The 230686-nt window shown below is 67.1% G+C and carries 203 protein-coding genes, 1 tRNA gene, 21 pseudogenes and 1 riboswitch (2 of these 226 only partly in view); of the genes and pseudogenes, 141 read left to right on the top strand and 84 right to left on the bottom strand.

The features are described 5' to 3' along the window. The 10 genes and pseudogenes from MSG_RS11685 to xerD form a co-directional block, all read left to right on the top strand. Positions 1–405, top strand: partial view of an HAD-IIA family hydrolase gene (locus tag MSG_RS11685; RefSeq protein WP_096444382.1) — the end only. Its footprint begins 606 nt before the window's first position; only the last 405 of its 1011 coding nucleotides appear in the window; its start codon lies off the left edge, out of view; the stop codon is at positions 403–405. A gap of 23 nt (positions 406–428) precedes the next feature. Next, complete coding sequence (locus MSG_RS11690; RefSeq protein WP_096439775.1) at positions 429–614, top strand: hypothetical protein; 186 nt, start codon at positions 429–431, stop codon at positions 612–614. A gap of 8 nt (positions 615–622) precedes the next feature. Further along, positions 623–1426: pseudogene (locus tag MSG_RS11695) on the top strand (TlyA family RNA methyltransferase); the annotation flags it as partial. Positions 1427–1599: 173 nt separating this feature from the next. Then, a complete protein-coding gene (locus MSG_RS11700; protein ID WP_096439779.1) occupies positions 1600–2520 on the top strand; it encodes an NAD kinase in 921 nt (306 codons plus the stop codon). A 25-nt stretch (positions 2521–2545) separates the two neighbouring features. Then, entirely contained in the window at positions 2546–4297 is a 1752-nt protein-coding gene (gene recN, locus MSG_RS11705) for a DNA repair protein RecN (protein WP_096439781.1), read from the top strand. Positions 4298–4480: 183 nt separating this feature from the next. After that, positions 4481–5662: a putative cytokinetic ring protein SteA gene (gene steA, locus MSG_RS11710; protein ID WP_096439783.1), complete on the top strand. Its 1182-nt coding sequence runs from the start codon at positions 4481–4483 to the stop codon at positions 5660–5662. A 21-nt stretch (positions 5663–5683) separates the two neighbouring features. Next, the gene (locus MSG_RS11715) at positions 5684–6628 is read left to right on the top strand and encodes a copper transporter (RefSeq protein ID WP_096439785.1); all 945 of its coding nucleotides are present in this window, start codon (positions 5684–5686) and stop codon (positions 6626–6628) included. Between the two features lie 130 nt (positions 6629–6758). Then, entirely contained in the window at positions 6759–8510 is a 1752-nt protein-coding gene (locus MSG_RS11720; RefSeq protein WP_096439787.1) for a CTP synthase, read from the top strand. Beyond that, entirely contained in the window at positions 8503–9126 is a 624-nt protein-coding gene (locus MSG_RS11725; RefSeq protein WP_096439789.1) for an NUDIX domain-containing protein, read from the top strand. Before MSG_RS11720 ends, MSG_RS11725 begins: the two co-directional genes overlap by 8 nt. A 23-nt stretch (positions 9127–9149) precedes the next feature. After that, positions 9150–10064 (top strand): site-specific tyrosine recombinase XerD, encoded by a 915-nt coding sequence (gene xerD / locus MSG_RS11730; protein WP_373421189.1) that lies wholly within the window; start codon positions 9150–9152, stop codon positions 10062–10064. Between the two features lie 24 nt (positions 10065–10088). Here xerD and MSG_RS11735 read toward each other — a convergent pair whose 3' ends face one another. Next, positions 10089–10841, bottom strand: coding sequence for an O-methyltransferase (locus MSG_RS11735; RefSeq protein WP_096439793.1), 753 nt, complete (start codon positions 10839–10841; stop codon positions 10089–10091). Between the two features lie 123 nt (positions 10842–10964). Between MSG_RS11735 and MSG_RS11740 the strand changes: the two genes are divergently transcribed. The 7 genes from MSG_RS11740 (at position 10965) to der (ending at position 17388) form a co-directional block, all read left to right on the top strand. Further along, positions 10965–12029, top strand: coding sequence for a PrpF domain-containing protein (locus MSG_RS11740; RefSeq protein ID WP_096439795.1), 1065 nt, complete (start codon positions 10965–10967; stop codon positions 12027–12029). A gap of 129 nt (positions 12030–12158) precedes the next feature. Continuing rightward, positions 12159–13022: a ParA family protein gene (locus MSG_RS11745; RefSeq protein WP_096439797.1), complete on the top strand. Its 864-nt coding sequence runs from the start codon at positions 12159–12161 to the stop codon at positions 13020–13022. Beyond that, positions 13019–13846 (top strand): segregation/condensation protein A, encoded by an 828-nt coding sequence (locus MSG_RS11750; RefSeq protein WP_096439799.1) that lies wholly within the window; start codon positions 13019–13021, stop codon positions 13844–13846. The genes MSG_RS11745 and MSG_RS11750 overlap by 4 nt, the downstream gene beginning before the upstream one ends. After that, the gene (gene scpB, locus MSG_RS11755) at positions 13846–14565 is read left to right on the top strand and encodes an SMC-Scp complex subunit ScpB (protein ID WP_096439801.1); all 720 of its coding nucleotides are present in this window, start codon (positions 13846–13848) and stop codon (positions 14563–14565) included. Before MSG_RS11750 ends, scpB begins: the two co-directional genes overlap by 1 nt. Further along, positions 14565–15308: a pseudouridine synthase gene (locus MSG_RS11760; RefSeq protein WP_096439803.1), complete on the top strand. Its 744-nt coding sequence runs from the start codon at positions 14565–14567 to the stop codon at positions 15306–15308. The genes scpB and MSG_RS11760 overlap by 1 nt, the downstream gene beginning before the upstream one ends. Beyond that, complete coding sequence (cmk, locus tag MSG_RS11765; protein ID WP_096439805.1) at positions 15308–15991, top strand: (d)CMP kinase; 684 nt, start codon at positions 15308–15310, stop codon at positions 15989–15991. The genes MSG_RS11760 and cmk overlap by 1 nt, the downstream gene beginning before the upstream one ends. Then, positions 15988–17388 (top strand): ribosome biogenesis GTPase Der, encoded by a 1401-nt coding sequence (der, locus tag MSG_RS11770; RefSeq protein WP_096439807.1) that lies wholly within the window; start codon positions 15988–15990, stop codon positions 17386–17388. The genes cmk and der overlap by 4 nt, the downstream gene beginning before the upstream one ends. A 41-nt stretch (positions 17389–17429) precedes the next feature. On the opposite strand, the gene MSG_RS11775 is transcribed toward der, so the two are convergent. Continuing rightward, positions 17430–18365: an SDR family NAD(P)-dependent oxidoreductase gene (locus tag MSG_RS11775; RefSeq protein ID WP_096439809.1), complete on the bottom strand. Its 936-nt coding sequence runs from the start codon at positions 18363–18365 to the stop codon at positions 17430–17432. 113 nt (positions 18366–18478) lie between these two features. Between MSG_RS11775 and MSG_RS11780 the strand changes: the two genes are divergently transcribed. The 5 genes from MSG_RS11780 to MSG_RS11800 all read left to right on the top strand — a co-directional run bounded on the left by MSG_RS11780 (position 18479) and on the right by MSG_RS11800 (position 21996). After that, positions 18479–19324 (top strand): helix-turn-helix transcriptional regulator, encoded by an 846-nt coding sequence (locus MSG_RS11780; protein WP_096439811.1) that lies wholly within the window; start codon positions 18479–18481, stop codon positions 19322–19324. A 120-nt stretch (positions 19325–19444) separates the two neighbouring features. Further along, positions 19445–20212, top strand: a complete 768-nt coding sequence (locus MSG_RS11785; RefSeq protein ID WP_096439813.1) for an SDR family NAD(P)-dependent oxidoreductase — start codon at positions 19445–19447, stop codon at positions 20210–20212. Between the two features lie 16 nt (positions 20213–20228). After that, entirely contained in the window at positions 20229–21059 is an 831-nt protein-coding gene (locus MSG_RS11790) for a cyclase family protein (RefSeq protein WP_096444384.1), read from the top strand. Next, the gene (locus tag MSG_RS11795; protein WP_096439815.1) at positions 21059–21832 is read left to right on the top strand and encodes an IclR family transcriptional regulator; all 774 of its coding nucleotides are present in this window, start codon (positions 21059–21061) and stop codon (positions 21830–21832) included. Before MSG_RS11790 ends, MSG_RS11795 begins: the two co-directional genes overlap by 1 nt. 87 nt (positions 21833–21919) lie before the next feature. Beyond that, positions 21920–21996 (top strand) — tRNA-Pro (locus MSG_RS11800). A gap of 160 nt (positions 21997–22156) precedes the next feature. Here MSG_RS11800 and MSG_RS11805 read toward each other — a convergent pair. Together MSG_RS11805 and MSG_RS11810 are read right to left on the bottom strand one after the other, a co-directional pair. Further along, positions 22157–22894 (bottom strand): SDR family oxidoreductase, encoded by a 738-nt coding sequence (locus tag MSG_RS11805; protein ID WP_096439817.1) that lies wholly within the window; start codon positions 22892–22894, stop codon positions 22157–22159. A gap of 357 nt (positions 22895–23251) precedes the next feature. Continuing rightward, complete coding sequence (locus MSG_RS11810) at positions 23252–23599, bottom strand: thioesterase family protein (protein WP_096444386.1); 348 nt, start codon at positions 23597–23599, stop codon at positions 23252–23254. A gap of 293 nt (positions 23600–23892) precedes the next feature. On the opposite strand from MSG_RS11810, the gene MSG_RS11815 reads away from it, so the two are divergent. Further along, complete coding sequence (locus MSG_RS11815; RefSeq protein ID WP_162899195.1) at positions 23893–24909, top strand: acyl-ACP desaturase; 1017 nt, start codon at positions 23893–23895, stop codon at positions 24907–24909. A 152-nt stretch (positions 24910–25061) separates the two neighbouring features. Next, positions 25062–25385 carry a protein UsfY gene (gene usfY / locus MSG_RS11820; RefSeq protein WP_096439821.1) on the top strand — a complete coding sequence of 108 codons (324 nt, stop codon included), beginning with the start codon at positions 25062–25064 and terminating at the stop codon, positions 25383–25385. On the opposite strand, the gene hypB is transcribed toward usfY, so the two are convergent. Next, a complete protein-coding gene (hypB, locus tag MSG_RS11825) occupies positions 25382–26137 on the bottom strand; it encodes a hydrogenase nickel incorporation protein HypB (RefSeq protein ID WP_096439823.1) in 756 nt (251 codons plus the stop codon). The two genes, usfY and hypB, sit on opposite strands and share 4 nt — an antisense overlap. Then, positions 26138–26518: a hydrogenase maturation nickel metallochaperone HypA gene (locus tag MSG_RS11830; RefSeq protein WP_096439825.1), complete on the bottom strand. Its 381-nt coding sequence runs from the start codon at positions 26516–26518 to the stop codon at positions 26138–26140. Positions 26519–26673: 155 nt separating this feature from the next. On the opposite strand from MSG_RS11830, the gene hypF reads away from it, so the two are divergent. The 4 genes from hypF to hypE are packed head-to-tail and all read left to right on the top strand — an operon-like array spanning position 26674 to position 31425. After that, positions 26674–28974: a carbamoyltransferase HypF gene (gene hypF, locus MSG_RS11835; RefSeq protein WP_096439828.1), complete on the top strand. Its 2301-nt coding sequence runs from the start codon at positions 26674–26676 to the stop codon at positions 28972–28974. 3 nt (positions 28975–28977) lie between these two features. Next, entirely contained in the window at positions 28978–29253 is a 276-nt protein-coding gene (locus MSG_RS11840; protein WP_096439830.1) for a HypC/HybG/HupF family hydrogenase formation chaperone, read from the top strand. Next, entirely contained in the window at positions 29250–30353 is a 1104-nt protein-coding gene (gene hypD / locus MSG_RS11845; protein WP_096439832.1) for a hydrogenase formation protein HypD, read from the top strand. The genes MSG_RS11840 and hypD overlap by 4 nt, the downstream gene beginning before the upstream one ends. After that, on the top strand, positions 30346–31425 hold the full coding sequence (gene hypE / locus MSG_RS11850) for a hydrogenase expression/formation protein HypE (RefSeq protein ID WP_096439834.1): 1080 nt from the start codon (positions 30346–30348) through the stop codon (positions 31423–31425). Before hypD ends, hypE begins: the two co-directional genes overlap by 8 nt. Here the strand turns inward: hypE and MSG_RS11855 are convergent. From MSG_RS11855 to nicT, 3 genes are all read right to left on the bottom strand, one after another. Then, positions 31422–31994, bottom strand: a complete 573-nt coding sequence (locus MSG_RS11855) for an HAD-IA family hydrolase (protein WP_096439836.1) — start codon at positions 31992–31994, stop codon at positions 31422–31424. The two genes, hypE and MSG_RS11855, sit on opposite strands and share 4 nt — an antisense overlap. Continuing rightward, entirely contained in the window at positions 31930–32271 is a 342-nt protein-coding gene (locus MSG_RS26140; protein ID WP_408632019.1) for a glyceraldehyde 3-phosphate dehydrogenase NAD-binding domain-containing protein, read from the bottom strand. The genes MSG_RS11855 and MSG_RS26140 overlap by 65 nt, the downstream gene beginning before the upstream one ends. A 150-nt stretch (positions 32272–32421) precedes the next feature. Beyond that, the gene (gene nicT / locus MSG_RS11865) at positions 32422–33549 is read right to left on the bottom strand and encodes a Nickel transporter NicT (protein ID WP_232011222.1); all 1128 of its coding nucleotides are present in this window, start codon (positions 33547–33549) and stop codon (positions 32422–32424) included. 290 nt (positions 33550–33839) lie between these two features. On the opposite strand from nicT, the gene MSG_RS11870 reads away from it, so the two are divergent. Beyond that, complete coding sequence (locus MSG_RS11870; RefSeq protein WP_096444388.1) at positions 33840–34271, top strand: BlaI/MecI/CopY family transcriptional regulator; 432 nt, start codon at positions 33840–33842, stop codon at positions 34269–34271. On the opposite strand, the gene MSG_RS11875 is transcribed toward MSG_RS11870, so the two are convergent. Then, complete coding sequence (locus tag MSG_RS11875) at positions 34268–34843, bottom strand: TetR-like C-terminal domain-containing protein (RefSeq protein ID WP_096439842.1); 576 nt, start codon at positions 34841–34843, stop codon at positions 34268–34270. The genes MSG_RS11870 and MSG_RS11875 overlap by 4 nt on opposite strands. 101 nt (positions 34844–34944) lie before the next feature. On the opposite strand from MSG_RS11875, the gene MSG_RS11880 reads away from it, so the two are divergent. The 3 genes from MSG_RS11880 to MSG_RS11890 are packed head-to-tail and all read left to right on the top strand — an operon-like array spanning position 34945 to position 36169. Next, positions 34945–35421, top strand: coding sequence for a DUF1772 domain-containing protein (locus MSG_RS11880; RefSeq protein ID WP_096439844.1), 477 nt, complete (start codon positions 34945–34947; stop codon positions 35419–35421). A gap of 32 nt (positions 35422–35453) precedes the next feature. Next, the gene (locus MSG_RS11885) at positions 35454–35765 is read left to right on the top strand and encodes an NIPSNAP family protein (protein ID WP_096439846.1); all 312 of its coding nucleotides are present in this window, start codon (positions 35454–35456) and stop codon (positions 35763–35765) included. 17 nt (positions 35766–35782) lie between these two features. Next, the gene (locus tag MSG_RS11890; protein WP_096439848.1) at positions 35783–36169 is read left to right on the top strand and encodes a DUF4267 domain-containing protein; all 387 of its coding nucleotides are present in this window, start codon (positions 35783–35785) and stop codon (positions 36167–36169) included. A gap of 197 nt (positions 36170–36366) precedes the next feature. Here the strand turns inward: MSG_RS11890 and leuD are convergent, their stop codons facing one another. From leuD to MSG_RS11910, 3 genes are read right to left on the bottom strand one after another with little or no spacing between them, the layout of a single operon-like run. Continuing rightward, entirely contained in the window at positions 36367–37044 is a 678-nt protein-coding gene (gene leuD / locus MSG_RS11900; protein WP_096439850.1) for a 3-isopropylmalate dehydratase small subunit, read from the bottom strand. Continuing rightward, positions 37041–38444 carry a 3-isopropylmalate dehydratase large subunit gene (locus MSG_RS11905; RefSeq protein ID WP_096439852.1) on the bottom strand — a complete coding sequence of 468 codons (1404 nt, stop codon included), beginning with the start codon at positions 38442–38444 and terminating at the stop codon, positions 37041–37043. Before MSG_RS11905 ends, leuD begins: the two co-directional genes overlap by 4 nt. Continuing rightward, complete coding sequence (locus tag MSG_RS11910) at positions 38444–39349, bottom strand: isocitrate lyase/PEP mutase family protein (RefSeq protein ID WP_232011224.1); 906 nt, start codon at positions 39347–39349, stop codon at positions 38444–38446. Before MSG_RS11910 ends, MSG_RS11905 begins: the two co-directional genes overlap by 1 nt. Before the next feature lie 103 nt (positions 39350–39452). Between MSG_RS11910 and MSG_RS11915 the strand changes: the two genes are divergently transcribed. Continuing rightward, a complete protein-coding gene (locus tag MSG_RS11915; RefSeq protein ID WP_096439856.1) occupies positions 39453–39920 on the top strand; it encodes a MarR family winged helix-turn-helix transcriptional regulator in 468 nt (155 codons plus the stop codon). Positions 39921–40401: 481 nt separating this feature from the next. Next, entirely contained in the window at positions 40402–41586 is a 1185-nt protein-coding gene (locus tag MSG_RS11920; RefSeq protein ID WP_232011278.1) for a glycosyltransferase, read from the top strand. Positions 41587–41652: 66 nt separating this feature from the next. On the opposite strand, the gene MSG_RS11925 is transcribed toward MSG_RS11920, so the two are convergent. After that, positions 41653–41889 carry a GAP family protein gene (locus MSG_RS11925; protein ID WP_232011225.1) on the bottom strand — a complete coding sequence of 79 codons (237 nt, stop codon included), beginning with the start codon at positions 41887–41889 and terminating at the stop codon, positions 41653–41655. A 437-nt stretch (positions 41890–42326) separates the two neighbouring features. Between MSG_RS11925 and MSG_RS11930 the strand changes: the two genes are divergently transcribed. From MSG_RS11930 to MSG_RS11960, 8 genes and pseudogenes are all read left to right on the top strand, one after another. Beyond that, positions 42327–42536, top strand: coding sequence for an MbtH family protein (locus MSG_RS11930; RefSeq protein ID WP_096439858.1), 210 nt, complete (start codon positions 42327–42329; stop codon positions 42534–42536). Positions 42537–42597: 61 nt separating this feature from the next. Then, the gene (locus MSG_RS24855; protein ID WP_105886908.1) at positions 42598–47520 is read left to right on the top strand and encodes a non-ribosomal peptide synthetase; all 4923 of its coding nucleotides are present in this window, start codon (positions 42598–42600) and stop codon (positions 47518–47520) included. Continuing rightward, positions 47520–49372: pseudogene (locus tag MSG_RS25565) on the top strand (non-ribosomal peptide synthetase); the annotation flags it as partial. The gene MSG_RS24855 and the pseudogene MSG_RS25565, both read left to right, overlap by 1 nt. 3 nt (positions 49373–49375) lie before the next feature. Then, on the top strand, positions 49376–50548 hold the full coding sequence (locus MSG_RS25570) for a thioesterase domain-containing protein (RefSeq protein ID WP_232011279.1): 1173 nt from the start codon (positions 49376–49378) through the stop codon (positions 50546–50548). A gap of 24 nt (positions 50549–50572) precedes the next feature. After that, positions 50573–50812 (top strand): annotated as a pseudogene (locus MSG_RS11940) (hypothetical protein); the annotation flags it as partial. Positions 50813–51228: 416 nt separating this feature from the next. After that, positions 51229–51969, top strand: coding sequence for an SDR family NAD(P)-dependent oxidoreductase (locus tag MSG_RS11950; protein ID WP_096439862.1), 741 nt, complete (start codon positions 51229–51231; stop codon positions 51967–51969). 43 nt (positions 51970–52012) lie between these two features. After that, positions 52013–54586: a SpoIIE family protein phosphatase gene (locus MSG_RS11955; protein ID WP_096439864.1), complete on the top strand. Its 2574-nt coding sequence runs from the start codon at positions 52013–52015 to the stop codon at positions 54584–54586. After that, complete coding sequence (locus tag MSG_RS11960; RefSeq protein ID WP_096439866.1) at positions 54586–54912, top strand: STAS domain-containing protein; 327 nt, start codon at positions 54586–54588, stop codon at positions 54910–54912. Before MSG_RS11955 ends, MSG_RS11960 begins: the two co-directional genes overlap by 1 nt. On the opposite strand, the gene MSG_RS11965 is transcribed toward MSG_RS11960, so the two are convergent. Continuing rightward, positions 54898–55263, bottom strand: a complete 366-nt coding sequence (locus MSG_RS11965) for a UBP-type zinc finger domain-containing protein (RefSeq protein ID WP_096444394.1) — start codon at positions 55261–55263, stop codon at positions 54898–54900. The two genes, MSG_RS11960 and MSG_RS11965, sit on opposite strands and share 15 nt — an antisense overlap. Before the next feature lie 441 nt (positions 55264–55704). Here MSG_RS11965 and MSG_RS26145 point away from each other — a divergent pair, with 441 nt between their 5' ends. Then, the gene (locus MSG_RS26145) at positions 55705–55863 is read left to right on the top strand and encodes a DUF732 domain-containing protein (protein WP_408632025.1); all 159 of its coding nucleotides are present in this window, start codon (positions 55705–55707) and stop codon (positions 55861–55863) included. Positions 55864–55888: 25 nt separating this feature from the next. Here the strand turns inward: MSG_RS26145 and MSG_RS25850 are convergent, their stop codons facing one another. Further along, entirely contained in the window at positions 55889–56605 is a 717-nt protein-coding gene (locus tag MSG_RS25850) for an MFS transporter (protein WP_258174005.1), read from the bottom strand. Between the two features lie 79 nt (positions 56606–56684). Then, a pseudogene (locus MSG_RS25855) lies at positions 56685–57494 on the bottom strand (MFS transporter); the annotation flags it as partial. Positions 57495–57646: 152 nt separating this feature from the next. Here MSG_RS25855 and MSG_RS11980 point away from each other — a divergent pair. Then, positions 57647–58597: a GGDEF domain-containing protein gene (locus MSG_RS11980; protein ID WP_232011227.1), complete on the top strand. Its 951-nt coding sequence runs from the start codon at positions 57647–57649 to the stop codon at positions 58595–58597. Between the two features lie 7 nt (positions 58598–58604). On the opposite strand, the gene MSG_RS25860 is transcribed toward MSG_RS11980, so the two are convergent. The 3 genes from MSG_RS25860 to MSG_RS11990 form a co-directional block, all read right to left on the bottom strand. Then, positions 58605–58739: a hypothetical protein gene (locus MSG_RS25860; RefSeq protein ID WP_258174004.1), complete on the bottom strand. Its 135-nt coding sequence runs from the start codon at positions 58737–58739 to the stop codon at positions 58605–58607. 13 nt (positions 58740–58752) lie between these two features. After that, positions 58753–59433 (bottom strand): glycoside hydrolase, encoded by a 681-nt coding sequence (locus MSG_RS11985; protein WP_232011228.1) that lies wholly within the window; start codon positions 59431–59433, stop codon positions 58753–58755. A 191-nt stretch (positions 59434–59624) separates the two neighbouring features. Further along, positions 59625–60641, bottom strand: coding sequence for a TIGR03617 family F420-dependent LLM class oxidoreductase (locus tag MSG_RS11990; protein WP_096444400.1), 1017 nt, complete (start codon positions 60639–60641; stop codon positions 59625–59627). Between the two features lie 84 nt (positions 60642–60725). Here MSG_RS11990 and MSG_RS11995 point away from each other — a divergent pair. Both MSG_RS11995 and MSG_RS12000 read left to right on the top strand, forming a co-directional pair. Further along, positions 60726–61207: pseudogene (locus MSG_RS11995) on the top strand (LLM class flavin-dependent oxidoreductase); the annotation flags it as partial. A 100-nt stretch (positions 61208–61307) separates the two neighbouring features. After that, positions 61308–61754: pseudogene (locus tag MSG_RS12000) on the top strand (class I SAM-dependent methyltransferase); the annotation flags it as partial. On the opposite strand, the gene MSG_RS12005 reads toward MSG_RS12000, so the two are convergent. Then, positions 61751–64987, bottom strand: coding sequence for a serine/threonine-protein kinase (locus MSG_RS12005; RefSeq protein ID WP_096444402.1), 3237 nt, complete (start codon positions 64985–64987; stop codon positions 61751–61753). The pseudogene MSG_RS12000 and the gene MSG_RS12005 overlap by 4 nt on opposite strands. Before the next feature lie 184 nt (positions 64988–65171). On the opposite strand from MSG_RS12005, the gene MSG_RS12010 reads away from it, so the two are divergent. The 4 genes from MSG_RS12010 (at position 65172) to cysW (ending at position 69959) form a co-directional block, all read left to right on the top strand. Beyond that, a complete protein-coding gene (locus MSG_RS12010; protein ID WP_096439870.1) occupies positions 65172–66647 on the top strand; it encodes an MFS transporter in 1476 nt (491 codons plus the stop codon). Between the two features lie 569 nt (positions 66648–67216). Next, on the top strand, positions 67217–68254 hold the full coding sequence (locus MSG_RS12015; RefSeq protein ID WP_170063152.1) for a sulfate ABC transporter substrate-binding protein: 1038 nt from the start codon (positions 67217–67219) through the stop codon (positions 68252–68254). Then, positions 68251–69144 carry a sulfate ABC transporter permease subunit CysT gene (gene cysT / locus MSG_RS12020; RefSeq protein WP_096439874.1) on the top strand — a complete coding sequence of 298 codons (894 nt, stop codon included), beginning with the start codon at positions 68251–68253 and terminating at the stop codon, positions 69142–69144. Before MSG_RS12015 ends, cysT begins: the two co-directional genes overlap by 4 nt. Then, positions 69141–69959 carry a sulfate ABC transporter permease subunit CysW gene (gene cysW, locus MSG_RS12025; protein WP_096439876.1) on the top strand — a complete coding sequence of 273 codons (819 nt, stop codon included), beginning with the start codon at positions 69141–69143 and terminating at the stop codon, positions 69957–69959. Before cysT ends, cysW begins: the two co-directional genes overlap by 4 nt. Positions 69960–69963: 4 nt before the next feature. Here the strand turns inward: cysW and MSG_RS12030 are convergent, their stop codons facing one another. Then, complete coding sequence (locus tag MSG_RS12030; RefSeq protein WP_096439878.1) at positions 69964–70650, bottom strand: cysteine peptidase family C39 domain-containing protein; 687 nt, start codon at positions 70648–70650, stop codon at positions 69964–69966. 310 nt (positions 70651–70960) lie between these two features. On the opposite strand from MSG_RS12030, the gene MSG_RS12035 reads away from it, so the two are divergent. Further along, positions 70961–73138 (top strand): glutamine synthetase III family protein, encoded by a 2178-nt coding sequence (locus MSG_RS12035; protein WP_096439880.1) that lies wholly within the window; start codon positions 70961–70963, stop codon positions 73136–73138. Between the two features lie 138 nt (positions 73139–73276). Beyond that, positions 73277–74422, top strand: coding sequence for a hypothetical protein (locus MSG_RS12040; RefSeq protein WP_105886906.1), 1146 nt, complete (start codon positions 73277–73279; stop codon positions 74420–74422). Here MSG_RS12040 and MSG_RS12045 read toward each other — a convergent pair whose 3' ends face one another. From MSG_RS12045 to MSG_RS12055, 3 genes are all read right to left on the bottom strand, one after another. Further along, a complete protein-coding gene (locus tag MSG_RS12045; RefSeq protein ID WP_096439883.1) occupies positions 74423–75955 on the bottom strand; it encodes a serine/threonine-protein kinase in 1533 nt (510 codons plus the stop codon). Between the two features lie 198 nt (positions 75956–76153). Continuing rightward, on the bottom strand, positions 76154–76486 hold the full coding sequence (locus MSG_RS12050) for a hypothetical protein (protein ID WP_096439885.1): 333 nt from the start codon (positions 76484–76486) through the stop codon (positions 76154–76156). A 32-nt stretch (positions 76487–76518) separates the two neighbouring features. After that, a complete protein-coding gene (locus tag MSG_RS12055; RefSeq protein WP_232011229.1) occupies positions 76519–77598 on the bottom strand; it encodes an adenylate/guanylate cyclase domain-containing protein in 1080 nt (359 codons plus the stop codon). Between the two features lie 689 nt (positions 77599–78287). On the opposite strand from MSG_RS12055, the gene MSG_RS12060 reads away from it, so the two are divergent. Beyond that, a complete protein-coding gene (locus MSG_RS12060; protein WP_096444404.1) occupies positions 78288–80027 on the top strand; it encodes a cyclic nucleotide-binding and patatin-like phospholipase domain-containing protein in 1740 nt (579 codons plus the stop codon). A gap of 23 nt (positions 80028–80050) precedes the next feature. Here the strand turns inward: MSG_RS12060 and MSG_RS12065 are convergent, their stop codons facing one another. Beyond that, positions 80051–81862: a serine/threonine protein kinase PknE gene (locus MSG_RS12065; protein ID WP_096439889.1), complete on the bottom strand. Its 1812-nt coding sequence runs from the start codon at positions 81860–81862 to the stop codon at positions 80051–80053. A gap of 216 nt (positions 81863–82078) precedes the next feature. Then, positions 82079–82420: a hypothetical protein gene (locus MSG_RS12070; protein ID WP_096439891.1), complete on the bottom strand. Its 342-nt coding sequence runs from the start codon at positions 82418–82420 to the stop codon at positions 82079–82081. A gap of 186 nt (positions 82421–82606) precedes the next feature. On the opposite strand from MSG_RS12070, the pseudogene MSG_RS25580 reads away from it, so the two are divergent. Next, positions 82607–82729 (top strand): annotated as a pseudogene (locus MSG_RS25580) (polyketide cyclase); the annotation flags it as partial. A gap of 25 nt (positions 82730–82754) precedes the next feature. Here MSG_RS25580 and MSG_RS12080 read toward each other — a convergent pair. Together MSG_RS12080 and MSG_RS12085 are read right to left on the bottom strand one after the other, a co-directional pair. After that, the gene (locus MSG_RS12080) at positions 82755–83513 is read right to left on the bottom strand and encodes a pyrimidine reductase family protein (RefSeq protein WP_096439893.1); all 759 of its coding nucleotides are present in this window, start codon (positions 83511–83513) and stop codon (positions 82755–82757) included. 3 nt (positions 83514–83516) lie between these two features. Further along, positions 83517–83957, bottom strand: coding sequence for a flavin reductase family protein (locus MSG_RS12085; protein ID WP_373421219.1), 441 nt, complete (start codon positions 83955–83957; stop codon positions 83517–83519). 276 nt (positions 83958–84233) lie between these two features. On the opposite strand from MSG_RS12085, the gene MSG_RS12090 reads away from it, so the two are divergent. After that, a complete protein-coding gene (locus MSG_RS12090; RefSeq protein ID WP_096439897.1) occupies positions 84234–84920 on the top strand; it encodes a GAF and ANTAR domain-containing protein in 687 nt (228 codons plus the stop codon). Between the two features lie 12 nt (positions 84921–84932). On the opposite strand, the pseudogene MSG_RS26150 reads toward MSG_RS12090, so the two are convergent. The 3 genes and pseudogenes from MSG_RS26150 to MSG_RS12105 form a co-directional block, all read right to left on the bottom strand. Next, positions 84933–85893, bottom strand: a pseudogene (locus MSG_RS26150) (TIGR03560 family F420-dependent LLM class oxidoreductase). Between the two features lie 73 nt (positions 85894–85966). Beyond that, positions 85967–87118 carry an NAD(P)/FAD-dependent oxidoreductase gene (locus MSG_RS12100; RefSeq protein WP_096439899.1) on the bottom strand — a complete coding sequence of 384 codons (1152 nt, stop codon included), beginning with the start codon at positions 87116–87118 and terminating at the stop codon, positions 85967–85969. After that, positions 87115–88017: a DUF1295 domain-containing protein gene (locus tag MSG_RS12105; protein ID WP_181159259.1), complete on the bottom strand. Its 903-nt coding sequence runs from the start codon at positions 88015–88017 to the stop codon at positions 87115–87117. The genes MSG_RS12100 and MSG_RS12105 overlap by 4 nt, the downstream gene beginning before the upstream one ends. A 176-nt stretch (positions 88018–88193) precedes the next feature. Here MSG_RS12105 and MSG_RS12110 point away from each other — a divergent pair, with 176 nt between their 5' ends. The 3 genes and pseudogenes from MSG_RS12110 to MSG_RS12120 all read left to right on the top strand — a co-directional run bounded on the left by MSG_RS12110 (position 88194) and on the right by MSG_RS12120 (position 90471). After that, a complete protein-coding gene (locus MSG_RS12110; protein ID WP_232011010.1) occupies positions 88194–89015 on the top strand; it encodes a C39 family peptidase in 822 nt (273 codons plus the stop codon). A 66-nt stretch (positions 89016–89081) separates the two neighbouring features. Beyond that, the gene (locus MSG_RS12115) at positions 89082–89588 is read left to right on the top strand and encodes a DUF1003 domain-containing protein (protein WP_232011011.1); all 507 of its coding nucleotides are present in this window, start codon (positions 89082–89084) and stop codon (positions 89586–89588) included. Between the two features lie 32 nt (positions 89589–89620). Further along, positions 89621–90471 (top strand): annotated as a pseudogene (locus MSG_RS12120) (hypothetical protein). Positions 90472–90480: 9 nt separating this feature from the next. On the opposite strand, the gene MSG_RS12125 reads toward MSG_RS12120, so the two are convergent. Both MSG_RS12125 and MSG_RS12130 read right to left on the bottom strand, forming a co-directional pair. Further along, complete coding sequence (locus MSG_RS12125; RefSeq protein ID WP_096439905.1) at positions 90481–91302, bottom strand: mycofactocin-coupled SDR family oxidoreductase; 822 nt, start codon at positions 91300–91302, stop codon at positions 90481–90483. A gap of 2 nt (positions 91303–91304) precedes the next feature. After that, positions 91305–92195 (bottom strand): SDR family NAD(P)-dependent oxidoreductase, encoded by an 891-nt coding sequence (locus MSG_RS12130; protein ID WP_096439907.1) that lies wholly within the window; start codon positions 92193–92195, stop codon positions 91305–91307. A 96-nt stretch (positions 92196–92291) separates the two neighbouring features. Between MSG_RS12130 and MSG_RS12135 the strand changes: the two genes are divergently transcribed. Genes MSG_RS12135 through MSG_RS12150 form a run of 4 tightly spaced genes read left to right on the top strand, consistent with a single transcriptional unit; the run spans position 92292 to position 96027 of the window. Then, complete coding sequence (locus MSG_RS12135; protein WP_096439909.1) at positions 92292–92735, top strand: nuclear transport factor 2 family protein; 444 nt, start codon at positions 92292–92294, stop codon at positions 92733–92735. A gap of 4 nt (positions 92736–92739) precedes the next feature. Beyond that, a complete protein-coding gene (locus tag MSG_RS12140) occupies positions 92740–93957 on the top strand; it encodes a sulfotransferase family protein (RefSeq protein WP_096439911.1) in 1218 nt (405 codons plus the stop codon). Beyond that, positions 93950–95194 carry a hypothetical protein gene (locus MSG_RS12145; RefSeq protein ID WP_096439912.1) on the top strand — a complete coding sequence of 415 codons (1245 nt, stop codon included), beginning with the start codon at positions 93950–93952 and terminating at the stop codon, positions 95192–95194. Before MSG_RS12140 ends, MSG_RS12145 begins: the two co-directional genes overlap by 8 nt. 2 nt (positions 95195–95196) lie before the next feature. Next, on the top strand, positions 95197–96027 hold the full coding sequence (locus MSG_RS12150; protein ID WP_096439914.1) for an oxidoreductase: 831 nt from the start codon (positions 95197–95199) through the stop codon (positions 96025–96027). Here the strand turns inward: MSG_RS12150 and MSG_RS12155 are convergent, their stop codons facing one another. Further along, positions 96028–96459 carry a hypothetical protein gene (locus tag MSG_RS12155; protein WP_232011012.1) on the bottom strand — a complete coding sequence of 144 codons (432 nt, stop codon included), beginning with the start codon at positions 96457–96459 and terminating at the stop codon, positions 96028–96030. Positions 96460–96557: 98 nt separating this feature from the next. On the opposite strand from MSG_RS12155, the gene MSG_RS12160 reads away from it, so the two are divergent. Both MSG_RS12160 and MSG_RS12165 read left to right on the top strand, forming a co-directional pair. After that, positions 96558–97259 (top strand): PadR family transcriptional regulator, encoded by a 702-nt coding sequence (locus MSG_RS12160; RefSeq protein ID WP_096439918.1) that lies wholly within the window; start codon positions 96558–96560, stop codon positions 97257–97259. Between the two features lie 105 nt (positions 97260–97364). Further along, positions 97365–98029 (top strand): annotated as a pseudogene (locus MSG_RS12165) (amidohydrolase family protein); the annotation flags it as partial. Here MSG_RS12165 and MSG_RS12170 read toward each other — a convergent pair. After that, positions 98026–99723, bottom strand: a complete 1698-nt coding sequence (locus MSG_RS12170; protein WP_096439920.1) for a 3-ketosteroid-delta-1-dehydrogenase — start codon at positions 99721–99723, stop codon at positions 98026–98028. The pseudogene MSG_RS12165 and the gene MSG_RS12170 overlap by 4 nt on opposite strands. A 101-nt stretch (positions 99724–99824) precedes the next feature. Between MSG_RS12170 and MSG_RS12175 the strand changes: the two genes are divergently transcribed. Together MSG_RS12175 and MSG_RS25585 are read left to right on the top strand one after the other, a co-directional pair. After that, positions 99825–100961 carry a Rieske 2Fe-2S domain-containing protein gene (locus MSG_RS12175; protein WP_096439922.1) on the top strand — a complete coding sequence of 379 codons (1137 nt, stop codon included), beginning with the start codon at positions 99825–99827 and terminating at the stop codon, positions 100959–100961. A 44-nt stretch (positions 100962–101005) separates the two neighbouring features. After that, positions 101006–101239: a ferredoxin gene (locus MSG_RS25585; RefSeq protein ID WP_096444408.1), complete on the top strand. Its 234-nt coding sequence runs from the start codon at positions 101006–101008 to the stop codon at positions 101237–101239. A 292-nt stretch (positions 101240–101531) separates the two neighbouring features. On the opposite strand, the pseudogene MSG_RS12185 reads toward MSG_RS25585, so the two are convergent. From MSG_RS12185 to MSG_RS12225, 9 genes and pseudogenes are all read right to left on the bottom strand, one after another. Next, a pseudogene (locus MSG_RS12185) lies at positions 101532–102367 on the bottom strand (SDR family NAD(P)-dependent oxidoreductase). Continuing rightward, entirely contained in the window at positions 102364–103194 is an 831-nt protein-coding gene (locus tag MSG_RS12190) for an IclR family transcriptional regulator (RefSeq protein WP_096439924.1), read from the bottom strand. Before MSG_RS12190 ends, MSG_RS12185 begins: the two are co-directional and overlap by 4 nt. Before the next feature lie 136 nt (positions 103195–103330). Next, entirely contained in the window at positions 103331–104797 is a 1467-nt protein-coding gene (locus MSG_RS12195; RefSeq protein ID WP_096439926.1) for an FAD-dependent oxidoreductase, read from the bottom strand. Further along, positions 104794–105702, bottom strand: coding sequence for a biphenyl-2,3-diol 1,2-dioxygenase (bphC, locus tag MSG_RS12200; protein WP_096439928.1), 909 nt, complete (start codon positions 105700–105702; stop codon positions 104794–104796). Before bphC ends, MSG_RS12195 begins: the two co-directional genes overlap by 4 nt. A gap of 18 nt (positions 105703–105720) precedes the next feature. Beyond that, positions 105721–106914 (bottom strand): acyl-CoA dehydrogenase family protein, encoded by a 1194-nt coding sequence (locus tag MSG_RS12205; protein ID WP_096439930.1) that lies wholly within the window; start codon positions 106912–106914, stop codon positions 105721–105723. Between the two features lie 23 nt (positions 106915–106937). Continuing rightward, entirely contained in the window at positions 106938–107810 is an 873-nt protein-coding gene (locus MSG_RS12210) for an alpha/beta fold hydrolase (protein ID WP_096439932.1), read from the bottom strand. A 62-nt stretch (positions 107811–107872) separates the two neighbouring features. After that, a complete protein-coding gene (locus tag MSG_RS12215; protein WP_142404562.1) occupies positions 107873–108199 on the bottom strand; it encodes a DoxX family membrane protein in 327 nt (108 codons plus the stop codon). Between the two features lie 142 nt (positions 108200–108341). Beyond that, positions 108342–108831: pseudogene (locus MSG_RS12220) on the bottom strand (nuclear transport factor 2 family protein). A 30-nt stretch (positions 108832–108861) separates the two neighbouring features. Further along, on the bottom strand, positions 108862–109044 hold the full coding sequence (locus tag MSG_RS12225; RefSeq protein ID WP_096439936.1) for a hypothetical protein: 183 nt from the start codon (positions 109042–109044) through the stop codon (positions 108862–108864). 153 nt (positions 109045–109197) lie between these two features. Here MSG_RS12225 and MSG_RS12230 point away from each other — a divergent pair, with 153 nt between their 5' ends. From MSG_RS12230 to MSG_RS12245, 4 genes are all read left to right on the top strand, one after another. Then, positions 109198–109623, top strand: coding sequence for a PPOX class F420-dependent oxidoreductase (locus tag MSG_RS12230; RefSeq protein WP_096439938.1), 426 nt, complete (start codon positions 109198–109200; stop codon positions 109621–109623). 52 nt (positions 109624–109675) lie between these two features. Next, positions 109676–111919 carry a molybdopterin-dependent oxidoreductase gene (locus MSG_RS12235; protein WP_096439940.1) on the top strand — a complete coding sequence of 748 codons (2244 nt, stop codon included), beginning with the start codon at positions 109676–109678 and terminating at the stop codon, positions 111917–111919. A gap of 162 nt (positions 111920–112081) precedes the next feature. Continuing rightward, a complete protein-coding gene (locus MSG_RS12240; RefSeq protein WP_096444410.1) occupies positions 112082–113188 on the top strand; it encodes a type III polyketide synthase in 1107 nt (368 codons plus the stop codon). Between the two features lie 12 nt (positions 113189–113200). After that, positions 113201–113704, top strand: a complete 504-nt coding sequence (locus tag MSG_RS12245) for an isoprenylcysteine carboxyl methyltransferase family protein (protein ID WP_096444412.1) — start codon at positions 113201–113203, stop codon at positions 113702–113704. Between the two features lie 9 nt (positions 113705–113713). On the opposite strand, the gene MSG_RS12250 is transcribed toward MSG_RS12245, so the two are convergent. Then, positions 113714–114559: an SDR family NAD(P)-dependent oxidoreductase gene (locus tag MSG_RS12250; RefSeq protein WP_096444414.1), complete on the bottom strand. Its 846-nt coding sequence runs from the start codon at positions 114557–114559 to the stop codon at positions 113714–113716. Between the two features lie 190 nt (positions 114560–114749). On the opposite strand from MSG_RS12250, the pseudogene MSG_RS12255 reads away from it, so the two are divergent. After that, positions 114750–115515, top strand: a pseudogene (locus MSG_RS12255) (alpha/beta hydrolase). 32 nt (positions 115516–115547) lie between these two features. On the opposite strand, the gene MSG_RS12260 reads toward MSG_RS12255, so the two are convergent. Beyond that, the gene (locus MSG_RS12260; RefSeq protein ID WP_096439942.1) at positions 115548–115763 is read right to left on the bottom strand and encodes a hypothetical protein; all 216 of its coding nucleotides are present in this window, start codon (positions 115761–115763) and stop codon (positions 115548–115550) included. A gap of 131 nt (positions 115764–115894) precedes the next feature. On the opposite strand from MSG_RS12260, the gene MSG_RS12265 reads away from it, so the two are divergent. Then, positions 115895–118579: an ATP-binding cassette domain-containing protein gene (locus MSG_RS12265; RefSeq protein ID WP_170063153.1), complete on the top strand. Its 2685-nt coding sequence runs from the start codon at positions 115895–115897 to the stop codon at positions 118577–118579. Between the two features lie 19 nt (positions 118580–118598). On the opposite strand, the gene MSG_RS12270 is transcribed toward MSG_RS12265, so the two are convergent. After that, positions 118599–118817, bottom strand: coding sequence for a hypothetical protein (locus MSG_RS12270; RefSeq protein ID WP_096439946.1), 219 nt, complete (start codon positions 118815–118817; stop codon positions 118599–118601). Positions 118818–118943: 126 nt separating this feature from the next. Between MSG_RS12270 and MSG_RS12275 the strand changes: the two genes are divergently transcribed. Both MSG_RS12275 and MSG_RS12280 read left to right on the top strand, forming a co-directional pair. Further along, on the top strand, positions 118944–120290 hold the full coding sequence (locus tag MSG_RS12275) for a tetratricopeptide repeat protein (RefSeq protein ID WP_096439948.1): 1347 nt from the start codon (positions 118944–118946) through the stop codon (positions 120288–120290). A gap of 30 nt (positions 120291–120320) precedes the next feature. Continuing rightward, complete coding sequence (locus MSG_RS12280) at positions 120321–120905, top strand: hypothetical protein (RefSeq protein ID WP_142404561.1); 585 nt, start codon at positions 120321–120323, stop codon at positions 120903–120905. Between the two features lie 12 nt (positions 120906–120917). Here MSG_RS12280 and MSG_RS12285 read toward each other — a convergent pair whose 3' ends face one another. Both MSG_RS12285 and MSG_RS12290 read right to left on the bottom strand, forming a co-directional pair. After that, positions 120918–121742, bottom strand: a complete 825-nt coding sequence (locus tag MSG_RS12285; RefSeq protein WP_096439952.1) for a hypothetical protein — start codon at positions 121740–121742, stop codon at positions 120918–120920. Beyond that, positions 121739–122356 (bottom strand): TetR/AcrR family transcriptional regulator, encoded by a 618-nt coding sequence (locus MSG_RS12290; RefSeq protein ID WP_096439954.1) that lies wholly within the window; start codon positions 122354–122356, stop codon positions 121739–121741. Before MSG_RS12290 ends, MSG_RS12285 begins: the two co-directional genes overlap by 4 nt. Before the next feature lie 165 nt (positions 122357–122521). Here MSG_RS12290 and MSG_RS12295 point away from each other — a divergent pair, with 165 nt between their 5' ends. From MSG_RS12295 to fadD1, 9 genes are read left to right on the top strand one after another with little or no spacing between them, the layout of a single operon-like run. Beyond that, the gene (locus MSG_RS12295; protein ID WP_096439956.1) at positions 122522–123700 is read left to right on the top strand and encodes an acyl-CoA dehydrogenase family protein; all 1179 of its coding nucleotides are present in this window, start codon (positions 122522–122524) and stop codon (positions 123698–123700) included. 9 nt (positions 123701–123709) lie between these two features. Further along, positions 123710–124828: an acyl-CoA dehydrogenase family protein gene (locus MSG_RS12300; protein ID WP_096439958.1), complete on the top strand. Its 1119-nt coding sequence runs from the start codon at positions 123710–123712 to the stop codon at positions 124826–124828. Further along, positions 124821–125321: a MaoC family dehydratase gene (locus tag MSG_RS12305; RefSeq protein WP_096439960.1), complete on the top strand. Its 501-nt coding sequence runs from the start codon at positions 124821–124823 to the stop codon at positions 125319–125321. The genes MSG_RS12300 and MSG_RS12305 overlap by 8 nt, the downstream gene beginning before the upstream one ends. After that, positions 125318–125761 carry a hotdog family protein gene (locus tag MSG_RS12310; RefSeq protein ID WP_096439962.1) on the top strand — a complete coding sequence of 148 codons (444 nt, stop codon included), beginning with the start codon at positions 125318–125320 and terminating at the stop codon, positions 125759–125761. Before MSG_RS12305 ends, MSG_RS12310 begins: the two co-directional genes overlap by 4 nt. Then, positions 125758–126960 (top strand): thiolase family protein, encoded by a 1203-nt coding sequence (locus tag MSG_RS12315; RefSeq protein WP_096439964.1) that lies wholly within the window; start codon positions 125758–125760, stop codon positions 126958–126960. Before MSG_RS12310 ends, MSG_RS12315 begins: the two co-directional genes overlap by 4 nt. 16 nt (positions 126961–126976) lie before the next feature. After that, complete coding sequence (locus MSG_RS12320) at positions 126977–127381, top strand: Zn-ribbon domain-containing OB-fold protein (RefSeq protein ID WP_181159257.1); 405 nt, start codon at positions 126977–126979, stop codon at positions 127379–127381. 29 nt (positions 127382–127410) lie between these two features. Continuing rightward, positions 127411–128370 carry an alpha/beta hydrolase gene (locus tag MSG_RS12325; RefSeq protein WP_096439968.1) on the top strand — a complete coding sequence of 320 codons (960 nt, stop codon included), beginning with the start codon at positions 127411–127413 and terminating at the stop codon, positions 128368–128370. Then, positions 128367–129968 (top strand): flavin-containing monooxygenase, encoded by a 1602-nt coding sequence (locus tag MSG_RS12330; protein WP_096439970.1) that lies wholly within the window; start codon positions 128367–128369, stop codon positions 129966–129968. The genes MSG_RS12325 and MSG_RS12330 overlap by 4 nt, the downstream gene beginning before the upstream one ends. Then, positions 129965–131608 (top strand): fatty-acid--CoA ligase FadD1, encoded by a 1644-nt coding sequence (gene fadD1, locus MSG_RS12335; RefSeq protein ID WP_096439972.1) that lies wholly within the window; start codon positions 129965–129967, stop codon positions 131606–131608. Before MSG_RS12330 ends, fadD1 begins: the two co-directional genes overlap by 4 nt. 1 nt (position 131609) lies before the next feature. Here the strand turns inward: fadD1 and MSG_RS12340 are convergent, their stop codons facing one another. Together MSG_RS12340 and MSG_RS12345 are read right to left on the bottom strand one after the other, a co-directional pair. Further along, on the bottom strand, positions 131610–132464 hold the full coding sequence (locus MSG_RS12340; protein WP_096439974.1) for a DMT family transporter: 855 nt from the start codon (positions 132462–132464) through the stop codon (positions 131610–131612). A 19-nt stretch (positions 132465–132483) separates the two neighbouring features. Beyond that, the gene (locus MSG_RS12345; protein WP_096439976.1) at positions 132484–133041 is read right to left on the bottom strand and encodes a hypothetical protein; all 558 of its coding nucleotides are present in this window, start codon (positions 133039–133041) and stop codon (positions 132484–132486) included. A 135-nt stretch (positions 133042–133176) separates the two neighbouring features. On the opposite strand from MSG_RS12345, the gene MSG_RS24870 reads away from it, so the two are divergent. The 4 genes from MSG_RS24870 to MSG_RS12360 all read left to right on the top strand — a co-directional run bounded on the left by MSG_RS24870 (position 133177) and on the right by MSG_RS12360 (position 137608). Further along, a complete protein-coding gene (locus tag MSG_RS24870; RefSeq protein WP_142404560.1) occupies positions 133177–133488 on the top strand; it encodes a hypothetical protein in 312 nt (103 codons plus the stop codon). A 472-nt stretch (positions 133489–133960) separates the two neighbouring features. Further along, entirely contained in the window at positions 133961–135583 is a 1623-nt protein-coding gene (locus MSG_RS12350; RefSeq protein WP_096439978.1) for a class I adenylate-forming enzyme family protein, read from the top strand. Then, positions 135570–136343, top strand: a complete 774-nt coding sequence (locus tag MSG_RS12355) for a class II aldolase/adducin family protein (protein WP_096439980.1) — start codon at positions 135570–135572, stop codon at positions 136341–136343. The genes MSG_RS12350 and MSG_RS12355 overlap by 14 nt, the downstream gene beginning before the upstream one ends. Then, entirely contained in the window at positions 136340–137608 is a 1269-nt protein-coding gene (locus MSG_RS12360) for an amidohydrolase family protein (RefSeq protein ID WP_096439981.1), read from the top strand. The genes MSG_RS12355 and MSG_RS12360 overlap by 4 nt, the downstream gene beginning before the upstream one ends. A 40-nt stretch (positions 137609–137648) precedes the next feature. Here MSG_RS12360 and MSG_RS12365 read toward each other — a convergent pair whose 3' ends face one another. Next, on the bottom strand, positions 137649–138668 hold the full coding sequence (locus MSG_RS12365; RefSeq protein WP_096439983.1) for a nitronate monooxygenase: 1020 nt from the start codon (positions 138666–138668) through the stop codon (positions 137649–137651). Between the two features lie 95 nt (positions 138669–138763). Here MSG_RS12365 and MSG_RS12370 point away from each other — a divergent pair, with 95 nt between their 5' ends. Beyond that, complete coding sequence (locus MSG_RS12370) at positions 138764–140398, top strand: arylsulfatase (RefSeq protein ID WP_096439985.1); 1635 nt, start codon at positions 138764–138766, stop codon at positions 140396–140398. A gap of 46 nt (positions 140399–140444) precedes the next feature. After that, positions 140445–141433 (top strand): annotated as a pseudogene (locus MSG_RS12375) (Gfo/Idh/MocA family protein). A gap of 3 nt (positions 141434–141436) precedes the next feature. Here MSG_RS12375 and MSG_RS12380 read toward each other — a convergent pair. Both MSG_RS12380 and MSG_RS12385 read right to left on the bottom strand, forming a co-directional pair. Beyond that, positions 141437–142255, bottom strand: a complete 819-nt coding sequence (locus MSG_RS12380; RefSeq protein WP_096439986.1) for a sugar phosphate isomerase/epimerase family protein — start codon at positions 142253–142255, stop codon at positions 141437–141439. Beyond that, positions 142252–142794, bottom strand: coding sequence for a preprotein translocase subunit SecD (locus MSG_RS12385; protein WP_232011013.1), 543 nt, complete (start codon positions 142792–142794; stop codon positions 142252–142254). The genes MSG_RS12380 and MSG_RS12385 overlap by 4 nt, the downstream gene beginning before the upstream one ends. A 155-nt stretch (positions 142795–142949) precedes the next feature. On the opposite strand from MSG_RS12385, the gene MSG_RS12390 reads away from it, so the two are divergent. The 6 genes and pseudogenes from MSG_RS12390 (at position 142950) to MSG_RS12415 (ending at position 147740) form a co-directional block, all read left to right on the top strand. Further along, entirely contained in the window at positions 142950–143639 is a 690-nt protein-coding gene (locus MSG_RS12390; protein WP_096439988.1) for a TetR/AcrR family transcriptional regulator, read from the top strand. Positions 143640–143843: 204 nt separating this feature from the next. Next, a complete protein-coding gene (locus tag MSG_RS12395; protein ID WP_096439990.1) occupies positions 143844–145046 on the top strand; it encodes a cytochrome P450 in 1203 nt (400 codons plus the stop codon). A 46-nt stretch (positions 145047–145092) separates the two neighbouring features. Continuing rightward, positions 145093–145484, top strand: a pseudogene (locus tag MSG_RS12400) (SDR family oxidoreductase); the annotation flags it as partial. A gap of 55 nt (positions 145485–145539) precedes the next feature. Beyond that, a complete protein-coding gene (locus tag MSG_RS12405; protein WP_096439992.1) occupies positions 145540–146511 on the top strand; it encodes an enoyl-CoA hydratase/isomerase family protein in 972 nt (323 codons plus the stop codon). 19 nt (positions 146512–146530) lie between these two features. Further along, a pseudogene (locus MSG_RS26155) lies at positions 146531–147024 on the top strand (CoA transferase). Positions 147025–147200: 176 nt separating this feature from the next. After that, positions 147201–147740 (top strand): hypothetical protein, encoded by a 540-nt coding sequence (locus tag MSG_RS12415; protein ID WP_096439993.1) that lies wholly within the window; start codon positions 147201–147203, stop codon positions 147738–147740. Between the two features lies 1 nt (position 147741). Here MSG_RS12415 and MSG_RS12420 read toward each other — a convergent pair whose 3' ends face one another. Further along, positions 147742–148218, bottom strand: a complete 477-nt coding sequence (locus MSG_RS12420) for a winged helix-turn-helix transcriptional regulator (protein WP_197704998.1) — start codon at positions 148216–148218, stop codon at positions 147742–147744. Positions 148219–148311: 93 nt separating this feature from the next. On the opposite strand from MSG_RS12420, the gene MSG_RS12425 reads away from it, so the two are divergent. Beyond that, positions 148312–149235, top strand: coding sequence for an NAD(P)H-binding protein (locus MSG_RS12425; protein WP_096439995.1), 924 nt, complete (start codon positions 148312–148314; stop codon positions 149233–149235). A gap of 34 nt (positions 149236–149269) precedes the next feature. Next, complete coding sequence (locus MSG_RS12430; RefSeq protein WP_170063154.1) at positions 149270–150076, top strand: maleylpyruvate isomerase family mycothiol-dependent enzyme; 807 nt, start codon at positions 149270–149272, stop codon at positions 150074–150076. Between the two features lie 22 nt (positions 150077–150098). On the opposite strand, the pseudogene MSG_RS12435 reads toward MSG_RS12430, so the two are convergent. The 6 genes and pseudogenes from MSG_RS12435 to MSG_RS12460 all read right to left on the bottom strand — a co-directional run. Further along, a pseudogene (locus MSG_RS12435) lies at positions 150099–150406 on the bottom strand (HNH endonuclease signature motif containing protein); the annotation flags it as partial. A gap of 71 nt (positions 150407–150477) precedes the next feature. Then, the gene (locus MSG_RS12440; RefSeq protein ID WP_096439999.1) at positions 150478–151206 is read right to left on the bottom strand and encodes a sulfite exporter TauE/SafE family protein; all 729 of its coding nucleotides are present in this window, start codon (positions 151204–151206) and stop codon (positions 150478–150480) included. Positions 151207–151375: 169 nt separating this feature from the next. Beyond that, positions 151376–152168 (bottom strand): annotated as a pseudogene (locus MSG_RS12445) (M24 family metallopeptidase); the annotation flags it as partial. Further along, positions 152119–152322, bottom strand: a pseudogene (locus MSG_RS12450) (M24 family metallopeptidase); the annotation flags it as partial. The pseudogenes MSG_RS12445 and MSG_RS12450, both read right to left, overlap by 50 nt. 175 nt (positions 152323–152497) lie before the next feature. Beyond that, positions 152498–153118 (bottom strand): hypothetical protein, encoded by a 621-nt coding sequence (locus MSG_RS12455; RefSeq protein ID WP_096444420.1) that lies wholly within the window; start codon positions 153116–153118, stop codon positions 152498–152500. A 114-nt stretch (positions 153119–153232) separates the two neighbouring features. Next, entirely contained in the window at positions 153233–154054 is an 822-nt protein-coding gene (locus MSG_RS12460; protein WP_096440001.1) for a SigB/SigF/SigG family RNA polymerase sigma factor, read from the bottom strand. A 420-nt stretch (positions 154055–154474) separates the two neighbouring features. On the opposite strand from MSG_RS12460, the gene MSG_RS12465 reads away from it, so the two are divergent. After that, entirely contained in the window at positions 154475–155389 is a 915-nt protein-coding gene (locus MSG_RS12465) for an SDR family NAD(P)-dependent oxidoreductase (protein ID WP_096440003.1), read from the top strand. Between the two features lie 64 nt (positions 155390–155453). Here MSG_RS12465 and MSG_RS12470 read toward each other — a convergent pair whose 3' ends face one another. Continuing rightward, positions 155454–155960: a hypothetical protein gene (locus tag MSG_RS12470; RefSeq protein WP_096440005.1), complete on the bottom strand. Its 507-nt coding sequence runs from the start codon at positions 155958–155960 to the stop codon at positions 155454–155456. 184 nt (positions 155961–156144) lie between these two features. Between MSG_RS12470 and MSG_RS12475 the strand changes: the two genes are divergently transcribed. After that, entirely contained in the window at positions 156145–156930 is a 786-nt protein-coding gene (locus MSG_RS12475) for a heavy metal-binding domain-containing protein (RefSeq protein ID WP_096444422.1), read from the top strand. Beyond that, the gene (locus MSG_RS12480) at positions 156930–157301 is read left to right on the top strand and encodes a DUF5073 family protein (protein WP_096440007.1); all 372 of its coding nucleotides are present in this window, start codon (positions 156930–156932) and stop codon (positions 157299–157301) included. The genes MSG_RS12475 and MSG_RS12480 overlap by 1 nt, the downstream gene beginning before the upstream one ends. 78 nt (positions 157302–157379) lie before the next feature. Here MSG_RS12480 and MSG_RS12485 read toward each other — a convergent pair whose 3' ends face one another. Together MSG_RS12485 and MSG_RS12490 are read right to left on the bottom strand one after the other, a co-directional pair. Next, complete coding sequence (locus MSG_RS12485; RefSeq protein ID WP_096444424.1) at positions 157380–158081, bottom strand: cutinase family protein; 702 nt, start codon at positions 158079–158081, stop codon at positions 157380–157382. Positions 158082–158251: 170 nt separating this feature from the next. After that, positions 158252–158920 (bottom strand): TetR/AcrR family transcriptional regulator, encoded by a 669-nt coding sequence (locus tag MSG_RS12490; RefSeq protein ID WP_096440009.1) that lies wholly within the window; start codon positions 158918–158920, stop codon positions 158252–158254. Between the two features lie 181 nt (positions 158921–159101). Between MSG_RS12490 and MSG_RS12495 the strand changes: the two genes are divergently transcribed. After that, positions 159102–160868 (top strand): N-acyl-D-amino-acid deacylase family protein, encoded by a 1767-nt coding sequence (locus MSG_RS12495; protein WP_096444426.1) that lies wholly within the window; start codon positions 159102–159104, stop codon positions 160866–160868. 6 nt (positions 160869–160874) lie between these two features. Here MSG_RS12495 and MSG_RS12500 read toward each other — a convergent pair whose 3' ends face one another. Beyond that, on the bottom strand, positions 160875–161474 hold the full coding sequence (locus MSG_RS12500; RefSeq protein WP_232011014.1) for a TetR/AcrR family transcriptional regulator: 600 nt from the start codon (positions 161472–161474) through the stop codon (positions 160875–160877). Between the two features lie 137 nt (positions 161475–161611). Here MSG_RS12500 and MSG_RS12505 point away from each other — a divergent pair, with 137 nt between their 5' ends. Then, positions 161612–162157 (top strand): class I SAM-dependent methyltransferase, encoded by a 546-nt coding sequence (locus MSG_RS12505; RefSeq protein WP_096444428.1) that lies wholly within the window; start codon positions 161612–161614, stop codon positions 162155–162157. Positions 162158–162161: 4 nt separating this feature from the next. On the opposite strand, the gene MSG_RS12510 is transcribed toward MSG_RS12505, so the two are convergent. Together MSG_RS12510 and MSG_RS12520 are read right to left on the bottom strand one after the other, a co-directional pair. Further along, positions 162162–163538 (bottom strand): DEAD/DEAH box helicase, encoded by a 1377-nt coding sequence (locus MSG_RS12510; protein ID WP_096440013.1) that lies wholly within the window; start codon positions 163536–163538, stop codon positions 162162–162164. Between the two features lie 304 nt (positions 163539–163842). Next, a pseudogene (locus tag MSG_RS12520) lies at positions 163843–164064 on the bottom strand (thiocyanate hydrolase); the annotation flags it as partial. Positions 164065–164169: 105 nt separating this feature from the next. On the opposite strand from MSG_RS12520, the gene MSG_RS12525 reads away from it, so the two are divergent. Further along, positions 164170–165003 (top strand): enoyl-CoA hydratase-related protein, encoded by an 834-nt coding sequence (locus tag MSG_RS12525; RefSeq protein ID WP_096444430.1) that lies wholly within the window; start codon positions 164170–164172, stop codon positions 165001–165003. Here the strand turns inward: MSG_RS12525 and MSG_RS12530 are convergent. From MSG_RS12530 to MSG_RS12565, 8 genes are all read right to left on the bottom strand, one after another. After that, entirely contained in the window at positions 165000–166697 is a 1698-nt protein-coding gene (locus MSG_RS12530) for an FAD-binding protein (protein WP_096440017.1), read from the bottom strand. The genes MSG_RS12525 and MSG_RS12530 overlap by 4 nt on opposite strands. After that, positions 166694–168094, bottom strand: coding sequence for an aromatic ring-hydroxylating oxygenase subunit alpha (locus tag MSG_RS12535; RefSeq protein ID WP_373421216.1), 1401 nt, complete (start codon positions 168092–168094; stop codon positions 166694–166696). The genes MSG_RS12530 and MSG_RS12535 overlap by 4 nt, the downstream gene beginning before the upstream one ends. Continuing rightward, a complete protein-coding gene (locus MSG_RS12540) occupies positions 168091–169635 on the bottom strand; it encodes an acyl-CoA synthetase (protein ID WP_096440019.1) in 1545 nt (514 codons plus the stop codon). Before MSG_RS12540 ends, MSG_RS12535 begins: the two co-directional genes overlap by 4 nt. Before the next feature lie 7 nt (positions 169636–169642). After that, positions 169643–170515 (bottom strand): enoyl-CoA hydratase-related protein, encoded by an 873-nt coding sequence (locus MSG_RS12545; protein ID WP_096440021.1) that lies wholly within the window; start codon positions 170513–170515, stop codon positions 169643–169645. Between the two features lie 15 nt (positions 170516–170530). Then, entirely contained in the window at positions 170531–170767 is a 237-nt protein-coding gene (locus MSG_RS12550; protein ID WP_096440022.1) for a biotin/lipoyl-containing protein, read from the bottom strand. After that, positions 170760–171758, bottom strand: coding sequence for an alpha-ketoacid dehydrogenase subunit beta (locus tag MSG_RS12555; RefSeq protein ID WP_096440024.1), 999 nt, complete (start codon positions 171756–171758; stop codon positions 170760–170762). The genes MSG_RS12550 and MSG_RS12555 overlap by 8 nt, the downstream gene beginning before the upstream one ends. A 4-nt stretch (positions 171759–171762) precedes the next feature. Further along, positions 171763–172701 carry a thiamine pyrophosphate-dependent dehydrogenase E1 component subunit alpha gene (locus MSG_RS12560; RefSeq protein ID WP_232011281.1) on the bottom strand — a complete coding sequence of 313 codons (939 nt, stop codon included), beginning with the start codon at positions 172699–172701 and terminating at the stop codon, positions 171763–171765. An 82-nt stretch (positions 172702–172783) separates the two neighbouring features. Further along, positions 172784–173647, bottom strand: a complete 864-nt coding sequence (locus tag MSG_RS12565) for a mycofactocin-coupled SDR family oxidoreductase (protein WP_096440028.1) — start codon at positions 173645–173647, stop codon at positions 172784–172786. A 206-nt stretch (positions 173648–173853) separates the two neighbouring features. On the opposite strand from MSG_RS12565, the gene MSG_RS12570 reads away from it, so the two are divergent. The 3 genes from MSG_RS12570 (at position 173854) to MSG_RS12580 (ending at position 177075) form a co-directional block, all read left to right on the top strand. Then, positions 173854–175074 carry a CaiB/BaiF CoA transferase family protein gene (locus tag MSG_RS12570; RefSeq protein WP_096440030.1) on the top strand — a complete coding sequence of 407 codons (1221 nt, stop codon included), beginning with the start codon at positions 173854–173856 and terminating at the stop codon, positions 175072–175074. A 120-nt stretch (positions 175075–175194) separates the two neighbouring features. Continuing rightward, positions 175195–176559 (top strand): wax ester/triacylglycerol synthase domain-containing protein, encoded by a 1365-nt coding sequence (locus tag MSG_RS12575; protein WP_096440032.1) that lies wholly within the window; start codon positions 175195–175197, stop codon positions 176557–176559. 225 nt (positions 176560–176784) lie between these two features. Then, a complete protein-coding gene (locus MSG_RS12580) occupies positions 176785–177075 on the top strand; it encodes an ANTAR domain-containing protein (RefSeq protein WP_096444434.1) in 291 nt (96 codons plus the stop codon). Between the two features lie 144 nt (positions 177076–177219). Here MSG_RS12580 and MSG_RS12585 read toward each other — a convergent pair whose 3' ends face one another. Continuing rightward, a complete protein-coding gene (locus MSG_RS12585) occupies positions 177220–177966 on the bottom strand; it encodes an IclR family transcriptional regulator (RefSeq protein ID WP_096440034.1) in 747 nt (248 codons plus the stop codon). Between the two features lie 66 nt (positions 177967–178032). Between MSG_RS12585 and MSG_RS12590 the strand changes: the two genes are divergently transcribed. Together MSG_RS12590 and MSG_RS12595 are read left to right on the top strand one after the other, a co-directional pair. Further along, positions 178033–179373 (top strand): FAD-binding oxidoreductase, encoded by a 1341-nt coding sequence (locus MSG_RS12590; RefSeq protein ID WP_096440036.1) that lies wholly within the window; start codon positions 178033–178035, stop codon positions 179371–179373. Beyond that, positions 179373–180182: a DAPG hydrolase family protein gene (locus MSG_RS12595; protein ID WP_096440038.1), complete on the top strand. Its 810-nt coding sequence runs from the start codon at positions 179373–179375 to the stop codon at positions 180180–180182. The genes MSG_RS12590 and MSG_RS12595 overlap by 1 nt, the downstream gene beginning before the upstream one ends. Positions 180183–180191: 9 nt before the next feature. On the opposite strand, the gene MSG_RS12600 is transcribed toward MSG_RS12595, so the two are convergent. Further along, positions 180192–181970: a DUF4407 domain-containing protein gene (locus tag MSG_RS12600; RefSeq protein WP_096440040.1), complete on the bottom strand. Its 1779-nt coding sequence runs from the start codon at positions 181968–181970 to the stop codon at positions 180192–180194. A gap of 219 nt (positions 181971–182189) precedes the next feature. Between MSG_RS12600 and MSG_RS12605 the strand changes: the two genes are divergently transcribed. Together MSG_RS12605 and MSG_RS12610 are read left to right on the top strand one after the other, a co-directional pair. Beyond that, positions 182190–182747, top strand: a complete 558-nt coding sequence (locus MSG_RS12605; protein WP_096440042.1) for a hypothetical protein — start codon at positions 182190–182192, stop codon at positions 182745–182747. Between the two features lie 141 nt (positions 182748–182888). Next, on the top strand, positions 182889–183317 hold the full coding sequence (locus MSG_RS12610; protein WP_096440044.1) for a type II toxin-antitoxin system Rv0910 family toxin: 429 nt from the start codon (positions 182889–182891) through the stop codon (positions 183315–183317). A 400-nt stretch (positions 183318–183717) separates the two neighbouring features. Here the strand turns inward: MSG_RS12610 and MSG_RS12620 are convergent, their stop codons facing one another. Together MSG_RS12620 and malQ are read right to left on the bottom strand one after the other, a co-directional pair. After that, positions 183718–184188 (bottom strand): nuclear transport factor 2 family protein, encoded by a 471-nt coding sequence (locus MSG_RS12620; RefSeq protein WP_096440046.1) that lies wholly within the window; start codon positions 184186–184188, stop codon positions 183718–183720. Between the two features lie 5 nt (positions 184189–184193). Next, positions 184194–186356 carry a 4-alpha-glucanotransferase gene (gene malQ, locus MSG_RS12625; protein WP_096444436.1) on the bottom strand — a complete coding sequence of 721 codons (2163 nt, stop codon included), beginning with the start codon at positions 186354–186356 and terminating at the stop codon, positions 184194–184196. A gap of 342 nt (positions 186357–186698) precedes the next feature. On the opposite strand from malQ, the gene eccB reads away from it, so the two are divergent. After that, positions 186699–188216, top strand: coding sequence for a type VII secretion protein EccB (gene eccB, locus MSG_RS12630; protein WP_096440048.1), 1518 nt, complete (start codon positions 186699–186701; stop codon positions 188214–188216). Further along, positions 188213–192379 (top strand): type VII secretion protein EccCa, encoded by a 4167-nt coding sequence (gene eccCa, locus MSG_RS12635; RefSeq protein ID WP_096440050.1) that lies wholly within the window; start codon positions 188213–188215, stop codon positions 192377–192379. The genes eccB and eccCa overlap by 4 nt, the downstream gene beginning before the upstream one ends. A gap of 42 nt (positions 192380–192421) precedes the next feature. Here eccCa and MSG_RS12640 read toward each other — a convergent pair whose 3' ends face one another. After that, complete coding sequence (locus MSG_RS12640; RefSeq protein ID WP_096440052.1) at positions 192422–193603, bottom strand: cytochrome P450; 1182 nt, start codon at positions 193601–193603, stop codon at positions 192422–192424. A 266-nt stretch (positions 193604–193869) separates the two neighbouring features. Here MSG_RS12640 and MSG_RS12645 point away from each other — a divergent pair, with 266 nt between their 5' ends. From MSG_RS12645 to MSG_RS12745, 21 genes are all read left to right on the top strand, one after another. Then, positions 193870–194064 carry a ferredoxin gene (locus MSG_RS12645; protein ID WP_096440054.1) on the top strand — a complete coding sequence of 65 codons (195 nt, stop codon included), beginning with the start codon at positions 193870–193872 and terminating at the stop codon, positions 194062–194064. Positions 194065–194516: 452 nt separating this feature from the next. Next, the gene (locus MSG_RS12650; RefSeq protein ID WP_096440056.1) at positions 194517–195758 is read left to right on the top strand and encodes a PPE family protein; all 1242 of its coding nucleotides are present in this window, start codon (positions 194517–194519) and stop codon (positions 195756–195758) included. 158 nt (positions 195759–195916) lie between these two features. Beyond that, positions 195917–197128 carry a PPE family protein gene (locus MSG_RS12655; protein ID WP_096440058.1) on the top strand — a complete coding sequence of 404 codons (1212 nt, stop codon included), beginning with the start codon at positions 195917–195919 and terminating at the stop codon, positions 197126–197128. A gap of 563 nt (positions 197129–197691) precedes the next feature. Beyond that, the gene (locus MSG_RS12660; RefSeq protein ID WP_096440060.1) at positions 197692–198906 is read left to right on the top strand and encodes a PPE family protein; all 1215 of its coding nucleotides are present in this window, start codon (positions 197692–197694) and stop codon (positions 198904–198906) included. 158 nt (positions 198907–199064) lie between these two features. Beyond that, positions 199065–200276 carry a PPE family protein gene (locus MSG_RS12665; protein ID WP_096440058.1) on the top strand — a complete coding sequence of 404 codons (1212 nt, stop codon included), beginning with the start codon at positions 199065–199067 and terminating at the stop codon, positions 200274–200276. 446 nt (positions 200277–200722) lie between these two features. Then, on the top strand, positions 200723–201022 hold the full coding sequence (locus MSG_RS12670) for a PE family protein (protein WP_077089380.1): 300 nt from the start codon (positions 200723–200725) through the stop codon (positions 201020–201022). Positions 201023–201297: 275 nt separating this feature from the next. Then, positions 201298–201594: a WXG100 family type VII secretion target gene (locus MSG_RS12675; RefSeq protein WP_096440062.1), complete on the top strand. Its 297-nt coding sequence runs from the start codon at positions 201298–201300 to the stop codon at positions 201592–201594. A 49-nt stretch (positions 201595–201643) separates the two neighbouring features. Next, positions 201644–201928: a WXG100 family type VII secretion target gene (locus tag MSG_RS12680; protein ID WP_066824871.1), complete on the top strand. Its 285-nt coding sequence runs from the start codon at positions 201644–201646 to the stop codon at positions 201926–201928. Between the two features lie 87 nt (positions 201929–202015). Further along, entirely contained in the window at positions 202016–202918 is a 903-nt protein-coding gene (locus tag MSG_RS12685; RefSeq protein WP_096444438.1) for an ESX secretion-associated protein EspG, read from the top strand. Between the two features lie 277 nt (positions 202919–203195). Beyond that, the gene (gene eccD / locus MSG_RS12690) at positions 203196–204707 is read left to right on the top strand and encodes a type VII secretion integral membrane protein EccD (RefSeq protein ID WP_096440064.1); all 1512 of its coding nucleotides are present in this window, start codon (positions 203196–203198) and stop codon (positions 204705–204707) included. Further along, the gene (locus MSG_RS12695; protein ID WP_096440066.1) at positions 204685–206565 is read left to right on the top strand and encodes a S8 family serine peptidase; all 1881 of its coding nucleotides are present in this window, start codon (positions 204685–204687) and stop codon (positions 206563–206565) included. Before eccD ends, MSG_RS12695 begins: the two co-directional genes overlap by 23 nt. Positions 206566–206591: 26 nt before the next feature. After that, entirely contained in the window at positions 206592–207776 is a 1185-nt protein-coding gene (gene eccE / locus MSG_RS12700; protein ID WP_096440068.1) for a type VII secretion protein EccE, read from the top strand. After that, positions 207773–209605, top strand: a complete 1833-nt coding sequence (gene eccA / locus MSG_RS12705; RefSeq protein ID WP_096440070.1) for a type VII secretion AAA-ATPase EccA — start codon at positions 207773–207775, stop codon at positions 209603–209605. Before eccE ends, eccA begins: the two co-directional genes overlap by 4 nt. 156 nt (positions 209606–209761) lie before the next feature. Continuing rightward, a riboswitch (M-box (ykoK) riboswitch) is annotated at positions 209762–209938 on the top strand. Positions 209939–210285: 347 nt separating this feature from the next. Then, positions 210286–211503: a PPE family protein gene (locus MSG_RS12710; RefSeq protein ID WP_096440072.1), complete on the top strand. Its 1218-nt coding sequence runs from the start codon at positions 210286–210288 to the stop codon at positions 211501–211503. A gap of 20 nt (positions 211504–211523) precedes the next feature. Next, positions 211524–212735: a PPE family protein gene (locus tag MSG_RS12715; RefSeq protein WP_096440074.1), complete on the top strand. Its 1212-nt coding sequence runs from the start codon at positions 211524–211526 to the stop codon at positions 212733–212735. A 17-nt stretch (positions 212736–212752) separates the two neighbouring features. Beyond that, positions 212753–213088: a DUF732 domain-containing protein gene (locus tag MSG_RS12720; protein ID WP_096440076.1), complete on the top strand. Its 336-nt coding sequence runs from the start codon at positions 212753–212755 to the stop codon at positions 213086–213088. A gap of 1141 nt (positions 213089–214229) precedes the next feature. After that, positions 214230–215483, top strand: coding sequence for a PPE family protein (locus MSG_RS12725; protein ID WP_096440078.1), 1254 nt, complete (start codon positions 214230–214232; stop codon positions 215481–215483). Positions 215484–215559: 76 nt separating this feature from the next. Further along, a complete protein-coding gene (locus MSG_RS12730; protein WP_096440080.1) occupies positions 215560–216960 on the top strand; it encodes a PPE family protein in 1401 nt (466 codons plus the stop codon). A gap of 41 nt (positions 216961–217001) precedes the next feature. After that, positions 217002–217325, top strand: coding sequence for a DUF732 domain-containing protein (locus tag MSG_RS12735; protein WP_096440082.1), 324 nt, complete (start codon positions 217002–217004; stop codon positions 217323–217325). 72 nt (positions 217326–217397) lie between these two features. Next, entirely contained in the window at positions 217398–217760 is a 363-nt protein-coding gene (locus MSG_RS12740; RefSeq protein ID WP_373421191.1) for a DUF732 domain-containing protein, read from the top strand. A 118-nt stretch (positions 217761–217878) separates the two neighbouring features. Continuing rightward, entirely contained in the window at positions 217879–218589 is a 711-nt protein-coding gene (locus MSG_RS12745; RefSeq protein WP_096440084.1) for an MgtC/SapB family protein, read from the top strand. A 9-nt stretch (positions 218590–218598) separates the two neighbouring features. On the opposite strand, the pseudogene MSG_RS12750 reads toward MSG_RS12745, so the two are convergent. Continuing rightward, positions 218599–218955, bottom strand: a pseudogene (locus MSG_RS12750) (NAD(P)/FAD-dependent oxidoreductase); the annotation flags it as partial. Positions 218956–219153: 198 nt separating this feature from the next. On the opposite strand from MSG_RS12750, the gene MSG_RS12755 reads away from it, so the two are divergent. After that, positions 219154–220086 (top strand): sterol desaturase family protein, encoded by a 933-nt coding sequence (locus MSG_RS12755; protein ID WP_181159222.1) that lies wholly within the window; start codon positions 219154–219156, stop codon positions 220084–220086. Positions 220087–220190: 104 nt separating this feature from the next. Continuing rightward, positions 220191–220877, top strand: coding sequence for an Rv1815 family serine proteinase (locus tag MSG_RS12760; RefSeq protein WP_096440086.1), 687 nt, complete (start codon positions 220191–220193; stop codon positions 220875–220877). Positions 220878–220883: 6 nt separating this feature from the next. Here MSG_RS12760 and MSG_RS12765 read toward each other — a convergent pair whose 3' ends face one another. Further along, the gene (locus MSG_RS12765; protein ID WP_096440088.1) at positions 220884–221330 is read right to left on the bottom strand and encodes a nitroreductase family deazaflavin-dependent oxidoreductase; all 447 of its coding nucleotides are present in this window, start codon (positions 221328–221330) and stop codon (positions 220884–220886) included. Between the two features lie 113 nt (positions 221331–221443). Here MSG_RS12765 and MSG_RS12770 point away from each other — a divergent pair, with 113 nt between their 5' ends. From MSG_RS12770 to MSG_RS12780, 3 genes are all read left to right on the top strand, one after another. After that, positions 221444–222127 carry a TetR/AcrR family transcriptional regulator gene (locus MSG_RS12770; RefSeq protein WP_197704999.1) on the top strand — a complete coding sequence of 228 codons (684 nt, stop codon included), beginning with the start codon at positions 221444–221446 and terminating at the stop codon, positions 222125–222127. A gap of 137 nt (positions 222128–222264) precedes the next feature. Then, a complete protein-coding gene (locus MSG_RS12775) occupies positions 222265–222768 on the top strand; it encodes a VOC family protein (RefSeq protein ID WP_096440091.1) in 504 nt (167 codons plus the stop codon). Continuing rightward, positions 222765–224237 carry an FAD-binding protein gene (locus tag MSG_RS12780; RefSeq protein ID WP_096440093.1) on the top strand — a complete coding sequence of 491 codons (1473 nt, stop codon included), beginning with the start codon at positions 222765–222767 and terminating at the stop codon, positions 224235–224237. The genes MSG_RS12775 and MSG_RS12780 overlap by 4 nt, the downstream gene beginning before the upstream one ends. 34 nt (positions 224238–224271) lie before the next feature. Here MSG_RS12780 and MSG_RS12785 read toward each other — a convergent pair whose 3' ends face one another. Then, entirely contained in the window at positions 224272–226191 is a 1920-nt protein-coding gene (locus MSG_RS12785; protein ID WP_096440095.1) for an ABC transporter ATP-binding protein/permease, read from the bottom strand. A gap of 94 nt (positions 226192–226285) precedes the next feature. Between MSG_RS12785 and MSG_RS12790 the strand changes: the two genes are divergently transcribed. The 3 genes from MSG_RS12790 to MSG_RS12800 all read left to right on the top strand — a co-directional run. Continuing rightward, entirely contained in the window at positions 226286–227929 is a 1644-nt protein-coding gene (locus MSG_RS12790; protein WP_096440097.1) for an acetolactate synthase, read from the top strand. Between the two features lie 90 nt (positions 227930–228019). After that, complete coding sequence (gene secA2, locus MSG_RS12795) at positions 228020–230344, top strand: accessory Sec system translocase SecA2 (RefSeq protein ID WP_096440099.1); 2325 nt, start codon at positions 228020–228022, stop codon at positions 230342–230344. An 82-nt stretch (positions 230345–230426) separates the two neighbouring features. Continuing rightward, positions 230427–230686 carry the beginning of a CDP-alcohol phosphatidyltransferase family protein gene (locus tag MSG_RS12800; RefSeq protein WP_096440101.1) on the top strand. 337 nt of this gene lie beyond the right edge of the window, so 260 of the gene's 597 nt are visible here — the first part of the coding sequence; its start codon is at positions 230427–230429; its stop codon lies off the right edge, out of view.

The raw sequence follows: 230686 nt of genomic DNA on the forward strand, positions 1-230686 counted from the left end.
GCCCCGCTGGTGGTCGGCGACCGGCTGAACACCGATATCGAGGGCGCCAACGCCGCCGAGTTGCCCAGCCTGATGGTGCTCACCGGAGTCAACAGCGCCCTGGATGCCGTCCGCGCCGAACCCGAACAACGACCCACCTACATCGGGCAGGATCTGCGATCGCTGCGGCTGGACAGCGCGCTGCTCGCGGTGGGCCCGCAGCCCGCCTGGCAGGTCGACGTCGACGGTCAGGCGGTGACGGTCAGCGGTACCGGCGGGGACGACCCCGACGGGCTGTCGATCGTGCGTGCGGTCGCCCACGCCGTGTGGGCGTCGGGGCTCCACGGCCCGTCGCTGCGCATCGAGGCGGCCGACGACGCGACACGCGGCGCGCTGCAGCGCTGGGCCTTGGTGCACGGCGACTGACGGATGACTAGCGTAGAAACGCCATGAATATCGATCCCGATCAGATTCGCTCCGACATCGACGCGCTGCTCGCGCAGCTGCCCGAGGCCGGGGACCCGGAAACCCCGGAAAGCGGGCCGTCCCTGTCCGAGCTCGAAGACATCGCCCGTCGCCTTTCCGAGGCGCACGACGTGCTGCTGGCCGCGCTGGAGTCGGCGGAGAAAGGCTGAGTGCGCGCATGCCTCGACGCGCCCGCGTTGACGCCGAGCTGGTCCGGCGAGGCCTGGCCCGGTCCCGCCAGCAGGCGGCGGAGTTGATCGGCGCGGGCAAGGTGAGCATCGACGGCATGCCCGCGGTCAAGCCCGGCACCGCCGTCGCCGTGACCGCGGCGCTGCTCGTGGCCGACGGCGGCGAACGCAGCTGGGTGTCGCGGGGCGCCCACAAACTCATCGGTGCGCTCGATGCTTTCGACATTGCCGTCGCGGGCCGCCGCTGCCTGGATGCGGGCGCCTCCACGGGCGGTTTCACCGAGGTGCTGCTGGATCGGGGGGCGGCCGAGGTGGTCGCGGCCGACGTGGGATACGGCCAGCTGGCCTGGTCGTTGCGGTCCGATGCACGGGTGCGCGTGGTCGAGCGGACCAATGCCCGTGACCTGACGCCGGAGGCCATCGGCGGGCCGGTGGATCTGGTGGTCGCCGACCTGTCGTTTATCTCGTTGGCCACCGTGTTGCCCGCGCTGACTGGATGCGCTTGCGCGGACGCGGATATCGTTCCCATGGTGAAGCCGCAGTTTGAGGTGGGGAAGGGCCAGGTGGGTGCCGGCGGCGTGGTCCGCGACCCCGGGTTGCGTGCTGACGCAGTGCTGGCCGTCGCCGGGCGCGCCGCGGAACTGGGCTGGCGCACCGTCGATGTCACCGCCAGTCCGCTGCCGGGTCCGTCGGGCAACGTCGAATACTTCCTGTGGCTGCGCGCCGAGACTGATCGGGGCCTGTCGGCCGACGGGCTGGTCGACGCGGTGCGCCGCGCGGTAGTCGAGGGCCCGTCGACGATGCGGGCCGGGACGGCCCGAGGAGGAGCGGGCCAATCGGGACAGGGCCCGTCGACGATGCGGGCCGGGACGGCCCGAGGAGGAGCGGGCCAATCGGGACAGGGCCCGTCGACGATGCGGGCCGGGACGGCCCGAGGAGGAGCGGGCCAATCGGAACAGGGCCCGCAATGAGTGAGCAACGCACCATTCTGCTGGTCGTGCACACTGGCCGCGACGATGCGACCGAGACCGCGCGCCGGGTCCAGAAAGTATTGAGCGACAACGGGATTGCGCTTCGTGTGCTGTCCGCCGAGGCGGTCGACCGTGGGCCGCTGCCGCTGTCTCCGGACGACATGCGGGCGATCGGCGAGGTCCAGATCGTCGACGCCGAGCCGGACGCGGCCGAGGGCTGCGAACTGGTGCTCGTCCTCGGCGGTGACGGCACCTTCCTGCGCGCGGCGGAGCTGGCGCGCAACGCCGACATCCCGGTGCTGGGCGTCAACCTGGGCCGCATCGGCTTTCTGGCCGAGGCCGAGGCAGAGGCCATCGACTCAGTGCTCGAACACGTCGTGGCCAGGGATTACCGCGTCGAAGAGCGCCTGACGCTCGACATCGCGGTGCGCCAGGGCGGCCGCATCATCGACCAGGGCTGGGCGCTCAACGAGGCCAGCCTGGAAAAGGGTCCGCGGCTGGGTGTCCTGGGGGTCGTGGTGGAAATCGAGGGACGGCCCGTGTCCACCTTTGGCTGCGACGGGGTGCTGGTGTCGACGCCGACCGGATCCACGGCCTACGCGTTCTCGGCCGGCGGCCCCGTGCTGTGGCCGGACCTGGAGGCGATCTTGGTGGTGCCCAACAATGCCCACGCGCTCTTCGGCCGGCCGATGGTCACCAGCCCCGACGCCACCATCGCCATCGAGATCGAGGCAAGCGGCAACGACGCGATGGTGTTCTGCGACGGCCGCCGCGAGATGCTGTTGCCGGCCGGCGGGCGGCTCGAGGTCACCCGTTGCGGCACCCCGGTGAAATGGGCGCGGTTGGACAGCGCGCCGTTCACCGATCGTCTGGTCCGCAAATTCCGGTTGCCGGTGACCGGTTGGCGCGGGCAATAACGCCACTTTTCAGGTGCTGACTTAAATGCTGACGGAAATCCGCATCGAGTCGCTCGGTGCCATCAGCTCCGCGGTCGGGGAGTTCGGTCGCGGCCTGACGGTGCTTACCGGGGAGACCGGTACCGGCAAGACCATGGTGGTGACCGGGCTGCACCTGCTCGGTGGGGCGCGCGCCGACGCCACCCGGGTGCGGTCGGGAGCCGAGCGCGCGGTCGTCGAAGGACGTTTCACCACAACCGATTTCGACGATGCAGCCGTCGCCGGCCTCGACGACATGCTGGCGGCGGCGGGCGCCGAGCGCGACGAGGACGGCAGCGTGATCGCGTTGCGTTCGGTCAGCCGGGACGGACCGTCGCGCGCCTATCTCGGCGGGCGCAGCGTGCCGGCGAAGTCCCTGGGCGATTTCACCACCGAGCTGCTGACGTTGCATGGGCAGAACGACCAACTGCGGCTGATGCGGCCCGAGGAACAGCGCGGCGCGCTGGACCGGTTCGCGAAGGCCGGCGCCGCGCTCGAGCGATACCGTAAGCTGCGCGACGCATGGTCGACCGCGCGGCGCGACCTCGCCGACCGCCGCACCCGGGCCAGGGAACTCGCCCTGGAGGCCGACCGGCTGAAGTTCGGGCTCGATGAGATCGCGGCCGTGGACCCTAAACCCGCCGAGGACGAGGAGCTGGTCGCCGAGATCCGGCGGCTTTCCGAGCTGGGCACCCTTCGCGAGGCCGCCGCCACCGCGCGCGCGACGCTGATCGCGGACGACGCGGACGGGTTCGGTACCACCGCCACCGACGGTCTCGGCCGGGCAAGGGCCGCACTGGAATCCGCCGATGACGCCACGCTGCAGGCGCTGGGCGCGCAGATCGGTGAGGCGCTGATGGTGGTCGCCGACGCGGCCCGCGAGCTCGGCTCCTATCTGGACGAGCTGCCGGCCGACGCCAGCGCGCTGGAGTCCAGACTGGCCCGCCAGGCCGAGCTGCGCACCCTGACCCGCAAGTACGCCGCGGACATCGCCGGCGTGCTGCGGTGGGCGGCCGAATCGCGGGAACGACTGGCGCAACTCGACGTCTCGGAAGAGGGGCTGGCCGCGCTGGAACGCCGCGTCGGCGAACTGGCACACGAATTGGCCACAGCCGCAACTGATCTCAGCGCAATCCGAGGCAAGGCCGCCAAGCGACTGGCCAAGGAGGTCACCGCCGAGTTGTCGGGGCTGGCAATGACCGACGCCCAGTTCAGCATCGCGGTCACCGTCGATCCCGCGCCCGCCGCGGACGACCCGGCCGCGCTGGTCCTACCCTCCGGCGAGCTGGCCCGTGCCGGCGCCGACGGCGTCGATCAGGTCGAGTTCGGATTCGCGGCGCACCGGGGGATGGATCAACTGCCGCTGGCCAAGAGCGCCTCCGGGGGTGAGCTGTCCCGGGTGATGCTCGCGCTGGAAGTGGTGCTCGCCGCGTCGGCGGCCGGCACCACGATGGTGTTCGACGAGGTCGATGCCGGTGTCGGCGGGCGGGCGGCGGTGCAGATCGGCCGGCGGTTGGCGCGGCTGGCGCGCACTCATCAGGTCATCGTGGTGACGCACCTGCCGCAGGTTGCGGCCTACGCGGACGTCCATCTGGTGGTGCACGGCGCCGGGCCGAAGGGGACCAGCGTGGTGCGGCGGGTGACCGACGACGAGCGCGTCGCCGAGCTGGCGCGGATGATGGCCGGGCTCGGCGAGTCCGACAGCGGCCGCGCGCACGCCCGCGAGCTTCTCGACGGCGCGCAGAACGACGAGATCTAGCCGACGACGTCCCGGCGAACGTCGAGTTGCTGCGGCGATCGGGGGCCGACGCTGCCCGACCGGTCGACGTTCGAGACCGCAGCGAAATCGCTTTGTTACAGATGTGACTCTAGATAACTTCTGAGGCGGATGTTACGGCGCGCCTCCCGGCCTCGGCCGTGCATCGCGGACAGAATCGCCCCCATGAGGATGTCAGGGCTGCTAACACGTAATGCCTCCCGGCCGGGTCTGACCGGCACCGCCCGGGTGGACCGCAACATCGACCGCCTGCTGCGCCGGGTGTGCCCCGGCGACATAGTGGTGCTCGACGTCCTGGATCTGGACCGCATCACCGCCGACGCGCTGGTGGAGGCCGACGTCGCGGCGGTCGTCAACGCGTCGCCGTCGGTCTCCGGCCGTTACCCCAATATGGGCCCCGAGGTCCTGGTCAACAACGGGGTCACGCTGATCGACGAGACCGGGCCGGACATCTTCAAGAAGGTCAAGGACGGGAGCAAGATCCGGCTGTACGAGGGCGGGGTGTACGCGGGCGAGCGTCGCCTGATCCGTGGCACCGAGCGCACCGACCACGACATCGCCGACCTGATGCGCGAGGCCAAGAGCGGCCTGGCCGCCCACCTGGAAGCGTTCGCGGGCAACACGATCGAGTTCATCAAGAGTGAGAGCCCGCTGTTGATCGACGGCATCGGCATCCCGGATATCGACATCGACCTGCGCCGCCGGCACGTGGTGATCGTCGCCGACGAACCCAGCGCCGAGGACGATCTGAAATCGCTCAAGCCGTTCATCAAGGAGTACCAGCCGGTGCTGATCGGGGTGGGCTGCGGCGCGGATGTGTTGCGCAAGGCAGGATATCGCCCCCAGCTCATCGTCGGCGACCCGGAGGACATCAGCACCGAGGCGCTCAAGTGCGGCGCGCATGTGGTGCTGCCGGCCGACGCCGACGGGCACGCCCCCGGCCTGGAGCGGATCCAGGATCTGGGCGTCGGGGCCATGACGTTCCCGGCTGCGGGCTCGGCGGTCGACTTGGCGCTGCTGCTGGCCGATCACCACGGCGCCTCGCTGCTCGTGACGGCCGGGCACACCGCGAATATCGAGACGTTCTTCGACCGGACGCGCACCCAGAGCAACCCGTCGACGTTTTTGACCCGCCTGCGGGTCGGCGAGAAGGTGGTGGACGCCAAGGCGGTCGCCACCCTCTACCGCAACCACATCTCCGCCGGCGCGATCGCGCTGTTGGCGCTGACCATGCTGATTGCGGTCATCGTGGCGCTGTGGGTGTCCCGCACCGACGCCGCGGTCCTGCACTGGATCACCGACTACTGGAACCACTTCTCCCTCTGGATCCAGCATCTGGTCACGTAGTTCTGCAGAGGACGTGCGCCCATGATTTCGTTACGCCAACATGCGTTCTCGCTGGCCGCGGTCTTTCTCGCGTTGGCCGTCGGAGTCGTGCTGGGGTCCGGCTTTTTGTCGGACACTCTGCTGTCCAGCCTGCGCGACGAGAAGCGCGACCTGCACACCCAGATCAGCGGGCTCAACGACCAGAAGAACGTGCTTCTTGAAAAGCTCAGTGCGGCAAACAATTTCGATAACCAGCTTGCCGGCCGGATGGTGCATGACGCGCTGGGCGGCAAGTCGGTGATCGTCTTTCGCACGCCGGATGCCAAAGACGACGACGTCGCCGCGGTGTCGAAGATCATCGGGCAGGCCGGCGGGGCGGTCAGCGGAACGGTCGCGCTGACACAAGAGTTCGTCGACGCCAACTCCGCGGAGAAACTGCGGACCGTGGTGAACTCCTCGGTCCTCCCGGCAGGCCAGCAGCTGAGCACCAAGCTCGTCGACCAGGGCTCGCAGGCCGGCGACCTGCTCGGCATCGCCTTGCTGATCAACACCAACCCGGCGGTCCCCGCCGTCGATGATCTGCAGCGCGACACCGTGCTGGCAGCGCTGCGCGACACCGGGTTCGTCACCTACACGCCCAGCGATCACCTGGGCGCGGCGAACACCGCCCTGATCGTCACCGGCGGCGGCCTGCCCCAGGACGCCGGAAACCAGGGCGCCAGCGTGGCCCGATTCGCCGCCGCACTGGCGCCGCACGGTTCGGGCACGTTGCTCGCCGGGCGGGACGGGTCGGCGACCGGGGGCGCGGCGGTGGCCGTGGCCCGCGCCGACGCCGGCATCGCCGCCGCGATCAGCACCGTCGACGACGTCGAGTCCGCACCGGGGCGCATCACCGCGATCCTGGGCCTGCACGACCTCGTCAACGGCGGCCACGCTGGGCAGTACGGCACCGGCCACGGCGCGACCTCGATCACGGTGCCTCAGTGAGCCGACTCTAGGGCGTGTTCACCGCCCCGTCGGGCGGTGGATGTTAGGGTGGATTTCCGTGGGTCGGCAGGCCCAAGCTGGTCAAAGCTCGACGAATATGACGCCCTGCCCGTCTTCACGGAGGCCGCCTGTGCGAAAGCACCCGCAAACCGCCACCAAGCACCTCTTCGTCAGTGGTGGGGTCGCATCGTCGCTCGGCAAGGGGTTGACCGCGAGCAGTCTCGGGCAGCTGCTGACCGCCCGCGGACTGCATGTGACGATGCAAAAGCTCGACCCCTACCTTAACGTCGATCCGGGCACCATGAACCCGTTCCAGCACGGCGAGGTCTTCGTCACCGAGGATGGCGCCGAGACCGACCTCGATGTCGGCCACTACGAGCGATTCCTGGATCGCGACCTGTCCGGCTCGGCCAATGTGACTACGGGGCAGGTCTATTCGACGGTCATCGCCAAGGAGCGCCGCGGCGAATACCTCGGCGACACCGTGCAGGTGATCCCGCACATCACCGACGAGATCAAGCGCCGCATCCGGGCCATGGCCGAGCCTGACGCCGACGGACGCCGCCCGGACGTCGTGATCACCGAGATCGGCGGCACCGTCGGCGACATCGAATCGCAGCCCTTCCTGGAAGCCGCCCGGCAGGTCCGCCACGACGTCGGCCGCGAGAACGTCTTCTTCCTGCACGTGTCGCTGGTGCCGTACCTGGCGCCGTCCGGCGAACTCAAGACCAAACCGACCCAGCACTCGGTGGCGGCGCTGCGCAGCATCGGCATCAGCCCGGACGCGCTGATCCTGCGCTGCGACCGTCCCGTTCCCGAACCGTTGAAGAACAAGATCGCGCTGATGTGCGACGTCGACATCGATGGCGTCATCTCCACCCCCGACGCCCCCTCGATCTATGACATTCCCAAGGTGTTGCACCGCGAGGAGCTCGACGCGTTCGTGGTGCGGCGGCTCAACCTGCCCTTCCGCGACGTCGACTGGACGCAGTGGAACGACCTGCTGCACCGCGTGCACGAGCCGCACGAAACTGTTCGAATTGCGTTGGTGGGCAAGTATGTTGACCTCTCCGATGCCTACCTGTCGGTCGCTGAGGCGCTGCGGGCCGGCGGTTTCAAACACCACGCCAAGGTCGAGATCGTGTGGGTGGCCTCCGACGACTGCGAGAGCCCCGCGGGTGCCGCGGCAACACTGGCCGACGTGCACGGCGTGCTCATCCCCGGCGGATTCGGCATCCGCGGCATCGAGGGCAAGATCGGCGCCATCCGGTACGCGCGGTCGCGCGGACTGCCGGTGCTGGGCCTCTGCCTGGGGCTGCAGTGCATCGTGATCGAGGCCGCCCGCTCGGTCGGGATCACCGAGGCCAACTCCGCCGAATTCGAACCGTCGACGCCCGACCCGGTGATTTCCACGATGGCCGATCAAGAAGAGATCGTGGCCGGCGAGGCCGACCTCGGCGGGACCATGCGCCTAGGTGCCTATCCCGCGGTCCTCGAGCCGGATTCGCTTGTCGCCCAGGCATATGAGACGACGCAGGTCTCCGAGCGCCATCGGCACCGCTACGAGGTCAACAACGCCTACCGGGACACGATCGCGCGGAGCGGCCTGCGGTTCTCCGGGACCTCGCCGGACGGCCATCTGGTCGAGTTCGTCGAATACCCGCCCGACATCCATCCGTTCATCGTCGGCACGCAGGCTCACCCCGAGCTCAAGAGCCGGCCGACCCGGCCGCACCCGCTGTTCGTGGCGTTCGTCGGGGCCGCCCTCGACTACCAGGGGGCCGAGCAGCTGCCGGTGGAGATCCCCGAGCACGCGTCCAACGGCAACCAGCACCACGAGAGCGCCGAGCGCCAGCAACCCGAACCTGCCACTCGTGGCTGAGCACGTTTTCGAGACCGCGGCTAGCGAAACGCTCTACACCGGAAAGATTTTCGCGCTGCGCCGCGATCACGTGACGATGCCGGGTGGCAATGAGGCCGTGCGGGAAGTCGTCGAACACTACGGCGCGGTTGCCGTGGTGGCGCTCGACGACGACAACAGGCTCCCGCTGATCTATCAGTACCGCCATCCGCTCGGTCGACGCCTCTGGGAACTGCCCGCCGGGCTGCTCGATGTCGGCGGCGAGCCCGCACACCTGACCGCCGCGCGGGAACTCAAAGAGGAGGCCGGGTTAGAGGCCGACACCTGGCAGGTGCTCGTGGATCTCGATTCCACCCCGGGCTTCAGCGACGAATCGGTGCGTGTCTATCTCGCCACCGGCCTGCGCCACGTCGACCGTCCCGAGGCGCACGACGAGGAAGCCGACATGCAGCTGCAGTGGTATTCGCTCGCGGAGGCGGTGCGCGACGTGCTCGGCGGCGAAATCGTCAATGCCATTGCCGTCGCCGGCATTTTGGCCGCGCACGCGGTAGGCGCCGGTTTCAGCCGGCCGCGGCCGCGGGACAGCCCGTGGCAGGACAAGCCGACGGCCTTCGCCGCGCGAAGGGCCGCGCAGTGACGGTGCTGGCCCTGGACTCCCAGATGCAGGGCTATCTCGAGCACCTCACGATTGAACGCGGCGTGGCGGCCAACACGCTGAGCTCGTACCGCCGCGACCTGCGGCGGTACTCAAAACATTTGGCCGACAGAGGAATTCACGATCTTGCCAAGGTGGGCGAGGACGACGTGACCGAATTCCTGGTGGCGTTGCGGCGCGGCGATCCCGAGTCGGGGACTGCCGCGTTGTCCGCGGTGTCGGCCGCGCGGGCGCTGATCGCGGTACGCGGCCTGCACCGGTTCGCCGCCGCCGAGGGACTGGCCGAACTGGACGTGGCCCGCGCCGTGCGGCCGCCGACGCCCGGCCGCCGGCTACCCAAGAGCCTGACCATCGACCAGGTGCTGGCGCTGCTGGAAGGCGCCGGCGGCGACAGCCCGGCCGACGGCCCCCTGACGCTGCGCAACCGGGCGTTGCTGGAGCTGTTGTACTCCACCGGATCACGGATCTCCGAGGCTGTCGGCCTCGACGTCGACGACGTCGACACCCAGGCCCGCACCGTGCTGTTGCGCGGCAAGGGCGGCAAGCAGCGGCTGGTGCCGGTGGGACGGCCGGCCGTGCAGGCGCTGGACGCGTACCTGGTGCGCGGACGCTCGGAGCTGGCTCGGCGCGGCCGCGGGACGGCGGCGATCTTCCTCAACGTGCGCGGCGGCCGGCTGTCGCGGCAGAGCGCGTGGCAGGTGCTGCAGGACGCCGCCGAACGCGCCGGCATCACGTCGGGAGTATCGCCGCACATGCTGCGTCATTCGTTCGCCACCCATCTGCTGGAGGGCGGGGCGGATGTCCGGGTCGTGCAGGAGTTGCTCGGCCACGCCTCGGTCACGACGACCCAGATCTACACGCTGGTGACCGTGCACGCGCTGCGCGAGGTGTGGGCCGGAGCCCACCCGCGGGCCCAATAGCCCGGCAGCCCACCTCGGACACGCTTAGCCCAGGAAGTCGGACTCCAGCACCAGATCGGACACCATCGACTGGTACTCGATGTGCGTCTTGTGCTCGACGGTGTGCCACCGCCTCCCCTGCTCCTGGCGCATGTACTCGCGATACTTCGGAGCCCCCGGCACCCGGACGTTGTCGGCGACCACGACGGACCCGGGATGCAGCCAGCCCCGGTCCAGGATGCTCTGCAGGTCCTTCAGGTACGCGTCCTTGTCATGGTCGATGAACACGAAATCGACTGCACCGGAAGAGAATCCGTGCTCGGATGCCAGGGTGTCCAGCGTCCGCCCGCCGTCGCCGATCGTCCCGACCACACACGTCACCCGGTCGGCGACCCCGGCATGAGCCCAGATCTGCCGGGCGTTGGCGGCATTGGCCTCGGCGAGTTCGATGGAGTACACCTTGGCGTTCGGGGCGGCCCGGGCAATTCGCAGCGCACCGTAGCCGCAATACGTGCCCAGTTCCAACGCCAGCGCGGGCTCGGCTCGCCGCACGGCGGCGTCCAGCAGTAGGCCCTTTTCGTCGCCGACGTTGATCAATAGTGATTTCTCGTAGGCGAACTTGTCGATGGCGGCCAAGACGTCGTCGACGTCGCCGGCTCGCGCATTCTTCAGCACGTAGTCGACCGCGGCCGCCTCGCGTCCATCGCCGATCTGGCCGGTGGTGGTGATGTTGCGTGCTCCCGTGGCCATCCGCAAAACCGACCACCGCAGCAGCGGGATTCGCCGCTTTAGATTCATGGAAGACACCCTAGGCGGTGCCCGGAAAACCCGCTCCTGTGGATGGCCGGAAAAAGATTTCGCGTTTTGGTTCTTTACTCAAGGGACTGTGCTATCTAGTCTGCTTTCCGGAGGGGGGAACGAATGATCTCGTTACGCACAATGATGATGCGTGGCGGTAACTCTTCTGGTGTGTACCTACTCAAATCCGATCTCGACGAGACCGGCATCGACCCGGACGTCTTGCTGGCGGTCATTCTCGGGTCCCTCGATCCACGTCAGATCGACAGCCTGGGCGGCGACGAATCAACGACGAGCAAGGTGGCGATCGTGGGTCCGTCGACCCGGCCCGATTGCGACGTCGACTACCTGTTCGCCCAGGTGGATCTGTCGACGCTGTGGGTGGATTGGAACTTGACGTGCGGCAATCTGCTCGCCGGCGTCGCGTCGTTCGCGATCGAGCGCGGGCTGGTCACCGAGGCCCACCCGGTCACTGCGGTTCGCGTACACATGGTGAATAGTGGTGCGGCCGTTACGGTTACGGTTGGCAGCGGCGGGGTGACCGGACGGCCCGCGGCCGTCGAGCTGATCTTCGACAATTTCTGCGGCGGCCGGACCGGCAGGTTGTTCCCCACCGGGCGGCCCGTCGACCATCTCGGGGAGGTGGCGATCACGGCGATCGACGCCGGGGTGTGCGCGGTCATCGCCGAGGCCCGCGACTTCGGGCTCACCGGAGGCGAGTCGCCCGAGCAACTCAACAGCGATTCGGCGTTGCTGGACCGGCTCGAGCGGCTGCGGTTGCGCGCGACCGTAGCCATGGGGTTGGGCGACTCGCGGGGATTTGTCCTTCCGAAGGTCATGCTGGTGTCGGCATCCGAGCGCGCGGATTTTCGCTCCCGTTACTTCGTGCCGGATCGCTGCGACGCCGGCCATGCGGTTTCGGCAGCGGTGTGCCTGGCGACGGCCGGAGCCGTGTCCGACACCGTGGCCGGAAAGCTGCTCGGGCGGCCGGCCGGCATCCGGCCGATGGTCCTCGAGCACCCGACGGGAACGATGAGCATCGACGTCACCCGGATCGGCGACAGCGATCTGTGCGTCGGGGCGTCGGTGCGCAGCACCGCGTGCAAGTTGTTCGACGGCTACGTGTTCGCTGACATGTATAAGGAACCCTGCCTGATCGGTGGTACTGCTGAGGCCGGTGTGACATGAGATCACGGTCGGCCCGCCGACGACACGCATCGGCCATATTCCCTGGTGAGATTGCCTGCGGGTCGCCCGGTGTAAGTCCGCTCAGCCGTTAGACTTTCCTGCGATGTTCACTTCGCGAACACCCCAGGCATGATCGAACCGCCCGACAGCGATGTCGTCGTCGGTCTGACCGGACGCCCACCCCGGGCGATCCCGGAACCCGAGCCGCGCACCTCGCACGGGCCGGCCAAGGTCGTCGCGATGTGCAACCAAAAGGGCGGTGTCGGCAAGACCACGTCGACGATCAATCTGGGCGCTGCGCTGGCCGAATACGGTAGGCGGGTGCTGCTCGTGGACATGGATCCGCAGGGCGCGCTGTCCGCGGGGCTGGGCGTTCCGCACTACGAGCTGGAGAAGACCATCCACAACGTATTGGTGGAGCCGCGGGTGTCGATCGACGACGTGCTGCTGCACACCCGGATCAAGTACCTCGACTTGGTGCCCAGCAACATCGATCTGTCCGCGGCCGAGATCCAACTGGTCAACGAGGTCGGCCGCGAGCAGACCCTGGGCCGGGCGCTGCACCCGGTGCTGGATCGCTACGACTATGTCCTGATCGACTGCCAGCCGTCGCTGGGTCTGCTGACGGTCAACGGACTGGCTTGCGCCGACGGCGTGGTCATCCCCACCGAGTGCGAGTTCTTCTCGCTGCGCGGCCTGGCGCTGCTTACCGATACCGTGGACAAGGTGCGTGACCGGCTCAACCCGAAATTGGAGATCAGCGGCATCCTGCTGACGCGTTACGACCCGCGCACCGTCAACGCGCGCGAGGTCATGGCGCGGGTGGTGGAGCGATTCGGTGACCTGGTATTCGACACTGTGATCACGCGTACCGTCCGGTTCCCGGAGACCAGCGTGGCGGGCGAGCCCATCACGACCTGGGCGCCGAAGTCCGCTGGTGCCGTCGCCTATCGCGCCTTGGCCCGCGAGTTCATCGACCGATTTGGCGCGTGAACGCGACCGCTAACGGTGCGGCGCCACCCCAGGCCGGCGCCCCGGGTGGCTTTCAAGTCCGCCTCACCAACTTCGAGGGTCCGTTCGATCTGCTGCTGCAGCTGATCTTTGCGCACCGCCTCGACGTCACCGAGGTCGCGCTGCACCAGGTCACCGACGACTTCATCGCCTATACCCGCGATATCGGCTCCCAGCTGGACCTGGAAGAGACCACCGCGTTCCTCGTCGTCGCCGCTACCCTGCTGGATCTCAAGGCGGCGCGGCTGCTGCCGGCCGGGCAGATCGACGACGAAGAGGACCTGGCGCTGCTCGAGGTGCGCGACCTGCTGTTCGCGCGGCTGCTGCAGTACCGCGCGTTCAAGCACGTCGCGGAGATGTTCGCCGAACTGGAGGCCACCGCGCTGCGCAGCTATCCGCGCTCGGTGTCGCTGGAGGACCGGTACACCGAACTGCTGCCCGAGGTGATGCTGGGCGTCGACGCGCAACGCTTCGCCGAGATCGCCGCGATCGCGTTCAGTCCGCGGCCCGTCCCGACGGTGGCCACCGGGCATCTGCACGAGGTGCAGGTGTCGGTGCCGGAGCAGGCGCAGAAGCTGCTGACGATTTTGCAGGCGCGGGGGCCGGGCCAGTGGGCCACGTTCTCCGAGCTGGTCGCGGACTGTCACGCATCGATGGAGGTGGTCGGGCGCTTCCTGGCGCTGCTCGAGCTGTATCGGTCCCGGGCGGTAGCATTCGACCAGTCAGAGCCGCTTGGCGTGCTCCAAATTTCGTGGACCGGGGAACGTTCGACCAGCGAATCCCTGGCAGAAGTGCGGGACGAATAATGACTGAAGATCTGTCCGACGTCGGGCTGCCCGAGGTCGATCTCGACCCCGATATTCACGGCATCCCCGAGATCGCCGAGGCGGCGCCGCTGGACGACGACGAGCTGGGCTCGGTGCTCGAGGCGCTGCTGCTGGTGGTGGACACCCCGGTCAGCGAGGAGGCCCTGGGAGCGGCCACGCAGCAGCCTGTCTACCGGATCGCCGCCAAGCTGCAGGCGATGGCCGACCAGCTCACCCAGCGCGACAGCGGCGTCGACCTGCGGCGAACCGGTGAAGGCTGGCGAATGTACACCCGGGCCCGATTCGCGCCGTACGTGGAAAAGCTGCTGCTAGACGGCGCGCGATCCAAGCTCACCCGCGCCGCGCTCGAGACGCTGGCCGTGGTCGCCTACCGCCAACCGGTGACGCGCGCCCGGGTCAGCGCGGTGCGCGGCGTCAACGTCGACGCCGTCATGCGCACCCTGCTGGCGCGCGGCCTGATCACCGAGGCCGGCGTCGACGAGGACACCGGTGCGGTCACCTTCGCCACGACCGAGCTGTTCTTGGAACGGTTGGGCCTGACGTCGCTGACCGACCTGCCTGACATCGCCCCGCTGCTGCCCGACGTCGACACCATCGAGGACCTCAGCGAATCCCTGGACAGCGAGCCACGTTTCATGAAGCTGGCGGGCGGCCAACCGTCCGAGCAGGCGCTGTCCTTCGATGTGGACCGGGATTGATGGTCGAAGATCAGGGGATCCGGCTGCAGAAAGTGTTGTCCCAGGCCGGAATTGCGTCGCGCCGGGCGGCCGAGAGGTTGATCGTCGAGGGCCGCGTCGAGGTGGACGGCCAGGTGGTGACCGAGTTGGGCACCCGGGTGGACCCGAACGCCTCGGTGATCCACGTCGACGGGGCCCGGGTGGTCCTCGACGACTCCCTGGTGTACCTGGCGCTGAACAAGCCGCGCGGCATGCAGTCGACCATGTCGGACGACCGCGGCCGCCCGTGCATCGGCGACCTGGTTGAGCACAAGGTTCGCGGCAACAAGAATCTGTTCCACGTCGGCCGATTGGACGCCGATACCGAGGGGCTGATTCTGCTCACCAACGACGGCGAGTTGGCGCACCGGTTGATGCATCCCTCCCACGAGGTGCCCAAGACGTATCTGGCGACGGTCACCGGGTCGGTACCGCGCGGATTGGGCAAGAAACTGCGGGCGGGAATCGAGCTGGAGGACGGGCCGGCGCGGGCCGACGACTTCGCGGTGGTCGACGCCATTCCGGGTAAAACGTTGGTGCGCTTGACGTTACACGAAGGGCGCAACCGCATCGTGCGCCGAATGCTCGCGGCCCTCGGCTATCCCGTGGAGGAGTTGGTGCGCACCGAGATCGGCGCGATATCGCTGGGCAAGCAGCGACCGGGCAGCATCCGCCCGTTGCGCCGGGACGAAATCGGCCAGCTGTACAAAGCGGTGGGGCTGTGATGGGCGGCGTCGTGGTCGCCATCGATGGCCCGGCGGGAACCGGAAAGTCATCCGTGTCAAAGGAATTAGCCCGCGTGCTGGGGGTGCGCTATCTGGACACCGGGGGCATGTACCGCACGGTGACGCTGGCGGTGTTGCGTGCCGGCGTCGACCCGGCGGACGCGCAGGCCGTCGCGGAGATCGCCGCAACGGTGCGGATGGCGGTGGACTGCGGCCCCGCGGGCGACCGCTTTCTGCTTGCCGGAGAAGATGTTTCGGCGGAGATTCGTGGTGACGAGGTCACCCGCAATGTGTCCGCGGTCTCGTCGGTTCCGGCCGTTCGCGCCCGGCTCGTTTCGCTGCAGCAGCAGATGGCCAAGGGGCCGGGCGGCGTCGTCGTCGAGGGCCGCGACATCGGGACGGTGGTGTTGCCCGACGCCTCGGTGAAGGTCTTCTTGACCGCGTCAGCCGAAACGCGTGCCCGGCGCCGCAACGATCAAAACGTCGCGGCGGGCCTGCCCGACGACTACGAGGGGGTGCTGGCCGATGTGCGTCGCCGCGATCATCTGGATTCCACGCGCGCCGTCTCGCCGCTGCGCGCGGCGGCGGACGCGGTGGTCGTCGACACCAGCGACATGACCGAGCAGCAGGTGATCGCTCACCTGCTGGAGTTGGTCAAGCAGCGAAGCGGGGCAGTGCGATGACGCAGGACGGCACCTGGGCCGACGAAAGCGACTGGGAATTAACCGATTCCGAACTCATCGACGACGAAGCGGCCGGTCCGGCGCCGGTGGTGGCGATCGTCGGACGCCCCAACGTCGGGAAGTCGACGCTGGTCAACCGGATCATCGGCCGGCGCGAGGCCGTGGTGCAGGACATTCCCGGCGTGACACGCGATCGGGTGTCCTATGACGCGTTGTGGACCGGCCGCCGATTTCTGGTGCAGGACACCGGGGGATGGGAGCCCGACGCCAAGGGCCTGCAACAGCTGGTGGCCGAACAGGCCTCGGTGGCCATGCGCACCGCCGACGCCGTGGTCCTGGTCGTGGACGCCACCGTCGGCGCCACGGCCGCCGACGAGGCGGCCGCCCGCATCCTGCTGCGCTCGGGCAAACCAGTGTTCTTGGCCGCCAACAAGGTCGACAGCGAGAGGGTGGAGGCCGATGCCTCGGCGCTGTGGTCGCTGGGACTCGGCGAGCCGCACGCGATCAGCGCGATGCACGGTCGCGGTGTGGCCGAGCTGCTCGACGCGGTGCTGGCCAAGCTGCCGCGGGTTTCCGAGGCCGCCCCGGCGGCCGGCGGTCCCCGGCGGGTCGCGCTCGTCGGCAAGCCCAACGTCGGCAAGAGCTCGCTGCTCAACAAGCTTGCCGGCGACCAGCGTTCGGTGGTCCACGATGTCGCCGGCACCACCGTCGACCCCGTCGACTCACTGATCGACTTGGGCGGCAAGGTGTGGCGGTTCGTCGACACCGCGGGGTTGCGGCGCAAGGTCGGCCAGGCCAGCGGTCACGAGTTCTACGCCTCGGTGCGCACCCACTCGGCCATCGACGCCGCCGAGGTGGCGGTCGTGCTGATCGACGCGTCGCAACCGCTCACCGAACAGGATCAGCGGGTGCTGACCATGGTCATCGAGGCCGGGCGGGCCCTGGTGCTGGCGTTCAACAAGTGGGACCTGGTCGACGAGGACCGCCGCGAGCTGCTGGACCGCGAGATCGACCGGGAGTTGGCTCAGCTGCCGTGGGCGCAGCGCGTCAACATCTCCGCCAAGACCGGGCGAGCGGTGCAAAAGCTGGTGCCCGCGATGGAGACGGCGCTGGCGTCCTGGGACACGCGGATCCCGACCGGCCCGCTGAACACCTGGGTCAAGGAGATCGTCGCGGCCACGCCGCCGCCGGTGCGTGGGGGTAAGCAGCCGCGCATCCTGTTCGCCACCCAGGCCGCCGCCCGCCCGCCGACATTCGTGCTGTTCACCACCGGATTTCTGGAGGCGGGCTACCGCCGCTTCCTGGAACGACGGCTGCGCGAGACCTTCGGTTTCGAGGGCAGCCCGATCCGGATCAACGTGCGGGTGCGCGAAAAACGGGGCGCCAAGCGCCGCTAGGGCCACCTCGCTCGCGTAGCCGCCGTGCCCGCGATGCACCCTTAACGGGCCACATCGAGGAGCTCGGCGGTCGCCTCCCACAGGCGTGCCTCTCGGCCCGGATCAATTGCGACCGGCTTAACCTCTTGCTCTTCGTCTTTGAGGACGAAGGCGCCGTCGCGCAGGTGCGCCCACCGCTGATCGAGGGCGATCGACGCGAGCAGTGGGCCGGAGCGGACCGGCGATGAGACCCCGGGAATCTTTTGCGCGATGCGCCCAACTCGTTGAGCGGCAGGACCGTTCGCTCTGCTCAAACCGGTGCCCGGCATGAATCCCGGCTCGAAGACAATCGTGTTGATGCCCTGGGGGGCCCGGCGCTGCAACTCGTGTGCGTAATACATCAGCGCCAACTTTGAATCGGAGTAGGCGGTCCAGGACAACTCGGCCGTCGCTGGCGTGCCAGTAGCGGTGGGCCGGGCCAGCTCGATCGGATCACGCCACCGAGCCGGGGGCACGTGCAACAACCGGCGAAAGATGTTCTGGTGATAGGTGTTCGAACCCAGGAGCACGACGCGCGCCGGCGCCGCCAACGAGCCGAGCAGATCACCGATCAGTTGCGCATGTGCGAGGTAGTACACGGCGAAGGTGAGTTCATAGCCATCCGCCGAGGCGCAATGCGTGTCGGCGACCGTGAGGCCCGCGTTGGCGACCAGTGCACGCAGGGGGCGCACCGCGCCGCAGTCCAGTAGTTCCTTGGTTTGCTGCGCCACGGCGCGTACGTCTGAGAGCCGGGCGAGGTCGCAGCCGATCTCGTATACCGTCGCGCCCGCCGCCCGGGCCTCGTCGACCGCGTCGGTCAAGCGTTGTCCTGGCCTGCCGACCAACAGCAGGTCGGGGCGCCGGGCGGCAGGCCGATTCGCGAACGCCAGCGCCGCGGACCTGCCCAGTCCGCCCGTCGGCCCGGTGAGCAACACGGTTCCGGGAGCAATCGAAGTCATGCCCCGAGTCTCGGCCAACGTCGGAGTCTCAGGCAGCCGTCCGGTTGTCATAGGACTGCCGGGGCCACCACAAGCCCTTTTCCCGGGCTGCCGGCGTCGCGCACAGTAGAGGGGTGGACACATGGGAATTCGGCCGCCGGGTGCGTCAGTGGCGCGACCGCGTTACACCTGCGGCCGTGGGTGTTCCCGTCGGCGGGCGCCGTCGCGCGGTCGGGCTGCGTCGCGAAGAGCTAGCCGCTCTCGCAGGAATCTCCGTCGACTACCTGACCAGGCTCGAACAGGGTCGGGCGACCTCGCCCTCGGCGCAGGTCGTCGAGGCGCTCGTGCGCGCGCTGCGCGTCTCGGATGCCGAGCGTGACCTGCTGTTCCGGTTGGCCGGGCAGGTGGCTCCGGGCCACGACGTCGTCTCGTCGCGCATTTCGCCGAGCGTCCAGCGCATGCTCGACCGGCTGGCGCACACGCCCGTCGCCGTCTACGACGCCACCTGGACCCTGCTGATCGCCAACGCGCCGTATGACGCGCTGATGGGTCCGACGACCACATGGCGGGGGATCGAACGCAATGGTGTGTGGCGCAATTTGATTGGTACCGGAACCCGGGCTAGGCAGACCGCTGAAGAACGTGCCGCACTGCAGGCGGGGCTGGTCGCTGACCTGCGTGTGACGGCGTCGCGATATCCCGCCGACGAGCGGTTGAAGCAGTTGATCCGCGAGCTGCGCGCTCAAAGCCCCCGGTTCGTGGAACTCTGGAACGCCGGATCCCCGGTACTTCACCAAGACGTCGGTCGGCGCAAAGTCATCGACCACCCGGACGTCGGCCGTATCGCCTTGGACTGCGACACGCTCGTCGTCGCCGGAGACGACCTGCGCATCATGATCTTCACCGCCGAACCCGGCACCGAAGACGCCGAGCGCCTCGGGCTTGCCGTCGTGCTGGGCACTCAGGCATTCGCCGAATAAATCCCACGATGCAGGCGGCACGCGCTGCATCTCAGGAATCGGCATTGACATTTGAAGTCGCCGTTGCATATTATCCCGTATAACGGATTTATCAATCCGTATCGCAGGAGTTGAGGTGAAATCGTGGGTACGGGCCTGTTCAGCGTGGAGGACAAGTCGATCCTGATCACCGGCGCCACCGGATCGCTCGGCAGCGCGGCGGCCCGGGCACTGAGCGAGGCGGGGGCGCGGCTCACGCTCGCCGGCGGCAACGCCGCGCGGCTCGCGGAATTGGGTGTCGAGGACGCTGTCACCGTCGCCCGCCGGCCTGACACCCCGGATGATGCCCGTGTGATGGTCGACGCGGCCGTCGCGGCGCGCGGCCGGCTCGATGGCGTGCTCGTCGCCTCCGGCATGAACCACGTCCAGCCGATCACCGAGATGGCGGTCAACGACTTCGACGACGTGATGCGGGCCAACGCGCGCGGCGCCTGGCTGGTATGTCAGGCCGCCGGGCGCGTGCTGCTGCAACAAGGCGGGGGAGGCAGCGTTGTGCTGGTGTCGTCGGTGCGCGGCAGTCTGGGGCATCCCGCCGGCTACAGCGCCTACTGTCCATCCAAGGCCGCGACCGATCTGCTGGCTAAATCCCTTGCGGCCGAATGGGGTCCGCAGCAGATCAGGGTCAATGCGCTGGCCCCGACGGTGTTCCGGTCGGAGCTGACCGAATGGATGTACGCCGACGACGAGAGGGGACGCGAAACCCGCGAGGCGATGTTCGCGCGAATCCCGTTGCGCCGCTTCGCCGAACCCGCCGACTTCGTCGGCGCGCTGATCTATCTGCTCAGCGACGCGTCGAGCTTCTACACCGGTCAGGTGATGTATCTGGACGGCGGCTACACCGCATGCTGACGGAGGAGGAATGGAAGTGAGTTATTCGTGGCCCCTCGGCGAGGCCGAGTCCAAGCTGGAGTTCTACGACCTGTCGCACCCGTGGGGTCACGGCGTGCCGGCGTGGCCGTACTTCGAGGACGTCAAGATCGAACGCCTGCACACCATGGCCAAAAGCCGGGTGCTCACCCAAAAGATCACCACCGTCATGCATTCCGGCACGCACATCGATGCGCCCGGGCACGTGATCGAGGGCAAGCCGTTGCTGGACGAGATTCCGTTGAGCGCCTTCTTCGGCACCGGCGTGGTGGTGTCTATCCCCAAGAACAAATGGGAGGTCGTCACCGCCGAGGACCTGGAGAACGCCACACCCCGGATCCGGCCCGGCGACATCGTCATCGTCAACACCGGCTGGCACCACACGTACGCCGACAGCGCCGAGTACTACGCCTACTCGCCCGGCTTCTACAAGGAGGCCGGCGAATGGTTCGCCGCCAAGGGCGTCAAGGCCGTCGGCACCGACACCCAGGCGCTCGACCACCCGTTGGCCACCGCTATCGCCCCGCATGGCCCGGCCGAACACACCGGCGGCCTATTGCCTTGGGCGGTAAGGGAATACGAGGAGCAGACCGGGCACAACGTGCTTGACGACTTCCCGGAGTGGGAGCCGTGCCACCGGGCGATCCTGTCCAAGGGCATCTACGGTTTCGAAAACGTCGGCGGCGACCTCGACAAGGTCACCGGAAAGCGTGTCACCTTCGCCGCCTTCCCGTGGCGCTGGGTCGGCGGCGACGGCTGCATCGTGCGGCTGGTGGCGATCGTCGACCCGACCGGAAGCTATCGCCTCGAAACCGGCCGGGCCGCGTGATGAGCGTCGTCGCGGACGACGCCCGCGGCGGGGGAATACAGGTCATTGCCCGCGCCGCCGAGATGCTGCGGCTGTTGCAGGCGCACCCCGATGGGCTCAACCAGGCCGAGATTGGTGAGCGGTTGGGCATGCCGCGCTCGACGGTGAGCCGGATCCTGAACGCGCTCGACGACGAGGGCCTGGTGGCCGCGCGCGCGGCGCGGGGCCGCTACCGGCTTGGCCCCGAGATCGCCCGCATGTCGGCCACCGTGCGCCGCAGTGTCGTCATCGACGTCCACCCGTTCATGGAGGAGCTGTCGCGCGAGCTGGAGGAGACCGTCGACCTGTCGATCCTCGACGAGGACCGCGCGACGTTTGTCGATCAGGTCGTCTCACCGCACCGGCTGCGCGCGATCAGCGCCGTCGGCGAGTCGTTCCCGCTGCACTGCTGCGCCAACGGCAAGGCGTTGCTGGCCAGCCTGCCGGACGCCGAGCGGGTGCGGGCGGTGCCGAGCCGGCTCGCTCGGCTCACCGCGAACACCATCACGACGCCGGCTGCGCTGCGCAAGGAGCTCGAGCAGGTGCGCGCCGATGGTGTCGCCTACGACCGGGAGGAGCAGACCGAGGGCATCTGCGCGGTCGGCGCGGTTTTGAAGCATGTGTCCGAACAGCCGGTCGCGGTCAGCGTGCCAGTGCCGGCGCAGCGGTTTTATCGCCGCGAGGCCGAGCTCGCCGACGCGCTGCGGGGCTGGGCGGCGAAGGTCGACGCCTGGTTCGCGGCATCGGGTGGTTAGAAGACGCGCAGGCCATCCGGGCACTGGCGGGTCGAGGGCACGGCTGCGGTAGGCTGTCGACCTGCTGCCGGTGGACTCATCGGCGCGCGGGCTGTGGCGCAGTTTGGTAGCGCACTTGACTGGGGGTCAAGTGGTCGCAGGTTCAAATCCTGTCAGCCCGACCAGAGTTCTTGCAGGTGAGCGTGAGATCTAAGTTGGCCGTGGACCGGGGTTTCTCCTACGCCCAGGGCGGCATCGAGGGGATCCCCGCCCGTGTCCACGGGCTGTGCACGCGCACCTGCCGGCTCTCTTCGCGACGCAGAATGTCCGCGTCAGCTGAGCCGCTCAAGCCTGTTGCGCGGACCCAGCAAGCCATGCCGAGACGAACGCGTTGAGATCCTCGGCGCGGTGGCTGAGAAGCCCCTTCACTGTTCGAGTCTCCTCGTCTGCGAGCACCTCGTGGGCACCGTGAGCAATGCCGTCGTAAGCCTGCTCCACAACGCTGGCCGGGCTCACCTTCGGCATATTCCAATCGGCTGACATTGCCGTGTCGATCAATCCGACCATCAGGCCGGTCACCGCGGTGCCTTGAGGTGCCAGTTCAGCGCGGATCGCGTTGGTGGCTGACCACGCCGCCGCCTTGGACGCGGCATAAGCGGACGGGACGGGCGTCCACGCCGAAAGGGACAATACGTTGAGGATGCTGCCGCCACCTTTCGCGGCCAAAACGGGCGCGAAAGCCCTGGTGACTCGAACCGTTCCGAAGTAGTTGGTCTCGAAGATGCCCCGTGCGATCTCCTCGTCGCCGGTGAGCACGGAAAGGGCATCGGAGGGCGCGATCGCGGCGTTGTTGATCAGGATATCGACGTCAGGCGCGGCTGCGGCCGCCGCGGCGACGGACACTGCGTCGGTGAGGTCGAGTGTGATCGGGACGACGCGGGCGTCCTCCCACGCGCGTGGCGTGCGGGCGGCGGCGTAGACGCGACGGGCTCCACGGGTCAGGCCCTGACGGACGAATTCCTGTCCGAGCCCGCCGTTGGCCCCTGTCACGAGAATCGTTCTACCGTCGAGTTGCTCGCTCATCATCGCTCCCTGGACTTGGTTGCCTCGGATGGTCCCGACTTCTACAAAGTGGGCAGTTTCCCCACTTATTCCGTTACGCACCCGCCAAGCCTGGCTGTACGAGGAAAAGGCGGCCGTCGTTGTCACGACGTCTGCGCAACTGGACGGAGATCGGGCGCTGCCGCCGGAGCGGGCCCGACATGGTTTTGTGGTGCCGGAGTCCAGTCAGAACTGATGAAAGACAGGTGAATTCGGATGCCGCTCGACCGGTGGTCTTCATTGCGGCGCGGTCGTCGTCGCGGATTGGTCGCGCGTTGTGCGGTATCTCGGTGCCCAGCGCACCAGCTGGATCAGCCGGCGCACCCGATGATTCGTCGGCTATTGGTCGAGGAACTTTTGGCGGTCGACTGTGACGCGATCGATTTCACCGCGAGCAACAAGCTGTCCTGAATCATCGATCGCCTTGACTTCGAAGGTCAGACGTCGTCCGTCGACCGGCGAAGGTGCCTCGGCCGTGACCTCTACGGTGCCGCCCACGTGAGTCGCCCGCCGGTGCTCGATGCGCACCGCGGTGCCGACGGTCGTCTGGCCGGGACCGATGAAAGGCGCAGCGGCCTGCACCGTGGCCGCTTCCAGCCACGCAATCAGCCGTGGAGTCGCGAGCACCGGGACGTCGCCGCTGCCGACCTGCGCGGCGGTGTCGGCGTCGGTCACTTGGTAGCGCATCACCACACGCTATCGCGCGCGGGAATGTGTGCGGGCCGACGCGCGCCGAATTCCGGTGCGGCCCCGGGGCTAAGTTCGCGCCCCACCGACCGAATCTGACTGCGCGCCAGCGCCTTCCGATCACCTCCCAGGTCGCCGATGTTGCCGAGGGCGTGATCCGATCGTTACGTCCCGGTGGACCGTAAGGGACTTTCGGCCCTATTTCCTCCATCCTGGGGTGTGTGATCTTAATGTAACTGTATGACACATATACGTGGTCCGTGGCGGCCGCGATAGATAACTGAGAGGGTTCCGTGGCCAAGGATCTGACTAACTTTCAGCTAATGAGTGAACTCGAACCGGTGGTGGAAACCCTGCTCAACCGCCACCTCGCGATGTTCAAGGAATGGAATCCGCACGATTACGTACCCTGGTCGGAGGGCAGGAACTTCTATGCGCTGGACGGCCAGGACTGGGAGCCCGAGCAGACCCACCTTCCCGATGTCGCCCAGGTCGCGATGGTCCAAAACCTGTTGACCGAGGACAACTTACCGTCCTATCACCGCGAGATCGCGATGAACTTCAGCATGGACGGCCCGTGGGGTCAGTGGGTGAATCGCTGGACCGCCGAAGAGACCAGGCACAGCATCGCGCTGCGCGACTATCTGGTGGTCACCCGCTCCGTCGATCCGGTGGAGCTCGAAAAGCTCCGCGTGGAGCAAATGACGAGAGGCTTCAGTCCCGGGCAGAACCGACAGGGTGATTTGTTTGCGGAGAGTTTATTCGACGCGGTCATGTATGTCTCGTTTCAAGAATTGGCGACCCGCGTCTCGCACCGCAACACAGGCAAGGTCAGTAACGACCCGATCGCAGAGCAGTTGATGGCGAGGGTGTCGCACGACGAGAACCTGCACATGATCTTCTACCGGGACGTCAGCGCGGCGGGCCTGGACATCGCGCCCAATCAGGCGATGAAATCCGTGCACCGCATCCTGCGCAACTTCAAGATGCCCGGGTTCACGGTGCCGGAGTTTCGGCGCAAGGCGGTCATCATCGCCGTCGGCGGTGTCTACGACCCGCGCATCCATCTCAACGAAGTGGTCATGCCGGTGCTCAAGAAGTGGCGCATCTTCGAACGCGAGGACTTCACCGGCGAGGCGGCACGGATGCGCGACGATCTCGCCCTGCTGGTCAAGGAACTCGAGGACGCCTCCGACAAGTTCGACGAATCCAAGCATCGCTACCTGGAGCGCGAGGCTCGCAAGACCGAGAAGATCACCGCCCGCAGGGTGCTGCAAACGAAGGGCACGCTGACGCTGAGCGGGCACTGAGGCCGTGGTGGCCGGTGCCGCCGGCTGCGGGTGTGGCATGAATGCCGTTAGGCACCCATACAGATTTGAATCACTTCGTCGATCACCCGTAGGGGGGACGGCCGATCGGCTGATCGCGTCTAGCTTCGTCTCAGCTCTACCGAGGAGAAGCCATGGGCGACACAGCAGATCCGACGGATCATTTCCGCACCACGTGTCAACATGCCGGCGAATTCTTCATCGACCGACTCTGTTGGCCTGGGCTGATGGGAATAGCGCTGGGCGCCGCGTCATCGGTCGGCGGCGTGGCCGCCGCAGCGTACAGACACCAGGATTGGATGCTGACGCTGGTTGTGATCGGTGTACCCGCGATCTTGGGTGGCCTGGTCTGGCTCGTGCTCGAGCATCGCCGGGTGATGAAGAGCGAAAGCCGTTGGCTTGCTCTGTATTCCACGCGTCATCCGGGAGTGGCGCTCGACAAGCACCGCACCAGTTAGGAGAACTGACGCACCCAGTCAAACCATTTCGACATGCCTTCGCCGGTGCGCGCGCTCAGCGGGAGAATTGTGGCCGTCGAATTCACCTGTCGGACATGGTCGATGTAGGTGTTGACGTCGGCGTCGAGGTGAGGGACCAGGTCGATCTTGTTGAGCAGCACGATGTCCACCGATCGGAACATGACGGGATATTTCAATGGTTTGTCTTCGCCCTCGGTGACCGAGTAAACCATCGCCTTGGCGTGCTCGCCGACGTCGAATTCGGCCGGGCAGACCAGGTTGCCGACATTCTCGATGATGACCAGGTCCAGGTCTGCCAGGTGGAGCCCCTGCAGGGCGCGGTTGACCATCGGGGCGTCCAGGTGGCACTCGCCGCCGAACCCGTTGCTGGTGTTGAGCAGTGACACCTGCGCGCCGCGCCCGGCGAGTTTGGCCGCGTCGAGGTCTGTGGCGATGTCGCCCTCGATCACCCCGACGGCCAGTTCGCCGGCCAGCGCGTCCAGCGTTGCCGCCAGGATGGTGGTCTTACCGGATCCCGGCGAGCTCATCAGGTTGAGGGCGCGCACACCATGGGCCTCGAACGCGCGCCGGTTGACGTCAGCCCTGGAGTCGTTCTCGGCGAAGATCGACTCCAGGACGTCGATGCGCTGTGAACCGGTGGCATAGCCACTGTGGTCGCCGTGCTCGTGGTGGTCGTGATCGTGATCGTGCCGGTGCACCGTGCCGTCATCGTGGCGGTGAAATCGTCCCATTCACTTGACCTTTCGCGACTCGGCCTGATAATCAAAGCCCTCGGACACCTCGACTGACGTGACCAGAAATTCGTTACCGCGCAACACGTCAACGTCTGCGCTCTGGCACGAAGGGCAGCACACCGACCACCGGGACGTGATCAGCGCGCGCTCCGTGCAGTCACGGCAGAACACCTCAGCGGGCACGAGTTCGAGTTCGAGCACGGTGTCGACCATGTTCTCGTCCAGATGCTGGCACACCAACGACCAGCAGAACTCCAGCGATTCCGGCACCACCTGGCGCAGCGCGCCGACCTGTACCCGGACGACGTCGACGTGACGCCCCACCGCGTGGGGCTTGACCACACCAGCGATGGCATGGCACAACGAAAGCTCGTGCACTACACCATGCTGCCTCGCTCGGCTCAACGGTGTCGCGAAAACTGTGTGCGGAAAAACGCAGACTTGTGTGCGAAATTGTGATTGTGGGCACATTTGGTCCCGGTCTAGCCTGAGGGTGACCGCCCGTGCCGCCAGCCCACCAGGCACGGGGGTCCATGCTTCTCGGGAGGCTCGTGAAAGGCAGTCGGCGTAGCGCAGTGACGAGCGTGCGGTTGCGGCTCGACATCGCAGGCGTAGTCCAAGGTGTTGGATTTCGGCCCGCTGTCGCCCGTATCGCCGCAGGTCACGGACTCGCTGGCTGCGTGTACAACGATTCCGGCGCAGTGCACTGTGAGTTCGAGGGGGCACCAGAAGCCGTCGAAGCGGCGGTATCGGCGCTCAGCGCCGACCATCCGCCGATGGCGCGCATCGATTCCATCGCAGCCAGCCGGCTACGTCCGAAAGGCGAATCCGGATTCCGGATCGTTGCCAGTCGAGCAGACGATGACCGCCGCACGCTGGTGCCTCCGGACATCGCCAGCTGCGCCGATTGCTTGCGTGAATTGCGCGACCCCGGCGATCGTCGCTATGGGCACCCGTTCATCACGTGCACCAACTGCGGCCCGCGCTACACGGTGATCACCGACTTGCCGTATGACCGGCCGTCGACGACCATGGCGCGGTTCCCGATGTGCATGGCGTGCTCGGCGGAGTACCACGACCCCACCGATCGGCGCTTCCACGCGCAAACGATTGCCTGCACCGAGTGCGGGCCGACCTTGTCCTGGCGGGGCCCCGGCGCAGGCCTCGATCCGCTCGGGGCCGCCGCGCAGGCAGTCGAGGACGGCCACATCGTCGCGATCAAGGGCATCGGCGGATTCCATCTCGCCTGCCGGGCGGACAATGCCACGACGGTTGCCGAACTGCGTCACCGAAAGGGCAGGCCCGCTAAACCCTTCGCGGTGATGGTCGCCAACCTCGCCGCGGCGCGACGCCTCTGTCACGTCGGCGCGGCTGCGGCGGAGCTGCTGCAGTCACCGGCCGCGCCGATCGTCCTACTGCCCGCCCGCGACGATTTGGTATTGACCGGCGTCGCACCCGGTTTGTCGGAGATCGGTGTGCTGTTGGCTTACTCGCCGGTGCACCACTTGCTGTTCGATCGTTTGGGACCGGTCCCACTGGTAATGACCTCTGCCAACGACAACGGTTCTCCGATCGTCTTCCGCGATTGCGATCTGTCCTGGATCGATGGATTGGCTGACGCGGTGCTCACCCACGACCGACCCATCCATGTGCCGTGCGAGGACTCGGTCCTCACCGTTGACGGCGAGGGCGCCGTGGTGCCGATCCGGCGTTCCCGCGGCTACACGCCGCTTCCGGTATCCGCACCCGCAGCGGCGGCGGCGAGCACGATCCTGGCAACCGGTGGGGACCTCAAGACCACTTTCTGTCTGTTGTCATCTCACGGGCATGCGCACATGTCGCCGCATCTTGGTGACATGGCCGACCCGCGCACCCAGAGCTGCTTCGAATCGGCCGCACAACACCTGGCCTTCATGACCGACTGCCGACCGCGGCTGATCGCTTGCGATTCACATCCGGCCTATGCCACGACCCGCTGGGCGAAGCGACAAGACCTGCCTGTGTTGCAGGTGCAACACCACCATGCTCACGCGGTGTCGCTGATGGCCGAACACGGCCGGCTCGGCTCGCCGATGCTGGCGGTCGCGTTCGACGGCACTGGCTACGGAGCCGACGGCACCATTTGGGGCGGCGAACTCCTGATGGTCACTGACCCGGCTACCTTCACTCGGGTCGCGCACCTCAAGGAATTCGCGTTACCGGGCGGTGACGACGCGGTACGCCACCCCGCTAGGATCGCGCTGGACCTGCTGCACCGCGCAGGGATCGAATGGTCGCCGGACATTCCGGCGGTTGGAAGCCTCAGCAAGCAAGCGAGACATATTCTCGGACAACAGATTCCCCGTGGCATTGGATGCGTCGAGACCAGCAGCATGGGCCGCTTGTTCGACGCGGTGGCCAGTCTGCTCGGCGTACGTCAGGAGGTCACCTACGAGGGGCAGGCGGCCGTCGAACTCGAGCACCTGGCACGCCGGGGTGAACCGGCGCCGATGGATTTCGAGGTCATCGCGGGCGTCCTGGACCCGACGCCGTTGATCACCGAGTTGGTGCGGGGTCTGCGCGCCGGCACGGCGACGGCCGACCTGGCCGCGGGCTTTCACGCCGCCGTCATCAGGGCCACCGCACAGGCGGTGAGCCGCGCCGCGGCAGACATCGGCACCGTCGGGCTGACGGGCGGTGTGTTCGTCAACCGAGTGTTGCGCGATGGGCTCCGTAAGGAACTGCGAGGCAAAGGTTTCGAGGTGCTCACCCACACGGTTTTACCGTGCAACGATGGCGGTCTGGCGCTGGGCCAGGCCGTGATCGCCGCACACCGGCACGAAAGGGGGGCATAGCATATGTGTCTCGGAATTCCCGGCAAGGTCGTCGACACCTGGGATGAGGCGGGGACTCGGATGTGTACCGTCGACTTCGGTGGCACCACCAAGACCGTGTGTCTGGCATACCTGCCGGACATGCAGATCGGCGAATACACCATCGTGCACGCCGGTTTCGCGATCACCAGGCTGGACGAGGCGTCGGCGCAGGAGACGTTGCAGATGTTCCACGATCTCGGCGTGCTCGATGAGGAATTGGCCGGCGAGGAAGGCCAGGGGAGGAGGGAACCCGCATGAAGTACCTGGACGAGTTTCGCGACCCGGCAGCCGCTCACGCCTTGGTCAGCCACATCAAAAAGCGTGTCACCAAGAAGTGGACCCTCATGGAAGTCTGCGGCGGGCAGACACATTCGATCATCCGCAACGGTATAGACCAATTGCTGGACGGTGCGGTGGAATTCATTCACGGCCCCGGGTGCCCGGTCTGTGTGACGCCGCTCGAGATGATTGACCGTGCGCTCGAAATCGCCATGCGTGACGACGTTATCTTTTGTTCCTTCGGTGACATGCTGCGCGTGCCGGGCAGCAGTCAGGATCTCTTTGGTGTACGGGCCCGAGGTGGCGACGTCCGAATCGTCTACTCCCCGTTGGACGCCACCCGGGTGGCGGCTGACAACCCGGACAAGCAGGTGGTGTTCTTCGGAGTCGGCTTCGAGACCACGGCGCCGGCCAACGCGATGGCCGTGGTACACGCGCAACGGCTCGGGCTGACCAACTTTTCCATGCTGGTGTCGCACGTGCTGGTCCCGCCGGCCATGACGGCCATCCTGAGCTCGCCGACCAATCGGGTCGAGGCGTTTCTGGCGGCCGGGCATGTTTGCACGGTCATGGGCACCGCTGAATACGGGCCGCTGGTCGACGAATTCCAGATCCCCATCGTCGTCACCGGTTTCGAACCGTTGGACCTGCTCGAAGGCGTCCGCCAGGCCGTCGATCTGCTGGAGGCGGGCACGCCGCTGCTGCGCAACGCGTATCCGCGGGCGGTGACGGCCACGGGCAACGCTGTCGCGCAGCAGACCCTCGCGGACGTCTTCGTGGTGACCGATCGGCAGTGGCGGGGCATCGGCATGATCCCGAAGTCGGGATGGACGTTGTCGCCACGCTACGCACAGTTCGATGCCGACTTGAAGTTCGGCGTCGGGCAGCTGCGCGTGTCCGAGTCGGCGGAATGCCGCAGTGGGGAAGTGCTGCAGGGTCTGCTGAAACCGAACGAGTGCCCGGCATTCGGGACATCCTGCACGCCGCGCACGCCACTGGGCGCCACCATGGTGTCCAGCGAGGGCGCCTGCGCCGCCTATTACCAATTCCGGCGCTTGGAAGCTGCCGCTCATGCCTGAGTCGCCGGTCGCCGTCGACCCGGCTGACTGGGTGTGCCCGCTGCCGCTGCGCGAGACGAAACGCATCGTGCTGGGCCACGGTGGCGGGGGCGTGCTCTCCGAGGAACTGATCGAAAACCTGTTCCTGCCCGCGTTCGGCGGCGCAGCGGGTCCCGCCCGCGATTCGGCGCTGGTGGACCTGAAAATGGGCATCGCCGGCGGGCGGGTCGCGCTAACCACCGATTCCTACGTTGTGCAACCGCTGTTCTTTCCCGGCGGAAACATCGGCGACCTGGCGGTCAACGGAACGATCAACGACTTGGCTTGTAGCGGAGCGCGGCCCATCGCGTTGACCGCCGGGTTCATCTTGGAGGAAGGACTCGAGCTGGATGTGCTCGGCGCTGTCGCCGAGACCATGGGCAAGGCTGCCGCCAACGCCGGCGTCGGTATCGTCACCGGCGACACCAAGGTGGTTGCGCGCGGTGGTGCGGACCAGCTTTTCGTCAATACCGCGGGAATCGGGGTCGTGCCTGCCGGTATCCACGTCGGGCCCGAGCGGGTGCGCGTCGGTGACCACATCATCGTGTCGGGAAATCTGGGCGAGCACGGGGTCGCCATCATGAGCGTGCGGGAGGGCATCGACTTCGGCACCGTCGTGATCACCGACAGCGTCGCGCTGCACCTCTTGGTCGCCGACATGCTCGATGCCGCCGGCGCCGAGGTGCACGCCCTGCGCGATCCGACCCGCGGTGGTCTAGTCGCCGCGGTCGTCGAGATCGCCCGTGCGGCATCGGTCGGTATCGAACTCGATCAGGCGAAAATCCCTATCCCCGAGACGGTTTCGTCGGCGTGTTCATTTCTCGGGCTGGACCCACTGCAGGTGGCCAACGAAGGCAAGATGGTGGCGTTCGTCGATCCGGGTCACAGCGAAGCGGTGCTGGCCGCGATCCGCTCGCGCCCCGAGGGAGCGAACGCCGCGATCATCGGCCGAGTAGTTGCCGAGCACCCCGGCATGGTGGTGGGCAAGACTCCCTTCGGCACCACGCAGGTGATTGAACGTCAACTGGGCGAACAACTTCCGCGCATCTGCTAGGTCCGGGCCGCCCACCAGTTCCGGAGCAGGGTCTGACAGTCGCCGGCCCGGAGTTGTCGCGGCGTATCAAAGCCGGACAGTACCGCCGCCGCGCCGGGGAAGTCTTGGTCGGCGGTGTGGCCGTTGGTCACCACCAGGGTGGCCAGTCCCGCGGCTCGAGCCGCCCGCAATCCGATCGCTGAATCCTCAACCGCCAGTGCTGCTTCAGCGGGCAACGCAAGCGCCTCGAGTGTCTTAAGGTAGGCCTCGGGGCGCGGTTTCAGCCGATCCACATCGTCGCCGGTGACGATCACCTCGGCAAGTCCCGAGCCGACGACGTGGCGGACCAAGGGTTCGACCCAGCGCCGACGACCGGTTGTCGCGATGCCTATGCGAACGCCGGAGTCGGCAAGATCCGTGATGAGCTCGGCAAGCCCGGCCCGGCCGGAGATCTCTCCGTTGAGAATGCGGTCGGTGAACAGTGCCGTCTTGGTCCGGTGTATGTCGTAGGCCAGGTCACGGCTGTCACCGGTGATGCGGGCACGTGCCGACCCGTGCGCCGGGGTTGATGAGGCGGTCGGAGTGGCCATCGACAACCAGGCCAAGGTGGTGGACCTCGTGTGGCAACCGGCCGCGATTGGAATCGAATTGGCGCAGGTGCGCCAGGGGGGCGTTGTCGGTGATGCTGTTGACGGCCACCGCCTCGATGTCGGCTGCCGGGCTCCCCGGGCCGTGCTCCTGCTGGGCCTGTGCAGCCCGGTGGAAGTTGTGTCCGATGCGACCGAAGTCGCCGATACCTAACCGGACAGTCACGTGATGTCCTTTTCCGCCAATGGTCGCGTCAGATCGGGTTGCACGGTTCGGCACAGCCGGGCGTCGGCGACACGCTACGGGCGGTCCTTGCCCGCGGGTACCCCCGGATGGGGGAGATGAAAGCGTAACTGCTGGAACGGATTGCAGCCGCGATGCGCGGTATAGGCCGAACCGTTGCGTAGGCCGGTTTTCCTGTTGGGGGATTCATCGCGTGCTTTCGGCGGGTGACCACTTTTCTTCGATGCGGGCGTATCGCCAGACCAGCAGTGCGGTTGCCCAGGTGAATAGGAACAGGCCGACGACGATGAAGCCGAGGGTGTTGAGGTCCAGGCTGGCCAGCCAGTCCCAGAACGGGCCTTGCCAGCCCAGTTGGCCCGCGAATAGGTCGAGCAGTTCGACGCTGCCGATGAGCAGCGCGACTGCGATCGACAGGCCGGTGATGGCGATGTTGTAGTAGATCTTGCGCACTGGGTTGGACAGGGCCCAGCCGTAGGCGAAGTTCATGAACGAGCCGTCGATGGTGTCCAGCAGGCACATACCGGCGGTGAACAGCACGGGCAGGCACATGATGGCATACCAGGGCAGTCCGGCTGCGGCGCTGGTGCCGGCCAGTACCAGTAGTGCGATCTCGGTGGCGGTGTCAAAACCCAGGCCGAACAGCAATCCGATCGGATAGCAATGCCAGGAGCGGGTGATCGATCGGGTGAAGCGGCCGAGGGCCCGGTTGAGTAGGCCGCGATTGTTCAGATGCTGTTCGAGTTCGGCGGCCATGGTTTGGGAGTCGTAGTCGCCGCGGCGCAACCGGACAAAGGCCCGCAGGATTCCGATCAGCACCATCAGATTGAGGATGGCGATCACGTAGAGGAACACGCCCGAGACGCTGGTGCCGATCAGGCCGGTGTAGTGGTGCAGCGCCGAGGAATCGTCTTCGACCGGTCCGATGATCGCCCTGACCCCGGTTGCCAGCAGTACCGCGAGTGCGAATACGACGGTGGAGTGGCCCAGCGAGAAGAAGAACCCGACGGCTAGGGGGCGTTGCCCGTCGCTCATCAGCTTGCGGGTGGTGTTGTCGATGGCGGCGATGTGGTCGGCGTCGAATGCGTGCCGCAGGCCCAGGGTGTAGGCCGTCACCCCGATGCCGATGCCAAACGCTTTGCCGCCCAGGCTGAGCCGGGCGGGATCAACAATCAGCAGCAGGATGCCCCAGCCGATGACGTGCAGGGCGACGATCAGTGCCAGCATCACCGCAAGGCGTCGCCACTCCGGCCGCGTCAGGGCGATCCGGAATCCAGGGCGCACCGGGTAGCCCCGTTCAACGGCATCACCAACCACAAAGCGGCTCCTTCGGCGCGGCTTGCAAACCAGTGCTGGGAAAGCTAGCGCCGACGTCGAGTTGGTGCAAGCGACTTGCAGGAGATCGCCCGGTGGCATTACGAGCGGACCATCAGCCATTTTGTACATCGACCGCAAGCGAGCATTTCAACTTCTGTGAAGTCCGCGGGTCGGTCCTGACAGTGTGGTTTCCCCCGTTCCTTCACCCGATGGGTGATGCGTCGCGCACGGCGGCGTCGATACATTCATCGCCCCGACGACCGGCAGTTGTCCGGAACAGGAGCGTGGTGATGCCCGACCGGAGGCTGGTGGGTCCGCTCGAGCGCTGCGTGATGAAGCAGTTGTGGAGCGGGGCTGAGCCGCAGACCGTACGTAAAGTTCACCTCGCGATTTCCATGAGGCGCAATCTCGCCTACACCACGGTGATGACGGTCCTGCGCCGACTTGCTGAAAAAGGCCTCGTCGTCCAATACCGCAATGGTCGTGCGTACCGCTATGCCGCGGTGCATGGCCTCGATGAGTTTGTCGCCGAGTCGATGCTGGCCGCGCTTGATGAGATTGCCGATGCAACGGGCCGGTGCGCCGCCCTGGCGCACTTCGTCGACAGCGCCGGAGCAGACAACGTGCAGTTGCTTCGGCAGGCACTCGAAACGTTGCAGACCGACGTCGATGGGTCTCGGCGGGTCTCGCTAAAGCAGCTTGGTCGGCTGGCCCTGCTCTAGGTGGCGCCGCCGATGAACTCCTTGACGAGCAATTGGAGACGGTCGGAGTCGTGGGTGCGCCGCAGCCGCCCGGTTCGGCCAAGCGTGACCAATCCGTGCAGGGCGGCCCAGAAGACCTCGGTGCGGGTGTCGGCGTCTTGTTCGCCCGCGACCCTGCTGACTCCCCGACGCAACGCGGCGAAGGCCGCCGTCAGCTCGGGTGCTGTGTCATCGGCGGCGAAGCGCAGGGTGGTCGCGCGGGTGAACATCGCGTCATAGACCCCCGGGTTGGCGCGGGCGAAATCCAGATACGCCTGGGCGGTCCGGGTCAGGATGTCATCGGCTGCGTCGGAGTGGGCGGCCCCGATCGCTTCGGCGAGTTCGGCGAACCCGTCGAGCGCGACGGCGTCGGCGATCTGATCCATGCCGGAAAAGTGCTTGTACAGAACGGGTTGGCTGTACTCGATCTCGGTGGACAGCCGGCGAGTAGTGACGGCGTCCCAGCCCTCGGCCTCGGCCACCTTGCGGGCGGTTCCGATGATCAGCCGCCGGCGTTCGGCCCGTTCGCGTTCACGACGATCCGCTGTGGACATCAGCGAAGAATATCATAGCTAGTAATGCTAGCAACGCTATTAACGCGCTCCGCGGTGCTGGGTTAGCGTTGCTAACACCTACGAACGAACGGAGCTACGGCATGAACCTGGAGGACGTCACCCGCATCGCCGCACTGAGCGCGGTGCTGGGTACCGCAGTGGTTTACGGCACCGACGTGTTCTGCGCGATGGTGCTGCGACCGGCGTTGGCGTTGGTGGACGACCACGCCATGGTCGCGGTGACGGGAAACGTGCATCGCTACGGCGACCGGCGCATGCCGCTTCCGGGCGTGCTCGGAATCGCCGGCGCCGCGCTGACGATCATGCTGGCGGTGGTCGGCGCACACTGGTCGCAGGCCGTCGCGGAGGGAGCCGCCCTGGCCCTACTGCTGGTCTGGCTCGTTCTCTACACACAAGTGAGCGCGCCGATCAATCGCCAGTTGACCGCGGCGGCCGAAGCGAGCCGGTCGCTGCCGAATGGGCTTGCGCTGCAAGCGAAGTGGTGCTCGATCATCGATGCCCGCGCGACGCTGCAAGGCCTGGCCGTGGCCGCTCTGTGCTCCGTGCTGATCGTCTGACACGAATCACGCTGTAAGGGAAAAAAATTACGATGTTTCAGTTCAGGATCTACACCCTGCGGTCGCCGGAAGCATCGCAGCGGTATGCCACAGTGCACTGGGCGCGGCACCTCTCCACCTTCGAGGCGTTCGGGGTCACCACCCACGGCGTGTGGACCGACCGTGGCGCGAACCGGCTCGTCGCGATGATCGGCTACCCACCGCGCGCCGATCCCGAAGAACTCACTCGGCACATCATGGCCAGTCCGGAATTCGCCGCCGACATGGCCGGCTTCGACGCCGGCGACATCGTCGACGTCCAGACGACACTGCTTGACCCGACGCCGTTTTCATCGATCCGCTAACCCCCAGGAGTATCGACATGACCATCACCACCACCATCGGTTACGTCCTCGCCGGCCTGCTCGCGGCCGCCATCGTCTTCATCGGCGCACGCTTTCTGGTCGCGCCGCGCGTTGCCGCCGCCGACTACGGCGTGCTGCCCGATCTCGACCAGTCGGGCGCGGGCGCTTACCCGAGCGCAAAGGGTGTACGCGACATCGCCACCGGGCTGTTCGTCATCATTCTGATGGTCGCCGGCGCGACCCATCTAGTCGGCTGGCTAATGTTGGCCGCGACCATCATTCCGATCGTCGACGCAACCATCGTGCTGCGCAACGGCGGAACCAAATCGGTCGCCTGGGGAGTCCACGGCGCTACCGCTGCGGTCATGCTGGTGACGACCGCCCTGCTGCTGGTGTCCCGATGAGTGCGGCGCGCGACTCAGGGGAAAGCCCGTCAGTCGCCGCGGCCCTGACCCACTCGCCGTTACGTGTGCCCTGGACCGGCTGCTCTACGGCTGGTTGAGGGCGCACCGCGACGGGCCCGACAGCGGGGAGATCGTCTTTCCCAACGGCTATGGGGCCGACGCCGGCGTGATCGTCAGCGCGGCCGCCCACCTTCTTCTCACGCTTCTGGCGACTGCCGCGCTGGCGGTCGGCTGCGAGGTGTGTTGGCGGGACGGTATAGCCAGGGGTGCAGATGCTGATCGCGGGTGCGGTAGGCGTCGATGGATTTGCGGTGGCGCAGGTTGTCATCGATGTCGTCTAGTCCGTTGAGAAGCAGTTGGCGGGGCCGTTCATCAATGGGGAAGGAGCGCCAGGGCCCTCCAGTAGCGCGCACGCGGCGGTGTTCGAGGTCGATCTCTGCTTTTGGTGGTTGGGCGGCGTCGATGTGTAGTTCGGCGACCAGAAGGGCGTGTTCGGCTGGTGGGAGGGCCAACGGCAGGATGGTGTTGCGGTAGCAGTTGGCGGCGAAGATGGACCCGAAGCTGGGGGCGATGATGGCTTTGATGCCGAATCCGTGTAATGCCCACACGGCGGATTCTCGGGAGCTGCCGCAACCGAAGTTTTCGCCGGTGAGAAGTATTGTCGCGGTCCGGTAATCTGTCTGGTTCAGGATGAAATCTGTTCGTTCGCAACCGGTCTCGTCGTATCGCCAGTTGCCGAACAGGATTGATTCGTAGCCGGTCTTGCCTAGGCCCGCCACCTGCAGGCGGGAGGGCGCGATGACATCTGTGTCGATGTTGTCGCGCAGCAGTGGCGCGACCACGCCGGTGACGTGTCTTAGTGATCGGTCGGTCATGGCAGGGTCCTGGGATCGGTGATGTGTCCGGTGAGTGCGGAGGCGGCAACGGTGGCGGGGCTGGCCAGGTGTGTGCGTACGCCGGGGCCTTGGCGGCCTTCGAAGTTTCTGTTGGTGGAGCTGATTACGCGTGCGCCGGTCGGGAAGCCTTCGCCGCCGCCGAAGAAGCACAAACCGCAGCCTGATTCGCGCCACTGAAAGCCGGCATCGATAAAGATGCGGTCGATGCCCTCGGCTTCGGCAGCGTGCTTGACCGCGGTTGACCCAGGGATGCAGATGGCGGTGACTCCGTCGGCGACGTGGCGTCCGGCCAGCAGTGACGCTGCGGCTTGTAGATCGGAAAGCCTGGCGTTAGTACAGGATCCGATGAAGGCAGCGTCGATGGGTACGGTGGTCATCGGTGTGCCGGGTGTCAGGCCGACGTAGGCAAGCGCCTTTGCGCCTCCGGCGGAATCGGGCAGGGTGTCGGGATGCGGTACCGATGCGTCGATGCCAACGCAGTGCTGGGGGCTGGTGCCCCAGGTGATCTGAGGTGCCAAGGCGGTGACGTCGATGTCCACGGTGCGGTCGAAGCGGGCCCCGTCGTCGGTGCCCAGCGCCAACCATTGCCGGGCGGCGCGCTGCCAGTCGTTACCGGTAAGTGCTTGTGGCCGGGTCTTGAGGTAGTCCAGGGTGATGGCATCTGGTGAGACGATGCCAGTGAACGCCGCGGCTTCGACGGCCATGTTGCACAGCGTCATTCGGCCTTCGATGGGCAGCGATTCGACGGTCGGCCCGGTGTATTCGATGGCGTAGCCGGTGGCGCCGGCGGCGCCGATGGTCGCGATGAGCGCCAAAATCAGGTCTTTGGCGTAGACGCCGTCGGCGAGCGATCCGGTCAAGCGGGCCTGCAGGGTCTTGGGCCGTTTGACGGCCAGTGTTTGGGAGGCCAGGGCGGTCTCGCAGGAGCTCACGCCCACGCCCCAGGCCAGCGCCCCGAGCGCTCCGTTGGTGCCGGTGTGGCTGTCGGAGCAGACCATCGTCATGCCGGGCAGCACTAGTCCCTGCTCGGGGAACGTGACGTGACAAATTCCTTGGCGGTCGTCGCCGAGGTCAAAGACCGGTATCCCTGCCTCTGCGGCGGTAGCTCGGAATCCCTCGATAAATTTCTGACCGTCGGGCTGGGGGCTGGCGTCGGTGCGTCCGGGCCGGGTGTCCACCGAATGGTCTATGGTGCCGAAGACGGTGTGCGGGTCGAAGACTTGTCGGTGATCGTCGTGCAGGCTGGTCAGGGCGAACGCGCCGCTCTTTTCGTGCAGGAAGACCCGGTCGATGTAGAGCAGCGCAGTGTCGGCATCGAGTTGGGATACCACGTGGGCGTCCCAGATCTTGTCGAAGACCGTGCGCGGTTGTGGCGCCATCACCGCCTCCCCTCGTTGGGCACGAGGTCGGCGAGGTAGCGCTGCTCGAGCTCGGCAACGCGCGACGTGCCGACGAGGCCGTGTACGTCGGCGAAGCTGGCCGTGCGCAGACCCAGATTCCACGTCCCGTCGTCTTCACGAATCTGCTTGAGGGCGTCGGTGATACCTGTGACCGCGGCGGCCAACAGAGCGCCGGGCAGACTGACCCGGGCCACGCCGAGTGTCTGCAGTTCGCTGAACGTCAGATGGGTCGGCGACTTGCCGCCTTCGACGATGTTGATCCCTACCGGCCCGTCGATGCCTGCAACGGCGGCGACGATCTCCTCTCGCGCGTGCAATCCCTCCACGAACACCAGCGTCGCGCCGGCATCGAGATAGGCGTTGCCGCGCTTGATCGCACCGTCAATGCCTTCCACAGCCAGCGAGTCGGTTCGGGCGGTGATAACGAAGTCCGGGTTATAGCGGGCATCGGCGGCGGCCCGAATCTTGGCCACGGCCTCGTCGAGGTCGATGACGTGTTTGCCGTCGAGGTGACCGCACCGTTTGGGCATGACCTGGTCTTCTAAGTTGACCCCCGCCAGGCCGTGGCGTTCGAAGGTCTGCACCGTGAAGAACGTGTTGACTGCGTTGCCGAATCCGGTATCGGCATCCCCGACCACGGGAATGTCGACCGATCGGGCGATCACGCCGCACGCGCCGGCCATCTCGGCCAAGGAGGCGATCGAGTAGTCCGGCACGCCGTAGTGCACCGCGGCGATCCCCAGGCCACTGCACTGCAGCGCACTAAACCCGGCTTGCTGAGCCAGCTTAGCGCTGATCGGGTCGTACACGCCGGGCATCACGACTAGATCGGGCCCGAGGAACAGTTCTTTGAGCCGGGACGGCTTGTCATCTACCGGAGTCATCTTCATCCCCTTCTATCTATAGATTATAGTGATATGACATAGGTGTCAACATGCTCCGGGATCCAGCACCGATTGTCTAAAGCTGGGGTTGAGGTGGTTCGAGATGGAATGCGAGGAGGCGTCGCGGCTGCGGCGCCAGTTGATGACACTGCAGCGACGGCTTCGCCGCGAGATGAAAACCCGTCCAGTGGCGCAATCGGATGCCCTGGTACTGGGCGCAATTGACCGCCGCGGTGGAACGGTTTCTCCGGGACAACTCGCCGTAGACCTGGTCATGACGACGTCCAACGTCGCCGCGGCGCTGCGATCGCTGGAGGCAGCGGGGCTGATCAGTCGTCAGCGTGACTCCAACGATGCCCGACGCGTGCATATCGAGCTCACTGAAGCTGGCCGCCGTCTGGTCGTCAAGAATCGACGCCGGCGCGACGACTGGCTGTGTGACACCATCAACACCTCCCTAAGCCCGCGTGAACAGAAAATCCTGCAGGAGGCTGGTGAGTTGATGAGCCGTCTGGCCTACGAGGGCCTCGACAATCGAGACGAGCTCGACCGCAGTGACGCGGCAGGCTAAGTTGCACGAACCCGCGGTCGCGCACGCCGACGCATGCGTCAACGGTGGCGGCCCCGGCGGGGATTACTAACTGTGCCAGGCGCAGGGGTGGTCGCACGTCGTCCCGACGTCCGGCGCCCCGGATCAGCCGGTGCCGCTAACGTGTGCGCGGTTCCCAGACAAGTACATGTGCCCGGTCGATGCGGCCCCGCCCGGCTTGCAGTGGACGGTCTCTGGCCGTTGGTTTCCCGGAATGAGGTGAAACCTTGGCCGTGATGTGCCCCGCCGGAGGGTAAGCTTCCCAGCCGTTGACGTTTTTGACCCGAGCGGCGCTGCTCGGTCAGCGTGCCCGCTATTCACGGGCCTGAACTGCGTCGCGAGCCGTATGCCGCGGACTCATTCGCCGCGGACCACCGTTTTTACTCGACGATGAGGGGTGTTGATGCACGTCGCTCTTTTCACCGATCTTCATCCCGCGACCTTCGGCGGAGCGCAGATATCGATGATCACGCAGCGTCGTGCCCTCGAACAGCTCGGGCATCGCGTCACGGTGTTCACCCCACCGCTGACGACGGCGCCCGAGCCCGATCCGCGCGTCGTCGCGCTGAAACCGGTCCCAGTCATCGATCGGCTTGCGCGCCTGCTCGGCCGGTACGACGACTACGTCTTCGTGTGGCCGTCCAAGACAAATCGCGCCCTGATCGATCAGGCCTTCCTCGCGGGCGAGCCGATCGACATCGTGCACACCCAGGGTGACCTGGGCGTGGCGATCGCGGGCATGGAAGCCGCACGCCGGCATGGCATTCCGGTCGTGCAGACCAAACACACTCGCTACGACGCCTACTTCGAGCAGGCTGCCACCGCGCCGCTGCTGCTCGCGAAAGTCGTGAGCAAGATGCAAAAGCCTCGTCTGGCAAAGGAATTCTCGTTCACGTCGGCCGAAGAAAGCACTATCGCGCGTCTTGCCTGGCGATTCATGGTGGCACATGCCCAAGCGGTGGATCACACGATCCTACCCACGAACCACTTCGCGCAGTCGCTGGCGGAGCGGGGGGTGAACCGCCCAATGTCGGTCATTTCCAACGGTATTGACGATGACGTAATCGACCGCGCCATCACCGCCGAAGTCGTCAGATCGCGCGATGGCGAACCGCTGCGACTGATCTGGTGTGGCCGGCTTTCCTCCGAGAAGCGAATCCTCGCGGCGATCGATGCCGTTTCCCGGGTACCGAATTGCACCCTCGACATCTGCGGTGAAGGGGTGTTGGCAGCGTCGGTCAAAACAGCCATTGTGTCCGCCGGCGCCTGCGAGCGGATCCGGTTGCGTGGTCGGCTCGACCATGAGGAATGCCTGCGGGCCATGCGTGCCAGCGACGCCCTGCTGTTCACCTCCTACGGCTTCGACACCCAGGGGTTGGTGTTGCTGGAGGCGGCGGCAATGTCATTGCCGACCATTTATTGCGACCCGGCGCTGGGTGAAACGGTCCCGGAGGGCGGGGGAATTCTGACCGCCGACCCGTCGCCCGCCGCGCTGGCCGCAGCCATTGAAACGGTCGCCGAAAATCGGGAAAAGCTGCGCCGAATGACCGACATCGTCACCGCTCACCGCGATATTCCGCGGCAGTCGCGGCAAACCGAGAAGATCGTCACCATTTACGCCAGCCTGCTCGATCGAGTGCCCGCGTAACCCCGGCTGAGCCGCCGCCCATGCCCTGCGCGATTTGCGAGACGCCGACGACGCTGAATATCACCATCAGGATTTGCCGTCGGTAGGTCCGCGCCCAGTCGTGCAGCAGGCGCAGCAACACCTGGTGCGCGAGCGTGTGGCCAGATAGCCGGCGAGTATGGCCTCGGCCGCGGCGTACAGCACGACGATAAACCCGACGGCGGCACCGAGTTGTGTGGTCATCGCGGCACCCGAGGCCACGATGATCGCGACCATGAAGAGCACCCCGTCGACGGGCACCGACGCCGGTCGGCTGTGAACCATGCGGGCCACCAGCGCTTTTCAGGCGCGGCGACGTGCCCGCGGGCCGACAGCAGCAATCAACGAATGCGTCAATTGTTCGCGAGAATCACGACGTACGGCCCTGCTTATAAGCACCGCGGCGTTAATGTCCGCTAACGACCGTAATTTTTGGTATGGATTCCTCAGGGGGTACGCAGATGGGTAGAATGACGGGCTAACTACCTGTGAATACCTCGCGAAACAACAGAAGAGCGGGATTTGACGTTTCGCTTCCATACCAACTGGGTACATCGCGATCTGGTGGGTCGGGGGATCGACGTCAACGAAGATGGTCGCATCGAAATCTTAGCGCGCGTTAGTTTGGCCTTCGCAGGCTTGCAGGCGGCAGCCGTCGCATAAACGTTCGCGCCATTACTCGCATCCCACCGGCCCGGTCCACAGGCTTAGGGGGTAGCGCGATGCAGACCAATCCGTTCGACGACGACCGCGGCGACTTCTACGTCCTGGTCAACCACGAAGACCAGCACAGCCTGTGGCCGCGCTTCGCCGACCTGCCGGCCGGCTGGAACGTGATTTACGGAAAAGCCGATCGCGCAGCGTGTCTGGACTATGTCGAAAGCAATTGGACTGATATGCGGTCGAGGAGTCTGCGCGAGAAATCGGCCTAGCCGAGCTGCTCAACACGTAGGCCGTCCGGGTACGGGGATCCGGTGAGTTCGGGGGACTTCAGTGGAGATAGATGACCGAGCGCTGCCGCTGACGCGCGGGCAGCTGGACATATGGCTGGCGCAGCAAACCAGCCACTCGGGGCCGGAGTGGCATCTGGGCCAATTCGTGCGGATCGAGGGACCGGTCGACGCGGATTTGCTCGAGCGCGCAATTAAGCAGACCGTACAAGAGGCGGAGCCACTCCGGGCGGTGTTCTTCGAAGTCGACGGCCAGGTCTTCCAAAGGGCGCTCGATAACCCCGAAATCGCGTTGGATTTCTACGACTTGACTCGCGCTGACGATCCTGTGCGGGCGGCCCGCGAGATGGCGAACTCGATCCAATGCGTGCCGATGCCGCTCGACGGCTTTCTCATGAAGTTTGCGCTATTCCAAACGCGGCACGACGAGTATTACTGGTTCGCCTGCACCCACCACATCATTCTCGACGGGTCCGGCATTGCCCTGGTGGGCCGCCGTATCGCCGCCATTTATTCCGCGATGGTTTCCGGCGTGCCTTCTTCGCCGGCCTTTTTCGGCGCGCTGCGCGATCTCATTGGCATCGAGTTGGAGTACGAGGCGTCCAACGAATATCCGGAGGATCGCGCCTATTGGGCGGTGAACCTGCCGTCGGGCACCGGCCCGGATAATTTGTTGCCGCAGACCGGTGACGAACGGGATTCGTATTGGCCCTCCGAACCCGCGGAATTCGACCCCGCCGCCGTCGACCGAATCAAAGAGCTGGCCAAGCGGGTGGGCGTGCGGCGGCCCTCGATCATCGCCGCGGTTTGCGCGCTATTGGTGCGCGGTTACTGCGAGGACGGGTCCGACGAGATCGTCCTCGACTTCCCGGTGAGCCGCCGGGTGCGGCCCGAGTCGAAGATACTTCCCGGAATGTTCGCCGGGGTGGTGCCGCTGGTATTCAAGGCGGCGCCGACGTCTTCGGTCTCGGAGTTCTGCCGACAGGTCGATATCCGCATGCGAGAAGCGCTGCGGCATCAGCGATTTCCGGTGCGCACTCTGGAGGGTGACAATGGTGTTCGCGACCCGAGGCGGGCGGCAAATCGCGTCGTCGTCAATTTCATCCTGTCCCGACTCACGCTGGACTTCGGCGGATCTCAGGCGACGGCCACTTTCACCACCTTCGGGCCGGTAGCCCATTTCGGGCTGTTCTTCCTCGGTTTTGGCAATCAGCATTTACTTAGCACGGTCGGCACCGGACAGCCCTTCGCAAGCTTCGACGTCGCGGATTTGGCGGGGCGCGTGGAGCGACTCCTGGAAGCGATGGCGGCCGACCCCAATCGGACCCTGTCGTCGATGGATGTGCTCGTCGACCCGGACCGGGCTCGGCTCGACGAGATCGGCAATCGGGCGGCGCTGACCGCGCCTGCCGACGCGCCGGTGTCGATCCCGGAATTATTTGCTGTACACGTCGCCAGCAACCCCGAGGCCGAGGCCGTCACCTGTGCGGGCCGCGCCCTGACCTACCGGCAACTCGACGAGGCAGCTAACCGGCTGGCGCAGCTTCTGGCCGATCACGGGGCCGGTCCGGGTTCGTCAGTCGCCCTTGCGTTTTCGCGGTCCGTCGAGGCGATCACTGCGATCCTGGCGGTGCTGAAAACCGGGGCGGCGTATCTGCCGATCGACCCGGCGCTGCCGCCGGCGCGACTCCAGTTCATGCTCGAGGACGCCGCGCCGGTCGCCGCCGTCACCACCGCCGATCTCGCCGACCTGTTCGACGGGCTCGACCTCGCGATCATCGACGCCGGCGATCCCCGCATCGACGCCCAGCCCGCGACGCCCCTGCCGAGCCCGGGCCCCGATGACGTCGCCTACCTGATCTACACCTCGGGGACGACCGGTGTCCCCAAGGGCGTGGCCGTCAGCCACCGCAACGTGACCCGGCTGCTGGGGCCCTTGGATGCCGGCCTGCCGGCCGCGGGTGTCTGGTCCCAGTGCCACTCGTATGCGTTCGACGTGTCGGTGTGGGAGATCTTCGGCGCGCTGCTACGCGGCGGGCGTCTGGTCGTCGCGCCCGAAGCGGTGTCCGGCTCGCCGCAAGACCTGCACGCGCTGCTGATCCACGAGCAGGTCAGCGTGCTGACCCAGACGCCGTCGGCGGTGGCCATGCTGCCGTCCGAGGGGCTGGACTCGGTGGCGTTGGTGATGGCCGGCGAGGCCTGCCCGCCCGAGGTCGTCGACCGGTGGGCCCCGGGCCGCGTGATGGTGAACGCCTACGGCCCGACCGAGACGACGATGTGCGTGTCGATCAGCGCTCCACTCACGCCCGGAACGGGAGCACCGATCGGCTCGCCCGTGCCCGGGGCGGCGTTGTTCGCGCTCGACGGCTGGTTGCGGCCGGTGCCCGCCGGGGTGGTCGGTGAGCTGTACGTCGCCGGCGACGGCGTGGCCGGCGGATACGTGGGCCGGACGCCGTTGACGGCGTCGCGCTTCGTCGCCTGCCCGTTCGGCAAGCCCGGAACCCGCATGTATCGCACCGGGGATCTCGTCGTGTGGGGCCCCGACGGGCAGCTGCGCTCCCTGGGCCGCGCCGACGACCAGGTCAAGATCCGCGGATATCGCATCAAGGTCGGCGAGGTGCGAGCCGCGCTGGCCGCACTCGACGGCGTCGAGCAGGCAGTCGTGATCGCCCGCGAGGACCGTCCCGGCGACAAGCGCCTGGTCGGCTACCTCACCGGGACCGCTGACCCGGCCGAAGCGCGCGCGGCGCTGGCCGACCGGCTGCCGGCCTACCTGGTCCCGGCCGCGGTGGTGGTGCTCGACGCGCTGCCGCTGACTTCCAACGGCAAGCTCGACACCAGGGCACTGCCGGCACCCGAATACAACGCGGGGGAGTACCGCGCTCCGACGAGTGCGGTCGAAGAGATCCTGGCCGGCATCTACGCCGAGGTCCTCGGTTTGGAGCGGGTCGGAGTCGACGAGTCGTTCTTCGAGCTGGGCGGCGACAGCATCCTGTCGATGCAGGTGGTGGCGCGAGCGCGAGCCGCCGGCCTGGTGTTCCGCCCGCGCGACGTTTTCGTCGAGCAGACCGTGGCCGGGCTGGCCCGGGTGACCACGGCGGCCGGCGGCGAGGCCGGCCCGGTCGACGAGGGAATCGGGACGGTGGTGGCCACCCCGATCATGCGCTGGCTGCACAGCGTGGACGGTCCGGTCGACCAGTTCAACCAGACGGTGCTGGTGGAGGCGCCGGCGGGGGCCGCCGAGGCCGACGTCGTCGTCGTGCTGCAGGCCGTGCTGGACCGGCACGCGATGCTTCGGTTGCGCGTGGCCGAGGACGGCGCAGGAGGCTGGGCGTTGACTGCCCCCGAACCGGGGTCGGTCGACGCGCGCGAGTGCCTGCGCGCCGCCGACGCCTTGTCCGACCGGGTGCTGGTGGAAGCCCGGTCGCGGCTGCAGCCCGCGGCCGGAAAGATGTTGTCCGCGGTGTGGATTGAGTCCACCGGACAGCTCGTCCTGACCGTTCACCATCTGGCCGTCGACGCGGTGTCGTGGTGGGTGCTGTTGGAAGACCTCAACACCGCGTGGGCCCAGCACTGCGGTGGCCAGCCGGTGGTCTTACCGGCCACCGGGACGTCGTTCACCCGCTGGGCGGCGTTGCTCGCCGAGCACGCGCGCACCGCAGCGGTGGTCGAGCACGCGCAGGCCTGGCAACAGGTGGCGGCGACCCCTGCGGCGTTGCCGGCCGTCCGCCCGGAACTGGACACCTACGCCACTGCCGACACCCTGTCGGTGTCCCTCGATGCGGACATCACGGCCCTGCTGCTCGGTGAAGTACCCGCGGCGTTCCGCGCCGGGGTGCACGAAATCCTCTTGATCGCTTTTGGATTGGCATGCGCGGAATTCCTGAACCGCCGCGACACGCCGATCGGGATCGACGTCGAAGGCCACGGCCGCCACGAGGAGTACTTCGGCGACGTCGACCTGTCGCGCACGGTGGGCTGGTTCACCGCCAAGCATCCGGTGTCGCTCGCCCTGGGCGGCCTGTCCTGGTCGCAGGTAGTGGCGGGCGAGGGCGCGCTGGGTGCGCTGATCAAGGACGCCAAGGAACAACTTCGCGCGCTACCCGACCCGCTGAGCTACGGCCTGCTGCGCTACCTCAATGACGACGTAGACCTGGACGGCGCGGACCCGGCGATCGGCTTCAACTACCTGGGGCGACTCGGCGCGGCGGTCCACGCCTCCGGCGACATGTGGTGGATCGGCCTCGAGGGCATGTCCATGACGGACGCCGCCGCGGCGGTGCCGATGCCATTGGCGCACACCTTGGAGGTCAACGCCGTCACCGTCGACGCGAACACCGGCCCGGAACTGCATGCCAACTGGACGTGGGCGCCGTCTGCCCTGGACCACGCGGCCGTTAACCGGTTGAGCCAGTTGTGGTTTGACGTTCTTACCGGTATCTGCGCGCACGTGCGCCGCGGCGGCGGCGGGCTGACGCCGTCCGACATCGCACCGGCCCGACTGACCCAGCGGCAGATCGAGGATCTGCAACGGCGATACCGGATCGCCGATGTGCTGCCGCTGACACCCTTGCAGCAGGGACTGCTCTTCCATTCCCGTGCCGCGCGCGGCGACGACGACATGTATGCGGTGCAACTGGATTTCACGGTGACCGGTCCGCTGGATCCGCGCCGGCTGCGCGACGCGGTGCAGGCCGTGATCGCTCGGCACCCGCATCTGGTCGCCCGGTTCTGCAACGACTACGACGAGCCGGTACAGATCATCCCGGCCGACCCCGCGGCGGAGTGGCGCTATGTCGAACTCGACACCGACGACGCCGACAGCGACGAAAAGATTCAGGGGCTTTGCGCCGCCGAGCGCGCGGCAGTGTGCGATTTCGCCGATCAGCCCGCTTTCCGCGCGCTGCTGATCCGCACCGCGGCCGGCCGGCCGAGGTGCCCGGTGCCGAATCGATTGTGGGCCTGATGATCAACACCGTGCCGGTTCGTGCCCGCCTCACAGCGGCAACCACCACCACCGACCTGCTCGACCAGCTGCAGGGTGCCTACAACGACACCCTCGAGCATCAGCACCTCGCGCTGAGCGCGATGCACCGCATCACCGGCCACGACAAGCTTTTCGACACGCTCTTCGCCTACGAAACTACCCGGTCGGCACCGCCGCGCTGGCGGGCAATTCCGAGTTGGCCATCACCGACGCGACGGTTCGTGAGTACAACCACTATCCGCTGACCGTTCAAGCCCAACCGGGCCAGGAACTCGGGCTCCGCGTCGAATACGACACCGCCGTCTTCGACGAGGGCAGCATCGACGCGCTGATCGATCGGATGCAGCAGGTATTGGTGGCGATGGCCGCCGACCCGGGCCGGCGACTGTCGTCGGTGGATCTGCTCGACGAGCCGGAGCACGCGCGGCTGGATCGGTTCGGCAACCGGCAGCTGCTGACCAAACCGGCGGCCACGCCGGTGTCGATCCCCGCGTTGTTCGCTACCCAGGTGAGGCGCTGCCCGGATGCGGTAGCGGTCAACTGGGCGGGGCAGTCCATGACCTACCGGGAATTGGACGAGGCCGCCAACCGGCTGGCGCACCTGTTGACCGATCGCGGCGCTGGCCCGGGTCGGTCTGTGGCAGTGCTGTTTTCGCGGTCGGCCGAGGCGGTCGTGGCGATCCTGGCAGTACTCAACACCGGGGCCGCATACCTGCCGATCGACCCGACCGCCCCGCTGGCCCGGATCCAGTTCATGCTCGAGGATTCGGCGCCGGTCGCCGCGATCGCCACGGCCGGCCTGCGGCAGCGCCTGGACGGGTCGCAGCTGACGGTCATCGACGTCGAGGAAGCACCGGTCGACGACTATCCCGTCACGCCGCTACCGGCACCCGACGCCCACGGGATCGCCTACATCATCTATACGTCCGGCACCACTGGTGTGCCCAAGGGCGTGGCGATCGCGCACCACAACGCCACGCAGCTACTGGGGTCCCTGGACGCGGGCCTGCCCGCGGCGGGCGTCTGGACCCAGAGCCACTCGTATTCGTTCGACGTATCGGTGTGGGAGATCTTCGGCGCCCTGTTACGCGGCGGCCGGTTGGTCGTGGTGCCCGAATCGGTCACTCGCTCGGCGGAAGACCTGCACGCGCTGTTGGTCAGCGAGGAAGTCAGCGTGTTCACCCAGACTCCATCGGCGGTCGCGATGCTGTCGCCCGAGGGACTGGAGTCCGTATCGCTCGTGATTGTCGGCGAGGCCTGCCCGCCCGAGGTCGTGGACCGCTGGGCGGCGGGCCGGGTGATGATCAACGCCTACGGGCCGACCGAAACCACGATGTGCGTCGCGATCAGCACGCCGCTGACCACGGGCTCGGGTGCACCGCCGATCGGGTCGCCGGTGCCCGGTGCGGCGCTGTTCGTGCTCGACGGCTGGTTGCGGCCGGTCCCGGTCGGAGCGGTCGGCGAACTGTATGTGGCCGGCGACGGGGTCGGCTGCGGGTACGTGGGCCGGCCCGAGCTGACCGCGTCGCGCTTCGTGGCGTGCCCGTTCGGCACGCCCGGCACCCGCATGTACCGCACCGGGGACCTGGTGTCCTGGGGTGCCGACGGCCAGCTGCGCTACCTGGGACGTGCGGACGAGCAGGTGAAGATCCGCGGCTACCGCATCGAACTCGGTGAGGTGCAGGCGGCCCTGGCCGCGCTGGGCGGGGTGCGCCAGGCGGTGGTCATTGCCCGTGAGGATCGCCCCGGTGACAAACGTCTGGTCGGCTACGTGACCGGCGCGGCAGATCCGGTGGAATTGCGTGCGCGGCTGGCCGATCGGCTGCCCGCCTACATGGTCCCGGCGGCGCTGGTGGCGCTCGAGCGGCTGCCGCTGACGATCAACGGCAAGCTCGACACCCGGGCCCTGCCGGCGCCGGAGTACATCGGAGCCGGATATCGTGCTCCGTCCACCGCGGTCGAAGAGATCCTGGCCGACATCTACGCCCAGGTCCTGGGGCTGGAGCTGGTCGGGATCGATGACTCCTTCTTCGACCTGGGCGGGGAATCGCTGTCGGCGATGCGGTTGGTCGCCGCGATCAACACCCACCTGGACGCCGACCTGTCGGTGCGCACCTTGTCCGACGTGCCCACCGTGCGGCGGTTGGCCCATCGGCTGGCCCGGGGCGCCGCGGCGGCGGGAGAGTTAGCTCCGGTTCAGACCTTGCGGGACGGGAGCGGCATACCGCTGTTCTGTATCCATCCCGCGGGGGGAGTGAGTTGGCCGTACCGGGTGCTCGGGGATTTCGTGGACTGCCCGATCATCGGCATTCAGCAGGCCACCCGGGCTGGGGAAGCCGATCCCCGGTCGATTCGGGACATGGCGGCGAGCTACGCCGCCCGAATCCAGGAGATCTATCCCAGCGGGCCGTACAACCTGCTCGGCTGGTCCTACGGCGGCGTCGTCGCGCATGAACTCGCCATCGAGTTGCAGCGACGCGGCGCGGCGGTCACGCGCCTCATCGTGCTCGACGCCCAACCGAGCGGGGACGGCAAAGTGTTTCTGCCGGGCCACCATTCAGACGTCGGCAGCGCCGCCCCCGATGAGCCGCTCAGCTACGAGCAGACGGACGAATTGCTTCGGGAGCTTGGTGCCATCGACCTGTCCCGATACGAGGAATTCTTCGACGCGCTGGTCGGGAACCTCAAGACCAACATCACCCTGTACCGCTTGCACCGGCCCGGGGTGTTCTATGGCGACCTGACGATCGTGGCGGCGGCGCGGGGTCACGAGGATCGCAGTTCGGATCTGTCGTACAGTTGGCGGCCTTACGTTTTCGGCGACATCGTGACGCACTCGATCGACTGCACGCACGACGAGATGCTGACCACCGAGTCGGCCCGGATGTACGCCAGACAGCTTGCGCATCTGCTGCGTCATGTGGAGCTCGAGCTCGAGTTCGCCTCGGACGGGTGGATCGAGGTGCGGCCGCAGGAAGATCCGCTGGACGACGAGCGCGCCGGGTAACCACCCGAAAACGCGGTATGCGACGCCGAAAGCTCGCTGCGGTTCTACCGCGACGTGCTGGGATTCGACGTCTTTCTCGACGTCGAATTGAACGGCCCGCCAATGGAAGTCGTGACCGGAGAGGACGGCGCGCGTGGCCGGATGATCGGCAAAACGGTGGTGGACCTGCTCGAGTTCAGACACCGCAGCTTCGCGCCGCGCTCGGAAAACGCGCTCGGCTACAACCGGCGGACCTCGGCGCAGCTGCGGGGCTACGCGACCTGAGCCGGATGGTCAGGTTATTGGCCGAGGCGTGTCTCGGGCGTGACCTTCCCGCGACAGCGACGCAGGACGCTCGTCATCATGATGGTGCTTGCCGCAGTCTGCGCGCTCACGGTGGCGGCGTGCTTCGGCTATTGCGTCGGCCGCCGCACGGCCTCGACACCGCCGACGTGGAAGAAGCGAACCAGGCGCATCACGCTGGCCCGCTCGGCGGTCGGCTTGCTCGTACTGGTGACGGCTCGACACCTCCAGCGGAGGCTCGCGACCGAAGCGAGAATCGTTGCATCCCTTAGACTTCTACGGGTCGGCATGGCACGGTTGCGGCCCTATTGAGCCGTCGCGTCGCACCGCGAACCCGCGTGTGACACTAATGGCACGATACGACACGAGCACCGTGACGATGGAGGCCGAAGACCGATATGACTGCACTGCACGGCAAGGTTGCGCTGGTGACCGGTGCCTCGTCAGGCCTGGGCGCGCAGACGGCCCGGCTGTTTTCCCGGCAGGGTGCAACGGTTTTCGGCATAGGCCGCGATACCGGGCGGCTGGCAGAGGTGTTCGGCGACATCGAGCACGGCGCGTATGCCCTCGTCGACGTGGCCTCACCCCAGGCCTGCATGGACGCCGTGCAGCGCTGCGTCGCGGAGTTCGGCGGCCTCGACGTCCTGGTCAACGTCGCCGGCAAGCATCAGATGCGCCGGACGGAGTCGATGACCGACGACGATTGGGCGCAGGATCTCGCGGTCAACCTCAACGGCCCGTTCTACCTGTGCCGGGCCGCGCTGCCGCACCTGCTGGAGCGTGGCGGCAACATCGTCAACGTCGGCTCGATCGCCGGGGTCGAGGGCCAGGCCTATTCGGCCGGCTACTGTGCCGCAAAGCACGGGCTGGTCGGCCTCACCCGGGCGCTGGCGGTCGAATACACCGCGGATCGCCTGCGAGTCAATGCGGTGTGTCCCGGCGGCATGTTGACACCGCAGATCGACCAGTTCAGCGCGCCGGAGAACCCGAACTTCGACCTGATCATGCGCACGGCCTCGCCGCGCGGCATGATGCAGCCGCTCGACGTCGCGAATGTGATCGCGTTCCTCGCCAGCGACGCCGCGGCCGCGGTTCATGGCGCCGTCTATCGAGTCGACAACGGTAAGGGTGCGGGTTAGCCAGCCGTCCTGGGCCGGGATCGGGACCGTAACGTTGGCAGCTATGGCCGACGACGAAGACACATCCGCATATACGTGGCGGGGCCGCCGGGAGCTGACGGGCGGAATGCAAGAACAGCTCGACGACTCGGTGGCCGCTCGCGACCAGATGGAACAACTGGTGCGGGTCATCGTCGGCATATCTTCCGAACTGGACTTGGATGTGACCCTGCACCGAATCGTCCGCGGGGCGATGGAACTGACCGGTGCGCCCTACGCGGCGCTCGGTATCCGCGCAGCGGACGGCAGCGCGGTTTCGTCCATCTACGCCGGAATCGACGGCGACACGGCGCGGCGGCTCGGCGATCTGCCGGTGGGCGAGGGCATCCGCATCGACGACCTGTGCACCCACCCGGCGGCGACCGAGCTGCACGCCCACGACCCGCCGCTGCGGGCGCTGATGGGCATACCGATCACCGTGCGTGGGGCCGACTTCGGCACCCTCTACCTGGCGGACGACCAACCCGACCTGCCGTTCTCCGACACCCAGGAGAGCGCCGTCCGCGCGCTGGCCACGGCGGCGGCCGCGGCCATCGACAATGCGCGACTCTTCGAAAGAGAGCGTGAATCGGCGAGGTGGACGAAGGCCAGCCGCGAGATCACGACCGCGCTGCTGTCCGGAGACCCGCAGACGGGGCCACTGCAGCTCATCGTGAACCGGGCGCTGGAGTTGGCCAACGCCGAACAAGCGATCCTGCTCGTTCCCAGCGAAGCCGACTTGCCTACCGATCAAGTGGACGCGCTCGTCGTCGCCGCAACCGCGGGCCGCTACGCCTCCGAGGTGATCGGCCGCCGGGTGCCGATCGTCGGTTCCACCACCGGTGGCGTCGCGCGTCGCGGCGAACCGCTGATCACCGACTCGTTTGAATACCCGATCGAGGGCTTCACCGACGCGGGGGAACGGCCGGCGATCGTCATACCGCTGATCGCCCGGGACGCGGTGCTCGGGGTGATCGCCGTCGCGCGCGATCCGCAACAGCCGCCCTTCGGCGACGACTACCTCGAGCTGGTGACCGACTTCGCCCGGCACGCGGCGATCGCGCTGGCGCTGGCCGCCGGACGCGAACACGCGCTCAACCAGGAACTCGCCCAGGCGGAGACTGTCGATGACGCGGTCGTGGCCGCGGCCGAGGAATTGCGGCGCGTGTGGCGGGCGCGGCGCGTCCTGGCCGTCACCTTCCCCGCCGAGAGCTCGTCGATGGAAACGGCCTCCAGCGCGCCCAGGCTGGTCGCGGTCGGAGAGCCCGTGCGCTGGGCTGACCTGTCCACCGAGACACGACAGTTGCTCACCGGAATGTGCGACGGCGACCTGCTCACCCCGAACACCACGGCGGCGCCCGGGACGGCGGCGATCGCGCTGCAGCATCCCGAGGGTGTGCTCGTCGTCTGGATCGAACTGGCGGCCCAGCGGCCGTTCACCCTGGAAGACCAGACCCTGCTGACCGTGCTGGCGGGCCGCCTCGGCCAGGGCTTGCAGCGGGTCCATCAAGTCGACCAGCAGGGGGAAACCGCGCTGGCCCTGCAGCACGCGATCCTCGGCCCCTCCGAGCTGCCGCACGGATTTGCGGTCCGCTACCAGGCCGCCACCCGCCCGTTGCAGGTCGGCGGCGACTGGTACGACGTCGTCGATCTCGGCGACGGACGCATCGCGATGATCGTCGGCGACTGCGTCGGCCACGGTCTCGCCGCCGCCACGGTCATGGGCCAGATGCGGAGTGCCTGCCGCGCGCTGTTGTTCGAAAACCCCAGCCCCGCCGCCGCTCTGGCGGGCATGGACCGCTTCGCCGCGCGGCTGCCCGGAGCCCAATGCACCACCGCCATCTGTGCGGTGCTCAACCCCGAGACTGGTGAACTGGTGTACTCCAGCGCCGGGCACCCCCCACCCGTCCTGGTCCACGCCGACGGCGCCGCGGAGCTGCTCGACGGTGGACACACCATCGCACTGGGAGTGCGGCCGCTGCGGCCCCGCCCCGAAGCCCACGTGACGATTCCGGCGCGCGCCACCCTGTTGCTGTACACCGACGGGCTGGTCGAACGTCGCCGCATTTCCCTGGAAGACGGCATTTCACAAGCGGCGGACATTGTCCAGGAGGGCTTGGCGGTCGCGTTGGATGATCTGGCCACCACCATCATGTCCCGGCTGGCGCCACAGGGCGGCTATCAGGATGACGTCGCGATGTTGCTTTACCGCCATCCCGCCCCGCTGGAGCTGACGTTTCCCGCTGACGTCGGCCAGCTCGCCCCGGCGCGCACAGCCTTGCGCAAATGGTTGACGAGGGCTCGGCTGGACCCGGATCAGGCGATGAACGTGCTGATCGCGGCGGGCGAGGCCGTCGCCAACGCGATCGAGCACGGGCACCGTCAAAGTCCGGAGGGAACGATCAGCCTTGGCGCCACCGCCCTGGTCGACGAGGTGCAGTTGACCATCACCGACACCGGCTCGTGGAAGACCCCACAACCGGCAGCCAACCCGCACCGCGGCCGGGGCATCGCTCTCATGCGAGGGCTGATGCACGACGTCACCATCGAACCCGACGCCGATGGAACCACGGTCCACCTATCCGCCAGAATCACTTAATGTCCACGTTGCTCACCCTCGAGACCGTGCGCCGTCCTGACGGGAAGCTCGTCCTGGTGGTGGCGGGGGAGATCGACCTCAGCAATATCGACGCATTCGATCAGGCACTCACCACCGCCACGGCCGAAGTGATCGGCGGCGGCCATCCGCTGACCGTCGACCTGAGCGGGGTGGAGTATCTGGACAGCGCAGCGATCAACGCCCTCTACAGCCGGGCCGACCACATCGAACTCGTCGCCCACCCCGTTTTGATGCCGATCTTCCACATCAGCGGGCTGTCCGAACTGGTCGTCGTCGAGGCCGCGCCGCCATCAGCCGGCGGGTGATGATCCGCGGTCTAGCAGCAACTCGCGCCAGTTGCGCGGGACTCGTCCCCGCGGGCCGGGCACGCCCTGGCCGGCCGGGTGACTATCGGGCATCGCGAGTTCCGGCCCGTCGCAATACTCTTCGAGTTCGTAATCCCAGAACCAATCCTCACCGGGTTCGAACGACCGGATGATCGGATGCCCGGTCGTCCGCCAATGCGCCGACGCGTGCCGGGCCAGCGAGTCGTCGCAGCAGCCGATATGACCGCACGCCGCGCAGCGGCGCAGATGCACCCACCATCCGTCGGCGGCGTCGCATTCGGCGCAGCCGGTGCCACTGGGCGGCGCCGCAGGATCGATTTCGGCGCTCATCGATGTCATCCTGCCAGCGATTCGGCGTTGGTGCGTACCGATCGATTCGGCAAACGTTCGCCGTGCGTTTAATTGCGTTCACGGCCGGACAGCAGGCCGGCGCGCTGCCGAGAGATGCTCATTTCCAAGAGGTTTGGTCTCGAAGCCGGGTAGTGCCGGGTGTTTGCCGGGTCGGTGCTGGGGTTGGGCGAACCGGATAATTCGGCGACACTTGCCACTAGAAATAGTTGTCATCTCGAAAAGGAAATCCTTCCCGTATGCAAAGCGAGGTTTCATGCCGATGATCCTGCGCATTGCGGTTGCCTCTGTTGCCGCCCTGCCCGCGCTGCTGTGCGGCACGCCGGCGATCGCCGGCGCCGCTCCTGACAGCACCCCTCCGTCTACCTGACCACGCTGAATCAGCACCACATCGACTACGCCGACCCGCAGCACATCATCAGCATCGGCACGACGCTCTGCCACGAGCTGCGCAACAGGTTGCCGTCCGATGAGGCCGTGCGGCGAATCCAGAGCCTTGGCTACTCCGGCGATCAAGCGGGGGTTATCGCGGCGGACGCCGTCCTTTCCTTCTGCCCCGATATGGACGCGGACGCGCGCTGAGAACCTGAAGAGGTTGACGCGCAGGCTATTTGGGCACGCGCACCGCGATGTAGTACTGGTGCGCCGACGTGTGGTCGCCGGTGTAGCTGCGCGCCTTCTCGACGGCTTCATGGTCGTAATCCAGCCAACGTTCGGTTAGTTGTCGCTGAAATTGGGTCCAGGACAACACGGTGAATCTCTCGAGCAGGGATTCGGGATCTTCGGGGCTGTGGTACAGCTCCCAGCTGTGGCCCCCCGTGCGCAGGCGCGAGCGGCGGACCGCGCCCATCGCCTGGACGAAGCTGTCTAGGTTTTCGGCCGGCACCCGATAACGGGTGGTGACCAGGACCGGTCCGTCGTGCGGGCACGGTTCGAACACTACGGTCGGTGACGGCCAGGCGGTGGAGATGCCGAGGCTCACCCCCTCCGGCAGCGGGAGGAACGGGAGCGCGATGACGCTGAGCGCGGCCGCGCCCAACAACACCGCCGACCAGATCAGCGCGTGGTCGAGCCCCGTCTCCGTGGCGATGAGACCGAACACGTAGGAGCCCAGCGCCTGGCTTCCGGTGAAGACCAGGAGGTACACGGACAGCCCGCGGGCCCGGACCCACTGCGGCAAGGCCAGCTGAGCTGCCGCGTTCAACTCCGTCAACGTGATGAGCCAGGCCATCCCCGACAGCATCAGCACCGGCAGCGCTGCGGCGAACGACAGCCACGCCACCGCCAGCGCCGCCGCCCCGTACCCGACGGCGCAGCCCGCCATGAGGAGGTTGGGGGGGGACTGATTTGCGCAGGCGAGCGGAGATCACGACGGCCAGCACGGCGCCAAAACCTATCCCTCCCAGCGCCACACCGTAGCCGCTGGCGCTGAGGTGCCACCGGCGCGCAGCGGCCACCGGCAACAGGGCGAGCAGGGCCGAGGCGGGAAATACGAAAAGGAAAGTGCGCAAAAGTATTCTGCGGAAGATCGGCCCGTTCCGGACGTAGGCCAACCCGCTGATGATGGCCTGGCCCAAGCCCTCGCGTTCGATCGGTGGCCGTTGCTTGGGCCGTCTCCAGTCCGCCAGGGCGACGATGATGGCGGCGTACGACACCGCGTTGAGCGCGAAAACCGCCGCGGGACCAGCCAGTGCGACGGCCACCCCGCCAACCGCCGGGCCGACCACCCGGGCGATATTTATCGAGACGCTGGCCAATGTCGCGGCCGCCGGTATCTGGTCGCGCGGGACGACCTCCGGCTGAATGGCCTGCCACGCGGGCCCGGCCAGCGCCGAGGCGAGGCCGATGGCCAGGGTGAACATCAGCAGCGACGTCGGGCCCAGTTTGCCGAGGTAGGTCACCACAGCCAGGGACAGGGCCACGATCACCGCATAACTCTGCAGATACATCAGCAGCCGGCGCCGATCGAACAGATCGGCCAAGACGCCGGCGAACAACCCCAGCAGCAGGGTGGGGCCGAGGCTCGCCGTCTGAACCAGCGCGACGACGGTATCGCTGCTGTGGTCTTCTACCAAGAACCATTGCGCCGCAACGCTTTGCATCCAGGTGCCCACATTGGACACGAATTGCGCGGTGAACAGGTTGCGATACACGCGATTGCGCAGCGGCGCCCAGGTCGACGCGTCGGTGGGGTGCTCCTGAGGCTGCCTCACTCGTTCGATCAAGTCACGACACCGCTTCGGTTCGTCTCGCCCGCTTGCCTTGTCATCGCGAGAAGGTTACCGCCGCCGCAGTGGACTTTCGCGCCGACCCGATAGGGCCCGGCGCCGTGTACCCCCGCGGCTCGCGCCTCTATCCTGGGCACGTGACCTGCCACGTTGGCCCGCAGCCGTCGGTGGGGCGCTGGCATGCCATCGGCCTGACCGCGTTTCTCTGGATGCTCTTTCTCTATGCGGTCAAGGCATACAGCGCCGGCACGAAGGTCGATTCGCGGATCTCTTGGCTCCTCGGCGCCGCGGCGTTGCTGGCCGCCGTCGTCGCGGTGGTCGGCCGGTTGCGCGATTGGCAGCAGCGGCGAGTCCTCCTGTTCGGCTGGCCGGCGGCCGCGCTCATCGTCACGACGCTTGTAGGCGCGATGGACTCGTACATCACCCGCGACTTTCCCGGCAACATCACGATGACCTTCGCCTACATCGGTCTTACCTGCCGGCGCTGGCGCTCACTGGCCTTCCTGCCGCTCGGCCTCGCGGCCTTCGTCATCGGGGGCGCCAGATTTCTTCCCGCCAACCTCACCACCGTGGTGTTGACCACGTGCATGTGGGTCATCGTTGCCGAGGTGCCGGCGTGGCTCATCGCCCGGCTGGAGGAGCAGAGCGAGTTGCTCCGCGAGATCGCGCGGACGGACACCCTGACCCGGCTGTTGAACCGGAGCACCCTCGCCGCCGAGCTGTCGACGCACGCCGACCGCTGCGCGGTCGTGCTGATCGACCTGGATAGTTTCAAGAGCTACAACGACCACCACGGTCACGAGGCCGGCGACCGGCTGCTGGTCGACTTCGCCGACGCGCTGCGCTGGTCGGCCCGCCCACAGGACATCGTCTTCCGGATCGGCGGCGACGAGTTCCTGGTCCTGCTCGTCGGCGCCGGTCGGGCCGACGCCGAGCAGGCGCGCGATCGCCTCCGCCGGCGGTGGGCCGAGACGGGCGGCCCGGTTGACTTCAGCGCCGGAATTGCCGCCGGTGCGCCGGATTTGATGCGCCTTGCCGACGAGCGCATGTACGCCGACAAGCGTTCCCGCGGCCTGGCGGCCGACTGACGGGCCACTACGAATTCGGCTGGCGCGCCGTGCCGTTGGTGTTCTTTTCGCTGAACGTCAACTCGTCGGAGTCGGCCAGCAGCCGCGCATGACCGTAACGCGACGGCGCTATTTCGTGCGGCGTGACGCCGGAATGCTCCACCGGGCCTGGTGGATCACTCCGGCGCTCCGGTGCTCATGGATCCGATGTAGTACGTCTCGTGACCGTTCGGATAGCCGCCGCCCTCGGTCGCGATGTGGACGTGGTCGTAGTGATTGGCGGTTTCGGAGCCCAAATCGGCTGTCCAGCTTCCCGAGCCGACGCCGGGATAGATCTTCTGGCGCCAGATCACATGGTTGATTCCCCACCGCTTCGCGTTCGCCAGGGCATAACCGGCGATTTGATTGCCGAGTTCGATGCCTTCGTGAGTCTCGTGGTTCGGGATCATCACGTCGATCGCCAACCCGTTGGGGTGCCACGGCAGGGGATCCTGCCGAAACCCGTAGATGGTCTTGATCTGCGGGAAGAGCAGGCTGATCGCGCGGGCGGCCCAGATGGTTTTGACCTGCAACCGGTCTTCCGCCGCGACGCCGCGCGGTAGCGCGAATTGGAACGGTTGGCCCGGGCTGGGCGCGATCGCCGCCAGTGATTCGGCCTCCTCGGGGGTGGCGACGTGCGGCGGCCTGGGCGGTACGAACGGCGGAATCGCCGGCGCGACGGCCGGTGTCGCCGCCGGTGGCTCGACGTAGCCGGGTTGCTCGGTGCGTTGTGCGTAAATCATGGCGGCCGAGACTACGAGCGAGGCCGGGATCGCCAGCCAGCGCCCCCGCGCCTTGGCTAACACGTCTTTCGCCATGAACAGCACTTTAAACGCCGGTTGCAATGCGTGTGGCCAACTTCGTCATCTCGGGCGGCTCGATTCGGGGTCCGGTGCCGCGCGGTCGATGCCGATGGCCTGCCACCCGCCCGCACGGTGTCGCGCCGGCTGGTTGCGCGGCACCGGTCGTACGTTGGGCCGCGCCGTCCGGCGCCGAACGCCGGCCGAGGTCAGCGAGCCGAAATACGTTGGGCGACTTCGCCGTAACGCTCGAAACGCTCGGGATCGCCGAGCGCGTTGTACAAGACGATGCGCGTCGCGATGCCCTGGTATTTGTCGACGAGCGTGTCTTCCAGGTCGGCCCAGGTCGATTCGGTGGCGAAAACGGCAAGGTGCTCGTCGGTGATCTCCGAGGCCATACCGCGGAAGTCGCCGGCCTTTTGCTTCACGCGAAGTCGGGCCGTCGTCCCCTCGAATCCGGCCTCGTCCAGGATGAACGAATAGTTGGGCGTGCTGGCGTAAAAGCTGATCGCCGTCCGGGCGAGGTCACGTTCTTGACGGCGCTCTTCCTCGGTGTCGCCGACGATCGTGATGACCGGCACGATCACCGCCACGTCGGACGGCGAGCGGTCCGCCTTGGCCGCGCCGCGGGCAACATTCGGAATCACGTGGCGCGCGAGGTATCCGGGCTCGCCCAAAGGATGGACATGGACCCCGTCGGCCACTTCGCCCGCCATCCGTAGCATCCACGGATTCACCGCGGCGACATCGACTTTGGGATTCGGGGCATCGATCGGCCCCGGGCTCCACTGGGGGGTGAGGAAATCGAGGTTGTAGAACTCGCCGTGGTAGTCGAGCGTCCCGGTCCGAAAGGCGGCGAAGCACGCCTTGACGGCGAGCGTGTAGTCGCGCAGGCGCGGGCCGGGCCTCTCGAAGGTCATCCCGTAGCGCCGCACGATGTGGGTGCGGACCTGGGTGCCAAGGCCGAGCCGGAACCTTCCGTTGGTCGCCTCCTGCAGTTCCCACGCGTTCGCGGCCGTGACGAACGGACTGCGGGGGAACGCCACCGCGACGCCGGTCGACAGCTCCAGCCCCGGCGCTGCCTGCGACGCGACGGCGGCGTTGAGGAAGGCCGTCCGGCCCGTCTCGGTGAACAGCAGACCGGAAAACCCCGAAGCCTGGGTGGTGCGGGCGGTGTCGCTCACCCGCGCCAGGGGTTGTGGAGCGGTCATGACATCGACATGCACCGTCGAACCGTACATCCCCGGTGCGCGGCCCCGATCGCCGCCGCCTCCGGGTGACATCATGTCGGGATGAAGTTGGCGTTTACGCTGCCGCATTCACACCTGGAGCTTTCGGGTCTGCCCTATCTGCATTCGACTGTCGCGCAGGCTTTTGTCGCGGGGGCGACGGGGGGAATCCGCGTCAATTCGAGCGTGACGATCCTGCCGCTGCATCATCCGGTGGTGCTGGCGAAGGCCCTGTCGACGGCGGACTGGATGAGCGGGCGGCGCATTACCGCGCCGTTCGGAGCGGGTTGGGAAGCAAAGGAATTCGCCGCTTTCGGCGCGCCGTTTCGGGAGCCCGGCCGGATGGCCGACGGATATCTGGCCACGATGGTCGAATTGTGGACCGGCGAATCGCCCCGATTTGTGGGTCGGTACAGCGGCAGCCGAGCTACGACGGCAGGCCGTTCGACGTCATGTACCTGTTGGGGATGGGCAGGCTCGGCGAAGGCCACGTCTCGCGCGGGCCAGCCGCCTACCTCGACCACGCGCAGTGGGTGATCGAGGAGATCAAGCCGCACGTGTGAGTCGCGGGCACAGGCGGCTCCTAGGCACGACACATTGGGCCCCAAGCCTTCCCGTACAGGCTCGGTTACCGTGGCTGATGTGACTGAGCGGCAAGAACGGGCGGCCTGGCACTGGATGGATCCCGACCGAGCCGTTCCGGAGATCGGCCGGGTGCTGCGCGACGGCGGCCGGTTCGGCCTGATCTGGACGAGCCGCGACCGTGCGGTCGACTGGGCGCGCGACCTCGACCGGTTGGGCGACCAGGACGGCTCCGACGCGCAGGCGGCCGAGCGCTTTTGGCGGCATCAGAACGTCGTGCTGCCGGAGCCGCAGATCTTCGACAACGTCGCGCGCGCGACCTTCGCGTTCGCGCGGACGATGACGCTGGACGATGCGGTCGCGATGGTGGGCACCTACAGCCGGGTCATCGTCGCGGCGCCGGACGAGCGCGCCCGGCGACTGGCCCATGCCCGCACCGTCCTGCAGGCGCGCTTCCCCGGGGCCGACACCATCGACATCCCGATGCGGGCGCGGTGTTGGCGCGCCGATCGGATGGCCCGCGGCTAGCCGAGCCCGGCATCGACGAGCAATTGGGTCAACCCGTGTCGGGCGCACAGGGCGCGCACCGCGGCGATGTCGGCTCGGGCGTCGTCGGCGCGCCCGGCGGCGATCAGTGTCTCGACCACAAGCAGCCGCGCCTGAAGCGCGGCCATCGGGCGAGCGGTCGGGTCGATTCCGGCGAGCAGAGCGCGGCTGCGCCAGCAGGCCTGTTCCCGGTCGTCGCTGGCGTGACTCCGCGACAGCAGGCGGATTCCGGAAGCCTCATCCAGCTCGGCCGTCACCGTCGCGATGCCGTCGTCGCCGTAGGGAATCGTGCGTTCGGCCCGTAGCCGGTCGGTCTCCGACGGGTCCATCGACAGCCGCAACCTGACCCGTTCATGGTTGATGGCTGCCGCTAACCGCGGCAGCCGCATCTCCTCGGCCACCGCCATGCCGGCGTCGAGGCGGCCGGCGGCAGACTCTCGATTGCCCTGTGCGGCTTGGGTTCTCGCGGCCGCGACGTAGCGAGTCGCGAGGTAGTCGACTCCGCCGCCCTCCCGCCCAAGGTGGTAGGCGTCCTCTAGCAGCTCCGCCGCCTCGGCCAATGCCCCTGTCTCGTAGAGCAGTTCGCCGAGCAACGCGCCGGAAAGGCGTGCGGCGTGTGAATGCGACCCCGCCGCAGAGCCGATTTCGAGGGCGTCCCGGAAATGGCGCAGGGCCAGCGGGATGTTGAGCTGATGCCGGGCGGCGATGCCGGCCCAGCAGCGGGCGAAGACGGTGCCGACGGTACCGACTTGTTCGGTGTACGGCTCTGCCCATTCCAGCAGTCGGTGTGCCGCGTCGAAGTCGAAGCGGAAGACCGCGGCGTAGGCCTCGATGGTGGCGGCCGCTTGCGGCAGCACCGGGCGCAGCGCCGCTGCCCGCGACATGGCCTCGGCCACCAGGTCGGTGAGGCCGTCAACCCGGTCCGCATAGGTTTGGGCTATCGCTCGCACCACGTTCGCGCTCAGGGTGAGCTCGTCGCGCTGCGTCTCGGGCAGGTTCGTATTGGACATCGCGGCGTAGAAGCGGTCCAGTGCGGCGTCGGTAGCCGCTCGCCGCTGCAGCAGGATGCTGGCCCACGCTACGGAAAGGTGCACCTGTGGCCGCAATTGCACCAGGTGCGCCGGAATCTTGTCGACGATCCCGAGAAACGTCGTCATTCGCGATTGGTTGATCAACGACCTCGTCCGGATGTCCTCGACGAGCTCGATCGCGCGGATCGTGTCCTGCCCGGCCAGCGCATGGTCGACGGCCTCGGTGAGATAGCCCCGATCGGTGAACCACGCCGAGGCCGCGCGGTGCAGGGTTTTCAGGCGGTCGGGGCTACCGCTTTCGAGTCGTCGCCGCAGAAATCCGGCGAAGAGCTGATGGTAGCGAAACCATTGCGTGTCGCCGTCGATGCGGCTCAAGAACAACCCGCGCCGCTCGACGTCCTCGAGTGCTCGCCGCTCGGAGCCAACGCCGGTCAACGCCGACGCCAGGTCCGCGCAGATTCGTTCGGTGATCGACGTCGCCAGCAAGAATTCGACGAGCGGCGGGTCCAGCGCGTCGAGCACGTTCTCGGCGAGGAACTCGCCGACTTCTTCGTTTTCGCCGGACAATTGGCTCAGCAGGGTGGCGGCGTCACCGCCACCGCGCAGCGAAAGCGAGGCCAGCTGCAGCGCGGCGACCCAGCCGTCCGTCGATGCCGTGAGCGCGGTGACCTCGGGTCCGGGTACCCGCAGCCCGCCAATGTCGTTCAGCAACGAATCCGCCTCGTCAATATCGAAACGGAGTACTGCACAATCGATTTCGACGAGTTCATCCTGAATCCGCAATTTGCTCAGCGGTAACTGGGCACGCGACCAGCTGTTCACCATGATCTGCAGGTGATGAGAACCGTGGTCGATCAGGAAGCGCAGCGCGGCGACGGTATCGCGGTTCGACACCCGCTGCCAATCGTCGATCACCAGGGTGATCGGATAGCCGTTCTGGTCGATCTCATCGACCAACGACGTCAGCACATAGCGCATCGCCGCCTGTCCACGCTCTTCGAGCACACGCGCCAGTGACCCGGCAACGGCGGGGCGGGCGCGGCGGATCGCCTCGATCACATGCGCGAGAAACCACGCCGCGTTGTTGTCGTCGTCGTCGATTCGCAACCATCCCACCGCCACACCGGCATTGGTCAGTTCGGTACGCCACTGCGCCGCCAGCGTGGTCTTGCCATATCCGGAGGGGGCGTATAACAGGATGAGCCGACGGCGTCCGGCCCCGCGGAGAATGGTCATCAACCGCTCGCGCGGGAGCCACCACCCCGTCGCCGCGGGTGGGCGGTACTTCGTCGTCGGTGCCGGCGGTGCGAACGCGACGTCGCGCCTGCCCGAGGCGTCGACGGGAAGCGCCATGCCGTCCACCACCAGGTGCCGGTCGCGCTGAAGCCGGCGGAGCTGCTCGCCACAGCCCGCGGCGGTGCTGGGACGGTCGGCGGGATCGCGGGCCGTCATGCGTTCGATCACCGCGGCGACTTCGTCGGGTAATCCGTTTTCACGCAACAGGTCCGGGACCGATCGCCCGTACGGCGGGTGCCCGGTCACCGCGCAGCACAGCGTGGCACCGAGTGAGTAGACATCGGATGTGACTGCAGGAGTGGCGCCTTCGAGGATTTCCGGCGCGAGGAAGGCCGGCGACCCGATGATGACGCCGGAGCGCGTCTCGAAGCCGCCGCTGACCCTCGCCAGACCAAAATCGGTCAATTGCGGTTCGCCGTAGTCGGTCAGCAGGATGTTGCCCGGCTTGACATCGCGGTGCAGGACGCCGGCATGGTGCGCGGCTTCCAGCGCGCCCGCGAGCTTGACGCCGACACCGAGGGCGTCGCGCCAATTGAGCAACCCACCGGAGCTGAGCAACGACCACAGCGAGCCTCTGGCGTGGTACGGCATCACGAGGTACGGCCGCCCACCGGGCGTGGTACCCACCTGCAGGATGGTCACGATGTGCGGGTGTCCGGAAAGTCGGCCCATCGCGCGCTGCTCGCGCAGGAAGCGGTCGAGGTTGTCCGGGTCGAGCTCGTCGGTCAGCACCTTGACCGCCACCAAGCGATCCAGTTGCGGCTGCACGCAGCGATAGACCACCCCGAACCCGCCGCGTCCGATCTCCTCGACACCGTCGAATCCCAGCTGCGGGCCGACTCCGGCGATGAGGTCCTCTCGGATCGACTGTGAATCCACGTCGGCCATCGGATAGTCGCTGTCCTCGACGGTGCAGGGGAGGGACCCCATCGGTGAGGTCACCATATCGCGAATGTGCTGAGCCGATGTGCGGTCGCCGCGACTGCATCCCGGTCGGCTCCGGCCCTCCCGGTAATCTCGCTGTCACCGCTAGGTCGGGGGGCCCGGGCACTCCATCGAGAACGGAGCGAGGATGAGCACCAGCGCGCAGACCGGAACCATCACCACCCACGTCCCGGCGCGCCTGGACCGGCTGCCGTGGTCGCGGTTTCACTGGCGCGTGGTGCTGGGGCTCGGCGGCGTGTGGATCCTCGATGGGCTCGAGGTCACCATGGTCGGCAACGTGTCGGCGCGGCTGACCGAAAAGGGCAGCGGCATCGACCTCAATCCCGCCCAGATCGGCGTGGCGGCGGCGATCTACATCACCGGCGCCTGCCTGGGGGCGTTGTTCTTCGGTCACCTGACGGATCGCTTCGGGCGGCGCAATCTGTTCATGCTGACGTTGGCCGTGTACCTGGTCTCCACCGTGGCGACCGCATTCGCTTTCGCGCCTTGGTATTTCTTCGTCGCCCGCTTCTTCACCGGGGCCGGGATAGGCGGCGAGTACGCGGCCATCAACTCGGCGATCGACGAGCTGATCCCGGCGCGGGTGCGCGGCCGGGTGGACTTGGTGATCAACGGGACGTACTGGCTGGGATCGGCAGCGGGCGCGGCCGGGGCACTGGTCCTGCTGGACACGTCGAACTTCCCGGCGAACATCGGCTGGCGGTTGGCCTTCGGGATCGGCGCCGTCTTCGGCATCTTCGTGCTGCTGGTGCGGCGCAACGTGCCGGAAAGCCCGCGGTGGTTGTTTATTCACGGGCGCGACGAGGAAGCCGAGCGGATCGTCCGCGAGATCGAGGACAGCGTCGAACGCGATACGGGGGAGTCGCTTTCCGAGCCGCACGGGCACCCCCTGAAAATTCGCCAGCGCCATGCCATTTCATTCTTCGAGATCGCCAAAGTGGCCTTCGCGCTGTATCCGCGGCGGGCGGTACTGGGACTGTCCCTGTTCATCGGGCAGGCATTTCTCTACAACGGGGTGACGTTCAACCTGGGCACGTTGCTGAGCGAGTTTTACGGAGTTCCCTCCGCAAAGGTGCCGCTGTTCTTCATCCTGTGGGCGCTGAGCAATTTCGCGGGGCCGCTGCTGCTGGGCAGGCTGTTCGACACCGTCGGTCGCAAACCGATGATCACCATGACCTACATCGGTTCGGCCGTGGCGGTCGTCGTCCTCGCGGTGCTGTTCGTCACCCGGACCGGGGGGCCCTGGACGTTCATCGGCGTGCTCGCGGTGGCGTTCTTCGTGGCCTCGGCGGGCGCGAGCGCGGCCTACTTGACGGTCAGCGAGATCTTTCCGATGGAGACCAGGGCACTGGCGATCGCCTTCTTCTACGCGGTCGGCACCGCAATCGGCGGGATCACAGGTCCGCTGTTGTTCGGTCAGCTGATCAGTTCCGGCCAACGCGACCAGGTGTTCTGGTCATTTGTGATCGGGGCGGTCGTGATGGCGGTCGCGGGTCTGGTGGAGCTGTGGCTCGGTATCGCTGCCGAACAGCGCCCCCTCGAGGAGCTGGCGCTGCCGCTGACGGTGGCCGACGCCGAGGAGTCCGACGGCGTGCCGTCGTGACCGGGTCGCAGCTGGTCATGCCGCTGTCGACGACGAGTTGCCCGCGGCCCGCATCGTGTTCGCCGGGTCGCACCGCCGCGTTTTCGTCAGCGTGACTTTTTCGCCGTTTCCCTGACGGCCGCCCGGCGCGTCACCGCGCCGGCCAGGTGCTGATGAGCGAAACGAATCCTGCGGTCCGGCCACCGACACTTCGTCGACCGGGCATGGCTCCGCCCGCCGTCCAGCCGCTTTGCTGGCCGGTGCGCTTGTGGATCGGCTCGGGTCGAGTCACCCGACGGGTCGTGACTGCGCACCGAGGTAAAACCGTTGTCAATACCCGGTGCCGTTGCTTCTTGTCGCGGCCGGGGGTGCGCGCCGCCGCGCGCCGACCGCGGACCCGCAGGCGTTGCTAGGCTGCCCGCATGCACGCGGCAGGGGCTTATTCGGGACGCCGCCTGTTCGTGCGCTGTTGTCGCTGACCCTGCCCCGTCCGCGGTTCGGTCAGGAGTCGGTGAGCTTCCCGGCGATGTCCTCAATGTCTTTCCGCAGGGACGGGATCGACGTCGTAATCCCGCACCGGAGGGCCGCTGTTGTTGAACACTATCGTGACGGCATCGTGCTGGCGGAAATCGGCAGCACTCACGCTGGCCGTCGGCGTGGTCGCGGGCTGCGGGGCGGGGCCCAGCGACGTGGTGGGCGGCGGTGTTGCCGGCAATGCGAACACCAAGATCACGTTGGTCGCCTATTCCGTGCCAGAACCCGGATGGAGCAAGGTGATTCCGGCCTTCAATGCCTCGGAGGAGGGCAAGGGCGTGCAGGTCATCACCTCTTACGCGGCCTCTGCCGACCAGTCCCGCGGGGTGGTCGAGGGCAAGCCGGCCGACGTGGTGAACTTTTCGGTCGAGCCCGACATCACCAGATTGGTCAAGGCCGGAAAGGTCTCCGCAGACTGGGACAAGCAGGCCGGCCACGGGAACCCGTTCGGATCCGTCGTGACATTGGTTGTGCGCAAAGGCAACCCGAAGAACATCCGGGATTGGGACGATCTGTTGAAACCGGGTGTCGAGGTCATCACGCCCAGCCCGCTGAGCTCGGGCTCGGCCAAGTGGAATCTGCTGGCCCCCTACGCCGCCAAGAGCCGCGGCGGCGCCGATAGACAGGCGGGCATCGATTTCATCAGCAAGCTGGTACACGAGCACGTGAAACTGCGCCCCGGATCCGGCCGGATCGCCACCTCGGTCTTCTCCGAGGGCAGTGGCGACGTGTTGATCAGCTACGAGAACGAGGCCATTGCGGCCGAGCGTCAGGGCAAAGCCGTCGAACATTTGATCCCGTCGCAGACCTTCAAAATCGAGAATCCAGTGGCCGTCGTCAGCACCAGCGTGCACCTCGATACCGCGACCGCCTTCAGGAATTTCCAGTACACCGCCGCGGCCCAGACGCTGTGGGCGCAAGCGGGTTTCAGGCCGATCGATCCGGCCGTCACCGCCAGTTTCCGGGACGAATATCCGGTGCCGCTGAAATCATGGACGATCGACGATCTCGGCGGCTGGAACACGGCCGATCAGGAGCTGTTCGACAAGAACACGGGCAGCATCACCAGGGTCTACATGCAGGCGACCGGATGACGACGGACCTGATTCCGAATCCGGAAGCGATCCGGCCCGAGTTGGCCCAACCCGGCAGCCGGCTACCGGAACCGCCCGAAGGCCCGCTCGTGCGCGGCACCCAGGGTCTCACCTCGCTGCGCGTCGGGGTGACGACGCTGTGGCTTTCGGTGATCGTCTTGCTGCCGTTGGTCGCCATTGCCTGGCAGTCCGCCGGCGGCGGCTGGCAGGCTTTCTGGCTGGCGGTCACCTCGCACGCCGCGGTGCAGTCGTTCCAGGTGACGTTCAGCATTTCGGTCGTGGTGACGCTTCTCGACGTGGTGTTCGGGCTGGCCACCGCCTGGGTGCTGGTGCGCGACGACTTTCCGGGCAAGGGGCTGATCGACGCGGTGATCGACTTGCCGTTCGCGCTGCCGACCATCGTGACCAGCCTGGTGATGCTTGCGCTGTATGGCAAGAACAGCCCGGTGCACATCCATTTGCAGCACACACCGCCCGGGGTGGCGATGGCGCTGGCGTTCGTGACGTTGCCGTTGGTCGTCCGCGCCGTGCAACCGGTGCTCCTGGAGATCGATCGCGATGTCGAGGAGGCGGCGGCATCGCTGGGCGCCAGCGGCACGAAGGTTTTCACGACGATCGTGCTGCCCTCGTTGGTGCCCTCGCTGCTGACCGGTGCCGGGCTGGCATTCTCGCGGTGCATCGCCGAGTTCGGCTCGGTGGTGACCATCGGCGGTGCCGTGCCGGGCCGGACCGAGGTTTCGTCGCAGTGGATCCGCTCGCTGATCGAGAATGACGACCGCACCGGCGCGGCCGCGATGTCGATTGTGTTGCTGGCGATCTCGTTTGCCGTGTTGGTGCTGTTGCGGGTCGTGGGCGGACGCGCCGCCAAACGCGAGGAGAAGGCGGCGTGACGGCGTCGCCATGGGCCCGCTATCTCACCCGGTCGGTGACGCTGGCCTATATCGGCATCATGCTGTTCGTCCCGGTCTCGATCATCCTGTGGCGGACGTTCGCGCCCGGGTTCGGCCAGTTCTACGCGTGGATCACCACGCCGGCGGCGATCGCCGCACTGCGGCTGTCGCTGATCATAGTCGCGGTCGTGGTGCCGCTGAACGTGATCTTCGGCGTGCTGACCTCGTTGTTGCTCGCGCGCAGCCGATTCCGGGGCAAAGCCGCGCTGCAGGCGATCGTGGACCTGCCCTTCGCGGTGTCGCCCATCATCGTGGGCGTCGCCCTGATCCTGCTGTGGGGATCGGCCGGCGCACTGGGGTTCGTCGAGAACGATCTCGGAATTAAGATCATCTTCGGCCTGCCCGGCCTCATTCTCGTCAGCATCTTCGTCACGTTGCCGTTCGTGGTGCGTGAGGTCCAGCCGGTGCTGCTGGAGGTCGGAACCGAGCAGGAACAGGCGGCGGCGACCCTGGGTTCAGGCCCGTGGCAGACGTTTTGGCGGATCACCCTGCCCTCCATCCGCTGGGGCCTGATCTACGGCACAGTCCTGACGACCGCGCGCACACTCGGCGAATTCGGTGGCGTCATCATGGTGTCGTCCAACCTGCCCGGGGAGTCGCAGACCCTGACGCTGCTGGTGAACGATCGGTATGCCCGAGGCGCCGAATACGGCGCCTACGCGCTGTCCACCTTGCTGATGGGCGTGGCGGTCGTCTTTCTCGTCGTGAAGACGATTCTGTTGGTGCACCGCAGACGGGTCAGGGCCCCGGCGTAAGCGGCTATTTTTTCACGGTCCGTGTCACGATGGCCGAATTGTGGTTGGGTGCCCACGCCTGCTCGAAGGTGGCCAGGGCGACCCGCTCGTCGCGGCCGGTCTTGATGCCGCTGTCATTTAGGTGCACCACACCGTCTTTCGTATCGATGCCGGTGACGACGACGAAATGATTCGCGGCGGCGCGGTTGCCCGGCCGGCGCCAGATGGTTTCGGCGTTGACGAGCGCGATGACCTTGCGCTTTTCGGCCAACGCCTGTTCCAGCGCCGCGGTCGTGGTCTGCACGTTGTCCGCGGTGATCCAGTAGTGCCAGAGCAGCGCGGGCAGATCCCGGATGTCGGTGTTGCCCACCGGCCGCCACATGGGCCCGGAACCGACTGTGCTGGGGGTGTGTTCGGCCACGGCGGTGATCTGGGATTCGGTGGGCTGACGGCTGGTGAGTTCGCCGGCAACGTCGGCAACGGCCATCTCGCCGCAATCCGACCACTGCTGCTGATGCCAATATCGTGCCGCGCCGGCCGGGTCCCCGTACATCCCGGAGTCGTGGTCGGCGTCCGGCGCGGGCGGCCCCGGGTTGGCGTGCACGGCGGAGGCGAAAGCCACCGCCGCAGCAACGATGCAGCCCCACAACGGAGCTGCTCCCGACGTGAGGCGCGCCGCCGCGGCAAAGCCGGTCTGCACAGTGCTGGTCATGGGCGTCCTTGTTCTCGAGCCGCCGCCGCGGCATGCCGCTGTCTTGAGAAGAAGGCCCTCGAGTCGCCCTACGCCGATCATTAAACGGGACGAGCACCGAAAATTCGGGGAAACGCGCCGACCCGTTGCCGCGACGAGACGGGCGAGATCCGGATCCTTAGTTGGGCCGCGCTAGTTGAGCCGCGATCCACATTCGCAACGGATGCAGCGCAGCGTTGACGCCGACGTAACAAAATCGGCATCGAAGCTTCCTAAGGTGGGGCGGTCCACCTTCCTCGAGGGTCGGATCCCCATAGCGATAGGAACTCCATTGAGCGGAAATGCAGCCCGCCTGCAGGCGATCACCAACGTCGAGGCGTACCTCCCCCCGGCCGTCAGCTTCGTTCCCGGTGAAGCACCCGGCGAAGTCTTCGGGTCGAACGTCTTCACCAAGGCCGAGATGCAAGCACGGCTACCCAAGGCCGTGTACAAGTCCGTGGTGGCGACCATCGAGAAAGGCGCCAAGCTGGACCCGGCGGTCGCCGACACGGTCGCGGTGGCCATGAAGGACTGGGCGCTGGAGAAGGGCGCCACGCACTACGCCCACGTGTTCTACCCGATGACGGGCCTGACGGCGGAAAAGCACGACAGTTTTCTCGAGCCCGTCTCCGATGGGCAGACCCTTGCCGAGTTCGCCGGCAAGACCCTGATCCAGGGCGAACCGGACGCCTCCAGCTTCCCGTCGGGTGGGCTCCGCAGCACCTTTGAGGCGCGCGGCTACACCGGCTGGGACGTCACCAGCCCGGCCTACATCCTGGAGAACCCGAACGGCAACACGCTGTGCATCCCGACGGTGTTCGTGTCGATGACCGGTGAGGCGCTGGACTACAAGACGCCGCTGTTGCGCAGCCAGCAGGCCATGGGCACGCACGCCGAGCGGGTGCTGAAGTTGTTCGGCCACAAGGACCTCAACCACGTGGTGTCGTTCTGCGGGCCGGAGCAGGAGTACTTCCTGGTCGACCGGCACTTCTTCCTGGCCCGCCCCGACCTGATCAACGCCGGCCGCACGCTGTTCGGCGCCAAGCCGCCCAAGGGTCAGGAGTTCGACGACCACTACTTCGGTGCGGTGCCCGAGCGGGTCTTGGGCTTCATGATGGACACCGAGCGGGAGCTGTTCAAACTGGGCATCCCGGCCAAGACCCGGCACAACGAGGTGGCCCCCGGCCAGTTCGAGATCGCGCCGATGTTCGAGCGGGCCAACATCGCCTCCGACCACCAGCAGCTGCTGATGACGGTGTTTAAGACGATCGCCAAGAAGCACGGCATGGAATGCCTGTTCCACGAGAAGCCGTTCGCCGGCGTCAACGGGTCGGGTAAGCACGTCAACTTCTCGCTGGGCAACTCCGAGCTGGGTTCGCTGCTGGTGCCGGGCGACACCCCGCACGAAAACGCGCAGTTCCTGGTGTTCTGCGCGGCCGTGATCCGCGCCGTGCACAAATTCTCCGGCCTGCTGCGGGTATCGGTCGCCTCTGCCACCAACGACCACCGCCTGGGCGCCAACGAGGCGCCGCCGGCGATCATCTCGATCTTCCTCGGCGAACAGCTCGCCGATGTCTTCGAGCAGATCGCCAAGGGCGCTGCCACTTCGTCAAAGGGCAAGGGCGTCATGCACATCGGCGTCGACACCCTGCCACAGCTGCCGACCGACCCGGGCGACCGCAACCGCACCAGCCCGTTCGCGTTCACCGGTAACCGGTTCGAGTTCCGCGCGCCGGGTTCCGGGCAGACGGTAGCGGTGCCGCTGATCGTACTCAACACGATCATGGCGGACTCCCTCGACTACCTGGCCACCGTCCTGGAGAAGGCGGTCGCCGACGGCGAGAACTTCGATGTGGCCGTGCAGAAGGTGCTGACCGAGATCATCACCGAACACGGCGCGGTGGTCTTCAACGGCGACGGCTATTCGGACAACTGGCAGATCGAAGCCGCCGAGCGCGGACTGCCCAACCTCAAGACCACGCTGGACGCCATTCCGGAGCTGATCAAGCCCGAATCGATCGAGCTCTTCGAAAAGTACGGTGTGTTCAACGAGCGCGAGCTGCACAGCCGTTACGAGGTGCGCCTCGAGCAGTACGCGCTGACCATCGGTGTGGAGGCGAAGCTGGCGCTGGAGATCGGGAGCACGGTCGTCCTGCCCGCCGCGATCCGGTACCAGACCGAACTCGCCCAGAACGTCGCGGCGCTGAAGAAGGCCGGGGTGGAGGCGAATACCGCTCTGCTGGAATCGGTTTCGACCCCGCTTGCCGACCTGTCCGCGGCGCTGGAGACCCTGAAGGCGGCGCTGTCGGATCACTCCGCGGAGTCCGCACTCGAGGAGGCCACCCACGCCCAGAAGGCGTTGCTACCGGCGATGGCGGCGGTGCGTGAAGCGGCGGACACGCTGGAAGGCGTTGTCGCCGACGACTTGTGGCCGCTACCGACCTACCAGGAGCTGCTCTACATCCTGTGAGGCACTCAGGCGGGCCGTGCCGCGGGGGGTTGCCCGCGCGGCACGGCCCGCCACGCTTCGGCGACATGTAGGAACTGCACATTTCGCGGTCGGCGCGCTAAATTCTCTCCGGATCGATTTCACCCGTTCAGGGAGAACATGGGGCCATTTGACACCGGTCGGCGGCGTGCCTTGGAGTGGGAGACATACCAGCTGCTGTGGAATCTGTGGCGGATTTCGCGGCGCACCGCGATCGACACCAGCAACTGGGACTCGGCGTGTGAGCTGCTGCAGACGTATTACACCGTCAACCAGGCCCGCCAAAATTCCGAGGTCTGCGCGATGCGGATCCGGTACTTGGAAGTCGCCGAGCCCGCCCCGCGGCTCGCCGACTTCGTGGCCGCCCCGCCCTATGGGGGCGTGGCCGACGCCCCACGGCGGCTGGCACAGGCCCGCTACGAGTACCAGCTGGCGCGCGTGCGGCACCCGCAGCGGGAACAGCAGCGTCTCCGGGAGCTCGAAACGACCAGGGCGCTGTACGCGGCGGTGCTGGCCACCGAAGCCAGGGCCAGAGCCGCCGAGCTGGCCCGTCGCCGCGAGTGGCAGCAGAGCCGGTGGCCGGAGGGCGTCGTCCTCGACAGCGACATCTACAGCATCGACAGCTTGTCGGACCAGGTGGACGCCCAGAACATCAGGATCGAGGCCCGGGTGCGTGCGCTGACCAATCTGCTGCGAGACGGGCTGGCCCACCTGCCGGACGCGGCGCCGCCCGACCCGGACGCGGACGACGCGGCCGCGCTGGCGGCCCGGGTCGACGCGGTCCTGGCGACCCTGCCGCTGCCCGACTGGCTCCGTACCCAGGCCACGGTCACCCATGCCGCGCAGCCGCACGAATTGGTCATCGAATATCAGCTCCCCTCCGTCGATGTCGTCCCGAAAGCCCGGGCGTACCGGTACGTCGAGGACCAGGACGGCGTCGTCGCGACGGTGCGGCCGTCGTCAGAGGTAAAAGCGTTGTACGCCGGCACTATTGAGCAGCTCACGTTGCTGTCGCTCGCGGCCATTCTGGCTGCCGGGCTCGGGCCGCACGCCGATGCCGTGGTGTTCAACGGCGTTGTCATTGCGCGGGATCCGGGCGGGGGTCAACCAACTCGGCCCTGCCTGATCGCCGTGCGGGTCACCGCGACCGCCTTCGCCGAACTCGACCTCGCGCAGGCCGATCCGAGCGCCATCCTGAAACGGCTGTCCGCGACCGTGTCGCAGAACCCGGCGGAGTTGCAGCCGGTCCGGCCGTTGCGGGGCTGATCAGCTGTAGGCCTCCCACCATTTGTGTAAGTCGGCGACGGCGCCCTGGTCACCAGCGACGTCGGAGAGCATCAGCTTCTTGTCGAACGTCCAGATCAGGCTCGGGTGATCGGAGGAAGTGCCACACGCGATCATGCCGCCCGTCACGGTGGAGGCTCCGTTGGGTTGCCAAGGAGCGGGCGACTTTCCCTCGCCGGGGCAGTCCGTCAGGCTGAGGTTCGCGACGTCGGCGTCGAAGGCTCTCTTCATACTGTCGAGATCCGGGAATAGCCCGTAGGTTGCGCGGGTCGGGCCGCCGGGCTGGGTGTTCGGGCCGCACGTCACCATCGTCACCGCGCCGACCCAGAGGCTGCCCGGATCGGGCGGGGCCGGTGTGCAGGCGCCGCTGGCATAGCCGGACGGGAGCAGGCTCAGCAGTTTGGATTCGTCATCGCCGGTTCCCTGGCCGGACCGCGCTGCGGCTTTCTCCCGCGGCGCCACCGTGCTCGTCGCTGACTGATCGCCGGACGGCGATTGGAGAAACCAGGAACCGACGCCCCCGGCGAAGGCGACGACGGCCGCGACGATCGGCCAGCGGTGACGTTGCCGCGGCGGCGCGGGCTCTGTGGGTAGTGCCGCGGCGTGCGCCTGGGCGCCGGTGATCGGCCGGATCGCGGTGTCGCTGTGCCGCAGGATGGTACTGGCCTTGTGTTGATCGGTGTTGCTGAGCGCCTCGTGGGCGGCGGCCGCCAGGGCACCGGCGCTCTCGTACCGGTCGTCCGGGTTTTTCGCCATGCCGCGTTCGATGACGGCATCGAACGCCGGGGGAATTCCCGGCCCCGAGGCGCTCGGCTTGGGTACCGGCTCCATCAGGTGCGAGGTAATCAGTACCCCGGTGTTGTCGGCGCGGTAGGGCGCGGCCCCGGTCAGGCATTCGTAGAGCACGCAGGCCAACGCGTAGACGTCGGCGCGGGCGGTCACCTCACCATTCGAAAACCGTTCTGGCGCCATGTATTTCCACGTGCCGACCGCGGTGCCGAGTTGGGTGAGCTTCTCGTCGGTTTTCGCGCTTGCTATCCCGAAGTCGACCAGATAGGCGAAGTCGCTGCTGGTGATCAGGATGTTCTGCGGCTTCACGTCGCGGTGTGTCACCCCGGCGGCGTGCGCGGCATCGAGGGCCGCGGCGATCTGGTGGATGATCGCCACCGCCCGCGGCGCGGGAAGCGCCCCCTCCTTTTCCAGCAGGCTGCCCAGATCGATGCCCTCGATGAGGCGCATCTCCAAGAACAGTTGACCGTCGATTTCGCCGTAGTCGTGGATCGGCACGACATGGGGTTCCAGCAGCCGGCCGGTGATGCGTGCCTCACGTTCCATCCGCTTGCGAAACACAGGATCCTGGCTGAACGCGCGCGACATCAGCTTGAGCGCGACCGTCCACTCTTTGATCGTGTGCTCGGCTTCGTAGACCTCGCCCATCCCGCCGCGGCCCAGCAGCCGTTTGAGGTGATAGGGACCGAAGGTCGTCCCCAGCCGCGAGCCTTCCGCGCCGCTCATCGCCCACTCCTTAGATCGCGCCTCGTCGATCATCGCAGGAAAAGTACAACATCTGAGCCGCGTGCGCGGGGTCGTCGTGGTGTGGCCCTGCTTGCACCGGCAAGGCAGCATTGCCCGGGCCGCCGACGATGGAGCCGGGTTCGGCGAGATGTCGCCTAATCATGCTATGCCACAACATCTTTCGTCCTGTCGGCACTTTCAGCGCTGCAGCAGCGCCAGTATCCGGGGCAGCGCCTGCCGGGTGGCGACCCGGGAGGCCTCGCGGGCTTGGCCGATCTGGTGGAATTCCAGCAGCCCGACGCCGCGCGTACTCGGCCGGATCACGGCGTCGGCCGCCGCAAGCGTCGTCGCCGCCGGCGGCCCGCTGCCCATCATCATCGTCCGCATCAGGGTTTCGGCGATCCCGGGAACGCGTGGCGGATCGCCAGCCGCCGGTGCCGCGGCCGATGGCCGCTCGCCGAATCCGCCGCGGCCGGGGGGAGCGCCCGCGTCGCTCGGGTGGGGTTGCGCCCGGGAGGTTCCGAGATTCATCGTTGATCTCCCGACGGGAAAGGCCAACCGACTCAGTCGCGGTTGCGGACAGGCGTGTGCGCGGCCGGCTCGGAATCCACCTCTGGCCGCACGACGTCTTGGGTGACGACATCGCTTCTGCCGGGCGCGGTGTCCGAGCCGACCGTCTGCCGGCCCAGCACGGGAAAGACCGTTTCCTTGCCCCGCCGGCCCTTGAGCTCGACCTGCTCGCCCTCGCCCCACACGAAGTGCGCCTCCGCCGTGCGCCGAACACCGGTGGTCGCCATCACCGAGGCGCGGCCCTGGCGTCCGGCCAGGCCGGACAACCGGAACGCGACGTTGGTCGAGTCGCCGATGACCGCCTCCACCGATCGGGTCATGGCGGCCAGCGCAACCGTGCCGACCACCACACCCCAACCCATGCGGATCGGCGAACCATCGGGGCTGCGCAGCGGCAATCGCGGACCGAGCGTGTCGACGAGCGCGTTGGCGGCCAGCGCGAAATCGATCGCGCGCTGCCCGGCATCCGGGAACCGGTTTGCTTCCCAGATCGCGAAGATCGCATCGCCGGCGTAGTGGTTGAGCGTGCCTCGATGAGCCTGCAAAACGCCGCCGACTTCATGCCACAGCGTGTGCAGGCTCTGCGCGATGACCTGCTCGTCGGTGACCTCGGAAATCGTTGAATAGTTGACGATGTCGCCGACCACCATCACCATCGCGGTTTGGCTGATCCGCGTGCGGGTGACACCCGGCATCTCGGCGGGCTCGACCGCGGTGAAGCGCTGCGAGTGGAATGTCATCGCGACATCACCGATCCGGATTTCGTCGCCGGGCCTGATCGGTCGCGGCACGGCGCGCTCGAGCCGCATCCCGTTGAGCAGGGTCCCGTTGGTGCTCGTATCGATGACGAACGCCTGATCGGCGACGGCATCCAGCCGAACCTCGAGGTGGTTACGCGAGATCTCGGGATCGCGGATCACCAGGCGCCGAGACTCGTTGATACCCGCGCATTCGCGGCCGACGAACATCTGGTCGTAAATCGGCACATTTCGCTCAGAGCCGCCGTCGTTGACGATGAGGAAGCCCATCGGCTCGTCGGAGTGCCGACCCGGCATCTGAGAAGGAGAAGTCATCATTGCCCCGTTATTAGCCGTCGTCTCGGTGATGCAGTTGCGTGGGTAAGGCGGTCCCGACGCGGCGCCAGCCGGGGCCGGCGGCGCCCGTCAGCACCTGTGACCCCGAGGCGGTTAATGCCAACGCTCGGGCGCTGGTTCGCCGATCGTTAGACGTCTGCTGGCCTTCCCGTTGCGCAGACCTCCTGTGGCCCCGGTGATCGGCAGGTCATCGGAGGTCCCGGCTGCCCTTCGTGGCGGCGGTTGATGATGTTGCGGACATTACCGGAAAGCCCCGGGCCAGTTCGCGAATTGGCGATATGGCCTCCGTCGCCGTAAGCGCGGGTGACTTTCCGGTTAACCGGCGGCGACATCGGTCCTACCGAATTCGGACTCGCCGGCGGTCCATACGGCGTTTGGTTTTCTCTCTGCCCCAGAAAGATTCGGTCACCGCATTATCGGTAGTATTGGCGGGCGAATTGCTCACCGCCCTGCTGCGATCGCGGCAGCAAACGGGCAATAGTTCGCCGTGGAACCAGCGAAGTTTTCGAACAGGGGCAGCGGTCGGCCGATAAACTCCTCACCGACACCTCCGACTCCGTGAACCGCCAGGGAAGAACGAGTATGCGATCAGCAAACCATTTTGCGGACCGGTGCGGCATTGCGCCGGATCCTGCCTCGGGAGTATGGCGCCGTATGTCGGCCACTTCATGACCGCAAACCGCGATTGGCGTGCGACCGACGCGCGAACCGCGCTGCGGAATCTCCCGCTACTTGCCGAGATCGAGAATGAACAACTCGACCAACTCGCGAGTGCCGTTGATCGCCAGCACATCACGGCCAATGAATGGCTTTTTCGGATCGGGGAGCCGTCGGATGCGATCTATGTGATCGACTCCGGGCGATTCGCGGCCGTCGGAGCCGACGGTGAAGTGTTCCGCGAGATGGCCTCCGGCGACTCGATCGGAGATCTGGGCCTCATCGCCGGTGCCGCCCGATCGGCCGGCGTGCGAGCGCTCCGCGACGGTGTGGTGTGGAGAATCGCCGCCGACACGTTCTCCGACGTGCTCGCGAAAACCCCGCGGTTGCAGTCGGCGATGCTGCGGGCGATGGCGCAGATGCTGCGAGAGTCGCGCTCTGTCAACATTTCTCAGAATCCGCGGGTGGTCGGGATCTTGTCGACCGGCGGCGCCGCGGCGGCCCCGGTCGTCGAAGCGGTCGCGGCTCGGTTGCAAGCGTACGGCCGCGCCGCGGTGGTCTCGCCGCCCGTCGAGACCACCGCCACGGTTGCCGCTCACGCGGAACTCGTCGAGGCGTTCAGCGAGACCCTCGATCGTGCCGAACGCAGCAACGACTGGGTTTTGGTGATCGCCGACCGCGGGTCCGGCGATCTTTGGCGGCGATACGTTGTCGCGCAATGCGATCGACTCGTGATCCTGGTGAATCAGGCGCACCCGCCGAAGGATCTCGCCCGGCCCAAAACCCAGGGCCCCGTCCATCTGGTCACCATGACCGAGGCGGACCCCGCATGGTGGGATCTGATGGAGCCGGTGTCGCATCACTGCCGCGACGAGAACGGGATCGCGGCCCTGGCTCGCAGGATCGCCGGCCGCTCCTTGGGTCTGGTGCTGGCCGGCGGCGGCGCCCGGGGGCTTGCGCACTTCGGCGTCTACGAGGAACTCACCCGGGCCGGAATCATCATCGACCGGTTCGGCGGGACGAGCGCGGGCGCCATCGCCGCGGCGGCCTTCGCGTTGGGGATGGAGGCAGCCGAGGCGACGGAAGCGGTCCGCAAGTCCATCGGAAACGTCAGTCCCCTCGGCGATTACACGCTGCCTGCGATAGCGCTCACCCGCGGCGGACGCATCGACCGACTCGTGCGAGAGTTCTTCGGCGGTGCCCTGATCGAGCATCTGCCTCGAGGATTCTTCTCGGTCTCCACCGACATGATCGCCGGCGAGCAGATCATTCATCGCCGCGGGCCGTTGTCGCTCGCGGTACGCGCCTCGATCTCGATCCCGGGTCTGCTGCCGCCGGTACAGCATGGCGAGCGACTGCTAATAGACGGCGGATTGTTGAACAACCTTCCGGCCGATGTGATGTCCGCCGACCGTGATGGCGAGGTCATCTGCGTGGATCTGCGCCGAGAGTTCCTGCCGTCGAAGGGGTTTGGGCTGCTGCCCGCGATCCTTCAGCCTCCCGGGCTGGTCCGACGGGTGCTGACCGGCACCGACGAGGCACTGCCGCCGCTGCAAGAGACGCTGCTTCGCACGGTCGACCTCGCGGCTTCCAACGGCAACCTGAACGAACTTCCCCGCATCGCGGCGATTATCAGGCCGGACATCTCCGCGATCGGTCCGCTGGACTTCAAGAAGCTCGAGGCCGCCCTCGAGGTCGGGCGCAAGGCCACCCGCGCGGTGTTGGAAGCGCAGCCAAACCTGGTCGGCTGAGTCGCCGAATCCTCGGCTGGCAATCACCCCAGCAGCTTGGTGAGCCAGGTCGGATCCTGGTAGTTCACCTGCTTGGTGCCGTCCCATACGAACGGCGTGCCATTGGCGTTGAATCCGGATAACGTCGCGTCGCCTGCCTCGGACTTGGCTTTGCCGCTGCTGACGTCCTGCCCGGACTTGATGCAGCTGATCACGTTGGCATCGCTCCCCACGGTCTTGGCCAGATTGGCCAACTCGCCGTCGGTGCGGTCTTCGGGCGCGTTCTCCTGCGGCTGGAAGTCGCTCGCGAATATGCCTGCGTAGAAAGCCATGTAGATCTTCGGGTCGTTCTGGCCCGCCACGCAATAGGTGGCCGCCACCGCTCGCGTCGAGTAGTTCTTGCTGCGCGACTTGTCGTCGAGGAAGTCGAGTAGGTGATAGCGCACCGCGAGCTTCTTGTTGTCGACCGCGGTCTCGATGTCGTTCGCGTTGGACCTGATGAAGCTGCCGCACGGCGGGCACATGGGTTCGTTGAAAATGTCGATCGTGGTCGGCGCCGCCGAGCTGCCCACGTACACGCCGTCGTCGAGGACGCGCAAGGCAACCGCATCCGGCGGAGGCGGCGGGGGCGTGGTCGACCGCGGCGTGGACGACGGCTGCAACGGATGGGCAACGACCAGCGCCACGCCCACAAGCGCCACCACGACAGTGGCCGCAACGGCCACCCACGGCCAGGGATTGCGCCGCCGCCGCGGCGGAAGTTGGCCCCATGCCGGTGCACCTGCGGTGCCCGGATCGCCCGCGCCCCAGCCGGGAACGCCCGGCCATCCCGTCGGTTGCGGCAGGGGCCCCCCGGGCGCACCGGTGGCCGTCGGGGGCCACACCGGGCCGTGCGGCGGGGACTGGGCTGCCATCGCCGGCGGTACCGGCGTGAACCCGCCGGGCGGCTGGCCGGCATATACGGCGGATGGACCGGCCGCCTGGCTGCGCTCCAGAATGTCGGTGGCGCGATCCTGGTCGCGGCTGGCCAGCGCCGCATAGGCGGCCGCCGACAGGTCGCCGCAGCTGGCGTAGCGGTCCGCGGGATCTTTGGCCATGCCGCGGGCGATCACGGCGTCGAAGGCGGCGGAAATACCCGGCCGCGTGACGCTGGGCCGCGGGACCGCCTGGTTGATGTGCATTCCGATCACCGATACTTGGTCACCCTGATACGGGGGCACACCCGTCAGGCACTCGTACAGGACGCAGGCCAACGCGTAGATGTCGGCCCGGTAGGTGACCTCGGCCTCGCTGAACCGCTCGGGGGCCATGTACTTGAATGTGCCGACGGTCGTGCCGATCTGGGTGAGTTTTTCGTCGGAGGCGGCGCTGGCGATGCCGAAATCGACGAGGTAGGCGAAATCGTCCTTGCTCACCAGAATGTTTTCCGGCTTGACGTCGCGATGCAGTACCCCGGCGGCGTGCGCGGCGTCGAGGGCCGAGCCGACTTGTCGTACGATCGCCACCGCCCGCGGCGGGGTCAGCGGCCCGGAGCGATTCAGCAGCGTCGCCACGTCCGAGCCCTCGATCAGGCGCATGTCCACATAGAGCTGGCCGTCGATCTCGCCGAAATCGTGAATCGGCACGACGTGTGGTTCCTGCAGCCGCCCCGCGGTGCGCGCCTCGCGCTGCATGCGGGCGCGGAAAACGGGATCGTTGGACAGCGTCCGCGACATCAACTTCAGCGCCACGATCCGCTCGCGCCTGGTGTCTTCGGCCTCGTAGACATCGCCCATGCCACCGCGGCCGACCAGCCGCCGCAGCAGGTACGGCCCGAACTGCGAACCCTCCCGCGAATCCGCGTCCGAATCACCCATCGCCGACTCCTCACCGCCAACCGCGTGCCGCGATCCGACTAGAAGCACTCTCGCGCCCCCGGCCATCGCCTGCGCCGGAAACGAATACGCACCTGGCGTGCCAGGGATAAGGCTAATGGTTGCGGCAATCGCGGAACATGGTGAATAGGAGAATCCCAGCAAATAACTCACCGCAACGTCTCAGGGCGAGGGCGGTATGCGGATCGCGCCCGCAGACTAGCGATGTTCCTCGTCGCCGGTCTTACGCTCGCTGAGCCCTTCGCGCGACAGTGCCCGGACGAACCCGTACGCGTGCATCCCGGCCGGGCCCGGGTTTTCGGCGACCCATTCGTTGATTTTGCGCAGCGCCGCGGCCAAGTCGTCACGACGCACCCGGATCAGGTAGGTTTTGCGCTCGTCGTCGGGATCATCGCCTGAATCGACGACGGCAACGGGATTCTTGAACGCATAGGCGATCCCGTGCACGGCGTCATGGTTCAGCGCCCAGCCAATTTCGTTGGGCCGCAGTTCCTTAACCGCCAAGTTGCGGTAGTCGTTCTCGTCGTCTGACGTGCTCACCTGGTCGATGGTCCTCCTCGGTGCCTGCGAGAGACCGGACGCCGACTCCGCTAATGGTGGTGTCGGGCAGGCGCTTCGGCGCAGGGTGTACATCCACGGTGGCACAGCAATGCCGAGTGCGCGATTCGAGCGCTATGCCGCGTCGCTGACAAGCCAGGTGGCGCGTCGCAGAGCAGGCCGCACCCATCAATCTACGACTGGTCGAATATCGACCCGACGTGGCGGGAAGTCATGACCTTTCCGGTGATATCCGAGGGCGCGCCGTGGGCCACGCTGGGCATTCTCGATCGCACCGCCCGCCGGGGTTATCGCGGGGCTGACGGCCGTCCGTGCGCTACCGGCAGTACTTCACGAACAGGTAGTCGTCGCAGACCAGCGCGTGTTCCAGCCGCAACGTGGTGGGAGCGGGCAATCGTGACGACTGCGATCGGGTTCCGGTCGGTTGGTGCGCGGCGAGCTTGGGGGCGAGCGTCACGCACATCTCGTCCACCGCGTCGCTTTGCACCAGCTCGTCGAGCAGGGTCGGTCCGCCCTCGCACAAGACGCGGCACAAGCCGTGATTGCCCAGCAACGCCACGGCCCGCACCACGTCCACGGATTTCTCGCCCGCGACCAGGACCCCGCACGGTTGAGTGCCGGCGCGGTGGTGCCGTGCCGCGGCCACGGCGCTGGTCACCAGCAGCGCCGGCTGGTCGGGCCTGCTGAGCAGCTTGGGCGGCAATTCACCGGTCTGGCTGATCACCGCGATCGGTGGCGGCTTGGCGCGCCCGTCGCGGTGGCGCATGCCTCGTTGGGTCTCGGTGAGCTGTACCGGGCCGTAATCCTCGGCACGCGCGGTGCCGGCACCCACCAGCACGACATCGGCGAAGCCCCGCAGGATTTTCAGCAGCTCCTGATCGATGGCACTCGACAACGGGCCGGCGCGCCCGGCGAAGGCGGCGGCCCCGTCGGCGCTGAAGATCATGTTGACCCGCACGCCCTTTCGCGGCCGGGCGTAGAAGGAGGCAAGTTCGTCGACGTCGCGGACAACGCCGATGTGCGGGGTCGCAGGTACCGTGCCCGTCTGTTGACGGCGCAAATGGGGTTTGGGCATCGATCAGGCCTCGTGGCCCGGTTCCAAGTGGCGGACGTCGCCAAAAGACACCCAGTGTTCCAATTCTTGCGGCGGGCTGCCGCCCTCGGGTTCCAGCAGATGCCCGACGTGGTCTCCGAGCGAGAAACGTTCGAGAATTCTGCCGGCGAACCACGCGGCCGCGTCGTCGAGGATGGGCGTCTGCGCAGGACCCGGATGCCAGCTGCAGCGCTCGAACTTGTTGACGCTGTCTCCGGTTTCGCTGCCGAACAGCGCAACGAGCTCGAGATGTTCGGTGCCGAACACGTGCACTCCCAGGTGCGTGGCACCGGACGCCACCCGGAACGTGTGGTTCTTCGTTGACAGGCCGACCAGGAACCGCGGCGGATTGATGCTGGTTTGACTGGCGAAGCCCACCAGACAACCCGCCGCGACGCCGTCGGAATGGGTGGTGACCACGAACATCGGGTAGTCGAGTAGTGCAACAAGCTTTTCGAACGCGTCTGAGCCCGCCCCTGCCACCCGCTCTGTCTTCCCATTCGGTGCCGATTGGAATCCTGTCGGCGGCAATCGCCGCAAGTTCGTAACATTCGTTCCGTTCAGGCGGCGCATGGTCGGGTAGTGGAGCTCGGTGGCACACCGCGGTGCCTGTCACACGCGCCGACGACGCGCACGCAAGAGGTGTCTGTCGGCGGATTTGGGGAACTCCTTGTTGCGAACCGACTAACGGGAGCGAGGTCAATGCAACCGCTCGAACAACATCACCTGGCGCAGCGAATGGCCGAGTTGTCCCGCAGTATTGCCGTGCCGCGGGGGATCAACGACGTGCTGTCCGCGGTCACCGCCGCGGCGGTCGAGCTGATCGCCGGGGTGGACGCCGCGGGGATCCTGCTGATCAAGAAGGGAGGCAACTTCGAGTCGCTGGCCGGCACCTCCAGCCTGCCGCATGAACTCGATGCGTTGCAGGAAAGGTTCGGCGAGGGGCCATGTATGCAGGCCGCGCTGAAGGAAACACTGGTGCGCACCGACGATTTCCGCGCTGAGCCGCGCTGGCCGCAGTACGGTCCGGCCGTCGTGGAGCTCGGGGTCCTCAGCGGACTGTCCTTGAAGCTGTACACCGCGGACCGCACGGCCGGCGCACTGAACCTGTTCGGCTTCCAACCGCACGCGTGGGACAGCGAATCGGAAACCATCGGGATGGTGCTGGCCGCCCACGCGGCCGCGGCGGTCGCGGCCAGCCTGGAGGGCAAGCACCTGCAGTCGGCGCTGTTGACCAGGGACCGGATCGGGCAGGCCAAGGGCATGATCATGGAGCGCTACGGCGTCGACGACGTGCGTGCCTTCGAAATGCTGCAGCAGTTGTCCCAGGAATCGAACACGCGGCTGAGCCTCGTCGCGGAGAAGGTCATCGAAACCCGCAACAGCTGAGCGCGTTGTCGCTCACGCGGCGGCGAGCCGGGGGAGGACCTCGGTCGCGAACAATTCGAAATTGCCCGCCAGCGCCTGCATACGGGGCGCACGCAGATAGACCCGCGTGATCCCCAGCTCGGCGTAGGGTCCGAGCTGGTCGACGATCTGAGCCGGTGAGCCCGACAACGTGGTGCCGTCGAAGATTTGGGAATCGTAGTGCCGCGAATCGAGGGCCGCGGCGGCTGGCCCGGCCGTGTGTCCCACTCCGACAAGCGCACTCATCGAGAAGACGATCTCGGCGGCGTTGCGGCCGATCGCACCAGCCGGATCTGGCCGGCGACGTCCTGGGCCTTGAGTTCATCTCGGTGATGTTCGCCTGGCGCGCGGCGCCGGCTGGTCTGCAGGTTGAATTCGTCGGCGAACCGGGCCGCCAGCGCGGGCGTACGCTTTTTGCCGGTACCGTCCAGAATGATCGGCGGCCGCGGGATCTGCCACGGTTTGGGCAAGGCCGGCGAATCGCGCAGCTGATGGTGCCGCCCGGAAAACGAGTAGCGCTGCCCGTCGGGTGATTGCCACAAACCGGTGATGAGTTCCAGTGCCTCGCCCATCCGGTCGAACCGCTCGCCGACGGCCGGGAACGGAATGCCGTAGGCGCGGTGTTCGGGCTCGAAATAGCCGGCGCCAAGACCGAACTCGATGCGCCCGCGGCTCATCGCGTCCACTTGGGCAACGACGATGGCGAGCGGTCCCGGGTGACGGAAGGTGACCGAGGAGACTAACGATCCGAGCCGAATGCGCGAGTTTCGCGCGCCAGCCCGGCAAACGTCGTCCACACGTCCGTCGGGCCCGGCCGACCGTCGCCCGCGAAGGGCACGTAGTGGTCGGACAGGAAGAACCCCGCGCATCCGAATTCCACGGCCAATCGCGCCGATTGGAGCAGGTCGTCGTAGCCGGCGCCGTTACTGGGATCGGTGAAGATCCTGCATTCCATGGGGTGCTCCTCGCGGCGATGGGCGTTCCGTCGACGGCAACCGGGTCCCGGATATGCCGAGGCAGCAGACGAATCAGGCGATGTCGCTGGGAGAGTCCGCTGACCGAAGCGGGCCGTTTTGCCGCACGCCGCGGTACATGCCCCACCGCACGAACCACGGCATCACCACCCGTTCAACCGACCAGGACGGCAGGCGGAAAGCCTGACCGGTCGGGAGGAAGACCTCCAGGCCGTCGTCCTGAATGCCGACCAGGGAGCCCCATCGCCGGCCCGGCGTCCGGAAGGCGCGCAGGGGCCGGCCGGTGAAGTGGGCCCGAATGTTGTGGGCGACGAGTGCGTCGCCGCGATTGCGGGCGGAGCTGCGTTGTGGATCGGTCGCCGCGACGTCCCCGACCGCGAACACGCCGCGATGGCCAGGTACCGCCAATTCCGGTGTGACGCGGACAAACCCGTGCTCGTCGAGCAGTTCGGGCGGCAGCCAGTCGGTATTGGGTTGGACGCGCCCGATCGCCCAGAGCACGGCGTCCGCGGAAACCGGCGGCTGGCCGGTGCTCCACCGGACCGGGTCGCCGGTGATCTCGTCGCCTTCGGCGCCATTCGAGAGTTCCGCGCGATGACCCGGGTGCAGACCGACACCCAGCTCGTTCAGCCGCCTCCGGATCCGCGTCCAGGTGCGCGGGTGATACCCGGCCAACGCGCTCTCTCCGGGGTAGTACAGGTCAATCCGCTTGCCGGGCCACGTGGTTGCCAGGTTGACCGCGCTGCTGATCGCGGCCGCACCGCCACCCACGACAATCACGGAGCCGGCGGCGGCCAGCCGCTCGTGGGCGGCGCGCAGGCCGGCACCGATCTCGGTGGCCGATTCGAGCGTCGGCCGGCGCCAGAAGCCGTTGCGGACCCCGGTCGAGATCACCAGCGCATCGAAGTTCTCGGCGATGGTCGCGCCGTCACGGTCGCGACCGAACACGGTTCGCGTAGCCAGGTCCACTCCGGTCAGCGCGGCCTGGACGGTCCGCACGCCATCCAGTCGACGGAACCTGTCGAACGGGATCCAGTAGTCGCGGGCCCAGTCGTCCGGGCGGGCAAGCCGGACTCCGAGCTCTTGACCGCTGACGAGTGCGGGCTTGACCGAGATGCCGACGACGTCGGCATGGCCGGACAGGCGGATCGCGGCGAGCAGGCCGACATCGCCCAGCCCGGCGATCACAACACGTTTGCGGCTCATGGCCCTCCTGCCGGTATCCGCCGCTGCGGCCTGGGAACAAAGCGCGGCACCCTGTCGATGACGTCCTGATAGCCCGGTCGGCGCTGCAGACTGCGCGTCTCCATCATCGGAATGCTGGCACCTAAGAACATGCCCAGCATGGCGAGCGCGCCGGCGAACAACCACCACGCATCCGCCGGGGATGCCGCCACGCCGAACAGCGCCAGTGAAAGCCAGAAAGTGAACTCCCCGAAGTAGTTCGGATGCCGAGACCAGCTCCACAAACCCCGGTCCATCACGTCCCCCGGCCGCCGGGCGCGGACGAATCGGTGCAGCTGCACGTCGGAGACGAACTCGATGGCCACCGCCGCGATCCCCACCAGGAACGCGGTGACCGAAAGCCACGGTATACCCGGGCCGGCGTGTGTCATGCATACGTACACCGGGAACATCGCCGCGAAAACCTGCAGCGTGGGGATGAGGTGGATCGCCGCCAGGTCGACGACGAACTCCCAGCGCCGCGCCCGCTCGCGAAACATCCCGTAGCGCCAATCCTCGTGATGCAGCCCGGGAAATCCGTAGACCCAGTTCGCCGTGAGGCGCACCGCCCAGAGCAACACCAGCACGGTGATCAGCGAGGCGCGCAGCCGGTTTGCGCCCGGGTCGCCCTTGGCCCACCAGTAGACAGCCAGCAGTGGCGGCACGACGCTCCAATAGGCGTCGTAGAAGCTCGAATTGTGGTAGGCCCGGCTGAACACGAAAATGACTAGGGTCGCCAGCACGTCGGCGACCAAGGTGTCCAGCCATAGCCGGCCGGTGGCCGGACCCCATGCCAGCCACGCCGCGGCCACCGCGAGGGCAATCAGGTAGGCCGCCGTCACGAGGGCCAACGACTGTCCTCGGCTGTTCGTCCGGGTCATCGCCGGGCACGGCGGGGGGCAGGCAGCTGAGGCATCATGCGCTGTCGACCGTGAAATCCATGCGGTCTCCTCACGCCCGGTGCCGGCGGCAAACTGTAACACGTTCTAGTAGCTGGGTCGCCCTTGCGGGCCTACTGAATAATGCTGTGCGGGGGGCGACGAAAGGCTGATTCACCATGCCCGTCACCGGAAGATGGCACGCCCGCGCCCCCATGGCCCTGCGCGGCGCCGCGCTGGTCGTCTGCCTCGGCATCGCCACCGTCCCGGCCCTGACGGCGTGCGGCTCCGGCACGTCCACGACGTCGCCTTCGACCACCAGCACCGCATCGTCGCCCGCGACCACGGCATCGCCCACTGCCGAGGGGGCTTCGACCAGCGGTTCGCCGGCACCGGCAGCCGTGACGCCGACCACCGGCCCCGGCGTGTTCGGGGACCCCGGGCTGGGAGCGAGGTTTTGGCGCGCGCAGTCGAAAGAGGATAACTGCGGGCTGATGGCGGTCTCCTTCATCGTCGGCGAGCGCACCGGTAACCAGCCGACCGAACAGGACATGATCACCCTCGCGCAGAACACCCCGTCGGGCGTCAACCCGGGAACGATGATCTATGCGCCTTCGAACGACCCGAGCCACGCGGGCTCCAACGGCGGCGTCTCCGTCGAGGACCTGGTCGTCTTGCTGGACCACTTTGGCATCAAATCGGCGATGACCTATGGGGACCAGACCTCCATGCAGGTGCTGCAGCAGTATCTCGGCGACGGCCGCAAGGTCATCGCGTGGGTGAACTCCACGATCATCGGGGATCCGACCGGAAACGCGACCGACCAGCGCACCAAGGCCGATCACTTCGTGGAGATCACCGCGATCGACACCAACAAGCAGATAGTGCACCTCAACGACTCCGGCGCCGACCACCCCGACGAGCAAGTCCCCGCCGCCACCTTCACCAGCTCGTGGGCAACCGGGCAGGACACCATCGTCGCCACCGCACCGCCCGCCTGAGCAACCCGCGGCGAAGGCCGCGACGGCGCCGCGAGTCGCCGTGTTGCGGACGCCGGGAGAACTACGATGAGCCAGCCCCTGGCGCGACATCGAAAGGACTGGCTCGGCATGACAACACCACAAGCCGGCGACCACCGGCACAGCCCGCAGCTGATTCCCGGCCGGTTGCTGCGCGCCGGGCAACTGCACCACCCGGCAGTCCTCGAGGAGGCCAGGAGGCGAAGCCAAGACGTGCAGCTGCGTCTGGCCGACCGGATCACGGCATTCGCGGGATCGATGAACTTCGTGTGGATCCACGCCACGCTGTTCGCGGTCTGGATGGTGTTCTTCGAACCCAACCCCTGGCCGACGCTGACGCTGGTGGTCTCGCTCGAAGCGATCTTCCTGTCGACGTTCGTCATGATCGGCCAGAATCGCCAGGCGGCTTTCCAGCAGGCCAGGGCCGACCATGACTTCGAGACGCAGGAATTGGAGCTGAAGACCAATACCGAGCTGACCCGTCAGATCCATGTGCTCACCGAGGAGTTGCACCGGCGCTACATCAATCCGGCCGATCCCGCTACTCCCAGTTGACGTGAGCGCGGCAAAACCACGTTGGGGAGAACATGATTGAGGCAGCGGCGGTGCCGCGCCCACGGGTGCGCGCGGCGCTGGTCAGTGCCGCGCGCGTCGGCCCCGCGTCCCGCCGCGACGCGACGGGCCGCCACGGACTTCCGGCTGGGCCTGTGGCCGGCGACGTGCGCCGAGATCCGCTGGGCGTTCGCCCCGCCGCGGACGTGGTTGATGGGTGTAATGGTCAATCTGGTGTTCGCGGTCGGGTGGTTGCTGGTGCAACCGCTCGCCGCCGGCCGCCACCAAGATTGGGTGATCCTGGTCGGCGCGTACTTCTCGTCGTGGATCCTCGCCGATGTCACCACCACCAACGTGCTCGGATCCGATCACTACCGGGTTCTGGCGGCCGTGCGGCGGGGGACACCGCTGTGGCGGATCCTGCTGATCAAGAATCTGGCGTTGCTGACGATCGTCGGCGTGCCTACCCTGGCGGTCGCGATAATCCTCACCCTGCAGCTGGAAACGACCGCGCGCCTTGCCATTACGATTCCCACCGTCGCCGTTCCCATCGTGTCGTGGCTGGGCGTCGGCAACCTGATGTCGGTACTGCATCCGGTGGCGGTCGAGCCGCTGATCCGGCGGTGGCGCCAGCGGCGCGATCGCCGCCGCACCCGAGGCTGGGTCTTGGCCCTCACGCTGCCCTATGCGCTGTACTACGTCGCCGACCCGATGAACGGGGTGGAACATCGCGTGCCGTGGACACAGGTGCCCGCGCTGGTCTGGCCGGTGTTCCGGTCGGGACACCAAAAGCTTTGTGCATCTGGCCATCGCCCTCGGTGTCTGGATAGGTGGGACCGTCGCCGCGCTGCTGTGGGGACAGAAACGCGGACTGCGAATCGACTGAACGCCCGCGCTACATGACGGTGTGCCCGGCGTCGACGGGTATCGACACCCCGGTCACGTAGCGCGCCTTGGGGCTGACCAGCCACAGCACCGCCTCGGTGACATCCTGCGGTTCGACCAGCGGGACGTCGGGCAGCAGCATCTGGGAGACCGCCGGATTGGGGTTCTCCAGCATCCGGTTCACCACGAAATCGTTCAGGATCATCGGCGTCGTGACGCCGGCCGGATGAATCGCGTTGACCCGAATCTTGTGTGGTGCATACGCATTGGCGGCCGAACGCATCAGCCCGACCACACCGTGCTTGGACGCGGCGTAGGCGAACATCGCGGCACTGCCGTCGCCGCCCCGGCCGGTGAGGCCCTGCGACGAGCTGATCATGACGATCGAACCGCCACGGCCCTTGCGGATGATCGACGGCACGGTCGCGAGCAGCGTGTGCCAGACGCCCTTGAGATTGGTGTCGACGATCGCATTGAACACCGGTTCGGAATGGGTGTCGGTGTCCCCGATGGCCACCACGCCCGCGTTCGCGACGACGATGTCCACCTCGCCGAGGTCGTCGATCGCGGCCTGGACGGCGGCCTCCAGCTGTGCGAGATCGCGAACGTCGGCGACCACGGGCGCCGCGCGCCGGCCCGTCGCCTCTACCAATCGCACGGTCTCGTCGAGATCGGCCTTGGTCGCCAGCGGGTAGGGGATGCCCTCGACGTCCGTGCAGACGTCGACGGCGATGACGTCGGCGCCCTGCTCGGCGAGAGCGACCGCATGGCTGCGCCCCTGGCCGCGCGCCGCGCCGGTGATCACGGCGACCGCGTTGTCCAATTCAGCCATGCCTATACCTCCAGCCTGGTGGCGGTCTGTTCTTCGGCGAACGCCACCAGCCGGGCGGCCGCGTCGTAGTCGCACGCGAGCTCCGACCGGCCGATCAGCACGGGGCCACCGCGCAGGCCGAACCTGCCGCTGACGCCGACGAAGCTGCCCGGCGGCAGCGGTTCGCTGATGCAGTACAGCGTGGGCGCGGCGCCTTCGTCGATGTCGTTGGCCAGCCGGTCGGCCACGACCTTGACGGCCTTGTGCGCCAACGACATCAGCGGCGCCTCCGAAAGGTTGGACAGGTTCGAGGCCACCCATCCCGGATGGGTGAGTTGGGCGATGACCGCCGATCCGCCGGCCCGCAGCCTGCGGTCCAGCTCTAGCCCCCACAACATGACCGCCAGCTTCGACATGGCGTAGCTGCCCAGCCGCGTCCATTTGCCGCGGCGCAGGTGCATGTCGTCGAGTCGCAGCGTGGCCGACTTGTGCGCGTCGGACCCAACGTTGATGACGTGCGAACGCACCCGGGGCAGCAGCAGGTTGGTCAAGGCGAACGGCCCGAGCAGGTTGGTGCCCAGCGTCATCTCGAAGCCGTCGACGGTCTCGGTTCGCCGGTCGGTGAGCGTGCCCGCGTTGTTGATCAGGATGTCGACCTCGCCGTCGACCTGTTCGGCGAACGCGCGCACCGAAGACAGGTCGGCGAGGTCGAGCCTGACCACCGACGTCGAGCCGCCCATCTCCGAGGCGCGCTGCCGGCCCAGCTCGGTGTTCCGCACCGCAAGGATCACCTCGGCGCCGGCCCCGGCCAGGGCGCGCGCGGTGCCCAGCCCCACGCCGTTTGTCGCCCCGGTCACGATGATTCGCTTGCCGGTCAAGTCGCCGAGCCGCGCCGGCGTCCATGGTGATGTCACGGCGACTAAGAGTAATGGGTGGTTCTATGTAAGTTGGGTTAGTTCTGCCAACATAGTTGGCATACCGGCAGAGGAGGTCATCCGAGATGGCTTGGCATGAGTGACAGCGCGCGAGAAATCACCAACTTGATCTACACCTACGCCGAGCTGCTCGACGGCGGTGACCTGGACGGGGTGGCGGGACTCTTCGAACATGGTCGCATCTGCGGCGTGGAGGACGGACCACCGGAGACGGTGTTCGAAGGATCCGCACGGGTGCGGCAGATGTACGAGATGGCGACCCGCCTCTACGAGGACGGCACGCCGAAGACCAAACACAACACGACCAATGTGCAGCTGTACATCGACGAGCCCGCGGGCACCGCGCGCAGCACGTCGTACTACTGCGTCACCCAGGCCACCCCCGACCTTCCGTTGCAGGTGATCGTGACCGGTCACTACAAGGACACCTTTCACAAGGTGGACGGTGGGTGGTGGTTCGACAGCCGCGTGATGTTCGTCGACCAGGTCGGCGATGTCAGCCAGCACCTGAAGTTCTGACCGCGTGGCAGCATCGAGCGCGTTCGCCGTCGCCGCCGTGCTGGCCGATGCCCAACGCAAGGAGAAGCTGACCGACTGGGGCCCAAGCGAATTCGAGGGACCGCTGCGGGTTTTGTTGGACGACTATGCCCGCGCCGACCTGAACGAAATCGGTGTGCACATTCTGCGCTCGGGCATTGTGCACAGTCTGCGGATGCGGCTTCGCGCGCAGGAGTGGATCCGCCGTCACCCCGAGATCCTTGAGCAGCGAGTCACCGCGCCGGTCGTCGTCGTCGGAATGATGCGCAGCGGCACCACGCTGCTGCAGCGGCTGCTGGCCGCCGACCCGCGTTTCCTGTGTGCCTACGGATGGGAGGTCGTCGAGGTCGCGCCCCGGCTCGACTACCAGTTCACCGACGCGCCCGATCCGCGCATCGCGATCAGCCAAGCGCGTGAAGCGAAATCGCGCGAGCTGGCACCGGACCTGTTCGCCATTCACCCGATGTACGCGCGGGAGGCCGAAGAGGAGATCGTCTTTTTGGCCGACGCGTTCTTGTCGCACGTTCCCGAATCCGGTGCCCACCTTCCGCGTTACCGGTCCTGGCTGGACGAGCAGGACTTCTCGCCCGCCTATGGCTACTTGCACCGCATGCTCCAATTCATCCAGTGGCAGAAGCGCAAGCGCGGCGTGCAAGCGCAGCGCTGGGTGCTCAAATCACCGGCGCACCTGGGGTATCTGGATGTTTTGCGCGCACAGTTCCCCGATCTGCACATCGTGCACATGCATCGTGACCCGTGCACCACCATCGCGTCCGGGGCCAGCCTGAATGCGACGCTGCACGCGATGCATGCCGATACCGTCGACGTCGACCGGGTGGGCGCACAGTGGTTGCAGCGCATGGGCTGGACCAACGACCGCGCTCTGGCCGCCCGCGACGCGTGGGCTGTAGAAACGGGCGGACCAACCGCCGCAGCGAGCGCGCTGGTCACCGACATCGGGTTCGACGACGCCGTGGCCGACCCGATCGGGCAGGTGGCCCGTGTCTACGACGCCATCGGAATGCCGCTCACCGCCACCGTCGAGGACGCGATGCGGCGCTGGCTGGCCGAGCGTCCCCGCGAGGCCGCCCGCCCGCCTTACGGACTGGAGCACTACGGCCTGCTTCCCGAGCAGGTCAACGAGCGATTCGCCCTGTACAACAAGCGCTTTGGACAGTACATCGGAGGAAGGACGCATGCCTGAAGACCCCGTAGCGACCGCATCACAACATGAACAGGAATTGGCCGCCCTCGACCTGATCGAGCACCCGGTCGTCAAGGCCGCGTACCGCAGCGTCGCCGAGACCTGGCTGGGCCGGGCCAAGGCGTCGGACGCGATGCGGGAGCGATTCGACGATGCTTTCGCCGAGGTGATGTTCTCGGCGGCGGTGTGGTCGTCCAATCAGGACAAGCTGCGGCCCAAGGTCAGCTGCATTACGCGGCTCGCGCATCCGGTGGACGGTCGCCCCGTGCCCGGATCACGTTGGGGAATCGACAATCCCGACAGCGTCTACCGGGTCATCCCGATCTCGGGCGACGAGCGCTACGAGATCCACGGCCGGGTCGGCGAAAATCGCATGACCGAGAACTACTTCACGCTGTGGGATGCCAACATGGGCACCGTCGACGTGCTCAACGGCCGCACCATGCATGTCGACTCCGACGGCAGCTTCACCATCACCGTCGACGCCGACCCGGCCAACGGACGGCCCAATCACGTGCAGACCACCGTCGAGGCACACGAGTTCTACATCCGCGACGTGCTGCTGAACTGGGACCGCGACGATCCCAATTACCTTGAGGTACAGCGGCTCGGCGGGCCACCCACGACACCGGCGCGAACCCTCGACGAGCAGGCCGAGGCGACCGCGGCGATGATGGACTACTTCGCCAACTTCACCGGCAAGCTCAGCCACGGCGTGTACAAAATGCCGGCCAACCATTTCAACCTGGCCTGGTCGGCGGACAAGGTCGGCGCGATGCGCAACCAGGTCTACGTGATGGGCCGGTTCGAACTGCAGCCGGACGAGGCGTTCGTGGTCGACCTCAGCGACGGTGGGGCCGAATACTTCACGGTTCCGCTGAGCAACATCTGGGGCACCACGCTCGATCTCGTCCACCGCACCGGCAGCCTCAACAAGGCACAGTCGGTCGCCAATGAGGACGGCAGCTACACCTACGTGATCGCGCCCGTCGACCCCGGCGTGGCGAACTGGATCGACTCCGACGGACTGCGGGAGGCGATCCTGACACTGCGAATGGCGGAGTTCGGCGACCGCGGTCCCCGCGAAGACCTCGGGGCGCGCGGGCGGGTGGTCAAGCTGGACCGGCTTGATGCCGAGGTGCCACACCTGCCGAGGGTGAGCGAGCAGCAGCGGGCGACTCAGTTGGCGCAGCGGCGCAAGGCCTATCTGCGCCGCCTACCGGAAGGGACGATCTGAGGATGGCGCGCTGGCTGATCACCGGCTGTTCCACGGGCTTCGGCCGCGAAATCGCGCGCGCCGCTTTGGCAGCGGGCCACAGCGTGGTGGTGACCGCCCGACGGACCGAGGCGGTGGCCGACCTCGCCGACGAATTTGGCGATCGGGCCGTGGCGGTCGCCCTCGACGTGACCGACACCGCCCAGGTCACCGCCGCGGTGGCGGCGGCCGACGAGGCGTTCGGCGGAATCGATGTCCTGGTCAACAACGCCGGTCACGGTTATCTGTCCTCAGTAGAAGAGGGCGAAGATGCCGAGGTGCGAAAGTTGTTCGACGTCAACTACTTCGGCGCGGTCGACTTGATCAAGGCCGTGCTGCCGGGCATGCGTGCCCGCGGGTCCGGGCATATCATCAACATCTCCTCGATGACCGGTCTGGTGGCCAAGCCGCCCAACGCCTACTACTCGTCGACCAAGTTCGCGCTGGAGGCGGTGACCGAGGCGCTCGCCGCCGAGGTAAAGCCCTTAGGCATCAAGGTGACCGCCATCGAGCCGGGCGCCTTCCGTACCGATTGGGCGACGCGGTCGATGAAGGAATCGAGCACCCCGATCTCCGACTACGCCGACGTGGCGGCGCGCAAGGACCTGATCAAGCAGTTCGCCGACCATCTGCCGGGTGATCCGCGCAAGGTTGCCGAGGCGGTCCTGATGGTCACCACGCTCGACGACCCGCCGCTGCGGCTGCTTTTGGGCCGCGATGTTCTCAAGGCCACGCGCGACAAGATCGCCGCGATGTCGGCGTCGATCGAAGAGTGGAAGGCCGTGACCAAGGACGTGAACTTCCCGACCGGATGACTACTGCTTGCGGACCTTCGTGACTGCGGAGCCTGAGATCCGGAAGCCGCACCCCGATACGACGCGACAGGTCATCCCGTCGACGTCGGACCGGCAGCTAAACGGACCGAGTGTCGCGGATTGGTCGTACTCCAGCGTCGGCTGACCCAAACCCGGATTGCCCAAACAGCTTTCGCCGGGGCAGACGGAGTACGTCCCCACCGGGTCCATGTGCACGGATTGCGGCGCCGGGGCCGGCGGGCTGACTTGGCAATAGGTCGAGTCGGGCAGACCCGGTCGCTGGTAATCGATCTCGCAGCTGATCGTGTGGGTGGGCGAGTAGAACGAGCAGACATTCTCAGAGCAGATCGGGTTGTCCGCGGCGGCCGACGGCATGCCCGCACACCAGCCAACCGCCGCAATCCCGAGCCCAATCCGGGCAATCCTGCTCACGTCCACCTTCTTCGCGGCATGCCGTCGCGACGTTACAGAGCGTCCCGGCCAGCGGTCAGCGACCCCACCGTGCCGACGAGTGTTGTTAACCTGGCGATATGGCCTCCGAATCGGATCCTGCCAGCGAAAAGCCGGCGGGAAAGCAGGACAAGGCGGCACTTGCCGCCACCAGCTGGGCGCTGCTGGGCATGATGTCCTACGAAGAGGAAGTCTCCGGCTACGACCTCAAGAAGTGGATCGATTGGAGCGTTGACCTCTACTACTGGAGCCCGTCGTACAGCCAGATCTATACCGAGCTGAAGAAGCTGGAGTCGTTGGGGCTGGCGACGTCTCGCGTCGAGCGCGACGAGGGCACCCGCACCCGCCGGCTCTACAAGATCACCGAGGCCGGGATGGCTGCGGTCACCGCGTGGGCCACCGATGCGCCGGTGGATCCGCCCGTGCTCAAACACAGCGTGCTGATGCGGATGACGCTGGGACACTTGAGCAACCCGGCCCGGCTCAAGGAAGTCCTGCAGGAGTATGCGGCCTACGCCGAAACCTGCCATCGCAAAGCCGTCGAGGACGCCGAGGGCGCCGAAGCCGAACCCGCATGGGCGTATTCCGTGCTCGCGTTGCGCTGGACCGCCAAGTATTACGCCGCCGAGCGCGAGTTCGCCCTGGAAATGCTGAAAGAGATCGACGAGGCGGACGCGGTGCTGCAGCAGGCACCCAAGGGGGGGTACGGCAAACCCCGGACCACGCCGGGTTACTGGCGTGAGGTGGAAAAGCAGGTTGCGGCCAAACGCGATCGCCACTAGCCGAGCTGCGGCGCGCGCGTCCATCGTGTCCAGCTCATTGAGATGAGCTGTCGCCACTTGCTCGGCCGGCGCGGACCCTGGCGGGTATGGCTGCGCCCTTGGACAAGCCCCGAGATGCCGATGGACCAGCCAGCATCCAACGCGGTGTTGATCACCGAGATGGCGCTGTGGGCTCAGCGGACGCTGGGGCACCTGATTCTGGCCGGAGTGTTCGAGCGCTACCCGACGCTGCGGTTCGTACCGACCGAGCTGGGCACGCTGTGGTTGCCGCCGCAGCTGGCGATGCTGGACGCGATGGTGCCGACCATCAAGTCCGAGCACCCAACCGCACCTACGGGATGTTTGGCGGGTCGTCGGTCGATGCGTTGACCATGACCCCGAGCGAATACGCGAGACGGAACTGCTGTCTGGCCAGCGAGCTGGCACCGTTCGACTCCGCGATGATCGACTTCATGGGGGCAGACCACATCATGTGGGGCAGCGACTATCCCCACGAGGAGGGCTTCGCGCCGCGGTCCAAGCTGGCAATCCGGTGGGCGCTGCACGACAAGTCCGCGGACGAGTGCCGAATGATCCTGGCCGGCAACGCGGCCCGTCTGTACCGGTTCGACCTTGATGCGCTGGCACCGGTCGCCGCCAAGATCGGTCCGACGATCGCCGAGGTGCACATACCGTTGGAGGACACCGGCTATCGGGCGCCCACCGCGTTCGGGTACCGGCCGTTCGAAGGCGGGCTGGCCCTGCGGCGTCGCGCCCCGGAGCGGATTTAACCGGACGCGTCCACGGCCGCGATGTAGCCGTACACCAGCCCTTGCGCGATCGTCGCCCCCGCGCCGGGATAGGTGGTGCCGAAAGCGTTCGCCGCGGTGTTGCCGACCGCATACAGGCCCGCGATCACGCCGCCGTCTTCGCGCAGCACGCGCGCCCGGTCGTCGGTCCGCAGCCCGCCGCACGTGCCCAGGTCGCTGAGCACCATTTTGACCGCGTAGAACGGGCCCTTGACCAACGGACGCAGGTTGGGATTCGGCTTGATCGTCGGGTCACCGTAGTAGCGGTCATAGGCGCTGCGGCCGCGGCCGAAGTCGGGATCCGCACCGGCCGAAGCGTTGTGGTTGAAGCGGGTCATCGTCGCGAAGAACTCGGCGACCGGGACCCCCATCCGCGCCCCGAGGTTGGTCAGGTTGTCGGCCCGCACCGCGATGCCCGCGTCGTACCAGGCCTGGGGTAGGCGCATGCGCGGAAACAGTTCGGCACCAAAGACATAGCTGTTGCGGTACTGCTGATCGAACACGATCCACATTGGCACGGGCCGGCCATCGGAGCGCTCCCGTTCCAGCAACCGCTGGCCGAACGACATGTAGTCCATCGACTCGTTGGCGAAGCGGTGGCCGTCCTGGTCGACGATCAGCGACCCCGGCAACGACCGCTCGGCCAGCATCACCACGGGCGGCTTGCCGGGTAGCGGAGCGACAGCGGGAAACCACCACGCCTGGTCCATCAAATCGATTCCCGCACCGGCCTCTTGGCCGGCACGGATCCCGTCGCCGGTGTTCGACTCGGCGCCCAGACTCAGGTTGGCGCCCAGCGACTCCGCCTGGAACTTCCACCGCATGTCCATGCTGTGGTCGAACCCGCCCGTCGCCAGTACCACCCCGCGCCTGGCGGCGATCAGCACCTCGCGCCCGTCGTGGTCCACGATGGCGCCGGTCACCCGGTCACCGCCGCCGTCCAGGCGCACCAGCGAGGTGTTGGTCCACACCGGGATGCCAGCCCGCAGCACACCCGCGAACAGGCCGGCCGTCAGGCCCTGGCCGCCCGCCGCGTAACGCCGCCCCAACAGCAGCCCGCCCACTCCCTGGGCCAGGCGCTTGGCGAACGTGGGAATGCCCTTGCGCGGCAGGCGGGCCACCAGGTTCATCCACCGGTAGTCGGCGCCCGTGGTCGGCATCGGGACATTGACCTCCAGTACGCCAGGCCGCAGCCGGGTGCGGTACTCGCCGAGTATCGACGTGTCCAGCGGGTGGCACTCGCAGGTACGACCCGGGGCGCTGCCACCGGGTTGCTCGGGGTGGTAGTCCGAGTAGTCGCGGGCCCAGAACAGACGCAGCGGAGTCGTCCGGCGCAGCATGTCAACCGTCGCGGACACATGCGCCAGAAACGCGGTGGACAGCTTTTGCGGCGCCGACCCCGCGACGACCGAATCCAGATACGTCGCGGCGGCCTGCGCGGTGTCGTTCGCGCCGGCCTCGCGCAGCACCGGGCTGGCGGGCAGCCACAGCACGCCGCCGGAGCGCGCGGTCGATCCGCCCACGTGCGACGACTTCTCCACGATCAGGACCGACAGCCCCAGTTCGTGGGCCGTCAGCGCGGCGGCCATGCCGGTCCCCGATCCGATGATCAGCAGATCCACGGTGGTGTCGGCCACCGGAAGCCCGGCGGGGATGGTGGTGCTGCGCGGGGTCACGGTGAGAACGGTATGCCGGGTCGGCGCGACGCAGGAAGACCCATCCTGATGAGTGGAACAACCCGCCCGCACGGCCCCGGGCGGAGAGTTAGATCGTGCCCATGACGTCGCAGCCCGAGGCCGACGAAGTTCGGCTCATCGAAGCCCAGGCCGTCCCGACGCGGTTCGCCCGCGGCTGGCACTGCCTGGGTCTGCTCAAGGATTTCTCCGAAGGGGCGCCGCATTCCATCAATGCTTTCGGGCAGAAGCTGGTGGTTTTCCGCACTGGGAACGGCGAGATCAATGTGCTCGACGGGTATTGCCGGCACATGGGAGGTGACCTCTCCCAGGGTGAGGTCAAGGGCGACGAGATCGCCTGCCCGTTCCACGATTGGCGTTGGGGCGGCGACGGGCGATGCAAGCAGGTGCCCTACAGCAGGCGCGCCCCGAAGCTGGCCCGCACCCAGGCCTGGGTCACGCTGCAGCAGGACGGCCTGTTGTTCGTGTGGAACGACCCCGAGCGCAAGCCGCCCCCGCCGGATGTCACGATCCCGCGCATCCAGGGTGCCACCAGCGACCAGTGGAGCGACTGGCACTGGTACACCACCGTCGTCGGTAGCAACTGCCGCGAGATCATCGACAACGTCGTGGATATGGCGCACTTCTTCTACATTCACGGCGCGCTGCCGACCTACTTCAAGAACATCTTCGAAGGACACGTCGCGACGCAGTACATGAACGGCGAGGGCCGTCCCGACATGGCCGGCACCGAGGGCGCGCAAATGTTGGGCAACACGTCGGTGGCGTCGTATTATGGCCCGTCCTTCATGATCGACGACCTGACCTATCACTACAAACACGGCGACGCCCACACGATCCTGATCAACTGCCACTACCCGATTGACGCGAATTCCTTTGTGCTGCAATACGGTATCATCGTTAAGAAGTCGGATGCGCTGCCCGGCGATGAGGCGCTGCGAACCGCGGTGAAACTCGGAGAGTACGTGAAGCTCGGTTTCGAGCAAGACGTCGAGATCTGGCGGCACAAGGCGCGCATTGACAATCCGCTGCTGGTCGAGGAGGACGGCCCGGTCTATCAGCTGCGGCGCTGGTATCAACAGTTCTACGTCGACGCCGCCGCTGTGCAGCCGGATATGGTGGACCGCTTCGAGTTCGAGCTGGACACCACCCGCCCCTACGAGGCGTGGATGAAGGAGGTCGAGGCGAACATGGCGGCGCAGGCGGCGGGCTCGGTGTGACGACACCCGAATCGCGCGTCCGGACGGACAATCGGCTCGCCGACATGCCGATGATGCCCGTGGCATGCCGGCGCTGCGGGGCCCGGGTCCTGGTCCGCAAGAGCAGCTGGAATCAGACCAGTGTGCAGTGGAACGGCGACGCGATCGCCCGGTGCGCCGAACGCCATCAGGCGCAGCAGATTTCGACGGACGGCCGGGGCATCTTTCTGGCGTGCTCGGCCCTGGGGGATTCGATCGTTGACGCGGCGCGGCGCGGCGAGTTGCCGGTTGTCGACTAGTGGCGCGCCGGTCAAGTCCCGCATGATTCGTTCGCTCCTCATGAACAGCGCAATGCTGCCGAGCATGAGTGCCAGGACGAAGCCCGCGAGGTCGGTGCTGGTGAGCCGGTGGGTGCTCATGTCGAGCACGGTGAGCCCGAGGGTGGCGCCAACGTTGAGGGCGAAGATCAGGCCGGTGTATCGGATGGGTGCGAGCACCTGGACGACGAGCCCGATGACTGCGATGAACAAGGAGACCGATATTCGCGGGCCCACGGCAGCGACGCGCGGATACTCGTGTGGCGGACGTGTTTCAGCGCCTGGTCGACGGCGATCGTTGCGCCGCAAGCACATTCGCTCGCTCCGTCATAGCAGACCCGACATACTCCGGCTCGGTGAGCAGGTAGAACCGGCCGTTGGCGGCCTGCTCGAAGATTCGCCCCGCCGCCGCCCGCGCGTCCATGGCCGCGGCCTTGACCTGCAGCATTGCCGCGCGGTGCGCCTCGGCGGCGGTGAGGTCGCCGCCCTGGGCAGCGTCCACGCCGCCCGCCGAATCGAAGATGTTGGATTTGACCGCCCCGGCAGCACCGCCTGCACGTGAATGTGATGGCCGTGTCCCGCCGACTCGACGTCGAGATACAGGCACTCCGTCAGTGCGAGCACCGCGTGCTTGCTCGTGATGTAGGGCCCCTGCAACGGAATTGCCAACACCCCGCCGACCGACGACAGGTTCCATACCCACGCGTGGTCGTCGATGGCCATCATCTTCGGCAAGAAGGCCCGCACGCCGTAGAACACGCCGCTGACGTTGATGTCGACGACCCGTTGCCAATTGGCCACCGGTGTGTCCCACAGGTAGCCGAACTGTTCGACTCCGGCGTTGTTGACCAACAGGCGCACCGGGCCAACGTCGCGGTAGGTCCGGTCCGCCAGTTCCTGCATTGCAACGGGATTGCGGACATCGGTCGGGACGGCGACGGCGGAACCCCCGCGGCCGCCGATCTCGTCCCGCACCGCCGCGATGGCGGCGCCGTCGGCGTCGGCGAGCACCACGGTCATGCCCAATTGGCTTGCCTGCCATGCCAACCCCGCACCGATGCCCGAGCCGGCTCCGGTAATGACGGCGACGCCCCCGGAGAAGTAGTTCACGCGTACTGCACGGCCCGCCGCGGCTCGGGACGTGCCGGCCGCAACGGCCGCAGCGGCTGCAGCGTGGGGGCTACGCATTGCGGCCCGCCCTCGATGTTGCGCCAAATCGCCATCGCCGTCATGCGCACCGGCGCGGTCAGGCGCTGATCGAACATCATGCGATTCATCGGGCCGCACACCGACACGGCGGCGAGGACGTCCTGGTCCTCACCCGGGCTGCAGATGGGGGCTGCGACGCAGCCGAATCCGGCCAGCGACTCCTCGCGTTCGAATGCCACGCCGTGTGCGCGGACCTTGGCCAGTTCGATCGCCAGCTGCGAACTGGTGGAGATCGAGTACTTGGTCTTGCGGACGCGCAGATTCACCGCCGCGTGCTGGCCGGAGTAGGCCAGCATGGCTTTGCCGACGGCGGTGCAGTGGGCGGGCTGGCGCGACCCGACCCGGGTGGGCACCGCCGTGCCGCCGATCTTCTCCAGGTACACGACGTCGGGTGCGTCCAGGACAGCCAGGTGCACGACGAGGCCGGTGGCGCGGTGCAATTCGCCCAGCAGCGGGCTGGCGGCCCGGACCAACCGGTCTTGGTGCACCGCCAGCGAGCCTAGCTCCACCAGCCGCATCCCCAGCTCGTAGTCGCGGCCGCTGCGACGCAGCCAGCGCAGCTGCACCAACCGCTCCAGCATCCGGTGCGCCGACGAGCGCGGCAGGCCGGTGCGCCGGACGATCTGGGCGAGGGTGAGTCGGCCCGGTCCATCGAACGCGTCCAGGACCAGCGCGATGCGGTCGATCACGGCGGTGGGCGTTTCGGCGGGCGCAACGGACTGTGACATCGATCCTCCAACCCCTATGTCGGGCCGACATATTCCTATTAGGAATACTCTGTCTACCACACGACTGTGGCGGCTGTCACACAACACGCGAAAGTCCGCCGCCGATCGCGTGGAGCCGGGCGCGGATTGACTCGGGTCAGCTCTTCGCGGCGGAGCGGCCTGCGCGGCGACCGTAAAAGCTGCCATCGCCGAGGGAGACGCCGCTGGCATAGCCCCACGCCGCTAGACCGGCCGTCGAACGCCCCGCGGCGAACAGCCCGGGAATGGGTTCGCCGCTGACGTGCAGCACCTCCGCGTCCAGGGTGGTGTTCAACCCGCCGAGGGTGAAACCGCCGGTGTTCTCGCGCAGGTCGATGGCGCCGACGGGGGAGCCGATCGGTTTCAGCCACTCCGGCTTCTTGTGCAGCAGGGGGTCCTCGCCTCGGGCGGCGCCGTCGTTGAAGGCGGTCACCGTGGACTGCAGCGAACCGGGCGGCAGGCCCATCGCCCGTTCCAGGTCGGCGATGTTATCGGCGACCCAGCTCGCCTCTCGCAGCATGAACTTCGGCGACCACGACGCCATCGCCTCGTCGTTGGCGTCGCTGTCGATGATCAGGTAGGCGACGTTGTCCTGGTGGTAGAGCGTGAGTTGGCCGATGCGGCCCGGGTAGGTGTCCTCGGCGACGTAGCGCTGGCCGCTTCCGTTGACCAAGATGCCGCGCACCAGCTGCTGCGGGTCGATGAAGATCGCGACCTCGGTGGCGTCCATGTGCGCCAGGTCGGCGCCAAGCGCCTGCGCCATCCGGATCGCCTGCCCGTCGTGTTGCTCGATGGACGCGGCAGGCCGCCCGGCGATCCGGGGAGCGAAGCGCGCCACCATCGAGTCGTTGTACGCGAAGCTGCCGGTGGCGAGCACCACGCCGCTGCGAGCGCGAATCGTCAGTTCCGTGCCGTACCGGCGGGCGCGGATGCCCACCACGCGGCCGTCGGATTCCACCACGAGGCTTTGCGCCCGCACGTCATAGAGCGCCCGGGCGCCGGCGGCGGTGGCCGTCTTGACGAGCGGCTTCATCAACATGTAGCCGGCACTCGCCTCGCCCTGCTTCTTGTTCGACATCTGCGGGACGTGCCCGCGCGGCGCGGGGGTCGCGATGGTGTTGAACGGGTAGGAGTTTTCGCCGCCGCTGTACATCAGGCCTTGGTCGCCCATCGGCTCCCAGCCGGGCTCGGCGAAGAACTCGGCCTTGAACGGGACGCCGCAGCCGACCAGCCAGTCGAAGTGGGCGACGCTGCCGGCGCAGTAGTCCGCGATCCGGTTCTCGTCGGCGCCCGGCCCCATCGCGATATTGAGGAAGGCCACCATGTTCTCGACGGAATCGGGGAAGCCACAAGCCTTTTGCAGTGGCGTGCCACCGCCGAGGTAGATGAACCCGCCCGCCATCGACGCCGCGCCGCCCCACGATCCCGTGCGCTCGAGGACCAGAACGTCGGCCCCGGCTCGCGCCGCCTCGACCGCCGCGGCGGCGCCGGCCACGCCATAGCCGGCAATGACGACGTCGGCCTCGTCGTCCCACGAGGTGATCGAGGAGGCGGGGACCGGCCTGACGTCGGTGTCGGGCGTCATAACCGCATGGCTGCGGGCATCTCGCCCACCCAGTCGTGGCCCCAATAGCTGTCGGCGGTGATTTCTTCCGCGGTGTAATAGGTTTCGTCGACCCGCATGCCGTCGGTGCCGAATTCGATGTCCCAGTCGCCGGGCGCCCGGACGTAGAACGAGATCATCTTGTCGTTGGTGTGGCGCCCCAGGGTCGACGACAATTGGAAGCCCTCGGCCTTGACCCGGTCCAGCGCCCGGCCCACCGCGTCGAGGTCGTCGACCTCGACCATGATGTGCACCAGCCGGGGGTCGCGCATGTGCGCCGCCGGCACGATCGCCAGGCTGTGGTGGCGCTCGTTGATCCCCAGGAACCGAACCCGCATGGGCCCGAACTCTTTCGGCAGCGGCACCCGGAGTGCTCCGCGCGATCGGAAACCCAACACCTCGGTGTAGAAGTCGAACAGCCGGTCGGGATCCATGGTCGGCAGGACGACGTGGCCCATGCCCTGATCGCCGGTGACGAATTTCGCGCCGAACGGGGTGATGACCGGGCTGTGATCCAGCACCGCGCCGTGGAACACCTCGAGTGCGGTGCCGGCGGGATCCTCGAAAGTGATCACCTCTTCGACGCGCCGGGCCTCGGCGTCATCGGCGGACAGCTCCTTGAAAGCCACTCCGGCACCGTCGAGGGTGGCCTTGACTCGCTGCAGCGCGGGGCGATCGCGCACTTCCCAGCCGATGGTGAGCACCCGGTCGGTCTCACCGGGCACCACGATGAGCCGGGCCGCCCGCTCGTCCATCCGCAGATACAGCGCCGACGGATCCGGTCCCGTGCCCTGGGCGAAACCCAGGATACCGAAAGCGAATTGCCGCCAGCGGTCGATGTCGCTGGTCGAAATGGTGATGTAGCCAAGGCTTTTCAGGTCGCTCACGGCTGGGGCCCTCCTTGTTCAGATCAGGGCCCGCAGCGGACCCTCGGGCGGCTCGATGCCGAGTGAACTCAGCGCCGCTGCGTGGTAGGTGGTGCCGGGGACGTGGATGGCATGCATCTGACCGACATGCACATCACGCCAATACCGTTGCAGCGGCTTGTCCGTCCGCGCCGCATTGCCGCCCGAGCGAGCGAAGATCTCGTCAACCGCGGCCACCGCGCGCCATACCGCGCGGACCTGAGTACGGCGACCGGCCGCGCGGTCGGCGAACGAGACCTCCTTGCCGGCCGCGACCATGTCGTAGATCCGGTCGGCGTTGGCCAGCAGTTCCTGGCGGGCGGCGTTGATGTCGGCGGCCGCCTCGCCGATGGCGTGCATGACGTAGGGGTCGTCCTTGATGGCCGTTCCGGTCGCGCCGACGCGCTCCCGTTGGTAGTCCAGGTGCGCGGCCAGCGCGCCCTCGGCGATGCCGATGGTGGCCGCCGAGATGCCCAGCGGGAACATCGTCGACCACGGCATCAGGTACAGCGGCTCGGTCATGCCGGCCTCGCGCTGGGCGGTGCCGTCCATCACCTTGGTCGCGTCCATGGTCCGGTAGGTCGGGACGAAAGCATCCTTGACGATGACGTCCTTCGAGCCGGTTCCCCGCAGTCCCACCACATCCCAGGAGTCGTCGACGATCTGGTAGTCCTTGCGCGGCAGGATCATGTGCAGCATCCGTGGCGGCATCAGCGGCATGCCATTGGTATCGCCGAGCATCGCGCCCAGGATGATCCAGTCGCAATGGTCGGTGCCCGAGCTGAATTGCCAGCGCCCGTTGAAGATGTAGCCGCCCTCTCCATCATGCGCGGGTTTGGCGATGCCCTGCGGTGCGTACGGCGAGGCCATCCAGGTATCGACGTCGTCGGCCCAGATCTCGGCGGCGACTTTCGGGTCCGCGTAAGCCAACTGGTAGGGGTGCACGCCCACCACGCCGACGATCCACCCGGCGGCGGGATCCAGCGCGGCGGTGGCCATCGTCGTCTCGGCGAATTCGCGCGGGTGCACCTCGAACCCCTGATACTGCTTGGTCTGCAGCAGTCGGATCAGGCCGGCATTCTTCATCTGCTTGACGGTGTCGTCGGTGAGCCGGCCGATGCGTTCGGCTTCGGCGGCCTGGTCGCGCAATTGATCGGCCATGGCCACTACCCGGTCGATCACCCGGTCGCTCATGTCGGTGTCCTTACGTGAGTCGGCTAGCTGCGGGACAGGAATCCGAGCACCGTGCTTTCGAAGGCTTGCTTGGCCTCGATCATCGCCCAGTGCCCCGAGTTGGGGAATATGTGAAGTTCGGCGTTGGGGATCGTGCGCATGGGGATCAGCGCCATGTCGGGCGGGCTCACCCTGTCGTCGCGACCCCAGGTCAGCAGGGTCGGCGCCCTGACCTTGTGCATGACGGCCCACGGCAGCGGGCGGTCGGAGGCGGCCATCATGGCGTTCATCCCGGCGAAGGCCTCCTTGCCGTACATGCGGCGCGCGGCGGCCAGCGTCACCGGGTCGGAGGCCAGTTGCCAACGCTCCTCAACGAGTTCGTCGGTGATCAGCGCCTGGTCGTAGACCATTGATTTGAGCCAGTCGACGAGCCGCTGCCGGGTCGGGTCCTCGACGAATTCCTGTAGCAGCCGAATGCCCTCGCTCGGGCTGGCGCTGAAGATGTTGGTGCCGATGCCTCCGATGGTCACCAGCTTGCCGACGCGGTCCGGATTACCGATGGCGAAGTTGACACCGACCCCGCCACCCATCGAGTTGCCGACGATGTGCGCCGTCGCGACGTCGAGGGCGTCCAGGAACGCCGGCACCGCACCGAACGCGGTGACCATCGGGTGGCCGCCGAAGTCCTCGGTCACCCCGAAGCCGGGGAATTCCAAAATCAGGCAACGAAAGTGCTCGGCGAACGTGGGCAGGACGCCGCGGAAGTTGCGCCAGCCGGTGACGCCGGGCCCGGAGCCGTGCAGGAACAGCAGCACCGGAGCCGACGCGCAACCGCAGTCGTAATACCGCAAAGCGCCCTTCGGGGTACTGATTTCACGCAGGTCCTGTTCGACGGTCGTTTCGGAGCTGTTGGCCACGATGCCACCCTGCCATGTTGCCGAGGCACGCGGGAATGGTGTTCCGCTGATCGGGATCCCGGTCAGCGCCGGGCGGCCAGCAGGCGGTCGACGGAGTACGTGTTGTAGGTCCGGAAGGCCAGCACGCCGGCAAGCAGGCTCGCGTGCACGAGCTGATCGCCGATCACGTTGAAGTGCTCGATGGACGTCGCGCCCAGGACCAACACGATCATCACCGCGCCGGCGACGAGGGCGGCCGCGCGCGTCAGCGCGCCGGCCAACAGCAGCAGACCGGTGCTGAGCTCGGCGAAGGGGAGTGCGTAGCTGCACCCCGACACCAGGGCGGTCGGTAGCATCGAGGTCTTGAACTCGGCCACCAGCTGGGCGTGAAAGGTTCCGAGCTTGGGCATCCGGACCTGACCGTGCCCCAAGAGGCTGGGCCCCGATGGTCAATCGGATCAGCAGATAGCCGATGCGGCGGTCGGTTCGTCCGGTCGCCGCCGGTGTAGCACACATGGTTCGGTCCTTCCCCCGTGTCGCGATATACGAAACCTACTGTGCCGCAAAACCTCCGGGCCGCGGGTCGGCCATGGCCGATCCAGGGGATGCCCAGTCGGCGGAGACCTTGCGATGCTTGATCAGCCAGCTGCCGCCGTTGGGCACCAGGGTGTCGCGATAGCGTCCGAAATGGTCGAGGCCCGATGTGGGTGACCACCGTGAAATAGCACGAGACCTGCGCCTGGTCCGGTGCAACGGCCTCGAACAGCAGGCCTCGAACAGCAGGCCTCGAACAGCAGGTTGGTGACGTTGTGCCGGACGACCGGTTTGACGTCCACGGCATCGGCGAGGTTGGCCGTCACTCCGCCGAGAAAGGTGACGATCTCGGATCTGCCGCCCAGCGGGGCCGATCCGCGGTTCTCAGAACACCGTCGACGCAGAATGTTTCGGCAAGCCCGTCAACCCGTCCGGCGTCGCCGGACCAGTTGTACCGTGCCAGTGTGTCGCGGATCTGCTCCCGGGCGAGAAGTTCCCACAGCTCCATCGCCGTGACTCTAGTCGGGCGCGCGGTGAGTTACTTGACGATGCGGGGCCGGAAGCCCTGTCTTGATACCGGCGTGATGCCGCTGAGGTCGAACACGGCGATCAGTGCCCGCAAAAGGTCCGGGGACCATTCGTCCCACGGTTCGGCCTCGACCCGATCCAGCAGCTCGCTGCGCAGACGTTCGACGTCCACCGGCTGCTGCTGGTCGGTCATGGCCGCATGCTTTCCAAGGAGTGGTTAAGGTCGGTTGTAGTGAACGCTAGGGCCACGGCGGCGCGGTTGCCTAGCCAACTTGTCAAATTCAAATGTGCCGGGTCCCCGCCGCCTTCGGGAATGAATCGGCACTCCGGCGGCGTAGCACAACGCATGAAGCTCAACGACGCCGCACGAGATCTCATCGGCACGGGTGCGGATGCCACGCTGGTCACCATCAATCCCGACGGCAGCCCCCAGGTCAGCGTCGTATGGCTCGCCTTGCGGTCGACGCCCGACGGGGACGAACTCGTCAGCGCCCACCTCTCCGAGCACAAGAAGGTCCGCAACGTCCGCACCGATCCGCGCGTCGCCGTGACCATCCTGTCGCTCGATGCGGCCGGCAAGGGCATCCGGCCCTACCTCTCGATCACCGGGACCGCCCGGATCACCGCGGGCGGCGCCCCGGAGCTGCTCACGGAACTCAACCCCATCCTCGGGGACCCGAACCTGAAGTTCCCGCCGGACGACGCACCGCCGGGATATCTCACCCACATCCGCATCGACAAGGTCGGAGGCGTCGGGCCGTGGGCCGGGTGACCACGAGGTTTTGACACTTCCGCTACCGGCGGTAGCGCAATACAGTGAGTGGATGGCACCCGGCGAAGACGGCACGCACCTACGCACATGCCCACTGTGTGAAGCCATGTGCGGCTTGGAGATTCAGGTCGAGGGCGGTCAGGTTGCCGGCATTCGCGGCAACCGCGCCGACGTGTGGAGCCGCGGACACCTGTGCCCCAAGGGTGTCTCGCTGGGCGCCGTGCACCACGACCCCGACCGCATTCGCCGGCCGATGATCAAGGTCGACGGGAACTGGCAGGAAGCCAGCTGGGACGCGGCATTTCGCCGGTGCACTGAATTGCTGACCCCGGTCATCGAGAAGTACGGCATCGGCGCGGTCACCGCCTACACCGGCAACCCGCTGGCGCACTCGTTCTCCCTGGCTCGTTATGCCGGTGTGCTGATGGGGATGTCCGGGATGCCGGTCACGTACTCGCCGGGCACGGTGGACCAGTGGCCGAAGAACCTGTCCTCGCATCTGATGTACGGCCTGTGGTGGAACTTCCCGGTGCCCGACATCGAGCGCACCGACCTGATCGTCATCATGGGCGCCAACCCTGCGGCCTCGCAAGGCTCGCTGCTGGCCGCGCCTGACGTGATGGGCCTGCTCGCCAGGATTCGCCAACGCGGCAAGGTGATTGTGATCGACCCCGTGCGCACCCAGACCGCCGCGCAGGCCGACGAGTGGCTGCCCATCGTGCCGGGCACCGACGCGGCGCTGCTGCTGGCCGTCGCCCACACCCTCTTCGAGGAGAACCTGGTCAACGCCGGGCCACATGTCAACGGGATCGACACGATGCGCCGGGTCGCCGCGGACTGGCCACCGGAGCGGGTCAGCGCCGTCACCGGCATCGACGAAGACCGCATTCGCCGGCTCGCCCGCGAACTGGCCGGCACGCAGAGATCGGTGGTGTACGGGCGAATCGGGTTGTGCAATCAAGAGTTTGGCAGTCTGGCCAGCTGGCTGGTAGACGTGATCAACATCTTGACCGGGCATTTCGACACCCCGGGTGGCGCCATGTTCCCCAAACCCGCGGCCTGGTCGATCACCACCCAGCCGCTGCCCGGGTTGGAGGGCGGGCTGGCGGAATTCGGTCGCTGGCACACCCGGGTCCGCGGCGCCAAAGAGGTTCTCGGACAGGCTCCGGTCTCCTGCTTGACCGAGGAGATCGCCACCCCCGGCGACGGGCAGCTCAAGGCGCTGATCACCGTCGCAGGTAACCCGGTGTTGTCCACGCCGGGCGGGGACAAGCTCGACGAGGTGCTCCCGATGCTGGAAGCGATGATCTCGGTCGACCTGTGGCTCAACGAAACCACGCGGCACGCCGACGTGATCCTGCCCGGGCTGTCGCCGCTCGAGCAGCCGCACCATGACGACCTGATCCTGCTGTTTGCGATTCACAGCATCGCGAATTACTCCGCTCCGGTGTTCGACCCGGGCGAGCGCCCGCACGAATGGGAGATCCTGATCCGGCTGACCGGCCTGTGCACCGGCACGCCGGCCGAGGACGTCGACGTCGCGGCCATCGACGATGGCTTTTTCGACTACCTCGCGTTCACCCGGGGAGTCGACGGGGCCGAGATCCGCAAACTCTACGAGCGGGGCGGCCCGGAGCGGATGCTCGACCTGACGCTGCGGACGGGACCCTTCGGGGACCAGTACGGCCAGAACCCCGGCGGCCTCACGCTCGACCTGCTCAAGGCCAACCCGAACGGCATCGACTTCGGGCCGATGGTGCCGCAGCTACCCGACATCCTGGACACGCCCGACAAGAAGATCCGCCTGGCGCCGCAATACCTGCTCGACGACCTGCCCCGGCTGGCCGCCCGCCTGCAACGCCCCGCCGAGCCGCTGGTGCTGGTGAGCCGGCGACACCTGCGCTCGAACAACACGTGGCTGCACAACGTGCCCGCCCTGATGAAGGGCAAGGATCGCTGCACCCTGCTCATTCACCCCGACGACGCGGCGCGGTGCGGGATCTCCGACGACGACGTCGTCACGGTGAAATCCGAGGCCGGCGAAATCAAGGTGCCCGTCGAAATCACCGACGCGATCAAACCCGGCGTGGTGTCGATGCCACATGGCTGGGGACACGGCCGGCCGGGCACCCGGCTGTCGGTGGCCAACGGCTCGCCCGGGGTCAACACCAATGCGCTGTCCCTGCCGATGTTTGTCGACGAGCCGTCCGGAAACGGTGCCCTCAACGGGATCCCGGTGACCGTCATCGGCGACCAGACCCGCTTCCCGGCCGCGACACCCGCTGGTGTGCAATAACTTTCGTGCATGATTGTTCGATTGCTCAGCGGGCAGTGAAGTTGGTTTCAACCACCGGTTCGCGGGCGATTGTGGCGCGACGAAAGTTCGGCGCCGACTGTGTTTTAGTTCACCTTGGCCGCGCCCCTGAACCATCACGCCGAGTCAGTCGTGGCCATGGACATGACTGTAACAACCTTTTCGGGGTCCGCGACCCAGAATGCACACGCCAGCCGCGGCGCACCGCACATCGCCGGCAGCGCGGTGGCGTTCACAACCAACAGACACACCCAGGACGAGGTGGCAAGCGAACTCACGCAGTTCGCCGAGCCGGGGTTTCTGCGATTCGCCGAAACAGCCGGCGTCGAAAACCGTAGCTTGGCGCTGCCGCTGTCGCGCTATTCGAAGATGAGCGGTTTCACCGAAGCCAACGATGCCTACCTGCAGGTCGCTGTTGACCTGGGTGAGCGGGCCATCCGGAAAGCGCTCGCGGCGGCGAACATTCAACCGCAGGAGGTCGACACCATCGTAATGGTGTCGAGCACGGGAATCGCGGTGCCGACCGTCGACGCTCGGCTGATGTCGCGGGTGGGATTCCGCCCGGATATCAAGCGGGTCCCCCTGTTTGGCCTCGGTTGCGTGGCGGGTGCGGCCGGTCTGGCCCGTGTCTACGACTATCTGCACGGCTACCCGGGGGATGTCGCTGTGCTGCTGTCGGTAGAGCTGTGCTCGCTCACCCTTCAGCGGGACGACTTCTCGGTGCCCGCGCTCATTGGCGTGTCGCTGTTCGGCGACGGGGCGGCCGCGGTGGTTGTCACCGGGGCCCACCGGCCTCCGTCCCCGCCCCGCCGAGTCAAGGGCCCCCGCATCCTGGCGACACGCAGCCGGGTGATTCCCGAAACGGTCGACGTCATGGGCTGGAACGTCGGCTCTAGCGGGTTCCAGCTCGTCATGTCCCGGGACGTGCCGAAGATGGCCGACGACTACCTGCGGGCCGAGGTCGACAGCTTCCTGGCCGGCCACGGTTTGTCCGTCGCCGACATCGCGACGTGGGTCTGTCATCCCGGGGGCCCGAAGGTGCTGGACGCGATCGAGAACGCCATCGGGCTGCCACCCGAAGCGGTGATGCACAGCCGAGATTCCATGCGCGACAACGGCAACATCTCGTCCGCCTCGGTGCTCGATGTGTTGCGCCGGACCCTCGCCGAGCCGCTGGCCGACGGCGCCTTCGGCATAATGCTGGCGATGGGTCCCGGATTCAGCTTCGAGCTACTGCTGCTGCAGTGGTGAGGGGGCATGACGATGTATTACTACCTGTTCATCCTCGCAATCGGCGCTGAACGCCTCGTCGAGCTCGCGGTCGCTCAGCGTAACGCCGCTTGGTCGTTTGCCCACGGCGGCAAGGAGTTCGGCCGCGACCACTACCCGGCAATGGTGACTATGCACGCACTGCTGCTGGTTTCCTGCGTCGTCGAGGTCTGGTCGTTGCACCGGCCGTTCCTGCCTTGGCTGGGCTGGCCAATGGTGGTTCTCGTCGCGCTGAGCACCGTTGTCCGTTGGTCGTGCGTCGCCGTGCTTGGCCGACACTGGAATCCGCGCCTCATCGTGATCCCGGGTGCGGAACTGGTTCGGCGCGGGCCTTACCGCTGGTTGCATCACCCGAACTACACCGCGGTCGCGGTGGAGGTGGCCGCGCTCCCGCTGGTCCACTCGGCGTGGCTCACGGCCATCGCGTTCGGCATCGCTAACGCCTTGGTGCTCAACGTCAGGATTCGCGCTGAGAACGCGGCGCTGGGGTACGCCTGAGCCGGCAGATCACGGCGCGATGGGCCGGTTGGTCCATTCGCGGTCGGCCCGGCGTGTCGAGCGGAACCAACCGCCCGCCGCGCCGGTGCCGCCGTCGGTCGGGATCGTGTGACCGGTGACGAAGGCGGACAGATCGGATGCAAGGAACAAGATCACGCTCGCCTGGTCCTCGGGTAAGCCCATGCGCCCCAACGGAACCCACTGCGGCCACTGCTCCTGTTCCTCGGCAGACAGCCATTTCGAGTAAGGCACCTGCAGGGATTCGGTGACGTCGGGACCGATCCCGTTGACCCGCACGCCGTCGCGGCCCACCTGAACCGCGAGGCTGCGGGTGAAATGAATGACGGCCGCCTTGAACGCGGCGTAGACCGGATCTTCGGGGTAGCCGCGTAGGCCTTCGACGGACGAGACATTCACAATTGCGCCGCCGCGTTGGCCGACCATCGCGGGCAGGAATGCGTGGGTGACCAGGAAAACATGATGCAGATTGATGTGGTAGAGCTCATTCCACAATTGCGGGTCGGTGTCGACGAAATTGCCGGGGTGCCGCAGCCAATGGCCGACGTTGTTCACCAGCACGTCGACCCGGCCGAACCGATCCAGCACCACGCGCGCCAAGTCGGCGACCTGATCGGCCTCGCGGACATCGACGGGCACCGGCAGCCCCGCGCCGCCCGACGCCGCGATGTCGTCGGCCACCCGCTGTGCCAGGCCGCGGTCGATATCGGCGACGACCACCCGCGCGCCGTGCAGCGCGAAAAGCTTTGCCGTCGCGGCGCCGATGCCGCCGCCGCCACCGGTCACCACCGCGACCCGCCCGGCCAATAGCCGGCCGGCGTGCGTTGCCTGCTCCATGGCCAACATCTTCGAGCATCGGGGGCGATTCCGGCAGCACCCGCGCCGAAATCAGGCGCCGTGACCACCCACGTTTTTCGGCGATAAACCGCGAAAACCAATATTGGGCATGAACTTGCCTCGAGTTTTGTGCCGCCCCTGCAGGGTATTCGGGTGTTCCGGGACCAACACCGTTACTCAGAGAGATGGTATGCGGCGTATTCACCATCGACACAGTCCGCAATCCCTTGCGGTCTCGGTGGCCAGTCGACTGCTCGTGAAGAACGTCGTGCGCGCCTGGGCGCTGCAGCCGAATTTGAATTGGCCCTTCGCCATGTCGATGGCCTCGCGCGCTTGGTGCCCCGGTTCGGATCGCCGGCCGCGATCGAGCAGGTGCGGCTGGAACATTGTCGCGCGGAGTGGGTTCGTGCGCCCGGCACGTCGCCGACGCGCGCGATCCTCTACCTCCATGGCGGCGCATTCCTGACCTGCGGCATCAACACTCACCGCGCCTTGGCATGCCGCTTGTCGAAGGCAGCCGATGCCGGAGTGCTCGTCGTCGGATACCGAAAGTTGCCGTCGCATCAGATCATTGACGCGATAGACGACGGAATATCCGGGCTGCGCTGGTTGCTGCAACGCGGTTACGACGACCAGGTGGTCGTCGTCGGCGATTCGGCCGGCGGCTATCTGGCCTTCATGACCGCCCTCGCCGCCATCGGGTCGAAGGTCGCCTCGCCGGCCGGTATCGCCACCATCTCGCCTTTCACCGATGCCGACCCGTCCCGGAAACTCAAGCACCCGAACGCGCGCAAGTGCTCGATGTTTACCGCGGGGGCCCTGTCGATCTTCTCCCGATACCTTGACTGGCGGCCGACATTTTGCCCGAGGGCCGGCGGGCCCTACGCTACATCGGGGACTTCGTCAAAGGGCTGACCGCCAGACACGACATGGCCGCCGTCCGCCAGCCGGCTTAGCGTCGAGGCCCGAAACACCCTGCCCCGCAGCGCTACTGACGGAGTTCGTCGAATTCCGGATCGATCAGTACCGTCTCGCGTTGCTCCTGCCAGTCGGAAACGGTTGCCTCCAACGGCACGTCGGCCGCGTCGAGTCGCGGAATGACGTGTTCGGCACGATCGAACGCCGCATCGCCGGCCGCCCGGTGTTGCTCTACTGCATCGGCAATGGGCACGTCGTCAGGGAATTCGCCGTCGGTGTCAGCCATGGACGGCCGGTTACCCGCGACGCCGTCGTCAAAAACGGACTGGCGCAGCGCGCGTCGTCAGGCCCCGGTGGTCGCCAGTTTTTGACGAGCAGTCCCCCTAAAAGGGCGCCGATGCCGTTAGTGTTGGCCGAGTGAGCCGACCAGCCCCGCCCGTGCTGACAGTTCGTTACGAGGGCGCCGAGCGCACCTTCGCCGCAGGCAATGATGTGGTGATCGGTCGCGATCTGCGCGCCGACGTGCGGGTTGCGCATCCGTTGATCTCGCGGACTCACCTGGTGGTGCGTTTCGATCAAGGGCGCTGGATCGCGATCGACAACGGCAGCCTCAACGGCCTCTATGTCAGCAACCGCCGGGTGCCCGCCGTCGACATCCAGGACGGCCTGTGTATCAACATCGGCAATCCGGACGGCCCCGCGGTCACCTTCGAGGTGGGGCGTCATCAAGGTTCGGCGGGGCGGCCGCCGCTGACGACGTCGATCCCGATCTCCAACCCGATGACCGGGCCGAGCGCCCCACAGCATGCGCCGGGTTACGCACCAAGCGGCGCGCTGCGCCCCGACCAGGGTCAGCAGCCGATCTCGCGGCCGCAGCCGGCACCTCCGCATGCCGGAGCGCAGCCGGCCCACCCGTCGGGGCCGCTGCCGCGCCACCCGTCCGCGCCGGGGCCGAACCCACCGTCGGGTCCGATACCGCGCCCGCCGACCGGTGGCTTGCCGTCGGCACCGCCCACCGAGCGGCACCCGCCACCGCAGATCTACCGGGCCCAGCCCCCGCAGGCACCGCCGGCTCCGGCGGGGGAGCCGGAGACCAGCCGTGTGGGCGGGGACGCCGCGAACATCGCGACCTCGATGATGCGGATCCTGCGCCCGAGCAAAACCACCGTGGGGTCGATGCCGGGCGCGATCAAGATCGGCCGCGCCAACGACAACGACATCGTCATCCCCGAGGTACTGGCATCTCGACACCACGCGACGCTGGTTCCGGGACCCGACGGCACCGAGATCCACGACAACCGCAGCATCAACGGCACATTCGTCAACGGCTCGCGCGTCGACGTGGCGCTGCTGCACGACGGCGACGTCGTCACGATCGGCAACATCGACCTCGTTTTCGCGGGCGGCACGCTGGCCCGCCGGGACGAGTCGGCGACCGCCACCCGCACCGGCGGCCTCGACGTGCGCGGCGTCACTTGGACGATCGAAAACAACAAGACGCTGCTGGACGACATCTCGCTGGGCGCGCAGCCGGGGACGCTGACGGCCGTGATCGGCCCGTCGGGCGCCGGCAAGTCGACGTTCGCCCGGCTCGTCGCCGGCTACACGCATCCGACCACCGGCACGGTGGCGTTCGAGGGGCACAACGTGCACGCCGAGTACGCCTCATTGCGCAGCAGGATCGGGATGGTGCCGCAGGACGACGTGGTGCACGGTCAACTGACCGTGAGCCAGGCCCTGGGATACGCCGCCGAACTGCGGCTGCCGCCGGACACCACCAAGGACGACCGCGCCCAGGTGGTGGCCCGGGTGCTCGAGGAACTCGAGATGACCCAGCACCTCGAGACGCGGGTGGACAAGCTGTCGGGCGGGCAGCGCAAACGGGCGTCGGTGGCGTTGGAGCTGCTCACCGGGCCGTCGCTGCTGATCCTCGACGAGCCGACGTCCGGATTGGACCCCGCGCTGGACCGCCAGGTCATGACGATGCTGCGGCAACTCGCCGACGCCGGCCGCGTGGTGCTCGTGGTCACCCACTCGCTGACGTACCTCGATGTCTGCGATCAGGTCCTGCTGCTGGCCCCGGGCGGCAAGACTGCCTTCTGCGGGCCGCCCAGCGGAATCGGCGCGGCAATGGGGACCACGAACTGGGCCGACATCTTCAGCACGGTCGCGGGCGACCCCGATGGGTCCAAGGCCCGCTATCTGGCCCGTACGGGGCCGCCTCCGCCGCCACCCCCGGCGGAGAAACCCGCCGAGCTGGGCGATCCGTCGCACACCAGCCTGCTGCGGCAGTTCTCCACGATCGCCCGGCGGCAGATCCGCTTGATCGTCTCCGACCGCGGCTACTTCGCTTTCCTCGCGCTGTTGCCGTTCATCATGGGGTCGTTGTCCATGTCGGTGCCCGGAGATGTCGGGTTCGGCGTCCCCAATCCCATGGGGGACGCGCCCACCGAGCCGGGGCAGATCCTGGTGCTGCTCAACGTCGGCGCGGTCTTCATGGGGACCGCACTGACGATCCGGGATCTCATCGGCGAACGCGCGATCTTCCTGCGGGAACAAGCGGTAGGGCTGTCCACCAGCGCCTACCTGCTGGCGAAGGTCTGCGTCTACACCGTGTTCGCGGTCGTCCAGTCGGCGATCGTCACCATCATCGCGCTGATCGGCAAAGGCGGACCGACCCAGGGCGCCGCGGCGCTGGGCAAGCCGGGTCTGGAGCTGTTCGTCGATGTCGCCGCCACCACCGTCGCCTCGGCAATGCTCGGGCTGGCGCTGTCGGCCGTCGCCAAGTCCAATGACCAGATCATGCCGCTGCTCGTCGTGGCGGTGATGTCGCAGCTGGTGTTCTCCGGCGGCATGATCCCCGTGACCAACCGGATTGGGCTCGACCAGATGTCGTGGGTGACCCCGGCACGGTGGGGCTTCGCGGCATCGGCGTCGACCATCGACCTGATCAAATTGGAGCCCGGGCCGCAGGTCCCCAAGGACCGCCACTGGCATCACACGTCCGGCACGTGGCTGTTCGACATGGCGATGCTGATCGCGATCAGCATTTTCTACCTGGGCTTCGTGCGCTGGAAGATTCGCCTCAAGGGCGGCGGCTGACGCGCCGCGAGGGTCGGTGCTATGCGCCCTTGCGGATCGGCTGGTCGGCGGCGGCGTGCATGCGCGCGGACAGCTGGAGCAGGTCGTGCTCGCCCACCCCGTTGGGCAGGGTATACGCGAGCTGGCGCAGCTCGATGGCGCAGTTGCGCAGTTCCTGACGAAGGCGCATCTCAGGCGTGGGCATGACTTCTCCCTGGGGGCTGAAGCTGAGGCTGGTGTCGAGAACCAGTCGCTTCACCGATTTTCGCAGGGCAGACCCGTAACCGCGATGGGTCCGACGGGTTTTAACGGGAGTTTGACAGCGTTTTTACAGACACGGGCTCGGTGAGTTGCTTTCGGCGCGGGCGTGGCCTTACATCGGGGCATGGGGGCTGGGGACATCGACGCGGACATCGACGGCGGCACCGCCGACCTCGGCGACGTCGAAAGGGAACGCCGCTCGGCGACGTTGCGGGAGTTGATGACTGCGCGCCGCGAGGCCGGGGACCTGGCCGGCGCCCTGCCCGTCGCCGAGGAGTTGCTCGCCGAACACCGGCAACGGCTCGGGCCGCAGCACCCGGAGAGCCTGTCGCTGGCCGTCGCGATCGCCAACTGGCGTCAGCATCTGGGGGATGTGTCCCGCGCGGCCGACGATCTGGTCGCACTCATCCCGCAGCTGGATAGCGAGCTGGGGCCCGACCACCCCGACACGCTCACCGCCCGCCACATGCTGGCGAGCTACGCCGGCCCCGATACCGATCCGACCGCGGCGGTGCTGACCTGGTTTCGGCTGTTCACCGCCGAACAGCGGGTGTTCGGCGCCGAGCACCTGACGACGCTGGGCGCGCGCCACAATCTGGCGGTCTGGCGCCGGCAACTCGGCGACGTTATCGGCGCGACGGACGAGATGGCGCAGGTGTCGACGGTCCGGGCCCGACTGCTGGGCAACGAGCATCCCGACACCCTGGCCAGCTGGCGGGCATGGGTGACCTGGCGCGGTGAGGCCGGCGACACGGAAGCCGCCCACACCGGCGCCGTGACGCTGATTCCGTTGCTTAGCAAGGTCTTTGGCGACGACCACGAGCAGACGCTCGGTATGCGTCAACTGTGCGCGCTTTGGGCGCCCGCCTCGCCGAATCGGGACATCGAGGTGCTCGCGGACTGGGCGGTCCTGATCGACGACGAGATTCGCGCGCTGGGGGTCGACCATCCGCTGACCGTTGCCGGGCAGACGGTGTTGGCGGCTCGGCGCGCGGACTGGGCGGCCGACCTCGACGAGGGCGAGTGGGTCGACGCGGACCTATACCAACAGATGGAGCTCGACCAGCGCGGCGGCGAGCCGACCGAGGAGCTCGCGGCGCGGGCCAAGGAATACGCCAACAAGCATCGCGCGCAAATCGAGGCGCTGCTCGAGCACGTCATCTTGATGAAGAAGGAGATCGCCGAACGCGGCAGGGCATTCGGCCACGATTCGGAATCAGCGCTCAGCGCGCGCTATGAACTCGCCTACGCGCTATGGAACAGCGGCGAGTACACCGACGCGGCGCAGTGCACCCACCAGCTGCTCGACGACTGCATGAGCAGCCTCGGCGACGAGCACGCGCTGACGACCTCGGTGCGTCAGCTGCTGGGCGCCGGGCAGCGGTATGCCCGACTGCCCGACGAGCGCGATCCGGGGGACGTCGACGAACCGGACGCCGCCGTGTCCACGATCGAGACGATGGAGTGGTAAGAGCTGGCCACCCGCCTGAGGGCACGGGTGGTGTCCGATACCGATATCGAGCAGGCCGACGGTGCACTGTCCTACGCGTGGCCACTCGCCGACGGGCTCTTCGAGGTGCTGTGCCTCGATTACCCGGACGTGGTCCGGTTCGTGACCACCAGCCGGCTTGCCGGCCAGGACATCGACCGGATGCGCGAGACGGCGCGCCGCAACACCGCCGCCGAGCCGATCCAAGGCGTCGAGGCCGTCGAGGACGATGGGGGCGATGTGCAGTGGTTGTACGGCGCTTCGTCGTTTGTTGCGTCGAAGATCCTCGACCTGCAGGCGCTGGTAGGCCAGTACATCCCAGAGCCATCCCACGGTGTCGTCATCGGCGTACCGAATCGTAACCATCTGTTCCTGCACGCGGTCACGACCAGCAAGAGAATGCTCGCGGCGATCAACCTGATGTCCTCGGTGTGCCCCGCGTTTTGCAAGGAGTATCCGGGGCCGATCAACGGTAACCTCTACTACTGGAAAGACGGCGTGCTGCAGCGCATCTCGCGCGAGGCGCCCGAGACCGGGCAGGTCTACGTCGAATTCTCCGGGGCCATCGGCACCGCTTTGGCGGAGCTTCCCGACTAGCCGTCCGCTCGATCAGGGCAGCGCGGCAACGAACGTCGCGTTCGGCACCCCGGCCGCAAGCTCGTCGACATCGAACGGTCTGTCGAGACGGGCGCGCAGCGACCCGCGGTCGATCAGCAGGCTGATCTCGGCCGTCTGCCTGGCGAACAGCCGCCCGAAAAGCGGGTAGAGCGAACGCATTACTGCGCGCTCGGCACGAGTGCAGCGCGCCGCGCAGTAACCGACGTGGCCCAACTCGTCGGTGAGAATCTCGGAGTACAGCCGCTCGATCCGCGCGGCCACAGCGGGTTCGTCGGTGAACAACTCCACACCGACTCGGCGCAACTCGTCGAACATGATGCAGCCCGCCATTTCGGCGGCGCCCACGAACGGGAATCCGAAACGCTCGGGGAGGAACACCTCCATCTTGACGAACTGCCGCATGACGAACGGCGGAACAACTACGTGAAACGGCAGGCCGAACAGGTCGAGCACGTAGGCCAGCAGCCGGGTGTGATAGTGCTCCTCGAGCGCGAGATAGATCCGTTCCGGCGGCTGGTCGACGCCGCCGATGCGCCCGTAGGTGTCGCCCAGATCGACGCCGAAGCGCTCCGCCTGATTGAGCTTGGCGGTGGCCAACAGGAACAGCATCTCGCGGCTCAGTCCCGGTTCGGGTCGACGGCGCCGCAGATTACGCAGGAAAACAGTGCGGTCGATGGGACGCGCGGAGAGCAGCGGGTCGGCCGCCAGCGATTCGAAGAAATCCTCGCGGTTGGCCAGCCGGCGGTGCAGCAGATCGGCATCGCCGTCCCGTTGCGCTAGGTAGGTCCGGTAGCCGTCGATACCTGTGGCGGTCATGGTGACTCCATTCCTGCGACGATGGTCTGCACGTATCGGTTCAACAACGCAGAGCGTGCCCGGGACGCCGTGCCTGCGGTGGCCAGCAACGCGAATAGGCCGGTCATGAAGATGACCCCCAGCTCGCCGGGATCCGCGTCCGGCCGGATGCGCCGGGCGGCCTGGGCGTCGGCGATCGCGGCGATCACGAAGGCGGCCACCGGGTGCTCCCCGAGCTCGTCGGCCATGGGCCGCGCAGCCGAGAAGTGCAATCCCAGCATGTCCCGGAAAACCACGGGGCCCAAACGCCGTTCGGCCTCGAGCACCTCGTGCACCAGCCGCGTGAGCAACGCAAGCAGATCCGGCTGCTTGCTCGCCCGGGCCTCGAGCTTGGCCACGATCTTGACTTCCTCGTCCCGCTCCAACTCGACCAGGACATGCTCCTTGGTGGGGAAGTGGAAATAGAACGTCCCGCGCACCACGCCCGCCGCGGCGGCGATGGCCGCGACATCGGTGCCCGCCAGTCCGGACCTGCCGATCTCGGCGATCGCCGCATCGAACACCCGCCGCCGCGTCTGAAGCCGCTGCGCCTCCCGGGCGCTCGGCGGCGCCGCGGACAGCGTCGTAACGGGCACGCTGAGGACTTTAGCGAGCTGGCTGACGGTCGTCAATGACGACCGTCAGTGAAACTGACGGCCGCGCGAAACCGCTCTCCCGGTGAGCGGGCGTTGGCGACTAGCGGACCCGCGCACCAGCGTTACGCTGGCGCTTCGGCAAAGAGAGGATGGGGTGCGCACGGGATGGATTTCGCATTGGACGCCGGGCAGCGCGCGTGGCTCGCCGAGGTTCGCGAATTCCTACAGGAGAACGTCACCCCGGAATTACGGGCCGAGCTCGCCGAACACGACCTGGAGTTTCCCGATGGCGAGGTAGCCCGGTTCCGCCGCACGATCGGCGCGAAGGGCTGGTTCGGGCTGAACTGGCCGCGCGAGTACGGCGGGCTCGGCCTGGGTGCGGTGCACCAGCATCTGTTGGTGAGCGAGTTCGAGTACGCCGGTGTGCCCGGGCCGGACCTCACGGTGACGTCCGTAGCGCCGATGATCATGCGACACGGTACCGAGCAGAACAAGAAGGAATGGCTGCCGCCGATAGCAAGGGGCGAAATGATCTGCGCGGTCGGTTATTCCGAACCGGAGGCCGGCACCGACCTGGCGAGCCTGCGCACCCGAGCCACCCGGGACGGCGAGCAGTGGGTGATCAACGGCACCAAGATCTGGAACAGCGGGGCGCAGCGGGCCACGCATGAGTGGCTCTGTGTGCGCACCGATCCCGATAGCGTTCGGCACCGCGGGATCTCGGTCATCATCGTCCCCATCGACTGCCCGGGCGTGACGATTCGGCCGCTCTACGCGTGGTCGGGCTATCGCACCAACGAGGTGCATTTCGAGGACGTGCGGGTCCCGGTCACTAACCTGGTGGGCGAGCTCAACCGGGGCTGGACCTACATCACCGGCGCGCTCGATCTGGAGCGCGGGGCGCTGACCAACGCGGGCGACCTGCGCCGCGCCGTGGACGACCTCAGCGAGCTGGCGCGGCGACCGCGGCGCGACGGCACGATGCCGATCGACGACCCGGCCCTGCGCCGCCGGTTGGCACGCGCCGAGGCCGACGTCGAAGTGGCAACGTTGATGGGGTACGAGGCCGCCTCGATTCTCGACGACGGCGTCATCCCGACGGTGGAGGTCAGCGTCGAGAAGATCTTCAGCAGCGAGCTGCGCCAGCGCATAGCCACGTTGGCCTTGGACGTGCTCGGGCCGGACGGCTTGCTGGCCCATCGCAGCGAAAAGGCGCCGCTGGCGGGAAAATTCGAGCGGCTATATCGGGCCGCGCCGTTGATGCGGTTCGGCGGGGGCACCAACGAGGTGTTGCGCGACATCATCGCCCAGCGCGGCCACGGCATGCCGTCCTATAGGCGGTGACCGGGACCCGTGAAAGCGATGCCGACCGCAGAGCAGCGTGACTTCGCCGCGTCGCTGCGGGCACTGCTGGCGGCCGAGAGCCCGATCTCATTGGTGCGCGCCCTCACCGAACCCGGCGCGGATCGAAACACCCCGACCCTGTGGAAGGCGTTGGCCGGTGCCGGCGTCCTCGGCTTGGCAATCGGCGAGGAGTACGGCGGCTCCGGCGGCTCTCTGCAGGACGTGGGCGTGTTCGCCACGGAAGCGGGCCGTGCGCTGTGCCCCACCACGGTGCACAGCAGCATGCGCGCCGCGCTGGCGATCGACCAGCTCGGCACCCCCGAGGCCAAGGCCGCGTGGCTACCACGGCTGGTTACCGGCGCCCTTCGCGGCTGCACCGCGCTGTGGAACGCCCGTGACCCTGCGGTCGTTGCGCCGCCGCTGACGGCCCGGCCCGACGCCGACGGCTGGCGGCTGGACGGGATGGCGGACTACGTCGCCGACGCCGACATCGCCGACGTGATCGTCATTTCCGCCGCGGCCAGCGACCGGGCGCTGGTCTTCGCCGTCGGCGCGCAGACCGCCGGCCTCACGCTGGCACCGCTCGACCTGGTCGGCGGGTACCGGGCGTTCGCCGCGCACTGCGAGGACGTGGCCGTCGGCGCCGACGCGCTACTGGGGGCTGACGTCTCCCGGGACGCGCTGCGCCGGGTCGCCAACACCGCGGTGGCGCTGGCCGCGCTGGACCTGGTGGGAATCGGCGAGGCGGTCCTGGAACGCACCGTCGACCACACCAAGCTGCGTCACCAGTTCGGCCGCCCGATCGCCTGCTTCCAGGCGGCGCAACACCTGATCGCCGACATGCACATCGCCCTGGCCGCGGCGCGATTGGCCGCGCAGTCCGCCGTGTTCTGGCTCGCGCGGGGCCGCACCGCCACCCGGGAGACCGCCATCGCGCGCATGCACGCCTCCGACGCCGCCAGGCTGATCACGCTGGACGCCCACCAATTGCACGGCGGGATCGGCTACGTGACGGAGACCGATCTGCACCTGTGGAGCGAACGGGCCAGACTCGCATCGACATTCGGCGGCGGAGCCGACGTCGCCGCCGCCTGGCTCGAGGAGACGCTGGAGGACAACCTTGGGTGAGGCGAGTTTGATCGATGCCGAATCGGCGTCGCGAGTCGGCACCGTCGCCGCGTCGGCCACCGGCGAGGTCAACCGGCGGGACTGGCAGCGCTGGGCGGCAGCGGTCGGCGACCACAACCCGCTGTGGTTTGATCCGGGGTACGCTCGCGCCAACGGATTTCGCGACATCGTCTGCCCTCCGCTGTACCTGCAGTACGCCGTCCTCGGCGTCACGCGCCTCGACTCGCTGCGCCCCGACGGCTCCTCGGGCGCGGTCTCGGGCAGCCTCGCGTTTCCCCGCGCGCCGAAACGGATGGCGGGCGGGGAAAGCTTTCAGTTTCACCTGCCGGCCTATCACCGCGACGTGATCCAGATGGTCCGCACCATCGAGTCGATCGTCGAAAAGCACGGCCGCTCCGGCAAATTCGTTCTAGTCACCTGGCAGACGGTGTACCGCAACCAGTACGACGATCTGGTGGCCGAGGCATCGACGTCGATGATCGCCCGACCATGACAGGCGATCAGGTGTATTACGAGGACGTCGAGGTCGGCCAGCCGATGCGCTCGCTGACCGTGACGCCCGACAAGACCCAGCTGTTCTTCTTCAGCGCCGCCACCTACAACGGCCACCGGATCCATTACGACAAGCAGTGGGCCGAATCCGAGGGGTACGACGACGTGTTGGTCCAGGGTCCGCTGCAGGCGGCCCTGCTGGCCCGCGCCATCGGCGACTGGATCGGAGGACGCGGCCGCCTGGTGGCGTTTTCGGCACAGAACCGGGCTACCGCACTTCCCGGCGAGCCGTTGACCTTTGGCGGCGTGGTCACCGAGAAGCGGCTGTCCGCGAACGGCGCCGGGCTGGTGCAGCTCGACGTCGCTGGCCGGCGCGGCGACACGGTGCTGATGCCGGGAACCGCAACCGTCGAGTTGCCGCGGCGCGAGGCGCGGTCGTGACGGGATTACGCGGCGAGGCGGCGATCGTCGGCATCGCCGAGTTGCCCGCCGAACGGCGGCCCACCGGCCCGCCGAGGTTCACCCTCGACCAGTACGCGGTGCTGGCCAAGTTGGTGATCGAGGATGCGGGCGTCGATCCGTCGCACATCAACGGGCTGCTCACACACGGGGTGGCCGAATCGGCCATGTTCGCACCGGCGACCCTGTGCGAATACCTAGGCTTCGCATTGGATTTCGGGGAGCGTGTCGACCTTGGTGGCGCAACCGCGGCGGGCATGGTGTGGCGCGCCGCCGCGGCCGTCGAGCTCGGTGTCTGCGAGGCCGCGCTGGCCGTCGTCCCCGGATCGCTGGCCGTGCCGCAGTCGCGGCGACGCCCGGCCGCCGAGCCGAATTGGTATGGGGCGTCGTCCGACAACTACGGGTCGCCGCAGGCCGAATTTGAAATCCCCTACGGCAACGTGGGCCAGAACGCACCGTACGCACAGATCGCACAGCGCTACGCGGCGGAATACGGCTACGATCCCGCCGCGGTGGCCAAGATCGCCGTCGACCAGCGCACCAACGCGTGCGCCCATCCGGGCGCGGTCTTCCACGGCACCCCGATCACCGTCGACGATGTGCTGGGCAGCCCGATGATCGCCGACCCGATCCATATGCTCGAAACGGTGATGCGCGTGCACGGGGGAGTGGGCGTCCTGATCGCCAACGCCGACATCGCACGCCAGAGTCACCACCGACCGGTCTGGATCACCGGCTTCGGCGAACACATCGCGTTCAAGACCCCCACCTACGCCGAGGATTTGCTGAACACGCCGATCGCCCGCGCGGCCGACAAGGCGTTCGCCATGGCCGGGCTGGACCGCTGCGACGTCGACGTCGCCTCGATCTACGACTGCTACACCATCACGGTTCTGATGAGCCTGGAGGACGCCGGCTTCTGCGCCAAGGGCACCGGGATGTCCTGGGTTGCCGACCATGACCTGACCTACCGCGGGGACTTCCCGCTCAACACCGCCGGCGGCCAGTTGTCCTACGGCCAAGCCGGGATGGCCGGCGGCATGCACCACATCGTCGACGGCGCGCGGCAGATCATGGGCCGCGCCGGGACCGCGCAGGTCCCGGACTGTCACACCGCATTCGTCACCGGCAACGGCGGCATCATGAGCGAGCAGGTCGCGCTGCTGATGCGGGGGGACTGAGGCGATGTCTGGGCCCGTGACCGCACTACCGATTCCCGAGCCGACCCCGGTTTCCCAGCCGTTCTGGGATGGCTTGGCGCAGCACCGAATCCTGATCCAGTATTCCCCCTCACTCGGCCGCTACGTCTTCTATCCGCGCACGCTGGCCCCGGGAACGCTGGCCGACGACTTGGAATGGCGCGAAATCGACGGCGCCGGAACGCTGTACACGTTCACCGTGGCGCGCAGGCCCACCGGACCGCCGTGGGCTGAGGCGGTGCCGCAGCTGCTCGCCGTGGTGCAGTGGGACGCCGGTCCGCGAATCAGCACCGAATTGGTGGATACCGACCCCGACGACATCCGGATCGGGATGCGGGTGCGGCCGGTGTTCTACGATCTGCCGGAAGCCGGCCTCACGCTGCTGAGGTACCGGCCCGCATGACCGGCTCGATGACGAGGGCGGAGGTGCGTATGGACGACCCCGTTAACGGCGCGGTGCGCTCGATGCTGGATCGGCTCAACGAGGGATTCCCGCGGGTGGAACAGATGACCGGCCCGCAGGCGCGCGCCGCGGTCGCCGAACGACGGGTGCCCGCCGACAATCTTGCCGATGTCCGCAGCGCCGTCGACCGTTCAATCCCCGGAGCGGCCGGCGCGATCGGGATCCGCATCTATCATCCGCACGGGCACCCATCCGGCGCGCGGCCGGGCATCGTGTTCTATCACGGCGGCGGATTCGTGTTCTGCGACATCGAATCTCACGACGGGTTCTGCCGTGCGCTGGCGCGCGGCACCCAGACCGTCGTGGTATCGGTGGGCTACCGCCTGGCGCCCGAGCATCCGGCACCCGCGGCCGCGCTCGACGCCATCGCGGCGTTTCGCTGGGTGGTCGAGCAGGCAACCGACTTGGGTATCGACCCGACGCGCACCGCCGTGGCCGGCGACAGTGCGGGCGGAAATCTCGCCGCAGTCACCGCCATCGCATGCCGCGAGCAGGGCGGCATGGCGCCGGCCGCGCAGCTGCTGCTGTACCCGGTAATCGATCCCTTCTTCGACACGGCCAGCTACCGTCGTTACGGTGCCGGGTACTTCAACACCCGGGCGGCCATGCAGTGGTATTGGAAGCAATACCTAGGTGGTACAACGGTTTTCGACCCACCCTATCTGGTGGCTCCGGCCCGGGCGGCTTCCCATGCGGACCTGCCGCCGGCGGTGATCGTCACGGCGGGATTGGATCCGTTGCACAGCGAGGGATGCGACTACGCCCGCCGATTGCGCGACGCGGGCGTGCCCATCGTGCACCGCGATTTTCCGGGGCTGTTCCACGGGTTCATGACCATCCAGCCCTTCGCCCCGGCACGGTCGGCGCTGGATCTCGTCTGCGGCGATCTGCAGGAGCTCCTCGTCTGTGCGGAAGGTGTGTCGAGATGAGCAACGAAACCGACGTCATCGTGATCGGTGCGGGATTCGCCGGCCTGTATGCCGTGCACCGCGCCGCGTCCGCGGGCCTGGCGGTCACCGCGTTGGAGGCGGCGCCGGACGTCGGCGGCACCTGGTACTGGAACCGCTATCCGGGCGCCCGCTGCGACGTCGAAAGTGTCGACTACTCCTACTCTTTCGACGAGGCACTCCAACAAAGCTGGACGTGGAGCGAACGCTTCGCGGCTCAGCCGGAGATCCTGGCGTATCTGAACCACGTTGCCGACCGCTTCGAGCTACGCCAACACTACCGATTCGGTGTCGACGTCGTCGCTGCCGACTTCGACAAAGACGACGGGAGCTGGCAGGTGCGCACGGCGACCAGGGAAACCTTCGCCGCCCAATTTCTGTTGTGTGCGACGGGATGTTTGTCGGCGCTGAACCGGCCCGACATCCCCGGTGCCGCGGATTTCGCGGGCGAGGTGTATTTCACGGCAGCGTGGCCGCGCGAGGAGCCCGATCTGCGCGGAAAACGCGTCGGGCTCATCGGGACCGGCTCCTCGGGCATCCAGGTCACCCCGATCATCGCCGCGCAGGCCGAGCGGCTGGTGGTGTTTCAACGATCACCTAACTACACCATCCCCATGCCCAATCGGCCGTGGTCGCCGGCCGAACAGATCCAGATCCAGCAGGAGTACCCGCAGCGGCGGCGAGCCTCGGCGTACGCGACTGCGGGGACACCGCACGGCACCTTCCACAAGAACGCGGTGGACGCCGAGCCCCAGGAACGCCTCGACGCACTGTGGAAGCGCTGGCGCGAGGGCGGTGTCCTGTTCGCCAAGACGTTCCCGGACCAGAACAGCAATCTGGCTTCCAACGACATCGCCCGGGAATTCGCCGAACAGCGCATTCGGGAGATCGTCACCGATCCCGTCGTCGCCGCGGACCTCATCCCCGTCGACCACCCGATCGGGACGAAACGCATCTGCACCGACGCCGGTTATTACGCTACTTTCAACCGCAGCAACGTGCGGCTGGTCAACCTGCGCCGCGAACCCATCGAGGCGATCACCGCCGAAGCCGTGCGCACCGGCGAAACCACGTATCCCTGCGACGTATTGGTATTCGCCACCGGCTTCGACGCGATGACCGGGGCGCTGACCCGCATCGACCCGGCCGGGCCCGGGGGAGAGCGGCTGCGCGACATCTGGGCTGACGGTCCGGTGACATTTCTCGGGCTGATGATTCCCGGGCTGCCGAACCTGTTCACCTTCAGCGGACCGGGCGCCCCTTCGGTGCTGGCCAACATGGTGTTGCACGCCGAGGTCCAAGTCGACTGGGTGATGAATCTCATTGTGGCAGCACGGCATCGAGGAGTGACCGAAGTCGAACCGCGCCGGGACGCCGCGCTCTCCTGGACCGACGAGGTAGCCAGGGCGGCGGACAAGACACTGTTTCCCACAGCGGCATCGTCGTGGTACCTGGGTGCCAACATCGAGGGCAAGAAGCGAATCTTCATGCCCTACACCGGAGGTTTCGGCACCTATCGCCGGATTTGCGACGAGGTGGCCCGCGACGACTACACCGGACTGGTGATGACGATCCGATGACGAATCCCACTGGACCGCAAACAGTTCAACAACTGCTGCGCGAACGCAGGCACGACGACACCCCGGCCGTCGCATCCCGCGAGCGCACCTGGACCTGGCGCGAGCATCTGGCCGAGGCGGAGGCCGAGGCGACGGCCCTGATCGCACTCGCCGACCCCGCCCGCCCGCTGCATGTGGACGCACTGCTTGGCAACTCGCCGGCGATGCTACGAGCCATGGCCGGCGCGGCGCTCGGCGGTTACGTGTTGTGCGGGATCAACACCACCCGCCGCGGCACGGCCCTGCTCGGTGACATCCGGCGCTCGGATTGTCAACTCCTGCTTGTCGACGGCGAACACCGCAACCTGCTGGATGGCTTGGATCTCAACGCAATTGCGGTCCTCGACGTGACGGGGACCCGGTATGCGGACGCGGTCGCGGGGGCCCCGCCGTTGGTTCCGCACCGCGAGGTGGTCGGCGCCGACACGCTGATGATGATCTTCACCTCCGGCACCAGCGGCGATCCCAAGGCCGTCCGGTTTGCGCACGCGATGGCGGTCATGTGCGGCGCCAGCCTCATCTTCCAGTACGACGTCACCGCCGCCGATGTCTGCTACCTGGCGATGCCGCTGTTCCATTCCAACGGCATTGCCGCCGGCTGGGCGGTGGCGATCGGTAGCGGCGCGTGCATGGTCCCGGTCAAGTTCTCGCCGTCACGCTTCCTCGACGACGTGCGCCGCTACGGCGTGACCTATCTGAATTACGTGGGCAAGCCACTCGCCCTGCTGCTGTCGACGCAGAAGCGGCCCGACGATGCCGACAACACACTGCGAGTCGCGTTCGGCAACGAGGCGACCGACCGCGACATCGCGGCCTTCGCCGAGCGTTTCGGGTGCCGGGTGATCGACAGCTTCGGCTCGAGCGAGTTCGCGGTCATCGTCGTCCGGGAGGACGGCACCCCGCCCGGCTCCATCGGCAAGCCGTATCCGGGCGTGCGCGTCTACCACCCGACAACACTGACCGAATGCGACGTCGCGCAGTTCGACGAGCACGGGGCGCTTACCAACTTCGACGCCGCGGTCGGTGAACTGGTGAACACCGAGGGCGCGGGGCCGTTCGTCGGCTACTACAACGACCCGGGCGCCACCGCCGAGCGCATGCGACACGGCATGTACTGGTCGGGAGACCTGGCGTACCGGGACGCCGACGGCTGGATCTACCTGGCGGGGCGCACCGCGGATTGGATGCGCGTCGACGGCGAGAACCTCGCGGCGGCGCCGATCGAGCGAATCCTGGGGCGGATACCCCAAGTCAGCCAGGTCGCGGTGTACGCCGTTCCCGACGACAGCGTTGGCGACCAGGTGATGGCGGCGCTCGTCCTGCGCGAGGGGACGCGGCTGCGACCGGACGAACTCGAGGCGTTCCTCGCCGCGCAGCCCGACCTGTCGCCCAAGGCGTGGCCGCGGTACATCCGGATCAACGACGACCTCCCGGCGACCGCCACCAACAAGATCCTCAAACGCGAGCTGGTCGCGGCCGGGGTCACCGCGCAGGGCGGCGAACTGTACGTCCGCAAACCGCGGGCCACCAGTTACCTAATCGAGACGCCCGGCGGCCATGCTAAAACGCTGACAGGACAAAGGATCTCGACCGCTGACTAGCTCAGTTGGATTCCACGGGCGTCGGGGCCTCGCCGAACCGGGCCAGCAGCAACGTTGCCGATACCGCGACCACGAACCCGGCGATCACCAACCACCCGAGGCCGTCGCGGGCGGTGTCGCCCAGCCAGATCGCCCCGACCAGCGCGGGCGCGATCGTCTCACCGACGACCATCGCCGCCACCGTGGTGGTCACGGACCCCCGCTGCAACGCCGAGGTGAGCAACAGGAAACCCGCGGCGCCGCCGCCGGCCGCCGCGTATACCGCGGGATGGGTGTAGAAGGCCGCCTTGGTGGGGTTCAACTCATCCATCAGGCGGACGCCGACCTCGACCACGCCGAATCCGCTGCCCGCCGCCAGGCCGAGGGCGAATCCCCGCTGGCGGTCGGGCAAACGGCCCGCGACCGCGCCGCCGACGAATATCGCGGCGACGACGCCGATCAAGGCCCAGCCGAGCCCGGCAGGGGCGTGCCGGAAGTGGCCCGGCCCGGCCGCACCCGCGAGCACGGCGAGGCTCACGCAGACCACGGCCACCGCCGTCCACTCAGCTCGCGAAAGCCGCGCCGACAACACCCACGCGGACACGACGCCGGTGACCGCGATCGAGGCGGCCAACGCCGCGGCGACGACATAAATCGGCACCAGGCGCAGTGCCATGACTTGCAGCAGGAATCCCAGTCCGTCCAGGCCGATACCGACCAGATAGCGCCACTGCCGGACCGCTCGCAGCAGCAACACGGCGTCGACGCCCGAGCTGCCGTTGCCGGATTCCACCGACCGCGCCGCGACCGCTTGCAACACCGTGGCCGTTCCGTAGCACACGGAGCAGCCCAACGCGAGGACGAAGCCGAGGAGCACAGGGGAGACCCTACGAGATTTAGGCCCTCAGCGTCTCGGTCGAATGTCGGCTCTGTGAACAGCGTTGCGAACAGACGTAATGCAGGACCAGCGCGGTGACGATGCCGTAGCCCAGGTGGGGGATCAGATCGCTGATCCAGTCGACCGGGGTCCACGTCGTCGGGTCGGTCACCCCGAGAACGGTCATGGGCCCGTTGGTGCCGATCAGCGCGACGGCCGAGGCGACGAGCGTGGCGACCAGTCGACCGGGCCGCCAGCCCAGCGCGTAGGCCAGCCCGAGCAGCACGCCCATGCCGATGCCCGCGGCATATCCCGTCAGCGCGCCGAGGCCGGAGATCCGATTTGCCAGCACGTCGCCGTTGCCCGGCACGGTGACGCCAACGAGCCGAGCCATTGCCGCGACGGTCCGTTCCGGCGTGCCGCTGGTCGGCCGGCCCCGCACCGCGATGTCTAGGTAGGTGATGACGTTGAGCGTGGTGGTGCCCGCCGCGCCGGCCACCGCGCCGCTGAGCAGTCCCGGCCATACTCTGCTGCGGTGCGCGGGCGACCAAAGACGGTCAATCCGAATGCTTTTCATGGCGAGCGTCTCCTGTGCCGGCGCGGCGTGCTGCGATTCCGCTGGTGCTAGGGGCGCGAGCCGCCGTTACCAGTGTGTTTCAGCCTGTGCACAGGTCGGGACCGGCAGCTGCGCAGCCAACTACACTGGGCGAACATGACCAACAGCACAACCAGAGCGGTCGCCGCGGTGTACGGCGGTGTGGCGGTGTTTGCGTTGGTGGTGGGAGGACTTGACGGTGTCAGCACGCGGTACGGCGCCACGACGTCGGTATCCAGCGCGCTGCCGGCGCCCCCGGCACCGGGTGACGGGGGCGGTGCGCTGCCGGTCAAACCGGTCGGCGGCGGCGGCTGCGTCCTCGGCCTGAACTGTGGGCCTATTCACCCCAACCCCCCGCCGCCGCCCCACCGGCACCCAAGTCCTGCGCCCGATCCGCAACATCCCGCTCCGGGAGTTCCGGATCCCTAAACCCGGGCGACCTCCGGCTAGTCGTCAGAACACCGGGACAGCCCATTACCAGCGTGTTTCGGTCGGCGCACATGGCGCCGCCGGCAACCGCTCCGCCCTTTAGCTACTTATGGTTGGCAACTATGACCACTCGCTCAACCGGGACTGTCACCGCAGTGAGTGGCGGTGTGGTCGCGGTCGCGTTGGCCGTGGGCGGCATTGGCGCAGGGAGTGGGCCGACGAGCGCGATGCATACGGTGTCCGCCACGCCGACCTCATCAGGGGATACCTCCGCAGGAGGCAGCGGCGTGCGGGTGCACCCGGTCTTCTGCTGGATCGGTATGAACTGCGGGCCCGTCAACACTCAGCCCCCGGTGCGCGGCACTCCGCACCCGAGTACACCGCCTGCTCCTCCGGCTCCTCCGGCTCCGACGCCGTAGCCAGCAGGGTGACCTGCGGCTGACCGGCAGAACCGCACTCCTATGATCTGGTGATGAGCGGCGGCGGGCTGGATACCATCGGCTCGCTGGCGTTCACCGACGAGGACCCCGCCCGATTTCGCGCGGCCGGCTGGTGGTCGGATTTCACGCTCTCGGACGCGGTGCGCCGCAACGCCGAACGTTCGCCCGGCCGCGCAGCTTACATCGATCATCCCGATGCCGCGCACAGCTGGCGCGAATTCGACACTGCGGCAGTATATTTAGCCGGCCAGCTGGCAGGGTGCGGCATAGCGCGCGGAGATCGAGTTGCGGTGTGGCACGGCGACTCCGCCGCCATCCACGTGCTCTTCGTCGCCATCGAACGCTGCGGCGCCGTTGTCGTCGGTATCGGCGCGCGCGCCGGCACCCGCGAAGCTGCTGCGATACTGCGCAATTCAGCGCCCAAGGTCCTGATCAGCGATCATAAACTCGGCGATGCCGCGACTCAGGCCGCCTCGATGGCCCAGCTCGGACTGCCTGTACTGGTCCTGGATCGCGCCACCAACAGGCTGGACGCCGCGATCAAACCCAAACTGGTGGGCGACGCGGCCCAACTCGGCGCCGATGACGTATTCCTGATCAACTCCACTTCCGGGACCACGGGACTGCCGAAGTGTGTGGTGCACACGCAGAACCGGTGGTTTTACTTTCACCAGAAAGCCGTCGCCAACGGCTTACTCACCCCCGACGACGTGTTCCTGCCCGTCATCCCCACGCCGTTCGGCTTCGGGTTGTGGACCAGCCACACCACGCCGATCTTCCTGGGCGCCACTGCGGTGATCCTGCCGCGCTTTTCCACCGCGGCCGCCGCGGAAGCTATCGCCCGCCACAGGGTCACCGTATTATGCTGCGTCAGTACGCAATTGACGATGATGATGGCCGATCGTTCGTGCCGCGACCATGACCTGAGTTCGCTGCGGGTGGTTTTCACCGGCGGCGAGGCGTTACCCTGTCGGCCCGCCGCGGCGTTCGAGGAACTCACGGGCGCCAAGATCCTGCAGTTCTACGGTTCGAACGAGACGGGTCTGCTCAGCGCCACCACGGTGCACGATTCCGCCGACCAGCGGTTGCGCACCGGCGGCCGGATCGTGCCCGAGATGTCGGTGCGGCTCTTTGACGGCGACCGCGACGTCACCGCGACCGGGCGCGGGCAGCCCGCGTGCCGGGGACCGGCAACCAGTCTGGGCTATCTCGGCGGCATCGACCACGACAAGCTGTTCACCGCCGGCGGGTGGATGCGGATGGGCGACATCTGCGAAATCGACGCCGACGGCTTCCTACACGTCACCGGCCGGACTTCCGACTTCATCCTGCGGGGCGGCAAGAACATCAGCGCGTCGCAGGTAGAGGAGGCCGCGATGACCCACCCGTCGATCGCACTGGCCGCGGCGGTTGCGATGCCCGATCCGGTGTTCGGCGAGAAGGTATGTCTCTACGTCGAGGTAGCCGACGCTCGTGTTATCGACCTGCCCGCGCTCGTCAAGCACTTGCTGGCGCTGGGGGTTTCGAAGGAACTGCTGCCCGAGCGACTCGTCGTGCTCGACGAGCTGCCCCGCTCTTCCGGGGGAAAGGTTGCCAAAAGCGAGCTCCGGCAGGATATTCGAGTAAGGATGGAGGCCGACCATGAACGCTCCTAACGCACGACGCGGCGGCCTTGAGGTGTGGGCTCCGTCGGTGGTGCCCCCGATCGGTGTCGAATTGTCCGACGAGCAAGCGCTGGCCGTCGCCTTCCGGCACCTGGCGGGCACCGGCTTCGCGGAGAACATGGCCGGGCACATCACCTGGCAACCGGACGGGCGGACGGACATGTTCGTCAATCCGTGGGGTCTGTGGTGGCAGGAACTCACCGCGTCGGATATCTGCGTGGTCGACAGCGCCGCGCGCGTGGTCCGCGGCCGCTGGGACGTGACCCCGGCCATCCACATCCACACCGAACTGCACCACGTCCGCGAGGACGCCCGCGTCGTCATCCACAACCACCCCTATTACGTGTGCGTGCTCGCGGCGCTGAGCCGGCTGCCCGAACTGGTGCACCAGACGGGATCGCTGTTCCTCGACGACCTGTGCCTGGTCGAGGAGTACGACGGGGAAATCGACAGCCCGGCCCGCGCCGCGGCCCTCGCCGCGCGCATCGGAGGTGCCAATCTGACGATCCTGGCCAACCACGGTGTCATCGCGACCGGCCGCAACCTGCCCGAGGCCGTCTACCGGGCGGCGTCGATCGAGCGGGTGTGCAAGCTGGCCTACGACGTGCTGCTCACCGGCCTCCAACCGGTCGCGATGGACTGGTCGGACATGGCGGGCATGCAGCGGTCGCTGATCGAACGCGCGGCCGACGTGTACTGGGCCGGCGCAGCCCGGATGACCATCAAGGCAGATCCTGAGGTGCTCACGTGAAGTCAATCGACGAGCTGGCTGCCGACCTGAGCTTCACGACGGCCAAGACCGGTGCGGAACGCTCGGTCACCTTTCTGCCCGACCCGCCCCGGGCGCCGCGGCGCTACACCGTGATCTCGGTCGACGATCACATCGTCGAACCCCCGGACACCTTTACCGGCCGCCTGCCGCGCAAGTTCGCCGACCGGGCACCGCGCGTCGTCGACACCGAAACCGGCGGGCAGACCTGGGTTTACGACGATCGGGAACTGCCCAACGTCGGTTTCAACGCGGTGGTGGGCCGGCCCGTCTCCGAATACGGCTTCGAACCGGTGCGGTTCGACGAAATGCGCAGGGGCGCCTGGGATATCCACGAGCGTGTCAAGGACATGGACCTCAACGGCATCTACGCCTCACTCAACTTCCCGTCGTTTCTGCCGGGCTTCGCCGGCCAGCGCCTGCAACAGGTGACCCCTGACCGTGAGCTGGCGCTGGCCTCCGTGCGTGCCTGGAACGACTGGCATTTCGAGGTGTGGGCTGGCTCGTACCCCGAGCGGATCATCCCGTGTCAGCTGCCGTGGCTGCTCGATCCCGAACTGGGCGCCAAGATGATCGTCGAGAACGCCGAGCGCGGCTTCCACGCCGTGACGTTCAGCGAGAACCCGGCGATGCTGGGGTTGCCGAGTATCCACTCCGGCCACTGGGACCCGATCATGGCGGCCTGCGCGCAGACCGGGACCGTGGTGAACCTGCACATCGGGTCCTCCGGTTCGTCACCGTCCACCACCGAAGATGCACCGCCCGATGTCCAGGGTGTGCTGTTCTTCGCCTACGCCATTTCGGCGGCGGTCGATTGGCTGTACTCGGGGTTGCCCAGCAGGTTCCCCGACCTCAAGATCTGCCTCTCCGAGGGCGGAATCGGTTGGGTGGCCGGTCTGCTGGATCGCCTCGACCACATGCTCAGTTATCACCAGATGTACGGCACCTGGCGGGCCCTGGGCGAAAAACTCACTCCGGCAGAGGTTTTCACCCGGAATTTCTGGTTCTGCGCGGTGGAGGACAAGTCGTCGTTCGTGCAAAGCGAACGGATCGGCGTGGACAACATCATGCTGGAGGCCGACTATCCGCATTGCGATTCGACGTGGCCGCACACCCAGGAGACGATTCACGAAGAGATCGGTGACCTGCCACCGGACGCGATTCGAAAGTTCACCTGGGAGAACGCGTCCCGCTTGTACCAGCATCCTGTGCCGGTCGCGGTCCAGCAGGATCCCGAGGCATTCTGAAACTCCGGGTGGTCTCGGGGCAGTCGCATTCGCCTGGGGATCAGAGTTCGGCCGCCAACCGTCGCAGGATGTCGGCCGTCGGTTCGGCCGTGGCGTGCCGATAGCCCGTGCCCGCCCACAGGTGGACGAAATCGGGCTTGCCCGCGGCCGCCGCCGCTTTGCGTAGCGGGCTGGTGAGGTAATGCAGGGCTGGGTAGCCCAGCGGTGCCTGCGCCTCGTGAGCCTCGATGAAGGCGTTGCGCAGCCCGCGGGCCGGGCGGCCGGTGAACGCGTGGGTCAGCACCGTTTCGGTGCGGGCCGGGTCGATCAGCGCGGCCTGGTGGGTGGCCGAGGCGCCGCTTTCGATCGCCCGCAACAGAACGGTCCCGACGACAGCCGCCGCGGCGCCCGCGCGGATCACGCCCGCCACCGCGCCGGGGGTGGCGAGTCCGCCGGCGGCCAGCACCGGCAGGCCCACCGTGGCGGCGATCTGTGCGACGAGGTCGACGAGGGGGACGGGTGTCAACGGACGACGCGGCGACAACGTGCCCGAATGGCCGCCGGCCGCGACGGCCTGCACCGCGAGCATGTCGGCCCCGGCGTCACGCGCCCGGGCCGCCTCGTCGGCGGTGGTCACCGTTTGCACGACCACGCTTCCGGCCCGTTGCAGCGCGGTGATCACCTCGCGCGGCGGGATGCCGAAGGTGAACGACACCATCGGGACCGGGTCGTCGACCAACAGCGCGATCTTTTCGTCGAACTTATCGGTGTCTTCGACCGGTTCCGGCGGCAGCGTCAGTCCGAACTGCTCGGCCTCGGCCTGCATGATCGCGGCGTACGCGCGGTAGCGGTCCGGGTCGACGGGCAACGGATTAGGCGCGAACACGTTGACGCCGAACGCAATTCCATCCGAGCGAACAGCTTTGATCTCGGCTTCGACGGCTTCGACCGTCTTGTAGCCCGCCGCGAGCAGGCCGAACCCCCCGGCGCTCGTCGCCGCTGACACCATCGCCGGAGTGGTCGGGCCGCCCGACATCGGCGCGGCGATCAGTGGAATCGACATCGGAAATTGTGTCAACATCAGCGTCGCCCCCTCGTGCGGTATTACGCCGAATCGAGCCTAGTCATTTACTCCGGCGTTCCATTCGGCGGCCAGACCTGACAGGATGCTTCACCGTGAAGCGGCCTAATTTCCTGGTGATCGTCGCGGACGATCTCGGATTCTCCGACATCGGTTCCTTCGGCGGCGAGATCAACACGCCCAATCTGGATCGGCTCGCCTACGAGGGCCTGCGGTTCACCGACTTCCATTCGGCGCCGGCCTGCTCGCCTACCCGGGCCATGCTGTTGACCGGAACCGATCACCACATCGCCGGCATCGGCACCATGCTGGAGGCCGCGGGCCCGGGGGCGTTCCAGGGCGCGCCGGGCTACGAGGGCTACCTGAATGATCGGGTGGTGGCGCTGCCCGAGCTGTTGCGTGACGCCGGCTACCTGACCCTGATGTCGGGCAAGTGGCATTTGGGCAACACGATCGACAGGTCCCCGTGGGCCCGCGGATTTGAGCGTTCGTTCGCGCTGCTGCCGGCGGGCGCCAACCACTACGGCGGCCCGGGCGGCGGTTTCTCGCCCGTGGCAACGCTTTACACGGAGGACGACCAATTCGTCACCGTCGGCGAGGACTTCTATTCGTCGGACTACTACACCGACAAACTGTTGGGCTACTTCAGGGAGCGCTCCGAGGAGGACGACCGTCCCTTCTTCGCATATCTACCTTTCCAGGCGCCGCACTGGCCGTTGCAGGCTCCGAGCGAATCGACCGCCCGCTATCGCGGTCGCTACGACGAGGGCCCGGACGCCCTGCGCGAGGCGCGCCTGGCCGCGCTCAAGGAACTCGGGCTGTGTCCGGCCGATGTCGTGCCGCATCCCGTCGTCGCCGACGGCGCCCCGGAATGGGCCGACATGACCGACGAGGAACGCGCGATCTCGGCCCGGACCATGGAGGTCTACGCCGGCATGGTGGACCGAATGGACCAGAACATCGGCCGGGTCATTGACTACCTGACCGAAACCGGCGAGCTCGAAGACACGGTCGTCGTGTTCATGTCCGACAACGGGGCCGAGGGCGCCATAGTGGAGGCGATGCCGCTGCTCGGCCCCCGGATCCTCAGGCTGGTCGAGGAACACTGCGATAACAGCCTCGACAACCTCGGCAATGGCACTTCGTTCACCTGGTACGGGCCCCGCTGGGCGCAGGCCGCCACCGCGCCGTCGCGCCTACACAAGGCGTTCACCACCGAGGGCGGCATCCGGGTCGTCGGCTTTGTCACCTGGCCCGGTTTCGCGCGGCAGGGTGAGATCGGCACGGCGTTTTCGACGGTGATGGATATCGCCCCGACCGTGCTGGAACTGGCCGGCGTCCCGCATCCCGGCACCTCGTACCGCGGCCGCGAAGTCGCGCCGATGCGCGGCCGTTCGCTGGTCGGTTATCTCTCGGGCGAAACCTGCGCCGTGCACGACGCAGAGACCGGCACCGGATGGGAGCTGTTCGGCCGACGCGCCATTCGCCAGGGCGACTGGAAGGCGTTGCACCTACCCGCCCCGTACGGCCCGGGTACCTGGCAGCTCTACGACCTGTCGCAAGATCGAGGGGAAATCAACGACCTGGCGGCCGCCCACCCCGACAAGCTGGCCGAACTGGTGACGCTGTGGGACCGCTACGTGCTAGAGACGGGCGTGATCCTCGATCCGCTCTCGGTTTTCGAGATAGACCTGGAGACCGTCGCCGTGGAAACTGGCACCGACGGCTGATGGCCGACGCTCGGCTGAACCGGGCCCGGGCTGCTAGCGTCGGTCCGTGGCTGAAGACCTGCGGATTGGCGTTCTGGGCGCGGCGCGCATCACCCCGCGGGCGCTGATCGACCCCGCTAAAAAAATCCGGAGGTGATCGTGTCCGCGGTGGCCGCCCGCGACGTGTCGCGCGCACGAGCCTTCGCCGCCAAACACCACATCACCCGGGTGCACGACGACTACGCCAAGCTGGTCGTCGATCCGAACATCGACGCGATCTACAACCCGCTGCCAAACGGCCTGCACGGCAAGTGGACCCGGGCCGCGCTCGAGGCGGGTAAGCACGTCCTGTGTGAAAAGCCGTTTACCGCTAACGCCGCGGAGGCCCGAGAGATCGCCAACCTGGCCGCGAAATCCGGTCGGGTGGTGATGGAGGCGTTTCACTATCGCTATCACCCGCTGACGCTGCGGATCGAGGAGATCATCGCGGCGGGGGAGCTGGGCACCCTGCAGCGGGTGGAGGCCACCCTGTGCTTCCCGCTGCCGATGTTCTCCGATATCCGGTACAACTATTCGCTTGCCGGGGGCGCGACGATGGACGCGGGTTGCTACACGGTGCACATGCTGCGCACCTATGGCGGGTCGACCCCGGAAGTCGTTTCGGCGCAGGCGAAATTGCGCGATCCTCGGGTCGACCGGGCGATGACGGCCGAGTTCCGGTTCGCCGCCGGGCACACCGGCCGGATCCACTGCTCGATGTGGTCGCGGCGCCTGCTGGACATCAGCGCCAAGGTGATCGGCGACCGGGGCGAGCTGAAGGTGCTCAACCCCGCGGTGCCCCAGTTGTTTCATCGGCTGACGGTCCGGTCGGCCGACGGCAAGCGCGTGGAGCGCTGTGGGCGCCGCGCATCCTATGCATATCAGCTCGATGCCTTCGCCGCGGCGGTGCTGCGGGGACAACCGTTTCCGACGACCGCCCAGGACGCGATCGTCAATATGGCCGTGATCGATGAGATTTATCGGAAGGCCGGCCTCCCACTGCGGCAGACCAGTTGAAACTCATTGTGCGAGTGCAGATAACAAACGCTGCGCGGCCTCGACACAGGGTCGCAGGCGATCGATGGGACTGACTCCGGCTAATGCCAGCGCGCGCCGTGGCACTTCGATCTCGATCACGATGTCGCGGGGGAGCGCCAAAAGCAGGCCGGGCAGTGGCAGCTCGCCCTCACCGGGAACCATCCGTTCGAACATTGCTTCTTCCATGTAGTTGGCCACGCGTGGTTGCCGTGTCGTGTCGTTGAGCTGGGCGTAGCCGATGTATTCGGGATCGATGGCCGCGACGTCGGCGGGGGTGGACCCGGACCGCACCACGTGCATGGTATCGATCAGGATCCGAAAGTCGTTGCTGTCCAAGTATTGTCGAGCGGCCAGCGCGGTCGGCAGGTCTCCCACGGTCAGGCCGGGGACGGGTTCCACATCCGTCTCGATGCCGCGCTGGGCGGCCAGTTCGGCCAAGGCCGCGAACTGGTCGAAGGTGCGGCCGAGATCGGGGTCGAGGCTGACAACGTTGATTCGGGGCACGCTGAGTTCGGCCAGCGCGTCGAGATCCGCGTTGAAGGTGCCCATTTCGGCGCCCGGCAGCACCAAGAACCCGTCGCCCAGCGAGATGGCCACGCCGCGGTGCTGCATCGCGGCGAGCAGCTCCCGCCGCAGCGCGGCGTCGTCCTTCAGCGAATAGGGCGGGTAGCCGAGGCCGACCAGCGGCCCACCCTGCACGACGGTCGACATGTAGCGGCAGCCGAGGTCTGCGGTGAGGTCGACGAATTCGACTGGCGGAAGGCCGAATCCGTTGAGAAAACCGATCGCGAGCTGGTTCATGCTGGGCCGCCGGCCAACTGGGCCAGCTGATCGGCGGCCAGAGCGGTTTGGGTGCTGAGCGCGACCTGGCATGAGCTGACCACTTCTTGGATGATTGGTGCTTCCAGCACCAGATCGTCACGGACGAAGGCGATGTGATCGTGCGGGTGTCCGTTGGTACACGCCGTCCACGTAGTCGTCGACGCCGGGTTCATGACCAGATTCACTTCGTAGAAGTCCGATGTCAGCGGCTTCGGCGGGTCCACGCGTGTCAGCCCGAGCCGCATGCTTTCCGGCCCGAGCATGTAGAGCGTGGCCCGGGCCAGGTCACAGGTGAGAACGCTCGCGGGCGGGGTGGGAGCGCTCGAATCCACTGGCAGGCACTTGTGGGACGACGTGGGTTGCGACTTCTGCACCGGTCGCACCGGCAGGGGCAGAATAGTCGCGGCCCGCGGCGCGGGTTGGGTCGTCGCCGGCGGCGGTTTGGCGGTCGAGGTGGCGGGGGCGGCGGGCAGGACGGCACCGACCAGCGGGGCGGTAACCACGCTCGTCCCGGCCACGGCCCTCCCATCGTCATGCGTCGTCGGTGCCGTCCGTCCCTTTACGGACACTACGAACATAGAGTATGGTCGGCCACTCAGCGAACATTTCACTTTAGATCCTTGCCAACGCAGATCCTTGCCACCGAGGGTCCCCGCCCCGAAAGCCGGCGTTCATGGCTCCCTACACATCCGCGCCGCAACGGCGCAAGCCCAATCCCGCGGAACGTCGCCGCGATCTCTGCGATGCGGCGATCGAACTGCTGGCGTCCGACGGCGCGAAGGGTGTCAGCCACCTCAAGGTGGACCGCAAGGCTGCCGTCCCGGACGGCACCACCTCGTTCTATTTCCGAACTCGCTCGGCCCTGCTGCGCGCCGTCGCCGAGCGGCTGGCCGAGCTGGATTTGGAGCGGTTGCAATCCGTCGCGGACAGCGCCGGCCGTCGGGGCGACAACCCCACGCCTTCGCTGCTCTCGCAGGTGGTGATCCAGGCCGGCACCGAACCCCAGCTGTCCTGGACCAAGGCTCGCTACGAGCTCACCATGCAGGCGGCACGCGACCCGGCGATGGCCGCGATCCTGCAACAGGCCACGGATGCATTCACCAAGCTGCACCGCGAGATCCTGGTACAGCTCATGCCGCACGGTGCCGAATTGGACTCGGCAGTCGTCGAGGATCTCAGCAACGTGACGCTGACGTTCATCAACGGGTTGCTGCTGCGCTTCGCTCACGGGGACCGCGTGGTGGACAGCGCGGAGCAACTCGACGGGATCCTGACTGCCATCGCCACGGGCATTCTGAAGAGCCCCGACCGGGGCCGGCTGACCGCGGGCGATGGGTCCCGCGCGGCGCGCGACGCAGGTTAGCCGCTGATTTCGCGGCGTTTGGGTCTTGCCAGGGCACCCGCCGTATGGTTCTCTACGAGAATAGAGTAAGCCGGCGTTCACGGACCGTCGGTGTGCCCGTTGCCAGCCGAGTCCGTGCGCTTCCCAAAGCGACCGAATTAAGCGGAGTGTACAAATGCGCGACCGTCATGGGCATACGAAACCGAAAGCGCCAGGAGGCATTTCGTGACCGCGAGCACCGAGAGCGACGTCCGGTTCGATCCATACGATGTCGAACTGATTGCCGACCCGTATCCGATGTTCAAGCGCCTGCGTGACGAGGCGCCACTGTATTACAACTCCGAATATGACTTTTACGCCCTGAGCCGATACGTAGATGTCAACAAAGCCCTGATCGATAACGGCACTTACAGCTCGGCCCGCGGCGTGATCCTCGAGCTGATCAAGGCGAACCTCGAGATCCCGTCGGGCTTGCTGATCTTCGAGGACCCACCGATCCACGATGTGCACCGCAAGCTGCTGTCGCGCATGTTCACGCCCCGCAAGATCGCCGCGCTGGAGCCGATGATCCGCGGGTTCTGCGCTCAATCGCTGGATCCGTTGGTCGGGTCGGGCCGGTTCGACTTCGTCACCGACCTGGGCGCGATCATGCCGATGAAGGTCATCAGCGCGCTGCTCGGAATACCCGAAGAAGACCAGGAGTACATCCGCGATCGCGGCAACGCCCAGCTGCGCACCGAGCCGGGCAAGCCGATGAGTGCGGCCGAGCATGGGCTGTCCGTCGGCGAGCAGTTCGAGGCCTATATCGACTGGCGTGCCGACAATCCGTCCGACGACATCATGACCGAATTGCTCAACGTCGAGTTCGTTGACGAAACCGGGACCACGCGGCGGCTGCGGCACGAGGAGATTCTGGTGTACCTCAATGTGGTCGCCGGTGCGGGCAACGAAACCACCACACGGCTGATCGGTTGGGCCGGAAAGGTTCTGGCCGATCATCCCGATCAGCGGCGCCAACTTGTCGAGAACCCCGCACTGATTCCGCAGGCGATCGAGGAGTTGCTGCGCTTCGAGCCGCCCGCGCCACACATGGCGCGTTATGTGACCCGCGATGTCAGCCTCTATGACCAGACCGTGCCAGAAGGCAGCGTCATGCTGACGCTGCTGGGAGCGGCGTGCCGCGACGAACGCCAATTCGGTCCGGACGCGGGCGAATTCAACATCCACCGCCCCGCCCGACCGCACCTCACCTTCAGCGTCGGCGCCCACTTCTGCCTGGGTTCCGCGCTGGCCCGGCTCGAAGGCCGGATCGCCCTCGAGGAGATCCTCAAGCGTTTCCCGCAGTGGGAACCCGATCTGGCCAACGCCACACTCAGCCCGACTTCGTCGGTGCGGGGCTGGGAAACCCTGCCCACCGTGGTCCCCTGATGACCTGTCAGGTCGGGGGCCGCGTCGAAGGGAAGGTCGCAGGCACGGCGGCTCCATCGTGCTCACCGGCTCCGTCGGGTCGCACAAGGCGATGGCCTGCACCGGCCACTATATCGCCGCCAAACACGGCGTGGTGGGCCTGATGCGCGCATTCGCTGTAGAACTGGGCCCGCACAATATTCGGGTGAATTCGGTGCATCCGAGCCAGGTGAACACGCCGATGACGATGAACGACGTGACGTTCAAGTTGTTTCAGCCGGACCTGGAGAATCCGGGGCCAGCAGAGTTTGCGCCGTTCTCGCAGATGACGCACACGCTGCCGGTGCCGCGGGTGGAGGCCAAGGACATCAGCAACGCGGTCCTGTTCCTCGCCTCCGACGAATCGCGTTACGTCACCGTGTTTCGCTGCCCGTGGACGCGGGGGCCTTGCTCAAATAAGTACGCACCATTAGTCACAACCCGATTAGTCATAGCGGAGTGGAGAAAAGAACTCATGCCTGAATTCGACTACGAGAGGCTGAAAAAGGAAGCCGAACAGTACATCAAGTTCGAGAAGGACAAGAAGAACCGGATCGCCTACATCACGTTCGATCGCCCCGAGGCCCAGAACGCCACCAGCTTGGGAATGCGACAGAACTACGCCGACCTCATCCACAAGTGCAATGTGGACGACGACGTCAAGGTCGTCGTGATCCGCGGCGAGGGCCAGGATTTCGGCAGTGGCGGTGACCTGCCCGAGCAGCGTCCCATGCTCGAGAACCCGGGTCTGCCGCTGCATCACGAGCTCGCGATCAACGACGACAACGTCAAGTACCCGCCCGGAGGCTCGTACCGTTACCTGTCCACCGTCACCGACTTCTATGCCAAGGCGCGTGCCGGCAATCGTCCGCTGCAGGAGCTTCGCAAGATCAGCATCATCGAGGCGAAGGGCTACTGCTACGGTTGGCACTTCTATCAAGCCGGTGACGCCGACCTGGTGGTCTCCGCCGACGACGCCCTGTTCGGCCACCCGGCGTTCCGGTATGTGGGCTGGGGACCCCGGCTGTGGTGGTGGGCCGAGACCATGGGTCTACGGAAGTTCTCCGAAATGCTTTTCACCGGAAGGCCGTTCAGCGCAAAAGAGATGTATGACTGCGGCTTCGTCAACAGCGTGGTGCCCCGGGACAAGCTGGAGGCGGAGACCGAGAAGTACGCGCTGGCGTGCTCGCGCTCTCGCCCGACCGACACCGTGGCGGTGCAGAAAACCTTCTTGGAACTGTACAAGCAGCACAAGGGGGAATACTTCGGCAGCCTGCTCACCGGCATGGTCGAGGGCATGCTGCCCCTGATCCAGAACGACGTGGACGACACCGTCGACCTCACCGGAGGCACGTTCGAGAAGGGCCTCAACAACATGGTGAAGGACAACGACCTGAACTTTCCGCCGGAGTGGCGCCTGAGCCGCTCGGGCCGCGCGAAGCCCTGACCGTCTTGGGAGAGTCTGCATGTCGGCGCTGACGGGCTTCCGGGTCGTCGAGCTGGCGGGGTCGGTCGCCGGGGAGTACTGCGGAAAACTGTTGGCGGACTTCGGCGCCGAGGTGATCAAGGTCGAGATGCCCGGGTGGGGCAGTCCCACCCGGGCCCTGGCCCCATCGTCGGTGACGTCCCGGGGCCCGAGGGCAGAGGGCTGTTCGCGTACCTCAACACCAACAAGCAGTCGCTTGAATTCGATGTCACCGATCCCGCGGGCACCGAGCGGCTGCACGAGCTGATCGGTGCCGCCGACGCGGTCATCGACGATCGCGCGACGAGCTGGGCCGAGCGGCATCACGATGGTGTTCTGCTCGGTCACTCCGTTCGGCAGGGAAGCACCGACCGAATTCGACAACGCCCAGAGCATCAACGTCTTTCCCCAGCGGCTGGGGCTATCACACGCCCAGCCATCCCGACCTCGAGCTTCCGCCCCTGCAGGGGTCCGGGCGCTTGCCCGCCGCATTGACCGCACATTTTTCGCTGGACGTGCAGGCGGCAACAGTCGGGGAACGCGCACCGTTGTAGGCCGAGCGGCTGCAGCGCCGGGTGCGCCAGCTGGCCGAGTTTGCCGAGATGCGTCCCGGGCTGCTGCCCGCCGCCGGCGGGTAGCCAAAGTTCCTGGCGCGCTCGGGTGAAGACGCGATGCGAATCGCGCGGCACGAACATGTCGTGGTCCAGCAGCCGGCCGCCGACGCCGACTACGTCGCACTGTGCCGTTGGAATGCCAATATCGACAACGCATGGTTCTGGTGTGATCCGGGTGGGATTCTGCGCTGCGGCCTGATGGACTGGGGATGCGTCGGCCAGATGAACTTGGGCATGGCCATCTGGGGTGCGCTGTCCGCGGCCGAAACGGGCATGTGGGACAACCATTTCGGTGAGTTGCGGCGGTTGTTCGTCGCCGAGGTCCATCGCTGCGGCGGACCCGAACTGGATGCCGACCGGTTGCGTCGTCACACGTTGCTGTACGCGGCGGCGATGGGCGTCGCGTGGCTGCTCGACGTCCCGGCATTGACTCGCAAGAGGTTCGGCGCCGACGCGCCCCACGATCGCCGCGATCCCCGCATCCGGGACGACGAGAGCCTGCGCGCGCCCCTGCAGATGCTGTCGAACCTGCTGAGCGCGTGGGAACGGCACGGTGTGGGGGATCTGCTCGACGCCGTCGCGGCCGAGGCCCGTTAGGTCAGCCCTGAGCCGACTGTCGTATCCGGATGTCCGATGAGCGCAGCGGTGCCCCGCTGGGCGGGGCGGTGACGCGGACCTCGACGCTTTGACCCGAACCGCCGTGCACGAATGCCAACGGCCCGCGACCATCCCGCAGGTGGGTGTCACCCCACTGCACCAGGGACAAGAACACGGGCAGCAGGTCTTCCCCAGCGTCGGTCAGCCGGTATTCGTCGCGGGCCCTCCTGCCGGGCTCCCGATAGGGGGTACGGGCGACGATCCGCGCGACTTCCAGCTGCTTGAGCGACCGCGAAACGGCCGGCGCGGAGCTGCCGGTGCGATCGACGAAGTCGTCGAAGCGCGTGGTGCCGAAGAATAATTCGCGCAGCACCTGGAACGTGGTCTTACTGTTGAGTAGCTCCAGCACCTTGGTCATCGAACACGCGTCACCGATGGACCAGGTTTCGCGGTCCTGCAGCCGTCCTTCGAACTCCACCGATCCTCCTTGCTAACTAATGCTTGCGTTATTCAGATGTCGGTGGTTACATCTTACTAACGAACCCGTTAGTCAGCAAGGAGGCCTCTGCTCATGACCAACGACAAGCCATTTCTCGTCACCGGGGCCACCGGCAACACCGGGGCGCCGGCCGCCAAGATCCTCCTCGATGCCGGACACAGCGTCCGCGCACTGGTCCACGCGATCGACCATCGGTCCGACGCGCTGGCCGCCGCCGGAGCCGAGATCGTGCAGGGCGACCTGCTCGACTTCGGCGCGGTGAGCTCCGCGATGTCGGGTATCGGCGCTGCCTATTTCTGCTATCCGATCGGTCCGGGCGGCTTGCTGGAGGGGACCGCAATATTCGCCCAGGCCGCCAGCGAGGCGGGCGTTCAGGCGGTAGTCAACATGTCCCAGATCTCAGCGCGGCGTGAGGCTAAAAGTCATGCGGCGCGGCAATATTGGATTGCGGAGCGGCTATTGGACCGGCACGCCTTCATGACCACCCACCTGCGCCCGACGTTCTTCGCCGAGTGGCTCAAGTGGCAATGGCAGCGCAACGGCGGCGAAGGCCTGCTGACGCTGCCGTTCGGCAACGGCCGGCACGCGCCGATCTCCGGAGCCGACCAGGCGGCCGTGATCGCCGCGGTGCTGCAGAACCCCGCACCGCATGACCGCCAGATCTACCCGCTGGTCGGCGCCGAAGAGCTCGACCACTACGGCATCGCCGACCAAATCGCCAACACTCTGGGAATCCTGGTCCGCTACCAGCCTGTCGACATCTCGGTCTACGCGGAAGCGATGACGGCTCAGGGCCGCACAGCCTTCTTTGTTCAGCACATCAGCTGCGTCGCGCAGGACTACCGGGACGGCATCTTCGCCGGGGAGAACAATCTCGTCGAGGCCATCACCGGCCGCAGGCCAATGACCGTGGCCGACTATGTCAGCGCCAACCGTGCGGAATTCGAGCACGACGGAGTGTTCGCCATGCGCGAGCACTTCGCACACGTCGCCTGACGGAAGCGCTAAATCCACGGTTGGAGCAAATAACATGAGCCACAATGGAATCAAGGGAATGCAGGCGGCCGGCCAGGATCTCCTGGACGCGGCCGGACGACTGACCGACGAGCAGTGGCGGGCCCCCAGCGCGGCCGGTGGATGGTCGGTCCAAGATGTCTTCATCCATGTCGGCTCGCTGCTCGAACTGCTGCAGGCCGCCGTCGCGGGAGCCGAATCACCGCCGTTGGGTGTCGAGGAACTCAACGAGATGATCGTCGCCCAACGGCGCAGTTGGACACCGAGTGAGACCGTGCAATTCCTGCGGAATCAACTCGACGCGGCGGTGCGCACCTTCACTCCGCTGCAAGACGAACCGGCCGCGTCCACCATCGTTCCCATGCTCGATTTGGGCAGCTACCCAGTGCACGCCATCGTCGACATGTTCACCTTCGACCTGACGACCCACCTGCATTTCGACGTGCTCGCCCCACGCGGGCCGGTGCCATTGCCGCACGCGTTAGACGACGTGCGACTGGTGCCCTCGGTGGCGTGGCTGCTCGGGGGCATCCCGCAGATGCAGCCCGATCTCGCCGACCACCTGCCCGCGCCCATTCGGCTACGCCTTACCGGCCCGGGCGGGCGCGATGTCGTGTTGTCGGCGGCGCCCCACGGCGGGGTCGATGTCAACGCACCGGAGGCGGGCGCATCGGAGAGGGAAGCCGTCGCCGCGACCGTCACCTCCCGCACGTCGGACTTCATGGCGTGGTCGACACAGCGGCTGCCGTGGCGGGAGCTGGTCCGTGTGGACGGCGACGAGAGCGTCGCCGCGGAGTTCCTGAACGCCCTCAACCTGATCTGACGGTAGACCGACCCGCGCTGAACTACGGCTCGTCGTCATCCTCCTCCCGCAGCAGCATTTCGGGATGATGGAAAGTGTTGGCGCGCGGTTGGCTGCGGTCCATATGCGGGGGCAGAATTAGTCGGTGTCGCCCCTGGTGTCTTTGCGGGTGGTCCAGCTGTCGGGCCGCAGGACGCGGTGGTGGGGCCCTCAGGCAAAGGTCAGGTCCTCGGCGTCGGTGGTGCGGCAGGCGGCGTAGTCGTCGACATGGTGCACCTCGCAGTAGTAGCCGCCCACGGTGCAACCCGGGGCCGAGCATCCGCGATCCTTGGCGTACAACACGATTCGCTGTGCCCAAGCCCACCGACGACAGCGGCTCAGAAATCGCCCCAGATGCACACTCGTACAGTCGAATTGGATGACTACTGACCGCGGATGGCCAGAAACATCCCCGCCGCGGCGACGACCAGGACGAAATCGATCAGTAGGGCGTAGGTGTGCGGACGAATGCGGTGCACCAGGGGTCGTGCCAGGAAAGGCCCGATCATCAGCGCGGCACCGATCGCCAGGCCGCGCAGCAATACCGAGCCCGGAAGCGCGCCGAACTGGCCGAAGGTGGCCATCTTCGCCGCATACAGGAGCAGCGAGCTGGCCGCCTCGGAGCCGAGGAACGCGCCACCGGCCAACCCATACCCGGTGAAGATGGGGACACTCAGCGGCCCGGTCGAAAGAATAAGACCGGTCAAAAAGCCGATGGCGGCACCCGCAAGGCCAAGCTGCCAGCGCCGGAGGCGCCACGGCCTCGTCGCCACGATCCGGCGCACCACGATCATCACGAGGAAAAACACCCCCAGCACGCCGTCCACGACGGCCGGTGGGATCGTCAGCAATGTGTGCGCGCCGAGGACGGCGGCCGGAATACCGGGCATGGCATACGCGAGCACGGCGCGCCAATGAATCTCGTTTCGCCACGCCGCGACTCGGCCGATGTGGGCCAGCACCGCTGCGACGGCCATGACAGGCACCGCTACGCGCGGCCCGTAGACGATGACGAGCACCGGTAACAAGATCAAGGATGATCCGGTGCCGATCAGACCGCTGAGCGCACCGGCGGCCAGAGCAACGAGAAACAGTACAACGACGGCAAGCATGAGGACCTTCTCGTCGGCGCGGCGCGCGCCGACGGAGATCCTCCAGGCTTTTGTCCGTTCAGATGACCGCGTCCTGTCGGTGAGACACGGTGGCGTCGCTCGGACCAGGCACGCTGCTGCGCCGGAACCCTAGACGCTGTCCGGGCTACCATAACACGCCCGATGCCCCCTAACCCCACGACGGGCTGTCGGTCAGCACGTCGACGCCACCGTCGGTAATCAGGACCGTGTCCCGGCGGAACACCGCCCCGACGTCCTGTTGCCACACGTAGCCGGTGAGGGCCAGTACCATCCCGGCCTCGAGCTGATCGTCTTCGCCCGCGGCTACGAGTGTTTCGGACACCACCGGTGGATCGAAGCCAAGCCCCAGACCGTGCGCACCGGCATCGGCGGCACGGGCTCACCGGACGCGCCGTAGGCGGCAAGCAGATCGCGAGTGGGCGCGCCGGGCGGCAGGCGCCAAGCATGTTGTCGTACAACGCATCCGATCCCAACAGCGAGCGGGCTCCGGCGCTGACATCATCGCCCACCGGCCAGGTCCGGCCTACCTCGGCGACATAGCCGTTCGCCAACGCGCCGGCGGCGAACGCGACGAGGTCCCCGGGCCGCGCCTCGGCGGCACCGCGGTGCCAGGGCTGGTCGCGCGAGGTCACCCACGCGGCGTCCTGCGTGGCGGGCGTGCTGACCCCGCCCGCGGCCATCGCCTCCATCAGGACCCCGGTTAGCGTCCGTTCCGACACCCCCGGTGCCAATTCGTCGAGGGCAGTGGCCAATCCGAGTTCGGCGATGCGAACTGCCGAATCCATGGTGGCGATCTCGTCGGGTACCAGTTTGTCCAGGTCGTACTTGGCCATTTCGGCCAGCGCCCGTTCCCGACGTCCGGTTCGCAATGCGGGGGCGTCGGGCAGGACCTCACTCGCCATAGGGCGTATAGGGGTAGTCGGTGATCGGCGCGTAGCCTTCTTCGGTGATCACCACGATCTCCTCGCTGCGATAACCTCCCGTTCCGTCCTCCCACATCACGGGCTCCAGGACCAGAACCGTTCCGGTAGGGAGGACGAAGTTGTCGTCGCATTCCTCGCCGAGAGCCGTTCCGATCATCGGAGCTTCAGCCGGACCCCGCACCGCTGCTAGGCGTGCCGGAGGTCGCTGATTTCGCCGACGCCGGCGCGGGCCTCGAACCGCCGCCGCAGCCCGTCGCGCCAGTGGCCGCCACCGCGAGCGCGGCGGCGACCGTCGCGAGTGTGACTGGTGCCCTCATCCTGGCATCTCCGTTCACGGGGCGGTGAGCTCAGCCGCCGAGGCCCTTCTGGACGGCCGCGTCCTGCTTGCCGCCGACGTCGTTGACGAAGTCCTCGGGCGGCAGCGAGTCGGCGGGGCCGTCGAATTCCAGCGTGACGAACGCCTTGCCCTCGGTGAACAGCAGAATCGCGATGCCTTTGGATTTGTCCGAGGAGTTGCCGGTCAGGACGACTCCGTTGGCGCCGATCTTGGAGGCATCCGTCGTCGGGTGCGCGAGCGCGGCACCCTGTCCGGCCTTGGCCGCATTCAGCGCATTCGCCGCGGCACCCGGGTCCGCCAAGACCTGGATCGTGTCCTTGATGACGTGGTTGCCGTCTTGCGCGCTGAATGTCGTTGCCACGCCCGGCTGGCCGTTCGGATTGTTCGTCGGCGGGCTCGCGGTGAACGCAATGGGTGCGTTGATATCCGTCGCCTGGATCAGCAACCCGGTGTAATCGGTCGGCTGGGCAGGCGACGGCGACGGCGACGGCGGAGCTGAGCTGGTACTACTGGCCGATGAGGTCGCTGACCCTGACGGCGCCGGCGCCGGCTTGCTGCCACACCCCGCCAGCGCCCCAACCAGTGACAGCGCCGCAGCCACACCGGTTACTGCCAGCTGTGAACTCCTCATCGCGTCGTGCTCCTTCCAGGCCTGGGAGACGTCGGCGACTGGATCGGCCTCGTCGCCTTGAAACGCACAGTACATTGCGCGTATCTCCCAAAGAGCCTGCTGGGCCCGATGCGACTAATCCAGCCGGTCGCGCAAGCTCTGCAGGGTGCTGGCCAGGATGCGCGACACCTGCATCTGAGACACCCCGATCCGCGCGGCGATCTGGCTTTGGGTCATCGATTCGAAGAAGCGCATGTGCAGCACCTCCCGCTCCCGCTGCGGGAGCGCACTGACCAGCGAACGTACCGCCTCGCGATTGGTGATGTGGTCGATCTGCGGATCGATGCCTCCCACCGCATCGGCGACCGAGCGGGTATTGCCGGACCCGTCGGACCCCCTGGGGGCATCCAGGGACTCCAGCTGGTAGGCGTCACCGGCCACCAGGCATTCGACGACCTCCTCGTGCGAGACGCCCAACTCCTGCGACAGCTCGCTGGCGGTGGGGGCGCGGCCCAGTCGTTGCGCCAGGTCCGCGGTCGCCCTGCTGATCTGGACATGCAGCTCGCGCAGCCGCCGCGGCACCCGCATGCTCCAGCTGTAGTCGCGAAAATAGCGGCGGACCTCGCCCATCATGGTGGGAATCGCGAAGCCGATGAAGCTGGGACCCTTGTCCGGATCGAAGCGGTTGATGGCGTTCATCAGCCCCAGCCGCGCGACCTGAGTCAGGTCATCGAGCCCCTCGCCGCGCCGCCCGAAATGGCGGGCCACATGGTCGGCCAACGGCAGGCAGCGCGTCACGATGCGTTCACGCTGGCGGCGGTACTCGTGCGATTCCGCGGGCAGCATGCCGAGCACGAGGAACATCTCGACCACGTCGTCGTAGGAGTCGTCGGACCGCGCTTTCGGCGGCTGCTTCGGCGGCTCCGGCGAACGGGTCGGAGCAAGGACGTCGGTCATCGGCAAACCCGCCCCACCCCGACGGTCTGGATCGTTAAAACATTTGCGCACCAACGGAGTTGCATTTTCGAGCACACTCCTTCCCGGTCGTGTGCAGCGAGGCATCGCAGATACGCGCCGGCGGTCCCACTGCCCCAATCCATGAAATGGATGGCTAAACGCAGCGCACGCGGCGCCTGAACGATGGGCGGATGATCAGAGATCGATCGCCGGAGCCAAGGCCCAGCAGCCCCTGCAGCTGAGTGACCGCTTTGAGCTAAACGGCGATGTGTCCAGAACGGACTCCACCCAGATACTACGCCTGCTGGCATGGAACCGCGATTGGTAACCCACGGAGCACGCTGCCGGTTACCGATTCCGCAGCCACGGCGGCAGCGTTGTCGGTTCTCATTCACACCCTGACTGGGTACTGTTCGGCAAATGTCTTCAGCCTCTGCCGATGGCCGTATTGAGCAAAACCTGCTGGCCGGGCAAACCGCGGCGGTATCCGGCGGCAGCCGCGGAATCGGTCGCGCCGTCGCCGAACTTCTCGGTCGGCTGGGCGCCGCGGTGGTGGTCAACGGGCGCGATGCCGGCGCCGTGGACGAGACCGTCGCGGCCATTGCGGCGTCCGGTGGGCGAGCCGTTCCGCTGGTGGGCGCCGCGGACGAGGAGGCCGTCGCCACCGCGCTCATCGACGCATGCACCGACACATTCGGCCGGTTGGACATTCTGGTCAATTGCGCCGGCGTCGCCGAACCACAAGGCTCCTCGATCCTGGACATCTCGCCTGCCGATTTCGACCGCCTGATCGGCGCCCACCTGGGCACGGCGTTTCACACCTGCCGCGTCGCCGCACGCCGGATGGCTGCACAGGAGCACGGGTCGATCATCAACACCAGCTCGGTCGCCTTCCTCGGCGACTACGGCGGCACCGGCTATCCCGCGGGCAAGGGAGCCGTCAACGCGCTGACGATGGCCATCGCCGCGGAGCTGAAATCCTCCGGCGTGCGCGCCAACGTGGTGTGCCCGGGCGCGAAAACCCGGTTGTCCACCGGCGTGGAATACCAGCAGCACATCGCCGACCTGCACCGCCGCGGGTTGCTCGACGACGTAACCATGCGAGCGTCGCTGGACAGCGCCCCGCCCGAGTTCGTCGCCCCGGTCTACGCCTACCTGGCCAGCGACCTGGCGCACGACGTGACAGGCCAAATCCTGGTTGCCGCAGGTGGATTCGTCGGCCGGTTCGATCGCCCGACCCCGTCACTGCTGGGGTACCGCGACCATCATGGCGCCCAGCCTTGGTCGGTGCGGGACCTGCATAAGATGATCGGCTCGACACCTTCCGGGAAATAGAGCAGCTTCAGCATCGCGATCCGGCATCCGGCGCGCTCGTGGGGCAGCCCGCGCGTGCCCACTCCTAGCGGTCCCGCGCGCTCAGCCACGCCGTGAGTTGATCGGGCGTGTGAAATCGGAGCACCGACAACCACCTTCCGGAAGAGTCGGCCGGAAACAACGCGGCACCTTCATACCCGCGGAGAGCCGAACCGGTACGTGTCAAATTGCTTTGTGCCGCGATGAATTCCGCCTCTTCGCCGGGTGGCACGCGGTGCCAGCGGACACCGGCGGGCGGCGGTTGGTCGCGGTGCAGCACGAGATCGGCAGAGCGCCGCCAGCGGCCGTCGGCTTCACCCTCGCTGAGTATCGATTTGCGTTGCGCGCTGTCCAGCCGGCCCTCGAGGAAATTTGCGTTGGTGAAAGAAACCTCGACGGCCCAATCCCATTGCGCGGTTGGCCGGATCGATTCTCGCGCGCTCAGGTGTCCGGCCGACCGGCGGGCGGAAGCCAGGTATTTGATCACCCACTGGCCGAACCCATCGGGGTCGGACGGCGGGTAGAAGATCGTGATCGCGGCGACAGCAGTCATGTCGGGTGGTTACCCCGATATTCGCTCGCCGCGCCGGTGTCGGTGCACGACAAATGCGACACCCCGGCCTGCCGCCGAGCACGTCCGTCGTCGTTCGCCCTTCCCATGGACGACGTCGCACGTTATGCATGTGGACGACACTCGCACGTCCTACGCTGTGCGGGAATCGCAGAAGGGTGTGACGATGCAACCGAACCCGCTCGACCCGGTGGCCAGCGAACGACTCTCACACGCCGGGAAGGTGTTCACCTCCGATCTCTCGATCAACGAATTCGCCTTGCTGCATGGCGCGGGCTTCGAACCGGTCGAGCTTGTGATGGGCGTTTCCGTCTATCACGTCGGCTACCAGTTCACCGGCATCAGGCAGCAATCGGAACTGCCGGTGTTGACCGACGCGACGTATCGCGCGCGCTGGAACGCGATGTCGAGGATGCAGGCCGAGGCCGATTCACTCGGCGCCGACGGTGTCGTCGGCGTCCGGCTCGACTGGCGCCATCAGGGCGAGGGCGAGCACCTCGAGTTCATCGCGGTCGGAACCGCCGTCCGCTACACCCCGAAACCGGGTGCCTTTCGCCGCCCGAATGGGCAGGCATTCTCCAGCCACCTGTCCGGCCAGGATTTGACCACCCTGCTGCGATCAGGATATGCCCCACTGGCGTTCGTGATGGGTAATTGCGTGTTCCACGTTGCGGTGCAAGGGTTTATGACGATGCTCAAGCAGGCGGGACGCAACGCCGAGATGCCGCAGTGGACGCAGGGCAGCTACCAATCCAGGGAGCTGGCGATGTCCCGCATGCAGGCCGAGGCCGAGCGCGACGGGGCAACCGGCATCGTGGGTGTGCACTTCGCGATTTCGAACTACGCCTGGGGACATCACACGGTCGAGTTCTACGTGGCCGGCACGGCGGTGCGCCGCCACAGCGAACCGCAAACCATCACACCGTCGTTCGTGCTCCCGATGGGCGATTGATGACCGGATTCGACCCCGACCGCGTCAGCCGTGCGATCGGAGCGGCGTTGTCCGGGCCCGGGGGAGTGGGCATGGTCGTCCGGGTCTTCTGCGGAATCCCAGGAGTGGCTCGCACCCCGGCACGGCGTGGCCTGTTCCGGTCGCAACCCGAACGGGTCCAGATCGGCGACTGGCGCTATGAGCTCACCCCGGACGGTCGCCTCGGGGCCGCTCACGTCGTCGGCGGGATCGCGCTGGCCGAGGAGGTGCTCGCCGCCGCGGCCGTCGGCCCGCACATCGCCCGCGCGCTCGGGCAGGTGGTGGCTCACTACGGCCCGACCATCATGCCCAACGTCGACGCGGCGCTCGAAGTTCTCGAGACCGGCACCTAGGGAATAGCTAAGCTCTGCAGAGGTTTTCGTTATCTGCCGAGCCGCGGAGCGTCGATGAACAACACGCCGGGCCGGCCGTCAGGCCACCGGTCCCGGTGGCGGTCCCGGGTTGTGCGGCACCAGTAGTCCGCGCGACTGCGCCGGAGCCGGCGACGGGGGAGTCGCCAGCGCGATCCGCCCGGCGGCGAAATCCGCCGCTTGATCGATCATCCCCGCCTGCTGGTATTGCCGATGGGCGGAGAAATCGCCCGACCCCCCGCAGACCGGGTCGTTGGGGGCGCACAATTCGATCGCCTTGGGCGCGTAAAGGGGCCCGACCGAGACGGCGGGTTGATTGATGAACCTCATAAACTGGGGCGACGGCGTCCCGAACAGCGCGACCGCGGCCACGTGGTTGGCGACGTCGGCCGGCATCGGCTGCAGGCCCTGGCCGAGGCTCGTCCCGGACGGGACCTGACTAGCGGTCACAAAGCCCATCACGGCCGCGCCCTGGGAGTAACCGCCCAGCACCATCATGGTTTTGGGACAACTGACCGCCATCTGCTCGACGTGAGTGCCCGCGTCGGTAATGCCGTCGACGGCTCTGGGAAAGTCCATCGACGCCGGGTAGTTGACCGGATAAACGCCCACCGACTTCGCGCCGAGATGTGCGCGCACCGCCTCGGCGAAACCCTCACCGACGTCGCCCAGACCGGGCGCCTCGTCGGTGCCCCGGGGGAAGACGACCTCGACATCGGGGCACGGCTCGGCAGATGCGGCGGGGATTGGGGCAATCAGCATCGCCCAGGTTTGCGCTGCAGCGAAACCGAGCAATGGTGGGAGGGCATACGCCTTCACGTGTCGAATTTTGTCACATTTTCACCGTGCCCGCGCGGTGCCGATTCCCGCGTCAATCGCGCGCGTTATTTCTTGTAGCTCAACTACTTTGGTACCTACGACTACTTTGGTATCTACGACGCCGCCGACGGCCGCCGTCGGACGCGGGGCTCGAGCAGCCGCAGCGGTTCCATCGCCTGGGCAAGTTGCGGATAGGCAATCGCCGGGCCGATCCACCGGATCAGGTACCGCCGAAGATCCGCGCCGCTGCGCGGGGGCCGACCGGGATCCGCCAGGAACGAGTGCAACAACCGAAGAGTGAATTCGTTCAGCTCGTCCAACCCCGCGTCGTCGAAACCGTACTGCTGCCAATCGATATCGAAGCGATGCAGCATCGAACGCCCGAAGGCCAGCGCAGTGTCGGAAACGATGGAGACCACCTGACCGCCACGATGGCGCCGGTTGAGCACCAGTTCGAGTTGGTTGTCGGAAGCCAGCTGCTCGACTGCGAATGCGAAACTTTCGGTCACGGCGAGGACGGGATCGGTGATGCCCTTGAGATGGGCTGCCAGATGGTCGAGGAAGCCGTCGGCCGACCGCATCGCACTCGCCACCAGCAACGCCTCGGTGCCCGGGAAATACCGGTACACGGTCTGCCGGGTCACGCCCAGCGCGCGGGCGACGTCCGCGATCCGCATGGCCGAACCGCGTTCATCGATGATCTTGTCCGCCGCATTGAGGATTCGCTCGATGGCCTCCTCATCGGACGCGGGCGTATTGCCTCCCCAGCCGTGACTGCGCATGGTCAGCGAGCCGTTGACGGGCCGTAGATCATCATCACGGCTAAATCATATCGTCGCAGCTAAATGATCGTTGCCGGCGCGCGCAACCGCCGGTTACTCGCTGCGCTCGAAGCCCGTGAACCCACGGCGAGACATGTTGCTGATTGTGTATGATCACTGCAACATCAGGGAGGCGCCAGACGTGCAGTACGACACCGTGATCATCAACGGGCGCTGGTTCGACGGAACTGGCGCGCCGTCCGCTGTCCGCAATGTCGGCGTCCGCGACGGGCGCGTCGCCACCATCACCGACCGAGCCCTGGACACGGCGGGCGCCGACGTCGTCGACGCGACGGGGCAGTGGGTGATCCCCGGAATCATCGACATTCACACCCACTACGACATCGAAACGCTCTGTGAGCCGGCGCTTTCGGAGTCGCTGCGGCACGGCGTGACGACGGTGATGTTGGGTTCTTGCTCGCTGTCCACGGTCTACCTCGACAACGTCGACGCCGGCGATATCTTCGGCCGGGTGGAGGCGATCCCGCGGCGTTATGTGATCGAGCAACTCGACCGGGCACGCACCTGGAACAGCCCGAAGGAATACGTCGCCGCCCTCGAGCGGCTGAACCTGGGCCCCAACGTCGCGGCGTTCATCGGCCACTCCGACATGCGGTCGGCGACGATGGGGCTGGACCGGGCCACTCGCAAGGACATTCGCCCGACGGCATCGGAGCTCGCCCGGATGGAGTCGATGCTTGCGGAGGCACTCGACGAGGGCTTCGTCGGCCTGTCCTCGCAACAGCTGTTGTTCGACAAGCTCGACGGTGAGGTCTGCCGGTCGCGGACCCTGCCGTCGACCTACGCCAAGCCACGCGAACTGCGTCGCCTCAACGCAATCCTGCGGCGCCGCAACAAGGTTCTGCAGTCCGGCCCCGACATCAAGAATCCGTTCTCCGTTGTTTCTCAGCTGGCCACGTCGCTGGGGGTGGGACGGCGCCGATTGAAGACCAGTCTGCTCTCGGCCGCCGACGTCAAGTCGTTGCCGCCGGTCATCTACCTGATGGAGGCGGCGGCGCGGGTGGTCAACGCCCTGGGCGGCGACTTCCGCTGGAAGCACCTGCCGGTGCCGTTCGAGGTCTATGCCGACGGGATTTCGCTGGTCATCTTCGAAGAATTCGGCTCGGGCGCCGCCGCGCTGCACCTGCAGGACGAGATCGCCCGCAACGCCTTAATGCGCGACGAAGACTACCGGCGGCAATTCCGGAAGGACTACGACCAGAAATACGGGCCGCGGGTGTGGCACCGCGACTTTTTCGACGCCGAAATAGTGGCGTGCCCGGACGCATCGGTGGTGGGCAAGTCGTTCGGCCAGGTGGGTCTGGACCGCGGCGGCCTGCATCCCGTCGACGCCTTCCTCGATCTGGTGCTCGAGCACGGCGAGGCTTTGCGCTGGCGCACGACGATCTCCAATCACCGGCCCGAGCTGTTGAAGAAGCTGGCGCAGAGCCCGAACGTACAGATGGGGTTCTCCGACGCGGGTGCTCACCTGCGCAACATGGCGTTCTACAACTCCGGCCTGCGCCTGCTGCGGCACGCGCATGACGCCCAGAAGCAGGGCACGCCGTTCCTGTCGATCGAGCGGGCGGTGCACCGGCTGACGGGCGAGCTGGGTGCCTGGTACGGCATCGACGCGGGCACGCTGCGCGAAGGCGACCGCGCCGACATCGTCGTGGTCGACCCGGACAAGCTCGACGACTCCGTGGATGCCTATGCCGAGCATCCGGTCGAGTCCTACGGCGGAATGTCGCGGATGGTCAATCGCAACGACGACACCATTCGCAGGGTGTTCGTATCCGGCCACCTGGTCTTCGGCGGCGGCCAGGCCGCGCCGACGCTCGGCAAGCAGCGGTTCGGCCAATTCCTGCGGGCCGACCAGGCCGCCCGGTCGCTGTCGCCCGCGGTCTGAACGTTGTCAGCCGGCCGGGGCGGCTAGAATCAGGTTGACTGCCTCGTCGAGCCGACCGGCGATCTCCTCGTAGCGGACGAACCGGGCCGTCATCAGCGCACCGGCGAACATCATCTGCAGCGTGGATTTGACCGTACGCGGCCAGCCCGGGCCCAGCGCGGCCCCGATTCGCCGAGCCACCTCCTCGCCGATCTGCTCGCGCAGCGGCTGGACCGCCGGGTCGTCGGCCATCAAGGCCGCCCCGCACGCCACCGACAACTCGGGTTCGTCGGCGACGGCGACGGCCATGTCGCGCAGGGTGGCACTCACCCGGGTCGTGGTGGCGACGTTGACGTCGGTGTGCAACGGAAGCGCGCGCAGGAAGCGCAGATACACCGCGGCGACAAGTGCGCTCTTCGACGGGAAGTAGGTGTAGGCGCTCGCCGGTGAGACCCCGGCGCGGCCCGCGACCGCACGCATCGTCAAGTTGGCGTAGGACGACTCGCGCAGCTCCGCCAAACCGGCGTCGAGGATCTTGCGGATGGTCTGCGCCGGCCGGCGGTCCGACCGGCGGGTGGCGCCGACGGCGGTCACCGCCCCGTTCGGCGATGTCACATCTCTAGACACTGGGCCAGTGTAGGAATCGGCGGCACCGCAGCCAAGATGACCTGTCGTCTCCGCGTAACCCGGTCTTCCGTAGCCCCCGAACTGACAGCTGTCCAGAAACATGTGCGCAACCGGCCGCCGATTTTTAAGGTGGCGTGGTGACCGATGCGGACCGCGCGCGCTGGGATGAGCGCTACGCGGGCGAGGGACCAGCGCCGATCGGGGCGATCGCGCCCCCCGACACCTTCGCTGCCCACGTCGATGCGTTCCCCGGCGCGGGACAGGCCCTCGATCTGGCGTGCGGTCGGGGACTCGGCTCGGTCTGGCTGGCCCGGCGCGGGTTGAACGTATGGGGCCTGGACGTCTCCGGGACGGCGATCGGCCAGGCCCGAGATCTGGCCCGGCGCAGCGGAATTGCGGGTCGCTGCCGCTTCAACGTCGCCGACCTCGACCAGGGCCTGCCAGCCGGGCCGCCCGTCGATGTCTTGCTATGCCACAAGTTTCGGGACCGCCGGCTCGACGACGCCCTGATCGAGCGTCTGGTGCCGGGCGGACTGCTGGCGATCGCCGCTCTGAGCGAAGTGGGCGCCGCGCCGGGCCCGTTCCGGGCGGTGGCCGGTGAGCTGGCCGCCGCCTTCGCCGAACTCGAGGTCATCGCCGCCGGCGAAGGCGACGGCCTCGCATGGCTGCTGGCGCGCCGCTGAGCGCCTACCTGCCGCTTCCCTGGGGACGGCTGGACCGGCGGCGATCCAGCCGCCGCGCGGGGTTCGCGGTGCGATGCGAGATCGCGGGCTCGGTCGAGGCCGAATTCGCCTTTCGCGGCGGCCGGCCGCCGCTTCGACGACGCTGCTGCCCGCTGGCCTTGGGGCGCTGCTGCTGCGAGCGCGGCGGGTTCTCGGCCGGTGCGGGAGCCTGGTAGGGCGCGATCTCGCCGACCAGCGCCTGCACGGCCTCCGACGTGGCGGTCACCTGCTGCGGAGCGACCTTGATGCCGGCCTTGCGCATCAATGCCTGAGTATCTTGGCGCTGCTCGGGCAGGACGACGGTGACGACGTCACCGGAACTGCCCGCCCGCGCCGTGCGCCCGGAGCGGTGCAGGTAGGACTTGTGCTCGGCGGGCGGGTCAATGTGCACGACGAGTTCGACCTCGTCGACGTGCACGCCGCGTGCGGCGATGTCGGTTGCCACCAGCACGCGGGCGCCGCCCGAGGCGAACATCGCGAGGTTGCGCTCGCGGGCGGGCTGAGAAAGGTTGCCGTGCAGGTCAACCGAAGGAACACCCGACTCGGTGAGCTGCTTGGCGAGCTTACGGGCTTGATGTTTGGTGCGCATGAACAGAATTCGGCGGCCGGTGCCGGAGGCGAGCCGGTGCACGAGCTCCTTCTTCGCCTCCGCATTGGCGACGTGGAACACGTGATGGGTCATCTCGGAGACCGGTGAGTTGGCCTCGTCGACCGAGTGCAGCACTTCGTCCCGGAGGAATCGCGTGACGAGCTTGTCGACGCCGTTGTCGAGGGTCGCCGAAAACAGGAGCCGCTGCCCACCATTCGGGGTTGCGGCCAGGATTCGGGTGACGCCGGGCAGGAAGCCGAGATCGGCCATGTGATCGGCTTCGTCGATGACGGTGATCTCCACCGCGTCGAGCGTGATCAGCCGCTGCTTCATCAGGTCCTCGAGCCGGCCGGGGCAGGCGACCACGATATCGACGCCGGATTTCAGCGCCGTCACCTGGCGGTGCTGCGACACGCCGCCAAAGATTGTGGTGATCCGCAGGCCGCAGGCCGCCGCCAACGGCTCCAGCGTGGCCGTGATCTGGGTCGCCAGCTCACGGGTTGGCGCAAGCACCAGACCCGACGGCCGGGACGGGCGCCGGTGTCCACCGGAAAGCCGGCTGATCAGCGGTATCGAGAAGGCGAGGGTCTTTCCGCTGCCTGTTTTCCCGCGGCCCAGCACGTCTCGCCCGGCGAGTGTGTCGGGGAGGGTCTTGACCTGAATCGGGAAGGGATGGGTGATGCCGCGCTCCGCGAGCGCGCCGACGATCGGTCTGCGCACGCCGAGATCGGCAAAGGTTTTATCGGTAGTCACTTTTCGGTGCCTTTCAGGCATCGTCAATGCCGGACGGCAGACAAGAACGTCGCAGTGATCGGCACAGGGTGGCGAGATTGCCGGTCGGCAAAATCGATCGCCGCGAGACAAGCTAGTGCGGGTGCACGAATCATCTGCACAGGGTGGTGGTTAAGCCCGAATTTCGGGGCGGCACCAGGTGGGATGAAGAAGCGTTCCACGACGTAGTTGACATATAGCTGTGAAGTCAACGTTCATGTAAGCATAGCGCACCCGATGCGCACCGACGAAAAAGATGGCCTGTGATGTGCGTCGCCGACGTTGATCAGGCTTCCAACAGAGCCCGCACCGCGGCCAAGCGCTCCGTGAGCGCTGCCCCGTCGATGACGCCGTGAGCGACCAGCGAGTGTGCCAACCCCACCAGCCGATTCTCCGGGTAGGGCAGCTCGCAGTACACGGTCGCCGACAACGTGTCCTCCGCAGCGCGCCGCCCGGCAGAGTCGAGTACATCTGGGCCACAGGCACTTTGGTCGAGCGCATCGCAGACCAGCTGATCCGCGGTCCAGCCGCCGGTGCGCCTCACTACAGCTCACTTCTCGCGTACCGATCGCGCAGCCTCAAAATGAACGATCGGGAGGGTAGTGTCCCGATGATGGAGCGGCGCGAGTTCGAAGCGGTCATCTATGAACGCGAACCGCCGATAGCGCGGATCATTCTCAACCGGGTCGAGAAGGCGAATACCAAGGACGCGGTGCTCGTCACCGAGGTCGACGACTGCCTGCACGAGGCCGACCGCGACAAGGAGATCAAGGTCGTCATCCTCAAGGCGAACGGCAAGGGCTTCTGCGGCGGGCACGTGGCCCGTTGGGGCCCGGACGAAAACCCTTATCCCGACTTCGGAAACACCTTCGAAGACCTCTACAAGGGCACCGCGGACCTGTTCTTGTGGCCGACGTTGTATCTGTGGGAGTTCCCCAAGCCGACGATCTCGCAGATCCACGGCTACTGCATGGGCGGCGGAATCTATCTCGGCTTGCTCACCGACTTCTGTGTGGCGTCTGAGGACGCGTATTTCCAGATGCCGCTTGCCCAAAGCCTCGGCGAGCCCGGCGGGCACACGATGATCGAGCCGTGGTTGCTGATGAATTGGCACCGCACGATGGACTGGCTGCTGCTGGCGCCGACGCTCTCGGCCCAGCAGGCGCTCGAGTGGGGGCTGCTGAACCGGGTGGTGCCACGCGACGATCTCGAGGACACCGTCGAGGAGATGGCACGCAAGATCGCGCAAATCCCGTTGACGACGCTGATGGCGGTGAAGAACAACGTCAAACGCGCCTGGGAATTGATGGGGATGCGGGTGCACCTGCAGGTCAGCCACATCCTGACCAACATGGTCGGTGCGGCATCCGACGTCCAGGCGCGCCGGGCCGAGCTGAAGCAATCCGGCATGAAGCCAAGGGAATTCGTCGACCGCGACGATCCCTAACGGGTCCGCTCGCCGGCGATCGTGCGGCCGGCGGCGTGCCGCGCCGCCACGTAGCCGAAGACCATCGTGTAGGCGATGCTGCCGCCCGCGCCCAGGTAATTGCGGCCCATCACCGTCGCCGTGATGTTGCCGGTCGCGTACAGCCCGTCGATTACGCAATCTTCGGCGTCGAGGACCTGCGCGTGCTCGTTGGTGATCACCCCGCCGCACGTCCCCACGTCGGCGGGTAACACCCGGGTGGCGTAGTACGGCCTCCGCTCGAGTGGCCCTAACGCCGCGTTGGGGCGGTAGCCCGGGTCGCCCAGGCAGTCGTTGTACGCCGACTGGCCGCGGCCGAAGTCGGGGTCGAGCCCCTTGACCGCAAACCCGTTGAACCGCTTCACCGTCTCCTCGAGCGCGTCGGCCGGGACGTCGATCTGCCGGGCGAGGTCGGCGATGGTCACACCGCGCAGCACCGCGCCCCGCTCGATCAGTTCCTCGGGCAGGCTGCGCTTCTTGAAGGGATTGGCGCCCGAGACGTAGCGGCGGATGTAGCCCTCGTCGAAGACCATCCAGCAGGGCACCGCTTTGTTGGCGTACATGGCCTTGCCGACCTCCACGTAGGAGTTCGACTCGTTGCAGAATCTCTTGCCGGCCCCGTCGACGTAGATGGCGCCGGGCCGCTGCCGCCCGCTGCCGAGGGCCCTCGCCGCGTCACCGCCGTCGGCGATGAAAATGGATGGCAGCCACCAGGCCTCGTCCAGCAGGTCGGTCTTTGCGCCCAGCCGCATCGCCGTCTGCAGCACCTCGCCGGTGTCGCCGGCGTTCGCGATCGACCAGCGCGCCTCGTTGGGCTGGTTGCCGCTGTAGCGGCGGCGCATGTCCGCGTTGCGGCTAAAGCCGCCGGCCGCGAGCAGCACGCCCTTGCGGGCCTGCACGTTGAGCGAAGTCCCGTTGCGGGTGATGCTGGCACCGACCACACGGCCGTCTTCGACGATCAGATCGGCCATCGCCGCGCCGGTCCAGATCGGCGGCTCGCCGCGCAGGTCGATCAGTACCTTCAGCATCTGGCCGATCAGCGAGGCGCCGTTGGTGAGCATCTCGCGGCGGCACAGTCGTGCCGCCCGGGTGCGCGCGAACACCCGTAGCGCCACAGCGAAGGCGCGCGGCGAGCGGTTGAAGTACTGCACCGAGCGCAACTCGTTCGTCTTCAGGACGAACCCCCCGTAACTCTTGGCCATGGACGGCTGGACCTTGTCGCGCCAGTCCCCGAGCGTCGCCGCGTCGTAGGGGACGCACTCGATGGCGCGACCGGACTCGTTGCCGCCCTTGTGGTTTGGGTAGTAGTCACTCCAGCCGGGGCACCGCACGAACCGGACGCCCTTGCGGGCCAGGAAGTTGACCATCTCGTAGCCCGCGTTCAGAAACGTCTCGCGGCGCGCCGGTGACGAGGCGGGCCCGATGTCGCCGACCACGTCGTCGAAGTACGCCAGGCCGTCCTCATGGGAGTCCGCGATACCCTCGGCGCGCATCAGCGGGTTGTTGGGCAGCCACACCATGCCACCGGACAGTCCGGTGGAACCGCCCACCAGAGGCTGCTTTTCGATCACCAGCGGCTCGATCCCGGAGTCGAGCGCCGCCAATGCCGCGGCCATGCCGCCTCCGCCGCTACCCGCGATGAGCAGGTCGACGGAGTGGTCCCACCGCGTGCTCATCGTGCTGCCCTACCGACGGGCGCGGTGAAGCCGAGATCCACCATCGGCACGTCGATCGTGGTGTTGGTCTTCTGGATGGCGGGCACCAGCGTGGCATAGGGCAGCCCGGCGAGGAAGCCGTCGATGACGCGCTCGAAGTTCGAGATCAGTCCCTCGATCCGGCTGGACAATCTCATGTATTCAAAACCCCTGGAGTGCAGTCCCTTTTGTTGTTTGGGCAGATTGGAGAAGTCCTGCGCGGGGATGGGTGGCCAGCGTGGGTCGTCGGGCGCCATGGGATGCGGAGGCGTCGGCTTGGGCGTGATCTGATCCGGTGGTATGCGGGTCAGCGACCAGATCTCGAAGAGCGTTTCCTCCGGCCCCAGCGGCCGGATCCGGTAGGACGAGGCGCTGCTGTACTGCGGCAGCACGAAGTAATGCGGGAAGCAGAAATTGATCGCCTCGGTGATGCCGCGCCGCGCCAATTCGTTGAGATCGGGGATGTCGCAGCCCCGGGCCCGATGCCAGTGCACGATGGCGTCGTTGAGGGTGCTGCGCCACAGCGCAATTGCTTCGGCCGGATCCGGCGGCAACTCCATGTCCTGCAGTCCCTCGGCGATGCGGACGTCGTTTTCGTGGGTCATGCCGGCCATCCCCTCGCCGAGAGTGCGCATGAAATACAGGTTGGTCTGCGCCAGGCCCGGCCGCTTGGCCGACGAGGCGGGCATGCTGGACGGCAGCAGCTGGGGGTGGGTCTGCGGCACGTGATAGCCCTCCATGAAGGCGGCCGTCGCCAGCTTCCAGTTCACCGGAAGCCGGCAGGACTGCCACCATTCGACCCGCAGCGATTCCACTTTCCAGGCGTCGTAGATCGATGCGAACGGCTCGAAGCAATCGCGCAACGGCGGCGCGTCGTCATCGAGGTTGATCCATGCGCACCCGCCCCACACCTCGCAGCGCACCGGGACGAGGCGAAGATCCTCCGGGCGCAGGTTGTGCTCGTCGAACTCTTCGGGCCTCAGCACAAACGTGTTGCGTCCGTCGATGGCCCAACACCAGCCATGGAAGGGGCACACGAACGTGCGCCGGTTCCCGTTGCCTTCCACCAGCTTTACCCCGCGGTGGCGGCAGGCGTTGTGATAGGCGCGCACGTTGTCGGCGTCCAGCCGGACCACGATGATGGAATCGTCGAGGATCTCGTATTCGACATAATCGCCCGGCTCGGGGATTTCCTCGAGGCGGCAGGCCATTTGCCACACCCGCGGCCAGAGCAATTCGGTCTCGAGCGCGTAGAACTCCGGGTCATAGTAGCGCTGTTTCGGAATCCGGTCGGCGGCCTGGACCGCCCACGGCACCGAAAGCGGAGTCCAGTTCACGTCACCGTTCTGGGTGGTCACCATGTCGGTTCCCTTGCTCATAGGAGTCGCGACGCCCGTCCCTGCCAGTAGCGGTCACGAATGCGCCTCTTGTACAGCTTTCCGTTCGGGTCCCGCGGCAACTCCGGGTCGAACTCGACGGTGCGGGGACACTTGTAGCCGGCCAGGTGCGCCCGGCAGTATTCGATGAGCTCGGCTTCCAGATCGGGTCCCGGTGCGGCGCCGGGAGCCGGCTGCACGACGGCCTTGACCTCCTCGCCGAACTCGTCGTTGGGTACGCCGAACACCGCGGCGTCAACGACTTTCGAGTGCATCACCAAAAGGTTCTCCGCCTCCTGGGGGTAGATGTTTACCCCGCCGGAGACGACCATGAAAGTCGAGCGGTCGGTCAGATACAGGTAGCCGTCCTCGTCGACGTAACCCATGTCGCCAAGGGATCGCCAGCCGCGGTCGTTGACGACCGATGCGGTCTTGGCCGGGTCCTTGAAGTACTCGAAGTCGGGGCCGCCCTCGAAGAAAAGCTCGCCCGACTGCCCGACGGGAAGCTCCTCGCCGCCGTCGCCCACCACGTGCACCTTGGCCATCGGCAACCCGACCGATCCGGGGTGGGCAAGCCACTCCTCGGGACCGATCGTTGTTCCCGCGAAGCCCTCTGTCCCACCATAATATTCGTGGATTATCGGGCCGAACCACTCCATCATGCGGTGCTTGACATCCACCGGACACGGTGCGGCCGCGTGGATCACACACTCCAGACTCGACACGTCGTACCGGCGGCGCACCGCCTCGGGCAGCTTGAGCATTCGCACGAACATCGTCGGCACGAACTGGGCGTGGGTGACCCGGTGGGTCTCGATCAACCCCAACACGGTCTCGGCGTCGAACCTGGGCATGATGATCGATGTCGCGCCGACCCGATTGACCGCCATCGTGTAGTTCACGCCGGCGGCGTGATACAGCGGCGCAGGGGACAGGTAGACGCTGTCCCGCCTCATCTTGTAACGGTGCGTCAGTGCCATCTCCAGCACCGCCTGCGCCCAGGATCCGTTGCCGTCGGAAGGCAGCGGCCGGCGGACGGCCTTGGGCCACCCGGTCGTACCCGAGGAGTAGAGCATCTCGGACCCGTCGGCCAGTGGGGGCGGGTCGCCCGCCGCCGCGAGGGCATCCTCGTAGCACCGACAGCCGGCCAGCTCGCCCCCGACCACCAGGTGGACGTCGACTCCGGCGTTGACCGCACCCACGTGCGCGGCGAGGTTGGCCCCCCAGGGCTCCGACGCGTCGACGAACACAGCTTTCGCCTCGCTGTCGCCGACGACGTAGGCGATCTCCTCGGGAGTGAAGTGAGTGTTGACAGCGGAGTAGTAGAGTCCGGAAAGCTGGCAGCCCCAGGTGATTTCGAAGAACTCCGGCCGGTTCGGCAAGACCAGCGCGACGCCGTCGCCGCGGCGCAGGCCGGCGCCGTGCAACACCGCCGCGACCCGCTGGCTGCGGGCGAACAGCTGACCGAACGAGATGGCGTCGCCGTCCGGCGATATCAGCGCCGCCGAGTCGGCGGCGACGATCGCGTGATCGGCGATGTTCATCGCGGGCCTAAGTCGCTGCGGCGCCGTCGGTTTGGGCGGCCGCCGCTGCCTGCCTCCGGGCGTGCTCGGACGGCAGCACCTTGTCCTTGAAGACCGTCTGAATCAGCTGCTGCACATCCTTGCTGATCGAGGCGAGCGCGACGAGATCGTTCGAGCTCTGCCAGTGCACGCGCATACCCATCAGCTCCCAGGCCCGTTTCAGGTTGGCCTTGGTGAGCATCAGCGTCGTCAACGGCGCCTGGGCGATGTGCCGCGCGATGGCGTCGACCCGGGTATCCAGATCCTCCCGCTTGACGACCTCGTTGACCAGTCCGACCTCCAGCGCCTTCTTGGCATCGATGACCTCGGCGGTGAACAGGTAGTAGGCGGCGCGGCGCCAGTTCATGAACACCCAAGGCTCAATGGAACACTCGCCCGACGGCATGCCGAATCCCTGCAACGGCGGATAGGAGAAGTAGGCGTCCTCGGCGGCGATGACGATGTCGGTGGTCAGGCCCATGTGAGTGCCGCCGCCCACGCAGTAGCCGTGCACCTGGGCGATCGTCGGCTTGGAGAACTCCCACAGGTTCAGCGTCGGCTTGACGAAAAGATCCGACTGCGCCTTCCACGGGTGCCCGGTCACCAGTGCGTTCTCGACGAAAGACGGGTAGTCGACGGCGTTATTGCCGATCGCGTGTCCCGAGCAGAAGCCCTTGCCGTTGGCTTTGAGCACCAGCACTTTGATGTCGTAGTCGCGGTCGGCGTCCTGCAGCGCGACATCGACTTCCTCGGCCAGCTTCTGGTCCTGCGCGTTGGCCTTCTCCGGCCAGTTGAGCGTGATCTTCGCGATCGGACCATCCTTCTGGTAGATTATGCGTTCGCGAGTCTCGTTGAGGTCCATGTACTTTGCCTTTCCTCATGACGTGATGACGCCGATTTCGGCGCCGATGTCGTAGGTCGTCCCGACCTGCCCCGTCCATTGCACGGTCCCAGACGCCCCGGCCTCGATTTCCTGTTCGACCTTCTCGGTGGCGATGACGTAGATCGGTGTGCCCGCCTCTACGTGTTCGCCGGCATCGACGAGCAGGTCGGTCAGTTCGGCCTCGGCGACGGCCACCGACACCCGGGGAATGCGAATAATGAAATCAGCCATGGACTTTCGCCCGATCCAAGGTCCGACCCGCTGCTTCGACGATGCGGGCCGGCGACGGGTAAACCTGCGCCTCGAGCGCGGCGGCCGCCGGATTGGGGACGAAGCGGGCACCGACCCGTTCAACGGGCGCGGCAAGCTCGCCGAACAATTCGGCTTGCAGGATCGCGGCGATCTCGGCTCCCGGTCCGGCGAATTGCACCGCGTCATGCACGATCACGACGCGGCTGGTGCGGCCGGCGGACTCGACGATGGTTTCGACGTCCAGCGGCACCAGGGTGCGCAGATCGACGACCTCGGCGCTGACACCCTGCTCGGCCAGGGTGGCCGCAGCGGCAAGCGCGTCGTGCACGCTGCGCCCGTAGCTGATCACACTCACGTCGGTGCCGGGGCGTTTGATATCGGCCTGCCCCAACGGAATTGAGAAATCCGGGTCGACCGGCACAAGCCCCTTCTTGCTTTGCAGGCGGATCGTCTCGACGAACAGGCACGGATCCTCGTCGCGGATCGCGGCGGTCAACAGTCCTTTCCCGTCGCGCGGAGTGGCCGGCACGATGACCTTCATCCCGGGGATGTGCATGAACCACGCCTCGAGGCTCTGCGAGTGCGTGGCCCCGGTGGCCAGCCCGGCGTAGACCTGGGTCCGGATCGTGATCGGCGCCGTCGTGCGCCCGGCGGTCATGAACCGCAGCTTGGCGGCGTTGTTGATCAGCTGATCGGCCGCGATGCCGATGAAGTCCATGATCATGATCTCGGCGACCGGCCGCAGGCCGTCGATCGCCGCGCCGATCGCCGCGCCGACGATGGCGGCCTCCGAGATCGGGGTGTCGAGTACGCGGTCGTGTCCATACTTCGTCGACAGCCCCGCGGTGGGGCCGGATGCCCCGGGATCGGCGATGTCCTCGCCGAGCAGGAAGACCCGATCGTCGGCCTGCATGGCCTGATCGAGCGCGAGGTTCAGCGCCTCGCGCATCGTCATCTCTTTTTCGTCCATGACCTCACACCGGATATCCGATCGGGGTGGCGTATACGTCGCGGCTGAGTTCCTCGACCGCTGGGGTGTCGGCGCTCAGCACCGTGCGCAACGCCGTCTCCACCGCGTCCAGGGCGCCCCGCTCGATAGAGTCGAGTTCGTCCCGGCTGCAGATCCCGGTGTTGGCGAGCCGGTTACGGAACCTCGGCACGGGATCGGCCGCCAGCGCCGCGGTCAACTGATCCTTGGGCATATAGGGCATCCGGTCACCGAAGTAGTGGCCGCGGAATCGGAAGGTGACGCACTCGAGGAAGGTCGGGCCCGCGCCCGCGCGCGCCCGCCGCAGTGCGTCGTCGAGTGCGGACTTCACGACCAGCGGATCGTTGCCGTCGACACGAAGGCCGGGCATACCGTATCCCGCCGCGCGGTCGGCGACGCGTTCGAGCTTCATGGTGTCGCCGGTGGGTGTCATCTCGGCGTAGAGATTGTTCTGGCACACGAACACCATCGGCAGATCCCACAGCGCTGCCATGTTGGCCGCTTCGTGGAAGGAGCCGGTGTTGGTCGCGCCGTCGCCGAAGCTGACCACCGTGACCCGATCGAGGCCCTTGCGTCTGGCGGCCATCGCCAGTTCGACGGCCACCGGTGGCCCCGCGCCGACGATGCCGGTCGAAAACATCACGCCCTTAACGGGATTGGCGATGTGCATGGTGCCGCCCTTGCCTCCGCTGGCGCCGACGACGCGGCCCATCATCTCGCCGTAGATCTCCTCGAGCGGCACCCCCTTGCCGATCAGATCGTGTAGCCCGCGGTAAGTCGTCACCAGCTGGTCGTCCGGCCGCAGCGCGGTCCCCATCGCGGCGGCGATGGCCTCCTGCCCGCGCGACGGCCAGTACACGCACATGAATTCGCCGGTGCCGATGCCCGCCGAAAGCCGGTCATCGGCCGCCTTCATCAGCACCATCAGCTCATAAATTCGACGCTGGGTCTCCTGGGTCTCGCTCACTGAGGCGTCCCGTTCCCGTTGCGAGACAACACGACCGGGCTCATGCGCCCGGCCAGGGCTTGACCTTGAGGAAGCCGCCGCCATCGACCCGCAACTGCTGTCCGGTGATGTAGCGCGCCGCGTCCGAGGCGAGGAAGAGCACCGCTTCGCTGATGTCCTCGGGTTCAACGTAGGGGATCGGCATCGCCTGGACCAACGGGAAAACCGGTTCGGCGTCCTCGCGGGTCGGATTCTTCAGGTCCGGCCGGAACGCCCGGTACATCGGGGCGCTGTGCAACATGTCGGTGTTGACGTTCGTCGGGTGTATCGCATTCATCCGGATGGAGAACCGGGCCAGCGCCAGCGCAAAGTCGTTGACGTAATGCGCGGCAGCCAGTTTCGCGAAAGCGTATCCGGCTCCGCCCGGGCCGCCGTCGATCCCGGTCGTGTTCATCGACGACATGAAAGCCGCATTGGAACCGATCACGATGATCGACGCCCCGGCCTGCAGGTGCTTGAGGCCGGCGTGGACGAGATTGAGCACCCCCAGCAGGTCGACGTCCACCGCGTCGGCGAACGCCTGTGGGGGCAGACCCGCCGTCAGCGGGCAGATGCCGGCGTTGGCGACGACGACGTCCAGATGCCCCAACTCGGCGACCCCCTGGTCGATCGCGGTCGACAGGGCCACCCGGTCGCGCACGTCCGCAATCGCGGTGACCGCGCGTTGCCCCTCCTTCTCGACCAGTCGCGCCGTCTCGTCGAGGTCTTCGGGCCGGGCCAGGGGGTACTCGTTGGTTTCGATGTCCGCGCACAGATCCACCGCGATGATGTCGGCACCCTCGGCCGCCAGCATCCGCGCGTGCGAACGTCCCTGACCGCGTGCGGCGCCGCTGACAACGGCCACTTTGCCCGTCACCCTGCCCATCGTCCGCCCTTCGCTTGGTGTCTACACCGACGATCCGCGTTGGGGCCCAACGCAGCTAGCGCACCAGGGGTCGGGATATGCCAAAGATCGGCTCCATCGCATCTCTGCTACGAACAATTACGCGTGGCTGCACCCGGGCTGCCAATATCCCTTACAGTAACTAAAATCGTTAAAATAGCAAGAAAGCGCACGGAGGGGATTCGACAATGTCAGGGGTGCTGCATGGAGTCCGGGTGGTCGAGTTGGCTTCGTGGACCTACGTCCCGTCGGCGGGGGCGGCATTGGCCGATTGGGGCGCCGACGTCATCAAGGTGGAGGGTGTCGCCTTCGGCGACCCCGGCCGGGCCCTGGTCGTCGGTGGATTCACCCGCGAAGCCGCCCGCCCGGACGCCGACTTCATCCTCGAGTTGGGCAATCGCGGCAAGCGCAGCATCGCGGTCGACGTGAAATCCGAAGTCGGTCGCGCCTTGTTCGGCCGGCTGTTGGCCAGCGCCGACGTCTTCCTCACCAACTGGTTGCCGGGCGCTCTCGAGCGGGCCCGGCTGACGGTGGAGGACATCCGCGCGTTCAACCCGAATATCATCATCGGCCGCGGCACCGGGCTGGGGGTGCGCGGGCCCGACCGCGATCGCGGCGGGTTCGACGCCGCCACGTATTTGGCGCGCGGCGGGGTCGCCTACACGCTGACCCCGTTCGGTATCGATACGCCTGCCGTCCAAGGGCCGGCATTCGGTGACTTGCAGGGCGGGGCGACGCTGGCCGGCGGCGTATGCGCGGCGCTGTTCCACCGGGAACGCACCGGCGAGCCGACCGTCGTGGACTCCTCGCTGCTGGCGCAGGCGATGTGGTCCATCGCGCCGTCGATCTCGGCGGCCGATTTCTTCGATATCGACGGCATCCCCGGCGCACCACCCGGTTTGGCCATCAACCCGCTGGTGAACCGGTATAAGACCAAAGACGGTCGATGGATCCAGCTGGTGTTCCTACAGCCGGACAAATTCTGGGCCGGCTTCTGCAAGCGAATAGGGCTGGGCGAGCTGGCCACCGACGAGCGGTTCGTCCCGTCGAGCAACCTGATAGCCAACGCGGCCACGGCCACCGAAATCGTGGCGAATGCCTTCGCCGGCCACGACCTGGCGCACTGGCAAAAGGTGCTCGCCGATGAACCCGGCGTGTGGGGCGCCCTGGCGACACCGCGAGAGACCCTGAACGATCCGCAAGTAGAACCGAATGGATATGTGGTGACGAACACCGATGACCACGGCGAGAAATATCGGCTCGTCGCGGCGCCCGTCCAATTCAACGAGACACCACCGGATCCGGCCCGCGCACCGGAGCATGGCCAGCACACCGAGGAGATCCTGCTCGAGCTCGGCGTCAAATGGGACGACATCGCAAAAGCCAAGGATCTCAATGCGATCCTCTGACCCCTCGCCGAGCCGCGACGGTTGACAAACGGCCCCGTTGTCAAGGACCAAAGTCATTGGCTGCCAATAATCTGATGACCTCGAGCGCCACGAGCCGTAGGTTTGTGCCTGAGGTACACCATGGCCACGTTCATGCGCAACAGCGACGCCTTCACCTGGGCGATGGAAAGTGATCCACGGCTGCGATCAACCGTCGTCAGCATCGTGTTGCTGGATCGATCCCCGGACTGGGATCAAGTACGCGAACGATTCGACCTGATCAGCCGGGAACTGCCGATGTTTCGGCAGCGGGTGGTGTCGTTGCCGGGGGCCGCCCCGCCGCGCTGGGAACACGTTCAGGACTTCGACCTCGACTACCACATCCGGCGCACCGTCTGCCCCGGGGCCGGCACGCTCGCCGACGTCCTCGAGATCGCCCGGGTGGCCGAGATGCAGGACTTCGACCGGGCCCGGGCGCTGTGGGAGGTCACGCTGATCGATGGCGTGAAAGACGGCGGTGCGGCGATGATCTGCAAATTCCACCACGCGCTCACCGATGGAATCGGCGGCATCCAGATCGCGATGAAGCTGTTCCACCTTGCCGAGCAGCTCTATGGGCATGAACCGTTGCCGCCCGAGCCGCAAGGTTCCAGATCATCGTTGCTCGGGGGTTACCGCGAAATCTGGGGTTACGAAACCAAGCTGCTTGGTGCGAGCTTGGCGGGGGCGGTCCGGGCGGCACCCCGCCTGCTGTTCGACAGTGTTCGCCGGCCGGTTGCGACGGCCCGATCGGCCGCGGCCACCACCGCGTCGGTCTACCGAACGATCCGGCCGATAGCGCGGACGGGGTCTCCGCTGGCGACCGAGCGCGGGCTGATCCGGCGTCTCGGTGTGTACGAGGTCCCGATGCCGCGATTGCGGGAAGCCGCGCATCGGTGCGGCGGCGCGCTGAACGACGCGTTTGTCGCCGGGGTGGCCGGCGGGCTACGCCGATACCACGAGGAACACGGAGTCCCGATCGGCGATCTGCACCTGTCCATGCCGATCAGCCTGCGGACACCGGCCGATGGCGTGGGAGGTAATCGGATCACGCTGATGCGGTTCGATGTCCCCGTGGGCGAGGCCGACCCGGCCGCCCGCGTCAAGGCGATACACCAGCGCACCGGCGCGGTGCGCGACGAAAGATCGCTGCCTTACACACAATTGATCGCCGGCGCCCTGAATCTGATGCCACGGTGGTACATCGGTTCGGTGCTGAGCCACGTCGATTTCCTGGCCAGCGATGTGCCGGGTGTTCCGGTGCCGGTCTTCCTGGGCGGCGCGGCGGTGCGCGCGCAATACGCGTTCGGCCCGACCATCGGCGCGGCCGTCAATGTCACGATGCTGACCTATGTCGAAACCTGCGCGCTGGGCATCAACGTCGATACGGTCGCGATACCCGATTTCGACGTCTTTTACGACGCTCTCGTTGCCGGATTCGGCGAGATATTGTCGCTGGCAGGTTAAGTCGTCGCGGTGCGGCTTCGTGGGTATCGGCCACCGATTCGTGTCGACACGGTCACAGGCGCATATCGATGTCAGCCGGGGTCTGGCACAACGGCGCGATTCCACAAATCATGGCACAGTGCGCCTTTCAGAATCGCGCTCGCGAGTCATGGTTATTCGCAGCGATTCTGGTCCGCTATGTGGGTAGCGGACCTGACAGCGGGCGCAGCAGGAGGTATGCACCGCATGATGGCGAACTGGGTTCCCGCGCAGACTTTGTGCGGTCCCGGCTCGGGCCGCATCCTGGACACTGCGCGGGGGATTCTCATCGGGCTTCGCCGCTGCCGTTCGGACGCGGCTCTCGACGAATTGCACACCGCGGCAATGCGACACAGGGTCCCGGTATTCGCCATGGCGTGGGCACTGGTCCACCTCGCGGGCCAGGGTGAGAAGACCTCCAGTTTCGCCGAGGCTCAGTCCGCGGCGCGCCACGAATGGGGTCAGTTGTTCGGGCGACCGGCCACGGCCACCTGCTGAGAAATGTCCAGGAACTTGGCGCGGCCAAGGTTCCGGGGGGTGCCTTGGCCGTTGCCAGCCATCCTCGGCCCCGCGTGAGCCAACCGCCATCCGGAGGTTCGAAAATCGGCGGCCGGCAGATCTTGACGACGACTTCAGGTCCCGTCAACGACTCCACACGGGCGAGTCAGCCGCGGTGCGCAATGCTGCGACGATGCGTTCTTCCTTCTCCAGGAAGCGGTCGGTAGGCGCCGGCACCGAGATGGCGACCACGTTGTCGCCCACCGCCCGGCGCGCGATGGCCGCCGCCGAGATGCCCGCGGTGTGTTCCCCACGATCGAAAGCGATTCTGGTGCATCGGATCTCGTCGATCTCGCGGCGCAGCCGATCGGCGACCTCGGGAGTAAACCTGGCAAGCACGGCCCCGGCATCGGCATCGTCCAGGGCCGCCAGTGCCGCCTTTCCATTGGCCGACACCTCCAGCGGGAAGCGAAGACCCACCGCCGAGACCGCCCGCAGGCGGTGCGATGATTCGATCTGGTCGACAAACCACATGCGCTGGCCGCGCAGGATCGACAAGTCGACGGTTTCGCCCTCGGTCGCGCGCGACACACGCTCGATCGTCGGCCGGAAGATCGCCGCGACGTGCGGTCCGGCGACGCTGCCGAACCCCAGCAGCCGCTCGCCGAGCGAAAAATGGCCGCCCGAATCGACGCTGGCCAGCCCCACCTCCACCAGGCCGACGAGCAACCGGCGCGCCGTCGACTTGGCCAGTCCCAGCCGCTCACCGAGGTCGACGAGGCGTAACTGCCCGGGCTCGGCGGCAATTTCGTCGAGCGCCGCGGCGGCCCGGCGCAGGACCTGGATGCCCTCGTCTCGATTCGTTTGCTGATCTGGTTCCCCGCGCGGCACTCTTCCACTATAGTGATCCGCATTACGGACTGTAAAGAACCGCAATATGGATCCTAGGAGTTCCCGATGAGTGCGCTACCGGCAGGGCGACACTATTTCCGCGGTGACGACGGCTACGAAGCCGCCAGAAGCGCGACCGTTTGGCATGCACGGGTGCCCCAGCGCTACCCCGAGGTGATCGTGCAGGCCGTCGACGCCGACGACATCATCGCGGGCCTCCGCTATGCCAGGGCCAACGGCCACCGTGTCAGCATCGTCTCGGGTGGGCATAGCTTCGCGGCCAGCCATCTGCGCGACGGGTCCGTGCTACTCGACGTCAGCCGCCTCGATCACGCCACGATCGACACCGAGAAGAGCCTTGCCGTTGTCGGCCCGGGCAAGGGCGGCAGTCTGCTCATGGCCGACCTGCAAGAGCGGGGCCTGTTCTTTCCCGGTGGCCACTGCAAGGGCGTTTGCCTCGGCGGCTACCTGCTGCAGGGCGGCTACGGCTGGAACAGCCGGATCTACGGGCCGGCCTGCGAGAGCGTCATCGGGGTCGACGTCGTCACCGCCGAGGGCGAACAAATCCATTGCGACGAAAACAATCACCCCGACCTGTACTGGGCTGCCCGCGGCGCCGGCCCCGGCTTTTTCGGCGTCGTCACGTCGTATCACCTCAAGCTGTACCCACGCCCGGCCGTGTGTGGCACCAGCGCCTACCTGTATCCGTTCGAACTGGCCGACGAGGTCTACACCTGGGCCCGCAGCATCGGTGCCGAAGTGGATCCCCGGGTCGAGTTGCAGGCCGTCGCCTCGCGGGGCGAACCCACCATGGCCATCACGGACCCCGTCATCTCGTTCGCGTCACCCGCCTTCGCCGACTCCGAAGAGGAAGCGGAACAGGCGCTGGCCATCTTCGGCACCTGTCCGGTCGCCGACAAGGCGCTCGTCAAAGTTCCCTACATGCCAACGGATTTGCCGACGTGGTACGACGTCGCGATGACCCACTACCTGTCCGACCACTACTACGCCGTGGACAACATGTGGACGTCGGCGCCGGCCGAGGACCTGCTTCCGGGCATCCGGAACATCCTCGACACCATGCCACCCCACCCGGCCCACTTTCTCTGGCTGAACTGGGGGCCGGTCCCGCCCCGCCAGGACATGGCGTACAGCATCGAGGACGACATCTACCTGGCGCTCTACGGCTCCTGGAAGGATCCAGCCGACGAAGCGAAGTACAGCGACTGGGCGCAGTCCAACATGGCCGCGATGTCCCACCTAGCGAGCGGGATTCAGCTGGCCGACGAGAACCTCGGCCAACGCCCGGCGCAGTTCGCCAGCGATGCGGCGATGGTTCGCCTCGACAAGATACGAGCAGACTACGATCCCGACGGGTTGTTCAACAGCTGGATGGGGCGACTCTGATGGCCGACGATCTTTATCTCGGCTATCGCGGCGACGACGCGAGCACACCGTTCGGCAGGTTCTTCAAGCCCGAACTGGCCCCGCTGCCAGGACATGTCGTCGAGGCGCTGCACCACGGCCCGCAGGGCGGCATGGCACTGCTGGCATTCGAGGAGGCCGGGAGCATCGCCGACGAGGGCTATCAGCAGACCGAGAACGGCTACGGAGTGCTTGACGACGGCGGCTACCACGTCGCGGTGCGCACCGATATGCCCGGCGTCACCCCCGCGATGTGGTCGTGGTGGTTCGGCTGGCACGGCTGCGACACCCGCCGGTACAAACTGTGGCATCCGCGCGCGCACCTGTCGGCGGCCTGGAAGGACGGTGACGACGCGGGCCGTACCGGCGCCCAGCGCTACATCGGCCGCTGGTCGTTGATCAGCGAGTACATCGGTTCGTCAAAGCTCAACGGCGCAATCCAATTCGTGGATCCGGCCGAGATGAACTGTCCGCCCGACAGCGATGGCGCAGTGGCCATCTGCGCCCGGCTGGGCGCCGCCGACGCCCCGGTGGACGTCGGCTGGTTTGTCCACCACGTCCGGTCGACCCGGGACGGGTCCGAGATGCGGTCGCGGTTCTGGATGGGCGGACCCTACATCTCGGTGCGCAAGGCGCCGGGCGTGGCGTCGCGGGCGGTGCGCCCCATCGCAGCACGGATACTCGGCAACGCGGAATCCGGAGCCCGCAATCTGCTGGTGCACTGCGCGCAGGAGATGAACCACCTGGCCGGCTTCCTGCCCGAGCTCCATGCGGCCTTCGGCGACGAGTAGAAGCCGCGACTATTTCCCGGGCGGTAGCTGCCGCGGGCCTTCGGGTGCGTGAATTTCGCGGGGCCCGTCCCGTTGCGTCAGCTCTCGCGAGCCGCCGCCGTCCGCCAGCGAGAGCTCGTCGGCGCCGGTCGATGGCAACGACGGGCGGCGTCCGCGGCTGCTGCTCACCCGGTGGTGGGCCCGCACATAGCCGTCGTCCGAGGCAGGGTGGTCAACCGGAGCGGACCGGCGCGGACTCGGCTCGGCGGCCTCCGAGCTTTCGGCGTCGATCGTGACCCGGTGGGTCCGCCTGAGCGAAAACGTAATCTCCTCAACCTCTTCGAAGACCTGACGCGCGGCCCGCAGCGGCTGCGTGGTGGTGTCGATCACCCGTGCGACGAACGGCGGCACCAGTGGCCGGATCCAGCGGGCCGCCGCCTTGGTCGCGTCCTGAATCGACGGGATCAGCGGCGCGGCCGGCTGCGCGTGCGGTTCGACCTCCCCGCGCGGCGCGGCTGGCGCGGGCAAGTTGGGCGTGATCTCCGGGGCCGCCGCGTCGGCGTCCAGTGCGGCGGAAGGCAATTGCGTGATGGCCCGGCTCGCCGCCTCGGCCTCGGCGGCGATCGGCAAGTAGACCTCGTCGGCCGCGCGGGCGAACGCGCGCTGCGACGTCGCCTGCGCCGGGGCTTCAAGGGCCGCGGTGACCCGGCGGCGTTGCTGTTCCCGGTCGATTTCGGTCTGCGCCTCGATGGCCAGGCGGGCCTGGGTGAGTTGGTGCTCGGCCCAGAGCATTTCGGCCTCGCGGCGAACTTCGGCCCGTTTGATCGCGATCGCGGTGTCGGCATCGAGTTGGGCCCGTTCGCGCTGCGCACGATCCGTGGCACGGCGATCGTGGGTGGTCTCGCCGCGCCACCGGCGCAGGATCAACGGCAGCAGGTAGACCAGCACGCTAGCGGCGATGGTCAGTAGCCGTAGCGTCAGTGCCCCGCCGCTGGCCAGCGTGACGTCGTTCATCGCGACCCAACGGGCGCCGAGGCCCGCCCCGGTCGTCGCGAGCGCGCTGCGGCGCGCGTCGCTGACCGCCTGCTCCCGGTGGGCGACCGTTGCGTCCAGCTCGGGTGCCTGCCGGTCGCGCGCGGCCAGCGCATTGGCCAACTCGCGCTGGGCATCGCTGAGAAGGTCGTTGGCCGTGTGTGTTTCGGGTCCTGCGCCAGGGACGCCGGTGATGCGGGTTTGCGGGCAAGCCGGGGTCGGGTTGTACTCACAGCGCGCGACGATGAGCGCCTTGTCCTGGTTCGCCCGAGCCTGCTCGACGGCGGCGTCCAGGCCGCTGCGGGCGTCCCGTGCCTGCTGCAGCGCCCCCGACGCCTGGGCGACCGCGGGCGTCGCGTCGGCGGCGCGCAGGGCGCGTTCGTCGAGGCGGCGATCGATCGCCCCGGAAAACACGACGAGTGCGGCGAGCTCGCCGACGATCACGCCGACCGCCACCGCGACGGCCGCGCGCCCGGCGGTGCCCGCCCATCCGCGGTCCGACCCGCCGATGATGCCGCGTATCACGGCCCCCACCAGCAGCCCCAGTACCAGCGTCGCCGGGACGACGGCAAAGGGGGACCAGCGCGTCGCCTCGCTCACCGCCGCGGCGGCGACAAGCCACGCCAGGACGGCACCCAGCAGCACCACGGCGCCGGCAACGGCGTGGCTGGACCGCTCGTGCCGCTCACCGAGTTCGCCCCAGTGGCCGCCGCCGAGCCAAGCGAGAATTCCACCGACGCCGGACCGGCGCGGCTCTGTCACATCGTGGGCGCTCATCAGACCCCCAACACCTCTACCTCACCAAGCCTCCCAGGCCACCGACCGACACACCGAATCGGCGTGCGGGCCTGTGGTGGGGTTCACAACGGGCCAGACGACATTGTCGTGAATTGCTCACGTGCAAGTGGCCTACCAGCGCGTATCCGAACGTGAAATTCCCGCGACGCGGGCAGATCAACGGTGTTTCGGGCAGGTGACGTGAGACGGTATAAGCCTATGCAAAACCACGAGTATGTCACCTACGAGGACTTCGGCCGCAGATTCTTCGAGATCGCCGTGACCCCGGAACGGGTCGCCGCGGCATTCGCCGACATCGCCGGCAACGAGTTCGCCATGGAGCCGATCGCCCAGGGCCCGGGCGGAATTGCCAAGGTCAGCGCGAACGTCAAGATCCACGACCCGCGAGTGACGCGGCGGCTGGGTGACAGCATCACATTCGTCATCCACATTCCCCTGTCCATCGACTTGCTGCTCGACTTGCGTCTCGACAAACAGCGGTTCGTCGTGTCGGGGGACATCTCGTTGCGTGCCACCGCGCGGGCGGCCGAGCCGCTGCTGCTGATCGTCGACGTCGCCAAGCCACGCCCGTCGGATATCACCGTCAACGTGTCATCGAAGTCTTTCCGCGGCGAGGTGCTCCGGATTCTGGCCGGGGTCGACGGTGAGATCAGGCGATTCGTCGCCCAGTACGTCGCCGACGAAATCGACGCGCCCCATGCGCAAGCGGCGCAGGTCATCGATGTCGCCGAGCGGCTGAACGAGGCCTGGCCATAGCGGCCGGCGGGGTCCCGGCGCGTTTATCGGTACCCGGTGGCCGGGTATGTACTCCCGGCATGGGGCTGCGGCGCCGCGCCGCATGCGTTCCCGGCCGCACTGCCGGCGAGATCGTCACCGTCTCACGAGGAGAGCCCGGCCTTGGCACAAGTGAATGTTGCGACGTCATCGAAAATGCCTCCCGAGGCCGCCTGGAAGTTGGCCTCCGACCTGAGCCGCTTCGACGAATGGATGACGATCTTCGGCGGATGGCGCGGCCCCGTTCCGTCCACCATCGAGGAAGGTTCCGAGGTCTGCTCGTGCGTGCGGGTCAAGGGTTTCCGCAACCTCGTGCACTGGACCGTGACGCGCTACGACGAGCCGAAATCCATTGAGCTGCAAGGCCGCGGCCGCGGCGGCATCCGGATCACCGTGTCGATGAAAGTCGCCGACGAGCAACCCGGGTCGACGTTTCATCTGACCGCCGATCTCAAGGGCGGCGTGCTCAGCGGTCCCGTCGGGACGGTGGTCGCCAGGGTGCTGCGCTCCGATGTGCGCAACTCGGTCAACAACCTCGCTGCGCTGCAATAACGTCCCCGAGTCAGCGCGCCGGGTGGCTGGCGAACCATTCCCGTTCGGCCTGGCGAATCCGCCTGCGGTCCATGCCGATCCAGTCCAGGCCCGCGCCGAATGCCAACAGGGCGACGATGGCGGAATACCGATGCCGACTTCTCCGAATGCGAAATTGGCTACGCAGACCACCAACGTCAGGGCACCCGTGCGGCCGACGGCAAGCCGCGGCGTCCAGCGTGATTCCAGCGTTCGGTCGGCATCGGTTCGGGTAGTCCGGTCACGATCGACATCGTCGCGCGACTCGTGCCGCATGAGCTTGCCCTCCGCCATCGCTCTCGACCCGGCCAACCGGCCCGCATTCCCCATTTTCATCAGCTACCCGAAACACCGTTCTAGGAAAGGACTTCGGCGCAAGCGATCAGAACCGGTCGTGAGGCCGCAATCGGCGGACCGGGCGGGTCTCGATGGCATTGATGGTCAGCGCCCGCCGACTGATTCGCCAGCCGGCCGCGGTCAGCTCGTACGCGTCGTCGTAGCACAGATGCCACGCCACGTCGACCACCTCGTCCGCGCGCTGGGTCCAGTGATGAGCGATGCACGCGATGCGTCCCCGCGCGGTGCCGGCCACGGCGCCGTCGTCGTACACCTCGCCGACAATCGCGTGTTCGGTGCGCGGTACGGCCGCGACCGCGGCGACGGCCTCGGCGATGGCCGGTCCGCCCCGGTGGACCTGGATCGGCTCCAGCGCGGCCGGGGGATCGGGCAGCTCTAAGGTGGCATCGCCGGTGAAAAGCGCAACCACGCAATCGAATTGGCGATCGTCGACGCCGGCGGCGTACCGGTGCACCAGATCGCGCAGCGCGGCCCGGTCATTCGCCGTCAGCGTCATCGACTTCAGCTTTTGCTCGGCGGCGCCAGCGCGGCACGTACCGCCTCGGCGAGGGTCGCGGCACGACGATCGGTGAACACGTCCTCCAGCATGACCGGCCGGCCGTCGGGCCCCGTCAGCGGAACCCGCCAGTTGGGATATTCGTCGGTGGTGCCGGGCTGATTCTGGGTGCGACGATCGCCGACCGCGTCGACCAACGCCACCCCCAGCAGCCGCGACGGCGTCCGACCCAGGTATCGGTACAGGGCGAGGACAACCTGTTCGGGATCGTCCGTACCGTCGGACAGCAGTCCGACCCGCCGCAGCTCGGCCATCCAGGCCGCCAGCTCGGCCCGGTCGGACCGAAGTTCCTCGGCGACCGGGCGGGTCAGCAATCCCAGCTCCTCGCGCAGCCGCACGTGATCGCCGGCAATGTAGCCGGCCGTGGGCGGCAGATCGTGCGTGGTGACCGACGACAGGCAGTACTCGCGCCAGCGCTCCGCACGGAGCGGAGCTCCGCCGGCACTCGGGTCGTCGCGGTCCAGCTCGAACCACAGGATCGAGGTGCCCAACAGGCCACGTAATAAGAGGTAGTCGCGCACCCACGGCTCGACGGTGCCCAAGTCCTCGCCCACCACCAGCGCGCCCGCGCGGTGGGCCTCCAGCGCGACGATCCCGATCAACGCCTCGTGGTCGTAACGCACATAGGTGCCCTGGGTCGGCGGCGCACCCTCGGGAATCCACCACAGCCGGAACAACCCGATGATGTGGTCGATGCGCACACCGCCGGCATGGCGCAGCACCGCCCGGATCAGCGCCCGGAACGGGCGGTACTCCTCTTCCTCCAGCCGATCGGGACGCCACGGCGGCTGTGACCAGTCCTGGCCGAGCTGATTGAACTCGTCCGGTGGCGCGCCCGCGGTCACACCCAATGCCAGCACATCCTGCAGGGCCCACGCGTCGGCCCCGGTGGGATGCACCCCGACGGCCAGGTCGTGCATGATGCCCAACGACATGCCAGCCCGTATGGCCTGCGACTGCGCCGCGGCGAGTTGTTCGTCGAGCTGCCACTGCATCCACCGATGGAAGTCCACTGTTTTCGGGTGTTTCTTGACGAACTTCGCGACGCCGGGGGCCCCCGGATGTTGCAGGGACTTCGGCCAGCGGCGCCAGTCGCCGCCGTACTCCTCGGCCAGCGCGCACCACGTCGCGAAGTCCTCGAGGGCGGAGCCCTCCCGGTCCAGGAAAGCGGTGTAAGCCAGTTCCCGCCCCGCCGATCGGGGCACCTGGTGCAGCAGCTCGAGCGCCTCCCGCTTCGCGGCCCATGCGCTGTCGCGGTCGATAGCGTGGAGCTTGCCGGCCCGATGCTGCACCTCCGACCGCAACCGTCGCAACCGGCCCCGTTTGACCAGGCCGGCGAATTCGGGGATCGCCTCGACACGGAGATAAATCGGGTTGAAGAAACGCCGCGATGTCGGCAGGTACGGCGACGGCTCCAGGCGACCGGTCGGCCCGGAAGACCCAGCCGCGTGCAGAGGATTGACCGCCAGGTAATCGGCACCGTGCCGGGATGCCGACCACACCGCCAGGTCAGTCAGATCGGTCAAATCGCCGATGCCCCAGGATTCGCGGGAGCGCACGCTGTAGAGCTGGGCGGCCAGGCCCCACGCCCGCCGCGCGCCGAGCTGTTCGGGCAGCCCCAGCCAGTCCGGGGTGATGATCAGCGCGGTACTGATCTCCGACCCGCCGGACCGCAGATGCACGCGGTGGTAGCCCAATGGCAGATCGCCCGGGACGACAAAGGTGGCCTCACCGATCCAGCGGCCGTTCAGGTCGAATGGCGGGGTGAAGTTGTCGACCTGATGCACACCGCCGCGCACCGTTCCATCTTCCAGTTGCAACCACACCTCGGCAGGGTCGCCGTGCGTCACATGAACCCAGAACCGGATCTGCTCGCCGGTGCGCCCGACGATGGTCGCCGGCAGCCGGCGCGCCCAGTACGACCGCAGTCGCGCGGTGAGCGCGACGTTGCGCTCCTGCTCGGTGCCGGCCGCGACGCCCAGCGCGGCGAGCACGGCGACCAGCGTGGACGCGGCGACCGGCACCTGCCGCCCGGTCCAGTCCTCATACCGGGTGGCGATGCCGAACCGGTTGGCAAGTTCGACCAGCGACGGGGCGAGCTCAGTCATGCCGCCCATCTTGCTGCCAGCGCCCCGCCGGCGCCGAGCGGGCCGGGACACGCAGGGGAGCATCCCGCAAGCGGCAAGCGTTCGGCAGGACGAGCACGCGTCGCGCCGCTACCATTCTCATAGGAATGCGAGGATTCTGGCCGGGGGATGTGGTGGGGCGTACGAAAAGTGACTGTTCAGTGATGGCCGCCACTGGATATGCCGGGTGCTACACCGATGACTCCAGCATGACCGGATTCAAAGCACCGCGTGGCGAGGTCATTGCGGGTGCCTTACGGTTAGCGATGTGATCTGCGCACTGGGCTGTATCCAGGCGTTTTAACGGACCGGACGGTGGATTAAGTGGCGGAAGAAAGTCGCGGGCAGCGCGGTACGGGTTACGGCCTCGGGCTGTCTACGCGCACCCAGGTGACGGGCTATCAATTCCTTGCCCGGCGAACGTCGATGGCGTTGACCCGCTGGCGGGTCCGCATGGAGGTCGAGCCCGGCCGGCGTCAAACGCTGGCCATCGTGGCGTCGGTTTCCGCCGCCGTGGTCATCTGCCTGGGCGCGCTGCTGTACTCGTTCATCAGCCCGTCGGGCCAGATCAACGAGTCGCCGATCATCGCCGACCGCGACTCCGGCGCGCTGTACGTACGGGTCGGCGACAAGCTGTACCCCGCCCTGAACCTGGCGTCCGCGCGGCTGATCACCGGCCGGCCGGACAACCCGCACCTGGTCCGGTCCGCCCAGATCGCCAGCCTGCCCCGTGGGCCGATGGTGGGGATTCCGGGCGCACCCTCGAATTTCAAGCCCGCGACCCCGGCCTCGTCGTCGTGGCTGGTGTGCGACTCCGTCGCCTCGACCGGGACCGGGTCACCGTCCGGCGTGACGGTGACGGTGATCGACGGCACCCCGGACCTCGGCAGCCGCCGTCGGGTGCTGAACGGGTCGGACGCGGTGGTGCTGAGCTACTCCGGTGACACCTGGGTGATCCGGCAGGGGCGCCGGTCGCGCATCGACGCCGCGAACCGGTCGGTGCTGCTCCCACTGGGATTGACCCCTGAACAAGTCAGCCTGGCAAAGCCGATGAGCCGCGCGCTGTTCGACGCGCTGCCGGTCGGGCCGGAGCTGACGGTGCCCGAGGCGCCCAACGCGGGTGCGCCGGCGACGTTCCCCGGTGCCCCGGGACCCATCGGCACGATCATCGTGACCCCGCAAATCAGTGGGCCGCAACAGTATTCGCTGGTGTTGGCGGACGGGGTGCAGACGCTGCCGCCGCTGGTCGCCCAGATCATGCAGAACGCCGGCGGCCCGAACAACTCCCGGCCGGTGACCGTGGAACCCTCCGCGCTGGCCAAAATGCCGGTGGTCAACAAGCTGGACCTGTCGTCGTACCCGGACAACCCGTTGAACGTGATGGACATGCGGGACAACCCGGCAACCTGCTGGTGGTGGGAGAAGACCTCCGGCGAGAACCGCGCCCGCGTCGAGATCGTGTCCGGCCCGACGATCCCCGTCGCTCAGAACAACATGGGCAAAGTGGTGTCGCTGGTCAAGGCCGACACGACCGGCCGGGAAGCCGACCAGGTCTACTTCGGGCCCAACTTCGCCAACTTCGTGGCCGTGACCGGAAACGATCCGGGCGCCAAAACGACCGAATCGCTATGGTGGCTCACGGATGCGGGTGCCCGCTTCGGCGTGGACGACACCCGCGACGTGCGTGAGGCGCTGGGCTTGAAGACCGACGCGAGCCTGGCGCCGTGGGTGGCGCTGCGCCTGCTCCCGCAAGGCCCGACGCTGTCGCGCGCGGACGCGCTGGTGGAGCACGACACCCTACCGATGGACATGTCCCCTGCAGAGTTGGTGGTACCCAAGTGAAACGTGGATTCGCCCGGCCGACAGCGGAGAAGCCGCCGGTCATCAAGCCCGAAAACATCGTCCTACCAACGCCGCTGAGCATTCCACCACCGGAGGGCAAGCCGTGGTGGATGGTCGTGGTCGGGGTCCTGGTCGTCGGCCTGCTGATCGGCATGGTCGGCATGACGTTCGCCAGCGGTTCGCATGTATTCGGCGGTGCCGGCGCGATTTTCCCGATCTTCATGATCGGCGGCGTCGCGATGATGATGTTCGGGGGCCGGTTCGGTGGCCAACAGCAGATGAGCCGCCCGAAGCTCGACTCGATGCGCGCGCAGTTCATGTTGATGCTCGACATGCTGCGCGAGACCGCTCACGAGTCGGCCGACAGCATGGACGCCAACTACCGCTGGTACCACCCTGCGCCCGACACGCTGTCCGCCGCGGTGGGGTCGTCGCGGATGTGGGAGCGCAAACCCGACGGCAAAGACCTCAACTTCGGTGTCGTCCGGGTCGGCGTCGGCATGACGCGTCCCGAGGTGACCTGGGGTGAGCCGCAGAACATGCCGACCGACATCGAGCTGGAGCCCGTCACCGGTAAGGCCCTGCAGGAATTCGGTCGCTACCAGAGCGTCGTCTACAACCTGCCCAAGATGATCTCCTTGCTGGTCGAGCCCTGGTACGCGCTGATCGGCGAGCGTGACCAGGTGCTGGGCCTGATGCGGGCGATCATCACTCAACTGGCCTTCTCCCACGGCCCCGACCACGTGCAGATGGTCGTCGTCAGTTCGAATCTGGACGAGTGGGAATGGGTGAAGTGGATTCCGCACTTCGGCGATCCCCGGCGCCACGACGCCGCGGGCAACGCCCGGATGGTGTACAGCTCGGTGCGCGAATTCGCCGCCGAGCAGTCCGAATTGTTCGCGGGCCGTGGATCGTTCACGCCCCGGCATGCCAGTTCGTCGGCCCAGACGCCGACGCCGCACCACGTGATCATCGCCGACGTGGTCGACCCCCAATGGGAATACGTCATCAGCTCCGAGGGCGTCGACGGTGTGACGTTCTTCGACCTGACCGGTTCCCGGATGTGGACTTCCGTCCCGGAGCGGACACTGCGCTTCGACGACAAGGGCGTGATCGAGACCCTGCCTCGCGACCGCGACACCTGGATGGTGATCGACGACAAGCCGTGGTTCTTCGCGCTCACCGACCAGGTGAGCCGTCCCGAGGCCGAGGAATTCGGGCAGAAGTTGGCCCGCTGGCGGCTCGCCGAGGCCTACGAGGAGATCGGCCAGCGAGTCACCCACATCGGTGCCCGGGACATCCTCTCCTACTACGGCATCGACGACCCCTCCCGCATCGACTTCGACTCGCTGTGGGGTAATCGCACCGACTCGATGGGCCGGTCGCGGCTGCGGGTACCGTTCGGCAACCGGTCCGACAACGGCGAGCTGCTGTTCTTGGACATGAAGTCGCTCGACGAGGGCGGCGACGGGCCGCACGGCGTCATGTCGGGAACCACCGGTTCGGGTAAGTCGACGCTGGTGCGCACCGTGATCGAGTCGCTGATGCTCGGCCACCCGCCCGAGGAGCTGCAGTTCGTCCTGGCCGACCTTAAGGGTGGGTCGGCGGTCAAGCCGTTCGCCGGGGTGCCGCACGTGTCGCGGATCATCACCGACCTCGAAGAGGACCAGGCGCTCATGGAGCGTTTCCTGGACGCGCTGTGGGGCGAAATCGCCCGCCGCAAGGCGGTGTGCGACAACGCCGGCGTCGACGACGCCAAGGAATACAACTCGGTGCGGGCCAGGATGCGGGCGCGCGGACAGGACATGCCGCCACTGCCGATGCTCGTTGTCGTCATCGACGAGTTCTACGAGTGGTTCCGCATCATGCCGACGGCCGTCGACGTCCTCGACTCGATCGGCCGCCAGGGCCGTGCGTACTGGATCCACCTGATGATGGCCTCGCAGACCATCGAGAGCCGCGCCGAGAAGCTCATGGAGAACATGGGTTATCGCCTGGTGCTGAAGGCGCGTACCGCGGGAGCGGCGCAGGCCGCCGGTGTTCCCAACGCCGTGAACCTGCCCGCCCAGGCCGGTCTGGGTTACTTCCGAAAGAGCCTCGAGGACATCATCCGCTTCCAGGCCGAGTTCCTGTGGCGGGACTACTACCGCGGCATCACCATCGACGGCGAAGAGGCACCGGTGCTGGTGCACAGCATCGATTACATTCGCCCGCAACTGTTTACGAACTCGTTCACCCCGCTCGAGGTGAGCGTCGGGGGGCCCGAGGTCGAGCCGGAGGCGCTGCTCGGCAACGGCGAGTTGCTCGAGGCCGAGGAGTCCGAGACCGAGGACGACGACGAGGGTGTCCGGACGCCCAAGGTCGGCACGGTGATCATCGATCAGCTGCGCAGGATCGATTTCGAGCCCTACCGGCTGTGGCAGCCGCCGCTGACCCAGCCCGTCGCTATCGACGAGCTAGTCGACCGGTTCCTGGGCCACCCGTGGCAGGAGGACTACGGCCACGCCAGGGACCTGGTGTTCCCGATCGGGATCATCGATCGCCCGTTCAAGCACGACCAACCGCCGTGGACGGTGGACACCACCGGACCCGGCGCCAACGTGCTGATCCTGGGCGCCGGTGGTTCGGGCAAGACGACCGCTCTGCAGACGCTGATCTGTTCGGCGGCGTTGACCCACACGCCCGAGCAGGTGCAGTTCTACTGCATCGCCTACAGCGGCACGGCGCTGACCACGGTCGCCCGCCTGCCGCACGTGGGCGAGGTCGCCGGCCCGACGGACCCGTACGGGGTGCGCCGCACGGTGGCCGAATTGCTGGCCCTGGTCCGCGACCGTAAGCGGAGCTTCCTCGAGTACGGCATCGCCTCGATGGAGGTCTTCCGGCGCCGCAAGTTCGGTGGTGAACCCGGCCCAGTGCCCAACGACGGGTTCGGCGACGTCTACCTGGTGATCGACAACTACCGCGCGCTGGCCGAGGAAAACGAGGTGTTGATCGAGCAGGTGAACCTGATCATCAACCAGGGTCCCTCGTTCGGTGTGCACGTGATCGTCACCGCGGACCGCGAATCGGAGCTTCGTCCGCCGGTGCGCAGCGGTTTCGGTTCCCGGATCGAGTTGCGCCTGGCGGCGGTCGAAGACGCGAAGCTGGTTCGCTCGCGGTTCGCCAAGGAGGTTCCGGTCAAGCCCGGTCGCGGCATGGTCGCGGTCAACTACGTCCGACTCGACAGCGACCCGCAGGCGGGCTTGCACACACTGGTGGCTCGCCCGGCCTTGGCCAGCACGGCCGACAACATCTTCGAGTCCGACAGCGTCGTCGCGGCGGTCAGCCGGCTCACCAGCGGTCAGGCGCCCCCGGTGCGCCGTCTGCCGGCGAAGTTCGGCGTAGAGCAGGTCCGCGAACTGGCGGCCCGCGACACCCGCCAAGGCGTGGGCGTCGGCGGAATCGCTTGGGCCATATCGGAATTGGACCTCGCACCGGTCTATTTGAATTTCGCCGAGAACGCGCACCTGATGGTGACCGGTCGACGCGAATGTGGCAAGACCACGACCTTGGCCACCATCATGGCCGAGATCGGCCGGCTGTATGCGCCCGGTTCGAGCACCGCGCCGACACCGCCCGCAGGCAAGCCCTCCGCTCAGGTCTGGCTGGTCGACCCGCGGCGGCAGCTGCTGACGGCGCTGGGGTCGGACTACGTCGAGAAGTTCGCCTACAACCTCGACGGCGTCCAGGCGATCATGGGCCAGTTGGCCGCACTGCTCGCCAGCCGCGAACCACCACCCGGCCTGTCCGCGGAGGAGCTGTTGTCGCGGTCATGGTGGAGCGGCCCGGAGATCTTCCTGGTCGTCGACGACATCCAGCAGCTACCCGCGGGATTCGATTCCCCGTTGCACCAGGCCGCGCCCTGGGTGACCCGGGCGGCCGATGTCGGCCTGCACGTCATCGTCACCCGTTCGTTCGGTGGCTGGTCGTCGGCGGGCAGCGATCCGATCCTGCGGGCCCTGCACCAGGCGAATGCGCCTCTGCTGGTGATGGACGCCGATCCGGACGAGGGCTTCATCCGCGGCAAGATGAAGGGCGGCCCGCTGCCTCGAGGTCGAGGCCTGCTCATGGCCGAGGACACGGGCGTGTTCGTCCAGGTGGCCGCGACCGAGTTGCGCAAGTAGGACCGATAACGCCGGGCCGGGGTTGACGCGGAGTGCCCGCGATCAGCCCCAGCTCAGTGGTAGTTCCTTGAGCGCGAAGGTCTTCGACGGGAACCGAATCTCCGGGGCGTAATCCTCCGGCACCTCGAAGTCGGGTATCTGCTTGAGCCATTCGGCGACGATGACGGTCAGTTCGATCCGCGCCAGGTGGGAGCCGAGGCATCGATGGGGGCCGCCGCCGAATCCCCAGTGCCGGTGCACCTTTCCGTCCATCACCAGGTCATCGGTGGACACCGAGTCGGTGCCGTCACGGTTGATCAGGGCCGTGCACAAACGCACGTGCGTGCCGGGCGGCAGCGTCATGCCGCCGATCTCGACGAACTCGGTGGTCACTCGCGGCGCAACCGGTGCCGACGGTTCCAGCCGGACGATCTCCTCGATGAAAACCCGGGTCTGCCTGGGGTTGTCGCGAAGCGCCGCGCGCAGCTCGGGTCTGCGCGCCAGTTCGTACAGCGCGAACCCAATCGCCGCGGTGACCGTGTCCAAGCCGGCCAGAATCAGCAGATGGCTCATGCCCAGCAGCTCGAGATCGGTGAAGCCGCCGTCGCCGGTCATCACTTTCGACAGCATGTCGGAGCCCGGCATTTGCCGGCGCTTCCGGATGACCTCGGTGAGGTAGTCCAGCAGCAGATGACCCTTTTCGAGGTCTTCCTGGCTCAGCACTGGCTTGTCCGCGATCAGGGCGTCCTTCCAGCCGATCAGGAGGTCTCGATCCTCTAGCGGCAGCCCGTAAAGGTCCAGGAACACCTGAAAAGGGTAGAGATTCGCGAAGTCGGCCATCGCCTCGCAGTGGCCACGCCCGGCCAGGGCGGCGATCATCTCGGCGGCGTGGCGCTCGATCACCGGCCGCGACTTACTCAGCGCGTGCGGGCTGAAGTACGGCTGCAGGATCTTGCGGTAACGGGTGTGTTCTGGCGGATCGAACGCCAGCGGTACCACCGGCAGCGGATAGCCGGGCGGCTGAAGCGCCAACCGCGACGAGAAGACCTTCGGATTGCGCAGGGCCGCAAGCACATCCTCGCGGCGAGTTATGTAATAGAAGCCGTTCATGAATACCACCGGCCCGGCGTCGCGCAGCATCTTCCACCCCACGCCACGGTCGGCGGTCATCGGTAGCGAGTAGTAATCGAGCCGCGGTAGGTGGAACGTGCCTGGCTGGCCTTCGCCTTGGCCAAGAGTGCTCATGCCCGCTGTCTCCGCTTGTCTATCAGTCTGTTTCGCTTCGGAGTCCCAGCCCGGCCCAGCCCGCCGTGCGTGAAACGTCGTCGCCACCGGGTTGTGGTGGCACACCAATATCCCACGGCCTGTGCCGAGGCTGCCATTCGGATGGCGGGGGACACGACCTCGCGCTGCCGATCGTGAGCGCCCGGCGGTCTTCTAGAATTCGGCTAGTTACCGGTCATCGAGTCCGATCTGACGGGCTTTGCCGGGCCGCCGGAGGAGGAGACCTGGTGAGGGTTCGTCTCGAAAAGTCCAAGTGTGTGGGCCACGCCCAGTGCTATGCCGTCGACCCAGATCTGTTCCCCATCGACGAGTCGGGCTATTCGGTTCTCGAGGATCGCAAGGTGGAGCCCGGCGACGAGGAAGTGACTCGCGACGCCGTGGCCTCCTGCCCGGAGATGGCGCTCATCATCGAAGAAGACTGACTTGAGGTCGCTGCACCCAACTGAAAAGCGAACTGCGGGTGAACGATTGGTCGCTGTAGATGAACGGGAGCTGACCGGGAGTGAACAGTAACTGGCCTGGCATGAATAGTTGGCTTCGGCTGTCGGCCCGATCGTTATGAACCACTAATCTCATTCGCGAGCGGCAGTTCAGCCCCAATGCGAGCTGTCGCTCGGTTGCTGACACTGGGGGGTGACGAGGCGGAGTGAGCGTGATGTTGCCTACCGGACAACATGAATCACTGGTGGCTGCACCAGCTAGCCAGCTAGCAAAGTTTGCTAGCCACCAGCCCGGCGCCACCGCCTGCGAGTCAGCGGGACACAGCTAGCGATCGGTTAACAAGCCTTGACTACGGCGTCGTAGCAAGATCACAAAGCTCTTAGATGACGGCCGATGATCCCACTGCGGGCACGGCCGACGGAGGAGGGACGCGGTGTTGAACTTCGCGGCGCTACCGCCCGAAATCAATTCCGGTCTTATGTATGCCGGTCCTGGCTCGGGGCCCCTGATGGCCGCGGCCGCCGCGTGGGACGAGGTTGCGGCCGAGTTGGGTTTGGCCGCCAGCGGCTACAATTCCACGATCACGGAGCTGACCGGCGCGCCGTGGCTGGGGCCCTCGTCGCGGGCGATGCTCGCCGCGATCACGCCCCATATGACCTGGCTCAGCGCCATCTCCGACCAGGCGGAGCAGACCGCCATTATGGCCCGCGCCGCCGCGGCCGCGTACGAGACCGCCTTCGCGACGACGGTGCCGCCACCGGTGATCGCCGCGAACCGGGTGCGGCTCCTGACCCTGATCGCGACGAACTTCTTCGGGCAGAACACCCCGGCGATCGCGGCCACGGAGGCCGAATACGCCGAGATGTGGGCCCAAGATGCGGCGACGATGTATACCTACGCCGCCTCTGCGTCGGTAGCCACCGCGGTGCCGCCGTGGCTACCGACGCAGAATGCCACCAACGAAAACGGGCTGGAGAACCAGGCCAACGCGGTTTCCAACGCTGCACAGACCCCGGCGGGTGAGGTAGCGAAGACCGTGACACAGTCGACCGTGCAAGCGAGCGCCCAGAACACCACGGTGCCTCAACTGTTGTCGAGCGCGGGAACCCCCACCTCAAATGCGACCGCGAACGTGACGGCAAATGCGACCGCGACAACCGACTTGTCGAGCTGGCTGACCATCCCCACCCCGACCAACCCGATGGGGCTAAGCCCGACAACGTTCAGCACGCTGCGGCAGCTCCTGCAGGCATACTTCGGCTTCGGTCTAGCGGCCTACGTTTACTCGATTCAGCAGCAGTTGACGTTCGGTTTGGGTACCACCGCCGGTGGTAGTGGTGCCTGGTTCCCGACGCCGCAGTTCGCTGGTCTGTTCCTTGGCGCCGCCCATGGTGGCGGGGCGGTGGCGTCGTCGGCGCATCTGGCGTCGGCCACCAAGATCGGCGCATTGTCGGTGCCCTCGACCTGGGCCAGCACGCCCGTCGATGCGCTGGTGGACGAGCCGCTGACCAAGGCCATCACCGTGAATTACGCCGCGGCCGCCGAAACAGCGCCGTCGAACGGCATTCTGCAGGGCATGCCGATGACCGGCGGGGCACGCCGCGGCGCGGCCGGCTTCACCCACAAGTACGGCTTCAAGCAAAGCGTCCTGACCCGCCCACCGTCGGCCGGATGAGAGCCAACGTGTCTATCAAATGAACAGCAACCGTCCAGAAACGAGCGCCACCACTAACGGACCCCGAAGGCCCTGTGCCCGAGGGTTATTGAGGAGGAGATTAGATGTCGTACTCGCTGACGGAAGCGGCCGCCATGGCCGCGACGGGCTAAGGGGTCATTGTGACTGATTTTTCCGGGTTGCCGCCCGAGGTTACTTCGGCGCTCATTTATTCCGGTCCGGGGTCGACGTCGTTGACGACGGCGGCCTCGGCTTGGAACGCGGTGTCTGCCGAGCTGCAGTCCTATGCGCAGGGCGTGCAAAACGTCATCAACGAGTTGGTCGACCAAGGCTGGTTTGGCTCGTCGTCGACGCAGATGGCCTCTGCGTTTACTCCGTATGTGGAGTGGGTTCAAAACACCGCCGCTCAGGTCGAGCAGTTCGGCACCCAGGCCAGCGAGGCTGCGGGCGCCTATGAGCAGGTCTTTGCGTCGGTGGTGCCGCCGCCGTTGATCGCCACCAACCGGGTGCAGCTGGCCAACGCGGTGGCCACCAATGTGTTGGGGCAGAACAACAACGTGATCTCCCAGCTCGAGTCGCAGTACAACGACTACTGGGCGCAGAACACCAGCGCGCTCAACAACTACCAAACCCAGTCGAACAACGCGACCAGCCAACTCAAGGCAGTCAGCAACGCACCGGAGGTCGCTAACGACACCGGCCAGCAAAGCCAGGCTGTCAGCAACGCCTCGACGCTGGGTTCTGGCACGTCGCAGCAGACAGTGAGCGCGGTCAGCAACGCAACCACGAATGCCACCACCAACGCCACCACCCAAGCGGCGACGACGCCGACCAACCTCCTGCAAGAATTGTGGTTCCTGCTGACCGGGCAGACGATCTTGCCGTCGAGCTTGGCGACGTTCGTCAACGGCCTGAGCCCCTTTGCCGGTTTCGCCTACAACACCGAGGGTCTGCCGTACTTCTCGGTCGGTATGGGTAACTCCGGTGTGCAGATCGCCAAAAGCACCGGGGCCATCGTTGGTCCGGCAGCCAGTGCCGCCGCCGCCGCCCCGAAAGGCCTGTCGGGTCTGGGCGGCATGCTCGGCAGCGGCGCCGGCGCGCCCTCAGTGGCCGCGGGGCTGGGCAATGCCGCCTCGATCGGCAAGCTGGCGGTGCCCGCCGCCTGGAACGGCGCGCTGCCCGGGGCCGTCGCACACGCCACCCCGATCGCGGTCAACACCATCAGCGCCGCCCCCGAAGCCGCCGGAGGAGCCGGCAACCTGCTCGGCGGGATGCCGCTGGCCGGCATGGGCACCGGCGGCGCCGCCGGCGCCGGTCCCCGCTACGGCTTCCGCCCCACCGTCATGGCCCGCCCACCCTTCGCCGGATAACCACCTACGCGACAGCCCGGTTCGTACCGATGGTGGCGACCACCGCCATCCCCGGGCCGGGCTGATTGCATTCCCGTGAAAAGCGTTGACGCACTGATGCTTTCACCGTAAGCGGGTTCTTCGTCGGCACGCCGTCACGGATTCCGCGCACCCGTCTCGTCGGGGATTGCCGACCGTCGTCGGATAGCAAAACGGCGCGGCGGCCCGCGACGTATCGGTGACTTTATCCGCGATCGGATTTTTATCAGAAGGCGACGCGTCGATGCTTCACCGAAGCATTCGACGACGGCCGCGATCGGCGGTCGACGGCGGGCGGGCAACGCGCGCGTTACCGCAGGTGGCGGCGGTGCGTGGCGACGCGGTGGGGTCTTGGCGACTCCGTTGCGCCGGTGCGGAATGGGCTCGCGCGGCACCGTGGGCGGGCGCCGGTCGGCGCCGTCGCGTCGAGGCGGCGCAATAAAGTGTCCCCTTAGCCTCGCAAGCGAGCAATTGCGCAAGACGTCGCCGGGCAAAGACAACTTGCGAGGGGTCGCATGCCGTTCGACTGGGGGGTCACCTGAACGATGGATTACGCAGCGCTGCCGCCAGAGGTCAACTCGGGGCGGATTTATGCCGGTCCGGGTTCCGGGCCGATCATGGCTGCGGCCGAAGCCTGGGACGGCGTGGCATCGGAATTGAACACGGCTGCCGCCGGCTATGGCTCGGTGATCACGGAGCTGACCGGCGCGCCGTGGCTGGGGCCCTCGTCGCGGGCGATGCTCGCCGCGATCACGCCCCATATGACCTGGCTCAGCGCCATCTCCGACCAGGCGGAGCAGACCGCCATTATGGCCCGCGCCGCCGCGGCCGCGTACGAGACCGCCTTCGCGACGACGGTGCCGCCACCGGTGATCGCCGCGAACCGGGTGCGGCTCCTGACCCTGATCGCGACGAACTTCTTCGGGCAGAACACCCCGGCGATCGCGGCCACGGAGGCCGAATACGCCGAGATGTGGGCCCAAGATGCGGCGACGATGTATACCTACGCCGCCTCTGCGTCGGTAGCCACCGCGGTGCCGCCGTGGCTACCGACGCAGAATGCCACCAACGAAAACGGGCTGGAGAACCAGGCCAACGCGGTTTCCAACGCTGCACAGACCCCGGCAGGTGAGGTAGCGAAGACCGTGACACAGTCGACCGTGCAAGCGAGCGCCCAGAACACCACGGTGCCTCAACTGTTGTCGAGCGCGGGAACCCCCACCTCAAATGCGACCGCGACAACCGACTTGTCGAGCTGGCTGACCATCCCCACCCCGACCAACCCGATGGGGCTAAGCCCGACAACGTTCGTCACGCTGCGGCAGCTCCTGCAGGCATACTTCGGCTTCGGTCTAGCGGCCTACGTTTACTCGATTCAGCAGCAGTTGACGTTCGGTTTGGGTACCACCGCCGGTGGTAGTGGTGCCTGGTTCCCGACGCCGCAGTTCGCTGGTCTGTTCCTTGGCGCCGCCCATGGTGGCGGGGCGGTGGCGTCGTCGGCGCATCTGGCGTCGGCCACCAAGATCGGCGCATTGTCGGTGCCCTCGACCTGGGCCAGCACGCCCGTCGATGCGCTGGTGGACGAGCCGCTGACCAAGGCCATCACCGTGAATTACGCCGCGGCCGCCGAAACAGCGCCGTCGAACGGCATTCTGCAGGGCATGCCGATGACCGGCGGGGCACGCCGCGGCGCGGCCGGCTTCACCCACAAGTACGGCTTCAAGCAAAGCGTCCTGACCCGCCCACCGTCGGCCGGATGAGAGCCAACGTGTCTATCAAATGAACAGCAACCGTCCAGAAACGAGCGCCACCACTAACGGACCCCGAAGGCCCTGTGCCCGAGGGTTATTGAGGAGGAGATTAGATGTCGTACTCGCTGACGGAAGCGGCCGCCATGGCCGCGACGGGCTAAGGGGTCATTGTGACTGATTTTTCCGGGTTGCCGCCCGAGGTTACTTCGGCGCTCATTTATTCCGGTCCGGGGTCGACGTCGTTGACGACGGCGGCCTCGGCTTGGAACGCGGTGTCTGCCGAGCTGCAGTCCTATGCGCAGGGCGTGCAAAACGTCATCAACGAGTTGGTCGACCAAGGCTGGTTTGGCTCGTCGTCGACGCAGATGGCCTCTGCGTTTACTCCGTATGTGGAGTGGGTTCAAAACACCGCCGCTCAGGTCGAGCAGTTCGGCACCCAGGCCAGCGAGGCTGCGGGCGCCTATGAGCAGGTCTTTGCGTCGGTGGTGCCGCCGCCGTTGATCGCCACCAACCGGGTGCAGCTGGCCAACGCGGTGGCCACCAATGTGTTGGGGCAGAACAACAACGTGATCTCCCAGCTCGAGTCGCAGTACAACGACTACTGGGCGCAGAACACCAGCGCGCTCAACAACTACCAAACCCAGTCGAACAACGCGACCAGCCAACTCAAGGCAGTCAGCAACGCACCGGAGGTCGCTAACGACACCGGCCAGCAAAGCCAGGCTGTCAGCAACGCCTCGACGCTGGGTTCTGGCACGTCGCAGCAGACAGTGAGCGCGGTCAGCAACGCAACCACGAATGCCACCACCAACGCCACCACCCAAGCGGCGACGACGCCGACCAACCTCCTGCAAGAATTGTGGTTCCTGCTGACCGGGCAGACGATCTTGCCGTCGAGCTTGGCGACGTTCGTCAACGGCCTGAGCCCCTTTGCCGGTTTCGCCTACAACACCGAGGGTCTGCCGTACTTCTCGGTCGGTATGGGTAACTCCGGTGTGCAGATCGCCAAAAGCACCGGGGCCATCGTTGGTCCGGCAGCCAGTGCCGCCGCCGCCGCCCCGAAAGGCCTGTCGGGTCTGGGCGGCATGCTCGGCAGCGGCGCCGGCGCGCCCTCAGTGGCCGCGGGGCTGGGCAATGCCGCCTCGATCGGCAAGCTGGCGGTGCCCGCCGCCTGGAACGGCGCGCTGCCCGGGGCCGTCGCACACGCCACCCCGATCGCGGTCAACACCATCAGCGCCGCCCCCGAAGCCGCCGGAGGAGCCGGCAACCTGCTCGGCGGGATGCCGCTGGCCGGCATGGGCACCGGCGGCGCCGCCGGCGCCGGTCCCCGCTACGGCTTCCGCCCCACCGTCATGGCCCGCCCACCCTTCGCCGGATAACGAGCCGAGAACGGGGATGCACAACGGTTGCTGGTCACCGACCGACCCGACCCCGGACGACTCCGCAAACACCGGTCCCAAGATGCACGAATTCGGCGCCCGGAGTCGCTTTCGGAACCTGCCGACCGCGGTGGGGGCCTTTGCTCAGCACCCCGGGCGGTTTTCCGCTTGCCAGATTTTCACCGATGGCAAAGTCGCCATCGGGGAACGTTGCCTGCCAGAATGCTTGCCACACTCCGTCAGCGGTGCTGCTGCCGGGAGGGTAATTTGGCTGGTGAGGGCCCCAAAATGGCCCAAACGCTGTTACTGTGTCGTTACTAAAGATGAATTCGCCGTACCGTTTCGTGAACAATTGAGGGCGGGCGGCTCAGGAAACATCCTTCATACAACACAGTGATCTACGCTCTCACCCAGAGAGTGGGGGAACAATCCAGGAGGAGAACAGTATGTCGTTCGTGAACACCCAGCCGGAGGCGATTCTGGCGGCAGCCGGAACCCTCAACGGGATCGGCTCGGCTTTGAACGCCCAGAACGCGGCGGCAGTGGCCCCGACGACCGGCGTGGTACCCGCGGCGGCCGACGAGGTGTCGGCGCTGACCGCAGCCCAGTTCGTTGCGCACGCGCATCTCTACCACGCAGTCAGCGCCCAGGCCGCGGCGATTCACGAGCTTTTCGTGAACACGCTCCAGACCAGCTCGGGCTCTTACGCCGCTACCGAAGCGGCCAACGCGATCGCTACCGCTTAACCGGCTTCAACGGCTTAAGACTCGCGGCGATTCCCGCCGAAGTGGGTGTCAGGGCGATCTCCTCGCAGTCGGCTAAGCGTGTCAACTCCAAACGGCGCCGTTCGAGTTGACGTAGCTCTCAACGCGCTAGCAGGCCTGTAGACCATCGGCCGACGAGCAGGGGATTCATCGTTAAGTACGGTCCGGCGGATGCGGAAGCGCTCCGTAGTCGACCCGGCCAGCAACATTCAGTCACATCACATTTGAGAACGACCACACATAAGGAGAAAGGCAACATGGCAACACGTTTTATGACCGACCCGCACGCGATGCGGTCGATGGCAGGTCGCTTCGAGATGCACGCGCAGACGGTGTCGGACGAGGCCCGCAAGATGTGGGCATCGTCGATGAACATCGCCGGCGCGGGCTGGAGCGGCCAGGCCCAGGCGACGTCCTACGACACCATGGGACAGATGAACCAGGCGTTCAACAACATCGTGAACATGCTCCACAGCGTGCGTGACGGGCTGATCCGCGACGCCAACAACTACGAGACGCAAGAGCAGGCCTCGCAGCAGGCCCTGAGCCACTAGTCGCAACCGCCTCGGCTGCGTAACCTTCAGACTTTAGGAGAACATCGCTATGAGCATTAACTACCAGTTCGGAGATGTCGACGCCCACGGCGCGCTCATCCGCGCGCAGGCCGCCTCGCTGGAGGCCGAGCACCAGGCCATCGTTCGTGATGTGCTTGCTGCCGGTGACTTCTGGGGTGGCGCCGGTTCGGTGGCTTGCCAGGAGTTCATCACCCAGTTGGGCCGCAACTTCCAGGTGATCTACGAGCAGGCCAACCAGCACGGCCAGAAGGTGCAGTCCGCCGGCAACAACATGGCGAGCACCGACAGCGCCGTCGGATCCAGCTGGGCCTAACGATCCAACCTCAGGCGCGGCAGCACACCTTCTGTCGGTGTGCTGCCGCGCCCTGCGGTTACCGTGCACTACAACCTTGAGGTACTGATGGACCAACAGACCACACGCACCGACATCACCGTCAACGTCGACGGGTTCTGGATGCTCCAGGCGCTCCTGGATATCCGGCACGTCGCTCCGGAGCTGCGGTGCCGACCGTACGTCTCGACCGATTCCAGTGACTGGCTGAACGACCACCCGGGGATGGCGGTGATGCGTGACAACGGCATCGTCATCGGCGATCAGGTGCACGAGGACGTTGCGGCCCGGATGCGGGTGCTGGCTGCGCCCGACCTGGAGGTAGTCGCCCTGCTGTCGCGGGGCAAGCTGCTTTACGGCGTGGTCGACGAGGAGAACGCGCCCCCGGGTTCGCGGGATATCCCGGAGAACGAGTTCCGCGTGGTCCTGGCCCGCCGCGGCCAGCATTGGGTCTCGGCGGTCCGGGTCGGCAGCGACATCACCGTCGACGATGTCGCTGTCGCGGACAGCGCCTCCATCGCCTCGCTGGTGCTGGACGGCCTGGAATCGATTCACCACGCGGAGCCGGCCGCCATCAATGCGGTCAACGTCCCGCTCGAGGAAATGCTCGAAGCAACGAAGTCGTGGCAGGAGTCGGGCTTCAACGTGTTCTCCGGCGGTGACCTGCGGCGAATGGGTATCAGCGCTGCCACCGTGGCCGCCCTCGGCCAAGCCCTGTCGGACCCGGCCGCCGAGGTCGCCGTCTACGCGCGGCAGTACCAGGACGACGCCAAGGGCCCCAGTGCCTCGGTGTTGTCGCTCAAAGACGGCTCCGGCGGCCGGATCGCGCTCTACCAGCAGGCGCGGACCGCGGGTTCGGGGGAGGCCTGGCTGGCCATCTGCCCGGCAACCCCGCAGCTGGTGCAAGTGGGCGTCAAGACGGTGCTCGACACCCTGCCGTACGGCGAGTGGAAGACCCATAGCAGGGTCTAACCAGAGCACGAAACATAAGCGAAACACAAACGCTAACAAGGTTTTTCATCAGAACATGCGGTCACGCAGCGAACACGTCATACTGCTTTAGGGCTAGCAGCAAATTAAAAGCAGTGTCATCAGAACCTACTAACCGCGAGGCAGGGCAGATGGAATCCAAAATCGTCGAGCCGCACCTCACCGGCGCCGCTGGCGCTCCGGTGAGTGGATCGACAAAGTCCTCCGCGCGGCTGGCGGCACTGGGTTACACGTTCATCACGACAGGGGGTGCAAGGCGATGACTGCGGTAGCTGACGCGCTACAGGCTGACATCGAGGGAATCTCACAGCCTCGGGCGGTTGTAGTTGGCATTATGGCCGGTGAAGGCGTGCAAATCGGCGTTCTGTTGGACGCCAATGCGCCCGTGTCGGTGATGACCGAACCGCTATTGAAAGTGGTCAACAGCCGTTTGCGGGAACTCGGCGAGACCCCGCTGGAAGCCACCGGGCGGGGCCGGTGGGCCCTGTGCCTGGTCGACGGGACGCCCCTGCGGGCCACCCAGTCACTGACCGAGCAAGACATCTACGACGGGGACCGGCTGTGGATCCGGTTCCTCGTCGACACCGAGAAGCGCTCGCAGGTTGTCGAGCACATCTCCACCGCGGTCTCGCAGAGCCTCAGCAAACGATTCGCCGCCATCAACCCCGTCGTTGCGCTGCAGGTCGGCGCGGCGATGGTGGCGAGCGGCGTCACCGTCGCATCCGCTCTGCTGCTCTGGTATCGCGTGCACCACAACTCGTGGCTGAGCACCATCTTCGGCCTGGTCATCGGCGCCGTGATGCTGGGTGTCTCCGTGATGCTGCTGATGCGCGCCCAGACGAACGAGGACCGGCGCGTCGGCGACACGATGCTGCTCAGCAGCCTGGCACCGCTGGCCGTCGGCGCCGCAGCGGCGCCTCCCGGCGGAGTGGGCTCCCCGCACGGACTGCTGGGCTTCGCGGTCCTCACCATCACCGCGACGCTGGCGCTGCGCTTCACCGGCCGACGGCTGGGGACCTACACCGCGATCGTGACCGTCAGCGGCATCACCGCGGTCGCGGCCCTGGCGCGGATGGTCGCGATGACCGGTGCGGTGACGTTGTTGACCAGCGTGGTGCTGATCAGCGTCATCGGCTACCAATGCGCGCCCGCGATTGCCCGCCGTCTCTCCGGTATCAAGCTGCCCGTTTTCCCGTCGGCGACTAGCCGCTGGGTCTTCGAGGCCCGGCCGGACCTGCCCACGACCGTCACGCGCACCGGCGGAGGCCCGCCCGTCCTCGAGGGGCCGGCGTCGGTCCGCGACGTGCTGCTGCAGGCCGAACGCGCCCGGTCGTTCCTTACCGGCCTGCTGACCGGGCTCGGCGTCCTCATGGTGGTCTCGCTGGCTGGACTGTCCGACCCGCACACCGGGCAACGGTGGCTGCCACTGCTGCTGGCCGCCTTTAGCGCTGGCTTCCTGATGCTGCGCGGGCGTTCCTACGTCGACCGATGGCAGGCGATCACCCTGGCCGGCACTTCGGTGCTCATCGTCGGCGCGGTGGTGTTGCGCTACGCTCTGACGCTGCAGTCGCCGCTGTCGGTGTCTATCAGCGTCGCGATCCTCGTGCTGCTGCCCGCGGCGGGCCTGACGGCCGCGGCGGTCGTCCCCAACACCGTGTACAGCCCGCTGTTCCGCAAGTTCGTGGAATGGATCGAATACCTCTGCCTCATGCCAATCTTCCCGCTGGCATTGTGGTTGATGAATGTTTATGCGGCGATCCGGTACCGGTAATGGCAGGGTGTGGCGTGGTCGCGCGTCTCGCGCGACCGTCGCTGCGCTGTTGCTCACCACAGGTGCATTAGCCGGCTTGCCTCCCGCGTCGGCCATCGCCCCGCCGACGGTCGACCCCGGCGCGGTGCCGCCGGACGGGCCGCCGGGGCCGCCGGCCCCGATGAAGCAGAACTCGTACTGCACCGAAGTCGGCGTGCTGCCCGGCACCAATTTTCGGCTGCAGCCGAAATACATGGACATGCTGAACCTGCAGGAGGCGTGGCAGTTCGGCCGCGGCGCCGGGCAAAAGGTCGCGGTCATCGACACCGGGGTGTCCCCGCACCCGCGGTTCCAGCACCTGATCCCCGGCGGGGACTACATCATGGGCGGCGACGGACTGTCGGACTGCGACGCCCACGGCACCATCGTGGCGTCGATGATCGGCGCGGCGCCGGCCGGCGGCGCGTCCGCACCGCCGGTGGCCGCACCGCGCAAGCCGGTGACCATCCCGACTACCGAACCGCCGCCGAAAGCGCCGCCGCCGCAGACCGTCACGCTGTCACCGTTGCCGCAGACCGTGACGATGGTGCCGCCGACGGAAGCACCACCTCTCGGCCCTTTCGGAGCACCACCGCCGCCGCCCGAGGCACCGCCCGCGCCGGCTCTGCCGGCTGCACCCGCCGCGCCTGCCTCGCCGTCGCAGGCTCCGCCGGCGCCGCCCGCGCCGCCGCCGCCTCCGGCGCCGCCCGCCCCGGGAGCCGCTAACCATGGCGGCGGCACCATCACGATTCCCAGCTACCACGGGGGCGGGCAGGTCGCAAAGGTAGACAATCCGACCGCCCCGCGCCCGCTGGCGCCGCCGCCTTCGCCGCCGCCGGCTCCGGCGCCGGGACAAGCGGCCGACGCCTACAGCGGGATCGCGCCCGACGTGGACATCATCTCGATCCGGCAGTCCAGCCAGGCCTTCGGCCTCAAGGACGCCTACACCGGCGATGAGGATCCGCAGTCCGCGGCGAAGATCACCAGCATCGACACGATGGCACGGGCGATCGTGCATGCCGCTAACTTGGGCGCCTCGGTCATCAACATCTCCGACGTGACCTGCATGAGTGCGCGCAACATCATCGAGCAGCGCTCGCTGGGCGCGGCGGTCCGCTACGCGGCGGTCGACAAGAACGTCGTCATCGTGGCTGCGGCCGGTGACAGCAGCAAGCGCGACTGCAAGCAGAACCCGAGTCAGAATCCGTTGCAGCCCAAGGATCCTCGCAACTGGGGCGCTGTCAACACCGTCGTCACACCGTCGTGGTTCAGCGACTATGTGCTGACCGTCGGCGCCGTCGACGGCGACGGCCACCCGCTCACCCAGGGCGGTCAGGGGCAGGCATCGACCAGCATCGCGGGCCCGTGGGTGGGGATCGCCGCACCGGGCAACGATGTCATCGGGCTTTCGCCCCGCGACGACGGCCTGATCAACGCGATCGACGGGCCGGACAACTCGTTGCTGGTCCCGGTCGGCACCAGCTTCTCGACCGCGATCGTGTCCGGCGTGGCCGCGCTGGTCCGCGCCAAGTACCCGCGCCTGTCGTCGTACCAGATCATCAACCGGTTGACCCGTACCGCCAGAGCGCCGGCCCGCGGGGTGGACAACCAGGTCGGCTACGGTGTCATCGACCCGGTCGCCGCGCTGACCTGGGATGTTCCCGACGGGCCACCCAAGCCGCCGCAGCAGCTGTCGATACCGCTCAACATTCCGAAGGCCGCACCGCCCCGCGATATGGTGCCGGTGTGGGTGGCCGCCGGGGGATTGACGGCGGCGCTACTGATCGGCGGCGCGGTATTCGGTGTCTCGATACTGATGAAGCGCCGTAAGCAGCAATAGGCAGCAATAGGGCGGAGCAAGCAAAAATGAAGGCTCAGCGCACGTTTGGGTTGTCGTTGTCCTGGTCGCGGCTGACGGTGGTGTTTCTCGTCGACATCGCGATCTTAGTGATCGCCAGCCACTGCCCGGACTCCTGGCAGGGGGAGTACCGCATCGCGTGGTGGGTGGGAGTCGCCCTCGCCGCGATTATCACCCTGCTGTCCGTGGTCACCCACCACGGCCTCACGCTGACCTCCGGACTGGCCGGATGGCTGTGGGACTGGTCCGCCGATCCGCGCACCACACTGGCCGCCGGATGCACGCCCGCGGTCGACTACCAGCGCCGGTTCGGTCGCGACAAGGTCGGCGTCCGCGAGCACGAAGGCCACCTCGTTACGGTGATCGCCGTGGACGGCGGCGAGGGCCATCGTCCACGCACCGCGGAATCGCCCAGCCTGCTCGTGCAGTCGGTGGCGGCCGGGCTGCGCCAATTCGACGTCCACCTGGACGGCATCGACATCGTCTCGGTGCAGGTGCGCCGCGGCGGTAATGCCGCCGAGCTGTCGAAACTCGACAAGTTGGGCCCCGAGGAGTGGGGCCTGGTGAGCGATCAGCCCGCGTCGTATGTGCGGCGCACCTGGTTGGTGCTGCGGATGAACCCGCAGCTCAACGTGGCCGCTGTGGCGGCCCGCGACTCCCTGGCGTCCACCCTGGTTGCGGCCACCGAGCGGCTGGCCCAAGATCTCGACGGGCAGGGCTGCGCGGCGCGAACGCTGACCGCCGACGAGGTCGCCGAGGTCGACAGCGCCGTGCTGGCCGATCTGGAGCCGACGTGGAGCCGCCCGGGCTGGCGCTACCTCAAGCACTTCAACGGGTTCGCGACCAGCTTCTGGTTGACGCCGTCCGACATCACCACCGAGGCCGTCGACCAGCTGTGGGAACCGGAAACGGAGGCGACCGTGCTGACCATCCGGCTGACCAACCACGACGGGCGGCCCGAGGTGGCCGGTTGGGTGCGGTATCACAGCGACAGCCGCAAACCCAAGGGAATTTCCGGTGGCCTCAACCGCCTCACCGGCCGGCAACTGGCTGCGGTGCGGGCCAGCCTGCCCGCCCCGACGAGGCGGGCCGTGCTCACGGTGCCGACCCGCGAGTTGTTCGCCGACGATTATTTGGTTCTGCAGGTAGGCCAGGTTCGAGAAAGCGCTGAGCACCTGCCCGCCGCCCAATGAGCCGACCGCAAGCCACCACCGAGGACGCCCGCAACGCGTTGCTCGCCGGCCTGCTGGCCTCGGGAGTTTCCGTAAACGGGCTACAGCCCAGCAGTAACCCGCAGGTGGCAGCGCAGATGTTCACCACGGCAACCGCACTCGACCCGGACATGTGCGACGCCTGGCTGGCGCGGCTGCTGGCCGGTGACCAGAGCGTCGATGTCCTGTCCCGCGCGTGGGCGACGCAGCGCACCTTCGGCTGGGAGATCCGCCGGCTGGGTCTTTCGGATCTGGAGTTCCGTCCCGAGGTTTCCGACGGGATGTTTCTCAAACTCGCGGTCACCAGCGTGGAGTCGCTGGCCTGCAGCTACGCCGCCGTGCTGTCCGAGGAGAAGCGGTACGAAGAGGCCGCGGGGCTGCTCGACAAGGTCGAGCCGCGCCATCCCTTCGACGAAGAACTGGTCGACTACGTCCGCGGCATCCTGTACTTCCGCACCGGGCGGTGGCCGGATGTCCTCACCCAATTCCCCGAGGGAAAGATCTGGCGCAACCCCGCGCTCAAGGCCGCGGGTGCCGCAATGGCCACGACCGCGCTGGCGTCCTTGGGGGTTTTCGAGGAAGCCATCCGGCGCGGACAGGACGCCATCGAGGCGGACCGGGTACCCGGCGCGGCGAACATCGCGCTGTACACCCAGGGCATGTGCCAGCGGCACCTCGGCCGCGAAGACGAGGCCGTCGAGCTGTTACGCCGGGTGTACTCGCGGGACCCGAAATTCACTCCAGCGCGAGAAGCGCTGGACAACGTCAACTTTCGGCTGATCCTGACAGATCCAGAGACGATCGAGGCCCGCACCGACCCGTGGGACCCGAACAGCGCGCCAACACGCGAGCAGACCGAGGCGGCGCGGCACGCCGAGGAGGCCGCGAAGTACATGGCCGAGGGCGACGCCGAGCTCAACGCGATGCTCGGCATGGAGCGGGCCAAACGCGAGATCACGCTCATCAAGTCGACGACGAAGGTCAACCTGGCGCGCGCCAAAATGGGCTTGCCGGTACCCGTCACCTCCCGCCACACCCTGTTGCTCGGGCCGCCCGGTACCGGCAAGACGTCGGTCGCCCGCGCGTTCACCAAACAACTGTGCGGGCTGACCGTGCTGCGTAAGCCGTTGGTCGTCGAGACGAGCCGCACCAAGCTGGTGGGTCGGTACATGGCCGACGCCGAGAAGAACACCGAGGAGATGCTCGAGGATGCGCTGGGCGGCGCGGTCTTCTTCGACGAGATGCACACCCTGCACGAGACGGGCTACCAGACCGGGGACCCGTACGGTAACGCGATCATCAACACCCTGCTGCTCTACATGGAGAATCACCGCGACGAGCTGGTGGTCTTCGGCGCCGGATACGCCAAGGCCATGGACAAGATGCTCGAGGTCAACCAGGGTCTGCGGCGGCGGTTTTCGACCGTGATCGAGTTCTTCAGCTACAAGCCCGACGAGCTGGTGGCCCTCACCAAGAGGATGGGCGAGGAAAATCAGGACGTCATCAGCGACGAATCAGCCGAGGCCCTGCTGCCGCACTACTCCAATTTCTATTTCGACGAGAGCTACTCCGAGGACGGGGATCTGATCCGCGGCATCGACACGCTCGGCAACGCCGGCTTCGTCCGCAACGTGGTGGAGAAGGCGCGCGACCACCGCAGCTTCCGGTTGGACGACGAGGACCTGGACGCGGTGCTGGCCAGCGACGCCACCGAGTTCACGGAGCGCCAACTGCTCCGGTTCACGGAGCTCACCCGCGACGATCTGGTCGAGGGCCTGAGCGCGGCGGTTGCCGAGAAAAAGAAAGATTGACGCGGCACGCGAATCAGCACTGCGGTGCGACCCGTAGCACTGCGGCGGGGCGCCCGCATGGCTTCCGCATGGCGGCACAGTGAATTGTTTCGGACGTGTTGCAAACCTCTCGCAGCTAGCTTGACTCGGCATCCGTGGAATGCCACCATGACCAGTGCAGCACCTCGTTAGGTGAGGCTTCCACAACGGATACAGGCCACTGACCTCAAACGTCGAAAGACGCCCAAGGTCAGGACAGCTCTTCCCGGCTTAAGGGTTGAGCCCAAGTGGCTTCTGGCTTGGGTCAGCCGGATACGCAGTGTGGTGCCGAAGCTCTGATGAGAGGGGTGCCGGATTCGGCGGTTTCGCCGGTCTGCCCACCCCTTCGTGCAGCATAATGGCATCTCGGTGTGCCCAGGCTTCGAGGAGGTGAGAGCGAAATTAGTCCGGGCGATAGTCCATATTCTCGATCGATGACATTTCGTTCGAGCCGAACGTGGCGTCTCTTCTGCCTATCGGTTTGCACCGAGGCGCTCACCCATCGCGCAATCGGTGTATGTCCCGGCTAGGAGTTCCGTCTCCGGCTCGGCACTTCCTGTGAGGAGAACTCCGATGTCCTTCGTCAGGGCGACGCCGGAATCGTTGGCAGCCCACAGCGCAACCGCCGCTGCCGTGGCCCGTTAGCGCCAGGGGGAAACACTATGCTCGACTACTTTGCGGCACTGCCGCCCGAAATCAATTCGGCCAGGATGTACACCGGCCCCGGATCGGGGCCGATGCTGGCCGCTGCCGCGGCGTGGAACACGCTCGCGGCCGAAATGCGCACTGCCGCAACCGATTACGGTTCCGTGGTTACGCAGCTGCTCAGCAGTGGCTGGTACGGTCCCTCATCGGCGTCGATGTTGGCCGCGGCCACGCCGTACGTGAACTGGCTGAGCACGACCGCGGCCCAGGCCGAGCAGACCGCTACGCAGGCCAACGCAGCCGCGACCGCGTTTGAGTCCGCGTACGCCATGACGGTGCCGCCGCCCGTGGTCGCGGCAAATCGTCTTTTGCTCGCGACGTTGGTGGCCTCCAACATCTTCGGGCAGAACACTCCCCAGATCGCGGCGACGGAGGCCGAATACGCCGAGATGTGGGCCCAGGATGCCGCGGCGATGAACGGTTACTCCACCTCGTCCGAGGCCGCGGCGCAGATGGCGCCATTTCAGTCACCGCAGTCGAACACCACGCCTGACGCGGCGGAAGAGCAAACCCAGGCGGTCACCCAGGCGGCCACGACGCCGGCAGGGAATGCGCAGTCGTTGTTGTCGAACGCCACCCTGGCGCCAAGCAATGTGAACAACGCAGCCAACGTCAACGCCCCGACGTCTGGATCGCTGTATGACTGGCTGACCCAGACACTGAACGGATCGAATAACTCGGCCCTGGCGACCTTCTTGCAAAGTCAATTTTTCAGCAGCACCGTCGTCAACGGTGCCTTTGCCGGCGGCCCGATGAACCCGCAGTTCATCATTGCCTCGGTCGAGGGCGTCCTTGCCTCGCAGCACGCCACGACGCTCGCGGGTCTGGGCGACTTCGCCGCGGACGCCGAAGGCCTCACGGCTGCCGACCTGGCCTCCAGCAAGATGGGGTCGCCGGGCCTCCCCGGCGCCTCCGCCGGAGTGGGCCAGGCGCATCTGGTGGGGTCGATGTCGGTACCCCAGAGCTGGACCAACGCTGCCACCATCAGCCCGGCGGAATCCGCGGTGCAGGCCACCGGCGTCACCGGTCTCACCGACACCGGGGGCGGCCCGGCGGCGGGCGGACCGGGAGGCGTTGCCGGACCGTTGGGCGGCGCGGGCAAGCGGCTACGCCGCGCCATCCCCAAATACGGGTTCCGCCCCGTCGTCATGCCACGTCCGCCGGCCGCGGGTTAAGAGACCTGAGGAGAATTATCATGTCGCTTTTTGCGGGAATACCACCCGAAATCACCTCGGCAAAAATGTATTCCGGCCCCGGCTCGGAATCCATGCTGGCCGCCGCGGCAGCATGGAACGCGGTCTCGGCCGAACTGCGTTCCGCGGCAACCAATTACGACGCGGTGATCAAGACACTCATCAGTGAGGGCTGGTTCGGGCCGTCCTCCGCGAAGATGGCTGCCTCGGTGGCCCCCTACCTCGAGTGGCTGAACACCACCGCTGCGCAGGCCGAGCAGGCCGGTGCACAGACCAACGCGGCCGCGGCCGCCTATGAGGCCGCGTTCGCCGCGACGGTACCCCCGGCGGTCGTCACGGCGAACCGCACCCAGCTGGCAAATCTGGTGGCGAGCAACATCTTCGGCCAGAACACCGGATTGATCGCAGCCAACGAAGCCCAGTACGGGGACATGTGGGCCCAGGATGCTTCCGCGATGACGAATTACAGCGCCGCCTCGACTGCGGCAACCCAGAAGATGACGCTGTTTCAACAACCGCAGTCCGACACCACCAGCGACGGAACGGCGCTGCAGGCCGACTCCGTTCTCAACGCCAGCAGCAACGCCCCGGCCGTCGGTGCCGCCACGACCATATGGGAATGGCTTGGCCTGGCTCCCAATACCAATACCTCCACCACTGGCCTTGCCGGACTGATGAACTTTTTGGATGGGTCAGACGGTGGTCTCGTTGGCGCCTTCCTCAACAACGCCTCACTCTCCGGTCTGTCGAACGCCTTCACCACCAACGGAATTCTGAACCCGACCTCCTTCATAGACGCACAGCTCGCGGCGAACTCCATCGGCGCACTGGACGGCGTCGACGCGACCACGTCGGGACTCGGGGTCCTGTCCGCCGGGCTCGGGGGGACGGCGTCGCTGGCATCGGTGACCACACCGGGCGCCGCGGCGGCGGCGGGCCTGGGGCAGGGGAGCCTGGTTGGGACCCTGTCCGTCCCGCCCGCCTGGGGTGCCACCGGAGCGGCGATCACGCCCGTTGCCTCGACGACCCAAGTAGGTCTCAGCGCGTATCACAGCTTCGGCTCGGCCACCCCGATGGTGATGGAAGAGGCTGGGGCAGTGGGCATGCCGGGCGTGCCCTTGGCCGGCGTCCCCGCCGCGCACGAAGACGAGTTCGCCGATCCGATCTACGGTTTCCGGCCCCGCGTCATCGGCCGCCCGCCGGCCGCCGGCTGACGACAGCGGGCCCGAGCATGAAAGCCCTACCGTTTCTCGCCGGCGCCGTTGCCGTGATCGGCCTGGCGGCACCGGCACACGCCGATGCGGATGACGACGCCTTCCTTGCCGCGCTCGACAAGGCGGGTATCAGCTACAAGAGCCCCGACCGCGCGATTGCGGCAGGCCAAAAGGTGTGCGACTTGGCCAACTCGGGGACCTCGCAGCTCGACATCATCAGAGACGTCCACGAGTTCAACCCCGCGTTCAGCGCGGCGTCCGCGGCGAGGTTCGTCCAAGCGGCCGCCAGCGTTTACTGCCCCGAGCGGCTCTCCGTCGACAGCGGCGGCACCAACCCAAAAACCTCCGGCTAGAGCCGCGGGCGCGGCTACGACGCGCCCGCGGCTCTAGCTTCCTCCGGCCGGCGTGATCCCTCCTCGGGGGCGGGCGACCACCCGCCGCCAGTTCACGCGATCCTCGCCGCCGAATGAGAGTCCCGAAACATTGTGGCAACAAAACTGTTGGCGCGGTCGTCGCATTTTTGGCTCTCACCTGCATAAATAACGCGCGCACCCTCACAGCAAACCACCAGAAGCCAATAAGCCGCCGGGCAGCTGGCGGGTTTACGCTTCGTGAAATTTAGGGGTGCAAAGTATGTCGAGTAATTGTCGGTTCGGCGCCGCGGGCGCCCGTAGCCGTCCGGCTGCGCGGGGACTGCCTTGGCGCAGCGCCGTCCCGTCGCCCGCACCCACAGAGCTGACGACGACCCGAAGTCCGTTAATCCAGCCAAGTCGGCGACCGAGGCGCGGAAGCGACCGGGAACCCATTTGAGGACGGAATCTTAACCCCTCCCTAGCAAAAACCAGTCGGCGAAAGGGCGTCAGATATAGCGGGTAAATGTCACTGAGGGCCGGCGGTCGGCACCACCGTAAATAGCGCGTAAGTAGACGTATGTGGAATACGTGGTTTCTTCGCGTCCATTTATAGTTCTCCATTCGGGGAATGCTCGCAACAGATTCTCATTCAGAGTAATGCATTGAATCTACGGATCGGTGAATTGCGCGATCAGGAAGATGAATATCGCATTGGGCCGAATCTCTGGTGCGGTCATTGGTAATGCGGACCAGTATATTGAAGAAGCCGTCAGGATCATTCCCCGGGCCGCTATATCACCGTGTTGAGCTGCGCTTTTGCGGTTCGCCTGATTTGCTGACTGCTGTGCTCTCACTTCACGCGGACAGCATAGACAATTCCTGTTTACTTTGTTATTACACAGCAGGAACGTGTCGTGCACACATTCCGATCACCATAATAGCTATGCTCCCGAAGGGGGCACATAAACCGGGGTCCCGGAGTGGCTCGGACACATATTGCCTGCAACAAAACACGGAACTCTCGTCAACCGCGTCGGATCAACGGGATCTGATGCATTTCCTTTGAAATACCGCGCCATCGCGGGTGCGGCACTAAGCCGCGCCTACAGTGGCGGCCAATTGAGGGGATCGGAGGTACTGGATGTTTGATTTCGGGGCCTTACCGCCGGAGATCAACTCCGGGCGGATGTATGTCGGAGCCGGGTCGGGGCCGCTGCTGGCGGCGGCGGCCGCCTGGGACGAGCTGGCGGGGGAGCTGCTCTCGACGGCGGCGACCTACGGCTCGACGGTGCAAAGCCTGACCGCAGGGCCGTGGACGGGTCCGTCGTCGATCGCGCTGGCCGCCGCGGCCGCGCCCTATGTGTCGTGGCTGAGCGCGACGGGCGCCCAGGCCGAGCAGGTCGCGACCCAGGCGAAGCTGGCCGCCGGCGCCTATGAGGCGGCGTTCGCGGCGACGGTTCCGCCGCCCGTCATCGCGGCCAATCGCTCGTTGCTTGCGACGTTGATCGCGACCAACCTGCTGGGGCAGAACACGCCGGCGATCGCGGTGACCGAGGCGCACTACGCGGAGATGTGGGCGCAAGACGCCGCCGCGATGTACGCCTACACCGGTTCGTCCGCGGCGGCCTCGCAGTTCACGCCGTTCAACGAACCGCCGAAGACCACCGATGACAGCGGTACCGCGTTGCAATCGGAGGCGGTGGCCCAGTCAAACACGGTGTCCGGCACGAACACCGTGATGAAGGTGTCCCAGCTGAGCACCGCGATGCAGCCGCTGGCGCAGACGAATGCGGCGGCGGGGACGACGGGCACGACGGGAATCACCGCGCCGGCGACGCCAGATATCGTGACGAACTGGAACACCATCTGGTCGGCCATCACCGGGGTGTACTCACCCCAGTCGTGGAGCACCATCCCCGGCGGCCCGTTCCTGTCATTCGGTCAGGCCTACGCCTGGGGCCAGAACGGCCAGAGCGCGGCTGCCTATCTGGCCGGGCCGAAAGCCATCTCCGGCGCGTTGGCGCCGCTGACCGGTGGTGCCGGCGTGCATCCCATGCTGAGTTCCGCGACGGCGCCGGCCTCGGCGTCGATGAGCAAGGCGCCCTTGGTCGGTGGCATGTCGGTGCCGCAGAGCTGGACGGCAGCCGCACCGGAGATCAGAACGCTCGCCCAAGTGCTGCCCGCCAACCTGGCGGCCGCGCCGGAGGCGGCGTTGGCGAGCGAGGGCGGCGTGATGAGCCAAATGGCCCTGTCCAGCCTGGCCGGGCGCGCCGTCGCCGCCACTGCCGTGCGGTCCGGGACCGCAGGCGCGGCGGCCGGCTCCTTGAGCGGCATGGTCGCCGAGGCCGACCCGGCGGCGGCCACCATCATCGTGATCCCCGCTCTCGAGGCATGACTCCGATGACCGCAATGAATCACTTCGGCACACAACAGACCATCCATCCGCGGGCCACCAGGTAAGGGGTAGCGACATGTATTACGGAGCTTTTCCGCCGGAGTTCAACTCCGGCCGGATGTACACCGGCCCGGGCGCGGAATCGATGCTGGCCGCCGCTGCGGCCTGGGACGACCTGGCGACCGAATTGCAGTCCGCCGCTTCCTCGTATGCGTCGGTGATCTCGAGCCTGACCAGCGGCTCATGGACGGGGCCGTCGTCGCTGAGCATGGCGGCCGCCGTCGCCCCCTATGCGGCGTGGCTGCAACAGACGGCTGTCCAGGCACACGAGGCCGCGAGCCAGGCCACCGAGGCGGCCAGCGCGTATCAGACCGCGTTCGCCGCGACGGTCCCACCACCGATCATCGCGGCCAACCGCTCGTACCTGGCGCAACTGCTGGCCACCAACATCTTCGGGCAGAACACCTCGAAGATCGCTGCCACCGAGGCACAGTATGGCGAATTCTGGGCCCAGGATGCCGAGGCGATGGACACCTACTTCGGGTCGTCGGCCACCGCGGCCAACAGCTTGACGGCATTCGACGACCCACCGAACACCACCAGCGATTCGTCCGGGTTGATGCAGTCGGCCGCGACCGCCAATGCGGCCGACACCTCGGCGGGCAACGTCGGGTCGACGCTGAGTTCGATACTGCCCACCGTCACCCCCGCCCCCGGCCCGCTGGGCTGGCTCGCCGGGCTCGCGACGGCGTACCAAACCCTCTGGGCGAACTTGCTGAACACCCTGTTCGGGTCGAATGGGTCGGCTTTCTACACCGCCATGTACAACGCGGTCAAGGTTCCACTTGGCCTGACCACGCAGTTCAACGACATCGGCCTGCTGATCAACTTCCCGGTGTCGCAGTGGCTGAAGTTCGCCCCGCCGGTCGCCTACGCCGCGCTGCCGAAGGACGCGCTGGGAGCCGGGCTCGGGGCGTTGGGCTTCGGCCGGGGCACCCTGTTCAACGCGGTGACGGGCGGCATGGGCAACGCCGGCACCCTGGTCGGCAAGCTGTCGATCCCGCCGAGCTGGGCTACGGCCACGCCGGCGATCCGGACGGTCGCGGCCGCGCTGTCGGCGGCCGGGCCGGATGCGGTGCCGGCGGCCGCACTCGGCGAGGGCGGCCTGTTCAGCTCGGCGGCCATGGCGGGGATGCTCGGCAGCGCCCTCGGCGCCGGCGGCCCGACCGTGGTGCAGGCCGGGGTCCGCGGACGCGTGAAACCGATCAAAGACCTCAAGGACACGCAATCACCGGAGCACCTTAGGCGGCTGGTGGCACAGATTTCGGAAAAGCCCGAAAGCGTGCAGCACCACAACGTCGACCAAGACGGCCTTGACGCGCTGCTCGAGCAGCTCGCCAAGAAGCCCGGCATCCATGCGGTGCACCTGACGAAGGGCAGGAATTCGGTACTGCCGCCAGAAGCCCAAATGGGTTAAGCGGCAGCTTAAATCGGCTCGCAACGAAAGAATGGTGAGTTATGAGAACCCTCCTCGCGATCGTCGGGGCTTCGGCACTGATCAGCTTCGCCGCGCCGGCGGCTGCCGCTCCGCCGCCCGAACCCGATGGCGACGACGCCGGCTTCCTGGCCGCCCTGCACCAGGCCGGGTTCAGCTTCGCCAGCCCGGATGCGGCCGTGGTGGCAGGACGCGCGGTGTGCTCGTGCCTGAATAACGGCGAATCGGGACTCGAACTGGTGCACGACGTGAAAACCCACAATCCCGGGATGGACATGGAGATGGCCTCGAATTTCGCGTTGATCTCCGCGAAGTTCTACTGCCCGCACCAGCTTTCCAAGGCCTGAAAAAGACAAAAACGCTCGGTTGCCGCACACTGTCATCGGTTAACGAATCGAGTGATCGGTTGATGCATCGACATGAACGCCACGCGGCACCCCACCCGCGGCTACCTGGGCATGCTGGCGCTGGTCGGCGTGTCCGGCGCAATGATCTTCGCTGCGCCGGCGTTCGGCGACCCCGGCGACCCTGACGACGTCGGTTTTCTGGCCACTGTGCGCAGCGCCGGCATCACCTACACCAACTCTGGTCAGGCCATCACATTCGGCAAGGCCGTATGCGGTTGGATGCGTGGTGGCAAGCCCGGCCCGGACATGGTCCAGGAGCTACAGAAGAACAATCCCGGGTTGACCACTGACCACGCGACGCTGTTCATCGCGATCGCAGCCAAGTACTACTGTCCGCAACAACTCGTCGGCAACCAACCACCCCCCGCGCGCTAAACCTGGCCGGCCCGAACCACTCACAACGGATTCAGGGCTGGGATCCATCTGCCGTTCACCTCCGCGTGGTTGGCTCCCCACCGGCTGGCAATGTTCCCGGGGGAAGGGGCGCGGAAGAATGCAGACATTGAGCGTGGCTGATTTCGCGCTGCGGCTCGCCGTCGGAGTGGGTTGCGGCTCGCTGATCGGATTCGAGCGGCAGTGGCGCGCCCGCACCGCCGGCTTGCGAACCAACGCCCTGGTCGCCACCGGGGCGACGTTGTTCGTGCTGTATTCGGTGGCGACCGAGGACACCAGCGCCACCCGGGTCGCCTCCTACGTCGTCTCCGGTATCGGATTTCTCGGCGGTGGCGTGATCCTGCGCGACGGGGTCAACGTCCGCGGCCTCAACACCGCCGCGACGCTGTGGTGCTCCGCGGCGGTCGGAGTACTGGCCGCGTCCGGACATCTGCTGTTTACCGCGATCGCGACCGGCGCCGTGATCTTCATCCACGTGCTGGGGCGCCCGCTGGGACGGGTGATCGACCACGACAACTCCGTGGCCGAGGAAGAAGACCTGCATCCCTACGTCGTCCAGGTGGTGTGCCGGTCGAAATCGGAGAAGCACGTCCAGGCCCACGTCGTGCAGTGCGTCGGGGCCAGCAGCGGCGTGGCGCTGCGCGGTGTGCACACGACGCAGACCGGTACAGACGAGACCACGTTGACGGTGCATCTGCTCGTCGAGGACCGCAGCCCGGCCCGGTTGGAGACCCTGGTGTCCGAGCTGTCCCTGCAGCAAGGCGTGCACGCGGTGCAGTGGTACGCCGGGGATCAGGCTCAGACGGGTTGAGCGGCCCGGTCAGGGCCGGGCCTGCAGCTCCGGTGCGGCCGCGGCCGGCAGGTCGGCGCGCTCGCCGGTCAGCGGCGGGTAGATCCGCCGGGTGTTGATGACCCGCTTGGTGGCCTTGGCTACCATGCCCTGCGAAACCACCACCCGGTCCCAGCCTTCGGTGTATACCGCGCCTGCGGGTCCGAGGTCGAGAACCGGGACGTACCAAGGGATTCGAAGTGCCAGCGTCGGCTCGCCGAACAGATCGCTGATGACGATGTAGCCGGCGTGACGGCCCATCGGCCGGCCGTGCTGGCATGACATCACCGACAGGTGTTCGTCGTCTATCCACGCGGCCGCCACGTCACCGGCGGCTGCTCGGGTCGGCCTCGTAGTTGCGGACCCGGATGTCGTGGAACGGTTGAGCACTCAGCACGGTGACGTCGACCGCACCCGCCGGGACCGCATCCGGCGCGGCTCACACCCGGCGATTCCGGAGCCGATTAGCAGCACAGCGGTCACGCGCTCGACACCTCATCGATCGGTGCGGACGGCGCCCGCGGCCGCCCGTCGTAATCTATCCGGGTGAGTGCCGTCACCGGGTTCTGGTTCGGGTTGCCCGCGCAGCTGCGGGACCCGGTGCTGTTCGCGATCCCGTTCTTCCTGTTGCTGCTGACCCTCGAGTGGACGGCGGCGCGCAAGCTGGACCGCCTCGAGGCCGCCGACCGGCCCGCCTCCGGCGCATATCTGACCCGGGACGCGCTGACCAGCATCTCGATGGGCCTGGTCTCGATCGCCACCACGGCGGCTTGGAAGACCGAGGCGCTGCTCGGCTATGCCGCGCTGTACACGTATGTTGCGCCGTGGCACCTGTCGCCGACCCGCTGGTACACCTGGGTCATCGCGATCCTGGGTGTCGACCTGCTGTACTACCTCTACCACCGCGCCGCGCATCGGGTGCGCCTGATCTGGGCCACCCACCAGGCCCACCATTCCAGCCAGTACTTCAACTTCGCCACCGCGTTGCGCCAGAAGTGGAACAACAGCGGCGAGGTGTTGGTATGGATTCCGTTGCCACTGTTGGGGCTTCCGCCCTGGATGGTCTTCTTCAGTTGGTCGCTGAACCTGATCTATCAGTTCTGGGTGCACACCGAGCGGATCGACAAGTTGCCGCGCCCGTTCGAATTCGTGCTCAACACGCCCTCGCACCACCGCGTGCATCACGGGATGGACCAGCTGTACCTCGACAAGAACTACGGCGGGATCTTCATCCTCTGGGACCGGCTGTTCGGCAGCTTCCAGACCGAGGAGTTCCGGCCGCACTACGGTCTCACCAAGCAGGTCGACACCTTCAACATCTGGAACCTGCAGATACGCGAGTACGTCGCAATCGCCCACGACTGGCGGTCGGCGAGCCGGTTTCGCGACCGGCTCGGCCACGTCTTCGGCCCGCCGGGCTGGGCGCCCCGCGCGGCCGGTCAACTCGGCGCCGCGTCCGGGCTGGCGATCTCGCCGTAACGTTCGGGGCGGTCAGCGCGAATAGCTCGATGTCGAAACCGTAACGACGTAATCTCGTTTTGTGGTCGGCGGCTGCGCTGACCTCGACGGAACGGAGTCCGTCCATGCTGCAACGCCTGGCACTGCGCGCAGTCGCCGCATCGGTTGTCGTCCTGGCTTTCCTCCCGGGTCTGCCGGCCGCCAAGGCCCACGCAGACCCCGTCCTGGTGTACCCGGGCATGGAGATTCTGCAGGAAAACCGTATGTGCACACTGGGCTACGTCGACGCGGCCCAGAAAATCGCCTACACCGCCGGACACTGCCGCAGCGGCGCGAACACCGTCGTCACCGACAACAACCGCAACGTCATCGGCCACCTGGCGACCTGGCGGGACGACACGCCCAGCGGGACGACGGTAACCACTGACCAGGTGGTCACTGACTACGAGGCGATCGTGCTCGACGGCAACGTCCCGGCGAACAACATCCTTCCGAGCGGACGTCCGCTGGTGTCCAGCGGCGCGGTGCCGCACCCCGGCGAAGGGGTCTGCCATTTCGGCGTCATCACCGGTGAGACCTGCGGCACCGTGGAAAGCGTCAACAACGGCTGGTTCACCATGTCCCACGGCGTGCAGAGCCACCCGGGCGATTCCGGCGGGCCCGTGTACACCACGGCGGGCGGGCAGATCGTCGGCATCTTCAACAGCGTGTGGGGCGATCTCCCGGCGGCGGTGTCGTGGCAGACCACCTCCCAGCAGGTCCGCCAGGACCTCGGCGCGGCGGCCGGATGGCGCCCGCCGGCGCACCGCTGACGTCGGTCAGCGCGGCTGAGCCAGGGCAAAGACCGGGATCGACGGCGCGGCCGCGAGCAGCTGCTCCTGGGTCGACTCGGGCGTCAGCCCCAGCACGAAGTCCTTGACCTGCCAGTACCACCGCGCCAGATAGCGCCGCAGCAGCTCGGGTTTCGCGGCATCGCTGACCTCGGTGACCGTCACCTGCCGCCGGCGCCACCGGGGGCCGATCTCGACGCTGCCCGCGGCCCGGACGTTGCGCGCCCACTGGGTGTTGCCGCGCGGCGAGACGACGTAGTCCACGCCGTCGACGGTGAGCAGGTTGATCACCACCGCGCGGGCCTTACCGGTTTTCCGGCCACGGACACGCAGCACCTGGGTTCCGGCGATGCTGACGCCCAGATCGGTCAGCCAGCGCATGGCCACGTTGCCGGCCCGGGCGACGCGGTTCGGCTCCTCGTAACGGGTGGACATCAGGCATCCTTTCGGCCGGGGCCTTTGAGAGCGGTGCTCTCTTATCGGGTCAGGCTGCCACACCCTGCACCGAAATACAAGAGCAGTGATCTCGGTTGTGTCAGACTGACGACGTGGGCAAACGCCAGGAATCGCGCGAGCAGATCGAGGCCAGGATTGTCGAGCTCGGTCGCCGCCACCTGGTCGATCGCGGCGCCGCGGGCTTGTCGCTGCGGGCGATAGCCCGCGACCTGGGCATGGTGTCCTCGGCCGTGTACCGGTACGTGGCCAGCCGCGACGAGCTGTTGACCCTGCTGCTCGTCGACGTGTATTCCGACCTGGCTGACACGGTGGACTGCGCCCGCGAGACCGTCAACGACCTGTGGAGCGACGACGTCGTCGCCATCGCGCGCGCGACGCGACGGTGGGCGGTGGCACATCCCGCCGAGTGGGCCCTGCTGTACGGAAGCCCGGTGCCCGGGTATCACGCGCCCGCCGAGCGCACGGTCAGGGTCGGCACCCGCGTGCTCGGCGCGATGCTCGACGCGATCGCCGCCGGAATCACCACCGGCGACATCAGACTTACCAATACCGTTGTAGCACAACCAATGTCGTCGGACTTCGAACGCATCCGCCACGAATTCGGCTTCCCCGGCGACGATTCGGTCATGGCCAAGTGCTTCCTGTTCTGGGCCGGGGTCATGGGGGCGATCAGCCTCGAGGTGTTCGGGCAGTATGGCGCCGACACCCTCACCGATCCCGAGGCGCTCTTCGACACTCAGCTTCGGCTGCTGGTGGACATCATGGCCCAGCATTGACAACGGGGCCCGGCGCGGTCGCCCGGCGCCCGAATTAGAACGTGTTCACCGGGCGTCGACGGCGTCGGGTGGCCGACCACGGCAAAGAGTTTCGGGCCCTTTCTGCCCGCCGACAGACTGGGCTATCCTGCCAAGCGATGACCCTCTCCGTTCAATCACCGACGCAGATCGCCTGGGTTACCTCCGATCTGGACGCCACCGAAACGGCTCTCACCGGCCTGTTAGGGGTGCGCAAATGGGTGCGGATACCCGAGGTGCACTTTGCTCCGGACAGCTGCAGCTACCACAGCAGGCCAGCCGATTTCGTCGCTAACATCTCGCTGAGCTACCTCGGGGACACGCAGCTGGAGCTCATCGAACCGGTTAGCGGGCAGAACATCTATAGTGACTTTCTCGACACGGCCGGCCCAGGCCTGCACCACATCTGCGTGGAGGCCGACAGCCCCGAACAATTCGCCGCGGCGCTGACCGACGCCGCCGACCACGGCGCCGAGGTGGTGCAGCAGGGCGTGATGCCCGGCGGGATCCAATTCGCTTATCTCGCAGCGCCACAGGCGGGCGTGCCGTTCCTGGAGATCGCCTATGTCTCGCCCGAGATGAGGGCGTTTTACGACTACATCAAACAGGAGTCGGTTAAATGAGCACCGAGATTCCAGCAACGGTCCAGGCGGACACGGTGACGTCCTGGTCGGACGACGTCGACGTCCTAGTGATCGGTTTCGGCATCGGCGGCGGGTGCGCGGCGGTGAGCGCGGCGGCCGCCGGCGCGCGGGTGCTGGTCCTTGAGCGCGCCGCGGCCGCGGGCGGCACCACCTCCATGGCCGGCGGGCACTTCTACCTGGGCGGCGGCACCGCGGTCCAGCAGGCCACCGGGCATGACGACTCCGCCGAGGAGATGTACAAGTACCTTGTCGCGGTGTCGCGGGAACCCGAACTCGACAAGATCCGCGCCTACTGCGACGGCAGCGTCGAGCATTTCGACTGGTTGGAAGACTTGGGTTTTCAGTTCGAGCGCAGCTACTTCCCGGGCAAGGCGGTGATTCAGCCCAACACCGAGGGCCTGATGTTCACCGGCAACGAGAAGGTGTGGCCGTTCCTGGAGAAGGCCGTACCGGCTCCGCGCGGCCACAAGGTTCCCGTGCCCGGCGATACCGGCGGCGCCGGCATGGTGATCGACCTGCTGCTCAAGCGGGCCGCCAACCTCGGCGTGCAGATCCGGTACGAGACCGGCGCCACCGAGCTTGTCGTCGACGAGTCGGGCGCCGTGACGGGCGTGACCTGGAAGCAATTCGCCGAAACCGGTGCGATCAAGGCAAAGTCGGTCATCATTGCCGCCGGCGGGTTCGTGATGAACCCCGAGATGGTAGCCAAGTACACGCCGAAGCTCGCCGAGAAGCCGTTCGTGCTGGGCAATACCTACGACGACGGCCTGGGGATCCGGATGGGCGTGTCGGCCGGCGGTGCCACCCGACACATGGATCAGATCTTTATCACGGCGCCGCCGTATCCGCCGTCGATCCTGCTAACCGGCATCATCGTGAACAAGCTCGGGCAGCGCTTCGTTGCCGAAGACTCGTATCACTCCCGCACCTCGGGGTTCATCATGGACCAGCCCGACAGCGCCGCTTACCTGATCGTCGACGAGGCGCACCTCGAGCACCCCACGATGCCGCTGGTACCGCTGATCGACGGCTGGGAGACAGTCGCCGAGATGGAAGCGGCACTGGGCATCCCGCAGGGCAACCTGGCCGCAACACTGGACCGCTACAACACGCACGCGGCCCGCGGCGAGGATCCCGAATTTCACAAGCAACCGGAATTCCTTGCCGCCCAAGACAACGGCCCATGGGGCGCCTTCGACATGTCGCTCGGCAAAGCCATGTACGCCGGCTTCACGATCGGCGGGCTCGCCACCTCGCTGGACGGCCAGGTACTGCGCGAAGATGGCACCGTCGTGCCGGGGCTGTACGCGGCCGGCGCGTGCGCGGCCAACCTCGCCCAGGACGGCAAGGGCTACGCCAGTGGCACCCAGCTCGGGGAGGGCTCGTTCTTCGGCCGCCGCGCCGGAGCGCACGCGGCCCGCTCGGCCGGGGGCGCGCAGGCGCGCTAAGTCACCGCGCCGGAGCGCACGCGGCGCAGAACCGCTAGACCTGGGCCGGCTGCCTTTCCACCGGGCCCAGGCGCCACTGGCCGTCACCGAGCAGCTCGAGATGATGCTCGTGATGCTGCTCGACGGCACGCCGATGGCTCACGCTGACGATGACGCAGTCGGGCAGTTCAGTCCGCAACAGTTGGTAGAGCGCGAATTCCAGGCCCTCGTCGAGCGCCGACGTGGCCTCGTCGAGGAACACCGCCCTGGGCTTGGTGAGCAAGACGCGGGCGAACGCTACGCGTTGCTGCTCACCGGGGGAGAGCACCTTGGCCCAGTCGCGTTCTTCGTCGAGCCGTTCGATGAGCGGGGCGAGGGCGACCTTGGTCAAGGTGTCGCGCAGGACATCGTCGGCGATGCTGTCCGGCGAATTCGGGTAGCACACCACGCCACGCAGACTGCCCAGCGGCACATAAGGCAACTGCGACAGGAACATGGTCGCGTTCTCGCCCTCGGGGCGGCACAAGGTTCCCGAGGCGTACGGCCACAATTCGGCCAGGCTGCGCAGCAGCGTCGTCTTGCCGGCGCCGGACCGCCCGGTGATCACCAGCCGGTCGCCGTCCTCGAGCTCCACGTCGAGCGAGTCGATCAGCGCGTCGCCTGCCGGCGTGCGCACCTCGATGCCGGCCAGCTCGACGGTCTTTTCCTGGCTCGGTTTGACCAACACGGTGGGCAACGCGCGCCCCTGGGCGTTGGCGTCGACCAAGCCGTGCAACCGGATGATCGCCGCGCGGTAGGCGGCGAAGGCGTCGTAGTTGTTGCGGAAGAACGACAATGAGTCGCTGATCTGGCCGAACGCCGTCGAGGTCTGGCCCACGTCGCCGAAGTCGATCTTGCCGGCGAACAGCCGCGGCGCCTGAATGACCCACGGCAGCGGGACGATGGCCTGCGACACCGACCAGTTCCAGCCGTTGAAGATGATGCTCCTGCGGACAAACTTGCGGTAGTTGTCGATGATGGGCGTGAAGCGGCGCCACAGCTGCGCCCGCTCCACGCGCTCACCCCGGTAGAAACCCACGGCCTCGGCGGCATCGCGCAGTCGCACCAGGCCGTACCGGAACGCGGCGTTGAGCTTCTCGTTGTTGAAGCTCAGCCAGATCAGCGGGCGCCCCAGCCATACCGCGACCACCGTCGCGATCAGCACGAAAAACACGACAGACCAGAACATCACGCGGGGGAAGTCGACGCCGAAGATGGTCAGGTTTCCGGACAGGTTCCACAGGATGGCGGCAAAGGAGATCACCGAGGCGACCGCGTTGACGGCCCCGAACAGCAGCGTGCTGCCGGTGCCGTTGGACGGAATGTTCGGCGTACCACCGGCATTGGCCGTGAAGATGTCGATGTCCTGCTGGATGCGCTGGTCGGGGTTGTCAATGGTGTTGTCGATGAACAGGTCCCGGTAATACGCGCGGCCGGCCAGCCAGTCGTCGGTCAGGTGTGCGGTCAGCCATATGCGCCAAGCGATGATGAAGCGCTGCGCCAGATAGATGTCGGCCATGTACCGCGTGAGGGCGAGGGTGGCCAGGATGACGAAGATGAGGATCGACATCCAAAAGCCATGTATCCCTGAGTTTCTGACCTCGTCGTCACCCGCCGTGGTGCCCTGGAAGGCCTTCTGCACCGCCGTGTACAGGTCGTTGCCCTGATAGCTGAACAACACGGCCATGCGCACCTGCATCAGCACCGACAGCAGCAACACCGCGAGCATCAGCCATACCTTGATGCTCGACCGGCCGAAGAAGTACGCGCCGGTGATCCGCCAGTACTGTCGCCCCCAGGACGTGAAGTATCGCAGCGCGACGAGCACGATCACGAGGCAGATGGCGCCGATCACCCACGCGATCGCAAGCCAGCGCAACGAGTCCACGAGTGCCGCCGACCAATCGATGGACGGCGTGAACGGCTTCGAGCCCAAGGTCAACGTCTCCTTGTTAGCGAGGCATCCGCGGGAGCCTCACGATGGATAGTTCCCAGCGAACCTACCCGAGGACGGCGGATAGGCTGCGGGGATGAGCATCGACGCCCCGTCTCATCAGACCGTTCATGCGGGCCGGCTGATCGCGCGTCGCCTGCGGGCAAGCGGCGTCGACACCATCTTCACGCTGTCGGGCGGCCACCTGTTCTCCGTGTACGACGGCTGCCGCGAGGAAGGCATTCGCCTGGTCGACACCCGCCACGAGCAGACGGCGGCCTTCGCGGCGGAGGGCTGGTCGAAGGTGACGAGGGTGCCCGGTGTGGCCGCCCTGACGGCGGGCCCGGGCGTCACCAACGGCATCAGCGCGATGGCAGCCGCGCAGCAAAACCAGTCGCCGCTGGTGGTGCTGGGAGGCCGCGCGCCGGCGGGTCGTTGGGGGATGGGCTCGCTGCAGGAGATCGACCATATCCCGTTCGTCGCGCCGTTGGCGCGCTTCGCGGCGACGGCGCAGTCGGCGCAGGACGCGGGCCGGCTGCTGGACGACGCACTGCGGGCGGCCGTCGGTGCCCCCTCCGGCGTGGGATTCGTCGATATCCCGATGGATCACGCGTTTTCGATGTCGGACGACGACAGCCTTCCCGGCGCTCTCAACGACCCGCCGTCGGACGGCGCCGCCGAGCCCGACCTCCTGGGCAAGGCCCTCGGCTTGCTGGCTGCGGCGCAGCGGCCGGTGATCATGGCGGGCACCAACGTGTGGTGGGGCCGCGGCGAAGTCGCCCTGCTGCGCCTTGCCGAGGAGCGGCAGCTCCCCGTTCTGATGAACGGGATGGCCCGCGGCGTGGTGCCCGCGGACCACCCGTTGGCGTTCTCGCGGGCGCGGGCCAAGGCGTTGGCCGAAGCGGATGTGGCGCTCATCGTCGGCGTACCGATGGACTTCCGGCTGGGCTTTGGAAGGGTCTTCGGCGAGCAGACCCAGCTCGTCGTCGTGGATCGTGTCGAACCCGAGCGCGCATACCCGCGGGCGATCGCGGCCGGCCTGTACGGCGACCTGACGGCGACCCTGTCGGCGCTGACCGGGCCGCCCGGCACCGATCACCAAGGCTGGATCGACAGCTTGCGCGGCGCCGAGACCGCGGCGCGCGAGCTCGAGAACGCCGAGCGAGCGGATGACCGAAACCCGCTGCACCCCATGCGGGTCTACGCCGAGCTGGCACCGCTGCTGGATCGCGACGCCATCGTGGTGATCGACGCCGGTGACTTCGGCTCCTACGCCGGCCGGGTGATCGACAGCTACCAGCCGGGTTGCTGGTTGGACAGCGGCCCGTTCGGCTGCCTCGGCTCCGGCCCCGGCTATGCCCTGGCCGCGAAGCTGGCCCGACCCGAACGTCAGGTCGTACTTCTGCAGGGCGACGGGGCATTCGGCTTCAGCGGCATGGAATGGGACACCCTGGTGCGGCACAACGTCCCGGTCGTCTCGGTGGTCGGCAACAACGGAATCTGGGGCCTGGAAAAGCATCCGATGGAAGCGATTTACGGCTACTCGGTGGTCGCAGAGTTACGTCCGGGGACCCGCTACGACGAGGTGGCCCGCGCGCTGGGGGCCCATGGCGAGCTGGTGTCGGCGCCCGCGCAACTGCGGCCCGCGCTGGAGCGCGCCTTCGCCAGCGGCCTGCCGTCGGTCGTCAACGTGCTCACCGATCCGGACGTCGCCTATCCCCGCCGGTCCAACCTCGCTTGATGGGTCGCTTCCTCCTCACGCCGCTACGCGGCGCGCATCGTCACCAACCGGCTTGAGGGGCCCTCGCTGCTAACCGCGTACCGTTGACCTGTGCCGAAGACCACCCGCGCTCAACCGGGCCGCCTGAGCAGCAGATTTTGGCGACTGCTCGGGGCCAGTACGGAAAAGAACCGCTCCCGCTCGCTTTCCCAAGTCACCGACTCGTCCGAATACGACGAGGAAGCCGCCGGCCTGTCGGACGAGCAGCTGCGCAAAGCGACCGGGCTGCTCAACCTCGACGACCTCGCGGAGTCCGACGACATCTCGCAGTTTCTGGCGATCGCGCGGGAAGCCGCCGAGCGGGCAACGGGATTGCGGCCCTTCGATGTTCAGCTGCTCGGGGCGTTGCGGATGCTGGCCGGCGACGTCATCGAGATGGCCACCGGCGAGGGCAAGACCCTGGCCGGGGCGATCGCGGCGGCCGGGTACGCCATCGCGGGTCGCCATGTCCATGTCGTGACGATCAACGACTACCTGGCCCGCCGGGACGCGGAATGGATGGGCCCGCTGCTCGAGGCGATAGGTCTGACGGTCGGGTGGGTCACCGCCGAGTCCAGCCGCGACGAGCGCAAGGCCGCCTACGGCTGCGACGTCACCTACGCCTCGGTCAACGAGATCGGCTTCGACGTCCTGCGCGATCAGCTGGTCACCGACGTCGACGACCTGGTATCGCCGAATCCTGATGTGGCACTTATCGATGAGGCCGACTCCGTGCTCGTCGACGAGGCGCTGGTGCCGCTGGTGCTGGCCGGAACGACGCACCGCGAGACGCCGCGGCTCGAGATCATCAAGCTGGTCGGCGAGCTGGTCGCCGGCACCGATTACGACACCGACGCCGACAGCCGCAACGTGCACCTCACCGAGACCGGCGCGCGCAAGGTCGAGAAGGCGCTCGGCGGCATCGACCTGTACTCCGAGGAACACGTCGCCACGACGCTGACCGAGGTCAACGTGGCGTTGCACGCCCACGTGCTGCTGCATCGCGACGTGCACTACATCGTCCGCGACGATGCGGTGCACCTGATCAACGCCTCGCGCGGCCGCATCGCGCAGCTGCAGCGCTGGCCCGACGGTCTGCAGGCCGCCGTCGAGGCGAAGGAAGGCATCGAGACCACCGAGACCGGTGAGGTGCTCGACACCATCACGGTGCAGGCGCTGATCAATCGCTACACCACGGTGTGCGGAATGACGGGTACCGCGCTGGCGGCCGGCGAGCAGCTGCGCCAGTTCTACAAGCTCGGCGTCTCGCCAATTCCGCCGAACACTCCCAACATTCGCCAGGACGAGTCCGATCGGGTGTACATCACTGCCGCGGCGAAGAACGACGCGATCGTCGAGCACATTGCCGAGGTGCACGGCACCGGGCAACCGGTGCTGGTCGGCACCCGCGACGTCGCCGAGTCCGAGGAGTTGCACGAGCGGCTGGTGCGCCGCGGCGTGTCCGCCGTGGTGCTGAACGCCAAGAACGACGCCGAAGAGGCCGAGGTGATCGCCGAGGCCGGCAAGTACGGCGTGGTCACGGTGTCCACCCAGATGGCCGGGCGCGGCACCGACATCCGGTTGGGCGGATCCGACGAGGCCGACCACGACCGGGTCGCCGAGTTGGGCGGGCTGCACGTCGTCGGCACCGGACGTCATCACACCGAGCGGCTGGACAACCAGTTGCGGGGCCGGGCCGGGCGTCAGGGCGACCCCGGGTCGTCGGTCTTCTTCTCGAGTTGGGAAGACGACGTCGTGGTGGCCAACCTCGACCGCAACAAGCTGCCCGAGCAGACCGACGAAGACGGCCGCATCATCAGCCCGAAGACCACCGGCTTGCTCGACCACGCGCAACGGGTCGCCGAGGGCCGCCTGCTTGACGTGCATGCGAACACCTGGCGCTACAACCAGCTGATCGCCCAGCAGCGGGCCATCATCGTCGATCGCCGAAACACGTTGCTGCGCACCGCGACCGCGCGCGAGGAGCTGGCCGAGCTGGCTCCGAAGCGCTACGAGGAACTGTCCAAGGACGTCCCAGAGGAACGCCTGGAGACCATCTGCCGGCAGATCATGCTGTATCACCTCGACCGCGGCTGGGCCGACCATCTCGCCTTCCTGGCCGACATCCGGGAAAGCATCCACCTGCGAGCGCTCGGCCGGCAGAACCCGCTCGACGAGTTCCACCGGATGGCCGTCGACGCCTTCGCGTCGCTGGCCGCCGATGCGATCGAGGCTGCGCAGCAGACGTTCGAGACCGCCAACGTCATCGAAGAGGAACCCGGGCTGGATCTGTCCAAGCTGGCGCGCCCGACCTCGACGTGGACGTACATGGTCAACGACAACCCGCTGTCCGACGACACGCTGTCCACGCTGAGCCTGCCCGGGGTCTTCCGCTAGGTCGCGGCTGGCCGGCTCGGACGGCTCGGACGGCTCGTCCCACGCTGCGGACCGTGATGGCAGCGGGCTAATGTCACGGCTCATGGAGCCGGATCCGTCCGACCGGGTGCTGACAGTGCCCAACCTGTTGAGCGCCGTCCGCCTGGCGCTCATCCCGGTCTTCATCTATGCGCTGATGTTCGCGCACGCCAACGGCTGGGCCGTGGCGATCCTGATGTTCAGTGGCGCCTCGGACTGGGCCGACGGCAAGATCGCGCGATCGCTGAACCAGTCGTCGCGGCTGGGGGTGCTGCTCGACCCCGCCGTCGACCGGCTCTACATGGTCACCGTGCCCGTCGTGAT

It is taken from the genome of Mycobacterium shigaense (assembly GCF_002356315.1).
Taxonomy (GTDB): domain Bacteria; phylum Actinomycetota; class Actinomycetes; order Mycobacteriales; family Mycobacteriaceae; genus Mycobacterium; species Mycobacterium shigaense.

Coding starts and splice junctions, on each gene's coding strand:
- MSG_RS11690 (WP_096439775.1), top strand. CDS start 429: ATGAATATCGATCCCGATCAGATTCGCTCCGACATCGACGCGCTGCTC.
- MSG_RS11700 (WP_096439779.1), top strand. CDS start 1,600: ATGAGTGAGCAACGCACCATTCTGCTGGTCGTGCACACTGGCCGCGAC.
- recN (WP_096439781.1), top strand. CDS start 2,546: ATGCTGACGGAAATCCGCATCGAGTCGCTCGGTGCCATCAGCTCCGCG.
- steA (WP_096439783.1), top strand. CDS start 4,481: ATGAGGATGTCAGGGCTGCTAACACGTAATGCCTCCCGGCCGGGTCTG.
- MSG_RS11715 (WP_096439785.1), top strand. CDS start 5,684: ATGATTTCGTTACGCCAACATGCGTTCTCGCTGGCCGCGGTCTTTCTC.
- xerD (WP_373421189.1), top strand. CDS start 9,150: ATGCAGGGCTATCTCGAGCACCTCACGATTGAACGCGGCGTGGCGGCC.
- MSG_RS11735 (WP_096439793.1), bottom strand. CDS start 10,841: ATGAATCTAAAGCGGCGAATCCCGCTGCTGCGGTGGTCGGTTTTGCGG.
- MSG_RS11740 (WP_096439795.1), top strand. CDS start 10,965: ATGATCTCGTTACGCACAATGATGATGCGTGGCGGTAACTCTTCTGGT.
- MSG_RS11745 (WP_096439797.1), top strand. CDS start 12,159: ATGATCGAACCGCCCGACAGCGATGTCGTCGTCGGTCTGACCGGACGC.
- scpB (WP_096439801.1), top strand. CDS start 13,846: ATGACTGAAGATCTGTCCGACGTCGGGCTGCCCGAGGTCGATCTCGAC.
- MSG_RS11760 (WP_096439803.1), top strand. CDS start 14,565: ATGGTCGAAGATCAGGGGATCCGGCTGCAGAAAGTGTTGTCCCAGGCC.
- cmk (WP_096439805.1), top strand. CDS start 15,308: ATGGGCGGCGTCGTGGTCGCCATCGATGGCCCGGCGGGAACCGGAAAG.
- der (WP_096439807.1), top strand. CDS start 15,988: ATGACGCAGGACGGCACCTGGGCCGACGAAAGCGACTGGGAATTAACC.
- MSG_RS11775 (WP_096439809.1), bottom strand. CDS start 18,365: ATGACTTCGATTGCTCCCGGAACCGTGTTGCTCACCGGGCCGACGGGC.
- MSG_RS11795 (WP_096439815.1), top strand. CDS start 21,059: ATGAGCGTCGTCGCGGACGACGCCCGCGGCGGGGGAATACAGGTCATT.
- MSG_RS11805 (WP_096439817.1), bottom strand. CDS start 22,894: ATGAGCGAGCAACTCGACGGTAGAACGATTCTCGTGACAGGGGCCAAC.
- MSG_RS11810 (WP_096444386.1), bottom strand. CDS start 23,599: ATGCGCTACCAAGTGACCGACGCCGACACCGCCGCGCAGGTCGGCAGC.
- usfY (WP_096439821.1), top strand. CDS start 25,062: ATGGGCGACACAGCAGATCCGACGGATCATTTCCGCACCACGTGTCAA.
- hypB (WP_096439823.1), bottom strand. CDS start 26,137: ATGGGACGATTTCACCGCCACGATGACGGCACGGTGCACCGGCACGAT.
- hypF (WP_096439828.1), top strand. CDS start 26,674: ATGCTTCTCGGGAGGCTCGTGAAAGGCAGTCGGCGTAGCGCAGTGACG.
- MSG_RS11840 (WP_096439830.1), top strand. CDS start 28,978: ATGTGTCTCGGAATTCCCGGCAAGGTCGTCGACACCTGGGATGAGGCG.
- hypD (WP_096439832.1), top strand. CDS start 29,250: ATGAAGTACCTGGACGAGTTTCGCGACCCGGCAGCCGCTCACGCCTTG.
- hypE (WP_096439834.1), top strand. CDS start 30,346: ATGCCTGAGTCGCCGGTCGCCGTCGACCCGGCTGACTGGGTGTGCCCG.
- MSG_RS11855 (WP_096439836.1), bottom strand. CDS start 31,994: ATGGCCACTCCGACCGCCTCATCAACCCCGGCGCACGGGTCGGCACGT.
- MSG_RS11870 (WP_096444388.1), top strand. CDS start 33,840: ATGCCCGACCGGAGGCTGGTGGGTCCGCTCGAGCGCTGCGTGATGAAG.
- MSG_RS11875 (WP_096439842.1), bottom strand. CDS start 34,843: ATGTCCACAGCGGATCGTCGTGAACGCGAACGGGCCGAACGCCGGCGG.
- MSG_RS11880 (WP_096439844.1), top strand. CDS start 34,945: ATGAACCTGGAGGACGTCACCCGCATCGCCGCACTGAGCGCGGTGCTG.
- MSG_RS11885 (WP_096439846.1), top strand. CDS start 35,454: ATGTTTCAGTTCAGGATCTACACCCTGCGGTCGCCGGAAGCATCGCAG.
- MSG_RS11890 (WP_096439848.1), top strand. CDS start 35,783: ATGACCATCACCACCACCATCGGTTACGTCCTCGCCGGCCTGCTCGCG.
- leuD (WP_096439850.1), bottom strand. CDS start 37,044: ATGACCGACCGATCACTAAGACACGTCACCGGCGTGGTCGCGCCACTG.
- MSG_RS11905 (WP_096439852.1), bottom strand. CDS start 38,444: ATGGCGCCACAACCGCGCACGGTCTTCGACAAGATCTGGGACGCCCAC.
- MSG_RS11910 (WP_232011224.1), bottom strand. CDS start 39,349: ATGACTCCGGTAGATGACAAGCCGTCCCGGCTCAAAGAACTGTTCCTC.
- MSG_RS11915 (WP_096439856.1), top strand. CDS start 39,453: ATGGAATGCGAGGAGGCGTCGCGGCTGCGGCGCCAGTTGATGACACTG.
- MSG_RS11920 (WP_232011278.1), top strand. CDS start 40,402: ATGATCACGCAGCGTCGTGCCCTCGAACAGCTCGGGCATCGCGTCACG.
- MSG_RS11925 (WP_232011225.1), bottom strand. CDS start 41,889: ATGGTTCACAGCCGACCGGCGTCGGTGCCCGTCGACGGGGTGCTCTTC.
- MSG_RS11930 (WP_096439858.1), top strand. CDS start 42,327: ATGCAGACCAATCCGTTCGACGACGACCGCGGCGACTTCTACGTCCTG.
- MSG_RS25570 (WP_232011279.1), top strand. CDS start 49,376: ATGGTCCCGGCGGCGCTGGTGGCGCTCGAGCGGCTGCCGCTGACGATC.
- MSG_RS11950 (WP_096439862.1), top strand. CDS start 51,229: ATGACTGCACTGCACGGCAAGGTTGCGCTGGTGACCGGTGCCTCGTCA.
- MSG_RS11955 (WP_096439864.1), top strand. CDS start 52,013: ATGGCCGACGACGAAGACACATCCGCATATACGTGGCGGGGCCGCCGG.
- MSG_RS11960 (WP_096439866.1), top strand. CDS start 54,586: ATGTCCACGTTGCTCACCCTCGAGACCGTGCGCCGTCCTGACGGGAAG.
- MSG_RS11965 (WP_096444394.1), bottom strand. CDS start 55,263: ATGAGCGCCGAAATCGATCCTGCGGCGCCGCCCAGTGGCACCGGCTGC.
- MSG_RS25850 (WP_258174005.1), bottom strand. CDS start 56,605: ATGGCGGGCTGCGCCGTCGGGTACGGGGCGGCGGCGCTGGCGGTGGCG.
- MSG_RS11985 (WP_232011228.1), bottom strand. CDS start 59,433: ATGGCGAAAGACGTGTTAGCCAAGGCGCGGGGGCGCTGGCTGGCGATC.
- MSG_RS12005 (WP_096444402.1), bottom strand. CDS start 64,987: ATGGCCGACGTGGATTCACAGTCGATCCGAGAGGACCTCATCGCCGGA.
- MSG_RS12010 (WP_096439870.1), top strand. CDS start 65,172: ATGAGCACCAGCGCGCAGACCGGAACCATCACCACCCACGTCCCGGCG.
- cysT (WP_096439874.1), top strand. CDS start 68,251: ATGACGACGGACCTGATTCCGAATCCGGAAGCGATCCGGCCCGAGTTG.
- MSG_RS12030 (WP_096439878.1), bottom strand. CDS start 70,650: ATGACCAGCACTGTGCAGACCGGCTTTGCCGCGGCGGCGCGCCTCACG.
- MSG_RS12040 (WP_105886906.1), top strand. CDS start 73,277: ATGGGGCCATTTGACACCGGTCGGCGGCGTGCCTTGGAGTGGGAGACA.
- MSG_RS12045 (WP_096439883.1), bottom strand. CDS start 75,955: ATGAGCGGCGCGGAAGGCTCGCGGCTGGGGACGACCTTCGGTCCCTAT.
- MSG_RS12050 (WP_096439885.1), bottom strand. CDS start 76,486: ATGAATCTCGGAACCTCCCGGGCGCAACCCCACCCGAGCGACGCGGGC.
- MSG_RS12055 (WP_232011229.1), bottom strand. CDS start 77,598: ATGACTTCTCCTTCTCAGATGCCGGGTCGGCACTCCGACGAGCCGATG.
- MSG_RS12060 (WP_096444404.1), top strand. CDS start 78,288: ATGACCGCAAACCGCGATTGGCGTGCGACCGACGCGCGAACCGCGCTG.
- MSG_RS12065 (WP_096439889.1), bottom strand. CDS start 81,862: ATGGGTGATTCGGACGCGGATTCGCGGGAGGGTTCGCAGTTCGGGCCG.
- MSG_RS12080 (WP_096439893.1), bottom strand. CDS start 83,513: ATGCCCAAACCCCATTTGCGCCGTCAACAGACGGGCACGGTACCTGCG.
- MSG_RS12085 (WP_373421219.1), bottom strand. CDS start 83,957: ATGTTCGTGGTCACCACCCATTCCGACGGCGTCGCGGCGGGTTGTCTG.
- MSG_RS12090 (WP_096439897.1), top strand. CDS start 84,234: ATGCAACCGCTCGAACAACATCACCTGGCGCAGCGAATGGCCGAGTTG.
- MSG_RS12100 (WP_096439899.1), bottom strand. CDS start 87,118: ATGAGCCGCAAACGTGTTGTGATCGCCGGGCTGGGCGATGTCGGCCTG.
- MSG_RS12105 (WP_181159259.1), bottom strand. CDS start 88,017: ATGACCCGGACGAACAGCCGAGGACAGTCGTTGGCCCTCGTGACGGCG.
- MSG_RS12110 (WP_232011010.1), top strand. CDS start 88,194: ATGCCCGTCACCGGAAGATGGCACGCCCGCGCCCCCATGGCCCTGCGC.
- MSG_RS12115 (WP_232011011.1), top strand. CDS start 89,082: ATGAGCCAGCCCCTGGCGCGACATCGAAAGGACTGGCTCGGCATGACA.
- MSG_RS12125 (WP_096439905.1), bottom strand. CDS start 91,302: ATGGCTGAATTGGACAACGCGGTCGCCGTGATCACCGGCGCGGCGCGC.
- MSG_RS12135 (WP_096439909.1), top strand. CDS start 92,292: ATGAGTGACAGCGCGCGAGAAATCACCAACTTGATCTACACCTACGCC.
- MSG_RS12145 (WP_096439912.1), top strand. CDS start 93,950: ATGCCTGAAGACCCCGTAGCGACCGCATCACAACATGAACAGGAATTG.
- MSG_RS12150 (WP_096439914.1), top strand. CDS start 95,197: ATGGCGCGCTGGCTGATCACCGGCTGTTCCACGGGCTTCGGCCGCGAA.
- MSG_RS12160 (WP_096439918.1), top strand. CDS start 96,558: ATGGCCTCCGAATCGGATCCTGCCAGCGAAAAGCCGGCGGGAAAGCAG.
- MSG_RS12175 (WP_096439922.1), top strand. CDS start 99,825: ATGACGTCGCAGCCCGAGGCCGACGAAGTTCGGCTCATCGAAGCCCAG.
- MSG_RS25585 (WP_096444408.1), top strand. CDS start 101,006: ATGCCGATGATGCCCGTGGCATGCCGGCGCTGCGGGGCCCGGGTCCTG.
- MSG_RS12190 (WP_096439924.1), bottom strand. CDS start 103,194: ATGTCACAGTCCGTTGCGCCCGCCGAAACGCCCACCGCCGTGATCGAC.
- MSG_RS12195 (WP_096439926.1), bottom strand. CDS start 104,797: ATGACGCCCGACACCGACGTCAGGCCGGTCCCCGCCTCCTCGATCACC.
- MSG_RS12205 (WP_096439930.1), bottom strand. CDS start 106,914: ATGAGCGACCGGGTGATCGACCGGGTAGTGGCCATGGCCGATCAATTG.
- MSG_RS12215 (WP_142404562.1), bottom strand. CDS start 108,199: ATGCCCAAGCTCGGAACCTTTCACGCCCAGCTGGTGGCCGAGTTCAAG.
- MSG_RS12225 (WP_096439936.1), bottom strand. CDS start 109,044: ATGACCGACCAGCAGCAGCCGGTGGACGTCGAACGTCTGCGCAGCGAG.
- MSG_RS12230 (WP_096439938.1), top strand. CDS start 109,198: ATGAAGCTCAACGACGCCGCACGAGATCTCATCGGCACGGGTGCGGAT.
- MSG_RS12235 (WP_096439940.1), top strand. CDS start 109,676: ATGGCACCCGGCGAAGACGGCACGCACCTACGCACATGCCCACTGTGT.
- MSG_RS12240 (WP_096444410.1), top strand. CDS start 112,082: ATGACTGTAACAACCTTTTCGGGGTCCGCGACCCAGAATGCACACGCC.
- MSG_RS12245 (WP_096444412.1), top strand. CDS start 113,201: ATGTATTACTACCTGTTCATCCTCGCAATCGGCGCTGAACGCCTCGTC.
- MSG_RS12250 (WP_096444414.1), bottom strand. CDS start 114,559: ATGGAGCAGGCAACGCACGCCGGCCGGCTATTGGCCGGGCGGGTCGCG.
- MSG_RS12260 (WP_096439942.1), bottom strand. CDS start 115,763: ATGGCTGACACCGACGGCGAATTCCCTGACGACGTGCCCATTGCCGAT.
- MSG_RS12275 (WP_096439948.1), top strand. CDS start 118,944: ATGGGGGCTGGGGACATCGACGCGGACATCGACGGCGGCACCGCCGAC.
- MSG_RS12285 (WP_096439952.1), bottom strand. CDS start 121,742: ATGACCGCCACAGGTATCGACGGCTACCGGACCTACCTAGCGCAACGG.
- MSG_RS12295 (WP_096439956.1), top strand. CDS start 122,522: ATGGATTTCGCATTGGACGCCGGGCAGCGCGCGTGGCTCGCCGAGGTT.
- MSG_RS12310 (WP_096439962.1), top strand. CDS start 125,318: ATGACAGGCGATCAGGTGTATTACGAGGACGTCGAGGTCGGCCAGCCG.
- MSG_RS12325 (WP_096439968.1), top strand. CDS start 127,411: ATGGACGACCCCGTTAACGGCGCGGTGCGCTCGATGCTGGATCGGCTC.
- MSG_RS12330 (WP_096439970.1), top strand. CDS start 128,367: ATGAGCAACGAAACCGACGTCATCGTGATCGGTGCGGGATTCGCCGGC.
- fadD1 (WP_096439972.1), top strand. CDS start 129,965: ATGACGAATCCCACTGGACCGCAAACAGTTCAACAACTGCTGCGCGAA.
- MSG_RS12345 (WP_096439976.1), bottom strand. CDS start 133,041: ATGAAAAGCATTCGGATTGACCGTCTTTGGTCGCCCGCGCACCGCAGC.
- MSG_RS24870 (WP_142404560.1), top strand. CDS start 133,177: ATGACCAACAGCACAACCAGAGCGGTCGCCGCGGTGTACGGCGGTGTG.
- MSG_RS12350 (WP_096439978.1), top strand. CDS start 133,961: ATGAGCGGCGGCGGGCTGGATACCATCGGCTCGCTGGCGTTCACCGAC.
- MSG_RS12355 (WP_096439980.1), top strand. CDS start 135,570: ATGAACGCTCCTAACGCACGACGCGGCGGCCTTGAGGTGTGGGCTCCG.
- MSG_RS12365 (WP_096439983.1), bottom strand. CDS start 138,668: ATGTTGACACAATTTCCGATGTCGATTCCACTGATCGCCGCGCCGATG.
- MSG_RS12380 (WP_096439986.1), bottom strand. CDS start 142,255: ATGAACCAGCTCGCGATCGGTTTTCTCAACGGATTCGGCCTTCCGCCA.
- MSG_RS12390 (WP_096439988.1), top strand. CDS start 142,950: ATGGCTCCCTACACATCCGCGCCGCAACGGCGCAAGCCCAATCCCGCG.
- MSG_RS12405 (WP_096439992.1), top strand. CDS start 145,540: ATGCCTGAATTCGACTACGAGAGGCTGAAAAAGGAAGCCGAACAGTAC.
- MSG_RS12415 (WP_096439993.1), top strand. CDS start 147,201: ATGCGAATCGCGCGGCACGAACATGTCGTGGTCCAGCAGCCGGCCGCC.
- MSG_RS12425 (WP_096439995.1), top strand. CDS start 148,312: ATGACCAACGACAAGCCATTTCTCGTCACCGGGGCCACCGGCAACACC.
- MSG_RS12430 (WP_170063154.1), top strand. CDS start 149,270: ATGAGCCACAATGGAATCAAGGGAATGCAGGCGGCCGGCCAGGATCTC.
- MSG_RS12440 (WP_096439999.1), bottom strand. CDS start 151,206: ATGCTTGCCGTCGTTGTACTGTTTCTCGTTGCTCTGGCCGCCGGTGCG.
- MSG_RS12455 (WP_096444420.1), bottom strand. CDS start 153,118: ATGAGGAGTTCACAGCTGGCAGTAACCGGTGTGGCTGCGGCGCTGTCA.
- MSG_RS12460 (WP_096440001.1), bottom strand. CDS start 154,054: ATGACCGACGTCCTTGCTCCGACCCGTTCGCCGGAGCCGCCGAAGCAG.
- MSG_RS12465 (WP_096440003.1), top strand. CDS start 154,475: ATGTCTTCAGCCTCTGCCGATGGCCGTATTGAGCAAAACCTGCTGGCC.
- MSG_RS12470 (WP_096440005.1), bottom strand. CDS start 155,960: ATGACTGCTGTCGCCGCGATCACGATCTTCTACCCGCCGTCCGACCCC.
- MSG_RS12475 (WP_096444422.1), top strand. CDS start 156,145: ATGCAACCGAACCCGCTCGACCCGGTGGCCAGCGAACGACTCTCACAC.
- MSG_RS12480 (WP_096440007.1), top strand. CDS start 156,930: ATGACCGGATTCGACCCCGACCGCGTCAGCCGTGCGATCGGAGCGGCG.
- MSG_RS12485 (WP_096444424.1), bottom strand. CDS start 158,081: ATGCTGATTGCCCCAATCCCCGCCGCATCTGCCGAGCCGTGCCCCGAT.
- MSG_RS12490 (WP_096440009.1), bottom strand. CDS start 158,920: ATGCGCAGTCACGGCTGGGGAGGCAATACGCCCGCGTCCGATGAGGAG.
- MSG_RS12525 (WP_096444430.1), top strand. CDS start 164,170: ATGGAGCGGCGCGAGTTCGAAGCGGTCATCTATGAACGCGAACCGCCG.
- MSG_RS12530 (WP_096440017.1), bottom strand. CDS start 166,697: ATGAGCACGCGGTGGGACCACTCCGTCGACCTGCTCATCGCGGGTAGC.
- MSG_RS12535 (WP_373421216.1), bottom strand. CDS start 168,094: ATGAGCAAGGGAACCGACATGGTGACCACCCAGAACGGTGACGTGAAC.
- MSG_RS12540 (WP_096440019.1), bottom strand. CDS start 169,635: ATGAACATCGCCGATCACGCGATCGTCGCCGCCGACTCGGCGGCGCTG.
- MSG_RS12545 (WP_096440021.1), bottom strand. CDS start 170,515: ATGGACCTCAACGAGACTCGCGAACGCATAATCTACCAGAAGGATGGT.
- MSG_RS12550 (WP_096440022.1), bottom strand. CDS start 170,767: ATGGCTGATTTCATTATTCGCATTCCCCGGGTGTCGGTGGCCGTCGCC.
- MSG_RS12555 (WP_096440024.1), bottom strand. CDS start 171,758: ATGGACGAAAAAGAGATGACGATGCGCGAGGCGCTGAACCTCGCGCTC.
- MSG_RS12560 (WP_232011281.1), bottom strand. CDS start 172,701: ATGGTGCTGATGAAGGCGGCCGATGACCGGCTTTCGGCGGGCATCGGC.
- MSG_RS12565 (WP_096440028.1), bottom strand. CDS start 173,647: ATGGGCAGGGTGACGGGCAAAGTGGCCGTTGTCAGCGGCGCCGCACGC.
- MSG_RS12570 (WP_096440030.1), top strand. CDS start 173,854: ATGTCAGGGGTGCTGCATGGAGTCCGGGTGGTCGAGTTGGCTTCGTGG.
- MSG_RS12575 (WP_096440032.1), top strand. CDS start 175,195: ATGGCCACGTTCATGCGCAACAGCGACGCCTTCACCTGGGCGATGGAA.
- MSG_RS12580 (WP_096444434.1), top strand. CDS start 176,785: ATGATGGCGAACTGGGTTCCCGCGCAGACTTTGTGCGGTCCCGGCTCG.
- MSG_RS12590 (WP_096440036.1), top strand. CDS start 178,033: ATGAGTGCGCTACCGGCAGGGCGACACTATTTCCGCGGTGACGACGGC.
- MSG_RS12595 (WP_096440038.1), top strand. CDS start 179,373: ATGGCCGACGATCTTTATCTCGGCTATCGCGGCGACGACGCGAGCACA.
- MSG_RS12600 (WP_096440040.1), bottom strand. CDS start 181,970: ATGAGCGCCCACGATGTGACAGAGCCGCGCCGGTCCGGCGTCGGTGGA.
- MSG_RS12605 (WP_096440042.1), top strand. CDS start 182,190: ATGCAAAACCACGAGTATGTCACCTACGAGGACTTCGGCCGCAGATTC.
- MSG_RS12620 (WP_096440046.1), bottom strand. CDS start 184,188: ATGACGCTGACGGCGAATGACCGGGCCGCGCTGCGCGATCTGGTGCAC.
- malQ (WP_096444436.1), bottom strand. CDS start 186,356: ATGACTGAGCTCGCCCCGTCGCTGGTCGAACTTGCCAACCGGTTCGGC.
- MSG_RS12640 (WP_096440052.1), bottom strand. CDS start 193,603: ATGAGCACTCTTGGCCAAGGCGAAGGCCAGCCAGGCACGTTCCACCTA.
- MSG_RS12660 (WP_096440060.1), top strand. CDS start 197,692: ATGGATTACGCAGCGCTGCCGCCAGAGGTCAACTCGGGGCGGATTTAT.
- MSG_RS12670 (WP_077089380.1), top strand. CDS start 200,723: ATGTCGTTCGTGAACACCCAGCCGGAGGCGATTCTGGCGGCAGCCGGA.
- MSG_RS12675 (WP_096440062.1), top strand. CDS start 201,298: ATGGCAACACGTTTTATGACCGACCCGCACGCGATGCGGTCGATGGCA.
- MSG_RS12680 (WP_066824871.1), top strand. CDS start 201,644: ATGAGCATTAACTACCAGTTCGGAGATGTCGACGCCCACGGCGCGCTC.
- MSG_RS12685 (WP_096444438.1), top strand. CDS start 202,016: ATGGACCAACAGACCACACGCACCGACATCACCGTCAACGTCGACGGG.
- eccD (WP_096440064.1), top strand. CDS start 203,196: ATGACTGCGGTAGCTGACGCGCTACAGGCTGACATCGAGGGAATCTCA.
- MSG_RS12695 (WP_096440066.1), top strand. CDS start 204,685: ATGCGGCGATCCGGTACCGGTAATGGCAGGGTGTGGCGTGGTCGCGCG.
- eccE (WP_096440068.1), top strand. CDS start 206,592: ATGAAGGCTCAGCGCACGTTTGGGTTGTCGTTGTCCTGGTCGCGGCTG.
- eccA (WP_096440070.1), top strand. CDS start 207,773: ATGAGCCGACCGCAAGCCACCACCGAGGACGCCCGCAACGCGTTGCTC.
- MSG_RS12710 (WP_096440072.1), top strand. CDS start 210,286: ATGCTCGACTACTTTGCGGCACTGCCGCCCGAAATCAATTCGGCCAGG.
- MSG_RS12715 (WP_096440074.1), top strand. CDS start 211,524: ATGTCGCTTTTTGCGGGAATACCACCCGAAATCACCTCGGCAAAAATG.
- MSG_RS12720 (WP_096440076.1), top strand. CDS start 212,753: ATGAAAGCCCTACCGTTTCTCGCCGGCGCCGTTGCCGTGATCGGCCTG.
- MSG_RS12725 (WP_096440078.1), top strand. CDS start 214,230: ATGTTTGATTTCGGGGCCTTACCGCCGGAGATCAACTCCGGGCGGATG.
- MSG_RS12730 (WP_096440080.1), top strand. CDS start 215,560: ATGTATTACGGAGCTTTTCCGCCGGAGTTCAACTCCGGCCGGATGTAC.
- MSG_RS12735 (WP_096440082.1), top strand. CDS start 217,002: ATGAGAACCCTCCTCGCGATCGTCGGGGCTTCGGCACTGATCAGCTTC.
- MSG_RS12740 (WP_373421191.1), top strand. CDS start 217,398: ATGAACGCCACGCGGCACCCCACCCGCGGCTACCTGGGCATGCTGGCG.
- MSG_RS12745 (WP_096440084.1), top strand. CDS start 217,879: ATGCAGACATTGAGCGTGGCTGATTTCGCGCTGCGGCTCGCCGTCGGA.
- MSG_RS12760 (WP_096440086.1), top strand. CDS start 220,191: ATGCTGCAACGCCTGGCACTGCGCGCAGTCGCCGCATCGGTTGTCGTC.
- MSG_RS12765 (WP_096440088.1), bottom strand. CDS start 221,330: ATGTCCACCCGTTACGAGGAGCCGAACCGCGTCGCCCGGGCCGGCAAC.
- MSG_RS12775 (WP_096440091.1), top strand. CDS start 222,265: ATGACCCTCTCCGTTCAATCACCGACGCAGATCGCCTGGGTTACCTCC.
- MSG_RS12780 (WP_096440093.1), top strand. CDS start 222,765: ATGAGCACCGAGATTCCAGCAACGGTCCAGGCGGACACGGTGACGTCC.
- MSG_RS12790 (WP_096440097.1), top strand. CDS start 226,286: ATGAGCATCGACGCCCCGTCTCATCAGACCGTTCATGCGGGCCGGCTG.